At 61.6% G+C, this 230,686-nt stretch carries 170 protein-coding genes, 3 pseudogenes and 1 riboswitch (2 of these 174 running past the window's edge); of the genes and pseudogenes, 97 read left to right on the top strand and 76 right to left on the bottom strand.

Annotated features, from left to right (window positions below; translation table 11 throughout):
- On the bottom strand, positions 1-23 hold the start of the coding sequence (locus AUC43_RS05480; RefSeq protein ID WP_199243500.1) for a SusC/RagA family TonB-linked outer membrane protein. It extends 3,151 nt beyond the left edge of the window; 23 of the gene's 3,174 nt are visible here — the first part of the coding sequence; the start codon lies at positions 21-23; its stop codon lies beyond the left edge, outside the window.
- Between the two features lie 607 nt (positions 24-630).
- Positions 631-2,910: an Ig-like domain-containing protein gene (locus tag AUC43_RS20325; RefSeq protein WP_157780941.1), complete on the bottom strand. Its 2,280-nt coding sequence runs from the start codon at positions 2,908-2,910 to the stop codon at positions 631-633.
- Positions 2,911-3,228: 318 nt separating this feature from the next.
- On the opposite strand from AUC43_RS20325, the gene AUC43_RS05470 reads away from it, so the two are divergent.
- The gene (locus AUC43_RS05470) at positions 3,229-4,650 is read left to right on the top strand and encodes an amidohydrolase family protein (protein ID WP_068190833.1); all 1,422 of its coding nucleotides are present in this window, start codon (positions 3,229-3,231) and stop codon (positions 4,648-4,650) included.
- A 470-nt stretch (positions 4,651-5,120) separates the two neighbouring features.
- Positions 5,121-5,474 carry an ASCH/PUA domain-containing protein gene (locus tag AUC43_RS05465; protein ID WP_157780940.1) on the top strand — a complete coding sequence of 118 codons (354 nt, stop codon included), beginning with the start codon at positions 5,121-5,123 and terminating at the stop codon, positions 5,472-5,474.
- Between the two features lie 222 nt (positions 5,475-5,696).
- On the opposite strand, the gene AUC43_RS05460 is transcribed toward AUC43_RS05465, so the two are convergent.
- Entirely contained in the window at positions 5,697-6,824 is a 1,128-nt protein-coding gene (locus AUC43_RS05460; RefSeq protein ID WP_082684924.1) for an alpha/beta fold hydrolase, read from the bottom strand.
- Between the two features lie 184 nt (positions 6,825-7,008).
- On the opposite strand from AUC43_RS05460, the gene AUC43_RS05455 reads away from it, so the two are divergent.
- Positions 7,009-8,178: a Gfo/Idh/MocA family protein gene (locus tag AUC43_RS05455; protein ID WP_068190827.1), complete on the top strand. Its 1,170-nt coding sequence runs from the start codon at positions 7,009-7,011 to the stop codon at positions 8,176-8,178.
- 278 nt (positions 8,179-8,456) lie between these two features.
- On the opposite strand, the gene AUC43_RS05450 is transcribed toward AUC43_RS05455, so the two are convergent.
- Together AUC43_RS05450 and dxs are read right to left on the bottom strand one after the other, a co-directional pair.
- On the bottom strand, positions 8,457-9,320 hold the full coding sequence (locus AUC43_RS05450; RefSeq protein WP_068190824.1) for an aldo/keto reductase: 864 nt from the start codon (positions 9,318-9,320) through the stop codon (positions 8,457-8,459).
- Between the two features lie 113 nt (positions 9,321-9,433).
- Positions 9,434-11,380 carry a 1-deoxy-D-xylulose-5-phosphate synthase gene (gene dxs / locus AUC43_RS05445; RefSeq protein ID WP_068190822.1) on the bottom strand — a complete coding sequence of 649 codons (1,947 nt, stop codon included), beginning with the start codon at positions 11,378-11,380 and terminating at the stop codon, positions 9,434-9,436.
- Positions 11,381-11,685: 305 nt separating this feature from the next.
- Between dxs and AUC43_RS05440 the strand changes: the two genes are divergently transcribed.
- Positions 11,686-14,607 carry a TonB-dependent receptor gene (locus AUC43_RS05440; protein ID WP_071885822.1) on the top strand — a complete coding sequence of 974 codons (2,922 nt, stop codon included), beginning with the start codon at positions 11,686-11,688 and terminating at the stop codon, positions 14,605-14,607.
- A 54-nt stretch (positions 14,608-14,661) separates the two neighbouring features.
- Complete coding sequence (locus AUC43_RS05435) at positions 14,662-15,747, top strand: lysylphosphatidylglycerol synthase transmembrane domain-containing protein (RefSeq protein ID WP_068190820.1); 1,086 nt, start codon at positions 14,662-14,664, stop codon at positions 15,745-15,747.
- An 85-nt stretch (positions 15,748-15,832) separates the two neighbouring features.
- On the opposite strand, the gene AUC43_RS05430 is transcribed toward AUC43_RS05435, so the two are convergent.
- Positions 15,833-16,252, bottom strand: a complete 420-nt coding sequence (locus AUC43_RS05430) for a hypothetical protein (RefSeq protein WP_068190819.1) — start codon at positions 16,250-16,252, stop codon at positions 15,833-15,835.
- A 184-nt stretch (positions 16,253-16,436) separates the two neighbouring features.
- Here AUC43_RS05430 and AUC43_RS05425 point away from each other — a divergent pair, with 184 nt between their 5' ends.
- The 3 genes from AUC43_RS05425 (at position 16,437) to metX (ending at position 19,975) form a co-directional block, all read left to right on the top strand.
- Entirely contained in the window at positions 16,437-16,727 is a 291-nt protein-coding gene (locus AUC43_RS05425; protein ID WP_068190818.1) for a LysM peptidoglycan-binding domain-containing protein, read from the top strand.
- Positions 16,728-16,952: 225 nt separating this feature from the next.
- A riboswitch (SAM riboswitch) is annotated at positions 16,953-17,069 on the top strand.
- A gap of 383 nt (positions 17,070-17,452) precedes the next feature.
- Positions 17,453-18,832 (top strand): O-acetylhomoserine aminocarboxypropyltransferase/cysteine synthase family protein, encoded by a 1,380-nt coding sequence (locus tag AUC43_RS05420; RefSeq protein ID WP_068198262.1) that lies wholly within the window; start codon positions 17,453-17,455, stop codon positions 18,830-18,832.
- A 117-nt stretch (positions 18,833-18,949) separates the two neighbouring features.
- A complete protein-coding gene (metX, locus tag AUC43_RS05415) occupies positions 18,950-19,975 on the top strand; it encodes a homoserine O-acetyltransferase MetX (protein WP_068190816.1) in 1,026 nt (341 codons plus the stop codon).
- 178 nt (positions 19,976-20,153) lie between these two features.
- On the opposite strand, the gene AUC43_RS05410 is transcribed toward metX, so the two are convergent.
- On the bottom strand, positions 20,154-21,389 hold the full coding sequence (locus AUC43_RS05410) for an alpha/beta hydrolase (RefSeq protein ID WP_157780939.1): 1,236 nt from the start codon (positions 21,387-21,389) through the stop codon (positions 20,154-20,156).
- A gap of 135 nt (positions 21,390-21,524) precedes the next feature.
- Positions 21,525-24,464, bottom strand: a complete 2,940-nt coding sequence (locus tag AUC43_RS05405) for a carboxylesterase family protein (RefSeq protein WP_082684922.1) — start codon at positions 24,462-24,464, stop codon at positions 21,525-21,527.
- 172 nt (positions 24,465-24,636) lie between these two features.
- Between AUC43_RS05405 and AUC43_RS05400 the strand changes: the two genes are divergently transcribed.
- Positions 24,637-25,551: a S66 peptidase family protein gene (locus AUC43_RS05400; protein WP_068190810.1), complete on the top strand. Its 915-nt coding sequence runs from the start codon at positions 24,637-24,639 to the stop codon at positions 25,549-25,551.
- A 96-nt stretch (positions 25,552-25,647) separates the two neighbouring features.
- On the opposite strand, the gene AUC43_RS05395 is transcribed toward AUC43_RS05400, so the two are convergent.
- From AUC43_RS05395 to AUC43_RS05385, 3 genes are all read right to left on the bottom strand, one after another.
- Entirely contained in the window at positions 25,648-26,676 is a 1,029-nt protein-coding gene (locus tag AUC43_RS05395) for a M28 family peptidase (RefSeq protein ID WP_068190809.1), read from the bottom strand.
- A gap of 117 nt (positions 26,677-26,793) precedes the next feature.
- Positions 26,794-28,278, bottom strand: a complete 1,485-nt coding sequence (gene cysS, locus AUC43_RS05390; RefSeq protein ID WP_068190807.1) for a cysteine--tRNA ligase — start codon at positions 28,276-28,278, stop codon at positions 26,794-26,796.
- Between the two features lie 227 nt (positions 28,279-28,505).
- The gene (locus tag AUC43_RS05385) at positions 28,506-29,690 is read right to left on the bottom strand and encodes an endonuclease/exonuclease/phosphatase family protein (RefSeq protein ID WP_068190805.1); all 1,185 of its coding nucleotides are present in this window, start codon (positions 29,688-29,690) and stop codon (positions 28,506-28,508) included.
- A 289-nt stretch (positions 29,691-29,979) separates the two neighbouring features.
- Here AUC43_RS05385 and AUC43_RS05380 point away from each other — a divergent pair, with 289 nt between their 5' ends.
- Together AUC43_RS05380 and AUC43_RS05375 are read left to right on the top strand one after the other, a co-directional pair.
- Positions 29,980-33,486, top strand: a complete 3,507-nt coding sequence (locus tag AUC43_RS05380; RefSeq protein WP_199243499.1) for a DUF7948 domain-containing protein — start codon at positions 29,980-29,982, stop codon at positions 33,484-33,486.
- A gap of 144 nt (positions 33,487-33,630) precedes the next feature.
- Positions 33,631-37,695, top strand: coding sequence for a DUF7948 domain-containing protein (locus tag AUC43_RS05375; protein ID WP_068190801.1), 4,065 nt, complete (start codon positions 33,631-33,633; stop codon positions 37,693-37,695).
- Between the two features lie 237 nt (positions 37,696-37,932).
- On the opposite strand, the gene AUC43_RS05370 is transcribed toward AUC43_RS05375, so the two are convergent.
- The 3 genes from AUC43_RS05370 to AUC43_RS05360 form a co-directional block, all read right to left on the bottom strand.
- On the bottom strand, positions 37,933-39,201 hold the full coding sequence (locus tag AUC43_RS05370; RefSeq protein ID WP_068190799.1) for a lipopolysaccharide biosynthesis protein: 1,269 nt from the start codon (positions 39,199-39,201) through the stop codon (positions 37,933-37,935).
- 158 nt (positions 39,202-39,359) lie between these two features.
- Positions 39,360-40,598, bottom strand: a complete 1,239-nt coding sequence (locus AUC43_RS05365) for a glycosyltransferase (protein WP_068190798.1) — start codon at positions 40,596-40,598, stop codon at positions 39,360-39,362.
- 158 nt (positions 40,599-40,756) lie between these two features.
- Positions 40,757-44,146, bottom strand: coding sequence for a TonB-dependent receptor (locus AUC43_RS05360; protein ID WP_068190796.1), 3,390 nt, complete (start codon positions 44,144-44,146; stop codon positions 40,757-40,759).
- A 250-nt stretch (positions 44,147-44,396) separates the two neighbouring features.
- On the opposite strand from AUC43_RS05360, the gene AUC43_RS05355 reads away from it, so the two are divergent.
- Both AUC43_RS05355 and AUC43_RS05350 read left to right on the top strand, forming a co-directional pair.
- Positions 44,397-45,296, top strand: coding sequence for a YicC/YloC family endoribonuclease (locus AUC43_RS05355; RefSeq protein WP_068190794.1), 900 nt, complete (start codon positions 44,397-44,399; stop codon positions 45,294-45,296).
- A gap of 336 nt (positions 45,297-45,632) precedes the next feature.
- A complete protein-coding gene (locus tag AUC43_RS05350) occupies positions 45,633-46,169 on the top strand; it encodes a hypothetical protein (protein WP_157780938.1) in 537 nt (178 codons plus the stop codon).
- Positions 46,170-46,239: 70 nt separating this feature from the next.
- Here the strand turns inward: AUC43_RS05350 and AUC43_RS05345 are convergent, their stop codons facing one another.
- The 7 genes from AUC43_RS05345 to AUC43_RS05315 form a co-directional block, all read right to left on the bottom strand.
- Positions 46,240-48,009, bottom strand: a complete 1,770-nt coding sequence (locus tag AUC43_RS05345; RefSeq protein ID WP_068190790.1) for a VanZ family protein — start codon at positions 48,007-48,009, stop codon at positions 46,240-46,242.
- A 25-nt stretch (positions 48,010-48,034) separates the two neighbouring features.
- Positions 48,035-48,415 carry a glycine cleavage system protein GcvH gene (gene gcvH / locus AUC43_RS05340; RefSeq protein ID WP_068190788.1) on the bottom strand — a complete coding sequence of 127 codons (381 nt, stop codon included), beginning with the start codon at positions 48,413-48,415 and terminating at the stop codon, positions 48,035-48,037.
- Positions 48,416-48,569: 154 nt separating this feature from the next.
- Positions 48,570-56,048 (bottom strand): T9SS outer membrane translocon Sov/SprA, encoded by a 7,479-nt coding sequence (sov, locus tag AUC43_RS05335; protein WP_233254115.1) that lies wholly within the window; start codon positions 56,046-56,048, stop codon positions 48,570-48,572.
- Positions 56,049-56,250: 202 nt separating this feature from the next.
- The gene (gene ruvA, locus AUC43_RS05330; RefSeq protein ID WP_068190782.1) at positions 56,251-56,856 is read right to left on the bottom strand and encodes a Holliday junction branch migration protein RuvA; all 606 of its coding nucleotides are present in this window, start codon (positions 56,854-56,856) and stop codon (positions 56,251-56,253) included.
- Between the two features lie 252 nt (positions 56,857-57,108).
- Positions 57,109-59,379: an NADP-dependent malic enzyme gene (locus tag AUC43_RS05325; RefSeq protein WP_068190780.1), complete on the bottom strand. Its 2,271-nt coding sequence runs from the start codon at positions 59,377-59,379 to the stop codon at positions 57,109-57,111.
- An 88-nt stretch (positions 59,380-59,467) separates the two neighbouring features.
- Positions 59,468-60,073, bottom strand: a complete 606-nt coding sequence (locus AUC43_RS05320; protein WP_157780937.1) for a hypothetical protein — start codon at positions 60,071-60,073, stop codon at positions 59,468-59,470.
- 47 nt (positions 60,074-60,120) lie between these two features.
- Positions 60,121-62,247 carry a LysM peptidoglycan-binding domain-containing protein gene (locus AUC43_RS05315; RefSeq protein ID WP_068190776.1) on the bottom strand — a complete coding sequence of 709 codons (2,127 nt, stop codon included), beginning with the start codon at positions 62,245-62,247 and terminating at the stop codon, positions 60,121-60,123.
- A 449-nt stretch (positions 62,248-62,696) separates the two neighbouring features.
- On the opposite strand from AUC43_RS05315, the gene AUC43_RS05310 reads away from it, so the two are divergent.
- Positions 62,697-63,053: a hypothetical protein gene (locus tag AUC43_RS05310; protein WP_157780936.1), complete on the top strand. Its 357-nt coding sequence runs from the start codon at positions 62,697-62,699 to the stop codon at positions 63,051-63,053.
- Positions 63,054-63,068: 15 nt separating this feature from the next.
- On the opposite strand, the gene gatA is transcribed toward AUC43_RS05310, so the two are convergent.
- Genes gatA through tatA form a run of 3 tightly spaced genes read right to left on the bottom strand, consistent with a single transcriptional unit; the run spans position 63,069 to position 65,366 of the window.
- Positions 63,069-64,496 (bottom strand): Asp-tRNA(Asn)/Glu-tRNA(Gln) amidotransferase subunit GatA, encoded by a 1,428-nt coding sequence (gene gatA, locus AUC43_RS05305; RefSeq protein ID WP_068190771.1) that lies wholly within the window; start codon positions 64,494-64,496, stop codon positions 63,069-63,071.
- A gap of 31 nt (positions 64,497-64,527) precedes the next feature.
- A complete protein-coding gene (locus tag AUC43_RS20320) occupies positions 64,528-65,013 on the bottom strand; it encodes a Sec-independent protein translocase subunit TatA/TatB (protein WP_082684920.1) in 486 nt (161 codons plus the stop codon).
- Between the two features lie 14 nt (positions 65,014-65,027).
- Positions 65,028-65,366, bottom strand: a complete 339-nt coding sequence (tatA, locus tag AUC43_RS21835; RefSeq protein WP_068190768.1) for a twin-arginine translocase TatA/TatE family subunit — start codon at positions 65,364-65,366, stop codon at positions 65,028-65,030.
- A 273-nt stretch (positions 65,367-65,639) separates the two neighbouring features.
- On the opposite strand from tatA, the gene AUC43_RS05290 reads away from it, so the two are divergent.
- The gene (locus AUC43_RS05290) at positions 65,640-66,584 is read left to right on the top strand and encodes a GAF domain-containing DNA-binding protein (RefSeq protein ID WP_068190766.1); all 945 of its coding nucleotides are present in this window, start codon (positions 65,640-65,642) and stop codon (positions 66,582-66,584) included.
- A 243-nt stretch (positions 66,585-66,827) separates the two neighbouring features.
- Here AUC43_RS05290 and AUC43_RS05285 read toward each other — a convergent pair whose 3' ends face one another.
- The 7 genes from AUC43_RS05285 to AUC43_RS05255 all read right to left on the bottom strand — a co-directional run bounded on the left by AUC43_RS05285 (position 66,828) and on the right by AUC43_RS05255 (position 75,067).
- Positions 66,828-68,321 carry a murein hydrolase activator EnvC family protein gene (locus tag AUC43_RS05285; RefSeq protein WP_233254114.1) on the bottom strand — a complete coding sequence of 498 codons (1,494 nt, stop codon included), beginning with the start codon at positions 68,319-68,321 and terminating at the stop codon, positions 66,828-66,830.
- A 69-nt stretch (positions 68,322-68,390) separates the two neighbouring features.
- On the bottom strand, positions 68,391-69,170 hold the full coding sequence (gene lolB1 / locus AUC43_RS05280; protein WP_068190762.1) for a lipoprotein insertase outer membrane protein LolB1: 780 nt from the start codon (positions 69,168-69,170) through the stop codon (positions 68,391-68,393).
- Positions 69,163-70,980: a tetratricopeptide repeat protein gene (locus AUC43_RS05275; protein ID WP_082684918.1), complete on the bottom strand. Its 1,818-nt coding sequence runs from the start codon at positions 70,978-70,980 to the stop codon at positions 69,163-69,165. Before AUC43_RS05275 ends, lolB1 begins: the two co-directional genes overlap by 8 nt.
- Before the next feature lie 113 nt (positions 70,981-71,093).
- Positions 71,094-72,104 carry a sugar phosphate nucleotidyltransferase gene (locus tag AUC43_RS05270; RefSeq protein ID WP_068190760.1) on the bottom strand — a complete coding sequence of 337 codons (1,011 nt, stop codon included), beginning with the start codon at positions 72,102-72,104 and terminating at the stop codon, positions 71,094-71,096.
- A gap of 62 nt (positions 72,105-72,166) precedes the next feature.
- Positions 72,167-72,601, bottom strand: coding sequence for a dUTP diphosphatase (gene dut / locus AUC43_RS05265; RefSeq protein WP_068190758.1), 435 nt, complete (start codon positions 72,599-72,601; stop codon positions 72,167-72,169).
- Positions 72,602-72,667: 66 nt separating this feature from the next.
- Positions 72,668-74,179: an MATE family efflux transporter gene (locus AUC43_RS05260; protein ID WP_068190756.1), complete on the bottom strand. Its 1,512-nt coding sequence runs from the start codon at positions 74,177-74,179 to the stop codon at positions 72,668-72,670.
- A gap of 96 nt (positions 74,180-74,275) precedes the next feature.
- A complete protein-coding gene (locus AUC43_RS05255; RefSeq protein WP_068190754.1) occupies positions 74,276-75,067 on the bottom strand; it encodes an enoyl-CoA hydratase/isomerase family protein in 792 nt (263 codons plus the stop codon).
- A 237-nt stretch (positions 75,068-75,304) separates the two neighbouring features.
- Here AUC43_RS05255 and mscL point away from each other — a divergent pair, with 237 nt between their 5' ends.
- Positions 75,305-75,733, top strand: a complete 429-nt coding sequence (gene mscL / locus AUC43_RS05250; protein WP_068190752.1) for a large conductance mechanosensitive channel protein MscL — start codon at positions 75,305-75,307, stop codon at positions 75,731-75,733.
- A gap of 236 nt (positions 75,734-75,969) precedes the next feature.
- Positions 75,970-76,416, top strand: a complete 447-nt coding sequence (locus AUC43_RS05245; protein ID WP_068190750.1) for a hypothetical protein — start codon at positions 75,970-75,972, stop codon at positions 76,414-76,416.
- Positions 76,417-76,493: 77 nt separating this feature from the next.
- On the opposite strand, the gene infB is transcribed toward AUC43_RS05245, so the two are convergent.
- The 3 genes and pseudogenes from infB to AUC43_RS05230 all read right to left on the bottom strand — a co-directional run bounded on the left by infB (position 76,494) and on the right by AUC43_RS05230 (position 81,628).
- Complete coding sequence (gene infB, locus AUC43_RS05240) at positions 76,494-79,550, bottom strand: translation initiation factor IF-2 (RefSeq protein ID WP_068190748.1); 3,057 nt, start codon at positions 79,548-79,550, stop codon at positions 76,494-76,496.
- A gap of 358 nt (positions 79,551-79,908) precedes the next feature.
- Positions 79,909-81,141, bottom strand: a pseudogene (nusA, locus tag AUC43_RS05235) (transcription termination factor NusA); the annotation flags it as partial.
- Between the two features lie 16 nt (positions 81,142-81,157).
- The gene (locus AUC43_RS05230; protein WP_233254113.1) at positions 81,158-81,628 is read right to left on the bottom strand and encodes a ribosome maturation factor RimP; all 471 of its coding nucleotides are present in this window, start codon (positions 81,626-81,628) and stop codon (positions 81,158-81,160) included.
- Positions 81,629-81,919: 291 nt separating this feature from the next.
- Between AUC43_RS05230 and AUC43_RS05225 the strand changes: the two genes are divergently transcribed.
- The 3 genes from AUC43_RS05225 (at position 81,920) to AUC43_RS05215 (ending at position 84,328) form a co-directional block, all read left to right on the top strand.
- A complete protein-coding gene (locus tag AUC43_RS05225; protein WP_068190746.1) occupies positions 81,920-82,477 on the top strand; it encodes a DUF2911 domain-containing protein in 558 nt (185 codons plus the stop codon).
- Between the two features lie 186 nt (positions 82,478-82,663).
- Entirely contained in the window at positions 82,664-83,713 is a 1,050-nt protein-coding gene (gene selD / locus AUC43_RS05220) for a selenide, water dikinase SelD (RefSeq protein WP_068190744.1), read from the top strand.
- Between the two features lie 21 nt (positions 83,714-83,734).
- On the top strand, positions 83,735-84,328 hold the full coding sequence (locus AUC43_RS05215) for a PH domain-containing protein (RefSeq protein ID WP_068190741.1): 594 nt from the start codon (positions 83,735-83,737) through the stop codon (positions 84,326-84,328).
- Between the two features lie 10 nt (positions 84,329-84,338).
- Here AUC43_RS05215 and AUC43_RS05210 read toward each other — a convergent pair whose 3' ends face one another.
- Positions 84,339-85,757, bottom strand: a complete 1,419-nt coding sequence (locus AUC43_RS05210; protein ID WP_068190739.1) for a hypothetical protein — start codon at positions 85,755-85,757, stop codon at positions 84,339-84,341.
- 166 nt (positions 85,758-85,923) lie between these two features.
- Here AUC43_RS05210 and AUC43_RS05205 point away from each other — a divergent pair, with 166 nt between their 5' ends.
- From AUC43_RS05205 to AUC43_RS05180, 6 genes are all read left to right on the top strand, one after another.
- Positions 85,924-86,352 (top strand): ribosome-binding factor A, encoded by a 429-nt coding sequence (locus AUC43_RS05205; protein WP_068190737.1) that lies wholly within the window; start codon positions 85,924-85,926, stop codon positions 86,350-86,352.
- Between the two features lie 48 nt (positions 86,353-86,400).
- Entirely contained in the window at positions 86,401-87,210 is an 810-nt protein-coding gene (locus AUC43_RS05200) for a class I SAM-dependent methyltransferase (RefSeq protein WP_068190735.1), read from the top strand.
- Between the two features lie 108 nt (positions 87,211-87,318).
- Entirely contained in the window at positions 87,319-88,551 is a 1,233-nt protein-coding gene (locus AUC43_RS05195) for an ABC transporter permease (RefSeq protein ID WP_068190732.1), read from the top strand.
- 120 nt (positions 88,552-88,671) lie between these two features.
- Positions 88,672-92,691, top strand: coding sequence for an SNF2-related protein (locus AUC43_RS21830; protein WP_068190729.1), 4,020 nt, complete (start codon positions 88,672-88,674; stop codon positions 92,689-92,691).
- A gap of 174 nt (positions 92,692-92,865) precedes the next feature.
- Positions 92,866-94,836 (top strand): OmpA family protein, encoded by a 1,971-nt coding sequence (locus AUC43_RS05185; protein WP_199243498.1) that lies wholly within the window; start codon positions 92,866-92,868, stop codon positions 94,834-94,836.
- A 58-nt stretch (positions 94,837-94,894) separates the two neighbouring features.
- Positions 94,895-95,341, top strand: coding sequence for an SRPBCC family protein (locus tag AUC43_RS05180; protein ID WP_068198254.1), 447 nt, complete (start codon positions 94,895-94,897; stop codon positions 95,339-95,341).
- Here the strand turns inward: AUC43_RS05180 and AUC43_RS05175 are convergent, their stop codons facing one another.
- Entirely contained in the window at positions 95,342-95,806 is a 465-nt protein-coding gene (locus tag AUC43_RS05175) for a GNAT family N-acetyltransferase (RefSeq protein ID WP_068190724.1), read from the bottom strand.
- Between the two features lie 78 nt (positions 95,807-95,884).
- Here AUC43_RS05175 and AUC43_RS05170 point away from each other — a divergent pair, with 78 nt between their 5' ends.
- The 6 genes and pseudogenes from AUC43_RS05170 (at position 95,885) to AUC43_RS05145 (ending at position 101,860) form a co-directional block, all read left to right on the top strand.
- Positions 95,885-97,081, top strand: coding sequence for a class I SAM-dependent rRNA methyltransferase (locus tag AUC43_RS05170; protein ID WP_099092925.1), 1,197 nt, complete (start codon positions 95,885-95,887; stop codon positions 97,079-97,081).
- 92 nt (positions 97,082-97,173) lie between these two features.
- A pseudogene (gene ctlX / locus AUC43_RS21445) lies at positions 97,174-97,977 on the top strand (citrulline utilization hydrolase CtlX); the annotation flags it as partial.
- Between the two features lie 170 nt (positions 97,978-98,147).
- Positions 98,148-99,626: a 1-hydroxycarotenoid 3,4-desaturase CrtD gene (gene crtD, locus AUC43_RS05160; RefSeq protein WP_068190718.1), complete on the top strand. Its 1,479-nt coding sequence runs from the start codon at positions 98,148-98,150 to the stop codon at positions 99,624-99,626.
- Positions 99,627-99,697: 71 nt separating this feature from the next.
- Entirely contained in the window at positions 99,698-100,366 is a 669-nt protein-coding gene (locus AUC43_RS05155) for a carotenoid biosynthesis protein (protein ID WP_068190716.1), read from the top strand.
- 95 nt (positions 100,367-100,461) lie between these two features.
- Positions 100,462-101,076: a hypothetical protein gene (locus AUC43_RS05150; RefSeq protein ID WP_068190713.1), complete on the top strand. Its 615-nt coding sequence runs from the start codon at positions 100,462-100,464 to the stop codon at positions 101,074-101,076.
- Positions 101,077-101,365: 289 nt separating this feature from the next.
- Entirely contained in the window at positions 101,366-101,860 is a 495-nt protein-coding gene (locus AUC43_RS05145; protein WP_068190711.1) for a YciE/YciF ferroxidase family protein, read from the top strand.
- Positions 101,861-101,968: 108 nt separating this feature from the next.
- Here the strand turns inward: AUC43_RS05145 and AUC43_RS05140 are convergent, their stop codons facing one another.
- Positions 101,969-102,223, bottom strand: coding sequence for a hypothetical protein (locus AUC43_RS05140; RefSeq protein ID WP_068190708.1), 255 nt, complete (start codon positions 102,221-102,223; stop codon positions 101,969-101,971).
- 480 nt (positions 102,224-102,703) lie between these two features.
- Between AUC43_RS05140 and AUC43_RS05135 the strand changes: the two genes are divergently transcribed.
- Complete coding sequence (locus AUC43_RS05135; protein WP_082684916.1) at positions 102,704-104,434, top strand: M28 family metallopeptidase; 1,731 nt, start codon at positions 102,704-102,706, stop codon at positions 104,432-104,434.
- Between the two features lie 190 nt (positions 104,435-104,624).
- Positions 104,625-105,206: an HdeD family acid-resistance protein gene (locus tag AUC43_RS05130; RefSeq protein ID WP_068190704.1), complete on the top strand. Its 582-nt coding sequence runs from the start codon at positions 104,625-104,627 to the stop codon at positions 105,204-105,206.
- 50 nt (positions 105,207-105,256) lie between these two features.
- Here AUC43_RS05130 and AUC43_RS05125 read toward each other — a convergent pair whose 3' ends face one another.
- Entirely contained in the window at positions 105,257-105,688 is a 432-nt protein-coding gene (locus AUC43_RS05125; RefSeq protein WP_068190698.1) for a hypothetical protein, read from the bottom strand.
- A 158-nt stretch (positions 105,689-105,846) separates the two neighbouring features.
- On the opposite strand from AUC43_RS05125, the gene AUC43_RS05120 reads away from it, so the two are divergent.
- Together AUC43_RS05120 and AUC43_RS05115 are read left to right on the top strand one after the other, a co-directional pair.
- Positions 105,847-107,481: an NADP-dependent glyceraldehyde-3-phosphate dehydrogenase gene (locus tag AUC43_RS05120; RefSeq protein ID WP_068198250.1), complete on the top strand. Its 1,635-nt coding sequence runs from the start codon at positions 105,847-105,849 to the stop codon at positions 107,479-107,481.
- A 259-nt stretch (positions 107,482-107,740) separates the two neighbouring features.
- Complete coding sequence (locus AUC43_RS05115; RefSeq protein ID WP_068190696.1) at positions 107,741-109,789, top strand: M13 family metallopeptidase; 2,049 nt, start codon at positions 107,741-107,743, stop codon at positions 109,787-109,789.
- A 40-nt stretch (positions 109,790-109,829) separates the two neighbouring features.
- On the opposite strand, the gene AUC43_RS05110 is transcribed toward AUC43_RS05115, so the two are convergent.
- The 4 genes from AUC43_RS05110 to AUC43_RS05095 form a co-directional block, all read right to left on the bottom strand.
- A complete protein-coding gene (locus tag AUC43_RS05110) occupies positions 109,830-111,782 on the bottom strand; it encodes an ATP-binding protein (protein ID WP_199243497.1) in 1,953 nt (650 codons plus the stop codon).
- A 177-nt stretch (positions 111,783-111,959) separates the two neighbouring features.
- The gene (rpiB, locus tag AUC43_RS05105; RefSeq protein WP_068190687.1) at positions 111,960-112,388 is read right to left on the bottom strand and encodes a ribose 5-phosphate isomerase B; all 429 of its coding nucleotides are present in this window, start codon (positions 112,386-112,388) and stop codon (positions 111,960-111,962) included.
- Between the two features lie 78 nt (positions 112,389-112,466).
- Complete coding sequence (gene tatC, locus AUC43_RS05100; protein ID WP_317206802.1) at positions 112,467-113,321, bottom strand: twin-arginine translocase subunit TatC; 855 nt, start codon at positions 113,319-113,321, stop codon at positions 112,467-112,469.
- 143 nt (positions 113,322-113,464) lie between these two features.
- Complete coding sequence (locus AUC43_RS05095; RefSeq protein ID WP_068190680.1) at positions 113,465-114,757, bottom strand: serine hydroxymethyltransferase; 1,293 nt, start codon at positions 114,755-114,757, stop codon at positions 113,465-113,467.
- Between the two features lie 146 nt (positions 114,758-114,903).
- On the opposite strand from AUC43_RS05095, the gene AUC43_RS05090 reads away from it, so the two are divergent.
- Together AUC43_RS05090 and AUC43_RS05085 are read left to right on the top strand one after the other, a co-directional pair.
- Positions 114,904-115,392 (top strand): hypothetical protein, encoded by a 489-nt coding sequence (locus tag AUC43_RS05090; RefSeq protein WP_068190679.1) that lies wholly within the window; start codon positions 114,904-114,906, stop codon positions 115,390-115,392.
- Positions 115,389-116,201: a hypothetical protein gene (locus AUC43_RS05085; RefSeq protein WP_157780935.1), complete on the top strand. Its 813-nt coding sequence runs from the start codon at positions 115,389-115,391 to the stop codon at positions 116,199-116,201. Before AUC43_RS05090 ends, AUC43_RS05085 begins: the two co-directional genes overlap by 4 nt.
- A 168-nt stretch (positions 116,202-116,369) precedes the next feature.
- Here the strand turns inward: AUC43_RS05085 and AUC43_RS05080 are convergent, their stop codons facing one another.
- The 4 genes from AUC43_RS05080 to AUC43_RS05065 all read right to left on the bottom strand — a co-directional run bounded on the left by AUC43_RS05080 (position 116,370) and on the right by AUC43_RS05065 (position 121,094).
- Complete coding sequence (locus AUC43_RS05080) at positions 116,370-118,916, bottom strand: T9SS type A sorting domain-containing protein (RefSeq protein ID WP_082684915.1); 2,547 nt, start codon at positions 118,914-118,916, stop codon at positions 116,370-116,372.
- Between the two features lie 532 nt (positions 118,917-119,448).
- Positions 119,449-120,180 (bottom strand): metallophosphoesterase family protein, encoded by a 732-nt coding sequence (locus tag AUC43_RS05075; RefSeq protein WP_068190658.1) that lies wholly within the window; start codon positions 120,178-120,180, stop codon positions 119,449-119,451.
- 105 nt (positions 120,181-120,285) lie between these two features.
- Positions 120,286-120,510, bottom strand: coding sequence for a hypothetical protein (locus AUC43_RS05070; protein ID WP_068190656.1), 225 nt, complete (start codon positions 120,508-120,510; stop codon positions 120,286-120,288).
- An 80-nt stretch (positions 120,511-120,590) separates the two neighbouring features.
- A complete protein-coding gene (locus tag AUC43_RS05065; RefSeq protein ID WP_068190653.1) occupies positions 120,591-121,094 on the bottom strand; it encodes a hypothetical protein in 504 nt (167 codons plus the stop codon).
- 119 nt (positions 121,095-121,213) lie between these two features.
- Here AUC43_RS05065 and AUC43_RS05060 point away from each other — a divergent pair, with 119 nt between their 5' ends.
- The 6 genes from AUC43_RS05060 to AUC43_RS05035 all read left to right on the top strand — a co-directional run bounded on the left by AUC43_RS05060 (position 121,214) and on the right by AUC43_RS05035 (position 125,700).
- Positions 121,214-121,471, top strand: a complete 258-nt coding sequence (locus AUC43_RS05060; protein WP_068190651.1) for a 4a-hydroxytetrahydrobiopterin dehydratase — start codon at positions 121,214-121,216, stop codon at positions 121,469-121,471.
- A gap of 148 nt (positions 121,472-121,619) precedes the next feature.
- Complete coding sequence (rsmI, locus tag AUC43_RS05055) at positions 121,620-122,381, top strand: 16S rRNA (cytidine(1402)-2'-O)-methyltransferase (RefSeq protein WP_068190649.1); 762 nt, start codon at positions 121,620-121,622, stop codon at positions 122,379-122,381.
- Positions 122,359-124,071, top strand: coding sequence for an apolipoprotein N-acyltransferase (lnt, locus tag AUC43_RS05050; RefSeq protein WP_068190647.1), 1,713 nt, complete (start codon positions 122,359-122,361; stop codon positions 124,069-124,071). Before rsmI ends, lnt begins: the two co-directional genes overlap by 23 nt.
- Positions 124,072-124,128: 57 nt before the next feature.
- Positions 124,129-124,932, top strand: a complete 804-nt coding sequence (locus AUC43_RS05045; RefSeq protein ID WP_068190644.1) for an inositol monophosphatase family protein — start codon at positions 124,129-124,131, stop codon at positions 124,930-124,932.
- A gap of 66 nt (positions 124,933-124,998) precedes the next feature.
- Complete coding sequence (locus AUC43_RS05040) at positions 124,999-125,220, top strand: hypothetical protein (protein ID WP_068190640.1); 222 nt, start codon at positions 124,999-125,001, stop codon at positions 125,218-125,220.
- 138 nt (positions 125,221-125,358) lie between these two features.
- Positions 125,359-125,700 (top strand): hypothetical protein, encoded by a 342-nt coding sequence (locus AUC43_RS05035; RefSeq protein WP_068190637.1) that lies wholly within the window; start codon positions 125,359-125,361, stop codon positions 125,698-125,700.
- Between the two features lie 96 nt (positions 125,701-125,796).
- On the opposite strand, the gene AUC43_RS05030 is transcribed toward AUC43_RS05035, so the two are convergent.
- The 9 genes from AUC43_RS05030 to AUC43_RS04990 form a co-directional block, all read right to left on the bottom strand.
- A complete protein-coding gene (locus tag AUC43_RS05030) occupies positions 125,797-126,819 on the bottom strand; it encodes an SPASM domain-containing protein (RefSeq protein ID WP_068190635.1) in 1,023 nt (340 codons plus the stop codon).
- Positions 126,820-127,004: 185 nt separating this feature from the next.
- Complete coding sequence (locus AUC43_RS05025) at positions 127,005-128,765, bottom strand: TlpA disulfide reductase family protein (protein ID WP_157780934.1); 1,761 nt, start codon at positions 128,763-128,765, stop codon at positions 127,005-127,007.
- 242 nt (positions 128,766-129,007) lie between these two features.
- A complete protein-coding gene (gene radA / locus AUC43_RS05020; RefSeq protein ID WP_068190632.1) occupies positions 129,008-130,405 on the bottom strand; it encodes a DNA repair protein RadA in 1,398 nt (465 codons plus the stop codon).
- 282 nt (positions 130,406-130,687) lie between these two features.
- Positions 130,688-131,566 carry a glucose-1-phosphate thymidylyltransferase RfbA gene (rfbA, locus tag AUC43_RS05015; RefSeq protein WP_068190629.1) on the bottom strand — a complete coding sequence of 293 codons (879 nt, stop codon included), beginning with the start codon at positions 131,564-131,566 and terminating at the stop codon, positions 130,688-130,690.
- A 102-nt stretch (positions 131,567-131,668) separates the two neighbouring features.
- Complete coding sequence (locus tag AUC43_RS05010) at positions 131,669-132,676, bottom strand: SDR family oxidoreductase (RefSeq protein ID WP_068190626.1); 1,008 nt, start codon at positions 132,674-132,676, stop codon at positions 131,669-131,671.
- Between the two features lie 97 nt (positions 132,677-132,773).
- Positions 132,774-133,829 carry a dTDP-glucose 4,6-dehydratase gene (gene rfbB / locus AUC43_RS05005; RefSeq protein WP_068190624.1) on the bottom strand — a complete coding sequence of 352 codons (1,056 nt, stop codon included), beginning with the start codon at positions 133,827-133,829 and terminating at the stop codon, positions 132,774-132,776.
- Positions 133,830-133,958: 129 nt separating this feature from the next.
- Positions 133,959-134,993: a UDP-glucose 4-epimerase GalE gene (galE, locus tag AUC43_RS05000; RefSeq protein ID WP_068190621.1), complete on the bottom strand. Its 1,035-nt coding sequence runs from the start codon at positions 134,991-134,993 to the stop codon at positions 133,959-133,961.
- 56 nt (positions 134,994-135,049) lie between these two features.
- Positions 135,050-136,345, bottom strand: coding sequence for a nucleotide sugar dehydrogenase (locus AUC43_RS04995; RefSeq protein WP_068190618.1), 1,296 nt, complete (start codon positions 136,343-136,345; stop codon positions 135,050-135,052).
- 4 nt (positions 136,346-136,349) lie between these two features.
- Positions 136,350-136,976 (bottom strand): acyltransferase, encoded by a 627-nt coding sequence (locus AUC43_RS04990; protein WP_068190616.1) that lies wholly within the window; start codon positions 136,974-136,976, stop codon positions 136,350-136,352.
- A 92-nt stretch (positions 136,977-137,068) separates the two neighbouring features.
- Between AUC43_RS04990 and AUC43_RS04985 the strand changes: the two genes are divergently transcribed.
- Positions 137,069-137,656, top strand: a complete 588-nt coding sequence (locus AUC43_RS04985) for a Uma2 family endonuclease (RefSeq protein WP_068190614.1) — start codon at positions 137,069-137,071, stop codon at positions 137,654-137,656.
- Between the two features lie 17 nt (positions 137,657-137,673).
- Here AUC43_RS04985 and AUC43_RS04980 read toward each other — a convergent pair whose 3' ends face one another.
- Entirely contained in the window at positions 137,674-139,116 is a 1,443-nt protein-coding gene (locus AUC43_RS04980) for an aldehyde dehydrogenase (RefSeq protein WP_068190611.1), read from the bottom strand.
- Positions 139,117-139,383: 267 nt separating this feature from the next.
- Here AUC43_RS04980 and AUC43_RS04975 point away from each other — a divergent pair, with 267 nt between their 5' ends.
- The 9 genes from AUC43_RS04975 (at position 139,384) to AUC43_RS04935 (ending at position 150,215) form a co-directional block, all read left to right on the top strand.
- Complete coding sequence (locus tag AUC43_RS04975) at positions 139,384-140,109, top strand: class I SAM-dependent methyltransferase (RefSeq protein WP_068190609.1); 726 nt, start codon at positions 139,384-139,386, stop codon at positions 140,107-140,109.
- Between the two features lie 103 nt (positions 140,110-140,212).
- A complete protein-coding gene (locus AUC43_RS04970; protein ID WP_068190606.1) occupies positions 140,213-141,022 on the top strand; it encodes a dolichyl-phosphate beta-glucosyltransferase in 810 nt (269 codons plus the stop codon).
- 140 nt (positions 141,023-141,162) lie between these two features.
- The gene (locus AUC43_RS04965) at positions 141,163-142,758 is read left to right on the top strand and encodes a hypothetical protein (RefSeq protein ID WP_157780933.1); all 1,596 of its coding nucleotides are present in this window, start codon (positions 141,163-141,165) and stop codon (positions 142,756-142,758) included.
- Positions 142,752-144,140: a glycoside hydrolase family 16 protein gene (locus tag AUC43_RS04960; RefSeq protein ID WP_068190604.1), complete on the top strand. Its 1,389-nt coding sequence runs from the start codon at positions 142,752-142,754 to the stop codon at positions 144,138-144,140. The genes AUC43_RS04965 and AUC43_RS04960 overlap by 7 nt, the downstream gene beginning before the upstream one ends.
- 153 nt (positions 144,141-144,293) lie before the next feature.
- Positions 144,294-144,881, top strand: coding sequence for a hypothetical protein (locus tag AUC43_RS04955; RefSeq protein WP_068190603.1), 588 nt, complete (start codon positions 144,294-144,296; stop codon positions 144,879-144,881).
- A gap of 25 nt (positions 144,882-144,906) precedes the next feature.
- Complete coding sequence (locus AUC43_RS04950; protein WP_068190601.1) at positions 144,907-146,226, top strand: hypothetical protein; 1,320 nt, start codon at positions 144,907-144,909, stop codon at positions 146,224-146,226.
- A 28-nt stretch (positions 146,227-146,254) separates the two neighbouring features.
- On the top strand, positions 146,255-147,664 hold the full coding sequence (locus AUC43_RS04945; protein ID WP_157780932.1) for a hypothetical protein: 1,410 nt from the start codon (positions 146,255-146,257) through the stop codon (positions 147,662-147,664).
- 70 nt (positions 147,665-147,734) lie between these two features.
- A complete protein-coding gene (locus AUC43_RS04940) occupies positions 147,735-148,280 on the top strand; it encodes a carbohydrate binding domain-containing protein (protein ID WP_068190597.1) in 546 nt (181 codons plus the stop codon).
- An 84-nt stretch (positions 148,281-148,364) separates the two neighbouring features.
- Positions 148,365-150,215 (top strand): hypothetical protein, encoded by a 1,851-nt coding sequence (locus AUC43_RS04935; protein WP_068190595.1) that lies wholly within the window; start codon positions 148,365-148,367, stop codon positions 150,213-150,215.
- A gap of 12 nt (positions 150,216-150,227) precedes the next feature.
- Here the strand turns inward: AUC43_RS04935 and AUC43_RS04930 are convergent, their stop codons facing one another.
- Both AUC43_RS04930 and AUC43_RS04925 read right to left on the bottom strand, forming a co-directional pair.
- The gene (locus tag AUC43_RS04930; RefSeq protein WP_068190592.1) at positions 150,228-150,953 is read right to left on the bottom strand and encodes a glycosyltransferase family 2 protein; all 726 of its coding nucleotides are present in this window, start codon (positions 150,951-150,953) and stop codon (positions 150,228-150,230) included.
- 127 nt (positions 150,954-151,080) lie between these two features.
- The gene (locus tag AUC43_RS04925; protein WP_068190590.1) at positions 151,081-151,866 is read right to left on the bottom strand and encodes an SDR family oxidoreductase; all 786 of its coding nucleotides are present in this window, start codon (positions 151,864-151,866) and stop codon (positions 151,081-151,083) included.
- Between the two features lie 171 nt (positions 151,867-152,037).
- On the opposite strand from AUC43_RS04925, the gene AUC43_RS04920 reads away from it, so the two are divergent.
- The 7 genes and pseudogenes from AUC43_RS04920 (at position 152,038) to AUC43_RS21825 (ending at position 159,081) form a co-directional block, all read left to right on the top strand.
- Positions 152,038-153,318, top strand: coding sequence for a hypothetical protein (locus AUC43_RS04920; RefSeq protein ID WP_068190588.1), 1,281 nt, complete (start codon positions 152,038-152,040; stop codon positions 153,316-153,318).
- 96 nt (positions 153,319-153,414) lie between these two features.
- A complete protein-coding gene (locus AUC43_RS04915; RefSeq protein ID WP_068190585.1) occupies positions 153,415-153,945 on the top strand; it encodes a 3-hydroxyanthranilate 3,4-dioxygenase in 531 nt (176 codons plus the stop codon).
- Positions 153,946-153,952: 7 nt separating this feature from the next.
- A complete protein-coding gene (locus AUC43_RS04910; protein WP_157780931.1) occupies positions 153,953-155,230 on the top strand; it encodes a glycosyltransferase family 39 protein in 1,278 nt (425 codons plus the stop codon).
- Positions 155,231-155,271: 41 nt separating this feature from the next.
- Complete coding sequence (locus tag AUC43_RS04905; RefSeq protein WP_068190581.1) at positions 155,272-156,306, top strand: amidohydrolase family protein; 1,035 nt, start codon at positions 155,272-155,274, stop codon at positions 156,304-156,306.
- Positions 156,307-156,377: 71 nt separating this feature from the next.
- A complete protein-coding gene (gene kynU / locus AUC43_RS04900) occupies positions 156,378-157,658 on the top strand; it encodes a kynureninase (protein ID WP_068190579.1) in 1,281 nt (426 codons plus the stop codon).
- Between the two features lie 83 nt (positions 157,659-157,741).
- Positions 157,742-158,425 carry a hypothetical protein gene (locus AUC43_RS04895; RefSeq protein ID WP_068190578.1) on the top strand — a complete coding sequence of 228 codons (684 nt, stop codon included), beginning with the start codon at positions 157,742-157,744 and terminating at the stop codon, positions 158,423-158,425.
- A gap of 63 nt (positions 158,426-158,488) precedes the next feature.
- Positions 158,489-159,081 (top strand): annotated as a pseudogene (locus tag AUC43_RS21825) (alpha-ketoglutarate-dependent dioxygenase AlkB family protein).
- A gap of 71 nt (positions 159,082-159,152) precedes the next feature.
- On the opposite strand, the gene AUC43_RS04885 reads toward AUC43_RS21825, so the two are convergent.
- The 4 genes from AUC43_RS04885 to AUC43_RS04875 form a co-directional block, all read right to left on the bottom strand.
- Complete coding sequence (locus tag AUC43_RS04885; RefSeq protein WP_199243496.1) at positions 159,153-159,380, bottom strand: hypothetical protein; 228 nt, start codon at positions 159,378-159,380, stop codon at positions 159,153-159,155.
- 96 nt (positions 159,381-159,476) lie between these two features.
- Positions 159,477-159,608: a hypothetical protein gene (locus AUC43_RS21695; protein ID WP_257721715.1), complete on the bottom strand. Its 132-nt coding sequence runs from the start codon at positions 159,606-159,608 to the stop codon at positions 159,477-159,479.
- On the bottom strand, positions 159,605-160,084 hold the full coding sequence (locus AUC43_RS04880; protein ID WP_157780930.1) for a hypothetical protein: 480 nt from the start codon (positions 160,082-160,084) through the stop codon (positions 159,605-159,607). The genes AUC43_RS21695 and AUC43_RS04880 overlap by 4 nt, the downstream gene beginning before the upstream one ends.
- Before the next feature lie 337 nt (positions 160,085-160,421).
- Positions 160,422-160,625: a hypothetical protein gene (locus AUC43_RS04875; RefSeq protein ID WP_157780929.1), complete on the bottom strand. Its 204-nt coding sequence runs from the start codon at positions 160,623-160,625 to the stop codon at positions 160,422-160,424.
- Positions 160,626-160,888: 263 nt separating this feature from the next.
- Here AUC43_RS04875 and AUC43_RS04870 point away from each other — a divergent pair, with 263 nt between their 5' ends.
- The 4 genes from AUC43_RS04870 to AUC43_RS04855 all read left to right on the top strand — a co-directional run bounded on the left by AUC43_RS04870 (position 160,889) and on the right by AUC43_RS04855 (position 166,948).
- On the top strand, positions 160,889-162,286 hold the full coding sequence (locus AUC43_RS04870) for an FAD-dependent oxidoreductase (RefSeq protein ID WP_068190570.1): 1,398 nt from the start codon (positions 160,889-160,891) through the stop codon (positions 162,284-162,286).
- 55 nt (positions 162,287-162,341) lie between these two features.
- Positions 162,342-163,052 carry a LytR/AlgR family response regulator transcription factor gene (locus AUC43_RS04865; RefSeq protein ID WP_068190569.1) on the top strand — a complete coding sequence of 237 codons (711 nt, stop codon included), beginning with the start codon at positions 162,342-162,344 and terminating at the stop codon, positions 163,050-163,052.
- A 292-nt stretch (positions 163,053-163,344) separates the two neighbouring features.
- Positions 163,345-166,230 carry a DNA polymerase I gene (gene polA / locus AUC43_RS04860; RefSeq protein ID WP_068190568.1) on the top strand — a complete coding sequence of 962 codons (2,886 nt, stop codon included), beginning with the start codon at positions 163,345-163,347 and terminating at the stop codon, positions 166,228-166,230.
- 298 nt (positions 166,231-166,528) lie between these two features.
- Positions 166,529-166,948, top strand: a complete 420-nt coding sequence (locus tag AUC43_RS04855; protein ID WP_068190567.1) for a DoxX family protein — start codon at positions 166,529-166,531, stop codon at positions 166,946-166,948.
- A 187-nt stretch (positions 166,949-167,135) separates the two neighbouring features.
- Here the strand turns inward: AUC43_RS04855 and AUC43_RS04850 are convergent, their stop codons facing one another.
- Entirely contained in the window at positions 167,136-168,038 is a 903-nt protein-coding gene (locus tag AUC43_RS04850; protein ID WP_082684913.1) for a KGG domain-containing protein, read from the bottom strand.
- 440 nt (positions 168,039-168,478) lie between these two features.
- Positions 168,479-170,608 (bottom strand): sigma-54-dependent Fis family transcriptional regulator, encoded by a 2,130-nt coding sequence (locus tag AUC43_RS04845; protein ID WP_068190559.1) that lies wholly within the window; start codon positions 170,606-170,608, stop codon positions 168,479-168,481.
- Between the two features lie 256 nt (positions 170,609-170,864).
- On the opposite strand from AUC43_RS04845, the gene AUC43_RS04840 reads away from it, so the two are divergent.
- The 4 genes from AUC43_RS04840 (at position 170,865) to AUC43_RS04825 (ending at position 175,705) form a co-directional block, all read left to right on the top strand.
- Positions 170,865-172,199 (top strand): TolC family protein, encoded by a 1,335-nt coding sequence (locus AUC43_RS04840; RefSeq protein ID WP_082684912.1) that lies wholly within the window; start codon positions 170,865-170,867, stop codon positions 172,197-172,199.
- Between the two features lie 152 nt (positions 172,200-172,351).
- Positions 172,352-172,801 carry a universal stress protein gene (locus AUC43_RS04835; protein ID WP_068190555.1) on the top strand — a complete coding sequence of 150 codons (450 nt, stop codon included), beginning with the start codon at positions 172,352-172,354 and terminating at the stop codon, positions 172,799-172,801.
- Positions 172,802-172,869: 68 nt separating this feature from the next.
- Positions 172,870-173,985 (top strand): HlyD family secretion protein, encoded by a 1,116-nt coding sequence (locus tag AUC43_RS04830; protein ID WP_068190553.1) that lies wholly within the window; start codon positions 172,870-172,872, stop codon positions 173,983-173,985.
- Positions 173,986-174,133: 148 nt separating this feature from the next.
- The gene (locus AUC43_RS04825) at positions 174,134-175,705 is read left to right on the top strand and encodes a DHA2 family efflux MFS transporter permease subunit (protein ID WP_068190552.1); all 1,572 of its coding nucleotides are present in this window, start codon (positions 174,134-174,136) and stop codon (positions 175,703-175,705) included.
- 124 nt (positions 175,706-175,829) lie between these two features.
- On the opposite strand, the gene AUC43_RS04820 is transcribed toward AUC43_RS04825, so the two are convergent.
- The 3 genes from AUC43_RS04820 to AUC43_RS04810 form a co-directional block, all read right to left on the bottom strand.
- Positions 175,830-176,861, bottom strand: a complete 1,032-nt coding sequence (locus AUC43_RS04820) for a hypothetical protein (RefSeq protein ID WP_335340913.1) — start codon at positions 176,859-176,861, stop codon at positions 175,830-175,832.
- A gap of 193 nt (positions 176,862-177,054) precedes the next feature.
- Positions 177,055-178,419, bottom strand: coding sequence for a M56 family metallopeptidase (locus AUC43_RS04815; protein WP_082684911.1), 1,365 nt, complete (start codon positions 178,417-178,419; stop codon positions 177,055-177,057).
- Positions 178,397-178,804 (bottom strand): BlaI/MecI/CopY family transcriptional regulator, encoded by a 408-nt coding sequence (locus AUC43_RS04810; protein ID WP_068190548.1) that lies wholly within the window; start codon positions 178,802-178,804, stop codon positions 178,397-178,399. The genes AUC43_RS04815 and AUC43_RS04810 overlap by 23 nt, the downstream gene beginning before the upstream one ends.
- A gap of 345 nt (positions 178,805-179,149) precedes the next feature.
- Here AUC43_RS04810 and AUC43_RS04805 point away from each other — a divergent pair, with 345 nt between their 5' ends.
- The 5 genes from AUC43_RS04805 to AUC43_RS19980 all read left to right on the top strand — a co-directional run bounded on the left by AUC43_RS04805 (position 179,150) and on the right by AUC43_RS19980 (position 186,534).
- Positions 179,150-179,962 carry a porin family protein gene (locus AUC43_RS04805; protein ID WP_068190546.1) on the top strand — a complete coding sequence of 271 codons (813 nt, stop codon included), beginning with the start codon at positions 179,150-179,152 and terminating at the stop codon, positions 179,960-179,962.
- Positions 179,963-180,258: 296 nt separating this feature from the next.
- Positions 180,259-180,942, top strand: coding sequence for an RNA polymerase sigma factor (locus AUC43_RS04800; protein WP_068190543.1), 684 nt, complete (start codon positions 180,259-180,261; stop codon positions 180,940-180,942).
- Positions 180,929-182,110 carry an energy transducer TonB gene (locus AUC43_RS04795; RefSeq protein ID WP_068190539.1) on the top strand — a complete coding sequence of 394 codons (1,182 nt, stop codon included), beginning with the start codon at positions 180,929-180,931 and terminating at the stop codon, positions 182,108-182,110. Before AUC43_RS04800 ends, AUC43_RS04795 begins: the two co-directional genes overlap by 14 nt.
- Positions 182,111-182,752: 642 nt before the next feature.
- Entirely contained in the window at positions 182,753-183,913 is a 1,161-nt protein-coding gene (locus AUC43_RS04790) for a S8 family serine peptidase (protein ID WP_068190537.1), read from the top strand.
- 1,019 nt (positions 183,914-184,932) lie between these two features.
- Positions 184,933-186,534 (top strand): S8 family peptidase, encoded by a 1,602-nt coding sequence (locus AUC43_RS19980; protein WP_082684910.1) that lies wholly within the window; start codon positions 184,933-184,935, stop codon positions 186,532-186,534.
- 84 nt (positions 186,535-186,618) lie between these two features.
- On the opposite strand, the gene AUC43_RS04770 is transcribed toward AUC43_RS19980, so the two are convergent.
- The 5 genes from AUC43_RS04770 to AUC43_RS19975 form a co-directional block, all read right to left on the bottom strand.
- Positions 186,619-187,704 carry a proline iminopeptidase-family hydrolase gene (locus tag AUC43_RS04770; RefSeq protein WP_068190529.1) on the bottom strand — a complete coding sequence of 362 codons (1,086 nt, stop codon included), beginning with the start codon at positions 187,702-187,704 and terminating at the stop codon, positions 186,619-186,621.
- 29 nt (positions 187,705-187,733) lie between these two features.
- The gene (locus AUC43_RS04765) at positions 187,734-189,908 is read right to left on the bottom strand and encodes a S9 family peptidase (protein WP_068190527.1); all 2,175 of its coding nucleotides are present in this window, start codon (positions 189,906-189,908) and stop codon (positions 187,734-187,736) included.
- A 201-nt stretch (positions 189,909-190,109) separates the two neighbouring features.
- The gene (locus AUC43_RS04760; protein WP_082684909.1) at positions 190,110-191,390 is read right to left on the bottom strand and encodes a dipeptidase; all 1,281 of its coding nucleotides are present in this window, start codon (positions 191,388-191,390) and stop codon (positions 190,110-190,112) included.
- Positions 191,391-191,431: 41 nt separating this feature from the next.
- A complete protein-coding gene (locus AUC43_RS04755) occupies positions 191,432-193,702 on the bottom strand; it encodes a transferrin receptor-like dimerization domain-containing protein (RefSeq protein ID WP_068198243.1) in 2,271 nt (756 codons plus the stop codon).
- A gap of 313 nt (positions 193,703-194,015) precedes the next feature.
- Entirely contained in the window at positions 194,016-194,396 is a 381-nt protein-coding gene (locus AUC43_RS19975; protein ID WP_071885820.1) for a dodecin family protein, read from the bottom strand.
- A gap of 213 nt (positions 194,397-194,609) precedes the next feature.
- On the opposite strand from AUC43_RS19975, the gene fumC reads away from it, so the two are divergent.
- The 6 genes from fumC (at position 194,610) to AUC43_RS04720 (ending at position 199,076) form a co-directional block, all read left to right on the top strand.
- Positions 194,610-196,004 (top strand): class II fumarate hydratase, encoded by a 1,395-nt coding sequence (gene fumC, locus AUC43_RS04745; protein ID WP_068190525.1) that lies wholly within the window; start codon positions 194,610-194,612, stop codon positions 196,002-196,004.
- 204 nt (positions 196,005-196,208) lie between these two features.
- A complete protein-coding gene (locus tag AUC43_RS04740; RefSeq protein ID WP_068198240.1) occupies positions 196,209-196,802 on the top strand; it encodes a GNAT family N-acetyltransferase in 594 nt (197 codons plus the stop codon).
- The gene (locus AUC43_RS04735) at positions 196,795-197,202 is read left to right on the top strand and encodes a diacylglycerol kinase family protein (RefSeq protein WP_233254111.1); all 408 of its coding nucleotides are present in this window, start codon (positions 196,795-196,797) and stop codon (positions 197,200-197,202) included. The genes AUC43_RS04740 and AUC43_RS04735 overlap by 8 nt, the downstream gene beginning before the upstream one ends.
- Positions 197,203-197,296: 94 nt before the next feature.
- Positions 197,297-197,755: a DUF6970 domain-containing protein gene (locus tag AUC43_RS21430; RefSeq protein WP_233254110.1), complete on the top strand. Its 459-nt coding sequence runs from the start codon at positions 197,297-197,299 to the stop codon at positions 197,753-197,755.
- Between the two features lie 103 nt (positions 197,756-197,858).
- A complete protein-coding gene (locus tag AUC43_RS04725) occupies positions 197,859-198,356 on the top strand; it encodes a DinB family protein (RefSeq protein ID WP_071885819.1) in 498 nt (165 codons plus the stop codon).
- A 99-nt stretch (positions 198,357-198,455) separates the two neighbouring features.
- On the top strand, positions 198,456-199,076 hold the full coding sequence (locus AUC43_RS04720) for a thioredoxin family protein (protein ID WP_068190522.1): 621 nt from the start codon (positions 198,456-198,458) through the stop codon (positions 199,074-199,076).
- Between the two features lie 95 nt (positions 199,077-199,171).
- Here the strand turns inward: AUC43_RS04720 and AUC43_RS04715 are convergent, their stop codons facing one another.
- Both AUC43_RS04715 and AUC43_RS04710 read right to left on the bottom strand, forming a co-directional pair.
- Positions 199,172-200,011 carry a DUF4382 domain-containing protein gene (locus AUC43_RS04715; protein WP_082684908.1) on the bottom strand — a complete coding sequence of 280 codons (840 nt, stop codon included), beginning with the start codon at positions 200,009-200,011 and terminating at the stop codon, positions 199,172-199,174.
- Between the two features lie 109 nt (positions 200,012-200,120).
- Positions 200,121-203,180, bottom strand: a complete 3,060-nt coding sequence (locus AUC43_RS04710) for an AsmA family protein (RefSeq protein ID WP_068190512.1) — start codon at positions 203,178-203,180, stop codon at positions 200,121-200,123.
- A gap of 413 nt (positions 203,181-203,593) precedes the next feature.
- Between AUC43_RS04710 and AUC43_RS04705 the strand changes: the two genes are divergently transcribed.
- Both AUC43_RS04705 and AUC43_RS04700 read left to right on the top strand, forming a co-directional pair.
- Positions 203,594-204,607, top strand: a complete 1,014-nt coding sequence (locus AUC43_RS04705; RefSeq protein WP_157780928.1) for a PorP/SprF family type IX secretion system membrane protein — start codon at positions 203,594-203,596, stop codon at positions 204,605-204,607.
- 69 nt (positions 204,608-204,676) lie between these two features.
- Entirely contained in the window at positions 204,677-205,939 is a 1,263-nt protein-coding gene (locus AUC43_RS04700) for an SUMF1/EgtB/PvdO family nonheme iron enzyme (RefSeq protein ID WP_068190508.1), read from the top strand.
- Positions 205,940-206,025: 86 nt separating this feature from the next.
- Here AUC43_RS04700 and AUC43_RS04695 read toward each other — a convergent pair whose 3' ends face one another.
- Positions 206,026-206,727 carry a ComF family protein gene (locus AUC43_RS04695; RefSeq protein WP_068190506.1) on the bottom strand — a complete coding sequence of 234 codons (702 nt, stop codon included), beginning with the start codon at positions 206,725-206,727 and terminating at the stop codon, positions 206,026-206,028.
- 233 nt (positions 206,728-206,960) lie between these two features.
- On the opposite strand from AUC43_RS04695, the gene AUC43_RS04690 reads away from it, so the two are divergent.
- The 12 genes from AUC43_RS04690 (at position 206,961) to AUC43_RS04635 (ending at position 221,616) form a co-directional block, all read left to right on the top strand.
- Complete coding sequence (locus AUC43_RS04690) at positions 206,961-207,341, top strand: carboxymuconolactone decarboxylase family protein (RefSeq protein ID WP_068190504.1); 381 nt, start codon at positions 206,961-206,963, stop codon at positions 207,339-207,341.
- Positions 207,338-207,721: a hypothetical protein gene (locus tag AUC43_RS04685; RefSeq protein ID WP_068190493.1), complete on the top strand. Its 384-nt coding sequence runs from the start codon at positions 207,338-207,340 to the stop codon at positions 207,719-207,721. Before AUC43_RS04690 ends, AUC43_RS04685 begins: the two co-directional genes overlap by 4 nt.
- Positions 207,722-207,845: 124 nt before the next feature.
- Positions 207,846-208,613, top strand: coding sequence for an exodeoxyribonuclease III (locus tag AUC43_RS04680; RefSeq protein ID WP_068190491.1), 768 nt, complete (start codon positions 207,846-207,848; stop codon positions 208,611-208,613).
- A 150-nt stretch (positions 208,614-208,763) separates the two neighbouring features.
- Entirely contained in the window at positions 208,764-212,282 is a 3,519-nt protein-coding gene (locus tag AUC43_RS04675) for a DUF4175 family protein (RefSeq protein ID WP_233254109.1), read from the top strand.
- Positions 212,283-212,440: 158 nt separating this feature from the next.
- On the top strand, positions 212,441-212,887 hold the full coding sequence (locus AUC43_RS04670) for an ATP-binding protein (protein WP_068190488.1): 447 nt from the start codon (positions 212,441-212,443) through the stop codon (positions 212,885-212,887).
- 6 nt (positions 212,888-212,893) lie between these two features.
- Positions 212,894-213,391, top strand: a complete 498-nt coding sequence (gene ybeY, locus AUC43_RS04665) for an rRNA maturation RNase YbeY (RefSeq protein ID WP_082684907.1) — start codon at positions 212,894-212,896, stop codon at positions 213,389-213,391.
- 107 nt (positions 213,392-213,498) lie between these two features.
- Positions 213,499-214,245: an arginine-tRNA-protein transferase gene (locus tag AUC43_RS04660; RefSeq protein WP_233254108.1), complete on the top strand. Its 747-nt coding sequence runs from the start codon at positions 213,499-213,501 to the stop codon at positions 214,243-214,245.
- A 219-nt stretch (positions 214,246-214,464) separates the two neighbouring features.
- Positions 214,465-216,333, top strand: a complete 1,869-nt coding sequence (mnmG, locus tag AUC43_RS04655) for a tRNA uridine-5-carboxymethylaminomethyl(34) synthesis enzyme MnmG (RefSeq protein ID WP_068190487.1) — start codon at positions 214,465-214,467, stop codon at positions 216,331-216,333.
- A 223-nt stretch (positions 216,334-216,556) separates the two neighbouring features.
- Positions 216,557-217,462 (top strand): methyltransferase domain-containing protein, encoded by a 906-nt coding sequence (locus tag AUC43_RS04650; protein ID WP_068190480.1) that lies wholly within the window; start codon positions 216,557-216,559, stop codon positions 217,460-217,462.
- Between the two features lie 263 nt (positions 217,463-217,725).
- Entirely contained in the window at positions 217,726-219,360 is a 1,635-nt protein-coding gene (locus tag AUC43_RS04645; RefSeq protein WP_068190475.1) for an Ig-like domain-containing protein, read from the top strand.
- 1,146 nt (positions 219,361-220,506) lie between these two features.
- A complete protein-coding gene (locus tag AUC43_RS04640) occupies positions 220,507-221,001 on the top strand; it encodes a DUF4385 domain-containing protein (RefSeq protein WP_068190473.1) in 495 nt (164 codons plus the stop codon).
- A gap of 129 nt (positions 221,002-221,130) precedes the next feature.
- On the top strand, positions 221,131-221,616 hold the full coding sequence (locus AUC43_RS04635; protein WP_068190470.1) for a hypothetical protein: 486 nt from the start codon (positions 221,131-221,133) through the stop codon (positions 221,614-221,616).
- 185 nt (positions 221,617-221,801) lie between these two features.
- Here the strand turns inward: AUC43_RS04635 and AUC43_RS04630 are convergent, their stop codons facing one another.
- The gene (locus tag AUC43_RS04630; protein ID WP_068190468.1) at positions 221,802-223,205 is read right to left on the bottom strand and encodes an inorganic phosphate transporter; all 1,404 of its coding nucleotides are present in this window, start codon (positions 223,203-223,205) and stop codon (positions 221,802-221,804) included.
- A 174-nt stretch (positions 223,206-223,379) separates the two neighbouring features.
- On the opposite strand from AUC43_RS04630, the gene AUC43_RS04625 reads away from it, so the two are divergent.
- From AUC43_RS04625 to ileS, 3 genes are all read left to right on the top strand, one after another.
- Positions 223,380-224,882: a glycine--tRNA ligase gene (locus AUC43_RS04625; RefSeq protein ID WP_068190467.1), complete on the top strand. Its 1,503-nt coding sequence runs from the start codon at positions 223,380-223,382 to the stop codon at positions 224,880-224,882.
- Between the two features lie 176 nt (positions 224,883-225,058).
- Complete coding sequence (locus AUC43_RS04620; RefSeq protein ID WP_068190466.1) at positions 225,059-227,503, top strand: efflux RND transporter permease subunit; 2,445 nt, start codon at positions 225,059-225,061, stop codon at positions 227,501-227,503.
- A 159-nt stretch (positions 227,504-227,662) separates the two neighbouring features.
- Positions 227,663-230,686, top strand: partial view of an isoleucine--tRNA ligase gene (gene ileS, locus AUC43_RS04615; protein ID WP_068190465.1) — the 5' portion only. The gene runs 375 nt beyond the window's last position; only the first 3,024 of its 3,399 coding nucleotides appear in the window; it begins with the start codon at positions 227,663-227,665; its stop codon lies off the right edge, out of view.

Raw genomic sequence — 230,686 nt, 5'->3', positions numbered from 1 at the left:
AACTTGGGTACTGACTTTTTCATAAAAACTTGGTGGGAATTGGTGAGAACAAACACAATCGATTGTGTAATGAGATGCCAAAACTGGCGGTATCATTAGACGGAAGAGAGGAGTCCGGGAAGCACGAGCTAAAGGTTAATGCTGAGCTAAAGCATACCAAAAAGGCTGTCTAGAGTTAAAATAAGAGCTTTTCGTTCTTATTGCCGTTGCCCATCGTTGGGGCAATGGTTCAGTCCAAACTGCCATAAGGCTGACAATGTTAATGCAAATTGGTGGAATTATCAATTTATCGATTGTTTTTTTTCACAACACTTAAGTTTTTCTTACTAATCGCGAGAATGGCAAAGTTTCGCGAGCGATGAGATAAATACGCCCATCGGCCAGGCCCGAAATTGCGGCCACCTACGGGCCGTTGCGGGCCATGTACCCGTTGCCCAGCTAGCCGCTCGCTTGCCATTAGCTGGCCCCGCTAACTGCCGGTTAAGATAAGCATGCCCAGGTAGCGCTTCACAGGCGGCACGGCTCCGGTGGTACCAGTTGCCAGACACTGGCAGCAATGCCAACAAAAAACCCAGGACCAATGAAGGCCCTGGGTTTTTTATTGACCACGGGTTGTCGAGACAAGGAATGCTACTGGCGGCTAATCCGCACTGCTTGCTGCTGAGTGCCTTGACGAATGGTCAGGTAATACATTCCGCGGGTCAAGGAAGCGGCATCCGACAATTTGATTTCCTGCACACCTTCGGCGGTTGAAACCGTCTGAGTGAGGACGGTCTGACCAAGTACGTTGCGCACGGTAAGCGTTACCGCATCGGTGCCCAACGAGTAGTACTGCACTGTTACGGTCTTATCGAAAGGGTTCGGGAATACTTCTGCCTTGATAGCACGAGCCGTTGCAGAAGACTGTAAAGCGCGGACCGGCGAGTAGTTGGTTTCCCCCGTTGCGTCTACCTGACGCAGGCGATAGTACACCGTGCCGGCAGATTGGGCGAGGCGAGTATCGACGAACTGGTAGTTGGTGCGGGCACTGGTAGTACCTGCGCCAGCGCGTTGGCCTACCGACTCAAAGCTTTCCCCATCGAAGCTGCGCTCAATTTCGAAGTAGGCACTGTTTTTCTCGGAAGCAGTAGCCCAAGTGAGAACGGCCACTTTGTCGCTTTTTACTGCTTCAAAGCTGATTAGCTCAACTGGCAGGGGACGCAGCACCGTAACCGTAGATTGAGCTGTGTTGCATCCGCCGGTCGCAGTAGTGCCCGTTACCGTGTAAGTAGTGGTGTAAGCAGGTGTTACTGTGATGCTAGCCGCAGTTGATGCTATTGGAGTATCAGTAGAAGTGCCAGTAGCAGAATTCTTAACACTAGCCATCCATGAATACAAACCGTTGGTGCTTCCGCTAGCGGTCAACGTAGTAGAGCCTCCAAAATCTATCGTTTGTTGCGAGGGCGTAACTGCTACACCAGTTCCCACAGATACTGGAACGTCAAGGGGTGCAGCGCTGGTGCATGGCGTTGTGATAAATACCCGATATGTAGTGCTTTGGGTAGGCGACACGTCGAAGCTCGAAGCAGTTGAAATAATGGTTCCAAGGTCAGTTGTCTTATACCACTGATATGTCGCACCCGTGATGTTAGAGGTAGCTGTCAACGTAGTGGAGCCACCCGAACAAATAGCTGCCGGACTTGCCGTTGCGGTGTTCGATACAGCCGTGGACTGCACAACAGTTACCACTCTTTGGTCAGTAGCAGTGCCGCAGTTGGGTGTAGTTGCGGTTACGGTGTAGGTGGTAGTGGCCGTTGGGCTCACCGTTATCGCTGCGGTCGTGTTTGGAAGAGCAGTCGTTGTACCACCGGTAGTGGAAGTCCAAGAATAAGTCGCAGCGGGGTTATTAGAGCTTGCAGTCAGCGTAGTTGAGTTCCCCGAGCATGCGGTAACCGCACTGGGAGCAATAGCTACAGTAGGAGTGCCTACCGTTACCGTTACCTCTTTGGTGATAGTGGAGCAATCCGTAGTAGTTGCCACAACCTGATAAGTAGTGGTAGCTGTAGGATTAACTGATACGCTATTGCTTGAAGAAATAGGTGTTGAGGCCCCTTTTACAAACCATTGATATGTGGCACTGGCGCCGCTATAGCTGGCCGTGAGAGTGGTAGATTGGCCCGAGCAAATAACAGGCGCACTGGGCGACACAGTCACTTCTTTTACCGGTACTGTAATCTGCTGGGAACTAGTTCCGCAGCTAGTAGTTGCAGTGACCGTGTAAGTAGTGGTAGTAGTCGGAAATACAACTAAGCTGCTAGGTTTAGCAGGATCTGTGGATGTGCTAGTAGTATACTTAGTGGTCACCCCAGGAGCAGACCAGGTATACTTACCATCTGTAGCTCCTGAAGCGGTTAGCGTTACCCCATTTATATCGTTTGCACAAATACCAGTCCCAACTGAGGTAAGGTTAGATGTGAGTGTAAGCGCCGGATTGAGGGTCAAATAAACGTAATCGATTTTGTTACAGTTGCCGGTTGGGTAGTTCTTTGAGTCTGCTTTAAGCCGATAAATAGTGCTGGTGGTAAGCTCAACACTTAAGCTAAGTTTATTACCTGCCACCAAATTAGCACTTATAATGTTTTGCAATACATCATCAGAGTGGTCTGCAAGCACGCCTTTCGTAATGACTTTAGACCAAGTTATAATGGCATTCGAAGATGAATATCCGTCAAATGTATACATCGCTCCTGCAACGGGGCAAATCGAAGCAGTATAGCCACTTTGGCCATTGTTTGTGGACGTACCCGCTACAAAGGTGCCATTATTGTAATAATCAAGCGTAATCTGATTAGAGCACTGTCCAAACCCGTAAAAGGGTGTTAAAAGCAAGAGCAAACCTAAGCAACTCAAAAGACTGTGTAGTTTTTTCACGTTAGCAAGTATTTAAGTAGTGACAGAACAAATCATTCCAAAGTGGTGCAAACATACAACTCAACAGTAAATCATATTACACTTTCTGCTTATATAATTTGTCAAAATGGATTTTGTGTATGATTAAATTATGTTTTTATTTCAATATTAAAAAAAATTCAATTATCATGTGATGCATATCGTCTTTTTGAATCCACCACCATCGGGGAACAAGGGTTTAATTTACTTTGCTCAATTAAATTGAAATCTACCCCAACCGTTTCCCAAAGTTGAGGAGGCTGTATATTAGCATTTTAACAATTCATACAAGTCATTCATATGGCTATCCGATTCCTACTGTCAGCGGTCCTCCTGCTTTGCGCAGCCATTTACAGCAAAGCCCAACAGTTTACGCCGCAGGTGCAGGAGTATATCAAGGTGAATGCCCCGACGGTGGCCCTCACCGATGCCAAGGTGATAGACGGCACCGGCAAGCCAGCCCAACTTCACCAGACCGTGCTGCTGCAGAAGGGCCGCATTGTACAGGTGGGACCAATGAAGAAAGTGAAGGTGCCCGCCGATGCGCAGGTTATCAACTGCGCGGGCAAGACGTTAATTCCGGGCCTGGTGATGCTGCACGAGCACCTGTATTACACCATGCCAGTGGGCGGATACTTCAACATTGCCCAGATGCCGTACTCCTTCCCGCGGCTATACCTGGCCGGCGGCGCCACCACCATCCGTACGGCCGGTAGCATCGAGCCGCAAACCGACCTGGCCATCAAGCGCATGATAGGCGAAGGCAAGCTCATCGGGCCCGACATGGACGTGACCGCGCCCTATATGGAAGAGCCCAGCATGGACATTCCGGCCCTGAACACCATACACGGCCCCGAAGAAGCGGCGGCAGCCACTAAGTTCTGGGCCGACAAAGGCTGCACCTCCTTCAAAATGTACATGCACGCCACCCGCGCCGACCTCGCGGCCGTGGTGCGGGAAGCCCACCAGCGCCACCTCAAGGTGACCGGGCACCTCTGCTCCATCACGTACCGGGAAGCCGCCGAGATTGGCATCGACAACCTGGAGCACGGCTTCATGGCCAGCTCCGATTTCGTACCCAACAAAGCCCCCGATGTGTGCGACAATGCCACGCGCCAGTCGCTGCTACGGCTGCCCCAGAACAGCCCCGAGATGAAAAGCCTCATCAGCTTCTTGGTGAGCAAGAAAGTGGCGCTTACCTCTACCCTGCCGGTGTTCGAGCCTTACACCAACCGCGAAGTGGTGCTGGGCGGCGGGCTCGACGCCCTCGTTCCGCAGCTGCAGGAGCGCGAAACGGCCACCTGGAAGCAAAACCAACTCAAGGACACCGCCAGCGTGCGGCTGTTTAAGAAGGAGATGGCCTGGGAAAAGCAGTTTTACGACGCCGGCGGCCTGCTGGTGGCCGGCACCGACCCCACGGGCGCGGGCCGCACCATTGCCGGCTACTCCAATCGCCGGCAAATTGAGCTGTTGGTGGAAGCAGGTTTCACGCCCGTGCAGGCCATCAAAATCAGCACGCTCAACGGCGCTGTTTACCTGGGCCGGGAGCGGGAGATTGGCACCATCGAAGCGGGCAAGCAGGCCGACTTAATCCTTATCAACGGCGACCCAGAGAAGGACATCAAGCAGGTGCGCCAGATGGAAATCGTGTTCAAAAACGGCGTGGGTTTCGACTCGGCAAAGCTTTTTGAGTCGATGAAAGCGAAGGTGGGCTTGAATTAAGCGGCGCCCTCTCGGCGGGCGTGTTTCCACGATTTCGGAATGAGTAGCTGCCCGTCCGCCCAATGGCTGGTACAAGGAAAGAATGTGCCCCAGAGCCTGAAAAAACGGCCGCAGCTGCCCCCGTTTCCATTTTTTTATTCGCGGGTGATACGAGCCGGAGCCGGGTGTCAAGCCAGAATGCAAACGCTTGCAGCCAGCTCAATTTGCTGCAAGGTTGGCTGCGCAATCGTTTTAGATGAGTATAGAAACGATTGAAGCTCATCCGTCTGGCCAAAACACACCGCGGCCTTTTCCCAGTGAACCATCCTGATTTGCTTGCTGTTAAACGCCCTTGAGCTATTTTATTTTCCTATCTTTTCGCTATCTTAAGAACATACTTGTGTAACCACCTAAGCCCATGCCGCCACGTTAAGCCAGCACAGTGAGCGCCTTAACGAGCGGTGAGCTTTATCCTAATTATGCCCCTTGCCATGAACACCAATATTGTATTCCCCGAGCAGTTCGTTCCCCAGTTTCAGATTTCGAACCCTGCCCAGCGCCAGACGCACGACCTGAAAATCTGGCCCTCGTGCTTTGCCGCCGTTAAGGCCGGCAACAAGCCCTTCGATGTGCGCGAAAACGACCGCAACTTCCAGGTAGGCGACATGCTGCTGCTCCACGAAGTGGAGCCGGAAAACGAGCACGACACCGGCCAAACCATTACCCGCTGGGTCAGCTACGTGCTGCAGGGCGGCGCCTTCGGCATTCAGCCCAACTGGTGTGTGCTGGGCTTCAGCGACCTCCCGCCCATCCCCACAGGCATTACCGATATCCGGCTTTGGTGAACCCGGCCCGCATCTGAGTAGGGTAAAACCAGTCGCTGCTCAGTCTAAGAACGTGTTTGGGAATTTAACAGAACGTCATGCTGAGCTTGTCGAAGCATCTCTACCGCTTCGTTGAACGGCCCAACCGAAGCGGTAGAGATGCTTCGACAAGCTCAGCATGACGTTCGGAAAGTGATTTTATCAAAATCCAAACATGCTCTAAAAGCCAGAGGTTCGAAATAACTACCGGCCCTTCGCGGCTAGGAAGCTGCGGATGTTGTCGTTCAGAAACTTCGCATCGGCGGGGTTGGGCGCGGCGCCCGCGGTGTGGCCCCACAACGACGGAATCGGCTTCAGCACCACCCCGGGGATGAAGGCGGCTTCGTAGCGTGCATCGGTGAGCGGGAAATACAAATCCGTTTCCGAAGGCATGTACAGAATGGGCACCTGGATGGAGCGCAGGGCCTTTTCTACGTTGCCGCCAAAGGCGGGCGTGGCGCCCACGTCGTGCCGCTCCCAGGTGCGCATCTGCAGAATCAGGTCGTTGGCATCGGCGCCGGGAATGAAGTTGGTGCGGTACTCGTGCAGCACTTGCTCAAACGTGGTGCCGGGCTTGGCGCCGGCGCGCCAGAGCTCGCGCCGCCACCATTCCTGCGAGTACAGCCAGCCGGTCCAGACCATGGCAAAGGCCTCCAGGCCTTTGGTGGGCGGAGCTGTGTAGTCGCCGTTGTTGAAGGCGGCATCGGCGGTGAGGGCGGCAATTTGCCCTTCGAGGCGCACCACGCCGTGGGGATAGGTTTTGGCGGTGCCCGAAGTGGCCACCAGTCGGTCGGCGAAGCGGGGGTAGCTCACGGCCCACTGAAACGCCTGCTGGGCGCCCATCGAGAAACCAATGATGGCCTTGAGGTGGGTGATTTTCAGGCCCTGGCCCAGCAGCTGGTGCACGGCCTCCACGTTGTCGCGAATGGTCATGACCGGGAAGCGAGGGCCGTGGTAGGGCTCGGGCGTGTTGCTGGGCGACGACGACTTGCCGTTGCCAAACAGCTCGGTGGCCACCAAAAACACCTTGGCGGTATCGAGCGCCTTGCCCGGGCCAATGAGCCACTCGTAGCCGTGGTGGTTGGCCATGTAGTGCGAAGGCAGCAGAATGGCGTTGTCGCGGGCGGCGTTGAGGTGGCCGTAGGTGCCGTACACCACGCGGGCCTGCGGCAAGGTCACGCCGCTTTCGGTCCGGAAATTATTGATAACAAAGACGTGGTGCTGGGCACGGTCCGGGCGCTTGGTAGCGGGCGCATCCTGAGCGGGCACGCGACTGCTGACTCCGGCAATAAGAGCCGCAGCCAGTGTGAAATGTCGTAAAAATGAGAGCATGGCGAGGAGTGAAAAGGGCGCTTGGTACGGTGGCAAACTTAACCGGTGAGGCTACTATAAGCCAACACTGAAAACGTTGGGAGTCGGCGCGCTAAGCCGCACAAAACCATTAGTCCCAGTTAGCTCAACCATAACCCGTGGTTGCCCCAGGCGGTACGCTTGTTTATCGCCAACGGCCTGCCTTATGAAAGCTTCAGCTGACCACCTGCCTTCCCGCCGCCATTTTATGCGCCTGCTCTCGCTGGGCGCGGGCGCCACCATCGCCGGCTCGGCATCCCTGGCCAAGCCCCTGCGCACGCTGGCCGAGGGCCTTACGGCCGACCGCAAGCTGGGCGTGGCGCTGGTGGGGCTGGGCAAGTACAGCACCGACGAACTGGCCCCGGCCCTGCAGCAAACCAAGCTGTGCCGGCTGGCGGGCATCGTGACTGGCTCGCCGGCCAAAGCAGCGCGGTGGAAGCAGCAGTACAATATCGCGGATAAGAACATCTACGATTACAAGACCTTCGACCGGATAGCCGACAACCCCGACATCGACATTGTGTACGTGGTGCTGCCCAACGCCCTGCACGCCGAGTACGTGGTGCGGGCGGCGCAGGCCGGCAAGCACGTCATCTGCGAGAAGCCTATGGCCACGTCGGTGGCCGATGCCGCCCGAATGATTGCAGCCATGCAAAAGGCGGGCAAGAAACTGGGCATCGGCTACCGGCTGCACTTCGAGCCCCACCACCGCGAAATGATGCGCCTGGGCCAGCAGCAGGTGTTTGGTCCGGTGCAGCACCTGCTGGCCGACAACGGCTTTCGCTTTAACAACGACACGCCCTGGCGCGTGAACAAGGCCCTGAGTGGCGGCGGCCCGCTCATGGACATGGGCATCTACTGCCTGCAGGGCTGCATTTACACCAAGGGGCAGGTGCCGGTATCGGTCACGGCGAAGTTCACCCCGAAAACCGACCCCATGCTGTTCAAGGAAGTGGAAGCCGGCGTGAACTGGCAGTTGCAATTTGCCGATGGCGCTACCGCCGACTGCCGCACCACCTACGCCGAAAACATGGCCAGCCGCCTGCGCGCCGAAGCCCCCAAGGGTTGGGCTGAGCTGGCCCCAGCGTTCGGCTACGGGGGCCTGCAGGGCCGCACCAGCCAAGGCCCCATGAACATCCCCAACGTCAACCAGCAAGCCGCCCAGATGGACGACTTTGCCGATTGCGTGCTCCACAACAAGCCCACCCGCGTGCCTGGCGAAATGGGCCTGCGCGACGTGCAGCTGCTCGAAGCCATCTACCGCGCCGCTGAGACTGGCCAGAAGGTTTCAACCAAAGACGTGGCGTCGGTACTGGATAAAGTGGGCAAGAAGTAATCATTTGGCCATCATGCTATTCGCCAGTCATGCAGAGCGTAGCGAAGTATCTCGCGGGGGAACCTCGCCCCCGGCCCCTCTCCAAAAGAGAGGGGAGCCACGGCACAAGCATTTAGCTCAATTCCTGAAAACCAAAAGCCCCAGCTCAAGATTGAGCTGGGGCTTTTTCATTGGAGTAGCGTCAGGCTCCCCTCTCTTTTGGAGAGGGGCCGGGGGTGAGGTTCCCCGCAACTACTGTTGCAGAGCTTTTTTGGCGTTTATAGCTACATCAAATCCCGCTATGCGCCGATGCGGTCCAAAACCGCCATATCCTCGGTCGACAGCTGGATATCCGCCGTTTTCATGTTCTCTTCCAGGTGTTTCACCTTGGAGGTACCGGGAATGAGCAGGATGTTGGGCGAGTGGTGGAGCAGCCAGCTCAACGCAATCTGCGGCGACGTGGCCTGGTGCTTGTGCGCCAGCTGGCCCAAGGCAGCCAGTGCCTCCGAATTGCCGCCAGCCAACGGGTACCACGGAATGAAGGCCATGCCTTGCTCGCGGGTATATGTCAGCTCAGCTTCCCACTTCCGGTTTTCGATGCTGTACATATTCTGCACAGCCACCACTTTCACGTATTCCTGGGCCTTTTTAATCTGCTCAACCGTGACTTCCGACAGGCCAATGTGCTTTACCAGGCCTTCTTCCTGCGCTTTTTGCAGAAACTCCAGGGTCTTTTCAAAGGGCACTTCCGGGTCGACGCGGTGGAGCTGGTAGAGGTCAATCTGGTCGAGCTGCAGACGCTTCAGGCTGCCGTGCAGCACTTCTTCGAGGTGCTCGGGACTAGCGTCGATGGGCCACTCGTTGGGGCCGGTGCGCAGCAGGCCGCCCTTGGTGGCAATGACGAGGCCCGGCTGGTACGGGTACAGCGCCTCGGCAATCAACTCTTCCGAAACGTTGGGCCCGTAGCTGTCGGCAGTATCAATGAAGTTCACGCCCAGCTCCACGGCCCGCTGCAGCACGCGGATGGATTCGTCGTGGTCGGCCGGCGGGCCCCAGATGCCCTGGCCGGTGATGCGCATGGCCCCGTAGCCGAGTCGGTTAATGGTGAGGTCGCCGCCGAGGGTGAATGTGGTAGGGTATGTTGACGTGGTGGTAGTTGCCATGAATTGAAGTGCTTTAAATGAAAACACCACCGACCAGGATTTCCCAGCCGGTGGTGTTTCAAAAGTCAATCCGCAGGCCTATTGTTTACCGATGAGCTTACCAAAGCCTGAGCCTACCGCAGCACCGTAGCCAGGGCATCGGTCGCTAATTTCCCGCTCATCTCGCGCACGGCGGCGGCAATGCCGGCGGCATCAAAACCGCACTCTTTGTACAGCTCGTCCTGGGTGCCGTGCTCCACCACGCGGTCGGGGATGCCGAGGCGCCGCACGGGCAGGTGGAAGCCGTGGTCCGTCAGGAACTCGAGCACGGCCGAGCCGAAGCCGCCGGGCAGGCAGCCATCTTCCACGGTCACGATGGCGCGGTAGCGGCGGGCAATGTCGCGCAGCATTTCCTCGTCCAGCGGCTTGCAGAAGCGCATGTCGTAGTGGCCCGCGTCGAGGCCTTCGGCCCGCAGCGTTTCGGTGGCTTTCACGGCGTAGTTGCCGATATGACCGATGCTGAGGATGGCCACGCCGCCCTCCTCGCCCTCGCGCACCACGCGGCCCGTGCCGATGGCGATGCGCTGCAACGGCGTGCGCCACTGCGGCATCACGCCCTCGCCGCGCGGGTAGCGAATGCTGAACGGGCCAGCGTTTTCGGGCAGGGTGGCGGTGTACATCAGGTTGCGCAGCTCCTGCTCGTTCATCGGGGCCGATACCACGATGTTGGGTATGCAGCGCATGTAGGCCAAGTCGTAGCAGCCGTGGTGAGTGGGGCCGTCGGCACCGGCAAAACCGGCCCGGTCGAGGCAGAACACCACGTGCAGGTTTTGCAGGGCCACGTCGTGCACCACCTGGTCGTAGCCCCGCTGCATAAACGAGGAGTAGATGTTGCAGAACGGCACCAGGCCCTGGGTAGCCAGGCCGGCCGAGAACGTGACGGCGTGCTGCTCGGCAATGCCCACGTCGAAAGCGCGGTCGGGCATGGCGGCCATCATGATGTTCAGCGACGAGCCCGAGGGCATGGCCGGCGTCACGCCCATGACTTTGGGATTGGCCTCAGCCAATTCCACCATGGTGTGGCCAAACACGTCTTGGTACTTGGGCGGCTGGGGCTTGTCGGGAGTCTTTTTGTAAATCTCCCCGGTGATTTTATCGAATAAGCCCGGCGCGTGCCACAGCGTCTGGTCTTTTTCGGCCAGCGCGTAGCCCTTGCCTTTCACCGTCACGCAGTGCAGGATTTTGGGCCCGGGAATAGTTTTGAGGTCGTTGAGGATGGTGACGAGATGCTGCACGTCGTGCCCATCCACGGGGCCGAAGTAGCGGAATTTCAGCGCCTCAAACAGGTTGCTTTGCTTGAGCAGAGTCGCCTTCATGGCGGCCTCTACTTTGCGGGCAATGTGCTGGGGGTTGGGCCCGAACTTGCTGAGCTTGCCGAGCACGTTCCACAGCTCGTCGCGCACTTTGTTGTAGGTGCGGGAGGTGGTGATGTCGGTGAGGTATTCCTTGAGCGCGCCCACGTTGGGGTCGATGCTCATGCAGTTGTCGTTGAGGATAACCAGCAGATTGGAGTTGGCCACGCCGGCGTGGTTCAGCGCCTCGAAGGCCATGCCCGCCGTCATGGCACCGTCGCCGATTACAGCAATGTGCTGGCGGTCTTTCTCGCCCTTATAGTCCGAGGCCACGGCCATGCCCAGCGCCGCCCCGATGCTGGTGCTGCTGTGGCCCACGCCGAAAGCGTCGTACTCGCTTTCGCTGCGCTTCGGGAAGCCCGACATGCCGTGGTAGCGGCGGTTGGTCGGGAATTTATCGCGGCGGCCGGTCAGAATTTTGTGGCCGTAGGCCTGGTGGCCCACGTCCCACACCAGCTGGTCGTAGGGCGTGTTGAAGACGTAGTGCATGGCCACCGTCAGCTCCACCACGCCCAGCGAGGCGCCGAAGTGCCCGCCGTAAATGCTCACGGAGTCGATAATAAACTCGCGCAGCTCGGTGCTAAGTTGGACTAACTGCTCGGGAGCAAGCTTTTTAAGGTCGTCGGGCGAGTCAATCGCCGCCAGGAGCGGGCCGGGTTCAACTATCATCGGGGCAGGCGTGGTGGGAATGGGTGACGGAGTGTAACCGCCTGGCCAGCTAAAAGATTGTCGGGCCGGCACAAAGGTACGATGCCGAGCTAACAGCGGTTGTTGAGCACCGGCAGAATCAGGGTGTTTGTCGGGGTTTACCCGTTGGTAATCTAGTTTATGCCCAAGCCCGCGGCTTTCATAGGGACCTTTGCGTATCGGCAAGCCGATTGAGCCGGTTACCTATTGCTACGTTTTATTATCTAAAAAAGACGCCGGATGCAACCTCCGGCCCAAACGGTGGCACTTTGGCCACTATGCATTGTATGATACAAAAATTACCGGCCGCTGCCGTCCTGTTCACCGCCCTGCTGGGTACCAGCATTTTGGCTTCGGCCCAACAAAGCCCCGGCGGCCGTCCCACGGCCACGGCGGCGGCCCCAGCTCCCGCCCGCACGGCCGCCGGCCGCATCACCGGCACGGTAACGGAGGCAGGCACCGGCAAGCCCGTTTCTTATGCGACCGTGGCCGTGCTCGATGCAGCCGGCAAGGTGGTGAACGGCGGTGCGGCCGGCGACGACGGCAAATTTGTGCTGGCTGGCATTCCAGCGGGCACTTACACCGTTCAATTCAGCTTCATTGGGTATAAGAACGAGGAGCGCACCGGGGTGGCCGTACTCGCCGGTAGCCCAGTAGACCTGGGCACGGTAACCATGGCCGCCGCTGCTCAAAAGCTGGGTGAAGTGGTGGTAACCGCACAGAAGTCGCTGATTGAAGAGAAGGTAGACCGCACGATATACAACGCCGAAAACGACCAGACGGCCCGGGGCGGCGATGCCACCGACGTGCTTAAACGCGTGCCCCTGCTGAGTGTGGACCTCGACGGCAACGTGAGCCTGCGCGGCAGTTCCAACATTCGGGTGCTCATCAACAACAAGCCCTCGGCCATCGCGGCCAGCAGCATTGCCGACGCCCTAAAGCAAATTCCAGCCGACCAGATTAAGACCGTCGAGGTCATCACTTCGCCCTCGGCCAAGTACGACGCCGAAGGGTCGGGCGGCATCATCAACATCATCACCAAGCAGAATACCCTAAGCGGCGGCTCGCTGGGTGTAGACGCCAGCGTGGGCACCCGCCAAGCAAACCTGGGGCTAAACGCCAGCTACCGGACGGGGAAAATGGGCTTTTCGCTGAGCAGCGGCGGACGGGGCCAATACAACGTACCGGGCAGCTTCATCAACCGCCAAACCATCAAGGACGGCTACGGCAAAGAATTATCCTCCACCATCCAGTCGGCCGACACACGCCTGAACCAAGGCGGGGGCCGCGCGACACTGGGCTGGGACTATGATATCAACAAGCACAACTCGCTGACGGCATCGCTGACCTACGGCGCCCGGCTTTCGCACAACTACCAGGACCGGCTAACCACCCTTTCAACTTCTACACAGGGCAACTCGGTGCGCGATGTAAGCGTGGTAGACAACTCGCGCGCAGTCGACGCAAGCCTGAACTACACGCACACCTTCGAGAAGCCGCAGCAGGAACTCAGCATCCTGACCCTGTATAGCCGCAACGACCGCACGAACGACTTCACGAACAACATCCTGAACGCGGATTTTAATACGGCCAGCCGCCTGCGCAACGAAAACCCCAGCGCCAACGAGGAATTTACCATCCAGGCCGATTACCAGTCGCCAGTAGCCGAAAACCAGGTGCTGGAGTTCGGCGGCAAGGACATTGTGCGCCGGGTGAACAGCGACTACAATTATTACCAGGCCACGGGCGCCGACGGCCCCTATACCGTGAAAAGCGGCGTGGGGCTGAACAACGGCTTCAACTACCGCCAGAACGTGGCGGCCGCCTACGCGTCGTACACGCTGGGCCTGCCCAAGGGCTTTACCCTAAAGCCGGGCCTGCGCTACGAGTACACCTCGATTGCCGCCAATTTCAACGATGACAAAGCGGTGGTCATCCCCGACTATGGTGTGCTGGTGCCCAGCGTGAACTTTTCGCGTAAGCTTGAGAACGGCAACGTGGTGAAACTGGCTTATAACCGCCGCATTCAGCGCCCTTCGCTGCAATTCCTGAACCCGAACCCACAGCAATCGAACCCCCTTATCGTGACGGTGGGCACTCCCACGCTGAGCCCCGAATACACCAATAACTACGAGATGGGCTACAGCACCCTCGTGAAGAAAGTAAACCTGAACCTCTCCGTATTCGCGCGCAACACCACCGGCGCCATTCAGTCGGTGCGCACCCCGGTGCTTGATGAATTCGGCAAAGCCACTGGCGCACAAAGCATTAAGTACGAAAACATTGGCCAGGAAGATGCTTATGGCGGCAACGTGTTTGCCAGCTTGAACAGCGGCAAGTTCAGCCTCAACGGCGGCGTGGACACGTACTATGCGGTGCTGAACAACAACGTGCCAAACCCACTATACAATGCCAGCAACGAAGGGTTTGTGGTCAGCGGCCGCCTAATGGGCAACTACCGCTTCACCGACAAGTGGGCACTGCAAGGCTTCAGCTTCTACCGTGGGCGGCAGGTGCAGCTGCAAGGCTACCAAACCGGCATGGGCTTCTACGGCCTGAGCTTGCGGCACGACTTTAATGAGAAAAAAGGCACCTTCGGATTCGGGGCGTCGAACTTCTTCACGAATTCCATCAACGTCCGCAACCAAGTCACCTCCCCGCTCCTGGACCAGGCCAGCACCAACGTGTTGCACAACATGAGCTTTCAGGTGAACGTTAGCTACCGCATTGGCAAGCTCACAGCCACCCAGCCGCGCCGCGCCAAGAGCATCAACAACGATGACCTGAAAGGCGACGGTGGCGGCAACGACGCGGGCGCGGGCGATGTCCCCAGCGGTGCTCCCGCGGGCGGCGCCCGGCCGAGCGGCGGCGGTCAGCGCCCAGCCGGAATGCCCGGTACGCGTCCCGCTGGCGCTTCCGGTGTACGGCCTGCCGGTGCGCCGGCTGGCGCTGCCCCCACGGCCATGCCCGGCGCCCAGCCCGCCACGGCCACCGACAGCACTGCTACTGACGCAACCAAGACGCTACCCGGTACCATTCCGGGCCAAGCGCGTCCCACAGCGCAGCCGCAAGATTCTACGCAGCGCCGGCCCGCCAGCCTGCCTACTACGCCTGCTAATCCCATCGATGCACCGGCCAATGCGCCGTCGCCCGGCACCACCACGCCGGCCGGTACCACGCCCGCGGGCAGCCCCGGTGGCCGGCCCTAGCGGCGGGCTGCCGAGCTAGGCCCTACTTTTGCCCGGCTGCCGTACCTCCCCTCAATGCCCTACAAGCTGCTCCCTGCTCACCCCGAACACGACGCGCATTTTCTGCATCGGTTGCGGCCTTCGCGCCTCATCCTGCCCGTCGTCATCGGCCTGGGCGTGGTCATCTTCTTGTTTTACAAAAGCTACCAGCCCGGCGACTTGGCGCCCCTGCGCAACGCCGACTGGCGCTGGCTGCTGGCCGCGCTGCTCGTGCTGGTGGCCCGCGACTTTGGCTACATCTACCGCATCCGCCACATTGCCGAGGACGAGCTGACCTACCGGCAGGCACTGGACGTGATTATGATTTGGGAGTTTGCCTCCTGCGTGCTGCCCTCGGGGCAGGGCGGTACGGGGGTGGCGCCGTTTATTCTGGAAAAAGAAGGCATTCCGTTGGGCAAGGGCTTGGCCTACATCATGGTCACGGCGCTGCTCGACAACCTGTACTACGTGCTCATGGTGCCGCTGGTGGTGCTGGTGGCCGGGGCCGGGCTGTACCCGCACGAGGCCCTGCAAACCAACTTCGTGGCCACGCTGCGAATCGCCTTTGGGTTGAGCTACTTTTTTGTGCTGCTCTACGCTGGGCTCATGCTCTACGCCATTTTCGTCAACCCGCGCTCGGTGCGCCGGCTGCTGGTGCGGCTGTTTTCGTTTCGGCTGCTGCGGCGCTGGCGGCGCAAAGCCTACCGCCACGGCCAGGAAATGGTGCTGGCTTCGGTGCAGCTGCGGGGCAACGGGCCGCGCTACTGGTGGCACGCGTCGGTGAGCACGGTCTTTGTCTGGACGGCGCGCTACGCCATCATTGGCTGCCTCATTGCGGCCTTTGTGCCCATGGATGCGGGCACGTTCCTGTTCATTTTCGCCCGCAACATCACCTACAAAGTCATCCTGCTGATAGCCATCACGCCCGGCGGCGCGGGCATTGCAGAGGGCGCCTTCCCTACGTTCTTCGGCAAATTCATCGGCACGGCCACCATGACCAGCTTCATGGTGCTGCTGTACCGCGTGTTCACTTACTATCTCTACCTGGTGCTGGGCATGGTGTTTTTGCCGCGCTGGGTGGCGCGGGTATTCCTCCGCCACCCCGCGAAGCCCGAGCAATAAGCCTCGGAAAACCAGGTACCCGTAAACAAGAAAAGGCCCCGAACCGCAGTGGTTCGGGGCCTTTTCCCTAATTAGCAAGCGGCTATTACTCAGCTTCCAGCATCAAGGCAGCCCCATCGGCCGACTTCAGCGTGAGCTTTTTGTCGGTGAGGGTTTCCACGGTGAACGTGTTGCTGGTGGTAGCGTTATCGGGGGTCATGGTGAGGGTTTTGCCGGTCTGGTCAAACGTGTACTTGCCCGATACGGCGCCGTTGGCCCCAGTCATGTTGTAGGTGCCGTTGGCAAAAATGCGCAGTTCCTCTTGCTTTTGTGCATCGGTCTGCTTCACTTTGTCGCCGGTAGAGCTAGTTTCTTTCGCCGTTTTCCACACCTTGCTATCGGTGCCGTACAGCATATTTACACCCTCAACTTTACCTTTGTCGTTGTTGCAGGCCGTAGCAAACAGCGATAGCAAGAGCAACAAGCTGGCGAAATAACGAAGCGAAAAAAGCGACTGGGTTTTCATGGGTACAGAGGTGTTGGTGAAAGAAATAAGATGGCTGGCCCGGCAAAGCGGGCTCGTCGGCTTACGGCCCACACGCAAAAGGGTTTAGGACGAAACCTCGTCTGGCATCCTCCGTATAGTAGCTTCGTTGGGCCAGCCGAAGGCATTCCAGTCCAGTCAATTTTTCATTTAACCGACCGCACTCATGGGACTCTTTGATTTTCTTAGCGACAAAGGCGAGCAAAAGCCCGCAGAGCCGGCAGCCAAACCAGCCGCTGGCGGCACCGATTTTTTCGGGAATAACAACGCAGCCAATCCAGCTACCACCGGTGAGTCGTATACCGTAGTAAGCGGCGACTCGCTTTCCAAAATTGCCAAACACCACTACGGCGACGCGGCCAAGTGGCACCAGATATACGAGGCCAACAAGGCCCTCATCGGCAACAACCCTGACCACATCGAAGTGGGCCAGGTGTTGACCCTACCTAGTCTCTAGGTACTTTTTTGCAGAAAAAAGGTGAGAAAAGCCACTCTGTTTCAGGGTGGCTTTTTTGTGTTTTATTGAGCCGCTAAACGGAAGCGGCCCAGCTCAACTAGCCTGTGGTGGAGCTGGACAGGAAGAAATATTTTCTGTGCAATCGTTGGACATAAAAAAATTCCTTCCGTACATTTGGCTCACCACCAACACGGTACTCCCCTGCTCGCGGCAGGGTAGTTTCAAGTTTTATAGAGAAGCGGCGAGAGACTAGGCTCTGTGACCCGCTGGCAACCTTCGACCGCGCGAAAGGTGCCAAGTCCTACCCACCACCGGCGCAGGCCGGGGCGGGGCATATGAATCGAGTACCATGGAAAATTCCGCTTCCTTCTTTGTTGCCCCGAACGCTCCGGCTGCTTTGCGCGCCGCAGGTTCGGGCTTTTCCGTTGTGGCCCCAGGCGGCCAGAACGCCGCGTTGCGCCAGGAGCGAATGCGAATGTGTTGTTGCCTGTGTTGTTGCTAAGCTGATTTCGGCTTAGGCAACCCCTCCCCTTCTTTCTGGATTTTTTGGCGGCCCTCGGTGCCCGCCGCTGGCCCTTTCGGCGCGCAGCGGCCGGACCAATCGGGCCACATCTTCAGCACGGGCTTGTGGGGGTTCCGCTGCGCTTAAAAACTGCCATTTCAGGCCGTTGCGCGCTTATTTTCTTGCTTTTTCAGGTTTTTTCAACTCCAAACATACCCCCATCATGTCCGCTTCGCCCTTGCACTTCGAAACCCTCCAACTCCACGCCGGCCAGCAGCCCGACCCCACCACCGGGGCCCGCGCCGTGCCGCTGTTCCAAACCACCTCCTACGTGTTTAAAAATGCCGAACACGGCGCCAACCTGTTTGCTCTGAAGGAGTTCGGCAATATCTACACCCGCCTGATGAACCCCACCACCGACGTGTTTGAGCAGCGCGTGGCGGCGCTGGAAGGCGGCGTGGCGGCGCTGGCCACGGGGTCGGGGCAGGCGGCTCAATTCATTGCCCTGAACAACATCCTGCAGGCCGGCGACAACTTCGTGAGCTCGGCCTTTCTCTACGGCGGCACTTACAACCAGTTCAAGGTGGCGTTCAAGCGCTTGGGCATTGAGGTGCGCTTTGCTGATGGCGATAACCCGGCCAGCTTCGAGGCCCTGATTGACGACAAGACCAAGGCCATTTACCTGGAAACCATCGGCAACCCCAGCTACAGCATCCCGGACTTTGAGGCCATTGCCGCCATTGCCAACCGGCACGACCTGCCGTTGATTGTGGACAACACCTTTGGCGCGGGCGGCTACCTGTTCCGGCCCCTGGAGCACGGCGCGCACATCGTAGTAGAATCAGCCACGAAATGGATTGGCGGCCACGGCACCAGCATCGGCGGCGTGATTGTGGACGGCGGCACCTATGACTTCGGCAACGGCAAGTTTCCGCAGTTCACTGAGCCCAGCGAAGGCTACCACGGCCTGGTATTCAACGACGTATTTGGCAAGGGTGGGCCGTTTGGCAACATCGCTTTCATCATCCGGGCCCGGGTAGAAGGCCTGCGCGACTTCGGCCCGTCCATCAGCCCGTTCAACTCCTGGCAGCTGCTCATCGGCCTCGAAACGCTGAGCCTGCGCGTGGACCGCACGGTGGAAAACGCCCAGAAAATCGCCAACTGGCTGGAGCAGCACCCGCAGGTAGAAAGCGTGAACTACGCCGGCCTGGCCAGCAGCCCCTACCACCGCCTGGCCCAGAAATACCTCAAGCGCGGCTTCGGCGGCGTGCTCAGCTTCCAGCTCAAGGGCAGCAAGGAGTCGGCCACCCAGTTTATCGACAACCTCAAGCTCATCAGCCACCTGGCCAACGTGGGCGATGCCAAGACGCTCATCATCCAGCCCTCGGCCACCACGCACCAGCAACTGAGCGATGCCGAGCAGCTGGCGGCCGGCGTCACGCCCACTTCGCTGCGCCTTTCGGTGGGCATTGAGCACTTCGAAGACATCAAGGCCGATTTGCAGCAGGCCTTCGAGGCCATTGGCAACACCGCGGCGCTGCCCACCGAAGGCACCCAGGTAGGCGAGCCCGAACTGGAGCACGCCCAGCCCCTGGAAGTATAGCCCGATTGTCAGTTGTTGGCGGGGAGCTGCTGGCTATCAGCGGCTCCCACCATTAAGCATCCCGATATCTCACCGCGCCGACCGATAACTGACCAGCCGCTTCGATACCCGATACCCATGAAAGAATATATTTTTAACCTGCCCGACCTGCTGCTGGAAAGCGGGGAAACCCTGGCCAGCGCGCACGTGGCCTACCGCACCTGGGGCCAGCTCAACGCCGACCGCGACAACGTGGTGTGGGTGTGCCACGCCCTCACGGCCAATGCCGACGTGCTGAGCTGGTGGCCGGGCCTGGTGGGGCCGGGCTGCTACTTCGACCCGGCCGACTGGTTTATCGTGTGCGCCAACGTGTTGGGCTCCTGCTACGGCAGCACCAGCCCCCTCGACGCGGACCCGGCCACGGGCCAGCCCCGCTACCAGCACTTCCCGCGGCTTTCCATCCGCGACCTGGTGGCGGCGCACGAAGCGCTGCGCCAGGAATTGGGCCTGGAGGACATTCACACGATAATTGGGGGCTCACTGGGTGGGCAGCAGGCCTTGGAATGGGCAGTGCAGCGGCCGGATTTGTTCGACAATCTGGTGGTTATTGCCACTAATGCCCGCCATTCGGCCTGGGGCATTGCCTTCAACGAGGCGCAACGCCTGGCCATTGAGGCCGACCCGACCTACGCCGCCGGCCAGCCCGGCGGGGGAGACGACGGCCTGCGCGCCGCCCGGGCCATTGCCCTGCTCAGCTACCGCAGCTACTCGGCCTACGTCGACTCCCAAACCGACCCCGAAGACCACCTGCTGCGCGAGCACCGCGCCAGCACCTACCAGCGCTACCAGGGCGACAAGCTGGTGGCTCGTTTCGACGCCTACAGCTACGTGGCCCTGAGCCGGGCCATGGACACCCACAACCTGGGCCGTGGCCGGGGCGGGATACCGGCGGCCTTGCGCCGCGTGGGCGCCCGCACGCTGGTGCTGGGCATTACTTCCGACGTGCTTTTTCCGCTCAGTGAGCAGCGGGAGCTGGCCAATCACATTCCCGGCGCTATGTACGCCGAGCTGGATTCGCGCTACGGGCACGACGGCTTTTTGCTGGAAACCTCCGCCATTACCCACTTCTTGGAACTGTTCTACGCGCCCACATTTGCCCACTGATGCGGTGGAATAGGTAGGAGCAGGGCTGGCCCCTGCCCGGTCGTTCACGCCGATGCACGCGGCGCTGCCGCATCTGGAGTTGCCAGTTGAGCTGGCTCAGGCTTGAACTCATTCGCTTAAAAAGCAAAGGCCCCATTCGCGCGAATGGGGCCTTTGCTTTTTCATTTCAGCACCAGGGCTATTGGAATTCCACACGAACGGGCACCTGCCCGGGAAACTTCAGCCAGTACATGCCCGCTTTCAACGAACCGCGCAGCACGGTGACGGTGCGCCCGCCGGGGCGGAGGGTGCGCACCGCCCGCCCGGTGGCATCCAGCAAGTAGGCTTCGGCCGGTAGCGGCCAGGACTCGGGCAGCAGCACCCGCACGGCGTCTTCGGCCGGCAGCGGGTAGGTCTGGGCCACGGGCACCGCTTGCGCACTGCCCGGTTTCGTGGCGATAACGACGGTGCCGGCCTGGCCCAGGCTGGGCCGCAGGAAGTCGCGGATGGTGCGGAACGTGGTATCGGCGTAGGCGGCGTTGTTTTCGAAGGGAATGTGGCCGGCGCCCCGCAACGTGCGCAGCGTGTTGCGGATGCCCACGGCCGTGGCCCGGGGATGCAGCCGGCCGCTGCCGTACACATACTTGGGCGGAAATACCGAGCCCACCCGGCCCTGAAAATACGGCACGGTGGCATCGGCGGTGCCGTGAACGCTGCACAGCGGCGCGTTGCCGGGCTCGATTAAGCTCGGGTTTTCGATGGCGCCGCTCAGGTTGAGCACGGCTAGCACGGCGCTGCTGTAGCCGGGGTTGCCACTAGCCCCCTCGATGCCACCCAGGCTGGCAAGGTCTACATACGCCGGGACTTCGCTGGGCTTATCCAGGTAGCCCACTGCCAGCGCCACAAAAGCCCCGGCCGACGAGCCGCCCACCGTAATGTAGTTGGGCTGAACGCGGTAGAGGTTTGCCGTAGCGGCGTCTTTGCGGAAGAAGCGCACGGCCGCGCGCAGGTCCTGCATGCCCCGAATGGCGGCCCTGGCCACTTGCGGCGTGTCGGCCGGCACGTTAAGGCCGGTGAACGGGAAGCCCAGCCGGTAGTCGATGCTGGCCGTGACGTAGCCCAACTTGGCAAACTGGGTGCACACGGCCACCATATAAGCATCGGTGCGTGAACCCAAGACAAAGCCGCCCTGGTGGGCAAAGATGATAACCGGCCGCTGGGGCGTGGCGTCGCCGGTGGGCTGGTAAATGTCCATCAGCAGCGTTTGGGTGGTACCGGCGAAGGTGACGGCTGAGCCGTACGCCACGCCGGAAGTCACCGTCACGTTTGGGAAAATCGGCCGGTAGTAGCGGCCGCCCGTGGTATCAATCTGGGCCGAAACGGTTTGCAGTCCCGCCAGCAGCAAAGCCGCGAAGAGTAGAAAAGTTGATTTCATAACATACAGTCTAAGACAGTAAAAGGATAAAATCAACCGGCCCGCCGGGACGCCCATCAACCCAGGACTTCACAAGCTCCAAGCCGGCCGGCATTATCAAGAGTAATACCGGCCGGCGGGGCATTGGGTTTTCGCTTATTGCACCACCACGCGGCGCACCAGCGGAGTGCCCGCCACGCGCAGGTGCAGCTGGTACACGCCCGGAGCCAGCCCCCGCACGTTCACCTCGGCGTTGAGCAGCTGGCCCGTGGGCGCCGCCAACGACTGACTGCGCACGGTTTGGCCGAGAGTATTGGTGAGCCAGGCGGCCACCGCCGACACCCGGGCCGGCATCGGAAGCTGCACCCAGAAGCTGCCCGAAGCCGGATTGGGGTACACCTGCAGTTGAGCCGCCAGGGCTTGGGCTGCCGTGGTGGCTGTCACGTTGGCGGCGCGCAGCTCTAGTGCAAACCGGTTGGGTGCCGAGAGGCTGGCCAGCGTGAAGCGGTACTGGGTGCCGGCCACAAGCGGGGTACGGGTACCAGTGAGCGCATCGGTCAGGGTGAGAGCAGTGCCGGGAGTGAAATTGACCAGGTCCTCGGCGGCCAGCACGTACGTGCCCGTGCGGGGGGCGGTGAGGGCCAGCGGCACCACGGTTGCCGTCGTGAGCAGGGGCAGCCCGTTGATGGCCAGTTCGTGGCCGGCCGCTACGGAGGCCAGGTTCAGGCCACTGGGGTTGGGCAGCTTGTCGGCATCGAAGGCGAGGTCGGGGCCGGCGGTCGCGCCGGCTTCAAGGTAGAGGTAAGTTTCGTCAATTGAGCCGGGCGTGGCCGCATCGGCCAGGGTCAGGCGCAGGCGCGGCCGGGCATCGACGGTGCTGCGCTGCAGCGTGGCGGCGTTGGCCCCCGCAAAGTCGGTGATTCGGGCGCGGAGGTTGAAGGTAACCGTGACGGGGGCCGTGGCGAGGGAGCGCACGAAGAAGCCCTGGCCTAGGGGCACGGTGCTGCCGGCGCCGCCCATGCCGTTAACGTACGTGCGGTACCGGCCCTCGTATTGCTTGGTGCTCACGAAGATGTACATGGCCGCGCTCATGCCCGCAGGCACCTTCACGTTGTCCCAGTTCAGGGCCGAGGCGAAGGGGTTGCCGAGCAGGTGCCAGCCGGCATCGGGCGAAACCGCCGCGGCGAGGCTCACAGGAATGTCTTCGTTGTTGCGGCTGAGCGGCCCGGTGAAGGCCAGCGTCTGGTTCGCAGTCAGGTTGACGGCGTAGCCCTGGCCCCGCACCAGCGGCGCGGGAGCGCTGTTAAAGTCAAGCGGCACAAACCAGCCCTTGTCGAAGGCTGAGTAGCTCGTAGCGGGAGACGTCGCCACCCGGCCCTGCTCGTAATCGAACAGGTTGGGGAAGGGCACCACCAGGTCGGGACGGGTGCTGGTGTTGTAGGTTGGGGTGAGCACCGGCGTGAACGAGGCCGTGGCCAGGTCCACGGTCTTCACGTTATCGACCGGCGTGGCCAAGTGCCGGTAGCCTAGGCCCAGATTCACCGCAGGGTCTATGTAACGCTGCACGGTGAGGGCGCTGGTGAGGGTGCCGGGGCCGGGTGTGGCCAGGGCCGTGCCGGCGGGGCCCGACAGCAAGGTGAGCGCGCGGGTGCTGTTGTTCAGAGTGCCGCTGGTAGGCAGGAGCCGCTGGCTAATGCTCAGGGCGTTGGTCAGGGTCACCGTGTTGGCGGCGGGCAGGGCTATTTCCAGCTCGCGCACCTGGGCGGGCAGGCCGGAGCCGGTTACTTGGTCAGTGGTGCCTTCGTAGGCATAGCCGGCATCGGAGCTGAAAGTCCGGGTGCCGGTGTTACGGATGGCGCCCGTGGCGCCGCTAGCCGAAATGCCCTCGGGACTGCAGATGCGCAGCGTGGCGCCGGCCTGCAGTTCAAAGCTGCCGGGACCGTCTACTACGAAGCAGTTGGTTTTCAGCGAGCCCGGCGTCTGGCCGGCCTGGCTTTTCACTATTATTGAGCCGTACACGGTGATATTGCCCAGCAGCACGGCCTGGTTGCTGTTGATGGTAATGTCCTGATAAGCGCCCCCGGCTACGTCGGTTGGCGAACTGATAACCAGGCTGGGGTACGACGGCGCCGTGACCGGCACCAGCAGTGGCCGCAGGAAGTCGCGAATGTCGCGGAAGGTGGTGTCAGCGTAGGCCTGGGGGTTGGTGCTGCCGCTGGTGCTGTACTGAGGAATGTGGGGCGCCCGGCTCAACCGGCGCAACACGTTGGGCACGCCCACGCTGGTAGCGTAGGGATTCAGCAGGCCGCTGCCGAACACGTACTTGGGCGGCAAGCCCGCTCCCACCCGGCCCTTGAAGTAAGGCACCACCGCATCCGAAGTGCCGTGGATGCTGTAGAGCGGCGGGTTGCCGGGCTCAATCATGCCGGGCGGATTGGTGGCGCCGCTCAGGTTGAGCACGGCCAGGGGCAGGCTGCTGTAGCCGGGGTTGCCGCTGTTGCCTTCAATCCCGCCCATAGCCGTGATGTCGACGTCGCTGGGCACTTCGCTGATTTTATCCAGGTAGCCCACTTCGAGCGCCATGAAGCCGCCGGCCGAGGCGCCGCCCACCACAATGCGGCTGGGGCTCACCTTGTAGGTGTTGGTGGTGGCGGCGTCTTTGCGGAAGAAGCGCACGGCCGCGCGCAGGTCCTGCATACCCCGGATGGCGGCCTTGCTCACGCCGGTGGTATCGAAGGTGGTGAAAAGCAGTCGGTAGTCGATACTCGCCGTGACGTAGCCCAACTTGGCAAAGCGCGTGCACACATCCACCATGTACTGCTCGTTGCGGGTGCCTTGCACGAAACCGCCCTGGTGGGCGAAGATGATGACCGGGCGCTCCGACGCCACGTCGCCGGTGGGCTGGTACACGTCCATGAGCAGGTTCTGGGGGCCAAATACGCCCACCGCCGAACCGAAGACCACGCCCGAAGTCACGGTCACGGCCGGGAAAATGGGCCGGTAGAAACGCCCCTTGGTGGTGTCGATGGGCGTTTGGGCCGCCGTGTGCCAAACGCTGAGCAAAAGCAGCAACGCGGAAAGTAAAGTGGACTTCATAGAATCAGGAAAAGGGTGCCGATGGTAAAAGCTGTGCCGTGTGCTTGACGAAGAACCAGCCCCGGGGTTGGCTCCTTCGTTCCCCAAACTTAACCGGCAACACCCGCATATAGCTGCACGGTAGCATAGCCGCGAAGTCCTGCGTTATTTGCGGGCGTTTTTTCCGTTTTCTATGTCGGTTTTATTTCCTCCCGCCTTGCAGCGTGGCCAGCGCGTGGCCATCGTCAGCCCCGCCCGTAAAATCAGTGCCGCCGAGCTGGCCCCCGCCATCGGCACCCTGGAACGCTGGGGGCTGGAAGTGGTGCTGGGCGACAGCATCGCCGGCGAGCACCACCAGTTTGCCGGCGACGACGACCTGCGCCGCCGCGACTTCCAGCGCCAGCTCAACGACCCCAGCATCCGGGCCATACTGTGCGCCCGCGGCGGCTACGGCACCGCCCGCATCGTCGACGGGCTGGACTTTTCGCGCTTCGCCCAGCAGCCCAAATGGATTGCTGGCTTCTCCGACATCACCGTGCTCAACGGCCACCTGCTGCGCCTGGGCTACGCAAGCATCCACGGCGTGATGCCGGTGCTTTTTCACCAGGAAGGCGGCGAGCGGGCCCTCGAGAGCCTGCGCCGCGCCCTGTTTGGCGAACCCGCCCTGCCCATTGGCGCGCCCTGGCACGAGCTCAACCGGCCCGGCACGGCCACCGGCGAGCTGGTGGGCGGCAACCTGAGCTTGCTGCACACCGTCACGGGCACGGCCTCGCAAGCCAGCTTCGAAGGGCGCATTCTGTTCCTCGAAGACCTCGACGAGTACCTCTACCACATCGACCGCATGATGCTGCACCTGCACCGCAGCGGGCAGCTGGCCGGGCTGGCCGGCTTGGTGGTGGGCCACTTCTCGGATATGCGCGACAATGCTGTACCCTTCGGCACCACGGCCGTGGAAATCATCGATTCTTACGCCCGGCACTACAATTTCCCGGTGGGCTACGGCTTTCCCATTGGCCACGAACCCACCAACGAGGCCGTGGTCGTCGGCCAGGTCATGCGGCTGGACGTGACGGACGCCGGCAGCACCCTCGAGCCCGAGCGGGCCTAGTTTGCGGGCCGGCAACAGAAGAGGCGGCGGGTGCCTGGAACGTTGCAATTCCGGGTACCCGCCGCCTCAAATCTCACTTCAAATCGGCAGACCTACCTAATCGATGTACAGTGACTGCACCATGGTCTGGCCCACGGCCTTTAGGGTCTTGCGGTCGATGATGCTCATGTTGTCGGTGGTGGCGTGGTGGTAGGCCGGGAAGTAGTCGTCGCCGTAGGGAGGATGGTCGTAAATGTCCAGCGTCGGGATTCCGGCCTTGTTGGTGTACACGTGGTCGTCGGTGATGCCGCCGGTATCCTGGAAGCGGAAGTAATCGGAGTAGCCCAGGCGGGCGGCGGTGTTCCAGATTTTATCGAGGGCGGTGCGGGCGTTGGTGCGGGAGGTTTCCTCGCGGGTGAAACTGCCGCCTTTGGCGCCCACCATGTCGAGCAGCACGCCGTATTCGGCCTTGTAGCCCGCGGGCAGCAGATGGGTAGACCAATATTGCGAGCCCAGGCACCAGGAGTCGGTGCTGCTGCCTTCGAGCTGGTTTTTCAGCTTGGCTTGGGTGCCGTCATCGTGGCCCCAGTCTTCGGCATCGAAGAGGATGAAGTCGACGCCCACGTTGGGGGCCAGGCTATCGGGCTGCTGGCTGAGCACGCGGGCTATTTCCAGGGCCACGGCCACGGCGCTGGCGCCGTCGGAGGCGCCGTCCATGGGGGCGTTTTTGTGGGTCTTGTCGGCATCAGCAAAGGGGCGGGTGTCCCAGTGGCCGAAGATGGCCACGCGGCGGGCGGCCTGGGGCTGGTACTGGGCGATGATGTTGCGGGCGTGGATGTTGGTCCCGTCGAAGGTCATGGCCTCGAAGGGCTGTTGCATCACCTTCAGCCCATAGCTCTTGAACTTGGCCACCAGCCAGTCGCCGCAGGCAATGTGGGCCTTGGAATTGGGCACGCGCGGCCCAAACGCTACCTGCTTGGCCGTGAAGGCATAAGCCGAGTCGGCATTGAAGACGGGGGCCTTGGGCAGCTTGACTTCAGCAGGAGCGGTGGCCTCGGAGGTTTCGGCCGCTTTTTTGTCCGGGCAGCCGGTGAGCAACAGCAGGCCAGCCAAAGCAGCTAGGGGAAGGCGAAGTTTACGGAGCATTAAAAGGGTCATCCTGAGCTTGCGAAGGACCTTATCACGCCTGCGCTGCAATAGCTTACTAAATCTGACGAAAGCAGCCGTGATAAGATGCTTCCTGCGTCAGCATGACAAAATTCCTTATTCCTCGCTGTAGGCCCACTCCACGCCGGCTTTGGTGTCTTTAATGACGATGCCCTGCCCTTTGAGCGCGGCCCGAATCAAATCTACTTTGTCGTAGGCCTTGTCGGCTTTGGCTTCGGAATAAAAGCTGAGCGTGAGCTCCAGCAGTTGCTCGGCGTTGGCCCGCGGCTCGTCCTGCAAGCCCAGAATGTCGACCACGAGGGTGCGGTAGGCGGCCACGGCCTCGGCCAGCACCGCGCCCGACACTTCGGCCAGCGCGGCCGGAGTGGTGGCCAAGGTGTTGAACTTGCGCAGCAGGTTGAACAGGCTCGCGATGCTGCGGGCCGTGTTCAGGTCGTCTTCGAGGCCCGCGAACAGGTCGGCCATGAGCTTGCGCAGGTCGGCGTCGCCGGGCAGTTTGGCCTCGTCGCTGGTGGGCACCAGCTTCTCGAGCAGGCGCAGGCCATTCATCAGCTTGCGGTAGCCTTTGCGGGCGGCCTGCAGGGCGTCGTCGCTCACGTCGACGGGCGAGCGGTAGTGAGCCTGCAACAGGAAGAAGCGCACCACCATGGGCGAGTAGCCCTGCACCAGCGGCCCGGCCGGCCCCTTGAACATCTCGCCCAGCAACACGAAGTTGCCCAGGCTCTTGCTCATCTTGGTGCCGTTCACGGTAATCATGTTGTTGTGCATCCACACCCGCGACTCGTCGGTGTGGGTGTGGCTGGCCTGGCACTGCGCGATTTCGCACTCGTGGTGCGGAAACATGAGGTCGAGGCCGCCGCCGTGGATGTCGGACAGGTCGCCGAGGTACTTGCGGCTCATGGCCGAGCACTCGAGGTGCCAGCCGGGGAAGCCCTCGCCCCAGGGCGACGGCCAGCGCATGATGTGCTCGGGCGCGGCCTTTTTCCAAAGGGCAAAGTCGAGGGGGCTGCGCTTTTCGTCCTGGCCAGCCAGGGTATCGCGGGTGCCGCCCAGTTGGTCTTCAATGCTGCGGTTCGAGAGCTTGCCGTAGCGGTGGGCCTCGTTGTACCTGGGCACGTCGAAATACACCGAGCCGTTGACTTCGTAGCCGAAGCCGTTGGCCACGATTTCCTCAATCAGCCCAATTTGCTCGGTGATGTGGCCGCTGGCCTGGGGCTCAATATCGGGCGGCAAGCAGCCCAGGGCCAGCATGTTCTGGCGGTAGCGGTTGGCGAAGTGCTGGGCCACCTGCATGGGCTCGACGCGGGCCGCGCGGGCGGCTTTTTCCATCTTGTCTTCGCCGGTGTCGGCGTCGCTTTCGAGGTGGCCCACGTCGGTGATGTTGCGCACGTAGCGCACCTGGTAGCCCAGGTAGCGCAGGTAGCGCGTGAGCACATCAAACACCACCGGGCCGCGGGCGTTGCCCAGGTGGGCTTCGCTGTATACGGTGGGGCCGCACAGGTACACGCCCACCTGGGGCGCGTGCACGGGCTGGAATTCTTCTTTCTTGCGGGTAAGCGTGTTATAAAGCGAGAGCGGCATGATGCAAAGGTAGCGGGAGGAAAACTCCCCTCCTTACGAAGGAGGGGATGTTCGAGCCACAGGCTCGGACGGGGGTGGTTGCGGTCGTTGAACGAGGGTAGAACGAATTGGGCTGAAATCGTTCGGGCATCGTTGCCTACGCCGACCTTTGGTTCAACGTCCGCAACCACCCCGGCTCAACTTGGCAGTTGAGCGTCCCCTCCTCAACTGAGGAGGGGAGTTTTCGTTCAGCGCAGCTGATAGAGTCCTTCCACCGGAAAATGGTCGCTCCACGTGATTTCGCGGTGCACCCGGCAGCCCAGCACTTCCCACTGCGGGCTGGCAAACTGCTGGTCGATGCGCAGGCCCGGCAGCTTGCCGTTGTAGGTAGCCCCGATGCCGGTGCCCACGGTGGCCCAGGCATTCTGGAGGTGGTCGGCCAGCTGGTCGTAGGGGTAGGAATAGGGCAGGTCGTTGAGGTCGCCGGCCAGCAGCACGGGGTAGGGTGAGCGGGCCACGTGGGCCAGCACGGTATCAATCTGGGCGCCGCGCGCTTTGGCCCCGTTGCGGAAACGCCGCAGCAGGTTGGGCGCTTTCTGGCGCAGGCCGGTGCGGCTTTCGGTGGCGGCCACGATGTCGGTTTCGGCCATGCTCATGCTTTGCAGGTGCAGGTTGAACACGCGAATGGTATCGGGCCGGTTCCGGCCGGTGCGGTTGGCGGGCCGGGCCAGGTCAGCCCACATGGCGTGGTTTTGCGAGAGCCGGCCAAAAGGGATGGTGCCGCGCCGCACGATGGGAAAGCGCGAGAAAATAGCCAGCCCAAACTCGGCGCCGATGCCGTTGGTGAGCGTGACCGACACGAACGAGTGGCGGCCGCTGCCGCGCCCCAGCTGGTCGTCGGTTTGGAAGATGTTCTTGTCGTCGCGGGAGCCATGGGGCTCGTTGTAGTACTCCTGCAGGCACAGCACATCGGCTGGGCTCTGGGCCAGCCAGCGGATGAAGTCTTTGGACGAGGCATTGTTGGCGTCGCGCAGCTGTGAATACACGTTGAAAATGCGCACGTTGGACGAGAGCAGCAGCACATTGCCGGCAGAACGCCGCGTCAGAAAAGACGTGTGCAGGGTTTTTCCACCGGTCAGCTGCACCTGCCTGGCTTGCACCGCATCGGCCAGATGCGTAGGATGCAGCGGCAGGCCGCGCTGCACGTGGGGCCAGGTAAGCCCCAAGGCTAATATGGGCAGCACCGCCACCCGCCAATTGCGCCGCAGCCAGTATAGGGCCAACAGAGCCGTGAGGGCCAGGGCAATAGGTGTGGTGAGAGCCCCGAACACCACAGGCCAGAACGCGCTGGCGGGCACCTGCTCGCAGGCAATGGCCAGCAACAGCCAGCCCAGGGTGAGCAACGTAATTTTAAAGGCAAAAGAGCGGCGCACGGCACGAGCAACAGGGGCCGCAAAGGTAGCGGCCGAGCTTGAAGGCCGCAGCCGGCCAAAAGTTTATTTATCTTTCAATCCCCACGCCCAAGCGGGCTTTGAATCCAATAAGCTCTGCCTGGAATGATACCCGAGCCCAGGCCTGCATGAAATTTGCACGGCCGCCGTTTGGCCGCAGGGCATTTTCACGTTTTGCGCCGGCTGCTCACAATTTCCACTTCCCCTCTTTCCTGCTTTCCGCGCTTATATGGCTCCACTTTTCCGCGCTGTCTACCAACGTCTTCTGGTCTTGCTTTTACTACTGGCATTGCAGCCGGCGCAGGCGGCACCGGCCCGCCCCGCTTCGGTGGAGCCGGCCGCGGCCAGCCTCGAGTTTATTCAGAACAAGGGGCAGTGGGACCGCCGCGTGCGGTACGAGGCCGCGTTGCCGGCCGGCCGGCTCTTCGTGCAAGCCGATGCCCTCACCTACGCTTTTGTAGACGCGGCCCTCATGAGCAACCACCATGGCGGCGGGGGCACGGCCAACAAAACGGCCGCCAGCCCAAGTGGAGCCAGCTCCAGCTTTGCGGCCCACGCCTACACCGTGCATTTTGAGAAAGCCAGCCCCCGCGTTCGCCTCACTGCCGAGACGCCCACGGCCGGGGAACGCAACTACTTTGTGGGCAGCGACGAGCGGCGGTGGGCACGCCACGTGGGCGCGTTCCGGCGCCTGCACTACGCCGGCCTGTGGACCGGCATCGGCCTGACGCTGTACGAAAACACCGGCCAGCACCTGGAGTACGACATGGAGTTGGCGCCCCACGCCAACCCCGCCCAAGTGGCCCTGCGCTACGAGGGCGCCACGTCATTGACCCTGGACGCGGCCGGCAACCTGCTGGTGCGCACCACGGTGGGCAGCACCACCGAGCTGGCCCCGAAAGCCTGGCAAACCACGGCGGCCGGCGTGCGCCAGCCTGTGGCCTGCCGCTACGTGCTGGCTGGCAGCACCGTGCGCTTCGCGCTGGGTGCCTACGACAAATCCCGGGCCCTGACCATTGACCCCACCGTGCTGTTTGCCACCTTAACCGGCTCAACGGCCGACAACTGGGGCTTCACGGCGACCTACGACAACGCCGGCAACCTGTACTCGGGCGGCATTGTGTTCGATAACTACGGCGGCACTTTCCCGGCCACGCCGGGCGCCTACCGCACCAGCTTCAGCAGTGCGATGGACATGGCCCTTATCAAGTACAACACCACGGCAACCGGGCCGGCGGCGCGGGTGTGGGCCACCTACCTGGGCGGCAACAGCGCCGACTTCCCCCACAGCTTGGTGGTGAACGCCCAGAACGAGCTGGTGATTATGGGCAGTACGTCGTCGACCAACTTCCCCACCACGGCCGGGGCCCACCAACGGCTCTTTTACAGAGGCACGCCGCTTGACCCCTTCCGGGCCGGGCGGACGCCGTATGACATGCCCAACGGCTCGGACATCGTGGTGAGCCGCCTCAGCGCCGACGGCAGCGCGCTGCTAGCCAGCACCTATATCGGCGGAAATGGCAACGACGGGGTATTAGCTGACGGCGCGCTGGCCGCCAACTACGGCGATACTTTTCGTGGGGATGTAGTGCTCGATGGGGCGGGCAACATCTACATTGCTTCCACCACAAACTCGCGCGATGTCTTTCTAGGGAGCCAGGGAAATCCGCTAGATAGATTTTTGGCACAAGGTCCTGGCTATAATGTTCTTGTGTGCAAACTCACACCGTCGCTTTTTATGCAGTGGGGCGGTATTTTCGGGGGGAGTGGGGCCGATGCCGCCTACTCGATACAGCTTGATGCTCAGGGCCGCGTGTACGTGTGCGGCGGCACTACCTCGACCAACTTTCCGGCCACGGCCGGAGCCTACCGCAGCAGCCCGCTGGGGGGCATTGCCGATGGGTTTGCGGCCCGCATCAGCACCGACGGCCGCGCGGTGGAGCGCGCCACGTACACCGGCACGAGCGGCTACGACCAAGCCTATTTTCTGCAGCTCGACGCGGCCGGCAACGCCTACCTGCTGGGGCAAACGCTGGGGCAGTTTCCCATCACGCCCGGCTTGTACGGCACGGCCGGCGGCCCGCAGTTTATTCAAAAGCTCAACCCCGACCTCACGGCCAGCCTTTACAGCACGGCCTTTGGCAGCCGCGGCGGGGCCGGCAACGGGCCCAACCTGGTGCCCACCGCCTTCCTGGTCGACGAATGCGAGCGGGTGTACATCAGCGGCTGGGGCGGCGTCGACAACGGCGACTACCTCGGCGGCACCACCAGCGGCCTGCCCGTCACCGCCACCGGCGTACAGCCCACTACCGACGGCTCGGACTTTTACCTGGCTCAATTTGGGGCGGGCATGACCAAGCTCGACTACGCTACCTTCTTTGGGCAGCTGGGCGGCCCGCCCGACCACGTGGACGGTGGCACGTCGCGGTTTGACAAGCGCGGCATTGTCTACCAGGCCATGTGCGCCAGTTGCGGCGGGGGGCCGGTGGGCTTTCCGGTGCCGCCGGGCGCGGGCAGCTACACCTCTCGCAACGGCAGCGCGCGCTGCAACAACGGCGCTTTCAAAATGAACTTTGAAGTGATACAGGCCGACCCCGGGCCCCGGCGCTACGTGTGCGTGAACGACGGGGCCGTGACGCTGGGCGGCACCCCGGCGGGCGGCGTGTGGAGCGGGCCGGGCGTGCAAGCCATTCCGGGCGGTGGCTACCGCTTTGTGCCCACCGCCGTGGGCGCCGGGCAGTACGTCATCAGCTACACGGTGGCTTCTACCGGCACCTGCCTCAGCACCCGGGCCGTGCGCTACCTGGTGGCGCCGGCCATAGTGCCCACGCTGGCCCCGGTGCCGCCGCAGTGCATTACGCAGCCGGCGGTGGCCCTCACGGCCACGCCGGCCGGCGGCACGTTTAGCGGGCCGGGCGTGGCGGGCGGGCGCTTCGACCCGGCCGCGGCCGGCGCGGGCACCCACACCATTTCGTATGCCGTCTCCGACTCGTTGGGCTGCGGCGTTATCAGCCAGCAGGTGACGGTGAGCCGGCCGCCCACCGTGACGCCCGGGCGTGACACCACGCTCTGCGCCGACCTGCGCCAGCCGTTTCAGCTGCGGGGCCAGCTTCCCGCGGGCGGTACCTGGACCGGCAACGGGGTGACGGCCAGCGGCTTTTTCACCCCACCCAACACCAACAACCGGGGCGGCATTTTCCCGCTCACCTACACCGTGGCGCAGGGCCCCTGCCAGGTTAGCGCCACCCGCACCGTGGTGCTCACGCCCACTTCGACCCAAAACGTGGGCCTCAACCTGCCGGTGTGCGCCGCGGCGCCCCAGTACGCGGGCCTCGCGCCCTTCGATCTTCCGCTCACGCCCGTGCTGCTGGTGCCCAACGCCGCCTACCGCTGGGACTTTGGCGATGGCAGCCCCACCAGCACGGAAGCCACCCCTACCCACCGCTACCTGAAAGGCGGCAGCTACCACATCACGCTCACGGCGCGCTACGGCAACTGCCAGGTGCTCACGGGGTTTTCGCCGGTGGAAGTCGGCGAGGTGTTCGTTCCCAATATCATCACGCCCAACGGCGACGAGAAAAACCAGACTTTCCGGCCTCTGTTCACCTGCCGCCCAGCCTCGCTGGAAGTGTACTCGCGCTGGGGCCAGCGGGTGTACCAGACCGACGAGTACCACAACACCTGGGACGCCTCCGGCCTGCCCGACGGTATCTACTACTACCTGCTGCGCGACGCCGACGACCGCCGGGTGAAAGGCTGGGTGGAAGTGCGGCGCTAATACCGGCCGCTAAAAACCGCGAGAATTTCAGCCCAATTCCTGTGGGCGACCCTCTTTTATCTCAAGCCCGAAAAATGGTACGCGACCCGCCATTTTTCGGGCTTTACCTTTATGGTTCTGCTTTATCCCTATTCATTGATTTGAATGAAACTACCGCTACTTTTTAAGGCTGCTTCCCTTCTACCCTTCCTGGCCATTGCCAGCTTAGCGCAAGCCAGCGAGCACCCCCGCCCGGCCGAGAGCAGCCTGGAATTTATCGAAAACAAAGGCCAGTGGGACGCGCACGTGCGGTACGCCGCGCCCCTGCCCGGCGGCCGGCTCTTTGCCGAAGCCGATGGGCTGACATTTTCCTTGCTTGCCAACGGTGGCCCGGCTCAACTAAGGCACGACGGCCCCAGCACCGCGGCCGAGGGCCCGGTGCGCGGCCACGCCCTGACCCTGCATTTTGAAGGCGCCGCCCCGGCCACCCTCACCGCCGCAACGCCCACGGCCGAACACCGCAATTACCTGCTCGGCAACGACGCCCGACGCTGGGTCCGCGACGTGCGCGGCTTTCGGGAGCTGCACTACGCCGGCCTGTGGCCCGGCGTGAGCGCCCGCGTGTACGAAAGCGCCGACCAGCACCTGGAATACGATTTTGAGCTGGCGCCCCGGGCCAACCCCGCGGCCATTGCCCTGCGGCACGACGGCGCCGACGGGCTGGCGCTGGACCCCGCCGGCAACCTGCTGGTGCGCACCAGCGTGGGCACCATGACCGAGCGGGCCCCGCAGGCCTGGCAAACCGACGCCGCTGGCCGCCGCAAGTCGGTGGCCTGCCGCTACGTGCTGGCAGGCAAGCTGGTGCGCTTCGCCCTGGGCACCTACGACCCCTCCCGCCCGCTGACCATCGACCCGGTAGTGGTGTTTGCATCCTACACCGGCTCCACGGCCAACAACTGGGGCTTCACGGCCACTTACGACGACGATGGCAACATGTACTCGGGCGGCATTGCCTTCAGCGAGGGCTATCCCACCAGCCCCGGGGCCTTCCAGACCACGTTTGCGGCCCTGATTGACATTGCCATCATCAAGTACAACACCAGCGCGACGGGCCCGGCGGCGCGGGTGTGGGCCACCTACCTGGGCGGCAACGGCACCGACTTTCCGCACAGCCTCGTGGTGAACCACCAGGGTGAGCTGCTGGTACTGGGCTCGTCGGGTTCCAGTGATTATCCGACTTCGGCTGCCGCCCTGCAGCAGCGCTTTGCCGGGGGCACGCCTTCGTCGCCCTTCGGCTCGGGCCCGCCTTTTAATTCGCCCACTGGTTCCGACCTGGTGATTACGCGCCTGAACGCCAACGGCTCCGGGCTGGTGGCTTCCACCTACCTGGGCGGCAGTAAGAACGACGGCCTGTTGCCGCTGGACATTTTCCTGTCGCCTTCCGGAAGCACGCTGCAGCTGGCCCACAACTACGGCGACGCGTTTCGGGGCGACATCCAGGTCGATGCGGCCGACAACGTGTATATCGCCTCGCACACCATGTCAGATGACTTCCCGCTGGGCACGGGCTTCGGCCGCACCTACCGCGGTGGCTCTTCTGATGGGGTGGCGTGCAAGCTCACGCCCACGCTTTCTAGCCTGACCTGGGGCGGGTTCCTGGGCGGCTCCGGCGCCGACGCGGCGTATTCCATTCAAATTGAGCCAACCAGCGGCGACGTGTACGTGGCCGGCGGCACCATCAGCCCTGACTTTCCGGTGACGAGCGGGGCCTACCGCACCACCCGGCCCGGCAACGTGGACGGCTTCGCGGCCCGCATTGCGGCCAATGGCGCCAGCGTGCTGCGCGCTACCTATGTGGGCACCAACGCCTACGACCAGGCCTACTTCCTACAGTTGGGCACCGACGGCGGGGTGTACCTACTGGGCCAGACGCTGGGGGCATTTACCCTCACGCCCGGCCTGTTCAGCACCACCAACGGCACGCTCTTTATTCAAAAGCTCGACGCCAGCCTGGGCCAAAGCCTGCTGTCCACGGCCTTCGGCAGCACCGACCCCGCCAACGCGGGCAAGGTGAGCGTTGACCCCACAGCGTTTCTGGTGGACCGCTGCGACCGGGTGTACGTGTGCGGTTGGGGCGGCTCGTCTAACCGCAGCGGCCCGGACACCTACCTGGCCAACAATGGCAGCACCACGCGCCTGCCCACCACGGCCGACGCCGCCCAGCTCACCACCGACGGCTCGGACTTTTACCTGGCTCAATTTGCGGCCGGCCTCACGGGGATGACCTACGGCACGTACTACGGCAGCAGCTCCGGTGCCGGCGAGCACGTGGACGGCGGCACGTCGCGCTTCGACCCACGCGGCATTGTGTACCAGGCCGTTTGCTCCTGCTTTGCGCGCACGGGATTCCCCATTCCGGCGGGGGCCCACACCTACTCTACCACCAACAACAGCGGCACCGGCCAGAGCTCGCTCTGCAACAACGCCTCCTTTGTGTTCAACTTCCAGCCCGGCACGGCCAACGCCGGCGCGGACCAGGAAGTATGCGCCACGGCGGGGCCACAACCGCTGGTGGGCACGCCGGCCGGCGGCATCTGGGCCGGCCCGGGCGTAAGCGGCAGCCTGGCTACGGGCTTTGTGTTTACGCCTTCGGTGGCCCTCGTCGGGCTGCAAACCCTGACGTATACCTACATCAGCACCGGCCTCTGCACTACTACCGATGCGCGGCGCGTGGCGGTGGGGCAGCCGCCAGCGGCTGTGGTTATCTCGCCGCTGCTGCAGGCCGCCTATTGCCGGCCAGGGCCCGGCTTGCCCCCGTTACCGCTGGTGCCGTTGTCGGCCACCCCGGCGGGCGGCACGTTTAGTGGGCCCGGCGTGAGCGGCAGCGTGGCTACGGGCTTTGTATTTACGCCCAACCAGAGCACCGGCACCGTGCAAATCGTGTACACGCTGAACGCCGATGGCTGCGTGGTGCAAGGCACCCGGGATGTCACCATCGGGAACGGCGTGAGCGCCGGCGCCGACCAGACGCTGTGCGCCGAGGCAGGCGCGCAGGCGCTGGTGGGCAGCCCCGCCGGCGGTACCTGGTCGGGCCCGGGCGTGAGCGGCAGCGTGGCCGCGGGCTTTGTGTTCACGCCTTCGGCGGCGCTGGTGGGCCCGCAAACCCTCACCTACACTGCCACCAGCACCGGTACTTGCAGCAATACCGCCACCCGCCTCGTGACGGTTACGGCGCTTCCAGTGCTCAATTTTGCGCCCTTGCCCCAGCCGGCTTACTGCTTGCCCGTGGCCGGCGCCCCGGCCCTGCCCGCGGTGCCCTTGGTAGCTACGCCGGCGGGTGGCACCTTCAGCGGCCCCGGCGTGAGCGGAAGCTCTGCCACGGGTTACTTTTTCTCGCCTACTCTCAGCGCCGGCACTTATCAGCTGGTGTACACGCTGAGTTCCAACGGCTGCGTGCTGCAGGCCAGCCAGCCCGTGACCCTAACCAGCCCGTTTACTGCCACCGTGGCCGCCGACACGGTGCTGTGCCCGGGCAGCACCCGGCCCTTTGCGCTGCGCGGCAGCCCCGCGGGCGGCACCTTCACCGGGCCGAGCGTGAGTGGTAGCGCGGCCACGGGGTTTGTATTTACGCCTTCAGCCAACCTTTCGGGCTCGGTGAGTTTGACCTATGCCGTAACTCGTGGGGGCTGCACGGCTACGGCCACACGGCGCATATCGGTGGCCGTACCGCCGGTGCTGCTGGCCTCCTGGCAGCCCGTGGCTTGCCCCGAAACCCGGCTAGCGCCACTCACGCTGCGCTTCGCGGTGGCCAGTTCCAGCGGCTCGACGGCCCCGTCGGTGGTGTGGGATTTTGGCGATGGCAGCAAGTCCAGCGAAGTTAGCCCAACGCATACGTACGCCACCCCCGGCCTGTATCAGCCGCGCGTGTTGGTGCGCTACAACCAAGACCGCTGCGACATCACAGCCACGGCCCCACCGGTGGAGGTGAAGGCGCGCAACATCCCCAACATCATCACGCCCAATGGCGACAGCCAGAACCAAACCTTCAAAATTGGGCCCGACTGCGTGCCGCGCCTACAGGTGTTTTCGCGCTGGGGCCAAAGCGTGTTTGAATCCGCGACTTACCACGACGAATGGGACGCCCAGGGCCAGCCCGCCGGCGTGTACTACTACCTGCTAACGTATCCCGACGGCCACCGCCTGAAAGGCTGGGTCGAAGTAGTGCGCTAAGCGGCGCGGCGCTTAATGAAGAATGAGAATTTGGCGGACAACTCCCCTCCTTACCAAGGAGGGGATGTTTGAGCGTTAGCTCAAACGGGGGTGGTTAAGCCATTGCACGATTCCAGCCCAACTCGTTCGCCCATCGTTCAACGAGGGCAACCACCCCAGCTCAACTTGGCAGTTGAGCGTCCCCTCCTCAACTGAGGAGGGGAGTTGTCCGCCGTGCCCGGCCCCATTCCTCATTTTTCATTCCTCATTCTTAAGAAAGCGCCGCGTCACCCATTGCACGTCATCCCAGCCGGGGAGCAGGTCGCGCCATTCGGCGTTCATGGCTTGGCGGTAGTGCCAGAACAGATAGGCTACGCTGGCCATGTAGGAAGCCGACATGCCCAGCGCCGCGCCTACCATGCCCAGCCGGGGCACCAACAGGAGGCACATGGGTACCGTTACGGCCAGGCCCAGCAGCGCGGCGCGGTTGTTTATGCCGTAGCGGGCGGTACCACTGAAATAGGTGCTGGCCTGCATGCCGGCGCCATTGATGAAAATGCCCGGCGCCAGGGCGAGAATGACGCGGCGCGCCGCACCGAACTCGGGGCCGAATACTGCCGCCAGCCACGCCGCCGGCACCGCCGCCAGCACCAACACCGCCCCCGCCGTGGCCAGGAGCGTGAGCCGGCTGCCGCGCAGGGCCACGTAGGTTTGGCCGCGCTTGTCAGCAGCGTTTACCAGGGCCACGTACTGAATGAGAGCCGTGCTGCGCGGAATCAGCCAAATGGCTTCGGCCAGGGCCACACCTACCGAAAGGACGCCCAAGGCCCGGGCATCGGCCAGATAAGCCACTGCGTAGTAACCGAATCGGTAGTTGGCAAAGGACAGCAAGTTGGAAAAGTGCGCGCCCCGGCTGTGGCGGGCCAGCTCGCGCGCCGAGGCGTGGCGGCGCACCCAGCGGCTCCCCCAGGCATCGGGTAGGCGCAGCAGCAAAACGATGCTGATAAGCCACGGCAAACCGTAGGCCACGTAGTTGGCATAATAGTACGCATCTACCGTGAGCCAGTGCCAGGGCCCGAAAGCCAGCACCAGCGCCCCGGCCAGCAGTGCCGCCTGGGCGGTGGTCAACACGTTGTAGGCACGCTCGCGCTGCCGGCCCAGCAGCAGAAATACGTTGACGGAAAGCAGCACCTGCACCAGCGTCACGGCTCCCAGATGCAGCGCATACTCCGGGCCAACAGGCCGCAGCAGGTACACGGCGGCGGCTCCTGCCACGCTTACCACCAGCGCCCAGCCATAAGCGGGCAGCAGCAGGTTCCACACGTTGCGCCGCGGCACCAGGTATATCAGCGACGAGCCGCCCACCAGCCCAGCCAGCAGCACCAGCCCCGACATATCGGTGAAGAACAAACTGACCTGCCCGCGCCCCGCTGCCCCCAGGTACCGCGCCGTGAGCCACACCACCGCAAAGCTGAGCCCCGCCGTGAGGACCCGCGCCGCGAAGTGCTGGAGGATGCGTTTTATCATGGGAGCGAACAGGCCGGTAAACTTAGCTTAGTCGCAAGCCATGTCTTACCCTTGCGCCAAGCGCCCGGAAAGGCAAGATGTAGATAGTGGGTGCAAGCCAAGCTGAGCAGCTGAATTTTAGCCCAATTCGGTGATTTTATACCCAATTCTCACTTTTATTACTCGTTTAATACTTTTTGATATAATTCACCGAATTGCTGGCCCACCGCGGCCGACGCGCACCGGGCTGCGGCATCGGCATGTAGTTGAGCTGCATCGAAGCGCGCGGTGCCGGCGAGCACGGCCGTCAGGGCTTTTTCCAGCCCAACCTCGTCATCGGTTTCTACCAGCAGGCCGAAGGCATTATTGGGCTGGAATAGCTCGGGCACGCCGCCGGTGCGCGTGGCCACCACCGGGCAGCCGCAGGCCCGGGCTTCCAGCAGCACGCACCCAAAGGTTTCGGCCCGGCTAAACGACACCAAGGCCGTGGCGCGGGCCATTTCCGCAGCCACGGCTTCGTGCGGCAGCTTGCCGAGGAACTGCACGGTGCCATCGGCCACCAAGCCCAGGGTGGTGGCGTATTCGTGCAAATACGCTTCATCGGGGCCGTAGCCGGCTATGCGCAAGCGCAGCCCAGGCCAGGCAGCCCGCAGGCGCGCTACCACGCGAAGTACTCCCGATAGGTTCTTCACTTGGTCGTGAAAGGCCGAAACGTGCAGCAGCGTGGGAGACTCCACAGCCTGAGCTGAAGAAGCTTCTTGAGCTAAAGTGACTGGAGCGCCGGCCGTGGCCATTTGCCGGGGCCGGAACAAGGCCGTATCCACCACGTTGGCGATGACCACAGAGCGGGCATTTATAAACCCGAGTGCCGCCATGGCATCGCGCAGCCCACCCGACACGGTGTGCAGCGCAGCTGCCCGGCGCACTACGGCGCGCGTAAGCACCCGGCGCAGCCAGGAGATGCCGCCGGCCCGCTGCGGCAGGTATAGGGTCCAGTGCTCGGTGATAACGAAGGGGATGTTGCGCGCCGCTTTCAGGGCCCAGGCAAACAGACCCGTGCGCAGCAGCACGTGCACATGCACCACGTCGGGGCGCTGGCCCCAGTGGTGGCGCAGGCGGCGGTAGCCACGCAGCAAGCACCAATAATAGAGCAGCAGCTTCAGCGGCTTGTCCAGCGCGGCCAGGCCGGTGGGAGCGGCACGGTAGTAGTAGCGCAGCGTGGGCCACGGGCCGCTGAAATCTTCCTCAGCGTCAATGAGCCCCGGCAGCGGGCCACGGGCTACTGCCGCAAAGAGCACGGCTCCTTCCACACCGCCAAACGCGGCAATGGCCGCCACGTGCCGCCCCACAAAGTCGCCGTCTTGGTCGTCGTAGCGGTGCGGGTACCACTTGGGCAGGTGCAAAACGCGCTTCTTCAATGAAGATTAGGGAATGATGAATTGGCTCTAGCAACAAAGTACGGACGCAACCCACACAAAAAACGCGGCCGCTCTGATTAGAGCGGCCGCGTAATTCAGGATGAAGCAAAACTCAATTCTTTAGTCCTCCTTCTTAACTCCTCATCAAGCCGAAGGCGCTAGAAAGAGTAGCGTAGGCCCAGCTGCCCCTGCCAGCGCGAAGCCAGCTGGTCGATGGAGTAGGTGGCCGGCGTGCCGTAGGTGAAGGCTGGGCGGTTGAAGGTGGCCGTGTTGTAGTTGGCCGAGATGTTGCCGGCGGCATCGGCGAAGGCCACTTGCGTAAGGCCGGTGCCCAGAGTCGAGTTGAAGGTGTTGGGCACGAAGTACTGGCGGCCCCAATCCTTGTTCAGGAAATTGCCGAAGTTGATGATGTCCAGCGAAATCTGCAGGGTGTGGCCGCTGGGCACGACGCCGGCTTCGTTGGCTACGAGCTTGCCGAGCTTGGCTTCCATCATCAGGCGCACGTCGGCCTGGTTGTTCCAGGGCGTGCGGCCGGCGTTGCGCTCGGCGTACTGGCCGCGGCGGGTTTTCAGGTACGCATCGTTGTTGATGAAGCTGTTGAGCGAGGCGTACTGGGCACCCGACGCGTCCAGGGCGTAGCCGTTGGGGTTGGCGGTGGTGGCGGGCGTGGCGCCGCGGTTCACCAACACAATGTCCGTGCTGCTGCCGGGGATGTAGGCCAGCTCCACGTTTTGCTGGCCGTTGCCCAGGAAGTTGTTGTTATACACCCAGGTATAGGGCGAGCCGCTGGCGTACGTGAGCACCGAGGTGAGGAAGCCGGTGACGCGCGGCGTCAGGGCCTTGTGCAGGTTGAGCGAGGCCACCACGCGGTGACGCAGGTCGAAGTTGGAATAAGCCAAGGCCGGGTCGTTCACGTTCAGGGCGGGATTCAGCTCCCAGTTGCTCTGCGGCGAGTTGCGGATGCCGTTGCTGATGTCTTTGCTCTGGCCGTAGGTGTAGGCCACCGAGGCGTCGAGGATGTTGCTCACCGTTTGGCCCACCGAGCCGGTGAGCTGGTAGCGGTAGCCTTTCTGCGTGTTAGTCAGGAAGAAAGCGTTGGAGAAGTTCGGGTTGACCTTGGTGCCGAAGGTGCCGGCCGTGTAGCGCGGGCTCTGGGTGGGGCCGCCGGCCAGGTAAGTCACGTTGTCGGCCAGGTTGATGTTTTCAAACTTCACGTCCTGCAAGGTCTTCGTGTACAGGCCTTCTACCGAGAGGCGCGTGCCGGTAGGCAGCTTGAAATCGACGGCCAGCGACGAGCGCCACACCTGCGGCATCTTGAAGTTGTTGTCAATCAGGTTTACCTCGGTGGTGCCGGCCTTCAGGTTGGCAGGGTTGTAGGCCGCGGTGGGCAGCTGGGCGTAAATCTTGTTCGGGTCCTGGTTGAGGGTGTACACGGTGCCCGCGCCGCCGTTGGTGCCGCGGATGTTGTTCACGTCGACCGAGTTGAAGTTCACGCCGTTGTTGTAGTAGGCATAGCCGAACCAGGCAAACGGCACCCGGCCGGTGAAGACACCCGAGCCGCCGCGTACCACCACCGACTGGTCGCCCTTCACGTCGTAGTTGAAGCCCAGGCGGGGCGACACCTGCACCTTCCCGAGGTAGCCGTTGCTCAGGTCTTTCCAGGCCGTGTGCGAGTACGTCTGGTTCAGGGTGTTGGCGTCGTTCTGAGGGTTGTTCACCAGGCCAGAGTTCAGGGCCGGCTTGGTGGGCAGCGAGGCAATGTCGAAGCGGATGCCGGGGGTGATTTTCAGCTTGTCGTTCACGTTCCACTCGTCCTGCAGGTAGGCGCTGTAGAAGTTGATGTGAAATTGAGCCGAGGGGTTGTTGAAGTTGTAAGCGTAGGAGTTGTCGCCACGTGTGCCGTTGTTGTAGGTACCGCGGATGCGGTTGGGCTTGTCGGCCAGGAAATCGGCCACGTTGTTGTACTCAATGCGGCCGTTCCAGGAGTTGATGAAGCCGTAGTCGATGTTGTAAAACTCGTTGTGCGTGCCCAGCGTGAGGGCGTGGGTGCCGGTGTAGAAGGTGAAGTTATCCGTGAGCTCCATTGTCTTCTGGCGCTGGTTGAAGATGCTGGCTTCGCGGTCCGAGCCGAGCAGAATCTGGTTGGAGCCGCCGCCGAAGCCTTTGCTGGGGTCGGTGCTCACGGCGTTAATCTGCACGGCCGGGAAGAGCGAGGCCTGGCCGCCGAGCAGGTCGCGGTAGTCGTGGATGTTGGTGTAGCCCACAATTAGGTTGTTGGCCAGCTTGCTGCTGAAGTTGCTTTTCACCTCCAGCACCGTCGAATTCTGGATGTTGTGCTGGGTATAGTCCTGGGTGCCAAACTTGAACAAGCTGCCCGAACGCTCCAGGTTAGTGGCTTCGGACGTGATGAAGTTGTGGCGCAGGGCCACGCTGGTTTTATCGTTCAGGTTGAAGTCGAGGCGCCCAAACACCTTGTTGCTGTTTGCGTGGATGTTGTAGGCCCCATACTCGCCCACGTTGTAGTTGTAGCTGGTTTGCAGCTTGCTGGCAATTTGCTGGGCCAGCTCACCCGTGATGGGCGCGTTGGCCTGGCCCACGCCGTAGAACTGCGGCTCGGTGCGGCGCGCGATTTCGGCGTTGGTGAAGAAGAACAGCTTGTTTTTCACCAGCGGGCCGCCCAGGCGGAAGCCGGTCTGGTAGTCGTGGTAGGCGGTGCCGATTTTCGATTCGGCCCCGTCGATGCTGCGGCCCGTCACATTCTGGTTGCGGCCGTAGCCGTACACCGAGCCGTGGAAGTCGTTGGTGCCGGAGCGCGTCACGGCGTTGATGGAGCCGCCGGTGAAGTTGCCCAGTTTCACGTCGTAGGGCGCTACCTGGGCCTGAATCTCCTGAATGGCATCGAGCGAAATGGGGTTGGCGCGGGCCGAGCCGCCGGGCAGGCCGCTGCTGCCGCTCTGCCCACCCAGCGAGGGCGAGAAGCCGATGGCGTCGTTGTTCACGGCGCCGTCCAGGGTGATGTTGTTGTAGCGAAACGAGCTGCCCGCGAAGGAGTTGTTCGAGTTGCGCGGGTCGAGGCGCGTAAAGTCCTGGATGCTGCGCGAGATGGTGGGCAGTTGCTGCAGCGCCTCACGGCCCACGGTGGTACCCGCGCCGGTTTTGGTGGCCTGGGTGTTGCCCACCACCACTACTTCGGCCAGGGCCTGGGCCTCGGCGGCCAGCACCAGGTTGAGCCGGGTGGTGTTGCCCAGGGTCAGGAACACGCCGCCGATGGTCTGGGGCTTGTAGCCCACGTAGGTCACCTGCACTTCGTAGGGCCCGCCGGGGGCCAGGTTCGGGATGTTGAAGCCGCCGTCTACTTCGGTGGCCGTGCCGCGCTTGGTGCCGGTGGGCTGGTGCGTGGCCACCACCGTCACGCCTATCAGCTCTTCGCCTTTATCAGAAACCGCCTTGCCGCTGAGGGCAGAGGTGGTGACCTGGGCAGAAACCGCCTGCGACCAGGCCAGAAGTACCAGCAGAAACAGATGGGTAAAAAAATTGCGAATTGACATAAGTCAGGGGTTTGATTTCGGGCACAAAGTTCTGGCCCCAAAACGGCTACCCCTTGCTCAAGGTCATTTCCTAATTGTTGTATTTCAAGCACATACTTAACACAGCGGTAACATTGCCCGCAGCAGCTCCAGCGCCTATTGGCCGCCGTACCCTGGCGCGGGCTGACAGTTGCTTATCCAGGCCGAGGTTTCTTTGTTAACTCAACGGCTGCACGCGGCCGATTCCCCGACACCTCAGCTCATTGACCCCATGCTTATTTCCATGACCGGCTACGGCCAGGCCCACCGCGAAGCCGATTCCTACACCGCCGCTGTGGAGCTGCGCTCCGTCAATTCCAAGACCTTCGACCTGACCTTGCGCCTGCCCCGGTTCCTGATGCCCCACGAGCTGGAAATCCGCAACACGCTGGCCAAGGCCCTGCTGCGCGGCAAAGTCAACCTCAACCTCGATTTTGTGCGGCCCGCCGCGGCCCGCGCTGCCGCCACCCTCAATAAAGAAGCTCTGGTGGCCGCCTTCCAGGAGCTGAAAAGCGTGGCCGACAGCCTGGGCCTGCCCACCAGCGAAGACACCCTGCTGGCTGCCCTGCGCCTGCCGGGCGTGATTCCCAGCGCCTCCGAAGCACGCGACGCCGAGCCCGCCGCCGAAGAAGTGGCCTGGGCGGAGCTGCAGCCGCTGCTCACCGAAGCCGTTGCCGCCATCCAGCAGTTTCGGCAAGACGAGGGCACCACGCTCACCGTCGAGATATTGAGCTACGTGGCCACCATCCGCCAGCAGCTGGCCGCCGTGGAGGAACACGACCCCGCCCGCATCGAGCACGTGCGCCAGCGCCTGGCCGGCCACCTGGCCGAGCTCACCAGCCACGAGCAGTTCAACGCCACGCGCTTCGAGCAGGAGGTGCTCTACTACATCGAAAAGCTCGACATCGCCGAAGAGAAAGTGCGCCTGGCGGCCCACTTAGCATATTTCGAGCAGGCAATCCACCAACCCGACGAGGCCGTAGGTAAGAAGCTCGGCTTTCTGGCCCAGGAAATCGGCCGCGAAATCAACACCATCGGCTCCAAGGCCAACGATGCAACCGTGCAGCACTTGGTGGTGGGCATGAAAGAGGAGCTGGAAAAAATAAAAGAACAGCTAAATAACATTCTTTAGGAATACAATATTTTACCGGTTTAGAACTATTTGGATGCAGGCCGCAGTAACCCGCATGCTTCTCTTACGGGATGAAATAGGATTTTTAAACTAAAATTTACAATCTACAACCTAGACAAACAAAGTTGGCCGGAGATTTGACTTGCAGCGTTCAACGTTTTCTGTTGCCTACAATTCACCGAATCTTAGGATGTTATTTAAAAAGTTGCCGGGGCAAACCGGCGTCTTTAAAAAATAATTGCAATATTTGTGTTCGAAAACTTGGATACATGATTATTGTATCTAACTTGGTTCCAAGAAAGTCTTTTTAGTTACTCACTTTTTATCCCCATTAGTATGAAATCTACACTTCTACTCTGTATCCTGGGACTGTTACTTACGGCTGCGCGTCCGGCATCCGAAATTGAGCTGGTTAAGAAGCGCGTGCTCAGCGAGCGGGTGGAAATCCTGATTCCCAAAGGCTTTGAGGTGATGACCGAAGAGCAGATGGATTTCGCCTACGCCAAAGCCCAGAGCCGCCCAAGCGTTATTTTCACCAACAACAATTTGGTGAGCCTGGCCTTCAACTACAGCGACAACGACGCCGACCAGGACATGGTCGATATCTACGCCGCCTCGTTTGGCAAGACCTACCACAAGCAGTACAAAGACGCCACGTGGTTTGGCGACGGCGTGAAAAACATCAACAACCGCAAGGTGGGTTACATGGAATTCATGAAGCCGGAGATGGGCCACGAAGTCTACACGCTGGTGTTCTTCACCGATGTGGAAGGCAAGCTGATGATTTGCACCTTCAACTGCGCCGACCGCCAGAAGCCCGAATGGGAGCCCATCGCCAAGCAAATCATGCTGTCGGTGAAAGCCAAAGGCTAAGCAACCCCACTCGTTATAATTATTCGTTAGCGAAAAGCCTCTGCAGTCCCTGCAGAGGCTTTTTTGTGCGCTATCGGGCGGCGCCCAGCTCGTTCAGGAAGTCGCGCACCAGGCCAAACGCTCCGGCAAAGCCCGCCAGCGACAACGCTTCCGGCCGGTCGTTCACGTCGTGGTACGCGGTGCTCCCGCCGCGCGTATAGATGAAGAAGGCAGGCACGCCGGCTTCGGAAAAAGGAAAGTGGTCGGAGTTGGCGGCGCGGCCGCGGGCGCCCAGCGCGGGCAGGTAATGATGGGCCTCATTGAGCGCCAGCAGGCGCTGGTAGGGCGCCTCGAATACTTTGCCGTTGACGACGGTGGCGCCCTGCTCGCCGGTGCCCAGCAAGTCCAGGTTTACTAGAAACTTGATGCTCTTGAGCGGCACCAGCGGGTGCGCCACGAAGTAGGTGGAGCCCAGCAGCCCGGCTTCTTCGGCCCCGAACAGCAGGAAGACCACGGAGTAGGCCGGCCGGTTTTCGGGGCGGGCGTAGTGCGCGGCCAGCTCCAGCAGCAGGGCTACGCCGCTGGCGTTGTCGTTGGCTCCGGGGAAGTAGGTGCTTTTGCCCATCAGGCCCAGGTGGTCGTAGTGCGCCGTCGCCACCAGGAACGAATCGGGCTGGACGCTGCCGCGCACGATGGCGGCCAGGTTCTGGGTTTGGTACTGGCGAATCAGCTTGGCCTCGACTTCCAAGTGCACGCTTTTCATCTGGTTAGGCACGGTGGTCGCGGCCGGCCAAGCGGCCGCGGTGGGCAGGGCCAGCAGCTTTACCTGGGCGCTTTGCTCGCTGGCCAGCAAGGCCGTCAGCTTGGGCACGAGCGTGATGCGGGCGGCGGCCGTTTCCAGGGCCTGGCGCAGGTGTGGCCAGTGGGCCAGTTGGCTTTCGACGCGGGCCGTGAGCAGCACGGCCCCGGGCAAGCGGGTAAGTTGAGCTATGCTGCGTTGGCGTACCAGGGAATCGGTGAAGGCCAGCGTATCGAGGCGCACCAGCCGGCTCCCCCAATCCAGCTTGCCACTACCCGAATTGGGAGCGGCGATAAAATTCCGGCCCGGCTGCAGATGCTTGGCCTGAGGCATCCGGCGCAGGGGGCCGAAGGGCATTACATCGAGCTGTAGCTTCCCCGGAAACGTGTTCACGTCCAAGGCAAACGGCTGGGTATAGTCCGGAGCCAACGGCTGCAGCTTCAATTCACGGAAACGGCCCCGCAGGTAGGCAGCCGCTTTATGCTCGCCGTGCTTTACATAGCCCCGGCCGTGCAAGCAGGGCGAAGCCAGCTTCTTGATGGTATGACGCGCTCGGACTAGGTCCTGAGCTGCCACCGGCGCGGGCCAGGCGCCCAGCGCCGCGCCGGCTAGCAGCAGCCCAACCCAAGTCGAAACCCGGAGCGGCGGGCGGCGTCCCAGGCGCGCGGCCCCGGCCGTGGCCACGCCCACCGCCAGGGCGGCGCCGATGGCGTCGCTCAGTAAGTCGGTCCATTCTCCGTGGCGGCCCAGAGCCATATTGTATTGCATTACCTCAATCAGCCCACCGAACACGATGCTGCTCAGCAGCGCGGCCCGCCCGGCGCGGAGGGCCAGCGTCGGCCAGCGGCGCTGCCGCCGCAGCGAAAACCAGCTCAAGCCGGCCAGCACCAAAAACACGCCCGCGTGGGCGGCTGTGTCGAACGACAACAGCTCCCAAACGGGCGTGATGGGCATCTTATCGGCAGGCGTGAGGGTGAGCACCAGCACCACGGCGGCCCAACCCAGCGGGAGGGCCGCATACGGGCGCGGGGCCGGCCGCTCCGGCTTGCCGAGGGGTAGCATGGGCAAGGAGGCCGAACGGCCGGGCTTAGGCGCCTACCAGTTCGCCGTAGGTTTCGGCGGTCAGCAGGTCGTTCAGCTCCTCGGGGTTGGCAATGGAAATCTTCACCATCCAGCCGTCGCCGTAGGGGTCCGAGTTCACGGTTTCGGGCGAGTCGGCCAGCTTGTTGTTCACTTCGAGCACAGTGCCGGTGATGGGGCTGAACAGGTCCGAAACGGTTTTCACGGCCTCCACGGTGCCAAACACGTCGTGCCGGGCCACGTCCTTGTCGAGCGTGTCGATGTCGACGTACACGATGTCGCCCAGCTCTTTTTGGGCGTGGTCGGTGATGCCAACGTAGGCGACATCGCCTTCAACGCGAATCCATTCGTGGTCCTTGGTGTAGTGCAGGGTGGCGGGCAGGTTCATAGAAAATGGTGGGGTGGTGAGGTGTACGGATAGGTTGAGCCAAAATTAGGCAATCCATCCTTGGGGAAGACACCTGAGCCGAAATTGTTTTGGCCCAGGCCGCGGGTGGGGCCAGCTCGCCCCGCTCCCACCCGCCGGCCTTGCCAGCTCAACTTTACTGCGTGAGGCTGTAGCGCAACTGCACGCCGCCCTCGGTGGCAGAGTTTCGGAAGGCGTTGCTGATGCGCGGCGTGGTGATGGTCTGGCTGTAGTAGAGCTGCAAGTTGAGCCGGGTGTTAAGCAAATAGTCGATGGTGGGGCGCAGCTGGAAGGTTCTCGAGCCGTTGGTAATCTGGCCTTGGGCGCGGCCTACCTGTCCGGGGTCGCCGGGGCGGGTGGGGTCCACCACGTCCAAAATGCTGCGCTGCACCGTGATGTTGTCGCGAATGCTCAGGTCGAGGCGGGCGGTGAGGTTGTTGCGCAGCACCCGCTGCTCGCCCTTCACCCGGAAGGGCAGCTTGAGGCTGTTGGTGGCGTAGCCCAGGCCCAGCACCACTTCCTTGGTATAGAGCTCGGTTACCTGGGCGTTTGTGGTGTTCAGCACCACGGCCCGGTCGGTGCGGTACTCGAGGCGGCCCGTGGCCCGGCTCACGGTCTGGAAATTGACCCCCACCAGCGGCGAGAGGCGCTCGATAATGCTCACCTGCCCCACCACGTAGTACGGAATGAACTGGCCCGCCGTGTTCAGGCGGTTGGGGAACTGGTTGTCGGGGTTGAAGTCGGACTGGTAGACCGTGGACGTGGTGTAGCTGCCCACGCTGTAGGTGGAGGAGTAAGCGTGGTTGAGCGTGAACGAGGAGAAGTAGCGCTTGATGAGCGGCAGGTCGGCGAAGCCGTTGTAGTCCAGGCGCCAGTTGGGCAGCGGGAACATGGCAAACGGGTCGAACTTCTTGGCCTGGTAGCCGTCGGACGAGCGGCCGTGGTAGGCATCGATGAAGCTCTGCACCAGCACTTCCTGCGAATTGAACCCGTAACCGGCCTCGGGGTTGCCCGACGCGGGGTTGGCCGAGGCCAGGCGCTGGCGCACAAACGCCCGGTTTTTCACAAACTGGCTGAAGGCCTTAGACGTCTCCCCGTTGGCCCCCAGGTCGCCAAACAAGGTCTGGATGGTGATGGTGGAGGTCTGGAACGAGCCGGTGCCCAGCAGCGGGTGGTCGGCCAGCACAAAGCGGCCGGTGCGGGGGTCCACCACGGGCGTGAGCAGGACCGAGTCGAGCAGGGTGCGGTAGTACACTTCTTTGTTGCGGGCCAGCTGCCGGCGGGCATCCACCTGGATGTTGAAGCCGCGGAACGGCTCCAGGGCCGTGCGCACCGTGAAGGTCTCGGTGAGCAGCGAGCTCAGGGGCGTGTTGAGGTACTCGCTGTTTTGGGTGTACCAGCCGCGGTCCCGGGCGCGGGTGTATAAGTCGTCGAGGCCGTACTGCTTGCCCAGGATGAAGGGCACGCCCGGCGCGGTCAGGTCCTGGTCGAGGCCAAAGAGGTGGGTTTTGGGCAGGTAGCCGGGCAGCAGCGTGCCGTTGGTGCGCACGTAGGTGAAGTTGATGGAGCGGGCCGTCATCAGCGAGCGGAGCACGGCTTTCACGAAGCGGTTTGTCTCCCGCGTGGTGTCGGCCGGCGCGGCGGCTTGCCGCTGAGCGCCTTCGCCGGGCTGCGCCTGATTCTGGAGCTGGGGCCGGGCGGCGGGGGGTGGCGCGTTGTTGATGATGTTCAGAAAACGCACCTTGTTGTAGAGCTTCACCAGGTCGATGCGGCCGTTGGCGCTCACTTCGGCGTTGTTCTGCACGGTGTTGCCCAGCTGGAGCGCGTAGGTCAGGGTGTCCTTGGCTTCGTCGCCGGTGGGCACCGGGTACCGCGGCGCCCGCAACGACGCCGACGACGCCTGCCAGGTGTAGTTGGCCGAGTAGCGGGTGTCGGCGCTTATCCAGTCGGTGAGCGGGAACTTGTCCAGCGGCAGGCGGTACGTGAGCGAGGCCACCTGGTTGAAGTTGACGGTGCGGCCGCCCCGCAGCAGGTTGCGCTTGCGCAGGCTGTCGTTGCGAATAGCATCGCGGCTGTCGCCGATGCTGCGGCCGCGGCCTTCGTCGATTACGCCGCGGTTGGTGGCGGTGTAGTCAAATATCAGGCTCTTGGTCAGGTCCCACTTCAGGTCGTAGATGCGGCTGATGAAGAACGATTTTTGAATCACGGGCGCAATGCCTTCGCTGCTGGGCAGGGTGCCCGGCTGCAGGCTGCGCTGCAGAAACCGCTCGTTGTAGCGCCGGTCCAGGTCAGTGCGGAAGGTGAAGCGCGAGGGCAGCGGCGTGAAGTTCAGGTCCTGGAAAATCTTCAGGTACGGGTTGTCCAGCGCCTTCACCTTGCTCAGGCTGTAGTTCTTGGGCGTGGTCTGGTACACGTAGGCCAGGGCGGCGGTGTAGGCCTTGGTGTAGTCGCGCTCGGTGCGAATGTCGGAGTGCAGGCGGTCGGTGAGGGAGTAGCTCACGGCCAGGTTTTCCACGTCCCAGGGCTTGGGCGTGGCGGCCGGGGCGCCGGGCTTGCCGGGGCCGCGCTCCTTGCGCACGTTCAGCACCGAGATGCTGCGGCTGGTGGTTTGGTCAATCACCTTTTTGCGGTACTCGGCCTGCGCGGTGGCGTCAATCTTCTTGTCCTTGTCCACGAACTTCTGGAGGCTTTGCTCCAGCTTGGTGTCGGGGTCGAGCGGGTCGTAGAGCGGCGCGCGGCTTTCGTGGCCCAGCTGCAGCAGCACGGGCACGCGCAGCTGCAGCTGCTGGGGCAGGAACTTCTCGGCCGCCACAGTGGCCTGCAAGTCGCCGCGGAAGGCGTCGTCGATGGAGCGCTGCTGCACCTTGTCTTGCAGCCCGCCAAAGCCCACGCTGGTGTAGCTGCCGGTGGCCGTCACGTTGGCCACGTCGGCCATCTTCACGTTGAGCCGGGCGGTGGCGGCGTAGCCGGCTTGCTGCTCAAAGTCAAACACCCGGAACTCATCGGCCCACAGGTTGGCCGTGATGGAGCTGGTGCTGGGGTTGTTGGCGTCGCCGGTGGGGTTGAGCATGCCAATCATCACGCCCTGCACGGCCGAGAAGTCGGGGTTGCCCACCACCGTGATGGTGCCGCCGCTGGGCAGCGTTTTGGTGTAGGGAACCTGCAGGTTGGGGTTTACCTGCCGGTTGCGCTCCGATTTGGCGTCGATGAAATCCTGGAACGACACGTCGATGCGGTTCTCGGTGGGCCACACGTCGTCGGGGCTGGTCTTGCCGGGCTGCGTGAGCTTTAGCGGCAGCGCGTACTGGTAGTAGTTCTGGGTGTAGTCGGTGCCGATGCGGATGAAGGCCTGCACGTCCTTGTCGGTCAGGCTGGCGTCTTCCGAGTCGCCGTGCAGGAACAGGCGCAGGCGTTTGTAGCGCAGCATGTTGATGCTAAGGTTCTTGTACGCCGCCTTAGCGTAGCCGTCGCGCAGGTTGGTCACCGAGAGGCGCAGGCTTTGCTCGTTTTGCAGGCGCGAGGTGCTGCTGCTGCCGTACTCCTTGTCGCGCAGGATGCCGGGCGGCGAGATGTAGGGGATTTTGCCCGAGCCCGCGCCCTTGGGGTTGTAGGAAAGGCCGTTTTCCTCCACGCTCACCGTCGAGATGTTGAAGGCGTCGGCGTCGGTGAGCTGGCCCACCGGCGGCTGGCTGCCCTGGCGGGTGTCCACGATGCGGTAGAGGAAGCGGCGCCACTGGTTGGCCACAAACTGCGGCTGCACCAGGCGCAGCACCACCGGCTGCTGCCAGCCGGTCATGTACATGCGCAGGAAACGGATGGACTTGAAGCCGAACTCCTGGGTGGCCCCGCGCACGGTGTAGCCCTCCCGAATCGGAATGCGGAACTGGTACCAGGTCACTTCGTCGCCGTTGGTGCGCTCGTCCTTGTTCGTCACCTTGTCGATGATGAAGTTCTGGCCCACCTGGAGGCCGCCGCCAGGCACGGTGGGCGGGCGCAGCGAGATTTTGTATTCGTAGTAGCGCTCCACTTCCTGCACCACGTTGTCGCGGTTCAGGTCTTCCTTGTCGGGGTAGGCCGTGGAGCTGCGCTGGTCGTTTTCGTTGGAGTTGCCCTCGTAGCCGTTGTAGTTCTTGTAGCGGCCCAGAATCTTGGCATTGGCCTGGTCGTAGCTCGCGTCGAGGTGGTGGCGGAAGTCATCGCCCGAGGGGTCGGGCAGGGAAGTGTACGGGCCAAACTGAGGCTGGGCCCTTTCGTTGCCGTCGTTCACGCCGTCGAGGCCTACGTCTTGCCGGGCCCGGGCCCCGGGCGCCGCGTTGAAGGCATCGGTGAGAAACTGCTGCTTGGTTACACGGCCCCATACCGTGGGCTTGCTGTTGTCGGCTATTTCCTGCGGGTCGTCGGTCACGGGCAGGCCGTTTTCAAACTCGTGCTGGTTGTCGTCCTTCAGCACGTCTTCGCTCACGTTGCCCAGGTTGATGAGCAGGTCGCCGCCGGTGGTGTTGGCCTGGTCGTTGCCGTCCTGGTCGGTGATGTTCACCCGCGAGGCCGGCGCGTTGGGGTTGGTCGCCTTCAAGAAGGGGTCCATCATCCAGAACTCCAGGTACTCGATGTTGGCGTTGTCGAAGTCGGTGTCGAACGTAATGGCCCGGCTGATGCCGCCGAACTTGTCCTCGGGCCGCTCGGCGCCGGTAAACTTCTTGCCGGCCCCGTCGATGTTGGGGTTGTAGTTGTAGGGGCCCCGCTCGCCGGGGTAGTAGGCCATGTCGAAGGTGTATTCGTAGCCGTTGCCGGTCGCGCCCAGGTCCTTGTTCGGAAACACCTCGTCGCGCTTCACGCCCCGAGTGTAGTGGTTGGCCAGGTCGGCCGTGCCGATGTTGCCCGGCACGTTCGGGCCGCCGGTGTAGTAGCTCTGGTCCACGGTGTACCAGGCCAGCTTGGCGCGCTGGTAGTTGTAGCCCAGCCCCACGGCGGTGCTGCCCTTCACGGGCAGTGGCGTGGCGGCCAGGCGCCAGGCCGGAATGGAGGCCAGCCCGCCCAGGGTGTAGGGCGTGCGGGCGTTTTCAAAGTCGTCGATGTACGACACGCCGTTTTCGCCGTTGCCCAGCTGCGAGCGGCTTGGCAGCAGCTTGGCAAACTCCCCGCTGAAGGCAATGGTCGAAATCTCCTTGGTCGAGATAAACGGCAGCATGTCGAGGTACTTGGTCAGCACCCGGCTATCCTTGCGGATGCTGCCATCCAGCCCAATAATGGTGTTGTTGCCCGGCTCGTCGCCGATGTTCACGCGGTTGATGCCCGGGGCCTGGTTTTCCAGCAGGTGCAGGGCCGTGCCGCCGATATTCACGTCCTTGTTGAGCCGGTAATCCATGCGCACGCCCACCAGCTTGCGCGGCTGCACCTGCACCAGGGCATTCTTCTCAAACTCGACCCGCAGCTCGTTGGCCGAGTTCAGGTAGGCCGGGTTCAGGATTTTCACCTTGGCCTGGTCGTAGAACACCTGGTAGTCCACGCCTTCCGTCAGCAGCGTGGAGCCCGAGCGCACCCGCACCGAGCCCTGCGCAATGCCAATGCCGGGCAAGCTGATTTCGTCGGAGCCGGCCCCGCCCTGGAAGCGCCCGCGCAGGAAAAACTTGTCCTTTTCCTGCCGCTGCTGCGCGTCGCTCTGGGTCTGGTTGTACAGCTCCGAATACACGTACCGGTCAATCAGGTCGGTTTCGCCTACCAGCTGGGTTTGCAGGTAGGAGCCAAATGGCTCAATATTGGGGAAGATGATTTTGCCCAGCTCCGGGTCGATGGTGATGCCGGGGAAGTAGTCGAAGTTGCCGTCCGGGTTGCGGTCGTTGTTGGAGTTGACGTGGTCGAGGTTGAGCACCTCAATCAGCGGGCGGTTGGCAATACGCGCCCCTTCCTTGAGCGAAATCAGGTCGACCCCGGTGGCGTCGTCTTTGTAGATGATTTGCAGCTGGAAGTTGTCGCGCTGCAGCTGCGAGGCGTTCAGGGGATAGATGTTCTTCATCATCAAATCCCAGGTCGGCGTGTTGCGGGTGCGCAGGTTCGGGTTCTGCGGGTTCTTCGTGGGGTCGGCAATGCCCACGCCGGGGTTGCTGGCCCGCAGCATCTTCAGGAAGATGACTTCGTTTTCCTTCACGTTGCCGTAGTCGCTGGCCGTCTCGCCCACCTTGTAGGTCTTGCCGTTGTAGAGGTACTCGTAGCTCACGCCCAGCACCTGGTCGGGCAGCAGCGCCGTATTCAACGACAAGTAGCCCAGCTGTGCGTTGTAGGTGTACTCGCGCGGGTCGAGCTTACGGGCCCGCACCCGCTCAAAGTCCACGTTCTTGGTCAGGCCTTGCCCTATCTGCAGGAAGTTGTCCACGCCCAGGTTGTCGCGGGCCGCGGCCCCGGCCCCCGTGATGGTGCGGTACTCCAGGTTGGCGTCGTTGCTGGCCGGGGCCTGGGCGCTGGGGCTGCCCTGGCGGTACTTGTCCTGGTACAGCCGGAAGGGCTCGGCCAGGTCCATCAGCGTCACCACGTTGCGCAGGTTCTCGGTGGTGCGGTTATCGTTGGTCACGTACACCTCCAGGCGCGTGATGGACACCCCGCTCTGGATGGTGGGCAGGTTGCGCAGGGCTTGGTCGTAGCGCTCGCGGAAAAACTGCGACAGGAAGAAGTGCCGGTCCCGCTCGTACTGGCTGGCCTTGATTTCGTACTGCCGGCTCTGGGCGCCGTTCTGAATGCGCACCTCGTCGGCGGTGCCGCGCACGGTGGCGGCCACGGCCGTCACGCCCAGCTTGCCAAACTGCAGCTGGGTTTTGATGCCGAACAGGTTTTGCCCGCCCTGCACCAGCGAGTTGGTCAGCGGCAGGCTCACGTTGCCCAGGTCCACCTTGCGCACGATGTCCGTCTCCTCGCCGGCGTAGTCGAACTTCATCTGGTTGTCGAAGTCGAACGACGCCTTGGTGTCGTAGTTGAACACCAGTTTGAGCTTGGTGCCAATAGCCCCGGTCAGGTTGACGTTGATGTTCTGCTCAAACAGGAAGTCGCCCACCTTTTGCTGGCGCAGCGTGAGGGCCGGGTTCTCGTTTTTATTGAAGCGCGCGCCAAACTTGAGCGTGACCGAGCCCGCGGGCCGGATGTCGACGTAGCTGCCCCCAAAAATGCGGTTGGCAATGGGCCCCAGGTAAATCTTTGGGATGAGGCGCTGGGCCTGCGGCGTGCCCGCCGCGGCCGGCGGCCCCGTGATGCCGCCCTTGGCCTTGGCCCGGTAGTAGTCGCGAATGGCCTGCTGCCGCTGAAACTCCTCGTACTCCTTAAAGCTGAGCACGCTGGGGTCGCGGTAGTCGATGTTGGCGCCTACTTTTTCTTTGACGTCGAACTGCTTCAGGCTGTCGTCCACGGCCACGTCGAGCTTCACGTTCTTGGGCAGCGGCAGCACCAGCGGCGACTCGCGGCGGCGCAGGCCGAAGGGGCTGCCCGGGCGGTCCTGGGCCCGCACCCGCGGGCGGCGGCTGGGCTTGTAGGGCCCCGTGGTATCCACTGCCGGCCGCACCGGCCGCGGCGTATCGGCGGCCAGCACGCGGCTGGCCCGGAGCCACGCCCCCGCCAGGCGCGCGCCACCCACGGGAGTAGCCTGAGCCCACCACGCGAGCAAGGACGCGACCGCAACAACTGACGCAGGGAGTAACTTTTGACCGATTTTCAAGCGGGATAAGGGTATAATGGCGCGGGCTGAAGGGCCCACGCCAGGCACGGCGGTTCAATAAGGTAGCAAAGTCGGCCGAGATAACCCGTTCGGTGGCACGAACCCGAAAGTTCGCCCAAACTCAGTGCGACTTCAAAGCAAACTTAATCATTTCCTCCACGCTCAGTTCACCGCCGTGCTTATGCTGAATCTGGTCCAGATTCTTCTCGGCAGCGGCCCGTGCAAAGCCCAGGGTAACCAAGGCCTGCAACGCTTCGGAGCGGCGGGTATTGTGTTGGCGGGCCAGCGGCACGGTGTCCACGCCGGCCTTGGCCAGCAGTTCGTCCTTGCGCAGCTTGTCTTTTAGCTCCAGTATCACGCGCTGGGCCGTCTTGGGTCCCACGCCCTTGATGCTCTGGATGGCGCGCACGTTTTCGTTCACAATGGCCTCGCGAATTTCGCCCACGCTCATGCTGCTCACCATCACAATGCCCGTGCCCGGCCCAATGCCCGACACCGAAATGAGCAGCATAAACAGCGCCTTTTCGTTGGGGTCAAGAAAGCCATAGAGCGTCTGCCCGTCTTCCTTGATGTGCTGGTAGGTGTAAATCTTGGTGGCCGCGCCCTCGGCCGGCAGCTTGGAGTAGGTGGCCAGCGAAATCCGGACTTCGTAGCCCACGCCCAGGATGTCGACAATGGCGAGGGTGGCGTCTTTGTAAGCGAGTTTACCGTCGAGGTAAGCAATCATAGGGTCGGAAAAAGGAAGGAAAGAAGCTCTTCAGTAGTTAACCAACACAAACGCCGGGTTTTTACTTCCCAAACTTACTGGCTTTTCAGCCAAAAATATTGGGCTAAAAAAGACCACTGTTCAGGAAAGACAGAAGCCCAAAAACCGTTATGCCGGGCGTAGCGAAGCATCTTTACCACGGGAGTAACCCAGATTACTTGCGCGGTAAAGATGCTTCGCTACGCCCGGCATAACGCTCTTTAAAACCCTCCTCTACAGCGCCCGGCTGCCCGTCTGGGCGTCCACCACGGCAATGGCGGCCATGTTCACAATGTCGCGCACCGAGGCGCCGAGCTGCAGAATGTGCACCGGCTTGCGCATGCCCATCAGCACCGGCCCAATGACCTCGGCGCCGCCAATTTCCTGCAGCACCTTGTAGGCAATGTTGCCCGACTCCACATTGGGGAAAATCAGCGTGTTGGCGCCCTTTTCGGCCAGGGGCGAGAAGCCGTAGTGGTCCTGCAGCAGCTGCGGGCTCAGGGCCACGTTGGCCTGCATCTCGCCGTCGATGAGCAGGTTGGGGAAGCGCGCCTTGGCCAGCTCGGTGGCACGGCGGGTTTTCTCGGGCAGCGGGCCGGCGTTGGAGCCGAAGTTGGAGTAGCTGATAACGGCCATGCGCGGCTCGGTATCGAAGAAGCGCACCGCCCGGGCCGTCAGCCCAATAATCTCCACCATCTCCTCGGCCGTCGGGTTGATGTTCACCGTGGTATCGGCAAAGAAATACGGGCCTTTCTTGTGCTGAATGATGTACATCGACGCCACGCGCCGCACGCCCTCCTCGGTGCCGATGACCTGCAGCGACGGAATGATGCTCTTGCCGTAGTCCTTCGTGAGGCCGGTGATGCAGGCGTCGGCTTCGCCGGTTTCCACCATCATGGCGGCGTAGTAGTTGCGCTCGCGCATCAGGCGGCGGCCTTCGTAGAGCGTCATGCCGCGGCGCTGGCGCTTCTGATACAGCAGGGCGGCGTACTCGTCGCGCTTGGCATCCTGCTTCAGGATGTTGACGATTTCGCAGCCTTCCAAATCCAGGCTGTTGGCCCGGGCAATGGAGTCAATTTTGTCCTGCGGGCCCAGCAAAATGGGCTTGCAGATGCCTTCATCGAGCAGAATCTGCGCGGCTTTCAGGATTTTGTAGTTATCGGCTTCGGCAAACACCACGCGCTTCGGGTTGGCCTTGGCCGCCGAGGTCATGCGGTTCATCAGCTTCTGGTTCACGCCCAGGCGGGCGCGGAGCTGGTCTTCGTAGGCCGCCCAGTCCTCGATGGGCAGGCGGGCCACGCCGCTTTCCATGGCTGCCCGCGCCACCGCGGGGCTGATGGTGGTGATGAGCCGCGGGTCGAGCGGCTTCGGAATCAGGTAGGTTGGGCCAAACGCTAGCGTGTTGTCGCCGTAGGCCTTGTTCACCATGTCGGGCACGGGCTCCTTGCTCAGGTGGGCCAGGGCGTGCACGGCGGCCAGCTTCATGGCCTCGTTGATTTCGGTGGCGCGCACGTCCATGGCTCCCCGGAAAATATAGGGGAAGCCGAGCACGTTGTTCACCTGGTTGGGGTGGTCCGAGCGGCCGGTGGCCATAATGATGTCGTCGCGGGTGGCCATGGCCAGCTGGTAGCTCACCTCGGGGTCGGGGTTGGCCAGGGCAAACACCATGGGGTTGGCGGCCATGCGCAGCAGCAGGCCGGCCGGCAGCACGTTGGCCGCCGAAAGGCCCAGAAACACGTCGGCGCCTTCCATGGCCTCATCCAGTGTGGTGATGGTGCGGCTCGTGGCAAACTGCATCTGGATGGGGTCCAGGTTGGTGCGCGCAGCGTTGATGATGCCGTCTTTGTCGAACACCACCACGTTGTCCTTGTTCAGGCCCAACGCCAGGTACAGCCGCAGGCACGACACGGCTGCCGCGCCCGCACCGCTCACCACTAGCTTGATTTCGTCGATTTTCTTGCCTACCACTTCCAGCCCGTTCAGCAGCGCGGCCGACGTAATGATGGCCGTGCCGTGCTGGTCGTCGTGCATCAGCGGAATGTTCATCTTCTCCCGCAGCTCGGTTTCAATCCGGAAGCACTCCGGCGCCTTGATGTCCTCCAGGTTGATGCCGCCAAACGTGGGCTCCAGCGCTTTTACGATGCGGATAAACTCGTCGGGGTCGTTGGCGTCTATCTCAATATCAAAGCAATCCAAGCCCGCAAATTTCTTAAACAGCACGCCCTTGCCTTCCATCACGGGCTTGCTGGCCGAGGGCCCGATGTTGCCCAGCCCCAGCACGGCGGTGCCATTGGTAATTACGGCCACCAGGTTGCCCTTGGCCGTGTACTTGTACACATCGTCGGGATTGGCCGCAATTTCTTTGCACGGCTCGGCCACGCCGGGCGAGTAGGCCAGCGCCAGGTCGAGCTGCGTGCTCATGGGTTTGGTGGGCACCACCTCCAGCTTGCCCGCGGGTTCCTGGGAGTGGTAGTTGAGGGCGTCCTGTTTGTTTATTTTTAGCATAAAAGCAGCGAAAAAAAGCCGGTTGTCCCTCTTCGGGCAACCGGCTGGCAATTTGAGACCAAATTTGCGAAACTTACGCGGCCGGAGTCTAATCCGGCATTTTCAGATTTTTAAACTCGCCCGTCAGGGTCACGTCTCCAATGCGCCGCTGCGAGCTGGGGGTAGCCGGCGTTTGCTGTGGGTCACGCACGTCCTTCAGCACCACCCGGAAGTTGCCATCGGCCATTTTGGTAGCTGTGTTATATGCCGTTACCTGAAAGCTGCCCGTCGTGTTGCTGCTATCGTAGTCGCCGGTGACAATGGTAGTAAAATTTGCGCTACTCGGCGTATACTCCAGCCTCGACGACAGGTCATTCGACGTGTTCTGCGGGCTGATAAAAGTATACGTGCCAATTACTCCCGTTTTCAGCTTTTGCTGCGGCAGGGCAAACAGGATTTTACTCTTGTCGCCGGCAATGGCCTCAAAGCCCAAATACAGGTAGCCGGATGGCTTTCCATCCGTGTAGGCATTGCCCGTGCAATCACTATTTAAGTAGCCCCGCAAATACGTATAACCGGCATTTCCATCGAACTGAAGCGTAAGCTTCACGTCGGCCACGGCCGTGCTCATCACCGGCTGAATATCTGGATTATTACCACAGGACACCAAAAAGGCCAACGTGAGAGCTAGTAGAACGGCAGATATTCTTTTCACTAGGACTGAGGAATATTTAATGAAAGGTGAGCAAAGATATTGTAGCGCTACCCTTGCGGCACCAGCAGCTTCTGGCCCAGCTTCACCTCGTCGGAGGTGAGGTGGTTGAGCTCGCGCAGCACCTTCACGCTCACCCCAAAGCGGCGCGAAATGTTAAACAAGGTATCGCCCGGCTGCACCAGGTGGATCTGCGGCGCCCCCAGGGACTGCCCCGGGGCCCGGGCCGGCTCGGCAGCCGCCACGGCTTTGGCAGTTGCTTTGGCCTGCTTGCGCGGGGCTTCGGGCGCAGCATCAGCGGCCGGCGCCTCGAATACCAACCGCTGTCCCGCGGCCACCGTTTCCGAATCCAGCCCGTTCCACGCCACCAGTTGAGCCACGCTCACATTGTGCTGGTGGGCTAGTTTGGTCAGGTTGTCGCCTTTGCGCACCGTGTAAGCACCGGTGGGCTGCTCGGCCGAAACCGGTACGGAGTCGTCGGCGGCTTCGGCGGCCTGGGCTTGCGCCAGGCGGCGGGCTGCCGCCCGAGCCTGTACTTCGGCTGCCGCTTGCTTGATGGCCTGCCGCTGCCGAATGGCCACCAGGCGCGCTTCCTGCGCTTTTTCCTGGCGCGCTATGTCCTGCAACCGCGCCACCTCGCGGGCATTGGCTTCGGCTTGCGCCTTGCGGGCGGCTAGCTCTTCGGGCGAAACAGTTGGGCGCAGCGGCCGCGCAACAACGGCGACGGCTTCAGGCGCGGCGGCTGCTTCTGTAGCCGGCGTGGGGGTGCGCGGCGCCGGCAGGGGCACAAATATCACCAGCTGCTTGCCGGGCTTGAGCGGCCGGCCTTTGGGCAGCTCGTTCCACCGGCGCAGCTGCGCCTGGCTTACTTCAAATCGCTCGGCCAGACTGGCCAGGGTTTCGCCCCGGCGCACTTTGTGGGGCACCCGCCGGAAGCGCGGCGCGGCGTCTTCCTCGCCGACGCGCGGGCCTTCGGTGGCCGCCAACAGCGGCCGACTCGTCCACGGCTCCACGCCTTCGAGGCGCGGGGGCAGGAAAGCCAGCGGCAGCGGCAGGGCCTCTGTGGGCTGGCAGTAGTCCAGCAAAGTAGCCCGGTCAACATCGCCCAGGTGCTCGGCAGCGGCAGCCGGGTACCGCACCACGTAGGGGCGGTACCCGGCCGGCAGCGCGGCCCGCCGCAGTTCCGGGTTGAAGCGGCTGAGGTACAAGGAGTCTTCGTACCCGCAGGCCCGGCTCAGGCGGCGTAGGTCGAACGCCTGACCCCGCAAGCCCAAAGTATCCAGGGGTTCGGCGCGCTGGTAGTTCAGGTTAGCGGTGCGCAAGCCGTGGGCTTCGGCGTATTTCATGCTATACATGATGGCCGTGAAGGTGGGCACGTAGTTGCGCGTTTCGGCCGGCATGTGCGGGTACAGGTCCCAGAAGGTCTTCTTGCCGGTGCGGCGCATCACGCGCTGCACGCTGCCGGCGCCCCAGTTGTAGGCCGCCAGCACCAGCTCCCAGTCGTGAAACACGCCGTAGAGGTAGCGCAGGTGCTTGCAGGCGGCTTCGGTGGCTTTTTCAGGCGCCATCCGCTCGTCTATCCACTCGTCGCGTTTCAGGCGCAGGTCGCCGGCGGTGGGGCCCATAAACTGCCACAGGCCGGTGGCGCCCACCGGTGACTTCGCTGTAGGAATCAGGGCCGATTCCACCACGGCCAGGTACTTTAAGTCGAGGGGCAGGTTGTACTGCGCCAGGTACTTCTCGAAGAGGGGGAAATACAGGTTTTCGCGCTCCAGCACCCGCTGCAGGTAGCTGCGGTTGCGGGCCGTAAACAGCGTCACGTAGGCCATCACCGAGTTGTTGAACTGGTGGGGCACGTCGGTTTCGAAGCAGCTCACCCGGTCGCACACTAGGTCGCGCATGGTAGGGGGCGTGCGCAGCCACTCCAGGCGCGCCGAGTCGATGGCCTCCGGGCCCATGGGCGCGGCCACCAGCGAATCGGGCTGCAGCTCCAGGCGCACCCGCACGGTATCGCCCAACAGCGCTGGCATGGTGGAGTTTACCGGGTCCGCAGCGCTGGGCTTCGGCACTTGTTGGGCCTTGGTGTCTGTCGTTTTCAGCAGCAGCCAAGGCAGCACCAGCGCGAGCCACAGACGGCCACCCCGGATTGTTTTCACTCGCATAATCCCTTGCTTCATAGCACTAAGGTAGAGCAAGGGTAAAGAAGTTGTATAGGTTGGATATACAATTCCCTATAAAATTCGGTTGGCCAAGCCCGTTGAGCTACTCCAAATAAGGCTCATTCAGCAAGCCTTGCCCAAGTCTTTCACGCCCTAGTTACTGGGGCCCGGCAGCGGCTTGTGCCTCTTCAAAACACGTGCTTGTTCGCAGTGCGGGAAACAAGGCTCGCTGCTCCTCAACCACAGCCAGCAGCTCCCCCATTGTGGTATTTTTTATAAATGCTTACCACCGCGGAGTGTTGAATTCAGCTCTTTCGCGCACAACTGTCCGCCCGGAATTCTCCCAACTCTATCTCGCAACGTTTTCTCCTTACCACTGGACGTCTCCAGAAACTATGTACCTTTCGCCCTACGGCAGCCCTTTTTTCGGACTGACACGCTAAAGCCAATTACCAACAAGCCTCAGTATGAAAGTCGGAAAATTTCTATTGTTCGCGCTGTTCATTGCCTTCTTTACCCTGGCAGCAAGCGGATGCAAAAAGTGCAAAGGCGAACAGCCCCGGGCCCGCATTACCAACAACGGCACCCAAAAGGCCAGCGTCCAGGTGAAAACGTCAGGCGGCAATACCATCAACATCAATAACGTGGACCCCGGCACGTCGTCGGAATACGCCAGCTACGCGCCAGGGCAGGTCACGTTTACCATCACGGTAAACAATGTTAACTATGTCAAAACCACGGACATCAGCACGTGCTACCAGTACGACATCGCCATCGACCGGGCCAATGTTATCACGGTAAACGGCACGGACCGCAACGACTAGCGGCCCGGCCGTGGGCTACGCCAGCACCTCTTCCGTAAGCACGCTGGCAAAAGCCAGTAGCTCGGCTTCACGGAAAGCACCGGCCATCACCTGCAAGCCGATTGGCAAGCCGGCGGCATCCTCCCCTACCGGCACCGAGATGGCCGGCACGCCCGCCAGCGAGGCCTGCACCGTGAAAATGTCGGCCAGGTACATGGACACGGGGTCCTGCTTCTCGCCAATTTTGAAGGCCGTGGTGGGCGTGGTGGGCAGCACCAGGAAATCGTACTGGCGCAGCAGCTCGTCGGTTTTGTCCTTAATCAGCCGGCGCACGCGCTGGGCTTTGGTGTAGTAGGCGTCGTAGTAGTTGGCGCTGAGCACGAAGGTGCCCAGCAGAATGCGCCGCTGCACCTCGGCTCCGAAGCCCTGGGCGCGGCTCTTTTTGTAAAGCGACTCCAAATCCGTGGCATCTGGGGCGCGGTAGCCGTACTTCACCCCGTCGAAGCGGCCCAAGTTGGAGCTCGCTTCGGCCGTGGTGAGGATGTAATAGGTCGGAATCATGAAATCGAGGTACGGAAAGTCCACGGCCTCTACCACGTGGCCCTGGCCGCGCAGGATGTCGAGCTGGGTTTCCAGCGCAGCCTTGATTTCGGGGTTCAGGCCTTCGCTGTCGATGGCGTCGGCGATGTAGCCGATGCGGTAGTGCGGCGCGGGCGTGAGCTGCTGGCTGTAGGCCGGCACCTCGCGCTGACTGGCGGTGCTGTCCATGCCGTCGGGGCCGGCCATTACTTCCAAAAGCAGCGCGGCGTCCTGCACCGAGCGGGTGATGGGCCCAATCTGGTCGAACGACGACGCAAACGCCACCAAGCCGTAGCGCGAAACACGCGAGTACGTGGGTTTTAGCCCAACGACACCACAGAAGGCGGCCGGCTGACGCACCGAGCCACCGGTATCGGAGCCGATGGAAGCCAGGCACATATCGGCCTGCACGGCCACGGCCGAGCCGCCCGACGAGCCGCCGGGCACCCGGTCGGGGTCGGCAGCGTTGCGGGCCGGGCCGAAGTAGGACGTTTCATTTGAGCCGCCCATAGCAAACTCGTCGCAGTTCTGCCGGCCGATGATGATGGCGTCGGCGTCGAGTAGGCGCTGCACGGCCGTGCCGGTGAAGAGCGACTTAAAGCCGTCGAGCATCAGGCTGCTGCTTTGCAGCGAGTGCCCGGCGTACGCCAGCACGTCCTTGATGCCGAGGACCATGCCGGCCAGCGGTCCGGCCGTGCCGGCAGCCAGCTTGGCGTCCACGGCATCGGCCTGGGCGCGGGCCTCGTCGGGCCACACCTCCAGGAAGGCGTTGAGGTGCTGCTGGCGCTCGATGTTGCCCAGGTAATACTCAACGAGCTGCCGGCAGGACGTGGTGCCCGCCGCCAGCTCGCTACGAACTTCGGATAAAGAATGAAAACGCTTCAAACTACTTGCAGATTAGGTGGCCGAAAAGGCGTTATGCGTTGGGATTGGGCGACGCCGGAATGTAGGGCTGCCGGGGCTGGGTGCCTTCGGGCGCCAGGTTGGGCGGCAGCGTGGGCGCCACGGGCGGCGCCGGCTCGTCGGCTTTCTTCTCAAAAGAATAGTCGGCATCGGCCGTGGGCGCAACGGAAGCCGTGGCGGGCGCCGCCCAAGGCTCGAGCCCCGAGCCGGTATCGGCTACCGGCGCCGGAGGCACCGCAGGGGCAGGCGCGGGGTAGTGGTTCTGCGCGTCGTAGGTGGGCTGGGGCTGCGGGTAGTTGGGCGGCGTGGGCTGGCCAGCCTGCTCAAACTCGCGGCGGATTTCGGTGCTGGCGTCCTTGAACTCGCGGATGCCTTTGCCCAGGCCCCGCGCCAGCTCAGGAATCTTATTGGCCCCAAAGAAAATGAGGATGACGACCATTATCAGCATGAGCTCGGAGCCGCCGATGTCGCCTAGGAAGAGGATGAAAGGAGTTTGCATGACAATACGGGCGCTTAGTGGCGCGGCTGATTATTCGGGTCGTTGGGGTTGAAAACGGGGGGCACCGGCTGCTGGTAGCCCTGCTGCGGCGCCGCTCCCGGCTGGGGGTAGCCTTGCTGGGGATAGGGCTGCTGATAAGGCGGCTGCACGGGCGGAGCCGTGGGCTGGTCGCGGAACTGAGGCTGCTGGCTCTCTTCCGCCTTGCTGGCGTCCTTGAACTCACGCACGCCTTGGCCCATACCTTTGAACAGCTCGGGAATACGCTTGGCCCCGAACAACAGGATGACCACAAACAGGATAAGCAGCATTTCGGTTGTTCCGAAGCTACCAATTAGAAACAGGGAATGAAGCATGAACGGGAGGGCGATGGGGCCCGGTTAGGGTGATAAAGGAAGATATACGTAGCCAAACACCTTTTGGAGTCTCAAAGATACCCGATAGTAAGGTTTTAGCAGATGAAGCCGAGCTTTCGCGAGTAAATTGAGCAGGTTGGCCGCGCGTAGTTTGCGGTTGAGCGGAATCCGATGGCCCACGTCCGTCCACCGATTAGCTTTGTAACCTTTTCACTTCGAGCTTTATCGGCCTACCGGGGCCGGCACCGAAACACCATTACTTTACCATACCACGTGACCCCACCCAAGCGTACCACCCAAGCGGATTCGGCCCTGCGCCAAGTAAACGAGCCGGAACGCATGGATGTGCTTCAGAGCTACCAGGTGCTGGACACTGCCCCGGAGCCGGTCTTTAACGACCTGACGCAGCTGGCGGCGTTTATCTGCGGCACGCCCATGTCGCTGGTGTCTTTGATTGACGGGGAACGGCAGTGGTTTAAAGCCAAAGTGGGCCTGAACGCCAGCGAAACGCCGCGCGAGCACGCCTTCTGCCAGTACGCCATGCGGGCCAGCGACGTGTACGAAGTGCCCGACGCCACCGCCGACGCCCGCTTTGTTAACAACCCGCTCGTGACCGGCGACCCCAACATCCGCTTCTACGCGGGTGCGCCGCTGCTATCGCCCGAAGGCCAGCCCCTGGGCACGCTCTGCACCCTCGACACCGTGCCCCGCGAGCTAAGCCCCGACCAGCGCGAGGCCCTGCGCATCTTGGCCCGTCAGGTAATGGCCCACCTGGAGCTGCGGCGCGTCCGCCTTCAGCTCGAAGACGAACGCCAGAAGCTCGAAGGCGTGCTGCGCATGGCCAACAACTCCGGCGATTCGCTTTACGCCAATACCCGCTCAGAAATTTTTGTCAAGCAGGACCAGCGCCTGGTGCGCATTGCCACCGCCGACCTGCAGTACGTCGAAGCGCTGGGCGACTACGTGAACCTGTACACCACCCGCGAGCGGCTCACGGTGTACGGCACCATGAAGGACCTGGAAACCAAGCTGCCGGTTCGCGACTTTGCCCGCGTGCACCGCAAGTACATTGTGCGGCTCGACCGCATTGTGGCCATCGAGGCCGATGTGGCCCTGCTCGATGGCGTGCGCGACGCCAGCCTGAGCCGCTTGCCGGTGCGGGTGCCCATCGGTAGCTCCTACAAACCCGGCCTGCTCGGGCGGCTGAATCTGGTGTAGGCGGCTGGCCTGCGCAGCGGCCTTGCTGCTGGCATAGGCAAATCGAACGTTCGCCGCTCCAATCCGGCGATTCGCCGAAATACGCTCCGGCGACGGCCCAGCTCCGACCACCTTTGTTCTGGTTATCGGGAGCAGCTGGCTAATGGCCACTTTTGCCGACAGCTAAGTTTGTTTTCATAGCTCAGAAAGACCCGCACCTTTGGTTCGGGTTTTTTTTTGAGCTAGCCTTACCGGCCAGGCCCGCTAGCGGTGGCCCAACCAGCTTTCCGGATTAAGGTTGGCCGAGTTGTGCCACACCTGAAACTGCACTTCCGATGTGCCTTCGCCATCAGTAGCCACGGTGCCGATGACCTCCCGGGCGCTCACGCGCTGGCCTTCGTGCACGTTCACCGACCGCAACTTGGCATATACCGTGAAGAAGTCGCCGTGCTGAATCATCACGATGGTGTTCATGCCGGCGATGTTGGCAATGGTGAGCACCTTGCCGTCGAAGCAGGCCCGCACGGCCTCGCCGGCACCGGTCTGGATGTCGACGCCCCGGTTTTCGACGGTCACGTTTTTCAGCACCGGGTGCGGGTGCCGCCCAAAGCGCTGGCTGATAAACCCACGCCCCACGGGCCAGGGCAGCCGGCCGCGGTTGCCGGCAAAGGAAGACGACAGTAGCGCCGTTTCGGGCGTGAGGGCCACGCGCACGGCCCGGCGGTCGGCCGCGGCCTCGGCGGCCGTTTCGGGCGCGTCGGATTCGGGCGCGGCCGTGGCGTTGTCGCTTTCCGCGGCATTGGCACTGGCGGGGGCGTCGGGCTCACGGCGCGGGCTGGGGGCGGCCGCCCTGCGGGCCGCAGCGGCGCGGGCCGTCCGGGCGGCGGCCAGAGCGGCTTCACGCTTAGCAGCTAGGCGGGCCGCGCGGGCGGCGCGGGCAATTTCTTCGCGCACGCGCTCGGCAATCAGGTTGTCGAGGCGCACCACCGAGCGGCGGTGCTCTTCCAGCTCCTGGCGCAGGCCCTGCTCCTGCTGGCTGAGCTGCTGCACCATTTCATCCTCTTTGGACTTCAGGGTCAGTAGGTTTTTATTCTCGTTGAGCTGGCTGCTGAGCAACCGGCTTTTGCGTTGCTGCTGCTGCGTGAGGCCCGTGAGCTGCTCGTGCAGCCGGTACTGTGCGCCCATGATGCGGGCCGCCTGGCGCTGCCGCTCTTCGGTGTACTGCCGGATATAGCGCAGCCGCAAGGCAAACTGGTTGAACGAATCCGCCGCAAACAAAAACATCAGCTGGTTGAAGCCGCTGGCCGTTTTGGACGCCGTGTAAAGCAGACGTGCGTATTCGGCCTTTAGCTCGCTCAGGGTTTGCTGGGTTTGCAGCACCTGCTTGGCCGTTTGGTGCACGTTGGTTTCGATGCCCTGCAGCTGGGTCGAAATCCCCTGGATAACCTGCTTTTTCACCGTCAGCTTTTCGGTGATGACGTGCAGTTGGCCCAAACTCACTTTCTTTTTTTCCTGGGTTTGGTTCAGCGCCTGGCTGGTTTGCTGAATCTGGCGCAGGTTGGCCAGGCGCTCGCGCTCCAGCTGGGCCTTGCTTTTGGGGCGGGCCGTGCGGGCAGCCGTGCGCGGTTTGGCCTTGGTGCTTTTGGTGGGCTGCTTCTTGCTCCGCTGCTGGGCAGCAGCGGGCACGGCCAGCCACAAACTCAGCAAGCACAGCAGCATCCACCGCCCGCGGCCCTGCCCGGCACTGGGTTTACCCAATGTGCTCCCCTTCTTACCAGCCTGCTTCTGTACCTGATTATTCAACGTGCGCCATTCAAAACCCATTGCTTATTTCTGCCGCTTGTAGCCTTTGGGGATTACAAAGGGAAAGGCGAGGCGCTCGCGCCCGGCGTTCACCTTGGTGTAATTAATGGCCGCCGTAATCACGCCCAGCGCAGCCTGTTGAGCTTGGATAAAGGTAGCGTGCGCAAAGGGCAGGTTGGCTTGCTCATCCAGGGGCCGAAAATCGGTGTAATCAACGGTGAGGTTGCGCTTGGTGGAATCGTCGCTCACCTTGAGCTGCTGCACGCGGCCAGTAGTGGCCTGCAGCAGGCGCTCAATCATGACGCCCGCCAAGGGGTAGCTTACGCGCTGGCGGCCGGCCTCTTCGGTGGCTACTTTGGGGGTGGTGCCGGTGGGCGCCGGCAGGTAGTCGCCGAGCAGCAGCGCCTGCATCTGGGCAAAGCTGACGGGCACGTTCAGCAGTTTGCTCAAGTAGTCGTAGCCGCCCGAAAAATAGGTTTTCTCCAGCTTGTTGAGCACCCGCACCGAGTCGTGGGTGAGCACGGCGCGCACGCCCTCTACGCCTACCAGGCCCGCCGAAATCCAGATGATGCTGTCGCGGCGCATGCGCAGCGTCACGTTGGCGCCCTGCTTTTGGCCCTTCATGTTGATTTGGGCCTTGCCCTTGGCATTCAGGAAGGTAAACGTGGTGTTGGTGGCCCGCACCGACGGCTCAGCCACGGATACCGAAGTGCCCGGGCCGTTGGCCGAGGTAGTGGGTACCGCTTTGCGGTGGCAGCTGCCCAACAGCAGCCCCAGGGCCAGCAGCAAAGTGAGTTTATTCATACAGTTTTCGGTCTTTCAATTTGCGCTCCAGCAGGTCCGAAGCCACGCCCATTTTGCGGGCGCGCTGCCACTCGGCCACGGCTTTGTCCTTTTCGCCGAGCTGGTACAGCACATCGCCGTAGTGCTCCACCACGGAAGCGTCTTTGGTTTTGGGCAGGGCCTTTTCCAGGGCGGCTTTGGCGCCTGCGTAATCCTTCATTTTATACAGAACCCAGGCGTAGGTGTCGAGGTAAGTGTCGTTATCGGGAAACTGCTTCACCACCTTGCCCGACATCTGCTTGGCCTTGTCGAGCTTTTCGCCTCGCAACGACAGGAAGTAGCTATAATTGTTCAGCACCTGCACGTTGTTGGGGTCGCTGACCAGCGCGGCTTCGTAGGCCGCGTCCGACTTGGCGTAGTCCTTCATCTCGTGGTAGGCGTCGCCCAGCTGCGCGTCGAACTGGCCCAACAATTCCGGGTTGTTCACTACCAGTTTCCGGCCGTGCTCCAGGGCCTTCACGCCTTTCTGGGGCTGCTTTTTCAGCATATACGCCACGCCGTTGTAGAACCACAGCGACGCCTGGTTGGGAAACAGCTCCAGGGCACGGTCGGTGTGCACCAGCAGCGAGTCGGTCTGGTTCAGCTCCGCATCTATCAGCACCACCTGCTGCCAGATTTGGAACTTGGAGTTATCGTATCGCAGGGCTTGCAAGTACGTGTTGCGCGCCTCTTTCTTGTGCTCGGTCAGGGTTTGGATGTCGCCGGCCACGGCGTAGGACTTGGCGTCCTTGGGGTAAATCTTGATGGTGGCCGCGGCCAAGTCGCGGGCCAGCTGGTTCACCGCTTCCTTGGGGTTGGGCAACTGCTTGATGTAGCCCACCAGGATGCGCACCCGCTCGTCGATGTCCAGGGCCGGGCTGGCGAAGGCCAGCTTGAGCTGCTGGGCCGCTTCGTCGGGCTGGTTTTGCTGTCGGTACACCTCGGCCAGAATCATGTGGGCTTGGGGGTTTTCGGGCTCGAGGCGCAAGGCTTGTTGGGCTACGCGCAAGGCATCGGGCAGGCGGTTGTTGCTGGCGTACATCTCGGCCTGGGCCAGCACGTAGCGGGGCTCGTTGGGGTTGGCCCGAATGAGCTTCTCGCCTTCGGCCAGGGCCTGGTCCAGCTTGTTCTGCTTGAGGTAAATCTGCTGCTTTTTGAAGGAGATTTCGTCGACTTGCCCAAACTCCTTTTCGGCCTGCTCCAGGGTGGTCAGGGCCTCGGGCAGCTTGTTCTGGGCCAGGTACAGGTCGGCTAAGTTGAACAGGTAGCTGCCGGAGTTGGGCACCTGCTTGATGAGGGCCGCATAGGTTTTGGTGGCCCCCTCGTACTGCTTCTGGCCGGCCTGAATGGTGGCCAGCAGCAGGTAGTAATAGGCATTTTTCGGGTCGAGGCGGGTGGCGGCCTCGGCGTAGTTGGTGGCGTCGCGCAGGTTGCCGCTTTGCAGGTTGGCCTCGGCTATCTTGTAGTTGATGGCCGCGTTGTCTGGGTTCAGCGCGTAGGCCTTCAGCAGGTTCTCGAGGGCCTTGGGGTAGTCCTCCAGCAGCACGTACTTCACGCCCTCCACAAACAGGGCCTCGCTGTGCTCGCGGTCGCGCTCCGAAAGCGGCGCGGTGCCCCGTTTGGCCTGAGCCTCAGCCTGCTTCTTGCTGGCTTCGCGCTGTTGTTTTTCCAGGGCCCGCTGTTCTTTGCGGGTCAGCTTATCAGGCGGAGAGGTAGCACCCTCCATGGGCTGCGCATAGCCTACCGCTGCCAGCCCCCACCAAAACATCAGACTAAGAACAACTTGACGCATACACAATAAAACCGGACCTTGGGCCCGGCTTACGAATTTACGGGTAATAATGCCCAACGACGCGACCCTCCGCAGAAAGCCGCGTCGTTGTAACGCATTTCCGTCTTAAAATGTCACACGCGAAGCTGGTTATAATCGCCGAGACTTAAGTCGTCGGGCGTACCGGTCACGGTGGCGAAGTTGCCAATCATCGAATTGGTGATGACGGCGTTGAGCACCGAGGCCGACTGTTGCACAATCGAATTCGACAGGCGCGAGTCGCGCACATTAGCGTGGTCGCCGAGCGACACATGTGGGCCCACCACGGAATCGGTAACGATGGCGTTCTCACCGATGTACACCGGCTCGAGCAGCACCGAGTTGGTGATTTTAGCCGATGCGGCCACCAGCGACTCGCCGCGCTCCTTCAGGTACTCGAGGTAGCGCTGGTTGGTAAACACGGTGGCGTCCTTGTTGCCGCAATCCAGCCACTCGGTTACGCGGCCGGGCACGAACACCGTGCCCTTGTTCTTCATATTTTCGAGGGCATTAGTGAGCTGGTACTCGCCTTTGTCCTTGATGTCGTTGTCGAGCAGGTACTGTAGTTCATTGCGCAGGTACTCGCCGTCCTGGAAATAATAGATGCCGATAATGGCCAGGTCCGAAACAAAGTCCTGGGGCTTCTCCACAAACTCGGTAATCTGGCCCTGCTCGTTGAGCGTCACCACGCCAAACGGCCGGGGGTCTTCCACCTGCTGCACCCAGATGGTGCCGGGCACGCTGGAATCCAGCGTAAAGTCGGCCTTGAACAGCGTGTCGGCAAAGGCCACTACTACCGGGCCGCTCAGCGACTCCTTGGCGCACAGAATGGCGTGGGCCGTGCCCAGGGGCTCGTCCTGGTACACGATGGTGCCCTTGGCGCCCACCGATTCGGCAATTTTCAGCAGGCTTTTCTCCACCGCATCGCCAAAACGACCGATGATGAAGGCCACTTCTTCTACCTGGTCGCCGCACACTTTGGCAATGTCCTCCACGAGGCGCTGCACAATGGGCTTGCCCGCAATCGGAATCAGGGGCTTGGGAACGGTGAGGGTGTGGGGACGCATGCGTTTGCCCATGCCGGCCATCGGTACGATGATTTTCACAATAGAAGTATTGAAGTGGAGGATTAAATGTAGGCGAAGCTTTCGGGAATTACACTATAGCGCTAGCCCACGCCCGTGCTTCCATACCCGCCCGCGCCGCGTTGGGTTTCGCTCAGGGCCTCGGCGGGCTGCCAGGCAATGGTCTCGTGCTTGGCAACTATCAGCTGGGCAATGCGTTCACCGTCGTTCACCACAAACGGTTCGTTGGACAAATTCACCAGCAGCACCTTGATTTCGCCGCGGTAATCGGCATCAATCGTGCCTGGGCTATTCACCAGCCCAATACCGTGCTTGTAGGCCAGCCCGCTGCGTGGGCGGATTTGGGCTTCGTAGCCCACCGGGATTTCCAGGCTCAGACCCGTCGGAATCAGGGCCCGCTCCAGCGGTCCGAGCGTCACGGGCGCCTCCAGGTTGGCGCGCAGGTCGAGGCCGGCGGCGTGGGGCGTCTGGTATTCGGGTAGCGGGTGGTGCGAGCGGTTGATTACGGGAATCTGCATCAGAGAGAAGTTGAGCTAACGTGCGGGGTGCGCAAATATAGGGACGGCCCGAAGCCACCCACTCCCCTACCGGACCACCAGCGGCGCGGCCGTGCGCGGCCGCTCCACCACATACAGGGCCACCAAAAACGCTACTGTGAGCCCCGCGTGCCAGGCGTGGCGCGCCCACCAGCCATCTAGCTGCACCCACCAGCCCAACCCCACCAGCCCGGAAGCGAGCAGCAGCCACAGCCCCAACCGCAGCGCTGGGTACGGCACCGGGAAGTGCCGCTCGCCGAGCCGCCAGCACAGGATGGCCATGGTAAAGTAGCAGGCCAGCGTAGCAATGGCGCAGCCCAGGTAGCCCAATAAGGGAATCAGCAGGAAGTTGAGGACAATGGTGAGCACCGCGCCGCCAGCCCCGATGTACGTGCCGTAGTACGTTCTATCCGTGAGCTTAAACCACACCGACAGGTTGTAGTACACACCCAAAAACAGGTTGGCCAGCAGCAGAATCGGCACCACCACCAGGCCCTGCAAATACTCCGGCCGCCGCAGAAACAGCTGCCCAAAGTCTTCCACGTTCAGGCTAATGCCCACGAAAATAATGGCGCAGCACAGTGTAAACCACTTCAAAATCATGGCAAACGTGGCCGGTGAATTCTTCTCGGTGCTTTGGGCAAAGAAGAACGGCTCGGCGGCGTAGCGGAACGCCTGAATCACGAGCGACATGAAGATGCTCAGCTTGTAGCAGGCGCCGTAGATGCCCACCGCCGTGAGGCTGCTTTGGCCGGGGTAAAAGTTATCAGGTAGCCACTTGGGCAGCAGAATCCGGTCCAGGGTCTCGTTCACCATGCCCGCCAGGCCCATCAGCATCAGCGGGTAGGCATAGCCCAACAGCGGCCGTAGCACCGCTAGGTTGAGCCGAAACCGGAAGTCCAGCAGCTCGCGCCACAGCAGCAGCAGCGTGAGGGCACTGGCAAAAAGATTCGACAGGAATACGTAGCCCACCCCCACTGTGGGGTCGTAGAGGTGCGTCACCAGCGGCTGCAGGGCCGGCAGCCACTTGCCGCTGGCTACCGCCGGGCACAGCACGATAAAAAACAGGTTCAGCGCCACGTTGGCCACAATGCCCACCAGCTTGATGGTGGCAAACTTCCGCGCCTTGTTCTCCAGCCGCAGCCGCGCAAAGGGGATGGCCGTCAGCGCATCCAGCCCCAGAATCAGGGCCACCCACACCGCGTACTGCTCATGGCCGGGCGGTATCTCCAGCAGCCCCAGCAGCGGGCGCGCCAGCAGCATGAGCAGGGCCGTAAGTCCGGCAGTGCTGACCAGCAGCAGGCTCAGCACCCGGTCGTATAGCTCGCGGCGGTCGGTGCCGAGCCGGTTGGCAAAGCGGAAGTACGTGGTTTCCATGCCGTAGGTAAACACCACGTTCAGAAACGAAACGTAGGCGTAGAGCCCCGTCACCACGCCGTACTCCGCCGCCGCAAACGCCCCGGTGTATATCGGCACCAGCAGGTAAGTGAGCACCCGGCCCACAATGCTGCTGACGCCATACACGGCCGTTTGCGACGCTAATTTTTTGGCTACACTCATTCTTTCAATGAAGAATGAGGAATGAGGAATGAAGAATAAAAACGGTCGCGGGGACAGCTCTTCGTTCCTCATTCTTCATTCCTCATTGAAACAGGCTTATTTCCCGGTAAACACCGCGGCGCGCTTTTCCACAAAGGCCTGCGTGCCTTCCTTAAAGTCGTCGCTTTCGAACGCGCGGCCAAAGGATTTTGCCTCAGCCTCGTAGCCGTCGGCCTTCTTGGCGTAGTGCGCGTTCACGCATTCCAGCACCATGGCCACGGCCAGGGGCGCCTTGCCCAGAATCTTGCCCAGCAGCTGCTGGCAAAAGGCCAGCAGCTCGGCCTGCGGCACCACGTGGTTTACCAAGCCCAGGCGCAACGCCTCCTCCGCCTTCACTTGGTCGGCCGTGAGCAGCAGCTCGATGGCCTTTCCCTTGCCAATGAGCTGGGGCAGGCGCTGGGTGCCCCCGTACCCGGGCAGCAACCCCAAGTTCACTTCGGGCTGGCCGAAGCGGGCGTTTTCCGAGGCCACGCGCATATGGCAGGCCATGGCCAGCTCGCAGCCGCCGCCCAGGGCAAAGCCGTTCACCGCAGCTATCACGGGCTTGGTGCTTTCCTCAATCCGGCAGAAGGCTTCCTGCCCGCGCTCGGCTGCCCGTTGGGCCTGCGCGGGCGTGAGGGCGGCCAGCTCGGCGATGTCGGCACCGGCCACAAACGCTTTCTCACCGCTGCCCGTGATAATGATGCCGCGCACCTGCGGCTCGTCCAGCGCGTGCTGCATGGCCGCGGCTATTTCATCAATGGTGGCGCCGTTCAGCGCGTTGAGCTTGCTGGCGCGGTTGATGGTGAGCGTGAGGATGCCGCTGGCGGCGTCCAGGTCGTAGAGTAGGTTTTCGTAAGAAGCAGACATGGCGGAGAAAGGGGCCTGAATGATTTGGTCCGGCCAAAGATAGGGCACAGCCCCGCCGAGGGTCACAAGACTCCTCGTTACACTAGTCAGCTGCCCTTATTTGACACCCCAAACAAAACAGTCGGCTCAACTTTCTTTCAGAATCTGATACAAAAAGCCCAGCCAGCCCATTTATATTTAAATACTTAGATTTACCCAAAGACCTTACTTTTCTCACCCTCCTAACTGTTTACTGCAATGGGCCTTGTTTCCGAATTCAAAGAGTTTATCGCCAAAGGCAACGTGCTCGACTTGGCCGTGGGCGTCATCATTGGCGCCTCATTCGGCAAAATCGTCACCTCCCTCACCGACGACATCCTGATGCCCATCATCGGCCTGGCCCTCGGGAAGGTCGATTTCGCCAACCTCTTCGTGGCCATGAACGGCCAGCACTACGCCACCATCGAGGAAGCCAAGAAAGCCGGCGTAGGTACCATCAACTACGGCCTGTTCATTAACGCCCTTATCAACTTTCTCATCATTGCCTTCATCATCTTCCTGATTGTGAAAGCGGCCAACCGCATGAAGAAAGCGCCCATCGAAGTAGTGGCGGTGCCCGCCCCGCCCACCACCGAGCAGCAGCTGCTCATGGACATCCGCGATTCGTTGCGCGCCAGCCGCCTGTAAAGCACATTTCCATTCAGCGTGAAAAAACCGCTGCCCACCGAGTGCTGGGCAGCGGTTTTTTCGTTTTTAGCTCAAGTGTTCATTTTACCCGAGGCAGTTAAATTGTCGAATCAAAATAAGTTGCGAACTTAGAGGCGCGTTAGCAGCCAAGAAAAACACCCGCTGCATTCGTTGAACCACCTTATCCAGCCTGCCGTTAGGCTGCATCTCCCCTCTCCACGCCAACTCTTGTTGACATGAAAATTTTCCTTGCTGCCGCGCTTCTCAGTGGCTTATCGATAGCTGCTACTTCTGCTGCCCACGCGCAGACGGGGCCCGCGTTCCCAACAACCGGGCAAGGCACCAGCGAAGCCAACGCCCGCCGCAACACCGGCGTCAACGCCGAGGAGCTGGCCCGCAACCAGCGCCGCGCCGCCATGACGCCCGACCAAATCAAGCAAGACCAGCAAATGGAACTGCTGCAAGCCCGCACCGGCAACACCAGCTTCGGCCGCGGCGGTGGCCCGGAGCGCCAGTTCGATTCGAACCGCAGCGGCAACGGCTTCATTGTGCGCAAGTACAGAGCCAAAAAAGGCTTTGCCGACCTAAAGCGCGGTACCACCCACGCCGTGGGCAGTTCCAATCCTAAGGGCAAGCCCCTGGTGCATAAGAGCAAGATGAGAAAGCGCTTCTTGCTTTTCTAAGCTCAATTCAAAACCACATGAAAAAGCCCCGGCTGCATCGCAGTCGGGGCTTTTTGCTTTCGGTTGGCGCGCCGTTGTTACAGCGTGCGCTTGATTTCCTTCTCTTCGAAACCCTCAATGTTGTCGCCTTCTTGCAACTCGTTGAAGTTCTTGATGGAGATACCGCATTCGTAGCCTTGGCGAACTTCGTTCACGTCGTCCTTGAAGCGCTTGAGGTCCTGAATCTCGCCGGTGTGCAGCACGATGCCGTTGCGCACCACCCGCACGCGGGTCTTGCGCTGGAACGTGCCTTCCGTCACCATACAGCCGGCAATGGAGCCTACTTTGGTGATGTTGAACACCATCCGCACTTCGGCGTTGGCCGTCACCACTTCCTGCACCGTCGGGGCCAGCATGCCTTCCATGGCATCCTTCACCTCGTTGATGGCGTTGTAAATGATGCTGTACAGGCGGATATCAATCTGCTCCTGCTCGGCCAGCTTGCGGGCACTCTGCGAGGGCCGCACCTGGAAGCCGATGATGATGGCGTCGGATGCCGAGGCCAGTAGCACGTCGCTTTCTGAAATGGCGCCCACCCCTTTCGAGAGGATGTTCACCTTCACTTCCGGCGTGCTCAGCTTCAGCAGCGAGTCGGAGAGTGCTTCCACCGAACCGTCCACGTCGCCTTTCACTAGGATATTGAGCTCCTTAAACGAACCGATAGCCAAGCGGCGGCCGATTTCGTCCAGCGTGATGTGCTTCTTGGTCCGGATGGTTTGCTCACGGGCCAGCTGCAAGCGCTGGGTGGCGATTTCGCGGGCTTCGCGCTCCGTTTCCATTACCTGGATGCGGTCGCCGGCCTGCGGGGCACCGGTGAGGCCGAGCACCTGTACCGGCGTGGCCGGCGGCGCTGACTTCATCTTCTTGCCGCGGTGGTCCGTCATGGCTTTCACGCGACCAAAGTGCGGGCCGGCCAGGATTACGTCGCCCACATTCAGCGTACCGGTTTGCACCAGCACGGTGGTTACGTAGCCACGGCCTTTGTCCAGCGAGGCTTCAATCACGGTACCAATGGCGCCGCGGTCGGGGTTGGCTTTCAGGTCGAGCAATTCGGCCTCCAGCAACACCTTCTCGAGCAAGTCTTCAATACCAATGCCCGACTTGGCCGAAACCTCCTGACTCTGGTACTTGCCGCCCCACTCTTCCACCAGAATGTTAATCTGGGAAAGCTCCTCGCGGATTTTCTCGGGGTTAGCCGAGGGCTTGTCAATCTTGTTGAGGGCGATGATAATCGGCACCCCCGCCGCTTGCGCGTGGTTGATAGCTTCCTTGGTCTGGGGCATCACCGAGTCGTCGGCCGCTACCACGATGATGGCGATGTCCGTCACCTTGGCACCACGGGCACGCATGGCCGTAAAGGCTTCGTGACCAGGCGTGTCAAGGAAAGTAATGGGCTGGCCCGATTTGGTCCGCACCTCGTAGGCACCGATGTGCTGCGTGATGCCGCCGGCTTCGCCCTTGGCCACACTTGCGTCGCGGATGTAGTCAAGCAGCGACGTCTTGCCGTGGTCGACGTGGCCCATGATGGTCACGATGGGAGCGCGGGGGCGCAGGTCCTCTTCGCTGTCGCCGGCGTCGATGCTGATTTCTTCCTCTTCTTTAGACAGGAATTCTACATCGAAACCGAATTCGTCGGCAATTACCGTGATGGCTTCGGCATCGAGGCGCTGGTTGATGGACACGAACATGCCCATGCCCAAGCACACCTTGATTACCTCGTTCACGTTCACGTCCATCAGCGAGGCCAGGTCATTGGCCGAGATGAACTCCGTGAGCTTGAGGGTCTTGGCGTCGAGCTCGTTCTGCGCGCGCAGGGCCTCGCGGTCCTCCGCCAGCATGCTGCGCTTGTCGCGGCGATACTTCGCGCGGTTGGCCTGGCCAGTGGCTTTGTTGCCGCCGAGCTTGGCCAGCGTGGCCTTAATCTGCTCTTGAATTTGCTTTTCAGCCTGCTCCGGCGTAAGCGCGGGGGCGTTGGGCTTGGGACCGGGCTGGCCGGGACGCTGGCCGGGAGCACCGGGGCGCTGGCCGGGGCCACCCTGACCGGGTCGGTTGCCCTGGTAGCCGCCGCCTTGGCCGGGAGCACCGGCGGGGCGGTTGCCCTGGTAACCGGGGCTGGGTGGGCTGGTGGTGCTGCCGGGAGGGCCGGGCAGGCGCGTGCGCTTCTTCTGGCCAGGGCCAGCAGGCAAGCCGCGCTTGCTCACATCCGATGAAGCAATGGGACGAGGGCCACGGCCACCCGGACCACGACGGTCGTTGTTAATAGACGACAAGTCGATTTTGCCCAGAACCGTGAGGCCCTTCAGCGTATCCGACTTGGCCACGATGGTGCTGGTGTCTTCGGGTGCAGCAGCTTCGGCCACCGGGGCGACGGGAGCAGCAGCTACGGGAGCAGCCGGTGCCTGAGCTACGGGAGCCGCCGGGGCCGGTGCTACTGGCGCGGGGGCTGGTGCCACCGGTGCCGGAGCCTCTGCCTTCGCAACTGGTTGAGCTACCGGAGCAGCCACGGGTGCAGGCGCTTCTACTTTAGGAGCAGGAACAACTGGAGCTTCCACCTTCGGGGCTACCGGGGCCGGCGCGGGAGCAGCCGCCACCGGCGTTTCCGCTGGCTTGGGCTTGGCAGCCATCACGCGGCCTTTGCTGTCGAGCTCCATTTTGCCGAGCACCTTCAGCCCCGGGGCGGCAGGTGCCGTCGGAGCTGGGGTGGGCGCAGGGGCCGGAGCGGCTGCCACGGGGGCAGCTGGTGCTACCGGAGCAGGGGCCGGGGCGGGCGCCGCAGCCACAGGAGCTACTGGTGCCGCTGGCTTGGGAGCCGGGGCCGCAGCTTGTACCGGACGCGGGGCCGGAGCAGCAGGTTTGGGAGCCGCGTCGAGGTCGCTCTGGCGCTTGGCCTGAATGACTTTCTGTGCCTCCTGCCGGTCGTGGGCAGAGGCCGCGAATTCCTTCTCAAGCGAGGCAACTTGCTCACCGGTCAGCTTGGTGGTGGGCTTGTTCTCTACTTGTATGCCTTTCTTGGCCAGGGCTTCGACCACCCTGTCCATTCCAATATTCAGGTCTTTGGCCGCCTGTTGTAGCCGTTTCGGGGTTGCTTCCGCCATTCTATCTTTTCTCGCGTACGATACGCTTCTAAGTGCAAAGGTATTACATTAAATCTTGCCAGCAGGGCGCAAACCGCGCCCACTGGCACGATTTGTTACCCTTGCCGTACCGGCCGCGCGGCCGTCATTGGGCTGGCTCGGCGGGAGAGCTTGCGCCCGCATCCTCAGTCGTTGCTTGGGTTTCGTCGGTCATTTCAGCCACCAAAGGGGTGTGTTCAGGGGTTGTAGCAGTTGCGGAAGCGTGGGTAACGGCGGCTTCCTCATCGGTCGGGTTGGCTTTCGCCTCGCCGGTTTTATCCGAAGATACAGGGGTTTTGGCCGCTTCCAAAGAGCTTTCGTCAAGGTCTTCGTCGTCGGCAAATTCCTGGCGGATAATGCGGTACACATCGTCCACCATTTCTTCTTCCAGCTCGGTGCGGCGCACGATGTCGTCTTTCTTGACGGCGAGCACGGCACGGCCGGTATCCAGGCCAATTTTCTTCAATTCGGCCAGTACCCAAGGCTCGATTTCGTCCTGGAACTCGTCCAGCGAAATGTCCTCCTCGTAGTCGATGGCTTCGCGGAACACGTCGATTTCCATGCCCACCAACCGGCTGGCCAGCTTGATGTTGGCACCGCCGCGGCCGATGGCCAAGCTCACTTGGTCGGGCTTCATGAACACCGAAACCCGGCCGCTTTCCTGATTTATCTTCATAGAACCTACTTTGGCCGGCGATAGTGCCCGCGCGATGTAGAGTTCCAGGTTGTCGGTGTAGTTGATGATGTCGATGTTCTCGTTTTCGAGCTCGCGCACCACCGGATGGATGCGGCTGCCCTTCATGCCGACGCAAGCGCCCACGGGGTCAATCCGCTCGTCGTAGCTCTCCACGGCCACTTTGGCGCGCTCGCCGGGCTCGCGCACCACGTTCTTGATGGTGATGAGGCCGTCGTAAATCTCGGGCACTTCCAGCTCGAACAACCGCTCCAGGAACGCCGGCGCGGCGCGGGAAAGAATGATTTTGGGCGTGCCGTTGATGACTTCCACGCGGTGCACCACGGCGCGCACGGTGTCGCCCTTGCGGAACCGGTCCTTGGGGATTTGCTCGCCCTTGGGCATCACCAGCTCGTTGTCGTCCTTGTCCATGATAAGAGCCTCGCGGCTCCACACCTGGTACACTTCGCCGGTCACGATTTCGCCGACCTGGTCTTTGTATTTCTGGTACAGGTTGTCGCGCTCCAGGTCCTTCACGCGCTGAATCAGCGTCTGGCGAGCCATGAGCACGGCACGACGGCCAAAGTCCTCCAGCTTCACGGCCTCGGCCACCGATTCGCCGATTTCGAAGTCGGGCTCGATTTTCTGGGCTTCGGAAAGCATGATTTTATCGTGGTCCCAGATATCCTCGGAGTTGTCGTCCACGATTTCGCGGTTGCGCCAAATTTCCAAGTCACCGTTATCGGGGTTGATGATAACGTCGAAGTTTTCGTCCTGGTCGTACTTTTTGCGAATCATCGTGCGGAACACGTCGTCCAGGATGCTCATCATCGTGGGCCGGTCGATGTTCTTGCTCCGGGCAAATTCGCTAAAGGACTCGATTAATTCGTGGCTGTTCATAGAGGCAGAACGGTATTTATTTAAAGGAGATAACCACCTTGGCTTCCTGGATATCCCCGAAGGAATAAAAGGCCGCGGGCAGGGTCGTTTTCTTGGTCTTTTGTTTAATCACTTCTTCAATTTCCACGCCTTCCGGCGTGGCCGCAGTGAGGACGCCGGTTTTCTCGGTGCCGTCGGTGAGCTTGAGGGCCAGCGAGCGGCCGATGTGGCGCTGGTACTGGCGGGGGTCCGTCAGGGGCTGGTCGGCGCCGGGGCTGGTCACTTCCAGGGAGTAGGCAGAGTCCTCGCCGTAGTGCTCGTCGATGCGGCGCGCCAGGCGGCGGCTGATGGTGGCGCACGCCTGAATGGCCAGGCCGGTGGGGCCGTCGAGGGTGACGGTCACCTTCGGCATCACCGAATCGGATACGGTAAGGCCCACGATGAACAGCTCCTCGTCGCCGATGGCGTCTTGGAGCATTTCCAGCAGCAGGGTACGGTCGAAATGCATAAATTTTGAAACAAGCGGGCAAAAAAAGAGGGGACTGCGCGTCCCCTCTTTGCTAAAGCGAATACCAACTTCGGGTGCAAAGATACGACAATAGGCGGCGGAATGCAAGGCAAGCCCGGCTGGAGCGCTGGCGCCCGCGTCGCGTTGACTAGCAGGAAATAGCGGGCGTTGCATTGATAAGCAACCATTGCTATAAATTGCTGACCTTAAAACACTAACCACGCCCGCAGGGTTTCACGGCGCGCCGTTCTACAATCAGCTCAATTCTTCCCCTCACCTTTTAGTACCTACATGAAAACCCTCCAACTTCTTCGCCACGTCGCTTTCGGGCTGGCCACTACGTTCGTTGCCAGCGCCGCTTTTGCGCAAGCCACGCCTGCTACTCCGGCCACGCCCGCCGCGCCAGCCCAAGCCACCAAGCCCAGCCCGGCAGCTACCGCCACCGGCAAGATTGGCACCACCGACGTGACGGTGAACTACAGCAGCCCGGGCGTAAAAGGCCGCAAGATTTTCGGCGGGCTGGAGCCTTACGGCAAAGTGTGGCGCGCCGGGGCCAATGAAGCCACCACGGTGGAATTCAGCAAGGCCGTGACGGTGGAAGGCAAGCCTCTAGCTGCTGGTAAGTATGGCTTCTTCCTGATTCCAACCGAGAAGCAGTGGACGGTTATCTTCAATAAAGTATCCAACCAGTGGGGCGCGTTCAAATACGATGAAAAGCAGGACGCCCTGCGCGTGCTGGTGACGCCCCGCAAAACCGCCACCCCAACCGAACGGCTGGTGTACGAGGTGACGCCCAAAGGCCTGGTAATGCGCTGGGAAAATATTGAGCTACCGGTAGCCATCAAGTAGCCAGGCTAAGACACCAGAATAAGTTGAGCTAAAAGAGGAACGACGGACGGTGGCAAACTGCCTCGGCCAGCGTTCCTCTTTTTGGCGTTCGGCCGAAGGTTTCAGGCCACGCTCTACGACTCTAAAACTCTTTGCGGACTTTTGTAGTCCCTTACCTAGCGGGTCGGCCCTGCTTTTCTCTTCTCCATGACTCCCACGACGGAATATAAACTGACCCAATACAGCCACGGCGCCGGCTGCGGCTGCAAAATCGCCCCGGCCGTGCTCGACCAGATGCTGCACACCAGCATCGCGCAGCCCCACGACGAGCGCCTGCTGGTGGGCAACACCAGCCGCGACGACGCGGCGGTGTACGACATCGGCGGCGGCGAAGCGGTGATTTCGACCACCGACTTCTTCATGCCCATCGTGGACGACGCCTACGACTTCGGCCGCATCGCCTCGGCCAACGCCATTTCGGACGTGTACGCCATGGGCGGCCGGCCGCTGATGGCCATTGCCGTGTTGGGCTGGCCCGTAGACAAGCTGCCGCCCGAAGTGGCCCGCCGCGTGCTGGAAGGCGCCCGCAGCATCTGTGCCGAAGCCGGCATTCCGCTGGCCGGCGGCCACAGCATCGACTCGCCCGAGCCCATTTTTGGCTTGGCCGTGACGGGCATGGTGAACATCGTGGACCTGAAGCAGAACGACACGGCCACGGCCGGCTCGGAGCTGTTTCTGACCAAGCCGCTGGGCGTGGGCATCCTCACCACGGCGCAGAAAAAGGGCATTTTGCGAGACGAGGACGCGGCCATTGCCCCGGCTCAAATGATGCAGCTCAATAAAATTGGCGCCGAGCTGAGCAAGCTCGACGCGGTGACGGCGCTGACTGACGTGACCGGTTTTGGCTTGCTGGGCCACCTTTCGGAAGTGTGCGAAGGCAGCGGATTGACGGCCGAAATTGAGTTTTCGAAATTGCCCCGCATCGCGGCCGCCGAGCCGTATTTGAAGCAGGGCAGCGTGCCGGGTGGCACCGGCCGCAACTGGGCCAGCTACGGACACAAGGTGGGCACCATCACCGAAGAGCAGCGCGTGTGGCTCTGCGACCCGCAGACCTCGGGGGGCTTACTGGTGTGCGTGGCGCCCCAAGGCCGCGAGGAAGTGCTGGCGGTGTTTGCCAAGCACGGGCTGGCGCTGGAAAGCTTTGGGCGGCTGCGGGCGCACCACGAAGGCGAGGCTTGGGTGCAGGTGCACGCGTAGCCGGGTCTCTATACTGGCACCATGAAATCTTCTTTTCTGCGCCCGCTGCTGGAAGTGGCCGTTATGCTGCTCGTGGTATTGGGCGCGGCTCGCTGGCTAACGGGGCTTTTTGCCAAGCGGACGCACACGTACCAGGTCTCGGCGGCCCGCCAGCTGCGGCTGCTCTTTTGGCCGCTGCTGGCGCTGGGCGCCGGCCTGAGCGTGCTGCCCGCCGTGGCCCTGAGTGGACCGGAAGCCAGTCAATTTGAGTGGGCGCTTACGATTGGCTTCCTGCTGTTTACGCTGGCGTTGAGCGGGCCCGCGCTGCTGCTGCACCTGCGCTACCTGACTCTGAACCACGATACGACGCTGGTTTTTCAGCCCACCGAAAACCGGCTCGAGGTTTACGACGCCGGGCAGCGCGTGGCCTTCGCCCGGCGCGACTTGGCCGGGGTAGAAAGCGTGACGTGCAGCGCGCGGCGCACCTTTTGGGGCAAATACAACTACCTCTGCCTGCACCTTGTCGACGGCCGCTCCATTGTGCTCACCTCCCTGCTCACGGACCTGAAGCCCCTGGCCGTTTTCCTGCGGAATGCGCCCACCGAGCGCCGCACCCGGGCCTGGTGCTGGGTGTAGCTTAGTGGGGCTACTGCTTGGGCAGGCGCCGGTAGAGACCGGGCAGGCCGGTGGGCTCATAGGGGCCAAATATACCGGGCAGCAGCTGCTTCAGGCGGGGCACCTGGGCACTTTGGTCGAGCAGGTACGCCGGCGGGACGGGGCCCATCTTCTGAGCCACGCGCACCACGGCAGCGTACTCGTTGAGGTGCCCAAAATCGACCTGCGACAAGGCCCAGTCCAGGTAAGGCGTGGCGGGGTGGTTGTTGAAATAAGCACGGTCGTCGGGCCCCAGAATCAGCAGGGTCTGGCCGCGCAGGGAGGCGTAGCGCGGGTCGGGCTGCAGGCCGAAGCGGCTTTCGGCCGGCATGTGCAGCAGGGCTTCGAGGCGCGGCACCTGGGCCCGGTAGCGCAGCACTACCGCCGCGTTGAGGACCAGCAGCAGCAGCAATTCCAGCATCCAGTTGCGGGGCGCACGCTGCCACAAAAACAGGCTGAAGTACGCCAGCGGCGGCAGCAGCAGCACCAGCACGCCCGGGGCCGCGCCCCGCTCTACTGCTGCCGTAGCAATGGCGACCACCAGCCACACCAGCATCATCTGCCGGAATTTTATTTGAAACACTAAACCCAGGGGCGTGCCCAAGGACCGGATGAGCCCCAGGGCCAGCACCACCCCGGGCACGATGAGCAAGCGGAGCTGCAAGCCGGCCGGCAGCCCGCTGGCAATCAAATCGGTAAGGCCCGGCTGCAAATGGAACTGCACAAACCCCGGCAGCGCCCCGGTGTAGAAGAAAAAAGTGGCCGCCAGGGCGTACGGAAAGAAAAACCCACACAGCAACAGCAGGGAGCTCCGGAAGGAGTTGGCCGCGAAAATGACCACCGCAAACAAGCCCACTATTACAAACAAGCTGAGGGGCAGGTAGCACAGCGCGCCCACCCCAATCAGGAACCCGGCCCGAAACAGGCGGCGGTTGTCGTAGCCCTCGCGGGAGGTGGGCAGCAGCGCGCTCAGCGCAAAGATGATGAAGGTGTGCCCCAGCAGCAGGGGCGACAGGGCATCCAAATCGGTGCTGACGCTGCCGACCAGCAGGTACGTCAGGGCGGCGAGGTAGCCGCGCTCGGGGTGCACGTCGTAGCGGTTGAACACCAGGTTCAGGCGCATCGCCTGCACCAGCAGCAGCAGCAGCGCCACCAGGCGGTAGAGCCACACCGGGCGCGCCACCACCGCGTCGAGCACGGCAAACGTGGCCGCGGCCAGCGGTGCGGTGCCGTCGTAGAGGTCGCGGTAGGGCAGGGCGCCGCCGTGCAGCCGCTCGCCCACCAGCAGGGCCCTCAGCTCGGCGGCCGTCACGGGCAGGCCCATCCACAGCAGGGGCAGGCGCAGGGCCAGCACCAGCACCAGCAAGGCCAGGAGTTGAGCCGGAAGGGAGCTTTTGAAAAAGCGAAGCAAAAGGGTAGCGGCGAGAAGTCAGGGAGGGATATTGGGCTGGCAAAGGTATTGTCCGCCAGCGGCCATCCCATTTACCGGGTTTTCTGCCGCCGCTGTTTCCCTTTTTGCTTCTTGCCCAGGGGAGCCCGCGGCCCTTCTTCCCCAAGCTGTACCTTTGCCGGTCATTATGGAAAGCAAACGACAACAAAAAATGGCTAGCCTGCTGCAGCAGGAGCTGGCTTCCGTGTTGCAGCGCGACCTGCCGCACCTGTTTGGAGGTGGGCTGGCGCCCGGCATCAGCCTGGTGCGCGTGACGCCCGACCTGGGCCAGGCCCGTGTGTACCTGAGCCTGCTCATCGGGGCCGATGCCAACGAGCGCCTCGAAATCATTCGCGAAAACGGTAAGGCCATCCGTCAGGCCCTAGCTAAGCGCATCCGCCAGACGGCGCGCGTGGTGCCCGAGCTCATCTTTTTTCACGACGACAGCGCCGCCTACGCTGCCCACATGGACCAGGTGCTCGGCACGCTCGACATCCCGCCCGCGCCCAAAGACGAGGAGAAGGACGACGAGAAACCGGCCCGCCCGCGCCTGTTCAACCCCAAAGACGACGAATAAGGCCGCCGGCTGATTTCGCAACCCATTATTTAGCACGCCTCCCTTCTCTTGTATTACGACCCGATTAAGAAGACGCTCGGCCAGGTATTTAACCGAACGCCATGGCTGCGCCGGCTGTTTTATCATTTGCTCGATTTGCTGCTGCTGCGCACCTGGCACGTGCACCGCGAGCTGCGCCGCTGGGCCAAAGGCCGCACCCAGGAGCCGCTGCACATCCTCGACGCGGGCTCGGGCTACGGGCAGTACACGTACTGGCTCAGTGGGCTGAGCCCCAAGTGGGACATCCTGGCCGTGGACGTGAAGGAAGAGCAGGTGGCCGACTCCAACCGGTTTTTCCGTCAGATTGGCCGCAGCAACGTGCAGTTTGCCGTGCAGGATTTGGTGCTGTACCAGGAGCCTAATTCGTTTGATCTGGCCTTGTCGGTGGACGTGATGGAGCACATTCTGGAAGACGTGGAGGTGTTTCGCAACATCCACGCCTCGCTCAAGGACGGCGGCATGCTGCTCATCTCCACGCCCAGCGACCAGGGCGGCTCCGACGTGCACGACGACGGCGAAACCAGCTTCATCGAGGAGCACGTGCGCGACGGCTACAACATCCGCGAAATCCAGCAGAAGCTTCGCACGGCCGGGTTTGAACGCATCGAAGCCCGCTACGCGTACGGCGAGCCGGGCCAGATTTCGTGGCGCCTGAGCATGAAATACCCCATCCTGATGCTGGGCAAGTCGCGCCTGTTTTTCCTGCTGCTGCCCTTCTATTACGCCGTCACGTTCCCGTTCTGCTTGCTTTTGAACTGGCTCGACGCCCGCACGGTTCACGATTCGGGCACGGGCCTCATCGTGAAGGCGTGGAAGTAAAAGCCGGCGAGTAGGTTAGGCCCCGCGTTGATGAGTTAGTATCGGTAGCTTTGCCGGGCATTGGCTAACTCTCAACGGCAACCCCGCGTACCCTCCCAAACTTTTTAGGTGAACGTCCCCCTCCTCATTGCGCGGCGCTATTTCCGCTCCAAGAATAAGCGCAACATCATCACCATCATCTCGAACATTTCGATGATTGGAGTGGCCGTGGGCACTATGGCGCTCATTATTGTGCTGTCGGTGTTCAACGGGCTGGAGGACTTGGTGCGCACGCTCTACGGCAAGTCGGACCCCAACCTGGTCATTTCGGCCACCAAGGGCAAGGCCTTCGACGTGGACCGCACCTTCCTGATGAAGCTGGAAAACACGCCCGGCGTGGCCCTGCTCACCGAGGTCATCGAGGACAACGCGCTGCTGCAATACCACGACCGCCAAATGGTGGTGAAGATGCGTGGCCTGAGCGACAACTACTTTGGTCAAAGCCAGATAGACGCCAACATCAAGGAGGGCGACCACCGCCTGCGCCGCGACAGCCTAGAGCTGGCCCTGGTGGGCGCCGGCGTGCAGCACGAGCTCAGCATCACGCTCAACAACCGCTTGGCGCCCATGCGCCTGCTCTACCCCCGCAATACCCCCGGTAAGAAACTGCTGGAAATGAACCCCGAAAAGGCGTTCAACGAGCAAAACCTGATTGCCGGCGGGGTGTTCCTCATCGAGCAGCACATCGACGACAGCTACATTTTCGTGCCCCTCAGCTTTGCCCAGCGCCTGCTGGGCTACGGCACCCGCCGCACCGCGCTCTACGTGAAGGTGGGCCAGAGCTTCGAAATTGAGCAGGTGAAGGAGCAGCTGCGCCGGCAGCTGGGCCCGGGCTTCAAGGTGCAGGACTCTGATGAGCAGCACGTGAGCCTGTTCAAGGCCATCAAGGTGGAGAAGCTGTTTGTGTTCATCACCTTCACGCTCATTCTGCTCATTGCGTCGCTCAATATTTTTTTCTCGCTCTCGATGCTGGTCATCGATAAGAAAAAAGATATTTCGGTGCTGCTGGCCATGGGCGCCACCCAGCAAACCGTGCGCAAGACCTTCCTGCTGGTGGGGGCCATCGTGGCCCTGGTGGGCGCGGCCACGGGCCTCGTGTTTGGCGTAGCCCTGTGCTGGGCCCAGCAGCGCTTCGGGTTTGTGAGCATGGGCATGGCCACGAGCGTAGTCGATGCCTATCCGGTGAAAATGCAGGCTACGGACCTCATCTTTACCTGCCTGTCCATCATACTCATTACATTAGCCGTAAGCATTCGCCCGGCCCTGAACGCGAGCCACTTGGATTTGCGCGAGAATTTATAAGGTCCGCGGCATCCTGCGCGGCAAAGCGCCGTAAGGCTATCCGCTCCCCTTACTGCTGATAAGCTCAACCGCACGCGTTTCCGCTTTCAGCCCTATCTTGCGATTCTTGCGTGCCCGGCTATGAAAGTTTCTACCTCGGAACCGTTTCAAATTGTTTACTCGCTCTTCGAGCACGAGTTCCTGGGCCACTTGTTCGCGGCCTACGTGGTACAATTGGGCCCGCGCGGCCAGCTTACGCTCCAGCACCAGACGGTTTCGGGCAAGAACGCCCACGAGTTTGGCGCGGGCCTCGATGCCACCGATTTTGAGCTGGTGGAACTGTGCGACCAGATTCAGCAGGAAGCGGTGGTAAAAGAATTCTGGCCCCGCAAAATTGCCACGGCCGAGTTCTTCCTCAAAACCTACAACGCCGAGAAGGGCGACAAGCCGCTGCAGGAAGTCATTTCGCGGCATGTGCAAACGCGCATGGCGGCCATCCTGGCCCGGCTGGCCGGCAAGCGCGTGTTCATCATGGGCCGCGACGGCGAACCTACCTGGAAGGAAATTGGGCTGGCTCCGGCCAAAGCATCCATTTTGTTTCACTTCCGCCGCAACGAGGAGGGCACGCACTACTTCCCCACCATTCAGTACCAGGGGCAGCGGCTGGATTTCCAGTACAAGGACGCCCTGCTGGTGTGCCTGCAGCCGGCCTGGCTGCTGCTCGGCGACCTGCTCTATTCCTTCCGGACCGAGGTGGACGGGCGCAAGCTGCTGCCCTTCCTGAAGAAAAAATTCATTGTGGTGCCCCGCAATGTGGAAGAAAGCTACTTCCAGAAATTTGTGGCCCCGCTCATGGAGTCGTTTGAGGTGCACGCCCGCGGCTTCGACATTCGGTCGGAGCGGTACGTGGCGCGGCCCCGGCTCACGTTCAGCGACGCCATGCCCGCCGTGGCGGCTCCTGAGGTCCCCGTGCGCCCGCCCGGCCCCCCGCGCCGCGGCCGCATTCCGCTGCCCAAGCCGGTGGCGCCCTTGCTCACCGGAACCGAAACCGAGCAAATCCACTTTGAGCTAAGCTTCCGCTACGGCCCGCACCTCATGCCCCTGGGCACGGACAAACCGGTGAGCGTGCGCCTGGAAAAAACGGCCGAGAGCTACGTGTTTCACCGCCTGCTGCGCAACCCCGAGCAGGAGCAAGCCACCGTGGCCGAGTTGCGCGAGCGCCAGCTCACGGTGGAAAACGGCTACGCGACCCTGCCCAAAAGCGAAGCGTTTAAGTGGCTGCACGACAACACGGCCATCCTCACGGAGTTGGGCTACACGGTAGAAGCCGCGTCTACGGCCACCAAGAGCTACTTCATTGGGCCCACCAGCGTGCACGTGGGCATTCAGGAAGCCGGTGACTGGTTTGATGTGCGCGGCACCGTGCGTTTTGGCGACATCGAGGTGCCGTTTATCCGGTTGCGGGCCCACATTTTGCAGCGCCGCCGCGAGTTCAAGCTGCCCAACGGTCAGATTGCCATCATTCCCGAAGAGTGGTTTACGGACTACCTGGAGCTGTTTGCCTTTGGCGAAGAAACCCCGGAGGGCCTGAACCTGCGCCGCCACCACCTGGCGCTGGTGGCCGACCTGCAAAGCAACGAGCTGGCCACCGTGCGCATGGGCCGCAAGCTGGCCAGACTGCGCGACTTTGCCGAGGTAGAAGACCACCCCCTGCCCATCGGCTTCCTGGGTGAGCTGCGCCCTTATCAGAAAGCGGGCTACAACTGGCTGCGCTTCGTGCAGGACTACCATTTTGGCGGCTGCCTGGCCGACGACATGGGCCTGGGCAAAGCGCAGCCGCTGCACGCCAATATTCTCACCCCGAGCGGTTGGCGGCAAATGGGTGAGTTACGGGTCGGCGATTCCATTATCAATTCGCAGGGCCAAACTTCACGGGTAACAGGCGTGTTTCCGCAAGGCGAAAAAGAAATCTTTCGCGTGACGTTCACCGATGGTTCCACGGCGGAATGTTGCGCAGAGCATTTGTGGGCCGTGCAAAGCCCCGTGCAGAAATACCGGGGCCAAGCTTACAAGGTGAAGGCGCTCCAGGAGTTGAGCGCCGACCTACACGACAAGCATGGCAACACCAAGTGGTTCATTCCCATTGTGAAACCGGTCGAAATGTCCTCCCAACAGGTACCAGTCGACCCTTATTTTATGGGCCTGCTGTTGGGCGATGGTTGCTTCCGCCTCAATAGCATTCAGCTTTCGACTGGTGACGCCGAAATTGTGAATTACGTGACGCGCGAGCTGCCCCCGACCCTGGCCATGCGTCGGCAGGGCCAGACTTGTGATTACTCGTTTGTGAAAAACGTGGCCGGCTGGACGAATGAGCTGATGCAGCACATTCGCAACCTGGGCTTGAAAGGCAAAGGGTCGCTGACCAAATTCATTCCCGAAGCCTACCTCTACAACGACGTGGCGACGCGGCTGGCCGTGTTGCAAGGGTTAATGGATTCAGACGGTTACATGTCGGCTCAGGGCGATGTGTGTCAGTTTTCCTCCATTTCGCCCCAATTGATTACGGGCGTCACTTTTCTGGTGCAGTCGCTGGGTGGAACAGTTAAGCAAAGCGCGAAAATGCCATCCTATTATCACTTAGGTGAAAAGCGGACAGGGCAAGCTGCCTATACCCTCACGTTGAGCCTCCCGCCTCACATTCAACCGTTCCGGCTGGCTCGCAAAGCGTCCCTGTACCGCCCCAAGACCAAATACCAACCCTACCGCGGCATCAAATCCGTGACATCGGTGGGCATCATGCCGGCGCAGTGCATTTCGGTAGATGCTCCCGACCGCCTGTATGTGACGGATAATTTCGTACTGACGCACAATACCATTCAGACGCTGGCCATGCTGCAGCATCGCTGCGAAAGCGGCGAAGCGCAGGGCGCCGCCTCGCTGCTGGTGCTGCCTACTTCGCTGGTGTTCAACTGGCTGGCCGAAGCCGAGAAGTTTACGCCCGACCTGCGCATTCTGGCCTACACCGGCACCTACCGCGACAAAAACCCCGACCGCTTTGCCGACTACGATGTGGTGCTCACCAGCTACGGCATCGTGCGCTTGGACACAGACCTGCTAGCCAGCTACAAGTTTGATTACGTGATTCTGGACGAGTCGCAGGCCATTAAAAACCCATCGTCGACGACGTCGCAGGCCGTGCGGCAGCTGCGTTCCAAGCACCGTCTTATTCTGACGGGCACGCCCGTGGAAAACAGCACCATGGACCTGTGGTCGCAGATGTCGTTCATCAACCCGGGCTTGTTGGGTACGCAGGCGTTCTTCCGCAAGGAGTTTCTCAAGCCCATCGAGAAGCACCAGGACGAAGGGCGCACGCGGCGGCTGCACGCCCTCATCAAGCCGTTCATCCTGCGCCGGCACAAGGCCCAGGTAGCCAAGGAGCTGCCCGAAAAGACCGAGCAGCTCAGCTACTGCCCCATGACGGAGGAGCAGGCCCACGCCTACGAGGAAACGAAGAGCTTTTACCGCAATAAAATCCTGCGCAACCTCGACGAGCACGGCCCGGCCAGCACCCAATTTTTGCTGCTGCAGGGCTTAACCCGATTGCGGCAAATTGCTAACCACCCGCGCCTGGCCGACGACACCTACACCCACGAATCGGGCAAGCTGCGCGAGGTGCTGCGCATGATTCGCAACGTGGTGGCCGAGGGACACAAGGTTTTGGTGTTCAGCCAATTTGTGCAGCACCTGTCGCTAGTGCGAGTGGCGCTGGATGAGCGACAGCTGGCGTATGCCTACCTCGACGGCGCCACCCGCGACCGGCCCGCCGAAGTGGCCCGCTTCCAGGAAGACGACAACCTGAAAATCTTCCTCATCAGCCTGAAGGCCGGGGGCGTGGGCCTTAACCTCACCGCCGCCGACTACGTCTTCATCCTCGACCCGTGGTGGAACCCGGCCGTGGAGGCCCAGGCCGTGGACCGCGCCCACCGCATCGGGCAGCAGCGCCCGGTGTTCACTTACAAATTCATTACCCAGGGCACGGTGGAGGAGAAAATCCTGGCTTTGCAGCGCCGCAAGCTGGCCTTGGTAAGTGAGTTGATTGCGACGGATGAGGCCGTGATTAAGCACCTCACCCGCGCCGACATTGAGGAACTGCTGGGCTAATCTCAGCCTTCGCTTTGGGTACTTGGGCAAGAAATTTTGTACCCTTGTGGTGGTTTTAGGCACGTTGGCCGACAAATAATCATTTAGTTGGCTGCAAACCTTGTTGCTTTGTAGCACCGACGTGTTTGCCTTTCGCCCCCTGCATTTGTCTTGTTTACGTCCGAGCTGCTGTTTATGAAGGCTTTTCTGACGCTGGTACTGGCAGTACTTACCATGGCGCTGCATGCGCAGCCGGCCCCGACCGGAGCCGTTTATACTGATGCAGGGGGGCACTACCGGCTCACCTACCCGCCGGCCTGGAAAGTGCGAAAAAACGTGAACGGCGTGGAGGCTACCTTCTACGCCGGCGAGGCCTTCCGCCCCACACTGGCCGTGGCCACCCTCACCATGCAGGTGCTGCCCGATGCGCAGAAAGAACTGAGCCTGACCGTGTACGGCGGGGAGGATTCGGTGTGGCGCAGCGTTCAGCGGCTGCCCCAGTCCCAGGTCCTGCGCATCGACCAGCGCGACCTTGGGCGCTACAACGAAGTGCGCTACGACTACACTTACGCAGCCGCCCCGGCACCGGCAAGCCGCACGCACGTGGTGGGGCGCTGGGTGCGACGCGGCGGCTACGAATTCCGGGTGGAGTACCGCGGCGAAGCCCGCCAGGACAGCGCCTACCTGGCGCAGGGGCAGCAGCTGGTGGACTCCTTTGGCTTTACCAGCAACCCGCTGCCGGGCCGTCGCTACGCCGACCAAATCTGCGACAACAAGCTGTACGGCATCGCGGCCATGCGCTACCACAACGGCCAGTGGGAAGACGACTGCCGCACCATCCACGAATTCTCGTCCAACCGGCTCACCGACGCCCCCATCATTCACCGGCAGGTGCTGCCCTTCCAGTCGTACGCGCTAGCCAAGGGGTTCGACAACTACCTGTATTCGGTGACCAAAGCGCCCACCGACACGCCCGAGCTGGTATACCGCTACAACCCGGCCACGCGCAAGGGCAGCTACACCTCCTGGAAGCTGCCAGCCCAAGGCCAGGACGTGTGCTGGATTTCGGCGGCCACCGACGAGCGTGGCGACCTCTACTTCATCACCTCCGACGCCAACAAGCTGGTAAAAGTCAGCCCGTACGACGGCAGCGTGAAGGTAATCTGGGCCACCGACCCGCTGCAGAAGGCACCGTTCTACCCGCTTATCGGGTACGAGAGTGCGGGCTCGCACGGCAACTTCTGCCTCGACGACGCCAACACCATGTACCTGGTATACAGCACCGACGGCGCGCTTATGAAAGTAAACCTGAGCACGCAGCAGCCCAACCCCGAGATGATGGCCCTGAGTGGCCTGCCCAAGCGCGGCGGCTACAGCGACCTGCTGATGCAAAACGACGAGCGCGGACAGCGCCGGATGTACTTGGCCGGGCCTACCGCCGTGTACAAGGTGGACCTGGCCCGTCGCCAAGCCACCCGGGTGCGCAAGGGCACCTACACCGATTTAGCAGGCTGCAACCTGTTTAGCGTGGTGCGCACCAAGGAAGCGCCCCCGGTGCCGCCCACCACTGCCTCCTGGCGCGGCCGGGTGCTGAACGCCACCACCTACCAGCCCCTACCCCAGGCCCAGCTGCGGCTGGGGGAAGGGTTTGGCAAGGCGGTGCGCCTCTCGCCACAGGGCACCTTCTCCTACCCCGCCAAAGCCGGCCTTACCTACAGCTACCGCGCCCAGCTGTCCGGCTACATCGTGGTGGATAGCACCTGGACGGCCGGTCCCGGCCCGTTTGTGCGGGATATTCTGCTCCGGCCGCTCAGCGTGGGCACCACGGTTCAGCTGAACAATGTGCAGTTTGAGCAAGGCCAGGCCCTGCTGCTGCCTTCTTCGTTTGCGGCGCTCGACAAGCTAGTGAGCCTGATGTCGGAAAACCCGGGCCTGACGATTGAGCTGCGCGGCCACACCGACAACGTGGGCCCGCCCGAGAAGAACGTGGTGCTCAGCGAGCAGCGAGTAAGCGCCGTGAAGGCCTACCTCGTGGGCCACGGCATTGCCGAAGCGCGCATCACCGGCATTGGGTTTGGCGGGGCCCAGCCCATGGCCAGCAACAGCCAGGAGTTTACGCGCCGGCTCAACCGCCGGGTCGAATTCCGGATAACGGGGCTGCAGTAGCCGGTAGCCCGCGGGCGGCCGCAAACAAAGGCTTGCCGGCCGCGTTGTGCTGATGATTATGCACGTCACTCTTCGCACCGCCGTGGCCCAGCCGCCGGCCCAGGTCATGGCTGGCTTCACCCGGGACCTGTTTGTGGCCCTGGCGCCGCCTTTTCCGCGACTGCGGGTGCTGCGCTTCGACGGCTGCCGTACCGGCGACCGGGTAGAAATTGAGCTGAGTACGTTGGTGGCCCGCCTGCCCTGGACCTCGCTCATTGTAGACGACGGCCAGCTGCCCGACGGCACCCGGTTTTTCGTGGACGAAGGCCAGCGCCTGCCCCCGCCGCTGCGCTACTGGCGCCACCGCCACCTCATACAGCCCGGCCCAAGTGGCGGCAGCATCATTGTCGATGCCCTGGAATACCGTACTGCCTCGCCGCTGCTCGACGCCCTGCTCTACCCCGCCATGTGGGCGCAGTTTGCCTGGCGCAAGCCCATCTACCGGCGGTGGTTCGGGAAGCGGTAGCTAGAGGTCGAGCACCATTTTCACGTCGGTGCGCTGGTACGGCGTGGGCGGCACCGGCACGTGCCGGAAACCCAGCTTTTCGTAGAGCTTCAGCGCCGGGGTAAGCCGCGAATTAGACAGCAGCTCCACCTGGCGCGCGCCCAGCTGCCGGGCTTTGCCCAGAATGGCCTGACCCAGCGCCCAGCCGATGCCCAGGCCCTGCGCCCGCGGCGACACGGCCATTTTGGCTAGCTCGTACATGCCGTCGTGCTCTTTGATGAGGGCGCAGGTGCCCACCAGCTCGCCGCCGTAGCTGGCCATAAAAATATGGCCGCCGGGGCCCAGAATGTAGCCTTCTGGGTCGTCGAGCATTTTGTTGTCGATGGGCTCAATGGCGAAGTACTGCGCAATCCATTCGTGGTTGAGGGCGCGGAAAGCCGGCTGGTGGGCCGGTTCGTAGTCGAGAATAAGCAGGTCGGGAGTCATGACGGGATAGGGGCAACGGGGGCCCAGATGGGAAAGGCAAAGTTCGCACAAGCCGGGCCGTACCTTTGCGGGACTATGCTGAATCCTGCCACCATCGTTCTCAAAAACGGAAAAGACCACTCCCTGCGCCGGCGCCACCCCTGGGTATTCTCGGGCGCCATTGCCCGCGTGAAGGGCGACACCCAGGAGGGCGACCCCGTGCGCGTCGAAGCCATCGACGGCGAATTGCTGGGCGTGGGCCACTTCTCGGGCGGCGGCTCCATTGCCGTGCGCATGCTGGATTTTGGCGTGAATGCTGTGCTGCCCACCGCCGAATTCTGGCAGGCCAAGCTGGGCAATGCCTACCAGCTGCGGCAGCGCCTGCGCCTCACCGGCACGGCCGACACCAACGTGTTCCGCCTCGTGCACGCCGAGGGCGACGGCCTGCCCGGCCTGATTATCGACGTGTACGGCGACGTGGCCGTGGTGCAGGCCCACAGCGTGGGTATGTACCGCGCCCGCCCCGAAATTGCGGCGGCCCTGCAGGTGGTGTTCGGCGATAAGCTGCGCGCCATTTATGACAAGAGCGCCGAAACCGTGCCCGGCAACGCCGTGCCCGACGCCCAGAACGGCTACCTTTTCGGCGAAAGCACTGGCACCGAGCACTTGGTAAACGAAAACGGCCACCAGTTTGCCGTGGACTGGGAAACAGGCCAGAAAACCGGCTTCTTCATCGACCAGCGCGACAACCGCGCCCTGCTGGCCCGCTACTCGCCCGGCCGCAAGGTGCTCAACACGTTCTGCTACACCGGCGGCTTCTCGGTGTATGCCCTGGAAGCCGGCGCCGAGCTGGTGCACTCCGTCGATTCAAGCAAGAAAGCCATTGCCCTCACCGAGCGCAACGCCGAGCTCTCCACCCACGCCGACCGCCACGCTGCCTACCCCGACGACGTGCTGGGCTTCCTCAAAAACCACTCGGCCCAGTACGACCTGCTGGTGCTCGACCCGCCCGCTTTCGCCAAGCACATGGGCGCCCGCCACGCCGCCCTGATGGGCTACAAGCGCCTGAACGCCGCCGGCATTGCGCACCTGGCGCCCGGTGGGCTGCTGTTCACCTTCAGCTGCTCGCAGGTGGTGAGCCCCGAGCTCTTCGAAGGCGCGGTGCTGGCCGCTGCTATTGAAGCGGGCCGCCCGGCGCGCATCCTGCACCGCCTCACCCAGCCCGCCGACCACCCCGTGAGCTTGTTTCACCCGGAAGGGGCGTACTTGAAGGGACTGGTGCTGGCGGTGGAATAGTTGGGCTTTATAGGTGGGGTGCTAAGCCATTATTCCATTTCAATGGTTTAGTACCTACCACTCCCAACCCGTAGCAATCAACCGAGCCTTTTATGCCCCTCGCCAACACCGTTCTGCTGGTGCGCCCGGCCAGCTTTGGGTTCAATGCGGAAACGGCGGTTTCCAATCATTTCCAGCAGCCGCCGACTGGCACCGGCCTGACCGCGCAGGCGCTAGCCGAGTTTGATGCGGCGGTGGCCACCCTGCGCGGCCGCGGGGTGCAGGTGCGGGTGTTCGAGGATGCGCCGGAGCCGGCCAAGCCCGACGCCGTATTCCCCAACAACTGGTTCACGACCCACGCCGATGGCCAGCTGCTGCTCTACCCCATGTGCGCGCCCAATCGCCGGGCCGAGCGGCGGCCGGAGCTGGTGGCGGCGCTGGCCCGCGAGTTTGCCGTGCGCGAAGTCGTTGATTTATCGGGGACGGAGCGGGAAGACCGGTTCCTGGAAGGCACGGGCAGCATCATCTTCGACCACGTGCACCGGGTGGCCTACGCGGGCCTGTCGCCCCGCACCGATGCTGCCTTGTTTGAGCAGGTGGCGCAGCGGTTGGCCTACCGGCCGGTCGCGTTTCGGGCCACCGACGCGCAAGGACAGGAAATCTACCATACCAACGTGATGATGTGCGTGGGGCCGGGCGTTGCCGTGGTATGCCTCGACAGCATTGCCAATGCCGACGAACGGGCCGCTGTGGTGGCTTCGCTCACCGCCACTGGCCACGAAATCGTGGCCATTTCGCAGGCCCAGGTAAGCCGGTTTGCGGGCAACCTGCTGGCGCTGGCCCCGGAAGCCGGCGGGCGGCCCTTGCTCGTGATGTCGCAGCAGGCCCACGACGCCCTCACGCCGGCCCAGCGTCAGACCTTGGAACGGTATGCCGAATTGGTGCCGCTGGCCATTCCCACCATCGAAACGGTGGGGGCGGCAGCGCCCGCTGCATGCTGGCGGAAATATTCCTGCCGACCAAAACCGCCTAACTTTCAAGCTACTGCTTTTCCCATTTCCCTGTGTTCCGCAACAAGCAAAATCGGATGCCTTTGCGCCAACCCGTGGCCATCATCGGGGCCGGCATTGCCGGGCTGGCGACGGCGGTGCGCCTGGCCGTGGCCGGGCGGGCAGTTACGGTGTTTGAGGCCAGCGGCACGTTTGGGGGCAAGATGCACCAATTCAGCCTGCCGGGCGGGTACCGGTTCGATGCGGGGCCGTCGCTGTTTACGCTGCCGCAGCTGGTGGACGACATTTTCCGGCTGGCCCACCGCGAGCCGGCCGACTACTTCCGCTACGAGCGGCTGGACCCCATCACCAACTACTTCTTTGCCGATGGCACCCGGCTGACGGCCTGGGCCGATGCGGAAAAATTCGCCGCCGAAGTCGAGGAAAAGCTAGGCGCTCCCGCGGCGGAAGTCACGCAGTTTCTGGCCCGCGGCGGCAAGGCATATGACGCCACGGCGGGCACATTCTTGCACAAGTCACTGCACAAAGCCAAAACCTACCTGAGCACCGAAACGCTGAAGGCCGTGGCCGCGCTGCCCAGCCTCGGCCTGCTGGGCACCATGCACCAGCGCCACGCGCAGGCCTTTTCGGACCCGCGCCTGGTGCAACTCTTCGACCGCTACGCGACCTACAACGGCTCGGACCCCTACCAGGCGCCGGCCACGCTGAGCATGATTCCGCACCTGGAGCACGGCATCGGAGCGTTTTATCCCGAAGGCGGCATTTATGCCATTGCCGAGAGCTTGGCCAGCCTAGCCACCGAGTTTGGAGTGAAGTTTCGGTACAACGAGCCGGTGGAGGAGATTATCACTGCCGAAAGCCGGGTAACGGGCGTGCGCACGGCGCAGGATGTGTACGACTTCGGCCAGGTGGTGAGCAACATGGACGTGGTGCCTACCTACCGGCGCCTACTACCCCGGCAGCCCGCGCCGGAGCGCACGCTCGGCCAGCCGCGCTCCTCGTCGGCGCTGATTTTTTATTGGGGCATCACGCGCGCGTTTCCGGAGCTGGACTTGCACAACATCTTCTTTTCGGCCGACTACCAGCGCGAGTTCCAGACCATATTTCAGGATAAAACCGTGGCCGACGACGTGACGGTGTACGTGAACGTGACGTCGAAGAAAACTCCCACCGATGCCCCGGCCGGGCACGAAAACTGGTTTGTGATGGTGAACGTGCCCCACGACCAAGGCCAGGACTGGGAGGCCCTCACCCAGAAAACCCGGCGCGTGGTGCTGCATAAGTTGAGCCGGGCCCTGGGCACCGAAATTGAGCCACTCATCGCCGCCGAAAAGGTGTGGACGCCCCCGGGCATCGCCGCCGATACTTCGTCGTTTGGCGGCGCGCTCTACGGCAGCTCGTCCAACAACGCGCTGGCGGCGTTCTTGCGGCACCCTAATTTTTCGGGGCGGCTGGAAGGATTGTACTTTTGCGGTGGCTCGGTGCATCCGGGCGGCGGCATTCCGCTGTGCCTGCTGTCGGCCAAAATCGTTTCGTCTTTAATTACTGAGGAATGAAAAATGAGGAAGAAGGAATTGGTCGTTGGGCTCATTCCTCATTCCTCATTCTTCATTCTTAATTCAAATGCATGGTTGATTACACCGAGCCGTTACCGGCCGTGACTGCTCCCCGCCGGCTGCGCGTGGCCCAGGGCCTGGTCCTGCTGTTTCACATCACGGGCTTTGTGGGGCTGGCGTTTTCCAAAGACCCCGGCTTTTACCTGCGCTTTACGCCGCTCACGCTGCTGCTCACGGCGGTGCTGCTGATTGCTTTTCAGCCGGGCCGGACCCTCAGCTTTTGGGGGTTCTGCATCACGGTGAGCCTGCTGGGCTTTGCCGCCGAGGTCATTGGGGTCACCACGGGCAAGTTCTTCGGGCACTACTACTACGGCCACACGCTGGGCCTCTTGGTAATGGGGGTGCCGCTGGCCATTGGGCTCAATTGGCTGGTGCTGACGTACGTGTGCGGCACGCTGTCCCGCTACCTGCCGCTGCCCGAGCTGCCCCGCACCATACTGGCGGCCTTGCTCATGGTGGGCCTGGATATGTGCATGGAGCCCGTGGCCAGCACCTATGACTTTTGGCACTGGACGGCCAGCGTCATTCCTTTCCAGAATTTTCGCGATTGGTTTATTTTTTCCTGCGTGTTGCAGATGCTGTTCAACCGGGCGAACTTTACCAAGACCAACGCTTTGGTGCCACTGGTTTACCTCACGCAACTGTTGTTCTTTTTCCTTTTGGGCGCCGTTCAGCAATAGTTGCTGACCTATCATCGTGCACAGCGCCCCTTGCCCGCTACCGAACTAACGGGCTAGCTGCTTCGTTGGGACGAACTCTTCTGCTTTTTCGCTTTATGCCCAACCTTACCCTTGCGGACGCTTCTTTGGAAGCGGCCCTGCCTATTTTCTACCAACACGGGCTCCAAGCCGCGCCCGACGCGCTGCTGGCCGAGGCCCTCTCCACCACGGTGGCCAAGTTGAACGCCCAGTACCCCCAGCGGGCCGGCCTGGTGCACCACGTCATGCTGGCCGACATCGAGCGGCAGAAGCAGGAGCACCTCGAGCTTTACGCGCAATACCCGTCGGCGGTGGAGCGCCTTTACGGGCTGTTGCAGCTGGGCCTGCGGGACTTATCTACTATTCCGTCGCAGTTCTACGCCGAGCTGCAAACCGGCTTTCCCAAGAGCTGGAATGCGGTGATGGACCACCTGGCCAGCTACTCGGCCCCGCAGCTTCAGCAGCTGCTCAACGACGGCATTCGCAACCAGCTGTTTCGCTCCGACATCAACATCAACCTGGTTAGCAAGATATTGATTGAGCAGATAAACATGTTGCTCAACCCGCAGGTGTTTCCGCCCGACCGCTACAACATGGCCGAGGTGTTTCGCAGCATTTTCCTGTACTACATCCGCGGCATCTGCACCGACGCCGGCACGCGGATTGCGGCCGAACACTTCGCCCGGCTCTAGCCCGGCCGGCACCGGCGGCGCAAAACTGCTTCGGCAAGTACGGGTTTTCGCTTGCGTACTTATCCCGGCCTGCTGGCACCCGCTTGTCATCCCGCCCCCAATAGCCTTCTAAGGCTCAAATCATTATTTAACATTACAGCAAAACCTGCGTTCGCCAGGAGCGCACCGAATGGAGCCGGCCGGCCTTAACGTGGCGGCTGATGGGACGTAAAGAAAGCAGCGAGGCCCAAGCGACTAATCCCGCCGGCCATCGCTGCTTTTTCATTTTTCCCACTCCATTCCCTTTGTTATGTTCGATAAATTGGAAACCCTCGACGACCTGTTTGAGCTGCAGCTCAAGGACCTATACAGTGCCGAAAACCAACTGGTGAAGGCCATGCCCAAAATGGCCGAAAAAGCCCGGGACGGCCGCCTGCGCGCCGGTTTTGAAAAGCATTTGCGCGAAACCGAAAAGCAAGTGGAGCGCCTCGAGCGCATTGGCAAATCCCTGAATCTGGACCTGGACGGCCACACCTGTAAGGCCATGGCCGGCCTCATTGCCGAAGGCCAGGAAACGATGTCGGAGCGCGCCACCGACGAGGTGATGGACGCGGCCCTGATTGCCGCGGCGCAGCGCATCGAGCACTACGAGATTTCGGGCTACGGCACCGCCGCCCACTACGCCGAGCGCCTGGGCCACAACGAAGCCGCCAACCTGCTGCGCCAAACCCTAGAAGAAGAGCAGTTTACCGATACCAAGCTCAACGAGTTGGCCAAAAACTACATCAACGCCAAGGCCATGTAGCCTAAGCCTGGCTCAATAACGTCAAACGCGCCCCCGTCGGGCCGCGCCCTCTGCAATCAGGGGCGCGGCCCGACGGGGGCGCGTTTCATATTGAAAGGATTGTAGCGGTTAGGAAGCCAGCGGCTGGTGCCCAGCGCCCGACTCCCGGGCAAAGTAGTCGACCAAGCGACCAATGGCCTGGCCCAGGCTGGCCTCCCCGCTGACGTAGTCCTGCAGGTGGGCCAGCACGGAGTCGTTGAGGGACTGGTCTTTAGCCGCCAGAAAGTCGATGGCGCACTCGGCTACGTACTGGCGGCGGGTCCACTGCTGGTGTTGCTCGGGGCTGAGGCCGGCAGGAGGAGTGAGAAAGCTAGAATAAGGCATAAACAGGTGGAATATAGTTGAAGAAGATGTTTGGCACCCAGCCTTAGACGGATGGGTTTGGGCGGACTAGCGAGGGTGGTTTGCTTCGGCGTCGCGCCTGAGTTGGACACAAGGCGTAGCCGGAATTATGGCTGGCTAAGCGAAGGCTACGCTCCCGGAACCGGGGCCTTGTTGAACGCTCCACCCGGGCAGCAGGCAAGCAGCACTCGAGTACAGCCGGGCCGCTACGCGGGAGCCAATACGTAGCTAAGCAATAATCGGCCCATACTATTGCCCAGCATCTTCAGTGAGCCCAAGAAGGGCAGGGATTTAGCTGAATTATGCCGGGAAGGGAGCCGTGGAAAGTGGGCTGGTCAAACAGGGATTTCCTGTGCTACATTCGCAGCGTCTGCCCTCGCGCCGGGGCGCAGATTGCAGCCGGCCTGTTGCCCGCTGCAGGCGGGCTCTGGCTATCGGCCGGAGACCAAGACCTTCTTACTGATGCGTTTATTTACGTTGCGCGGGTGGCTGCTGCCAACCGCAGCCGGCCTGCTGCTGGCGAGCTGCCAGGGCCAGACTTCTTCAAACAAAACCGCCGCCTCGGCGGGCGGCCAAGCCGAAACCGAAACCGCGCCTACCGACACGGCCAGCGTGCCAGCGCCGGCCGATGGCATCACGGCCTCGCTCATCGGCCAGCACATCAAGGCGCTGGCCTCGGATGAGTTTCAGGGCCGGCGGCCGTTTACGGCAGGCGAGGAAAAAGCCACCAACTACCTGGCTTCGGAATTCAAAAAACTTGGGCTCAAACCCGGGCCCAACGGCACCTACTTCCAGGCCGTGCCCCTTGTAGAGATTACCGGCAAGCCCGATTCGACGGCCACCGTCACGCGCAACGGCAAAAGCCTGACCCTGAAGTATCGCACCGACTACATGGTGCTCACCGAGCGCGAACAGCCCACCGTGAAGGTGACCAACTCGCCGCTGGTGTTTGCGGGCTACGGCGTGGTGGCGCCCGAGTATAAGTGGGACGACTATGCCGGCCTCGACGTGAAGGGCAAAACCGTGGTGGTGCTGATAAACGACCCCGGCAACGCCGGCAACGACACCACCTTATTTAAGGGCAAAGAAATGACGTACTACGGCCGCTGGGGCTACAAGTACGAGGAAGCGGCCCGCCACGGTGCCACCGGCATCCTCATCATTCACGACACCAAGCCCGCCTCCTACCCCTGGACGGTGGTGCAAAGCAGCAACGGCGGCGCCAAGCTGCACCCCCAGACGCCGGACCACGGCGCCAGCAAAGTGGCCATGGAGGGCTGGATGACCCTCGACGCCGCCAAGCGCCTGTTTGCCACGGCCGGCCAGAGCTACGACGAGGCCTACGCCGCCGCCAACAAGCCCGGCTTCCGGGCGCGGCCCCTGGGCCTGAACATCAGCACCACGCTGCACAATAAGATTACCCGCAAAACATCCAAAAACGTGGTGGCCGTGCTGCCCGGCACCACGCGGCCCAAAGAGTACATCATCTACTCGGCCCACTGGGACCACCTCGGCATCGGCCCGGCCATTGCCGGCGACTCTATCTATAACGGCGCGCTCGACAACGCCAGCGGCTGCGCCGCCCTGCTGGCCATTGCCAACGGCTTTGTGCACGCCAAGGAAAAGCCGCAGCGCAGCATCGTATTCCTGGCCGTGACGGGCGAGGAGCAGGGCCTACTGGGCTCGCAGTACTACGCCGGGCACCCGCTGTTCCCGGTGGCTAATACCGTGGCCGACATCAACATGGACGAGCTGCTGGCGTTCGGGCCCATGCGCGACGTGACCATCACCGGCTACGGGCAGTCGGAGCTGGACGACTACGCCCGCGCCGCCGCCAAGGAGCAAAACCGTTACGTCATCCCCTACCAGCACCCCGAAACCGGCAGCTTCTACCGCTCCGACCATTTCAGCTTTGCCAAAGTGGGCATTCCGGCGCTCTACGCCAGCGGGCAGTTTGAAAGCCGCCTGCACGGCAAAGCCTTCGCCGAGAAGCAGCGCAAGGACTTCGAAGAAAAGAGCTACCACCAGCCCTCCGACCAATACGACCCCAAGTGGGACCTGCGCGGCGCCGAGCAGGACGCCCGCCTGCTGTTTCGCATCGGCCAGCGCTTGGCCAGCGAAACCACGTTCCCGAAGTGGAAGGAAGGCTCAGAATTCAAGGCCATCCGCGAGAAAAGCCGCCCGGCGCAGTAGGCTTGGCCAGGAAGCCGCCAGGGGTGGTTCCATCGGTAGTGGTCGCAAGAGCAGCGTGGCAAATACGGAACGTTAGGCAAAAAACACGGAATTCAGCCGCTGGGGGTGGTTTTGGGTAACGCCGGACCCAAGGCCATTGTTAGGGCGGATAAGCGGGGCGACGCTGTTCCCGCGGCTTGTGCTTTCTGCCATGATGATTCCTTCGGTTTTGCACACCAACTGGTGGGCGTTGGCTTTGCGCAGTCTGGTAGCCACCATCTGCGCCCTGCTCACCTTCCTACTGCCGGGGCTCACGCTCCTGGTTCTGGTCGCCCTCTTCGGCGTTTACTTCATCCTCAACGGCTTGCTGACGCTGGTAGCGGCCTTCCGCCAAAGCCGGGACCAGCCGGTCTGGTGGGGCCTGGTGCTGGAGGGCGTGGCCGGCGTGGTGGCCGGCGGGCTTACCCTGGCCTGGCCCGACATTACGCTGCTGGCGCTGGTGTACGTGGTGGCTTTGTGGGCCATCTTAACCGGCTTTTTGCAGATAGGCACCGCCTTTCGGCTCCGGAAGCACCGGGCCAGCGAGGGGCTGATGCTGCTCAGTGGCTTGCTGGCCATCGGCTTTGGCGTGCTGCTCATCTTCTGGCCCCGGGCCGGGGCGCTGGCCCTGGCGTGGTGGGTGGGGGCCTACATTTTTGGTTTCGGAATGATACTGGGCATCCTGGCGTACCGGCTGCGCCGCCGCACGGCGGGCCACAGCGGCAGGTCTACGATGGCCCAGGCAGCTGGCTAATGCCCGGCCGGCCTCGTTGGGGCTGGTCCTGCCGAAGAATGGCTTCCGCCTCAGCGGGCCAAAAGCCAGCCCAGGAGTACGGCCCGCGCCGTCCAGGCCAGCGTGCGCAACCAGTTGGTGCGGATGAGGCCATCGATGGCAATGTAGTCATAGCCTTGCGCCAGCCGGTTGTGAAAGGGCACCGAGATAAAGAACGTGGCCGCCCAAATCAGCCCCACCAGGCCCAGGCTCCACCAGCCCGCGCCGCCGGGCAGCGCACTGCGCCCCGCCCAGGTCAGCCAGATGGCCAGGCCCAGCTCAACCACCATGGGCACCAGCACCACGTAGCTCATGCGGCGGGTGTGGGCCGCGTGGAAAGCCGCCCAGCCGGCTTTGGGCACCTGCCCAAAGCCGGGGTAGTGCACTACCTGCACCGTCCAGATGAGGCCGGTGAGGTAGGCCGCAGCGGCGAAGTTGAGCAAAAGCAGGAGGCGGAGCGGCATGGTGCAAAAAAAGATTATGGCCTGAACATACGGCTTCTTTGCTCGTCAGTGGCACGCAAACGTTCCCGTAAATTCCCTTCCGAGAGCAGTCCGAAGCCCAACATTTCCGTTGGCCTTTGCTTGTGTGTAGGTTCGCACTACACACTGTTCTTTTGACCATGCTTGTAACCACCGAAAGCCTAACCGAACTTTTCCCGCCCGATGAGGCGGCCATTCCCGAAGCCTGGCGCCGGCCCGAACCCTTGCACCAGCGCCAGTACCTGCTCGATGGCGAGCTGCGCGAGTGGCACGGCCCCACGCAGGTGGTGCTCTCCCCCATTCAGCTGCGCGACTCCGACGGCGACCTCACGCCCATCGTCATCGGCTCGTACCCCTTGCTCGACGAGGCCGAAAGCCTCAAGGCCCTCGATGCCGCCGTGCGCGCCTACGACCACGGCCGCGGTGAGTGGCCCACCATGAGCGTGGCCGAGCGCATTGCGGCGGTGGAGAAGTTCACCCGCCTCATCGTGGCCCAGAAAAAGGAAATCGTGCAGCTGTTACTCTGGGAAATCGGCAAGTCGGCCGCCGATTCGGAGAAGGAATTCGACCGGACCGTCGACTACATCCGCAATACCATCGACGCCCTTAAGGACATCGACCGCGACTCGTCGCGCTTCACCATCGAGGAAGGCATCATCGGCCAGATTCGGCGCTCGCCGCTGGGCGTGGTGCTCTGTATGGGCCCGTTCAACTACCCGCTGAACGAAACGTTCTGCATGCTGATTCCGGCCCTGATTATGGGCAACACTGTGCTTTTCAAGCCCCCGAAACACGGCGCCCTGCTGCACTTCCCGCTGCTCAAGGCCTTCACCGAGGCCTTCCCCAAGGGCGTGGTGAACACGGTGTACGGCCGCGGCAACACCATCGTGCCGGCCCTGATGTCGTCGGGCAAGATTGATGTGCTGGGCCTCATCGGCAGCAGCCGCGTGGCCGACTCGCTCAAGAAGCTGCACCCCAAGTCCAACCGCCTGCGCGCCATTCTGGGGCTCGATGCCAAGAACGTGGCCATCATCATGGCCGATGCCGATTTGGACGTGGCCGTGAAGGAATCGGTGCTGGGCGCCCTGAGCTTCAACGGCCAGCGCTGCACCGCGCTCAAGCTGTTTTTCGTGCACGAGAGCATCGCTGAGGAATTTGTGCGGCGCATGGCTGAGGAAATCAACAAGCTCAAGCCCGGCATGCCCTGGGACGACAAAGTGAACATCACGCCCCTGCCCGAGCCGCAAAAGCCCGGCTACCTGGGCGAGTGCCTCGAGGATGCCCAGGGCAAAGGCGCGCGCATCATGAACGAAGGCGGCGGCATGTGCGCCGGCCCGCTGGTGTACCCCGCGCTGGTGTACCCCGTGAAGGACGGCATGAAACTCTGGCGCGAAGAGCAATTTGGCCCGGTGGTGCCGGTGGCGTCTTTCGCCCACGTCGACGAGGCCATTCAGTACATCATCGACTCCGACCACGGCCAGCAGGTGAGCATTTTCAGCAGCGAATCACAGGAAGTGGCCAACCTGGTGGACCAGCTGGTGAACCAGGTGAGCCGCGTGAACATCAACGCCCAGTGCCAGCGCGGGCCCGACACCTTCCCCTTCACCGGTCGCAAGGACTCGGCCGAGGGCACCTTGTCGGTGCACGATGCCCTGCGCTCGTTCAGCATTCGCACGGTGGTGGCCACCAAGCAGACCGACGCCAACAAGCACATTCTGAACGACATCGTGAACGAGCAGGAAAGCAATTTCCTGAGCACGCGGTTTATTCTGTAATAGCAGGCTGAACCGCAATGCTTCCAATCAGGCAGGCCTGTTGAGCTAAAAAAGAACGTCCTGCCGCACGCGGCAGGACGTTCTTTTTTAGCTCAACATTCTTAGTTAACCCCTGCGCTAATCAGCGCGCAGCGCTGGCCCGAAGCAACAACAATGCAACAGTTTAAGCCTAACATTGTCGTTGCAAACCGGCGCGCGCGAAAGCGGCGCGCCTCTTTGTTTCACCCTTCTTTATCCAGTCAACCTGCTGCATTCCTGCATGAAAAAACACCTGCTCCTTTTGCCGCTGCTCGCGGCATTTGTCACCGGCTGCCCGTCCAACTCCCTCAAAACGGCCAGCTCCGGCGACAAGCCCGACATCCTGCACGCCGCGCTGGATACCACCGTGCCCCCCGGCGACGACTTCTTCACTTACGCCAACGGCACGTGGCTGAAAAACAACCCCATTCCGGCTTCGGAAAGCAACATGGGCATCGGCAAGAAAGTCCAGGACGAGGTGTATGCCCGCCTGCGCCAGACCAGCATTGAGGCTGCTGGTGCCAACGCCGCCGCGGGTAGCAACCAACAGAAAATCGGCGATTTCTGGGCCGTTGGGCTGGATTCGGCGAAGGCCGACAAGCTGGGCGCCACGCCCATCAAGCCCGAGCTCGACCGCATTGCGGCCATGAAAACCGTGGCGGAGGTGCCGGGCGTCATTGCTCACGAAATTCCGCTGGGCGTGCGCGCACTCATCGGCCCGCGCGTGGGCCAGGACGACAAGAACAGCGACAAGATGGTATTGTACCTGCGCCAGTCGGGCCTGGGCCTGCCCAACCGCGACTACTACTTCAACACCGACTCGCGCACCAAAAACATCCGCGCCGAATACCTGAAGCACGTGGCCAACACCTTCAAGCTGCTGGGCCAGGATTCGACCACGGCCCAGGCCAACGCCGCCAAGGTAATGGCGCTGGAAACCACCCTGGCCAAATCCTCGCGCAAGCTCGAAGCCCTGCGCGACCCCTACGCCAACTACCACAAGATGAGCATCGCCCAGCTCAACAAGCTAACGCCCGGCATCGACTGGAAAACCTGGCTCGGCCAAATGGAATTTACCAACGTGGATACGGTGATTGTGGGCCAGCCCGAGTTTTACCAGACGGTGGGCCAGCTGCTCAAGACCAAGCCGGTAGACGACTGGAAGGCCTACCTGACCTGGCAGGTGGCCCGCACGTTTGCGCCCACCCTTAGCCGCCAGTTCGTGGATGAGAACTTCCACTTCTATGATACGGTGCTGCGCGGTGCTACCGCCATTCGCCCGCGCTGGAAGCGGGTGCTGGACATGCAGGAAAATGCCTTGGGCGATGCCCTCGGCCAGCTTTTCGTGAAAGAATACTTCAAGCCCGAAGCCAAAGCCCGGTACGACACCTTGGTGAAAAATGTGGTGGCTTCCTTTGCCGAGCACATCAAAAAAGTGGACTGGATGAGCGCCCCCACCAAAACGGTGGCCTTGGAGAAGCTCCACAAAATCACGCCGAAAGTGGGCTACCCCAATAAGTGGAAGGATTACTCCAACCTGAAAATTGACCGCAGTTCGCTGGCCGAAAACGTGATGCGCGCCAACCGCTGGCAGTTCAACTACCAGCAGAACAAGTTGGGCAAGCCCGTGGACCGCACCGAGTGGAACATGACCCCGCAGACCTACAACGCCTACTACAGCGGCTCGAACAACGAAATTGTGCTGCCTGCCGCCGCCTTCGCCATTCCCGGCCTGCTCGATGCCGACGCCGACGACGCGCTGGTGTACGGCTACGCCGGGGCGAGCACCATTGGCCACGAGCTCACCCACGGTTTCGACGACCACGGCAGCCAGTACGACGCCCACGGCAACCTGCACGAGTGGTGGAGCAAGGACGACCGCAAGCGCTTCAACCAGCGCGTGGACGGCATCGTGAAGCAGTTCAACGGCTACACCCTGCTCGACTCGCTGCACATCAACGGCAAGGCCACGGCCGGCGAGAACATTGCCGACCTGGGCGGCATCGTCATCGGCCTCGACGCCTTCAAGAAAACCAAGCAGTACAAGGAAGGCAAGAAAATCAACGGCCTCACGCCCGTGCAGCGCTACTTCCTGGGCTACGCCCTAGGCTGGCAGATGCACGTGCGCGACGAAAGCTTGGCCTCGCAGCTGCTCACCGACGTGCACTCGCCGGCCCAATACCGCGTGAACGGCCCCATGGCCGACGTGCCCGCGTTCTACGAAGCCTTTGGCATCAAGCCCGGCCAGAAGCTCTACCGCCCCGACTCCACCCGCGTGGTAATCTGGTAAAAAACCGCCCCCTAAGCCGGCCACTAAAAAAGCCCTTCCCCTAAAAGGAAGGGCTTTTTTTGGGCTTTAGCACCGGGGCTTCTTCCACTTTATCTGCTTTGCTTTTGGCCGCGGGCAGGCTCACCGTGACGTTGGTGCCCGCGCCGGGCCGGCTCTGAATGACCAGCGTGCCGCCGTGCCTGTGCACAAAGGCCCGGGACAGGGCCAGCCCCAGGCCCAGGCCGGTGGCGTGGGGCGTGGCCGTGGGCTCGGGCAGCGCCGGGCCGCTCATGAGCGCCGCCACGGTGGCCGCGCTCATGCCCGGGCCGGTATCGGTGCAGCTCAACAGCACCATTTGGGGGTCGTCGGGGTCGGGCGCGGCTTCCAGGTGCACGTGGCCACCGGCGGGCATAAACTTCAGGGCGTTGCCCACTAGGTTGCGCAGAATGGTGCGGGTCATGTTGCGGTCGGCCATCAGGCGCAGGCCGGCCGGGGCCGACATGGTGATGTGCTGCCAGCTGGCCGAAGCCGTGGTTTGGTACAGCGCCTGGCACTCGGCAAACAGCTCGGATACGGGCAAGGGCATGGGGCGGCAATCCAGCTCGCCGGTTTGGCTCACGGCCCAGTTCAGCACGTTGTCGAGCAGGTGGTTGAGGCTGTCGGCCGCCTGGCGCACCAGCGCCGGCAGGCGCGCCAGCCCGGCCTGGTCGTTTTGGGCGATGTAGGAATCAATGAGGCTGGTGACGCCCGCAAAGGCCGTGACGGGGCCGCGCAGGTCGTGGGCCACAATGGCGTAGAGCTTGTCTTTGGAAGCGGCCACGCTGTGCAGCTCCAGCGACGTTTTTTTCAGGTCCCGGTTTTTAGCCGCCAAGGCCGAGCGGTTGCGGCGTAGCTTGCGGTAGAGGTACACCGTAACCAGCAGGCCCAGGGCCAGCAGCACCACCACGGCCCCCAGAATGCGGCTGTGCCACACTTGCTCGTGGTGCTGCTGGGTAAGCAACTGCAGGCGCCGGGCCCGTTCCTGGGCTTCGTAGTTGACCTGGGCGGCCGCCAGGGTCTGAATGGTCTGGCGGTTGTTGATGGTGTCGTTCAGCTGCACGTAGCGCTGGTTCCACTCGTAGGCTTGCTGGTAGTTTTTCTGCTCCGCCGCCTCGGCCGACAACACGCTGTAGGCATCGAGCACCCGTTCCAGGTAGCCGCATTGCCGGGCCAGCTTCAGGGCTTCGCGCAAGGCCGCATCGGCGCGCTCCGGCTCCTGGTTCTGCACGTAATACAAGGCAAACATCACCAGTTGGTTGGCCTGGTTGCGCACGGCGTGTTGCCGCCGGCTGATGGCCAGCGCCTGCGTGAGCAACCGCTTCACCCGTCCCAGGTTGCCCACCTGCATCTGGTAATTGGCCAGGCTGGAAAGGTAGTTCGACTGCGCGGTGGAATCGCCTTCGCGCCGGGCCAGGGCCAGGGCCAGCGAATCGAAATGCATGGCCTGCGGGTACTGCTCGCGCAGGAAGAACAGGTTGCCCACGTGGCCCAACAGCTTCATGCGGGTGCGCGGCGTCACGTCGCGCCGCGAAACAAGCTGCAGCGCCTGCTGGTAGTGCCGCCAGGCCGAAGTGGAGTCGCGCCGGTCGTGGTAAATGCTGCCCTGCGCCGTGTACGTGCGGGCCAGGGCATCCACATCGTTCAGCCGACGGGCAATGGTTTGGGCCTCGGAGAGCAAGGTCAGGGCTTCCGGACCATTGGAGAGGTTGGCGTAGCAGCTGGCCAGGCACAGCAGGCTGTGCATCAGCCCTGGCCCTTGCCCTTCGGCTGGCAGGGTGCGCGCCAAGGCCACGGCCGCTTCGCCAAACGGCAGCGCGCGGGCGGGCTGCTCGTTGTGCAACAGGTAGCACAGGCGGTTCAGCAGGCGCAGCCGGGTGGTATCGGCCGGGTGGGCGGCCAGCTGCCGGCGAATGGCTTCGGTACCATCCGGCACGGGCTGTGCCGCCACCGCCCAGCCCGGAGACAATAACAGCAACAGCCCCAAGGCCGTCTGCCATATCCTCAAAAAGCTGGGCCTCTTACTCATTAGCTGCATAGTGCTAGCCAAAGATAAGCACAAGGCAACTAACATTCATGCTTAAATTCTATTCCAAATAAACCGTCCCAAGGGCTAAAACCAGAAGCCTTTTTGCCAAATCGGCGCAAGCAGCGCTCAGCTGTTTATTTTCGCCACGCGTTGCTGGTGCCGTCCGCCTTCAAAATCGGTTTTGAGAAAGGCCGATACAATTTCCTGAGCTTGCTCGTCGCTTACGTAGCGGGCCGGGACGCACAGCACGTTGGCGTTGTTGTGCTGCCGCGCCAGGGAGGCGAGCTCGGGCAGCCAGGCAATGGCGGCGCGCACGCCGGCGTGCTTATTGGCCGTGATGGCGACGCCATTGGCCGAGCCGCAGAGCAGAATCCCTTGGGGGTATTCGCCGTCTGCCACAGCCTCCGACAGCGGATGGGCCACGTCGGGGTAGTCCATCGAATCGGCGGAGTGGGTGCCGAAATCCTGAATTTCGTAGCCCTGGCCGCTTAGCCAGGTGCGGAGCATTTCCTTTTGGGCAAAGCCGGCGTGGTCGGACCCGAGTGCGATTTTCATGGTTGTAAGGGCAGTAAAGTGACGAGGCAAGGAAACAAGGGAGGGTGAGCGGCGGCCTGGGCCGGCCGCCCCGCGCGGCTACTCTTGTTTCAGCTTGGCGTTGAGCCGGGCAGTGTCGCCGCGGCGCACCACGCGGGCAATGTGAATGCTCAGCTCGTAGAGCAGCAAGATGGGAATGGTGACGATAATCTGGGCGGAGATATCGGGCGGGGTGATGACGGCGGCGATAATGAGGATAACCACAATGGCGTGCTTGCGGTACACCTGCATAATCTCGGCCGACACCAGCCCGGCTTTAGCCAGGAAAAACACTATCATCGGCAGCTCAAACACGAAGGCACACGAGATGCTCATGGTGGTGAGCGTGCTCAGGTAGCTCTGCATATCAATCTGGTTCTCAATGGTGGGGTCCACTACGTAGCCCGCCAAGAAGTTGATGCTCAGGGGTGCGGCAATGTAGTAGCCGAACAGCAGGCCCAGCATAAACAGCACCGACACGAAGAACACCGCCCCGCGCGAGTTCTGCCGCTCGTGCGGGTACAGGCCGGGCTTCACAAAGCGCCAGATTTCCCAGAACAGGTACGGAAACGCCAGCACAATGCCCACCATAAACGAGGTGCTGATGTGCATGGTGAGCTGCCCGCTCATCTCGCGGTTCTGAATCACAAACCCGATTTTATCGATGCACAAATCCGGGGCGTGCACCCACTGACCAAACTTGCAGAACATGCGGTACGTCCAGAAATCGGGCCGCGAAGGGCCCAGAATCAGGTCGTGGAACAGGAAGTCTTTGGCGAAAAAGGCACCGGTAGCAAACACTACTACCGAAATAGCCGCCCGGATGATGTGCCAACGCAACGCCTCCAGGTGGTCGATGAAGGACATTTCGTGCTGTTCGCCCAGCGGTTTTTGTTGTTGCGGTTGAGGTTGCACTAAGTGAGATGGTGAGATGGTGAACTGGTGAGCAGCGAGATGGTGGACCGGTAAGCGCGCCAACCCCGGCCTTAGCAAACGGCTTGGCAGCGACAGGGCCTAGAACTAGTGCACTCACCAGTTCACCATCTCACCATTTCACCTTAGGCAAAAAGCGGGTAGTCCTGCAGCCAGGTATTCACCCGCTGCCGCACCTGCCCGATGCGGGTGTCGTTGTCGTGGTGGGTCAGGGTTTCGTCAATCAGCTCCACAATGCGGACCATGTCGGTTTCGCCCAGGCCCCGGGTAGTTACGGCGGCCGAGCCGATGCGGATGCCGCTGGTCACAAACGGCGACTTGTCGTCGAAGGGCACCATGTTTTTGTTGATGGTGATATCGGCGCGCACCAGCGTGTTTTCGGCCAGCTTGCCGCTGATGCCTTTCGAGCGCAGGTCAATCAGCATGAGGTGGTTGTCGGTACCGCCCGAGATAATGTCGTAGCCCATGCCCATGAAGCTGGACGCCAGCACCTGGGCATTGCGGGCCACCTGCTGGGTGTAGGTCTTGAAATCGTCGTTCAGTGCCTCGCCAAACGCCACCGCTTTGGCGGCGATGACGTGCTCGAGCGGCCCACCCTGGGTGCCGGGGAACACAGCCCCGTCGAGCACGGCCGACATTTGGCGGATTTCGCCTTTGGGCGTTTTCATGCCGAAGGGATTCTCGAAGTCTTTGCCCAACATGATGAGGCCGCCGCGGGGGCCGCGCAGGGTTTTGTGGGTGGTGGTGGTCACGATGTGGCAGTGCTCAAACGGCGAGTTGAGCAGGCCCTTGGCAATCAGAGCCGAGGGGTGCGAAATGTCGGCCAGCAGCAGCGCGCCTACTTCGTCGGCAGCTTCGCGCAGGGCGGCGTAGTTCCAGTCGCGGGAGTAGGCCGAGGCCCCGCAGATTATCATCTTGGGCCGCTCGCGGCGGGCAATGTCCTTGATTTTCGACCAGTCGATGAGGCCGGTTTCTTTCTCTACGCCGTAGAAACTGGGCTGGTAGAGCTTGCCCGAGAAATTTACGGGCGAGCCGTGGGTAAGGTGGCCGCCGTGGCTCAGGTCGAAGCCCAGGATTTTGTCGCCGGGCTGCAGGCAGGCCAGCATCACGGCCGCGTTGGCCTGCGCCCCGGAGTGGGGCTGCACGTTGGCCCAGGCGACGCCAAACAGCTCTTTCACGCGGTCGATGGCCAACTGCTCCACCTGGTCCACGATTTCGCAGCCCCCGTAGTAGCGCTTGCCGGGCAGGCCCTCGGCGTACTTGTTGGTGAGCACGGAGCCTTGGGCGGCCATTACCTGTTCCGAAACGTAGTTCTCGGAGGCAATGAGCTCGAGGCCGTGGGTTTGGCGGGTTTTCTCCTGCGCGATGAGGTCGAAAACGGCGGTGTCGAGAAGGCGGGCGGGGGCGGCTGTTTGCATAACGCCAAAGGTAAGACGCGCCGGGGGATGCGGCTATTTGGTGGATTGGGGAAATAGCAGATTGCCGGTGAAGGCTCCCGCCCGGCCCGAAAATAACCTCATCTGCTATTTCCGTTGTTACTTGCCAGTGCCTTAGTTATTCAGTCATGTCTGCGCCTCTCGCCGAAACCCTTACCCAGCTGCGCGTCGGCAATCAGAAGTTCCTGATTGACTTTTACCAAAGCAGCCGGCACCTGTTTGCCCGCTGGGCCCAGCGCCAGCTGCGGCTGGCCGCGCCGCAGGCCCACGAGCTGCTGCAAGACACCCTGCTCGACTTCTACGACCAAGTAGCCGACGGCCGCCTCACGCTGATGCCTGCCGACCTGCGGGCCCACGTCTACGGCATGGCCCGGCTGCGCCTGGCGGCGCATGTGCCCGCCCACCAGCCCCTGCCGGCCGCCGAAGCCAGCCGCCGCCAGCGCCTGCTGGCCCAGTTCAACCAGCTCGGCCCGGATTGCCAGCAGGTGCTGACTTACTTTTACTTCCGTGGCTACCATTTCGAAATGATGGGGGGCAAAATGGGCTACGCGAATGCTACCGTGGCCCGCATCCAGAAAAGCGCATGCCTGCGCAAACTTTACGAGCTGTTGAAATGAGTCTACCGACTCCGTCTCCCGACCTGCGCCCTTATTTCGATGAGCTGGAACGCTTCGCCGACGGACAAATGCTGCCCGAGGAGCAGGAAGCCTTTGAGCTGCGGCTGGAGCAGGACGAGGCCCTGGCCGACGCCCACGCCGCCTACGAGCAGCTAACGGCCGACCTGCGGTGGGCCGCCGGCCACGACACCCTGCGCCTGCGCCTGCAGGCCCTCGACGAACGCATGAACCAGCGCGGCGATGCCCTGGAGCGCGCCCACCGCCTGGTGCAGCGCCGGCAGCGCCGCTGGGCCGTGCTTGGCACGCTAGGGCTGGTGCTCCTGCTGAGTGCGGGCATTGCCGCCTGGTACTTCAGCCGGCCCGACCCCGCCCGGCCCGCGCGCAACTGGGAAGCCTACTACCAGCCCGACCCCGGCCCCACCGTCACCACGGGCCTGCTGCACACCCGCCCCCTGCTCAGCGAGGCCCTGGACCAGTACCAGGCCGGCCACTACCCGGCGGCCCTGCACTCGCTCGGTCGCGTATCACCCGCCAAAGTGGGGGCCGATACACTGCTGTATTTGCGGGGGCTCATCCTCCTGCGCGGAGGCCAGGGCAACGCCGCCCAGCTCTACCTCCGGCGCGTGAGCGAGGAAGGCCGCGGCGAGCTAGCGCGCCGCGCCCGCTACCACTTGGGCATGGCTTACTGGCAAGCTCAGGAACGGGCGCAGGCCCTGGCTACGCTTCGCGCCGTGGCCGCCGATTCCCTTAGCCCTTACCGCGCCTCGGCGCAGAAGGTAGTAGCCGCCCGGGTATTGGAGAACGAGTAGCCAATTCTTTTCCGGGCCTTCTGCTACGGGCACATCCCAGGCAGCGCATTTGATGATATTCTTAGTCGCCAAGCGGCAGTAAAGTCAGCCCAACAAAAAAGCCCCGGCCGAATAACGGCGGGGCTTTTTTGTTGAGGATACGCCGCCGCCGGGGGGGGGCGCTGCACCTTATTCTTTTACCACACGCTGGCGCAACACCTGGCCATTTATCGTAGCGGTGAGAATGTAGCTACCCGCAGCGCAGTTGGGCTGCACCTGCCGCACGCCGCTAGCTACCTCTTGGCGCCACACCTCGCGGCCCATAATGTCGATAAGACGCAGGGTAGCGGTGGAAGCCGTTGGGCTGGTGAGGGCCACCGTGAAACCGGAGGCAAACTGAGTGGGATAAGCGGCAAACGAAGCCACTTGCGCATCAAAGTTGAGCTGCTGCGGGCCGTAGAAAGAGGCCGCTTCGTTCTGGTCAACCTGCCGCAGGCGATAGTAGCGGGCCCCGACTTTGCCTTCGGCGGCGTCCACAAACCGGTAGGCCTGGGCGGAATTGCTGTTGCCATTGCCCGCAGCCTCCACAAACCCAATTTGCTTAAAGCTTTTGCCATCCAAGGATACTTCGATGCCAAAGCCGCGGTTGTTGTGCTCCGAAGCCGTGGCCCAAGTGAGCACGGCATTGCGGCCCTGGCGTTCCGCCTGGAAAGCGGTGAGGCCTACCGGCAGTGGGTTGGTCACATCGCCCAGGGTCCAGCGTGCGGAAGCGAAGTTATCTATGCCATTAAGAACCGCGTAGCCAGCGCCCAGGCTGCTTACGCCCTTGTTCTGCCAAGGCGTAGAGCCGCTCAGCGACTTGAAAAACTTCAGGTTGGCAGAGGCAATGCCGTTCAGTTCGTGCGTGAAGTACATGAACGTCATGTTCACGTTCAAATCCGTGGTGACCTCCGTATCAATATCAAAGTACCGCAACACCCCTTCGCGACCATACACGCCTATAGGTGCCGTTCCTGTGATACGGGTAACATTAGTTAAGCCAGGCAGGGTGGATGCGGCAGCTGGCTGCATTAGCAAGCCTATGCCGCCGAAGTTTTCAATTTTATCGGCAACCGGGGTACGGCTCACGTCCACACGGCCTAATACATAAGACGTCTCCGTTTCGGTAAGATTGGCTAGGCTGGCAAGGTTTAGGGAATATCTGTTGGTGGTAGCAAGTACACCGCTCACCATCTGTACCCCGTCGTATACAGTAGCGTTTCCGGTAAAGGTTTTGGTGCTCGAACCGTTCACTTCCAAGTTAGAATAGCTGCCACCGCTTACTTTCTGGGTGCCTACTCCGGTCAGTAACACCTTGCCTGAGTAGCAGTTAAACTGACCTGTGTTTAGCATATTGCCCTTAATCTCCAAATTTCCTGCTGTTTGACCAAACGAACCCGCACCAATTAAGTCCCCGTTAATCAGAATGTAGCCTCCGGTATTGGTTAGGATACCGGTTATGGTTAGGTTACCCTGAACTTCTGTCAAGCCGCCTTCAACTGCCATCTTCTGACCAGTCTCAATAGTAAAGGGGCTCAACACCAGGGTGGCTCGGGTTTTAAGGTTCAGAACCCCACCCGTCCCCGCATTATTTAAGAGGGTAGCGGTATTCGTATTGAGTTCGATGCGGCCTGCAGCCATTTCTAAGGCGAACAACGATTGGTTACCCGCGCCCGTCAACTTAATGTTTCTGACGGTGTTTCCCGTCACCACGTTATTAAGTGTGGTGCTTAAGCCACAGTTCATTACAATACCCCGAAAATCTTGCGTACCGGCGTTGACCCAAGAACCGGTAGCACTTGGAGAGTCGCCACCGATAAAGTTATTGGTTACCGTTACGTCATTGGCACCGCTGCCAGCCTGAAAAGCAATGCCGGTTTGGGCCGTGGTTGGGGCCACGGCCAAGTTGTTATAAATGCTGTTGCCGCTGATGGTCCATTGGTCGCCATTACCCGCGGCGACCAGCACACCGGCATTCGAAAAGTCAAACAGTTCGTTGCCGCTCAATGTAAAAGCGTCATTTGTGCCGCCGCCTGCGTTAGCAGCATACACAAGGTTGGCTGGAATCAGCGCCGGGCCAGAATTTGCTATAAAGCTTTTGGTGAGCGAATTATTGTCGTTGCCAGTGCTCACGCCATCGCCTACTACCACTACCCCGCTGGTGAGCGAGCTGGTAGCGCCCAGTATCACTACTTCGCTTACCACGTTGTTAGAAGCATCGTCTTTGAACACCAAGGTAGACTTGGTCAGGTCTTGCTGGCGCAACGTGATGGCGCGCGTTTTTTGGGCACTGCTGCCGCTGTTTCCAATCAGCGAGGTGTAAGCGCTACCGCTCCCAAACGTAACGGTGCCGGTTATGGAAACAATCTCGTTTACAGCAGGGCGTATGGTAAGAGTATTTCCCACCGAACCGGTTTTATTTAGCAGCACATCCTCAGAGTAGCTGGGGTCTATAAGCTGCAACTCGTAAGGTTTGTTGAGCGTGGCTGGCACATCAGCCAAAGCCGCGCCGATGGTTGGGTAATCTGAGTTTTTGGAGGTGCCAACCGTCCAAGTTATTTTGGCTTGGGCATGCCCTGCCAGCGGCGACAGCAAGCCGAGAAATAATCCCAGCAGTTGCCAACGCTGCCGGGTCAATAGCGAAGCTGCTGGCAGCGACGCAGAAGTATTTATAGGATAAGGTAAGTTGTGTGTCATGGGGCAGAACTAAATGAGACGAAACGGAGCTAAATGATTTTGATGGCTACTTTTTTATGGGTTTGTATCGGGATAATTGTAAGGCCAACTTTGGTATTGGCTTCAGGCACAAGCATTCCCTTCCGGCGATACTCATACTAGTAAGTGAGCAGAGACCTGAATAATCTTTACTAGGTGCAGAGGTAGGGCAGAATATAATTTATCAAACCTATTGCCTACTCGTTTTAGACGCAATAGGCACCTCAATAAGCGCTTGTCATAGTACAATTTAATTGCTCTTTTATTCCTCCAATGCAATTGCTATCAAATAATCCTTCAATTTTATTTTCTACAAATGCATCATTTATATTGAATATTATATTTATTATAAATGACCAAATTAGCGGATACTATTTCCCATTAGCACTCTTGTTGACCAACTATTCAAGAGTACCCCCTAGCCGTTTGCAGGCTAGCCATTCGCCCTATGCAAAAGCCGCCGCAACTCATTTCGAGCAGCGGCGGCTTTGAGGCGCTTTACTGATTGTTGGTCTTAACGCTTGCCAATGGCGTAGGGCGGCTCACGGTTGGCGACCAAGGTCAACTCCCAGGTATCGAGGTCGAGGGCAGCCAGGTGCGCGAGCTCGGGGTTGTGCCGGTACACGCAGCCGGTATCCAGGCCCAGCACTTCGGGGCGGGCGCTGACCTTGGCGAGTACCTGGGCCGTGGGGTTGGGCACGTGCCCGTGCAAGAGGCGTTTGCCTTCGAGCCGCGAGGGGTCGAACACAAACTTCTTGATGTTGAGCATGCTGTCGTAATCGCGCCGCATTTCGGCGGGCGGAAGCGCGAAGTTGTAGCCGGCGTGCACCAGCACGAAGTCGTCCAGCTCAATTTCGTACGGCAGGGCCGCCAGCCACTCGAGGTAGCGCGCCGGGATATCGGCCATGCGCCGCACGCCAAAGCTGCGCAATGTGGGCAGGCGGCCGCGGGGTCCCAGCCAGTCCCAGCGCCAGCGGTGGCGGGACGAGTCGAGCAGGGCCTGGTCGTGGTTGCCCCGCAGGCAGTGCACGCGGTGGCCGGTGGCTTGCAGCTGCATGAGGTAGTCGAGCACGCCGCGACTGTCGGGGCCCTTGTTCACGTAGTCGCCCAGCAGGTACAGCTCGTCGTCGGGGGTCAGGCGGAGTTCTTCCTCCACGAGGTAGCGGAAGGTATGCAGGCAGCCGTGCAGGTCGGTGGTGGCGTAGCGGCGCACAGAGCGGGGGTTGGTAAAAAACAGAAACGTCATGTTGAGCCGGCCGAGGCGCCTCGCCGGAAAAGTAACGGATTACTCTTGCGGCAGCGCCGATTCGGCTGGCTCAACATGACGTGCTGGTTGTGAGACCGGGGCTTGCTAGTGCCCACCGCCGTAGGCCGGGCGGTCTAGCTCGGGCTTGTCGAGGTTGCGGTTGGGATGGCGCAGGCCGGCATCGATGGCTTCCTGCTCCAGGCGCGCCTGCATGGCCTCGTCTTGCTCCAGTGCGGGCAGGTCGCCGGTGCCTTTTGGCAAGCCCTCGCCCGCCGGAGCGCCTTTGTTTTCGCCGGATTGCTGGTTGGTGTTATTGCTTTTGTACGGCATGATAAGAGAAGGTTAGTAAGTGAAAACAGGAAAGGAATCGGGATTTTCGGGCTTCGTAACCGGTTATCAGCAGCCCAATGCTACTGGTCGATGGCCGTGTCGCTGGCGTTGGGGTCGTTCAGCTCGGCGTTGGTATCGGTACCGGTAATGGGCTGGATGGGGCGCGGCTCCATTTGGCCCATGCCCACGCGGGAGTTGGGGTTGCGCATTTCGTCCACGCCGGGGCGCAGGTCGTGCGCGTCGAGTTCGTCTAGCGGGCGGCCCGAGGGAATTATCGATTCTGTGTACTCGGAGTCAGCGGGCATGTCCTGGTTGGGCCGGTCGGGGCGGCCCTCGTCGGTGGAGCGCATGTTGTCGTGGGGCGGGCTCATGCGGTCGGCGGTTTCGTTCACCGACAAGGCGGTTTCGCCGCCCGCGCTGTCGGTGCCAAAGCCTTCTTTTCCGTCGCGGTTGCCAAAGCCGCCGCGGGCAGCTTCGTTCTTGGGCGGGTCAGCGTTGGGGATGTGGTGGCCGGCCTCCATTTCTTCATTGGTCGTGTCGTCATTGATGACGCGAATGGGGCGATTGTTAGGGTCGATGGCCATTGTTTTTGTTGGAGAGTTGATGAAGCGACTTAGAGTAAGGTGTACTTTAGTTTGGCCGTTTGGGTTGTGCTTCACGCGCCTGTCGCCCCGGCTCTGAATACGACAATTTCCTTACGTCTATGTGGACCGAAACCGACAACAGCCTCCGCCGCAGCTTTCGCTTTGCGGACTTCAAAACCGCCTTCGCGTTCCTCACCGAAGTAGCGGCCGAAGCCGAGCGGCTCGACCATCACCCGTGGTTCAGCAATGAATACAACGCCGTCGAATTTCGCCTCCGCAGCCACGACGCCGGCAACACGGTAACCAAGCGCGACCACCGCCTAGCTGCCGCCATTGATGCGGTAGCCGCCCGCTATGCGACATTGAATGAGGAATGAGTGGCGCTTCGCTTAATGGATAAGGAAGGAATAATAATGAGGAAGTCCCGACAGTTAGCTCAATTCCAATTCTTCATTCCTAATTCTTCATTCTTCATTAAGCGAAGCGTCATTCCTCCTCATTAAGCGCAGCGGCTACCTTTGCTTTATGCCCAACACGGTTCTTTACCTCGTGCCCACGCCTATCGGCAATCTGGAAGACATTACCCTGCGGGCCATCCGCATTCTGGGCGAAGTGGGCACGGTGCTTTGCGAAGACACCCGCACCAGCGGCCGCCTGATGCAGCACCTGGGCCTGAAGAAGCCCCTGCTTTCTTACCACCTGCACAACGAGCACCAGCAAGTGCCCCGGCTGCTCGAGCGCCTGGCCAAGGGCGAAACCATGGCCCTGATTTCGGATGCCGGCACGCCCGGAATTTCCGACCCCGGGTTTCTGTTGGTGCGCGAGTGCCTGGCGCAGGGCTTGGGCGTGGAGTGCCTGCCGGGCCCCACGGCGTTTGTCCCGGCGTTGCTCAAGTCGGGGTTTGGAGCTGAGCGGTTCACGTTTGAAGGCTTTTTGCCAGTGAAAAAAGGGCGGCAGACGCGCTTACGGGAGCTGGCGTCGGAAACCCGGACCATGATTTTTTACGAGTCGCCGCACCGCATCGTGAAGACGTTGGGCCAGCTGGCCGAGGTGCTCGGACCCGAGCGGCCAGCTTCCGTGAGCCGCGAATTGACCAAATTATTTGAAGAAACCGTAACCGGTACGCTGGCCAGCCTCGAGGCTGACTTTGCCGCCCGTACTACTATTAAAGGAGAAATTGTCGTTGTCGTCGAAGGAAATCTTGCCCCGCCCGTCCGCGAGCCCCGCCCTGGCCGCGAAGACCGATACCGCCGCGCCGACGGCGATGCCCCCGACAGCGAAGACTAGCCGGCTCCCGCGCCCGGCGGTGCTGGCCGTGCTCGGCGCCCTGCTGCTCTGGGGCGGCTGGCCGCCGCAGCCGTCGGCGCCGCTGTCGCTGCTGCTTTTCATTGGCTGGGTGCCATACCTGCTCATGGAGCGGCAGCTCACCCTGAAAGGTGCCAGCAAGCGGCGCGTGTTTGGCTACACGTATCTTTTTTTGGTGCTCTGGAATGCGCTAACCACATGGTGGGTAAGCTATGCGGAGCTCCCTGCCGGCATTGCCGCCGTGGTGCTCAACGCGCTGCTGCTGTGCCTGCCGCTCATGGCCTTCCGCCAAACCAAGAAGCGCCTGGGCAACCGCATCGGCTACCTGTCGCTGCCCATTTTCTGGATTGCCTTCGAGCAGTTGCACCTCACCTGGGACCTGACCTGGCCCTGGCTCACGCTGGGCAATGGCTTCGCGGCCGCGCCGCAGTGGGTGCAGTGGTACGAGTACACGGGCTTTCTGGGCGGCTCGGTGTGGGTATGGGCCGTGAATTTGCTGTTCTTTTTTGAACTGGTAAATCGCATTCCAAGATTGGGCTGGTCAGCCCCAACGGGTGGCACGGTTACCAAGGATGCGGCTGTCAACAGACCGATAATAGCGGGCCCGGCTATCCGGCGTGCGCCTTTCGCCTTTCCTGTATTGGCCATCATCATTCCCATCCTGCTGTCTTATTTTATTGGGGCAGCCTATAAAGAAAAAGGCCCCACGGCGGAGGTTATCGTGGTGCAGCCCAACCTTGACCCTTACGTGGAGAAGTTTGAAGGTGGCGCCAAATTCGTGCCTTACGAAGACCAGCTCACCCGGCTGCTGAGCTTGTCGGAGCAAAAGCTCACGCCCCAGACGCGCCTCGTGCTGTGGCCCGAAACGGCGCTGGAAGAGTCGTACTGGGAAAACACAATTGAGAGCAACCCCAAAATCCAGCGGGTGCGGCAGTGGCTAGCTCAGCACCCTGGAGTGGCGCTGCTCACGGGCATCACCACCATCAACTCGTACGCCAACAAAGACGCCGCCAGCGAAACCGCCCGCTACCGCGACGACCTAGGCTACTACGACATCTTCAACACCGGCGCGTACTTTGCCAACGCCACCGCGCCGATTGCCTTCTACCACAAGTCGCGCTTGGTGCCGGGCGTGGAGAAGATTCCGCCGGTGTTGGCCTCGGTCATTTCCCACATCGACCTCGGCGGCACCGTTGGCAGCGTCGGCAGCCAGCCCGAGCGCACCGTGTACCCTGCGCCTGCCAATGCCTCTGCGCTGCGCGTGGCGCCGGTTATCTGCTACGAATCCATTTACGGCGACTTCGTGGCCGAATACACCCGCAATGGCGCCACGCTGCTCGGCCTCATCACGAACGACGCCTGGTGGCACGACTCGCCCGGCTACCGCCAGTTGCTGCGCTACGGCGCCCTGCGCTGCATCGAAACGCGCCGCGACCTAGCCCGCTCGGCCAACACGGGCTTCACGGGCTTCATTACTCAGAAGGGAGAAATCACGCAGCTTGAGCCGGCCTGGATTCCGGCTGCCAGCCGCGGCACCGTGCACCTCAACGACGAGGTAACGTTTTACGCCCGGTATGGGGAGCTGATCGGGCGCAGCTCGCAAGTGCTGGCGGTGCTCCTGCTGGCAGTAGCGGTATGGGTAAGCTGGCAGAAAAAGCAGCTGTCCCGTTAAAAGGCCCACTCCCATGCTTGCTCGGCAGGCCTTTGAATTTCCCCTACAGCTCCACTTATGCCCACTGATTTCATTACGCTCTCCCTCGACCTTGCATCCCTGTGCCGCACCACTGCTCAGTTTATCCGCCAGGAAGCTGCGACGTTCGACCGCGGCAAAATTGAGCACAAAGGCGTGCACGACCTGGTGAGCTACGTGGACCAGGAAACCGAGCGCAAACTGGTGGCCGGCCTGCGCCAGCTGCTGCCTGAGGCGGGCTTCATCACCGAAGAAGGCACCGCCGGTCCGGACACTCACACCGAGGAATTTACCTGGATAATTGACCCGCTCGACGGCACCACCAACTTCGTGCACGGCCTGCCGGTCTATTCTATCAGCGTGGCGCTGCTGCACCGGAAAGAGCTGGTAATCGGCGTGGTGCACGAGGTAAACCGCGACGAGAGCTTCCGGGCCGTGCGCGGCAGCGGCGCCTTTTGCAACGACCTGCCCATCCGCGTCACCGACATTCCCGAGCTAAATAGCTCGCTCATTGCCACTGGCTTCCCCTACAAGGACTTTGGCCAGATGGGCACCTACTTGCAGGTGCTCGGCGCCTTTATGAGCCGCAGCCACGGCGTGCGCCGGCTTGGCTCCGCGGCCGTGGATTTGGCTTACGTGGCCGCTGGTCGGTACGAGGGCTTCTTCGAGTTCAACCTCAATTCCTACGACGTGGCGGCGGGCATTTTGCTGGTGCGCGAAGCGGGCGGGCACGTCACCCAGTTTCTGGAAGACGGCGACCCGCTGTTCGGCCGCGAAATTGTGGCCAGCAACGGCCATCTGCACGCCGAAATGCAGCAAACCATTCGCGAGTTTTGGCAGTAGCCCAAGCCGGTTTTAAAAGGCAGCCCGGCCGACAAACTATTCTCTTTCCAACGCAGTTTCTTTAGCATGCTCCTGCTCGCCCTCACCTCCGTCGAAATTCAGTATTTGCTGATTGCCGCTTTGTTTGTGGCAGCGGCTTTCTACGTGGGCCGGATTTTCTGGCGGGCGTTTTTCAGCAAGACGGCGGCCGGCTGCGCCAAAGGCTGCAGCGGCGCCTGCGGCACGCTCGACGTAGACCAGCTTCAGCGCACCATCGAAGCGCGCACCGCCGCCCAAGCGCACCGCTAATCGCCCGCGCGGCTTCGCCTGTATTTTCTTATGACGTAGATAACCCGCCCCCGCCCCGGCTGCGTATAGCCGACGCGGGGGCGGGCTGCGTTAGTGCGTTGCCGCCCCGTCTTTACTCTCCCCAAAACACTCACCGCCATGCAGGACAAAGAAGAAGAACGCTCACTCGTGAACGTTGAAAACAAACTGAACAAGGATGGCTTCACGCAGGATTTCAACGTTGTGGACGGCCGTCTGCAAACCATTGGCAACGACTCGAACAAGAGCTACGCCCCCGACGAAGTAACCATTGTCGATTTCTACCGCTTCGAGGGCGAGAGCAACCCCGATGACATGTCCATTCTCTACGCCATCGAAGCCAACGACGGCGTGAAAGGCACCATCTCTTCCGCCTACGGCGTCTACGCCGACACCGAAACCGACGAATTCCTTAAGCAAGTAGAAGACTTGGGCAAAAACCTGATGAAGGGCCACAAGTAGGTCATTTAACAGTTATCAATTAACATTTAACAGCCGTTCCGACGGGCCCATGTGGTCCTTCAGAACGGCTGTTAAATGTTAATTGATAAATGAAACTCACCCCCAGACTTTGGTGCCTTCCGAGCAGTTGCGGCACATCTCAATCTGGTCACGGCCTTTGAGCAGGCTGCCGCGAAACTGCTGGTACTTGGGGCCGCGCCAGAGCTGGCGGAAGGTTTCGGTCTTGAGGTCGCCCTGGCGGTATTCCGCGTCTTTGTCGAAGCAGCAGGGCACTACTAAACCATCCCAGGTGATAACGCAGGAGTGCCACATCTTCCAGCAGTGGTCCACCAACTTGTTTTTCAGGCTCCAGCTGCCGTTGGCGTTGTTCTGGTAGCGCGAGTAGTAGTCGATGGTGGGGATGAGCGGCGAGCCGTGCTCGTGGTCGTAAATCTGCGCGGTTTTAAACCAGACGTCGTCCACGCCCATGGCATCGGCTAGCTGCTTGGCGTCGTCAATCTGGTGCTCGTTGGGCCGCACCACCAGGAACTGGAAGATGATGCGCGGCGTACTCGACTTCAGCTCCTTGCGCCACTTCACGATGTTGCGCGTGCCCTCCAGCACCTTCTCGAGCTTGCCGCCTACGCGATACTGCTGGTACACTTCCTGGGTGGTGCCATCAAGCGAGATGATGAGGCGGTCCAGGCCGCTTTCCACGGTGCGGCGGGCGTTCTGGTCGTTGAGGTAGTGGGCGTTGGTGCTGGTGGCGGTGTAGATGCCCTTATCGGCCGCGTACTTCACCAGGTCCAGAAACTGCGGGTGCAAGTACGGCTCGCCTTGAAAGTAGAAAATGAGGTACCACAGCCGGCTGGCCACTTCGTCAATCGTCTTCTTAAACAAATCGGCCGGCAGCATGCCCGTGGGCCGCGTAAAGGAGCGCAGCCCGCTGGGGCACTCCGGACAGCGCAGGTTGCAGCTGGTGGTGGGCTCAAAGCTGAGCGCCATGGGCAGCCCCGCGAGCCGGGCCTTGCCCGTGATTTTACTCAGGATGTAAGAGCCCACGATTTGGGTAGCGTTCCAGATGCGGAGCGGCGTGGCTTTGGACAGAACGTTAACGCCGTCGGCGAAGGGGAAGGGCATAAGAAGCGCGGTAGCTCGGGCGTAACGAATAGAAGAAAGATAGGTTGGGCTAAAAATACGTCATCCTGAGCGCGGGGTAGGTCCTTATCCGGGTAGCGCCAGGTGGAGAGGGGACCACCTAAACAATACCAACGGGATAAGGTCTTTCCCTGCACTCAGGATGACCAATAATTTATTGCGGGCGGCTATTTTTTCGTAGAAGGGAAATCGATGGCGCTGGTGTAAGTGCTGGCTTTGCCAAACGACTGGTTGATTTCGTCGATGGCCGCGCGGCTGCTAAGGCGCTTGGGCTTGGTGTTGAGGAACGTACCGTCTTCTCCGACCAGCATGTAAGTCGGCACCTCCTGCAGTGCGTAGGCTTGGGCCACGGGCGAACGCAGGCCCCCGCCGGGCACGCGCACCTGCACGCCGGGGAGTTTTTTCACGGTCACGAGCTGGCGCCAGGCTTGCTCGTTTTCATCCAGGGCGATGTTGATGAAGGTGATGTTCTTGCCTTCAAACCGACGAATCAGGTCCTGTGCGTAAGCCAGGTCGCGCAGGCACAAGCCGTTGGTGGTCTTCCAAAAATTGAGGTACACCAGCTTGCCGGCAAAATCGTGCAGGTTTACCGTGTCGCCGTTGGCCGTGGGCAGCTTGAAATCGGGCGCGGGCGCCCCAATCGCAAAGTCCTTGTGCCGGTCAAAGTCAAATTGCAGCGTGGGGTAGTACTGGTTCTTGGGGTCGTAGGTCTGGAAGTCGGCCAGCATGGCCGCCGACTGCTTCACGTGCCCAAACCGGAAGGACTCTTGCAAAATGCGCCCCAGGATAATGGCCCGCGTGGGGCCGGTGAGCTTCTTGCTGGCCAGCGCGTAAGACGCCGGGTAGAAATCGGGGTCGGTACGCAGGTGCTTTTCCTGGGCCACAGCAAAATGCACGTAGTTCAGCAGGAATTCGTGGTACAGCTCGCTCTGGGCCGCGTTGGGTTCGTTGAGCAGGCCGGGCTCCCGCAGGAAGTTGTAGTAGTCGGGGGCCATCTTCAGGCGGCCTTCGGTGTTCACCACCTGCTCGCGCAGGTCCTGAAACGTCAGTCGGTCGTTGGCATAGGCGTACACCACTTCCGCGTGGGCGTAGTTGTAGAACTCCTGCGTAAACGACTGCTTGGCCGCGTGGTCTTCCAAAAACTCAAACTCGTGCTTGCGGCGGTATTCCAGGAACGACAGAAACGGGGCTTCGTAGAGCTGGATGTTGTCCGGGAGCACCTGAAAACCATCGTTTTCGACGAACTGCGCATCCGCTTCCACTAGGTAGTTGTTTGCATTGGCCGCTTGCTGGCGGTGGCGCTGCTCGTCGTTTAGGTTCGAGCGGTTGCGGAGCTTGGTGGTAAAGCCCGTAGGCACATCGTTGGCCTTGAATCTCAACGTGCTCGACATGTCATTGCCCTTGAAGCGCACGTCCATGTCGGTGCCGGGGTCTAGAAACAGCGGCGCCACGTCGTCGCCGTACACCAGGTCGGCTTTGGTTGCGCCGCTTACCGGCACCACCAGCTTAAACTCGCCTTTTTCGTTTACGGCCGTCCGAATCAGCTTCTCCTTGGGGTCGAGCGGGTTTTCCCGCAGCGAAACGGCCACGGTATCGGTGGTAGGTCCGCTCACGCGGCCCGTGAGGATTGCCTTGCCTGTTGGTACAGGCGGCGCCGGAGCTACTGCCGGTTTGGTTGGTACTGCGGCTGCGGCCGCTGCCGGAGCGGGCTTGCCTTGTACAGCTGCCGGGGCGGGAGCCGCCTTACCGGGAACCACACTTATCGCGGGAACGGCCTTGCTCGGCGCCGGGCTGGCAACCGGCGCCGGCTTCTTCTGTGCGGGAACCGCCGCTGGAGCAGGCTTGCTCTGCCCATGGCTCAGCACCGGCGCCAGCAGCAGCGCCGTGCCCAGCAGGCAGCGCACACAGGTGACAAAGGATGACATCATATCACGAAAAACTAGCGGCCGACGACCACCACGGAACGCCAAAAACCAACCAAAAAAAATACAACGATTACCGGCCTTATCTATGAATTCGCGGTAAAAGCATATCAGCAATCCGAAGATAAGGCTTTTCGATTTATAAAATACAAATCTGGCATTTGTCATTTATTAGCGGCCGTGCCTGGGCCAGTTTTGGCGGTTGCTTACCGCCGCAGCCAGAGGCTGATTATCAGCACCCTTTTCCCTTAGCCGAACAAGCCGTTCAGTACCTCATCGAGCCGGCTAACGGCTTGCACTTTTAATCCAAACCGCGCCAGGTCCAACCCTTTACCGTTGAAGTGCGAAACGTACATTTCCCGGAATCCTAATTTCTCGGCTTCGGCCAGGCGCTGGTCAAGGCGCGACACAGCGCGGATTTCGCCGCTCAGCCCAACCTCGGCGGCCAGGCACACATCGCCGGGAATGGGCAGGTCGTTCAGCGAAGACACCACCGCCGCGCACACGGCCATGTCCAGCGCCGGGTCGTCGAGGCGCAGCCCGCCGGCAATGTTCAGGAACACGTCGTGCTGGCCCAGCCGCAGGCCGGCGCGCTTCTCCAGCACAGCCAGGAGCATTTGCAGGCGCTTGCTGTCGAAGCCGGTGCTGCTGCGCTGCGGCGTGCCGTAGGTGGCGGGCGTGACGAGGGCCTGCACCTCCACCAGCAGCGGGCGGTTGCCCTCAAGCGTAGCCCCAATGGCCATGCCGCTCAAGCTCTCGGCGCGTTGCGAAAGCAGGATTTCCGACGGGTTGCTCACCTGCCGCAGGCCGTCGCCCTGCATCTCGTAAATGCCCAGCTCCGAGGTGCTGCCGAAGCGGTTTTTGGTGGTGCGCAGAATGCGGTAGCTCATGTGCCGGTCGCCCTCAAACTGCAGCACGGTGTCCACCATGTGCTCCAATATCTTCGGGCCGGCAATGCTGCCGTCCTTGGTGATGTGGCCGATGAGCAGCACCGGCGTGCTGGTTTCCTTGGCAAATTTCAGAAACTCGGCGGTGCACTCGCGCACTTGGCTCACGCTGCCCGCGCCGCTCTCCACCAGCGTGGAATGCATGGTCTGGATGGAGTCGATGACCAGAATATTGGGCTGGACTTGGTCAATCTGCCGGAAGATATTCTGGGTGTTGGTTTCCGTGAGAATGTAGCAGCCAGGGTGTTGGCCGTCGGCCATGCGCTCGGCCCGCATTTTTATCTGCGCTTCGCTTTCCTCGCCGCTCACGTAGAGCACCTTCATCTTGCGCAGGCTCAGGGCAATTTGCAGCATCAGCGTGCTCTTGCCAATGCCGGGCTCGCCGCCAATGAGCACAATGGAGCCGGGCACCAGGCCACCGCCCAGCACTCGGTTTAGCTCGCCATCTGGCGTGATGATGCGGGGCTCGTCCTCGGCCAGGATGTCGCCGAGGGGCACCGACTTCGCGGCCTTGGTAAGGTTGCCGCCGGGCACGGTGCTGGCGGGCTTCCACTGGCCCGTGGTAGTGGCCACGGTTTCCTTCTGCACCACTTCCTCCACGTAGGTGTTCCACTCGCCGCACGCGGGGCAGCGGCCTATCCATTTTGCCGATTGGGCACCGCAGGATTGGCAGAAAAATACAGTTCTGGCTTTGGCCATGAAAGAGCGAATTTTCGATGAATGGGTAATGTTTCACACGGGCGACAACGCCGAAAAAGTTGCCTCAAAATGAAAGCATTCGCCCGGTCAGCCCTATTAAGAGTGAGCCGCAAGGTACGTCCTACCAAGACCGGTTTTTAGCTCAGCTTTCTACCCATGCTAATCAGCAATCCAGACCGGCAGCCGCCGCAATTCGCCGGAAGGATGGCACTATATCAGCTGCCTAATAGCAGAAACACCCCGCAACAATGCTGCGGGGCGTTTCTGTTTTAGAAGCTTTTCTTACTCGGCCATCACCAACTGCTCGGGCAGGTGCATCAGGTAATCACCGTAGCCGCTTTTGCGCAGCGGCGCTGCAATGGCCCGCAGTTGGTCGGCGTCGATGAAGCCCTGCCGATAGGCAATTTCTTCAATAGCGCCCACCTTCAGCCCCTGGCGCTGCTCAATCACGCGCACAAACTCGCCAGCCTGCATCAGGCTTTCAAACGTACCGGTATCGAGCCAGGCCGTGCCGCGGCCGAGAATGCCTACTTTCAGCGTGCCGCGCCGCAGGTACTCGCGGTTCACGTCGGTAATTTCGTATTCGCCACGCGGGCTCATCTCCAGGTTTTTGGCGATTTCAATGACGTCGTTGTCATAGAAATACAAGCCGGGCACCGCGTAATTGCTCTTGGGCTGGGCAGGCTTCTCCTCGATGCTCAACGCTTTCTTATCGCCGTCGAACTCCACCACGCCGTAGCGCTCGGGGTCGAGCACGTGGTAGGCAAACACCACGCCGCCGGTTGGGTCGCTGTTGGATTTCAGCAGTTCCTCCAGGCCCGCGCCATAAAAGATGTTGTCGCCAAGCACCAGGGCTACTTTATCATCCCCAATAAAATCGGCGCCAATTACGAAGGCCTGAGCTAGGCCGTTGGGCACCTCCTGCACCGCATATTGGAAATCGCAGCCTAGGTTCTTGCCGTCGCCGAGCAGCTTTTGAAATTGCGCCTGGTCGTGGGGTGTGGTGATAATCAGCACTTCTCGAATGCCCGCCATCAGCAGAATCGACAGTGGGTAGTAAATCATCGGCTTGTCGTACACCGGCATGAGCTGCTTGCTCACGGCGAGCGTGAGCGGGTGCAAACGGGTGCCGGAGCCGCCGGCGAGAATAATTCCCTTCATGAGCGCGAGGTTTCGCTAAGTTTAAAAAATTAGGTTTCGCAATGTCTTGCCCACAAAGCCTTTGCGAAACTTACTTTTAAGCTTCGCAAAGGCTTTGCGCGATTAGTTGCGCTCAGCGATAAACTCCTGGTTGGCCTTAAACCACTCTAGGGTCTGGCGCAGGCCTTCGCGAATGCGAATCTGCGGCTCGTAACCCAGCAAGTTATTGGCCTTGGAGATATCAGCCAGAGAGTCGCGGATGTCACCAGCCCGGTCAGGGCCAAACTTGGGCGCCAGGTCAGAGCCAGCTTCTTCACGCAGGATGTCGTACATCTCCACCAATGAAGTTCGGTCGCCTACTGCAATGTTGTAAACCTGGCCCAGAGCCTCAGGCTTTTGCACCAGCGCGGCCCGGATGTTGGCTTGCACGCAGTTTTCCACGAAGGTGAAGTCGCGGGTCTGGCCGCCGTCGCCGTTGAGCGTAGGCGGCTGGTTTTGCAGGATGGCGTCGATGAACAACGGAATCACCGCCGCGTAGGCCCCACCCGGGTCTTGGCGCGGACCGAAGATATTGAAGTAACGCAGGCCAACGATTTCCATGCCGTAAGTGCGGGCAAACACGTCAGCGTACAGCTCGTTGGCGTACTTCGTGACGGCGTAAGGCGAAAGTGGCTTACCAATCCGGTCTTCCACTTTGGGCAGGCCGGGGTGGTCGCCATAAGTCGAGGACGAGGCGGCATATACGAAGCGCTTCACGCCGGCATCTTTGGCCGCCGTGAGCATCTGGACAAAACCTCCCACGTTCACGTCGTTGGTCAGCACTGGGTCTTTGATGGAGCGGGGCACCGAGCCGAGGGCGGCCTCGTGCAGCACCACATCGACTCCGGCGCAGGCGGCGGCGCAAACCGCCGCATCGCGGATGTCACCGTCCATGATTTCCAGGGCTGGGTTGCCGGCAAACAGCGCTAGATTCTTGCGGAAGCCGTTGGAGTAGTTGTCCAGCGTACGCACCTTTTTAACGCCGTACTTCAGCAAGTACTCCACGATATTGGAACCGATAAAGCCCGCACCACCGGTGACCAGAAAAGTAAGGTTATCGAGCGGCTGCTCGTGAAATGGGGTTTCGTACATAAGGTCAGTTAACAGTTATCAGTGAGCAGTGAACAGTTATTCAGCAGGCTATCGAACGAAACTGTTCATTGCTCACTGATAACTGTTAACTGAAGCGTTACCGCCCCGCGTACTGCTTCTGGTTATACTCCTGATACGCACCACTGGTCACACTGTTCAGCCACTCCTCGTTGGCCAGGTACCAATCCACGGTTTGCGCCAGTCCTTGCTCGAAGGTCACGCTCGGTTTCCAGCTCAGCTCATTCATGATTTTGGATGAGTCGATGGCGTAGCGCATGTCGTGGCCCGCGCGGTCAGTCACAAACTTGATGAGCTTGCGCGAAGTACCTAGCGCCTGGCCGGTTTTCTGGTCCACCACGTCGCAGAGCAGCTCAATGAGTTTCAGGTTCTGCCACTCGTTCACGCCGCCGATATTGTACGTATCGCCGTTTTTGCCCTTGTGAAATACCGCGTCGATGGCTGTAGCGTGGTCTTTCACGAACAGCCAGTCGCGCACGTTCTCACCTTTGCCGTACACGGGCACCGGCTGGCCAGTGCGCAGGCGGTGAATAGCCAGCGGAATCAACTTCTCGGGGAAGTGATTGGGGCCGTAGTTGTTCGAGCAGTTGCTCAACTTAATGGGCATGCCGTAGGTGTGGTGCCAGGCGCGCACGAAGTGGTCGGAGCTGGCTTTGGAGGCTGAGTAAGGCGAACGGGGGTCGTAAGCCGTTTCCTCGGTGAACATCTCGGGGCCGAAATCCAGCGAGCCGTACACTTCGTCGGTACTCACGTGGTAGAACACGTGGCCGTCGTAGCCGCCGGGCTGCCAGAGGTTCCGGGCCGCGTTCAGCAGGTTCACCGTGCCAATGACGTTGGTTTTCACAAAGGCCATCGGGTCGGTGATGCTTCGGTCCACGTGCGACTCAGCCGCCAAGTGAATCACGGCGTCTGGCTCTTCATTGGCAAATAGCTGGTCGACAAACGCTTGTTCGGCAATATCGCCTTTGATAAAACGGTAATTAGCAGCGCCTTCGATATCGCGCAGGTTCTCCAAGTTGCCAGCGTAAGTCAAGGCGTCGAGGTTAAGAATCTGGTAGTCGGGATACTTGGTAACGAACAACCGAACGACGTGAGAGCCGATGAAACCGGCGCCGCCGGTGATAAGGATTTTCATGTGTTTAAATGGTTTGTCATGCTGAGCGCAGCCGAAACATCTCTACCACGCAACTATTTCCGTCGATTGGATTAGTATTGAGGTAGAGATGCTTCGGCTGCGCTCAGCATGACGGGCTTTTTTAATTATTTACTTGGCTAGTGTCTGCTGCCACTTCCAGGCGCTGGCCAACGAATCCGCCAGTGAGGTCTCGGTGCGGAAGCCCAATACTTCGGCAGCCTTGGTGGCATCGGCGTAGATGGCCGGCACGTCGCCAGGCCGGCGGGGGCCAATGCTGTAGTTGAGCTTCTGCCCGGTAACCCGCTCAAAGGTCTGCACAACCTCCAGTACCGAGTTGCCGTGGCCCGTGCCCACGTTGAATGTCTCCACCGTGTCGGTGGCTTTGTGGTCTAATAGCCGCTGCACCGCCACCACGTGCGATTTCGCCAAATCCACCACGTGGATGTAGTCGCGAATGTTGGTGCCGTCGGGGGTGTCGTAGTCGTTGCCGAAGATGGTCAGCTTCTCCCGGATGCCAGCGGCCGTCTGGGTGATAAACGGTACCAGATTATTGGGCACCCCCAAGGGCAGTTCGCCAATCTTGGCTGACTCGTGCGCGCCAATGGGGTTGAAGTAGCGCAGCAAGATAGTGCGCAGCTTGTTGTCCGGAGCAGCCGCGACATCGTGCACAATGTCTTCGCACATCTGCTTGGTGCGGCCATAAGGCGAGGAGGCGGGCTTGGTGGGCGTGGCCTCCGTCACGGGCAGCGCATCGGGGATGCCGTATACGGTACAGGACGAGGAGAATACCAGATTCTCGACCCCGAATTCGGGCATTACCGCCAGCAGGGCAAGCAGGGAGCCCACGTTGTTTTTGAAATAGGCCAGCGGCTTCTGCACCGATTCGCCCACGGCCTTGAAGGCCGCAAAGTGAATGACCCCGGCAATGTTGGGCTCGGCCGCGAACACTCCGCGCAGGGCGGCTTCATCCGCGCAGTCGATGCGGTAGATGGGCACCGTCGTTCCCAGGATGGATTCGATGCCGGCCAGCGCCGACTCCTGCGAATTACTGAAGTTATCAACAATGACGGGCTGATAACCTGCCTGGTACAACTCGACTACGGCGTGGGAGCCGATGTAGCCGGCCCCGCCAGTAACGAGAATTTTGGTGCGTGATGTCGTCATAAGTTAAGGGACTAGACCCTGCGGAGCCAAGTCCACATAGCATCTTTCGGGTTGATTTACAGGCTCCAGTACTGGATATCCTTCATTTTGCCGCGGTACAGGCCTTTGATGTCGACCAGCACAGCGTTGTCCGAGGTGATAGACTGGAAATAGGCTTCGTCCTTGGAGGCGTAGGGCAGATGGCTTACGGCCACGATAACGGCGTCGTAGTCCGAGCGCACGTCGTCGTTGTGGGTAAGGCGGAAGCCGTATTCGTGGTGCAACTCGTTGGAGTCGGCGTGCGGGTCCACGATGTCCACGTTCACCGAGAAATTCTTCAACTCCTGGATGACGTCGGCCACTTTGGAGTTGCGGATATCTTCCACGTTTTCCTTGAAGGTGGCGCCCATCACAAGCACGCGGCTCTTGGCCACGTCCTTGCCTTTTTTAATCATCATCTGCACCGTTTTGCGGGCGATGTAGGCTCCCATGTTGTCGTTGGTGGTGCGGCCGCTCAGGATGACCTTGGCGTCGTAGCCCAACTCTTTGGCCTTGTAGGTGAGGTAGTACGGGTCGACGCCGATGCAGTGCCCGCCTACCAAGCCGGGCGAAAACCGCAGGAAGTTCCACTTCGTGCCGGCCGCCTCCAGCACCTCGTAGGTGTTGATGCTCATGCGGTCGAAAATCATCGACAGCTCATTCATCAGCGCAATGTTGACGTCGCGCTGGGTGTTTTCGATGATTTTGGCGGCCTCGGCCACGCGGATGCTGCTGGCGCGGTGCACGCCGGCGTCTACTACCAGCTCGTACACTTTGGCGATGGTGTCGAGGGCTTCCTGGTCGTTGCCGGATACCACCTTCACAATGCGGCGCAGCGTGTGCTCCTTGTCGCCGGGGTTGATGCGCTCGGGCGAGTAGCCCACTTTGAAGTCGTTGGGGAATTTCAGGCCCGAATGGCGCTCCATTACAGGAATGCAGTCCTCTTCGGTGCAGCCGGGGTACACGGTGCTTTCAAACACCACGTAGTCGCCCTTTTTCAGCACCTTACCCACCGACGACGAGGCGCCGAGCAGCGGCTTGAGGTCGGGCTGGGCGTGCTCGTCGATGGGCGTGGGAACGGCCACGATGTAAAACTGGGCCTGGCGCAGCACTTCCAGCGAATCGGTGAAGGTGATGTCGCAGCCTTCAAAATCCTTTTTTTCCAGTTCACCGCTCGGGTCAATGCCCTGCTTCATCTGTTCTACCCGGGTGGCGTTGATGTCAAAGCCAATGACCTTGAGTTGTTTCGCGAATTCGAGGGCGATGGGCAAGCCCACGTAGCCGAGGCCGATGACGGCCAGCGTGGCCTCTTTGCGCAATAGTTGGTCGTACACGTAGTTAATTTTTCGAGGTTCTTTTTTCGTTTTTCGGGAGCGGGCGCACCGCTTCGGCGGTGGCGCTCAACTCGTACTGTTCGCCACTTTCGGGGCAGGTAGCCCGGCGGTTGGCATCGAAGGCCAGGCGGTGGCCGTAGGCACTCATCCAGCCTTGCGGCCGGGCGGGGGTGCCGTATACGAGCGCATAAGCTGGAACGTCGTGCGTGACGACGCTGCCCGCTCCCACAAACGCATAGCGCCCCAACCTTACGCCACAAACGATGGTAGCGTTGGCTCCCACGGTCACACCTTGCTCCAGATAGGTGGTTTGGTACTGCCCGGCGCCTTTGCGCGGCACGGCGCTGCGCGGGTTTTTCACGTTGGTAAACACCACCGAGGGGCCCAGAAAGACGTCATCTTCGCAGACAACGCCGCCGTAGAGGCTCACGTTGTTCTGCACCTTCACGTTGCGGCCCAGGGTCACGCCATCGGCCACAAATACATTCTGACCCAAATTGCACTGCTCCCCGATGTCGGCGCCGGCGCAGACGTGGCTGAAATGCCAAATGCGGCTCCCGGCGCCTATCTGGCAGCCCTCGTCGAGGACGGCGGTGGGATGGGCATAGTAATCAGCAGCGGGATGGGGCATTCGGGGCAAACGCTAGTTTCAGCCCGCAAAGGTAAGACGACGGACGGGGTTGGCTTCGTACTTTTGGGTAAACCCCTTATTCCGCTTGCATTATGGGCCAGTCTGTTTTCCAAACCGAACCCACCGCCTCCATTTCGCCCGCCGAATACCTGCGGCTGGAGCGGGAGGCCGAGCAGAAGCACGAGTATTTTGACGGCGAAATCCGCGCCATGGCGGGCGCCGGTTACGTACACAACCTCATTTGCGCGAATTTGACGGGAGAACTCTACAGCCAGCTGCGAGGAAAAAGCTGCACCGTGGTAGGCAGCGACCAGCGCCTGCAGATTCTGAGCGGCAGCGCCTATGTGTACCCCGACCTGACGGTGGTATGCGGCCCGCCAGCATTCAACGAAGAGAAAACCTTTGATACGTTGCTGAATCCCACGCTGCTGGTGGAGGTCCTTTCCCCATCAACGGCCAATAACGACCGGGGGGAAAAGTTCATGTTTTACCGCCAAATCCCGAGCCTTCAACAATACCTGATTCTGGCGTCCCAGTCCATTCACGCGGAGCTCTATACCCGGGACGAACTGGGCCGCTGGGTACTCACCGAAACCCGGGACTTAAGCGCAGTGCTTGATTTGAGCAGCATTGGCTGCCAGGTACCACTAACAGAAGTGTACGCAGGGGTGGGTCTTTAATCCTGCCGTTTATTGAGCTAAAACTTCACGCACACGTTCTGGGCCTCCGTGAAAAACCGCAAGGCCTCCAAACCGCCTTCACGGCCGACGCCGGAATTTTTCATGCCGCCGAAGGGCGTGCGCAGGTCGCGGTGCAGCCAGGTATTCACCCACACGATGCCGCTGTGCAGGGCTTGGGCCACGCGGTGGGCCCGGGTGAGGTTGGTGGTCCAGATGGTGGCCGACAGGCCGTAATCGGTGCTGTTGGCCCAGGCAATAACTTCTTCTTCGGTATCGAACGGCGTGAGGGTGACAACCGGCCCAAAAATTTCTTCTTGGTTGGTGCGGCAGTCGTGGGGCAGGTTTTCAAAGACGGTGGGCTCCAGGAAATAGCCCTCGGCGCAGCGGCCGGGTACCGTCACGCGCTTGCCTCCGGCCAGAAGGCGGCCGCCTTCTTCGTGGGCCAGCTCAATGTAGCCCAATACTTTGTGCAAGTGTGCTTGGCTCACCAAGGCCCCTTGTTTGGTGTCGGCCGCAAGCGGGTCGCCAATCTTTTGGGCCTGGAGCTGCTGGAGAAACTCGGTTTTGAAGGCCTCGTACACGGGCCGCTCAATAAAAATCCGGGAGCCGCACAGGCAAATCTGGCCCTGATTGGCGAAGCTGCTCCGGATGCTGGTGGCCACGGCCGCGGCCAGGTCGCAGTCGGCAAACACGAGGTTGGGGTTTTTGCCGCCCAGCTCCAGGCTCAGCTTCTTGAACATGGGCGCGGCCGTGCGGGCCAGGTGCCGCCCCGTGGCCGTGCCCCCCGTGAAGCTGATGGCCTTGATGCCCGGATGCTCCACAATGGCCTGCCCGCAGCCCGGCCCGGTGCCGTGGATAATATTGAGCACGCCCGGCGGCAGACCGGCTTCCATGCACAACTCGCTTAGCAAAAAGGCCGTGGCCGGCGTGATTTCCGACGGCTTGGCCACCACGCAGCAGCCCACGGCCAGGGCCGGCGCTATCTTCCAGGTGAACAGGTACAGCGGCAGGTTCCAGGGCGAGATGCAGCCCACCACGCCGATGGGATGGCGCACGGTGTAGTTAAGGGCAATGCCCTCCTGCATGTGCGCCTCGGTGGCAAAATGCTCGGCGGCGGTGCCGAAAAAGTGAAAGTTGGAGGCGGCGCGGGGGATGTCCATCACGCGGGCCAGGCTCAGGGGCTTGCCGTTGTCCTGGCTTTCGGCTTGAGCCAGGCGCTCCAGGTTGGCGTCTATCAGGTCGGCGATTTTGACCAGCATGCGGCCGCGCTCCTCGGCGGGCAAGGCGCGCCAGGCGGGCAGGGCGGCTTCGGCGGCAGCCACAGCGGCGGCTACGTCATCGGGGCCGGAGTCGGGCAGCTGGCCGTAGACCTGGCCGGTGGCGGGCTCGATGTTGTCGAGGTAGCGGCCGGCCAGGGGCGGGACGAGCTGGCCGTTGAGGTAGTTCTGGATGAGTAGCATGGGTAATAAACAAAAGGCAGCACCTAGAAAAGCAGGCCCTGGGCAGAAGCCCCCCTTTCCCTTGGTTTTGCAATGTACTTGGGAAAGCAAGCACGGGCGGGCAACCCAGAACGAACGGGCCGTGCATTTGGCAGGCCCCAAGAAGACGGTAGCCAGGGCCGTTACGCCATCATGGCAGCCTGCTCCTGCGCCAAAACAGGGTTTGGCAGCTACCCGCTAGTTGGCTGCGGCAAAAGGCACTAAGTTTACGCGCTTGTCACGACTCCTATGGATTTAAAAGAATTGGAAAACGGCGTCAATCCCGACGTCCACTGGTATTACCAAAGCAAAAAGCTGCCTTTGTTTAATTACGCCAAGCAGCTGGTGAGGCGGGGCAATCCGTTGACCATTGTAGACGTTGGGGCCGGCTCGGGCTTTTTTGCCCTTGAGCTGGAAAAGCACTACGGAGCAGCCATTGCCAAGGTGTACCTGGTCGACATCGGGTATTCAGCTGCTGAAATAGCGGCTACCCAAGGGCAGAAAGTCGAAAAGGTTTTGGCCATTCCGCCCGTCATCGAACATGGCTTGGTGCTGCTGATGGACGTGCTCGAACACCTTCCCGACGACTTGGCCATGCTGCAATCCATTAAGCAAGCCTGCGTCGGAGAAGAGAATCATTTCTTTATCACCGTGCCCGCGTTCCGCTCGCTGTGGAGCGGGCACGACGTATTCCTGGGCCACTACCGCCGCTACCGCATCCCGATGCTGCGCGGCGTACTGGCCAAGGCCAACTTTCGCAGCATCAAAAACTACTACCTGTACGGCAGCTTGTTTCCGCTGATATGGGCCGTGCGGCAACTAAGCAACCTCCGGCAGCAAGACGCCGCCTCCAACATGCGGCCGGCTTTGCCGGTCGTCAACCGCGTGCTGCTGGGCCTTACCAGCGCCGAAATGAAGCTAACTACGGCCAATAAGCTCTTCGGCGTCACGTGCGTGGCCGAGGGCAGAATTTAAGCGTCGCAGGAGCGAACTCCGGTTCATCTTTGGATAATTTCAGCCCAGTATTTTCACGGCCTGAACTTCCTCGCCGTTAGTCGCCGATTAATTCCTCTTCCCTTTGCACGTTCTCTCCTTCGTCATCCCAGCTTACAACGAGGCCGCCCGGATAGGCAGCACCCTGAAACAGGTGCTCGCCTACCTCCAGACGCAGCCTTACAGCAGCGAGGTAATCATCGTCGACGACGGCTCGACCGATGGCACGGCCCGGGTTGTGGAGGACATCATTGCTTCCCACGCCTTTCACATCCCCTGCCGGCTGGTCAGCTATTCGCCCAATCGGGGCAAAGGCTACGCCGTTCGCCAGGGCTTGCTGGCCGCCGAGGGTACCGTGGCGCTATTCTCCGATGCCGACTTGTCGACGCCGGTTACGGACTTGCCCTTGTTGCTGACGCCGATTCTGGCGGGGACGTTCGACGTGGTATTTGGGTCCCGGGCCCTGGACCGCAGCCTCATTGGGGTGCACCAGCCGTGGCTGCGGGAGCAAAGCGGCCGGTTTTTCAATCTGGTAATGCGGCTGGCCACCGGGCTGCCTTACGCGGATACGCAGTGCGGCTTCAAAGCCTTCCGGCTGGGGGTGTGCCGCCCCATCGTAGCCGGCGCCACCCTCGACCGGTTTGGCTTCGACGTGGAGCTGTTGTACCTCGCCCACCGCGCCGGGCTGCGCCTTTGCGAGCAGCCGGTGCGCTGGAACGACGCCACCGGCAGCAAGGTGGGCTTGCTTAACGGCCTCGATGGGTTTCGCGAGCTGCGGCAACTGCGCCGCCGCGCGCAGCAGGGCCACTACGACAACGCCTTGCGCGGCACGCGCGAAGCCATGGCCCGACCCGCTGCAATAATCACCAACGACCCCTTGTCCGCCGTCGAATAAAGCCAACACGTGCTGCTTGCTTTGGGCCTTGGTTACCGGCACCGCATCCTGCCTTCCCGCGGCGCTGATTCCTTTTTAGCCCGAACCTTCTAAAAAGCAGCTCACCATCGCCAACTTCCGGCTTGCTTTCTATCAACTTCATGCTTGACTTTCCCCGTTCTTCTCCTCTCCAACGGTGGGTGGTGCCCGCCTTTTTTGCGGCGGTGCTGGTGATGGGCTTGCTGCTTTATCGCGACTACGGGTTTTCGATTGACGAAAATCAGCAGCGCGACACCGGCATGGTCTCGCTCAAGCACGTGGCCCAACAAATCGCGCCGGCCTGGGTAGCGGCCGACCATGAGTTTGACCGCTACCAGACGCCGCTGATGCAGTATTACGACTGCGATTACGGGGTGGCCTTCGAAACGCCGGTGTCGTTTCTGGAGCGGCTGTTGGGCTACAACGACATCCGCCATAAGTTTCAGTTGCGCCATTTGTGCACGTTTCTGGTGTGTTTCGGGGGGCTCATTGCCATGTACCAGCTCGCGGCACGGCGTTTTCGCGATTGGCGAGTTGGGCTGCTGGCGGCGCTGTGGCTGCTGCTCTCGCCCCGGCTCTTCGCCGACTTTTTCTACAACGACAAGGACGCTGTGTTTATGGCCTTGTTCGTCATCGCCACCAACACCGGCGTGAGGCTGCTGCGGCGGCCCACCGCGGGCCGCGTCATTTGGCACGCGCTGGCCTGCGCCATCACCATCGACGTGCGCATCATGGGCGTGCTGCTGCCCCTGGCCACGGTGGGCATGCTGGCCTGGCGCGGCCTGCTCGGTGAACTGAAATGGCCGCGCGTGCTGGGGGCCGGCGTTGCGTACGGCGTGCTAACGAGCGGCCTGGTGGTGTTGTTCTGGCCGTATTTGTGGTCCAACCCGCTCGAGAACTTCTTGGCGGCGTTCCACAACATGAGTGCTTTCCGGTGGGGCGGCTCGGTGCTGTATATGGGCAACATGACGCTGGCCACGGACCTGCCCTGGCACTACGCCCTGGTCTGGATTGCCATCACCACGCCGCTGCTGTACCTGGGCATGGGCCTGCTGGGCATTGGGCTGGTTATCCGCGCGATGGTGCGCCAGCGCTGGCGCCTGTGGGCCAGCGAGGAGCAGATGCAGGACGTCCTGTTTCTGGCGCTGTGCCTGGGCCCGCTGCTGGCCGTCATTGTGCTGCACTCGGTGCTTTACGATGGCTGGCGGCAGCTCTATTTTGTTTATCCACCCTTTCTGTTGCTGGCCCTGCGCGGGTGGGTAGCCGCCGCGCACTGGCGGCCCCGCTGGGCCTACTGGCCCCAGGCCGTGCGCGCCGCCACCGCCTTCGGGATGCTGGCAGTGGCCGTGCAAATGGTGCGCGACCATCCCTTCCAGAACGTGTACTTTAACCTGCTGGCCGGCCGCCACGTGGCCGAGCGGTTCGAGATGGATTACTGGGGCCTGGGCTATCAGCAGGACCTGAAGTACATTGCCACCCACGACCCGCGGCCGTCCATTGCCGTGTATGCGCCGCCGCCCAACCCCACGGCCATGGCCCGCGAAATGCTGCCCAGCGCCCTGCGCGAGCGGCTGGTGATAGTATACAGCCCCGAGGCCGCCGACTACTTCATCACCAACTACCGCTGGCACCCCGAGCCGTACCCCTACCCCAACGAAGTATACCAAATCCGGGCCGATGGCCGGCGCGTGCATTCGGTGTTCCGGTTGCGATGGTAACGGCGGCTTCCTTTACGTACCTGAGCCGCTGGCAACGCTGGGCCAGGCTCTGGCTGCTGGTGGCCTTGCTCGCCAGCGGGGCGGCCCCGGCCCGTGCCCAGGGCCCACCGCCCAACTACGCCGATTACAAGATGCTGTGGGCCGAGGAATTCAACCAGGACGGCGACAGCACCCTGCTGGCGCCGCGCTGGGGCTTTGCCTACCCGTGGGGTCGCAACATTGTGGGCAATGCTGAAACCGAGTACTACACGGGCACGGAGGTGCACACCCGCGGCGGGCTGCTGTACCTCACGGCCACCCGGCTGGCGCAGCCCCGGCGCTACCAGCTGGGCCAAGAGGTGCGGCAGCTGCGCTACACGGCGGGCATGCTGCACAGCCTGCTGCCGGGGCTCGACTCGCTGCGGCTGGCGCCGTGCCCGCCCACGCCGGGCGGCTTCGGCTACGGCATGTTTGAAATCCGTTGCCGGCTGCCCAAGGGCTACGGGGCGTTTCCGGCGTTCTGGCTGGCCGGGCACGACGAATTCGATATTATGGAAGCCGCCGACGGTGGCTTCGGCAACAACGCCGTGGCCCATGCCAACGGCTACTGGCGGCCGGCCCTGGCGCAGGCACAGGCCTGCCAATGCCTTTTTTACTCCACCGTGCCGGGGCATTTTTCCAGCCTTTTCCATACCTATACCCTGCGCTGGGAGCCGGGCCAGCTCACGTTTTACTTCGACGGCGTGCCCATTCGGCGCGAAACCCGCTTCCGTACGTTGGGCTGCCCGCTCAACCTGATTGTGAACCTGGCCATGTGGAACTGGGCGTCGCCCGCGCACGACACGATGGCCGTCGACTACATCCGGGTGTGGCAGCCGCGCCACCCGCCGGCGTTCAGCTTTGCGGTGGGCGACTACCGCCAGCCGCCGGTGGGCTACGGGGCCATGCCCCGGTGGGAGCCCCGGGGCTACGTGCCGCCGCCCGGCGTGCAAACCTGGACGCTGGCACCCGACTCGCTCGGCCGCCTTCGGCTCAACCTCACCGACAACCACAACCCGCCCTGCAGCGGCTGGCAGGCCCTGCCCACGACCACGGGCTGGCGCACCCCGTGGCTGGTGCCGCGGCTGCGCGAGGCCCCCGCCACCCAGCTCAACTTTGGCGGAACGGCCGACTTGGCCTGGGCCCTCACCGACGAGTGCGGGCGGGTGCTGCTGGCGGGCACCGCGCCGGCGGGCCAGCCGTGGCGCCCGCACTGGCCGGAGTGGCTGCCCCCGGGCGCGTACCGGCTGCAGCTCCGGCTGCTGAAAACCCCGGGCCCGGCCGTCTGGCACCCGCTGTATATCGTCGACTTCCCTACCCTGACCCCGGATTCGGCCTGGCTGGCGGCCCCGGCCGGGCCATAAGGCCGCGGGGCCAGCCCAACCGGACCCATTCGTACCGTACTTTGACCTCAACAATGGCCCTAACCTTTGCCCTGCCGTCCGCCTGTTGCTTTTTTACAGAAGTTGAGCTGGCTCTTCCCCTGGCTTATCAATCTTCGCTTGCCCTTGCCAATAATGCGCTACCTGTTACTGTCTAAGAAAAAGGGGCTGGCTCCCGTCCTCGCCGGGTTGGGCTGGGTGGTGCTGGCGGCGGGAGGAACGGCATGTAGCTCCCACGACCCCGCCGATGGCACTTGGATAGGCGACGACGTGACCCGCAACGATTTTGAAGCCGTGGCCGGCTGGGGCGGCGCCGACCACTCGACCCTCACCCGCGACCATGCCCACTCCGGCCGCTACGCCGTGCTCGTGGACTCGACCCACACTACGGGCCTCATGTTCGACCTGCCGCTGTACGAAGCCAGCGTGCACACGCTACAGGCCATGGAAGTCGAAGCCTGGGTGTACCTGCCCAATGATAAAGCGGACGCCACCTTGCAGGTAGAGGCCGTAGCGGAAGGCGGCACCGCGCCGCTCTACTCGGAGCAGCTGCCGCTGCTGTCGCAAGTCAGCGACTTTAAGCGGTGGACGCGGGTGCAGCACATCTTCCACCTGCCCGGGGGGCTGCCCGGCAGCACGCACCTGCGCCTGTACCTGAAACGGGGCACGAACCCGGGCCCGGTGTACCTCGACGACATTCGGGTGAAAGCCCGGGAATGGTAGCTTTCGCGCTGTGTTTAATCCTTCCTTGATAACACGCTGGCGGTCCATTCGCCCCATTGTCTGGCAACTGGGGGCGTATGCCGCCTTCTGGGCCCAGGTGCGCCTGTTTACGGACCTGCGTGGGCATTTTAGCCCTTATGTGCAGCCGCTGCTGCTGGCAGGGGCTGCGCTTCTACTCAGTGTGTTCGCGGTTTTGCACTTTTTGCACCGGCCGGCTCCCACTACAGGTCCTACGCCAGCCCAAGCCGCCACCCGCCTCGCCTGGGGAGGGCTGGCCTTGCTGCTGGGCGGCGCCTGGGTACTCTACTACCAGGCGCCCAACATTGTAAACAGCCCCGTTGACGTCCGCTATTCCGACGTCATTCCCATCGTGCAGAACTACGTGGGCCGCTTCCGGAGCGGGGAAGTTGTGTACCGCTACATCACCAACCTGCCTTATCCGTTATTTCCCAACCATTTGCCTTTGCAGTGGCTGCCCTACGTGCTGCCCGACGAGCTGGGGCTCGACTACCGGTGGTGGAGCCTGGGCCTGCTGCTGCTGCTGGGCTTTGGGGCGTGGCAGGTGGCACTGGCGCAGCAGCGCATCGGATGGCTGGAGTTTGCGCTGAAGGCGTTGCTGCCGGCTTTTGTGCTGGTGCACATCCTTAAACACGACCCCTTCATCTACGCACAGGTGCTGGAGCCCACCATCATTGCGTATTACTGCGTGCTGGCAGCCAGCGTATTGTCACGCTCGGCGCTGGCGCAGGCGGCAGCGCTGGTGCTGTGCTTGCTGTCGCGCTACTCGGTGGTGCTGTGGGTGCCGTTTTATCTCTGGGTGCTGTGGCGGGAGGTGGGCCGGCGGCACTCGCTGGTGGTGGCGGGCCTAACCTTGCTGGGCATCGTGGGGCTGTACGTGGTGCCGTTTCTGTCGAAGGACTGGACCATTTTTACCCACGCCCTGAATGAATACCGCATTGCCACGGTGGGCGAGTGGAGCCGCTCCGACGGCCCCGGAGGCAACCCCGACCATATTTTCAACGGCCTGGGCATGGCTTCCTGGTTTTACAGCTATGCCCCTGGCGACCTGCTCCACAAGATTACCTGGCTGCAGCGCACCCACTTGCTGGCCGGCGGCACCACCGTGCTGGCCGGGGCGGCGCTGTACTGGCGCCTGCGCCACCGCCTCGACTACCGCCTGCTGGCGCTGGTAGTGCTGCAGCTCTACCTCACGGTTTTTTACCTGTTCCTGCAGATTCCTTACGCCTACCTGTTTTCGCTCACGCTGTTCACCTCGGCTTTTCTGGTGCTGGCGGTGGGCGGGAGCTGGTGGCGGCCGGCGCCGGTAGCCCAGGCGCCGGCCTAGCGTTGGCGTTTTCTTCTTTCTGTACCACATGGCCTCGCCCTTTTCTTTCCGCTGGTCCCGTCTGCCTTGGTTGCTCTTGGCCAGCCTGGTACTGTTGTACGCGGGCCTCTACAACGGCTTTCCCCTGGTCACGTCCGACACCGGCACCTACCTCAACAGCGCCCTAAATTTCACCGTGCCCGACGACCGGCCCATTACCTACGGCCTGTTTGCGCGGGCTGCCGCGCTGGGCTTTTCGCTGTGGTTCGTGGTCTTTTTTCAGTGCCTGATACTCGGCGGTTTGCTACTACGCTACATCCGCGAGTTTGCGCCCCGGGTCGCACACCCGGCGGCGCAGCTGGCCCTGCTCACGCTGGGGGTTTGGGCCACGGGCGTGTCGTGGTTTAGCAGCCAGCTTATGCCCGACATTTTCACGCCGATTGGGCTGATGACGCTGGCGCTGGTCTTGCTCGGCCGCTCGCGCTCGGGCCTGGAGCGCGCCGCCTGGCTGGCCTTGGCGCTGCTGGCCGGCCTGATGCACACATCTAACCTGCTCACCTTTAGCCTGGTCGTTTTCGGCTTGGGTTTGGGGGCATGGCGGGGTGGGTGGTTTTCACGGGGCTTGCTGCGCCGGCGCGACTGGCAGCTGGCCACGGCCGTGGTGCTGGCGGGGTGGCTGGTGCTGCCTACGTTGCACCTGGCCTTCGGCGGGGGCTTCACGCTTTCGCGCGCTTCGCCGGCGTTTCTCATGGCTCGGCTCAACGAGTCCGGTATTCTGGAGCGGTTCCTCGACCGCGAGTGCGCCACCGGCCACTACGCCCTGTGCGCCTACCGCGACAAGCTGCCCAACGACGCCGTTACGTTTATGTGGGATGGCAACAGCCCGCTGAACCTGGCCGGCGGCTGGAACGCCACGCGCGCCGAGTACCAGCACATCATCGGCAAAATAGCCCGCTCGCCGCGCTACTATCCCTACCTGGCATCAGAAACGGCCCAGGCCACGCTCCGCCAGCTCACCCACGTGGGGCTGGGCGATGGACTCACGCCTTTTCGGGAAAACACCAATCCGTACTGGAAGGTGGGCGAATTCCGCACCTACGAGCTCAAGGAGTATCTGTCCTCGATGCAAAATCATAACCTGCTGTCGTTTAGCAGCCTCAACGAGCGGGTGTACCTGGCGTACGTGCTGGCCCTACTGGCAGGGCTGCTGGGCCTGAGCAGCCCCGCCGTGCGCCGCTGGGCCGGCGCGCCCACGGCCCTGCTCCTCACAGTGCTGGGCCTGGGCATCGGGGCCAATGCCCTGGTCACCGGCGCCCTGGCCAACGTGCTCGACCGCCTGCAGGCCCGCACCGCCTGGCTCCTGCCGTTTGTGGTGCTGGTGCTGGCCACCGAAATGCTCCTGACGTGGTGGGCGGCCCGGCACGCCCCGGCTCCCGAGCCCGTTTTCACCCCCGAATAAATGATTTCCAGCCGACGACGGGCATTGCAAGCGCATGTATACCTTTGGCTTGTTTAGCACTTGTCTTTTTATGAAATTCACTACTCTACTGGCCTTGTTCGCCACTGCGACCGCCGTTGCGGCCTGCGGCGACGACACCAAAAAGAATACTTCCGAGGGCACCCTGGTCACGGAGAACGATTTCGAAAGTACGGCGGGCTGGGGCGTCGACCCCGCCGCGCTTTCCCGCGAGCAAGCCCACTCCGGCACCTATTCCATCTTCATCGACCCCTCCCGCGAGTTCAGCCTGACTTACGAGAACGCGCTGGGCCAGCTTAGCCCCCAGAAGTTCAAGAAAATTCGCCTCAGCGCTTGGGTCTATCTGCAAAGCCCCAAGGGCAACGGCTCGCTGGGCATCCAAATCACCGACCCGGCCCAGGGCAACAAGGCCGTTAGCGGGGAGGGCATTGGCCTGGCCGATGTGGTGAAGAAATACAACACCTGGGTGCAGGTAAGCAAGGACATGGTACTGCCCGACAACATCACGTCGGCCAACCACCTCAAAGTGTTTTTGTGGCGCGGCATGGCCACCCAGGCCATCTACGTCGACGACATTCGCATCAGCATCCTCGAATAGCGCCGCGGCGGGCGCCAGCCGTTGCATCACCCTGGTTTTGGCCCGCGGCTGCCTACAGCCGCGGGCCTGTTTTTGCGTAATTCCATGAAGCTTCGTGCGCCGCTTTCGCTGGCTGTGGTCCTGGTGTTGTTTCTGCTGCTGGTGCAGGTCCGGCTGTGGGCGCCCTATTTTGAGACACACAACGTCACGGCCGTCCTCACCTGGGATGCCATGGGCCACTACCTGTACCTGCCGGCGCAGTTCATCTACCACGACTTGTCGCGGCTGGCCTTTATCCCCGACATCATGCGGGAGTACCAGCCCACGGGGTCTTTCTACCAAGCCTTTCCGGCGCCCGATGGCCCGAACGGCGCCATGGTGATGAAGTACCCCATTGGCGTGGCCCTGCTCAATACGCCCTTCTTCTGGCTGGGCCACTGGGCCGCCGGACGCTGGCACTATGCCCAGGACGGCTTTTCGGCCCCGTACCAGATAGCCATTGCCTTTGGCAGCCTGCTGTATTCGCTGCTGGCGCTGGGCCTGCTCCGGCGAGTGCTGCTTCGCTACGTTTCCGATGCGGTGGCGGCCATCACGCTGGGGCTTATTGTACTGGGTACCAACTACCTGCAGTACTCGGCCATCGACGGGGCCATGGCCCATAATTATGGCTTTACGCTGTATGCAGTGCTGCTCTGGCTTACGGTGCGCTGGCACGAGCGGCCGCAGCGCTGGCTGGCGGCGGCCATTGGCCTCACGCTGGGGCTGCTGGTGATTGTGCGGCCGTCGGACCTGGTGGCCGGGCTGCTGCCGGTGCTCTGGGGCGTGACGTCGGTATCGGCGGCGCGCCAGAAGCTGGCCTTGCTGCGCGGGCGCTGGGGCGACGTGGCCCTGCTGCTCGGCTTTGGGCTGCTGGGCGTGCTGCCCCAGCTGCTGTACTGGAAATGGGCCAGTGGGCACTTTTTCGTGTACAGCTACGAGGAACAGGGCTTCAGCTTTCTGAAACCGCATACCTGGCAGGTGCTGTTCAGCTTTCGCAAGGGCTGGCTGATATACACGCCGCTTATGGCCCTGCCGCTGCTGGGCCTGGCCGTGCTCTGGCGGCGCAACCGGGCGGTGGGTGTGCCGGTGCTGGTGTATTTTCTGGTGAACCTGTGGGTGGTATCGGCCTGGGACATCTGGTGGTACGGCGGCAGCTTTGGGCAGCGGGCGCTGGTGCAGTCCTACGCCGCACTGGCTTTGCCGCTGGCCTACCTGCTGGCCTGGCTGGGCGAGCCCCAACCCGGCCGGGCAGCCCTGCGCGGCGCGGCCCTCATCGCCTGCGTGCTGCTCGTGAACCTGAATCTGGTGCAGCACTGGCAGTACATGAACGGCATCATGGACGGCGAGAACATGAACCGGCGCTACTACGCCGCCATTTTCGACACTCCGCGCCCCACCCAGGACCAGCTCAACCTGTTCGACACCAGGCACCGCCTGCCGGGTGGCATTGAGGCCTACACCCGCCGCGAACTGGCGCGACTCACCCTAGATGACCTACCCGTAGCTGCCGAAACGGGCATCACCGCCGACGCGGGCTACAACAGCCGGCAATCATACCGCACCGACCCGGCCCGCCCCTACAGCCCCACCCTCAACGTGCGGCTGCGCGACGCCCAGCTCCACGGCGGGCAGTGGGTGCGCGGCAGCGTGATGGTGAATTCCGAGTACGGCGCCTGGGGCCAGAAGCTGGTGGTGAGCCTGGAGCGCCAGGGCAAGACCGTGCAGTGGGAAAATGCCCGCTTGCAGAATGCCCTCAGCATTAGCCACCGGTGGACGCCCGTGTGGCTGGACGTGCCGCTACCCGCCGATGCCCGGCCCGACGATGTGCTCAAAGTATTTGTGCTCAACGAAAACGGCTCGCCCTGCTACCTCGACGATATCCGGGCCGAAGCCCTGACGCCCAAGGCCGGGTGGTAGCGCGTGCGCTGCTTACTGCCCCAGCAGCCCGTACTTGAGAATGCAGTAGATGGCCCGGAAGCCGTCGCGCCAGCCTATCTTTTTGCCCTCGGCGTAGGTGCGGCCATAGTAGCTGATGCCCACTTCGTAGATGCGCACGTGGGGCACGCGGGCCACTTTGGCCGTCACCTCGGGCTCGAAGCCGAAACGCTTTTCCTCCAGCTGCAGGCCCTGGATGATGTCGCGCCGGAACATCTTGTAGCAGGTCTCCATGTCGGTCAGGTTCAGGTCGGTCACCATGTTCGAAAACAGGGTGAGCCAGTAGTTGCCGATGCTGTGCCAGAAGAATAGGATGCGGTGCGGGTTGCCGCCCATAAAACGCGAGCCAAACACGACGTCGGCAAAGCCTTTGAGAATGGGTTTGATGAGCAGGTTGTACTCCTCGGGGTCGTACTCCAGGTCGGCGTCCTGAATGATGACGTAGTCGCCGGTGGCCTCGCGGATGCCCGTGTGTAGGGCCGCCCCTTTCCCCTGGTTCACGGCGTGCTCCAGCAGGCGCAGGCCCATTTCGGGGTAGCGCGCGGCGTAGGCCCGAATGGTATCACCGGAGCCGTCGGTGGAGCAGTCGTTGACCAGGATGATTTCCTTGCCGATGTTATTCACCAGCTTCAGCTCGCGCAGCAAATCCAGAATCTGATGGATGGTACGGGCTTCGTTGTAAACCGGGATAACGATGGAAAGGGTATCGAATTTTACCACAAGAAAAACGCGGGGCGCAGCTGGAAAGAAACAAAGGTAGTTTTAATGCGGAGCTCGGAAGAAAGCGAAAGCGTGATGTTCAAATAAAGCCTCCTTCTCGTGGCCGGCTGCCGCATCGGGCGCCGCGCTACAGGCTTCCTGTGCGCCCGCCGTCTACTGGCACGCTGGTGCCGTTGATGTAGCCGGCGGCCGGGGAGGCCAGGAAGGCAACGGCCGCGGCCACTTCCTCGGGAAGGCCGAAGCGCCGGGCCGGGATGAGCTTGAGCATCTCGGCTTCGACGGCCTCGGCCGACTGGCCGGTTTGGGCGGCTTTTTTCTCCACCAGCGAAATGTGCCGCTGGGTGAGCGTGGCACCGGGCAGCACGTTGTTGACAGTGATGCCGTGCGAGCCCAGCTCATTGGCCAGGGTTTTGGCCCAACTCGCCACCGCCCCGCGGATGGTGTTGCTTACGCCAAGCCCCGGCAGCGGAATTTTCACGGAGGTGCTCACGATGTTGATGATGCGCCCAAACCCCGCCTGCCGCATGGCTGGCACCACGGCCTGGGCCAGCAGGTGGTTGCACACCACGTGCTGCTGGAAGGCCGCCTGCAGGGCGGCCACGGGCGCCTCGAGCAGGGGCCCGCCGGGAGGGCCGCCGGTGTTGTTCACCAGAATGTGAAAGCCGGTGGGGTGTTGGGCCAGGTAATCCTGCACTACTTGGGCCAGGTGCTCGGGGTCGTTGAAATCGGCCACCAAATAATCGTGCTCGTGGCCGGTGGGGGCGGGCAGCTCGGCCACCACCTCGCGCAGGCGCTCTTCGTTGCGGGCCAGCAGTGTGATGGCGCAGCCGTGCTCGGCCAAAAGTTGGGCCACTGCGCGGCCGATGCCTTGGGTGCTGCCGCCCACCAGGGCGCGATACGGGAGTAGGTCCATGGGAAGGATTGAGCTGAGTGGAGCCGCAAAATGGGCAAGCTGGGCGGTAGCCGAGAAGACTTGCCCGTAAAAGTGCGAAATTGGGCACAAAATAGTGACGAGTTTTAGGCGAGGTACTGCTCTGGCCGCTTGCTGCTTTCCTTCTATCTGCCCGTATCTACTGCCTCAAGCATGCTTGCTCTCTTTCCTGCCGTGGCCCCGGCACTCCGCGTTGAGCAGGCTCGCTTTCCGCTTTCCTTTGCCCCATGCCTGGTGGGAGCCGGGGCGTGGTGCAGCGCGCTGGTGCTGCTGGTGCTGGCCCTGGATGCGGCCTTCCCAAGCGCGTGGCACCTCACGCAAGGCGCCTTTGGACACTGGGACGCCCTGCACTACCTGCACATCCGCCTGCACGGCTACGACGTGATGCGAACGGCATTCTTTCCGCTTTTTCCTTTCCTGTGGCGCTGGCTGAACGTATCGGCCGTGACCATAAGCCTGCTCAACCTCGGGCTGTTTGCTGTCAGCTTCGCGGTGCTGGCCTGGCAGTTTGCCTGGTCGCGGCGGCAAATGGCTTTGTTGCTCACCGTGCCTTCGTTGCTGTTTATGGTCCTGCCGTACAGCGAGGCCGTATTCTTTGCCAGCGGGGTGTTGGTGCTGGTGGCGCTGCGCCAAAACGTGCTGTGGCTGTATTGCCTGGGCTTGGTGTTGAGTTGCACGAGCCGGTCGGCGGCGTTTGTGATGCTGCCTGCGGTGGTGGCCACGTTTGTGCTGGCTTACCGGGACCGGCGGGCCGGGCTTTGGCCTACGCTGGCTGCAGCGGGCGCCACGCTATTGGGCCTGGGCATCAGCGTGGTGGTGCATTATTGGTACACGGGACGGTGGTTTGTGTTCTTTGCCGCCCAGCGCCTCTGGGACAACCGCTTGCGCTGGCCTGCCCTGCCCCTGGCCAACTGGGGCGGGTCGTTTCAAACCCGCTTCGAAGCCCCGGCCCTGCTCATTGGGCTGGGCTGCGCGGCGGGACTAGGCTGGCTCGCATACCGGCACTGGCGCCGGCCGCTGCCCGCTTCGGCCCGGCCGGCTGTCTTTTCGTTGGCGTACGTGGCAGGCATCACGCTGGTCACGCTGGCCACCAAGGGCGGCGTGCTGGTCAGTTTGAGCCGCTACGTATACGCCACGCCCTACTTCCTGCTGCTGCTGGCGGAGTTCGTGCGCCGCGTGCGGCTGTCCAACCGGCAGCTGCTAGCGCTACTTGGGCTGATGGAAGTAACTTGGTTGGGCTTGTTTGCCGCGTATGGCCATATTCGCACCCTGCTGGGCTTTACGTTGGTGAGCGGCGCGGTGCTGCTGTGGGCGCTCAATGCCCACCTGCACCCGCGGGTGCGGCGGCTGGCGCTGCTGCCTACCTTGCTGGTGGGCACGGGGCTGTTGCTGTGGCTGCTCGCCCGTTTTTTGCAGCACGAGTGGGTGGCCTAGGCCGGCCGCTCGGTTGTTTTTACGAGCCGGCGCTTGGTACGCCGCCAGTCCCTGTTTCGCGCTTTTTTGTCTTTTCCACCTTCATCCGCCCATCCTATGCCCATCGCCCGCCCCTTCAACTTCCAACAGTGGATTGACGAACACCGCCATTTGCTGAAGCCGCCAGTGGGCAACCAGCAGGTATTCAAAGATAACAAGGACTTCATCGTGATGGTAGTGGGCGGCCCCAACGCCCGCAAAGATTACCACGTGGACGCCGGCGAGGAGCTGTTCTGGCAAATCGAAGGCACGATGACGGTGAAAATCATCGAAGACGGCCAGCCGGTGGACATCCCCATCGGGCCCGGCGAGATGTTCCTGCTGCCGCCCAACGTGCCCCACTCGCCCCGCCGCCCGGCCGGCACGGTGGGCCTGGTGCTGGAGCGCTACCGCGAGCCCGGCGAGCTCGACGGCTTTCAGTGGTACTGCGAAAACTGCGGCCACAAGCTCTACGAGGAGTTCGCCGTCATCACCGACATCGTGGCCCAGCTCCCGCCCATCATGAACAAGTTCTGGGCTTCGGAGGACCTGCGCACCTGTAAAAACTGCGGCACCTACATGGAGGCGCCCGCGCCAGTGGCCGGCTAAGCGGGTGGTGCGTTCGCTACACGTGTGGCTGGTGGTGGCGGTGCTGGCCACGCTGGCCGTGTTTCAGGACCGGCCGTGGAAGGCGCTGGATGTACTGGATTACGATGCGGGCGGCTACTACGCTTACCTGCCGTCGGCCTTTATCTACCACGACCTCGGCCGGGCCGACTCGTTGCAACGGCTGGCCCTGGCCGCCGGCCGGCCCCAGGAGCGGGGCCTTTACACGCTGCCCGATGGCCGCGTAATATCGAAATACCCGCTGGGCGTGGCACTGGGCGAGCTGCCGTGGTTTGCGGGCGCGCATGCCTACGCTTGCCTCAGCCACCGCTACCGCGCCGATGGCTTTTCGCGCCCCTACCAGCACAGCGTCATGCTGGCCGGGCTGGTGTATGGCCTGCTGGGCCTGTGGATAGTGCGCAAGCTGCTGCTGCACTTCTTCGACGACCGCCGCACGGCCTGGGCACTGGCTGGCGTGGGGCTGGGCACCAACTATTTCAACTACTGCACTTACGACGCGGCCATGGCGCACGCGGCCTTATTTATGTGGCAGGCGGCCTTGCTGTACTGCACCGTGCGGTGGTACGAAACGTTCCGGCCGCGCTGGGCCGTGGGCGTGGGGCTTTTCCTGGGCCTGGCCACGCTCTGCCGCTTCACCGAAGCCCTGTATGTTGTGATTCCGCTCACCTGGGGCATCACGTCGTGGGCGGCGCTGCGGCAGCGGCCGGCGCTGCTGCTGGCGCACGCCGGCCAATGGGGCCTGGCGGCGGCCGTGGGGGCGGCAGTGCTGAGCCTGCAATTCCTGTTCTGGCGCGTCGTGTCCGGGCACTGGGTGGTCGACAGCTACAGTGTGGAACACTTCTACTTTTCGCAGCCTCACGTGCTGTACGGGCTCTTTAGCTTCCGCAAGGGCTGGCTGCTGTACACGCCCCTGGCCGGGCTGATGCTGCTGGGCCTGGTGGCCGCTCGGCGACGCCTGCCGGCCGCGGTGGTGCCGGCGCTGGTGCTGCTGCCAGTGCTGCTCTACGTTACCTTTAGCTGGGAGGCGTGGTGGTACGGCGGCGGTTTCAGCGCCCGGCCGTTGGTCAGCCTCTACCCGCTGCTGGCGTTGCCCCTTGCGGCGCTGCTGGCCGTGGCCCGTGGCTGGAGCCGGCCGCTCCAAGCGGGGCTGCAAGCGGCCGTGGTGCTGTGCATCACGCTTAACTTGTGGCAAACCTGGCAGTACGCCACCGGCTATTTGCTCGACGACAAAAACACCCGCGAGCTGTATTTCAGTAAGTTTTTTTAATCGTCCTATCCCCTCTAATCCCTAGCTCGCCCGCCCCACCCGTGCTTTCCATCGACATCCACACCCACATCCTGCCCGAGCGCTGGCCCAACTTAGCGGAGCGCTACGGCTACGGGGGCTTCATCCGGCTAGAGCACCACAAGCCGTGCTGCGCCCGCATGATGCAGGACGACAAGTTCTTCCGCGAGGTACAAGACAACTGCTGGGACCCGGCCGTGCGGCTGCGCGAGTACAACCAGTTTGGGGTGCAGGTGCAGGTGCTGAGCACCGTGCCCGTGATGTTCAGCTACTGGGCCAAGCCTGCCGACTGCCTCGACTTGAGCCAGCTGCTCAACGACCACATTGCCGACGTGGTGCACCGCTACCCCACCCGCTACGTGGGGCTGGGCACCATTCCGATGCAGGCACCCATGCTGGCCATCCAGGAGCTGGAGCGCTGCATGAAAATTGGGCTGGCCGGCGTTCAAATCGGCTCGCACGTAAACGACTGGAACCTCGACCAGCCGGAGCTCTTTGAAGTATTTGCCGCCGCCCAGGAGCTAGGCGCCTGCGTATTTGTGCACCCCTGGGACATGATGGCCCAGCAGAAAATGCCCAAGTACTGGCTGCCCTGGCTGGTGGGCATGCCCGCCGAAAGCACCCTGGCGCTCTGCTCCCTGATATTCGGCGGGGTGTTGGAGCGGCTGCCCCGGCTGCGCGTGGCGGTGGCCCACGGCGGGGGCTCGTTTGCCAGCACCATCGGGCGCATCGAGCACGGCTGGCAGGTGCGGCCCGACCTCTGCGCCGTGGACAACCCTCACAATCCGCGCAACTACCTGGGCAAGTTTTGGGTCGACTCCCTGGTGCACGACCCGCTGATGCTCGACTACTTGGTAAAGACCCTCGGGGCCGACAAAATCACGTTGGGCTCGGACTATCCCTTCCCGCTGGGCGAGCTGGAACCCGGCCAGCTCATCAAGTCTATGCCGTTTTCGGATGACATTAAGGCGCAGATGCTGGGCCAGAACGCGCTGGACTGGTTGGGACTGGCCCAGGAGCGATTTATCACGGCACCCTCTCTGCTGGCCGGCCGCTAGGTGGCCATTGCCCGAATCTTTCCGGCCGGCCGCAACGGGGCGCGCTGCCTACCGCCGATATTTGCGCCCGCATGACCTACACCCCCGCTCCTCTCTCCGCTGCCCAACTCGACACCAACGACCCGCTAGCGGCTTTCCGCCAGGAGTTTCACATTCCGCCCGGCCCCGACGGCCGGCCGTGCGCCTACTTCTGCGGCAACTCGCTGGGCCTGCAGCCCAAGGCGGCCCGCGCCGCGGTAGAGCAGGAGTTTGAGGCCTGGGAGCGGCTGGGCGTAGAAGGCCACTTCCACGGCACCTCCCCCTGGATGCACTACCACGAAACGTTGGCTGCGGCCTCGGCCCACCTGGTGGGCGCCCGGCCCCTTGAGGTGGTGGTGATGAACAGCCTCACCGTCAACCTGCACTTGCTGCTGGTGTCGTTTTACCGCCCCACGGCCACGCGCTACAAGATTCTGATGGAAGGCGGCGCCTTCCCATCCGACCAGTACGCCATCGAAAGCCAAGCCCGCCTGCACAGCCTCGACCCCGCCGACGTGATAGTGGAGCTGCTGCCGCGCCCCGGCGAGCACACCCTGCGCACGGGCGACATCGAAGCCACCATTCAGGAGCTGGGCGACTCGCTGGCCACCGTGCTCATCGGGGGAGTAAATTATTATACCGGGCAGGCCTTCGATATGGCCGCCATCACGCGGGCAGGCCACGCGGTGGGCGCGCTGGTGGGCTTCGACCTGGCCCACGCGGCCGGCAACCTGGAGCTGAACCTGCACGACTGGGACGTGGATTTTGCTTGCTGGTGCTCTTATAAGTACCTGAACTCGGGGCCCGGGGGCACGTCGGGCGTGTTTGTGCACGAGCGGTTTGCCCAGCGGCCCGATTTGGTGCGGCTGGCCGGCTGGTGGGGCCACGACCCGTCCGATAGGTTTCAAATGAAAAAAGGCTTCCGGCCCATGCCCGGCGCGGCCGGCTGGCAGCTCTCGAATGCCCAGATTTTCCCGATGGCTATTCACCGCGCGAGCCTCGAGATTGTTGAGCGCGCCGGGGGCATGGCCGCGCTGCGCCGCAAGAGCGAGCAGCTCACCGCCTACCTCGAAACCCTTATCCGCGGGCTGGGGCTGCCCACCACCCAGCTGGAAATCATCACCCCCCCGGACCCCGCCCAACGCGGCTGCCAGCTCTCGGTGCTGGTGCACCAGCGGGGCCGCGAGCTGTTCAACTTCCTGGCCGGCCGGGGCATCATCGCCGATTGGCGGGAGCCCAACGTCATTCGCCTGGCACCCGTGCCGCTCTATAATTCGTTTGAGGATGTAAGCCGGGTGGGCGAGGCGTTGGCGCGCTTCTTCACTGAGGAATGAAGAAAGAGGCCGGAAAAACTACTTCCGCACCTTGCTCGATGCCCCACCCACACCCCTTCTACTTTCCTAATTCCTCAATTGCTATGGAAGATTACGCCGCCAAGATGCTGCTCAAGACCGACGCGGCCCTGCGCGAATACGTGACCGGCCATGTCCAGTACCGCGAAGCCGCCGTGTTGGCGGCCTTCGACGAGTTGCGCCGCCGCGGGCAGCCCGCCCCCGAAGAAGAAGCCCTCCGCCCCGGCCTGGAAGAGGCCGCAGCCGCCCAACGCGCCCTCGAGGAAGCCGCCGAGGCCGAGCGCGAGCAAGCCGCCGTGGCCGCCGACCCCAGCGCGGCGCCCACCGGCCCAGCGCTGTATTCGCCGATTACCATTGTGCTGTTTTCGCTGCCCTTCACCCTGCTGGCCGGCGGCACGCTGCTGGCCATCAACCTGTGGCGGCTGGACCGCAAGCGCGCCCTGCTCGGGCTGCTGCTCTTCATTGGGGCCTACATGCTGGCCGGTGCGCTGGCGCTGCAGTGGGCGCTGCCCCGCTACGGCCTGAGCGCGTGGTACGGGCCCCTGTTCAACCTGCCCGCTATTCTGGCTTATGTGCTGTGGTTCTGGCCCCGCTACGTGGGCGCGGTGAGCTACCGCAACCGCAGCTGGCTCCCGCCCCTGCTGGTGTGCTTTGCGCTGTTGTTTGGCATTCAAAAGCTTAATAACTACCTGATGCAGAAGCAGCCCAAGGAAGTGCGCGAGCAGCTGGAGAAAATGATGCCCAAGTAGCGGGCATTGCCAGGCCGGCGAGTTTTCCGGCAGCTTTCACACGCCCTTTCGCGCCCCTTGCCCATGGCTCTGCTGCCCCTGCTTCTGCCCCAGGCCGACCTGCTGTTTGATCCTGCTTTTTTACCGACGGCTGAAGCTGATGCCCTGCTCACCCAACTCACGGCGGAGGTGGTTTGGGAGCAGCGCGCCATCCGGCTGTTTGGGCAGGAGGTGCCGCAGCCCCGCCTCACGGCCTGGTACGGAGACCCCGCGGCCCACTACACCTACTCGGGCCTGAGCTGGGAGCCGCGGCCCTGGACGCCCGTCCTGCTCTGCCTGCGCCAGCGCATCGAGGCCGCCACCAGCTCAACTTTCAACAGCGTGCTGCTGAATTACTACCGCGACGGCCGCGACAGCATGGGCTGGCACGCTGACGATGAGCCGGAGCTGGGCTCACCCCCGTTATTGCCTCGCTTAGCCTGGGCGCTACCCGGCGCTTCCGTTTGCGGCCGCGCGCCGGGCTGGCGCATGCGCCCCTGGGCCTGGACCTGCCCACCGGCAGCCTGCTGCTCATGCGGGGCGCCACCCAGCGGCACTGGCAGCATGCCTTGCCCAAAACGGCCCGCCCACTTGGCCCCCGGCTCAACCTGACCTTTCGCTGGGTAGAAGCTAGTTGACCTCCGGCTCAACCAACAAAAAGCCCCGGCCTGATTGCAGGCCGGGGCTTTTTGTGAAGCGCAGAGATTAATTACTTGATGTCGAACAGCAGCCCAACGTAGCCAATGCGACCGATGCTGGGCGCGCCGTACACCTGCAGGTTGGGGGCATCGAACAAGTTGGTAGCGCCGGCCTGCAGGGTGGTGTGCAGGCTCTTGAGGGTGTAGCCCACCTGCGCGGCCATGGTTTGGGCCTGGGGCACGGTGCCGGTGGCGAAAGTATACTCGTAGAGGAAGGCCGCTACCCAGCGGTAGTTCACGTTGTAGCTCAACTTGCGGTCCAGCGCCTGGCCGCCGAAGCCCAGGTAGAACTTGTGGCGGGGGGTGTTGAAGAACGACTACTTTACGGCCTTTAATTATTTCGTAATGAGGTATTTGTAGCTGTAGTTGCCGTTCAGCGTCAGGGCCGGCGCTACAGCGTAGGCCAAGGTGAGGCCCGCGCCGTGGCTTTGCACGCGCTGGTCGACGTTGCTGGCAATCTGAATCACGCGCGTGTTGAGGGCGGTGTTCTGGAAGCGTCCACCGGCCGCGGCGCTAATCTGGGCCGTGGTAGCACAATTTCCACGCTGGCCACGTCGAGCACCGGCATGCCCAGCAGGTTGCCGAAGTTGCTGCTCAGGCTGGGCACCTGGGTGTCCATGTAGTCAGCCAGCTGAATCACGCGCTCCGAGCGCGAGGAGTTGAAGCCCCAGGTACTGAAGCTGGAGGTGAGCAGGCTGGAGCTGCTGATGTCGATGCCCTTGAAGCGGCCCAGGCCAGCCACTAGGTCGGCCGTGTTAATCAGCTCTACCTGGCGCAGGTTGAGCTTTTCCACCGTTACGGGCACCTGGCCAATGTTTTCTTCCACGCGGGAAGCAGCTACTACCTCTTGGTCGAGCACAGCGCTGGGCCGGAGCGTGACGGTGCGGGCATGGTTGGAGTCAGTGAGCGGCAGCTCCTGGGTTTCGTAGCCGACAAACGACACGGACAAAACCAGCGGCCCCTTCGAAAAATCCGATTTAATCTGAAACTGCCCTTTTTCGTTGCAGCTGCCCCGGTGTAGGCGCCCTTGATAATGACCGTAGCCCCGGGCAGGGCCGTGCCGGCTTCGGTTTGCACCGCGCCGCTGATGGTTTGCGGGCCCTGGGCCCGGCTACCGAGCGGTAGTAAAAGACATAGCAGTAAAATAATGTAAAGGAGACGCTTGTAGGGAAATTTAAAAGAGCAGGCAGCAGAACTACCTTCTTATTCCCGCATATTACCATCTATTAGTATCCTAGCTGCCGCTTTATCAACCTAACAAAGTTCTAATTTGTAAATACTTAGTATCTAATATCTGGGTGTCCACCTATCTGGGGCGCATCGCCCTTGCACATCATCAGCCCCCCGACTTCCATCACCTTGGTTTCGGGCCCAAACGCTACCACTACCGGCACCGTGCGCCACCACGGCGCCGTGGTGGAAACGGGATAAGCCGCCGCCACCGGAAAAGCCTGGCGGCTCCCGGTGCGTAAGCGCCACCGCATGTACCCCATCCGCTTGAAACGGAACCGAAAATGTGTCATGGCTATACTTTGATTTAATCCCAATTCGTCAAAGGTCACCGTACGGTTGCTTCATTCGTGCCATTTGCGCCAAAAACCGCCAAGCACTCGACAAACTGGGTCGGGTGCGCGATGAACACAATGGCAGCGCTTTCTTCAGGGACCTGAATATGCAATTGTCTTAACGTTCAACAGCCTGGGCGCAGTGCGCGTAGTAGCTTCGCTGTCCCATCTTTTCTTTGCTTATGTCCGCTGTTGCCCCGTCGTTGCCCACCGCCGAACCGCTTACCGTGATGGGAGCGGGCCTGGTGGGCTCCTTGCTGTCGTTGTACTTGGCGCGGCGCGGGCACCCGGTGCAGGTGTTTGAGCGCCGCGCCGACCCGCGCCGGGCCGGCTTCCAGGAGGGCCGCTCCATCAACCTGGCCTTGTCGGACCGTGGCTGGCGGGCCCTGGAGGGCGTGGGCGTGGCCGACGACATTCGCCAGGTGGGCATTCCGATGACCGGCCGGGTGATGCACGACGTGCAGGGCAACCTCACGCGCCAGCCCTACGGCCAGGCCGACCAGGCCATTTACTCCGTGAACCGCGGCCACCTCAACCGCCGCTTGCTCGACCTGGCCGAGGCCCAGCCCAACGTGCGCCTGCACTTCGGCCAGCAGTGCCTGGGCATCGACCTGAAGGCCCAGCAGCTGCACCTGCTCGACACGGCCACGCAGCAGGAGCACACAGAGCCCTACAGCCGCCTGTTTGGCACCGACGGCGCGTTTTCGGCGGTGCGCAGCGCCCTGCAGAAAACCGACCGCTACGACTACTCGCAGCACTACCTGGAGTACGGCTACAAGGAGCTCACCATCGAAGCCGGCCCCCAGGGCGCGTGGAAGCTGGAGAAAAATGCCCTGCACATCTGGCCCCGCGGGCAGTACCTGATGATTGCGCTGCCCAACCTCGACGGTTCGTTCAATTGCACGCTATTTTTTCCCTACGAAGGGCCCGAGAGCTTCGCCGCCCTGCAAACGCCAGCCGACGTGACGGCCTTTTTCACCCGCGTGTTTCCCGATGCCGTGCCGCTGATGCCGGCGCTCACGCAGGAGTTTTTTGAACACCCCACTGGCTCGCTGGTCACCATTCGCTGCTTTCCGTGGAAGCACGACGATGACGTGCTGCTGCTCGGCGATGCGTCGCACGCCATCGTGCCCTTTTACGGGCAGGGCATGAACGCCGGCTTCGAAGACTGCAGCGTGCTCAACGCCCTGCTCGACCGGTACGGCGATGCCGCCTGGCCCACCATTTTCAGCGAGTTCCAGGCCCAGCGCAAGCCCAACACCGACGCCATGGCCGACCTGGCGCTGTACAACTTCACCGAAATGCGCGACCGCGTGGCCGACCCGCGCTTTCTGCTGCAGAAGAAGATTGAGGCCCGGATTGCCAGCCAGTACCCCGGCCGCTGGACGCCGCTGTATTCGCAGGTTACGTTTTCGCACACGCCCTACGCCGAGGCCTGGGCCGCCGGCCAGCGCCAGGATGCCATCATGGCCCGCCTCATGCCCCACATTCAAACCGAAGCCGACTTCGACCAGCCGGCCGTGCAGGAGCTGGTGCGGCAGGAAATGGCCGGCCAGCATCAACCCTTAACAGTAGGGTGAGGAGTTAACTCACCGCTCGCCATATTTGCGTTCTACTCGCTCTTCGTTCCTTCCTATGTTAACATGCGCCATCATTGATGATGACGAGATTAATCGTCTGACTCTCGAGCACTACATCGAGCTTTCCCCCAACCTCCAGCTGGAGGTATCGTTGGCGGATGGCATTGCCGGGCTGGCCTACTTCCGCGAGGGCCACAAGGTAGACGTGCTGTTTCTGGACATTGAGATGCCCCACCTCAGCGGCCTGGACCTGCTGCGCGTGCTCACCGACCCGCCGGAGGTTATCATCACCACCGGCCGCCAGGACTTCGCGGTGGATGCGTTTGAGCTGCGCGTGACCGACTACCTGGTGAAGCCCTTCGAGTTTGGGCGCTTCACGCAGGCCGTGGAACGGGTGCAGTCGCGCCGGGCCACCAGCCCCGCCCCAGCGGCCGCCGACGGCCCCGCCAACACGGACTTGTTTGTGAAGGTGAACAGCCGCATGGTGCGCATCAACTTCGACGACGTGCTGTACGTGGAGGCCCTGTCCGACTACGTCAACATCGTGACGGCCAAGCAGAAGCACATCGTGTACACCACGCTCAAGGCCTTGGAAGCCCGCCTGAGCACCTTCCCCAATTTCATCCGGGTGCACCGCAGCTACCTGCTCAACACCCAGCACATCGAGTCCATCGAAGACAACACGGCCAACCTGCGCGGCGGGCACTTTGTGCCCATCGGCAAGTCGTACCAGGACGGGTTTTACAAGGGCCTGCAGCGCATTTAGGCGCAGGCAGCGCGGGCCTGGGCCAAGCGGTAGTCCCAAACGAAGTAGCTGTTCAAAAGTAAGCGGGTTGTCAGTTGCTTGTTGCCAGTTGTCAGGCAAGGGATTAATCATGTGCTGACAGCTGACAACCAATGACTGAGAGCTTATAAAGCTGGGAGTGGTAACGCAGCGCGAGTTCCAGGCTCCGCGCTACAACCCGCCTGCGGTAGCCCAACCGCCTGCCGGCCCAATCCTGGCGAAGTGCCTGCCGGCTGTTGTACCCTTCTACAGCCAACGCCCGTACCTTCGCACTATGCCTGACCAACCCGCCGCTCCTGCCAAAAAACTCTTCCTGCTCGACGCCTTTGCGCTGATTTACCGCTCGCACTTCGCGTTCAGCAAAAACCCGCGCATCAACTCCAAGGGCATGAACACGGGCGCCGTGCTCGGCTTCACCAACACGCTGGTGGAGGTGCTGCAAAAGGAGAAGCCCACCCACATCGGGGTGTGCTTTGACGGCCCGAAGAAGACCTTCCGCCACGACCAATTTGCGGCCTACAAGGCCCAGCGCCAGGCCATGCCCGAAGACATCGGCATCGCCATTCCCTACATCAAGAAAATCATCCAGGCCTTCCACATTCCGGTGCTGATGCTCGACGGCTTTGAGGCCGACGACGTGATTGGCACCCTGGCCCAACGGGCCGAGGCCCAGGGCTTTGAGGTGTACATGATGACGCCCGACAAGGACTACTGCCAGCTGGTGACGGAGCACATCAAAATCTACCGCCCGGCCTTCATGGGCAACGCGGCCGAAATACTGGACGTCGACCACGTGCTGGCCCGCTTCGAAATTGAGCGGGTGGAGCAGGTGATTGATATTCTGGGCTTGCAGGGCGACGCCTCCGACAACATTCCCGGCATTCCCGGTATCGGCGAAAAGACGGCCAAGGCCCTGATAAAGCAGTACGGCTCGGTGGAAAACCTGCTGGCCAACGTGGACCAGCTCAAGGGCAAGCAGCAGGAAAACGTGCGCAACTTTGCCGAGCAGGGCCTGATGAGCAAGGAGCTGGCTACCATTCACGTGAACGTGCCGCTGCCCTTCGAGCCCGACGCGCTGGTGCTTGATGCCCCCGACGAAGCCAAGCTGCGCGAGCTGTTCGACGAGCTGGAATTCCGGCAGCTTGCGGCCCGGGTGCTTAGCGGCGGCCCGCCCCGCACCCCGGCCAGCGTGGCCAAGCCCGGCACCACCGGCGCCCGGCGCCCGCGGGTGGCGGCCGGCCAGGCCTCGCTCTTTGCCAACCCCGGCGACGAAGCCATTGCCATCGCCGCCGAGGAAGGCGAAACCGGCCGCTACGGCGCGCCCAGCGGCCCGCGCAAGCGCCTGGAAGACGTCCCCTACCAGTACCATTTGATTGACACGCCCGAGCTGCGCAAGATGCTGTTGGGCTTCCTGTTGCAGCAAACCGAGGTCAGCTTCGACACCGAAACCACCGGGCTGGACATCATGACGGCGCGGCTCGTGGGGCTGAGCTTCTGCTGGCTGCCGGGCGAGGCCTACTACGTGCCCGTGCCGACGGATGATGAGCAAGCCGCCCAGGCCATTGTGGACGAGTTCTGCCCGTTTTTCGAGGCCGAGCACATTCTCAAAATTGGGCAGAACGTGAAGTACGACCTCACTATTCTGCGGCACTACAACGTGGAGGTGAGCGGCCAGCTGTTCGACACCATGCTGGCCCACTACCTCATCGAGCCCGACATGCGCCACAACATGGACGTGCTGGCCGAAACCTATCTGCACTACTCGCCGGTTTCCATTCTTGAGCTGATTGGGCCCAAGGGCAAGAAGCAGAAAACCATGGCCGACATCCCGCCCGCCGAGGTGAAGGATTACGCCTGCGAAGACGCCGACGTGACCCTGCAGCTCAAGCACGTGTTCGAGCCCATGCTACAAGACCTTGGGCTGCTGGGCTTGCTCAACGACGTGGAAAACCCGCTGGTGCCGGTGCTCTCTAGCATCGAGTACGAGGGCGTGCGGATTGATTCCAACGCCATGAACGAGTACTCGGCCGAGCTGCAGGGCTACATTTCGGAGCTGGAAACCCAGATTTTCCGCGAAGCCGGGCAGGAGTTCAATATCGGCTCTCCGAAGCAGTTGGGCGAGGTGCTGTTTGATAAAATGCAGATTGGGGGCGGCAAAATTAAGAAAACCAAGACCGGCCAATACGCCACCGGCGAGGAAATCCTGAGCCTTTTGGCCGCCGACAACCCCATCGTGGCCCTTATTCTGGAGTACCGCCAGCTCACCAAGCTGCGCTCGACCTATGTGGAGGCGCTGCCCCAGCTGGTGTGCGTGGCCGACGGCCGCGTGCACACCAACTTCAACCAGGCCGTGACCGCTACCGGCCGCCTGAGCAGCACCAACCCCAACCTGCAGAACATCCCCATTCGCACGGAAAAGGGCCGGGAAATCCGCAAGGCCTTCGTGCCGCGCGACGAAAACCACGTGCTGCTGGCGGCCGACTACTCGCAGGTGGAACTGCGCATCATGGCCGACTTCTCCGGCGACAAGACCATGATTGAAGCCTTCCGCCAAGGGCTCGATATTCACGCCAGCACGGCCAGCAAAGTCTTCAAAGTGCCGATTGAGGAAGTGGACAGCGACATGCGCCGCAAGGCCAAAACCGTCAACTTTGGCATCATCTACGGCATTTCGGCCTTTGGCCTGGCCCAACGTATCGGCATCGGCCGCAAGGAAGCTACCGACATCATCGAGACCTACTTCCAGGAATTCCCGTCGGTGAAGCAGTTCATGGACGAGAGCATCAACAAGGCCCGCGAGCTGGAGTACGCCGAAACGCTGCTCAAGCGCCGCCGCTACCTGCGCGACATCAACTCGCGCAACGCCACGCTACGCGGCTACACCGAGCGCAACGCCATCAACGCCCCTATTCAGGGCACGGCCGCCGACATCATCAAGATGGCCATGATTAACATCTACCACTGGCTGCGCGAAGAGAAGCTCCAAACCCGCATGATTCTGCAGGTGCACGACGAATTGGTGTTCGACGCTGTGAAAGAGGAAGTGGCCTACATCACCCCCAAAATCAAGGAGCTGATGACCCATGCGCTGCTGCTGCCTCGCGGTGTGCCGCTAGAGGTGGAAGTAGGCACCGGCGATAACTGGCTGCAAGCGCACTAGGAACAGCGCATAGCCAGCTTAAAAGCCCTCATGCCGATGGTAACTGGTATCTCGCTCGCGTGAACCTCACCCCCGGCCCCTCTCCAAAAGAGAGGGGAGCCGAACGGTAATTGATTGAAAGAAAAAAGGCCCAATTCACTTGAGCTGGGCCTTTTCATTTAAAATTGAACTAGTTCTTGTGCCGTGGCTCCCCTCTCTTTTGGAAAGGGGCCGGGGGTGAGGTTCCAAGCGAAGGGATAATATACCCTAGGAGGCGCCCACCGTATAGCCAAGCTTTCGACCAATCCCGCAAAAAGCCATGCTCAACCAACCCCACACGACAACCTGGCAAAACGTGGCCCGCGGACTGCTGGGCACCTTTATGGTAGTGGCCGGCACGGGGCACCTCACCTTTGCCCGGCAGGATTTTCAGGCGCAGGTGCCCGATTTTGTCCCGCTGAACAAGGACACCGTGGTGCTGCTATCGGGTGTGGTCGAGATTGGGCTGGGGCTGGCGCTGCTGCTCGTCCAGCGGCACCGGGTCGCGATGGGACTGGGCCTGGCCGCGTTCTACGCAGCCGTGTTTCCCGGCAACGTGCACCAGTACACCCACCATATTTCCGCCTTTGGCCTCGACACCGGTGCTAAGCGGTTGGGCCGCCTGTTTTTTCAGCCCGTGCTGATGGCCTGGGCCCTGTGGTCTACCGGTGCCTGGCAGGCGCTGCAGCAGAAAAAGTAAGCCCCCTTGCGCTACGCCTTGCAGAGTGGAGTGGCTTGGGCCACGCTTCGTAACAGCACGCAGCGACCATCTTATTCCCGTAGCTACTTTGAAAACCAAAAGCCCGGAACGTCAGACGTTCCGGGCTTTTCCATGCTTGCAGGACCCCCGCAGCAGTAGGCAGTGGTCCTAGCTAGCCGGGAGCATGTTACTGGCCATCGCCTTGGTCGGAGCCACGGCCGCCGTGGCTGGCGCGGCCGCCCATGGCTGCAATCTCGCGCTGGCGCTCGGGGTCCATGCCGGCGAAGCCCCGGCCGTTGCCCCGCTGCTCTTCCTCACGGTCACGAACGCGGGTGCTGCCCCGCCGCTCGTTCTCACGGCCGCCGTGGCTGGCGCGGCCGCCCATGGCGGCGATTTCGCGCTGGCGCTCGGGGTCCATGCTGGCAAAGCCGCGGCCGCCGCTCCGCTGCTCTTCCTCGCGCTCATCATAGTCGCGGTCGCCGTGGCTGGCGCGGCCGCCCAGCGACGAAATCTCCCGTTGCCGGTCGCGGTCCATGCTCGCAAAGCCGCGGCCACTACCGCGTTGGTCTTCGTCGCGCTCGTCGTAGTCCCGGTCGCGGTCCCGATAGTCGTTCTCGCGCTCGTCGTAGTCGCGGTTGCCGCGGTGGCTGGCGCGGCCGCCCATGGCGGCGATTTCACGCCGGCGCTCGGGGTCCATGCTGGCGAAGCCGCGGCCACCGCCCCGCTGCTCTTCCTCGCGCTCGTCGTAGTCGAAGCCACGGCCGACGTGGCTGGCGCGGCCGCCCAGCGACGAAATCTCGCGCTGCCGGTCGCGGTCCATGCTCGCAAAACCGCGGCCCACGCCGTAGTCACTCACGTAGCTGCGGTTGGCTTGCTTGCTATGCGAGCGGGCTTCACTGGCATGGCCACGGGCCATTTGGGCGTGCAAGGCACTGCGCTCCGGGTTGCCTTCGTCGTAGCTGTCGGCGGCGGCATGGTGGTGGCGGGCCGCCTCGCTGTGGTGGCTGGCGGCTTGGCGGTGGCTGTGGCTAGCCAAGCCGCCTCTACGGCCAGCTTCCGCATGCTGGCTGGAATTTCCTCTGTTTGCCATAACGTTGAATAAATGAGAATGGATGGGAATGACTCCATGAAGTTACGCATTGTTCCTTAGGTAGTTATGGCCGAGTTCTGGCTAGCCTCAGCCTTTGGAAAGGAGAAAATAGCCCCCATCTAGGCATCGCCTTTACAAAATCAGCGAGATAAAAGGCAATATCGCCGGGCTGTCCCACCGCAACTTTTTTTTACTTTTTTACCGTACCGGAAACGGTTAGTCAGCAGAAAAATCCGTTTTGAGAAGGCGCGTTTTTTAAGGTTAACGGCAGCCGGAGCGGTGCGCTGTCTACCGCACAAACGGCACGCGGAGGCATTGGTGTCTACCGCAAGCAAAGGCTAACAACAGCCTCGTCAAGTGGTAGCCCTTGGTGGCTAACCCTCCTCCAGCGTATAAGGCTGTTTGCACAGTAAGTCGAGAGCACCGGCCCAAGTGGCCCGCTAGCTCTGCAGGCCCACCGTGCGCCGAATGCCCAGTTTTTTCATGCGGGCTTCCAGGGTTTTGGGGTTGATATCAAGTAGCAAGGCCGCTCCCTGCGCCCCGCTCACCCGGCCGCCGGTGCGCTGCAGCGCCGCCAGAATGTGGTCGCGCTCCTGCTCGCGCAAGGTTTTGATGGGTGCGGAAGCCGGCGATGCCCCCGCGGCGGCCCCGGCTACCAGCGGCGCGGCGGCAAAGCCCGCAAACTCCAGAAACGGCCCTTGGCTGACGATGATGGCCTGCTCGAGCACGTGCTCCAGCTCGCGGATGTTGCCGGGCCAGCTGTAGGCCTGCAGGGCGGCCAGATCGGCGGGGCGCACCTGGCGCACGGGCTTGCCCAGGCGTTTGCTCAGGCGCTGCACGAAGTGACGCAGCAGGGGCTCAATGTCTTCGCGGCGCTCGCGCAGCGGCGCCAGCTCAATCGGAAACACGTTGAGCCGGTAGTACAAATCGGCGCGGAAGCGGCCGGCGGCCACTTCATCGGCCAGCACGCGGTTGGTGGCCGCAATCACGCGGGCATCGGAGTGCAGCACCTTGGTGCCCCCCAGGCGCTCGAACTCCCGCTCCTGCAGCACGCGCAGCAGCTTGGCCTGCAGGTCCAGCGGCAGCTCGCCGATTTCATCCAGGAAAATGCTGCCGCCGTTGGCCAGCTCAAACTTGCCGATGCGCCGTTCTACCGCGCCCGTGAAGGCGCCCTTCTCATGGCCAAACAGCTCGCTCTCGATGAGCTGAGCGGGCAGGGCCGCGCAGTTGAGCTTGATAAGGGCGCGGGCGTGCCGGGGCGAGGCGTTGTGTAGCTCGCGGGCCACCAGTTCCTTGCCGGTGCCGGTTTCGCCCGATATCAGCACCGTCGTATCCGTTGGGGCCACCTGGCCGATGCGGCGCAGGGTTTGCTGCAGGGCTGGCCCGCTGCCGATGAACGCGCCCGAATCGGCCCCGAAGCGCGCCGAGGTGTTGATTTCGTCCACCAGGTACGTCCGCTCCTGCTCTACCTGGGCCTTGAGCTGCTCAATCTGCTCGAAGGCGAAGAGGTTTTCGAGCGCCAGCCCAATCTGGGGCACCAGGGCCAGCACCGTGGCCAGGTCCTCGGGCTGGAACGCGTCGGGCTCGGCGGCTGACAGCGTGAGCACGGCCGCGCCGTCGGGTCGCTGCCAGATGGGCGCCACCAGCAGCGCGCGGGTGTGATAGTGCTCGTACACGTAGCGCAGGCGCGGGTAGCGCACGGCCAGGGCCTTAAACTCGGGGCCGGAGTACACGGCCGCCGCTTGCAGCAAATCGGTGCTCTGCCGGTAGATGCTTTCACTATCGCGCAGGCCTTCGTCCTCGTCGCGGTCGGGGTCGCGGGCTTCGAGCGGCGCGCCGGGCGCCGGGCGAGAGAACTCGGCAAAGGCCTGAAACACCTCGCCCTGCTCGGCCCGCTGCACCCGGATGCCGAAGTACTCGAACGGCACCACGCGGCTCAATTCCTCGGCCACGGCCCGAAACAAGGGCTCGCGCTGCTTGATGCTGAGCAGGGCGTTGTTGATGTTGAGCTGCAAGGTGCGCTGCTGCTCGCGGCGGGCCACTTCCTCGAAAGCCAGCGTGTTGGCCACGGCCACGGCGATGAGCGAACCGATTTTTTCCAGCAGCTTTTCGTCGGCCGGCGTGAGGTTGGGCGCCCGGCGCGAGGCCAGCGTGAGAAAGCCCGTGAGGTGGCCGCCGATGCGTAGCGGCACGGCCGTGAGCTGCCCGATGTCCTGCTGCCGCATCCGCGCAAACGGCTCGTAGTCGGGGTAGGCGCCCATGTAGTCCTGCAGCGTGAGTTGCCGCACGCGGGGGTCGGCCACCAGTTGCTCGATGGGGGAATTGGCAATGGGCGTGAAATTGGCCATGCTGCCCGGCACGGCGGGCTGCGGGTCCTCGGCCCCGTAGTAGTCGCGCAGAAACAGGCGCTTGGTCTTCAGCTCGGCGTCGAACACGTTGATGCCGATGAGGTCGAAAGGAAAAATGAGCCGCAGCTTGGTGGTGACCACCTTAAACAACGAGTCCTTGTCGCGCATGGTCGCGATGGCTTCGTTGAGGTTCAGCAGCAACGTTTCGTCTTGGTCGGGCATAAGAGTGAGCAGGGTGGCTGCTTGGCTAAAGCACTTGTAAATGCCTCATTTTCCTTAGATATCAGGAGTCAATTTACAGCAATTCCTGCTATTTCAGGAAGACAACATTGTGAGTGCTTAGTTTATCTACAATCACATCAACCTTCAAAAACTTTATTAATAACAAGTTACAACCTTATTAAAGCTCAAACACCTCATCACTACTCGTTGGCACAGCATTAGGTAAGGGGGCAGCGATACACACCCGCACTTTCTTATGTCTTCTCCTTTTTCATCACCGGCGGCCGTTGTCTTTGCGCTGGCTTTGCTGGGCGCTGGCTCGGCCGCTGCGCAGACTGCCCCAGCCGCCGATATCCTCTCTGATTCGCTGACGCTGGACGGCACCCTCCGCTCCGTGCTCGAAGCCAATCCGGGCGTGACCTCGCTCACCGAGCTGGCCAACGCAGCCAGCGGCCGCCTGGCTCAGACGCGCACCGGCTTCCTGCCCCAGATTACCGGCACGGCCACTTACACCCGCATCGACCCCGTAGTGAAGCTGCCCTTTGGCGGCGAAACGCTGCAGCTGGCCCCCAACAACAACTACGACGCCCACATCACGGCCCAGTACCTGCTGCTCGATTTTGGCAAAAGCGCCGCGACGGTGAAAGTGGCCGAATCGCAAGTGCAAACCGCGCAGGACAACGTGAACGTGGCCCGGCGCGACCTGGCTTTCAACGCGGCTCAGGTATACTACAACATTCTGTTTATGCGCGAGAGCATTAAGGTACAGGATGCCCAGATTGCTTCGCTGCAGGCCCACCGCAACGAGATGGAGAAGCGGGTGCAAGGCGGCGTGAGCACGCGCTTCGACGTGACCACGACCGATGTGCGCATCACGCAGGCCCAAAACACAAAAATTGACCTGCAAAACCAGCTCCGCAACCAGCAGGTGCAGCTGGCGCGCTTGCTGCACAAGCCCACCCAGGCCGACATTCCGGTGAAGGGCCGCCTGGCCTTCCAGCCCCAGTCGGTGAATGTGGATGCCGAATTGACAAAGGCGTATGAGAACCGGCCGGAAATCAAGCTGGCCCGCGACGCCGAAAACACCGCTACCCTGCAGCAGCGCCTCATAGAGCGCAGCAACATGCCCAGCCTGGGCGTAGGGGCCCAAGTAGGTGCCAAAAACGGCTACCTGCCCGAGCTCAACCAAATCAAGCCCAACACGGTGGGCGTGGTGCAGCTGTCGGTACCTATCTACGACGGCAACAAGAACAAGAACCAGCGCGTGGAGGCCCTGGCCAACGCCCGCAGCGCCGTGGCCCGCACGCAGGACACGCAGGAGCAAATCCGCGCCGATGTGCGCCAGGCGGCCAACAACATGGAATTCAGCCAGGCCCGCTACGACAACGCCGAGCGGCAAATAGCGCAAGCCACCGACGCCCTCACCCGCGCCCGGGCCCGCTACCGCTACGATGTGGGCACCAACCTCGACGTGCTCGACGCCGAAACCCAGCTGGCTCAGGCCCGCCTCGCCCGCGCCCAGGCCATCTACAACTACACCCTCGGTCAGTTCCAGCTCAAGCGCGCCACCGGCGAGCAGATTTGGCAATAGGTCACTGAATTGAGCTAAAAAACCCGTCATGCTGAGCTTGTCGAAGCATCTCGCCCGCTTCGTTTAGCAAAGTTGATTACTGCTGCACGCGAGATGCTTCGACTAGCTCAGCATGACATCCTCCCCGATTACATCCAATACCCCACCCAGCAATGAACCTCTCCACCATCCTTTGTCCGCTCGATTTCTCGGCTGCGTCGTCGGGGCTGGTGGCCTATGCAGCGGCTTTGGCCGTGGCAACCGGGGCCGAGCTGCGGCTGCTGCACGTGTGCGAGCCGCAGGAAGACTTGGCGGGCCGGCTGCCTGGCGCCCCGGCTTCGGCCAGCCCCGTGCCCTGCATTGAGCGGCTGACGGGCTTTCGAGCCGATGCCGAGCAGGCCGGGGCGGCCCACGTGCACACCGGCATTGTGCAGGGCGAAGCCGCCTCCGAAATTATTGCCGAAGCCAGCCGGCAGAAAGCCGACTTAATTGTTATCGGAGCGCACGGCCAAACGGGCCTGACGCGCTTCCTGATGGGCAGCACCGCCGAAATCGTGCTGCGCACCGCCCCGTGCGCCACCCTGCTGGTGCGCGCCTCTCACCAACCAGAAACCGGAAAATAAGGGTCTGCTGCCCGCCCGCGCTTCTGCCTCCCCTTTTCCTTCAACACCGACACCTGATACTTACCAAGATGGCCCAGACTGAAATTACTCCCGCTGTGCAAAACGACCCCGCTCCGTACCCCAACGCGACCACTACCGACACCGGCGTGCCCATGGAGGAGCCCAAGCGGCGCAACCCGCTTATTATGATTGTGCTGGCGCTGATACTGCTGGGCGGCGCCTACTACGGCTGGACGCGCTACCAGTACGCCAAAGCCCACGAAAGCACCGACGACGCCCAGGTAGAAGGCGACGTGTACCCGATTCTGCCCCGCGTGGGGGGGCCGGTGCTCGAAGTGAAGGTGGAAGACAACCAACCCGTGAAAAAAGGTGACGTGCTGGTGACCCTGGACGCTGCCGACTACCAGCAGCGCGTGAACGCCGCTGAAGCGGCCTTGGCAGCTGCTCAGGCACAGGTGGCCGCCGCTCGTGCCGGCGTGGCTACGGCTAGCGCCAACGTGCGCTCTGCCCAAACCAGCATCGGCGTAAGCGAGGCCAACCAGGCAAAGCTGCAGAAAGACCTCAAGCGCAGCACCTTCCTGCGCAAGCAGGACATCATTCCGCAGAGTGAGTACGATGCCGTGCAGGCCAACCTGCGCGCCACCAGCGCCCAGCGCGCCACCGCTTCCGAGCAAGTGGGCGTGGCCCGCCAGCAAGTAGCGGCGGCCCAGCAGCAGATTGCCGTGGCGCAGGCCGTGGTGAAGCAGCGCCAGGCCGACCTCGATAACGCCAAGCTGCAGCTGAGCTACACTACCATCGTAGCCCCTGGCAACGGCGTGGTGAGCAAGAAAAATGTGCAGCCCGGCCAGGTAGTGGCTCCCGGCCAGCAGCTCATGGGCTTGGTGGCCAGCGAGAAAACCTGGGTCATTGCCAACTTCAAGGAAACTCAGCTGGAAGACATGAAAGTGGGCCAGCCCGTGAAGCTTGAAGTAGATGCCTACCCCCACGAGGATTTTCAGGGGCACATCGCCTCGCTGTCGGCCGCTACCGGCGCCCGCTTTGCGCTGCTGCCCCCCGACAACGCCAGCGGCAACTTCGTGAAAGTGACCCAGCGCATCCCTGTAAAAATTGAGCTCGACAAAATTGACCCCGAGCACCCCTTGCGCGCCGGCATGAGCGTGAACGCCACGGTGCAGGTGAAGTAGTTAAAAAGGCAACGAGCCAGTAGCCCGTCATGCAGAGCGCAGCGAAGCATCTTGCCCGCTTCGTTGTGGCAGCATTGATTACCACTGAGGTAAAGATGCTTCGCTGCGCTCTGCATGACGGTCTTTTTAGCACCTAAATAGATAGTTAATGGAAACCGGATTTACCAAGTGGATTATCGTCGTGACGGTGGTCCTCTGCTGCTTGCTGGAGCTGATTGATACCAGCATTGTGAACGTGGCCCTGACCCAGATGATGGGCAACCTCTCGGCCACGCAGCAGGAAGTGACCTGGGTGGTGGCCTCCTACGGCATCGCCAACGTGATTGTGATTCCGATGACCGGCTTCCTGGCCGAGCAGTTCGGGCGCAAAAACTACTATTTCGCGTCGGTGCTCCTCTTCACTATTGCCTCCATGGCGTGCGGGCAGAGCACCAACATCTGGGAGCTGGTGGCCTTCCGCTTCATCCAGGGCATCGGGGGCGGCGCACTGATGGCTACTTCGCAGGCTATTCTGATTGATACGTTCCCGCCCAAGCAATTGCCGCTGGGCCAGGCCCTGTTTGGCATGGGCGTCATTATCGGCCCTACCATCGGCCCCACGCTGGGCGGCTACATCGTAGACAACTACGACTGGCCCTGGATTTTCTACGTGAACGTGCCGGTGGGCATTTTGGCGGCCATTTTCACGGCGCTGTTCATCCGCGACCCGGAGCGCATCAAAAACGCCATTCCCCGGCCTTTGCGCGAGATTGACTGGGCGGGCGTGGGCTTGCTGATTCTGGGCGTGGGCTCGCTGCAGCTGGTGCTGGAGCAGGGCGAAACCGAGGACTGGTTCGAAAGTGCCTACATCAACACCTTTGCGGTGCTGGCGGCCATTGGCCTCATCGGTTTCGTGTGGCGCGAGCTCACGGCCCGTCAGCCCATCGTGGACCTGCGGGTGCTGGGCAAAAGCCGCAACCTGGCGGTGGGCGCCATCCTGTCGTTCGTGCTGGGCTTCGGCATGTTTGCCTCGGTGTTCATCTTCCCGATTTTCACCCAGCGCATCCTGGGCTTCACGGCGGCCCAAACGGGCTACATGCTGCTGCCGGGCGCGTTGGCTTCTGGTTTCATGATGCCCGTTATCGGGCGGATGCTGCAGGCGGGCGTGCCCCAGAAGTTTATGATTCCGGTGGGCTTCTTCATCTTCTTCGGCTTCACCTTCTGGATGGCGAAAATCATTTCGCCCACCGCCGGCGAGGATGACTTCTTCTGGCCCCTGATGGTGCGCGGCCTGGGCATGGGCCTGATTTTCCTGCCCATTACGACGATGTCATTAGCCGGCCTGAAAGGCAAGGACGCCGGCCAGGCGGCGGGCCTCACCGGCATGATTCGCCAGCTCGGGGGCTCGTTCGGCGTGGCCATTGTGGGCACGTACCTGGAGCGCAGCATCGCCCAGAACCGCATCAGCCCCCTGGCCCACATCTCGCTCTACGACACCAACACCGTGCAGCGCATCCAGGCCTTCACCCAGAACTTCCTCGCCCACGGCTTCCCGCTGGAGCAAGCCCGCCAGCAGGCCTACGCCGCCCTCGAAGGCATTCTGATGAAGCAAGTATCCATCATCACCTACTCGCAGGTGTTTTCGATGATTGGTCTCTTCTTCGTCATCTGCCTGCCGCTGGTGCTGCTCATCAAGCGCGCCAAAACCAGCGAGAAGATTGATTTGAATGCGGCCCACTAATTGCTATAGTCTATGCGATGTGAGTTGATTAGGTGACGATTTGAATTTGTTATGATTATAAAAAAGGGCTTCCTGCATTTAGCAGGAAGCCCTTTTTGTTTGGCCACTAGGGCCCGCAGTGTTGCTACTGATACTGGATGTACAGCGGCTTGGGGTTGAGCTGGGCCAACACCTCGGGAGGCGTCATGATGTGGTGGGGAGCTGGGCGGGCGTCGTACTCGTAAAACAGCTTGAAGCCGGTGTACTGCACGGGCTCCGTCTGGATGTAGTCGTGGTACGAATCCTTTTTCAGGGTGGGCTCACCGTGGCCGTCCATGTGCATCACAATCTGCACGCGGGGGTCGAGTTTGATGTTTTTGTAGTTGGTAATCATCTTCCGGGTGAAGCGGTGCACCGTCAGGACCTTGGGGGGCAGGTGGTTTTCGCTCACGATGCGGGCCAGGAAGCTCACGGCGAAGTTCACGTCCTTGGCATCGAGGGTGCCGATGCGTTGGTTGGGGCGCACGCCGGGCATGGTAGCGAGCGAAAACTCGGGGTCGATGCCGAGGTGGATATCGGGCGACTTCAGGTACTGCTCCAGCTTGGGCAGCTCGGTCTGCAGGGTGCTATGGCCCGGCTGCACGTCCAGAAACAAGATGCACTTGTGTTCGCGGGCCCAGCTGATAACTTCTTCGATGGTGGCCTTGGAGTTCATCAGGCGCCATTTACCGTCTTTGCCGGGGGTGCCCTGCGCCGTGATGGTCACGTTGTGCAAAGCCGGCTGCACCGGAATGCTGGGGTCGGCGGCACGCCACTCATCCAGCACCTTCTCAAACTTGCGGAACATCTGCTCCTTGGGCTCGCGGCCCAGAATGCCCATGCCCTTCGAGCGAATGTTGCCATAGAAGGCCACAATGCGGTGGCCCGGCAGGATGGCGCCCGGCAGCTGCCCGCTCTTCTTCACAATAGAGTCGGCGCGGAGCGAATCGCGGCGCATGGCCACGGCCTTTAGTTGAGCTGAATCGAGGGGGGCAGCAGCCTTAGCTCCTGCCTCGCCGGGGACGCCAGTAGCCGCACCGGCAGGGGTTTCGCCCTCGGCGGGACGGGTTTGGCAAGAAGAAAAGCCAGCGGCAGCCAGCAAGCTCAATGATGCGGCCACCACAGCGTGGCGCGGCAAGAAGGGAAATAACACTGAATAAATGGGGCTTAAGAGGTCGATACTACCCGCAAGTTAGCCCCTTTTGAGCGGTTAATACTGAGGCTAACGCAGAAAGGCCCCGGCAGAGGCCGGGGCTTTTCGGGCGGTTTCCCCACTTCTTTGGCTGCGGGGAGCCAAGTTTTCGTTTTGCCTCGTGGGGTTGGGGCTGGATTTATTTTGAGTTCGGGCTACCGGTTACAAACTGAATGGGGTGCGTGAAACTGACGTCCACGGCTTTGCCATCCTGTTTGCCAGGAATGAAGCGGGGCAGTTGCTGCACCGCTTTTATCACGGCCGCATCGTATTCAGCCGACAAGCCTTTGATGATTCTTGCATCCTTTACCTGCCCCGCTTTCGACACGGTGAAACTGACAAACACCATACCCTCTTTACGGTCAGCGGGCGCTACGTTGGGGTACACCAACTTGCTCTGAATGTAGTCCACAATGGCTTTATTATTGCCGCCACCGGGCATTTGCGGCATTTGCTCCACGTAGGTATATACCTTCTCGGGTGATTGGGCCGAGGGCACGCCCGGAACTTCGGCTGGCGGTGGAGGTGGGGGCGGCGTGCTCTCCTGCCTTGATGTAGTGAGTTTAGGCGCACGGGGAGGGCCCTGCTGTGCAGCCGTCTGACCGCTGGCAACAATGGTAACTAGTGCGGCCAGCAACGGCAACGCGAGCCACTGCTTCCAGCGAGAAATAGGGGATGTTTTCTGTATCATGGCGATGCGACGTAAGGTTTGGGAATGGGAAAAGGTGTGCGCAAGCGGGATGGAGAAACCGAGGCGGGTGGCCACTTGCCGGGCCAAAAGGTGAGCGTAGGAACGAGAAGATGAAAAAGCGGACGGCACCGCCGAGTCGGCGCGCAGGGCGGCTTCGTCGGCCAGATACTCGTGGGTGAGGGCCAGCGCCCGGCCGCACAGATGCACGAAGGGGTTGAACCACAGCGCGGCGCGTAGCAGCTCCAGCAGGAGGCGGTCGTAGGTGTGGCCCTGGCGCACGTGGGCCAGTTCGTGGCTCAGCACCTGGTGGGCCTCGGCGGCGCTCAGCGGCAGGGTCTCGTCCCAAAACACCACCCGGCCAAACGAGCTGGTGGGCAGCAGGCCGTGGGTGCGGGCCAGCGCATAGTCGGCACCGGGCTCGCGGGGCAGCGCCCGGGTCTTGAGCCACAATTGGCCCAATTCCCAGCCCAACCGCCCCAGCGTGAAGACCACTCCGGCCGCGTAAATCACACTGAGCCAAAATACCCAGCCCAACTCCACCGCTTCGGCGGGCCCCGCCGGGCTTATCTGCACAGTGGGCAGCAAGACCGCCGCGGCCTTGGGCAACGCGCCAAACGTGCCCGCGCCCCAGCCCGCGGGCCAAGCCACGGGCAGCAGCGGCAGCCCCGCCGCCAGCAGCGGCCCCAGCACCAGATACGCCCGGTTATAGGCAAAGCTGCGCTCCTGGCGCAAGGCTACCCGGTAGCAGAGCCACCACGCCCCCAGCAGCACCGTGCTGAGCAGCATCCAATTAAGCAGGCTGGTTGGGTTCATCGGAATCGGGGTTTTCGGGGTGAGAAGCGTGGCGGAGCAGCTCGTCGAGCTGGGCGGCGTCCAGGTTTTCTTCCTTGGCGAAGAAGGAAACCAGGCGACTAAATGAGTTGCCGAAGTGGCCCCCCAGCAGCTTGCGCAGCGAGAATCGGCGGTAGTCGTCCTGAGCTACCAGCACGAAGTAGCGGTGGGTGCGCCCGAAAGCTTCGTGGTCGACAAAGCCCTTGGTTTCCAGAATGCGGATGATGGTGGACACCGTATTGTAGGCCGGCGCGGGGGCCGGCAGCTCGGCCAGCACGTCCTTCACGAAGGAGGGGCCGCGGCGCCAGAGCACCTGCATTACCTGCTCTTCGGCGCGGGTGAGTTCAGGAAAAGAGGAAGGGTCCATTGGGGTAAATGGGAAAGGATGTTGCTGGAGTAACGCAAATGTATAACTAATGTTTTAGTTTCAAGACTAATTTTTTAGTTATTGCTTTTAATTGGGCTGTGCCCCAGCATTGCCGCGGCTGGCAAGCATAATTCTGGCCCTGCTTTTGGTCGAGAGTCTGCTCCTTCCAGTGGGGAAACTCCCGCCTTTGGTCGGCATAACGAAAACGGGGAAAGCACTAGGTGCCGCGGCCGAAACGGTTTGGCACGGTTTTGTAATACACCCTTTCATCGACCCCGTAGCCAGGCGCTTCGCCTGGTTTGCCCAGGGGCCGGCTTCCTTCACACCTTCTCCAAGTTATTGGTTATGAAATTTTCACGCCTTTCGGGCGGCCTGGCCGCGGCTTGTCTTTTGATTTCTGCGGTTGCCGGTTCCGCTTCGGCACAGGGGGCCCGCGATGCCTACGGCAACCCCAAAGCCGCGCCGTCGCCCCGGCCTATGGGTACTGTGCGTCGTGCCTCCGTTGGTTCCCAGCCCTCCTATTCGGCTCCGGCCAGCAGTTCCACTTCCGGCGTTCGTTTTGGCTTCCGGGGCGGCCTGAACCTGTCCGACGTGCAGGGCGACGCCGTGAAAAGCTTCACCGACCTGGCCGGCTACGCTCCCGATGGCACCATCACGCGCCAGATGCGCCCGGGCTTCTACGCCGGCGTCTACGCCACCTTGCCCCTGGGCCCGAGCTTTGCCATTGAGCCCGGCGTTTCTTACTCCGAAAAAGGCACCGTGCTGCAAGGCAAAGTGCCCGTGCCCGCCCTCGACTTCCTGAACACGAAAGTTACCGGTACCGCCCGCCTCGCGTACGTCGACGTGCCGGTGCTGGCCAAGGTATTCGTTACGCCCGGCTTCTACCTGTATGCCGGCCCACAAGCCTCGTTCCTGGTCAGTGGCAAGGCCCGAGTGGAAGCTGGCGCGCTGGGCTTCACGGCCTACAAGCAGGACTTCGATATCTCCGACCAGATTCGCAAGGTTGACTTTGCGGCCGTGGCCGGCTTGGGTTACCAGTTCGACATGGGCCTCGGCGTGAGCGCCGGCTACGACTATGGCCTGACGTCAATAGACTCCGGCAACCGCTTCGACGCTCAAAACCGGGTGATTAAAGTTGGGCTGAACTACTCGTTTTAAGTCCCGAGCTAATTGCACTGCTGGGCGCCGGTGGTCAATAGATTAAAAATATCGGCCGCCAAAATTCCACAATCCATGCTGATTATCAGCCATTCCCGTCCGCTTGTATAGGTTCCTTTATTGTTTGGGTTACTATTCGAAATAGCTTATAAAAAGCCCCACCGCTGCATCGGTGGGGCTTTCTTGCGTTTCAGCCTGGCGGCCTCACCAAGCCCGGCGGGCTGCTGACACCGGAGGAGGCCGGCTTGCCAACAGGTGAAGCAAAAACTATTGCCTTCGCCTATCTTCCCATCACCATGTTCTTCCGCCGCTCCTCGTCTGCTGCTGCGCCTCCCTCCGACCAGGAGCTGCTGGCCCGCTACCGCCAGCACGGCGACGTAGCCGACCTGGGCCTGCTCTACGACCGGTACCTACCCGAAGCCTTCGCCGTGTGCCGCCGCTACCTCGCCCCGCCCGACGAAGACGCCCAGGACGCCGTGATGCAGCTCTTCGAGCACTTGGTGAAAGTGCTGCGCACGCACGCGCCCGACAACTTTCCGGCCTGGCTGCACACCACCGCCCGCAACCATTGCCTGATGCAGCTGCGGGCCCGCAAGCGCGGCGGCCCCAGCGCTGGCCCGCTCATTCTTACGTATCCCGATGCCGCGGATGTGGAAACCGCCGGGGCCCGGCATCTGCTTGAGCAGGACGCTACCGCCGAAGAGGCCGAAAATACCGAAGCGCGCCTGCAAAGCATGGAAGCGGCCCTGGCTCAACTTCCGGCCGCGCAACGCCGCTGCCTCGAATTATTTTACCTGGAAAAGAAGTGCTACCGTGACATTGCCACCGAAACCGGCCTGGAGCTGAACCTGGTGCGGAGCCACCTGCAAAACGGCAAGCGCATGCTGCGACGCCAACTCGACCCGCCCGTTCCGCCGCCTGCCGCCGCTTCGCCTCCTTCCACTGCTACTCCTCAAAGCCCGCTCCATGTTGCCCGCTGATTCGCCTTTTGCCCCGCTCCCCGCTCCCGGCCCCCATCCGGCCACGGCGGAGCTGCGCGCGTACGCGGCCGGCACGCTGGCCCCGGCCGAGCAGCACCGCATCGAGGCGCACGCCCTGGAATGCGAGCGCTGCGCCGAGCTGGTCGACGGCTTTTCCATGACCAATGCCGCTACCACCGATCAGGCCCTGACCGCATTGCGCACCCGCCTGCAAGCCCGCACGCAGCTACCAGAGCCCGGCCCCGTTGGCACGCGCTGGGTTTGGCCGCGCCTGGCGGCCGCAGCGGCCTTGGTAGGCGCCGTAGCCGGTGGAATCTGGAGCTGGGAGCACAAGACCAGCTCGACCATTGCCGCCCACGTGGAAAGCGCTCCGCGCTCGCCCGCCAGCCCAACGGCTCGCCGCGAAGCTGCGCCACCGCGGCCCGGCGCGTCACCGGCCACCGCAGAAGCCACCCCGCCCCAAGCACCCGCAGCGACCGATTACGCGGCGGTGGCGCCCGCGCAGGAGCAGCGGGCGGTGAGGGGCCGTCGGCCGGTACGCCGCTCGCGAGTGTCTGCAGTTGCCTCGCCAAAGCGCCCAGCCGTGGCGAGCCGGGTAGCTCAATCCGGCAGAGCTTCGGCGCCCGCTCCAGTTGGCACCGATGAAACAGCTTCAAGTCATGTGATTTCGTCTGCCATGCCTGCGGCAGTTAGTAAGTCTTCCGTGTCCTTGGCCCAGAATGATGAGGCAGCTCGAGAAAAAGATACGCTTCCCGATTCCGTGGCCGCGGCGCGGGGCGCAACCATGGCTGGCCAACCGGCAAGAGCCAAAGCACTTTCACCAAGCCCTAATGTGGCAATGGCGCGCGTAGCCGCAGCTCCCATGCCGGCTGCGCTGGCCATTAAGCCCGCCCCCGTGGGAGGCCAGGCGGCCCTGCACGACTACCTGCGCCGCGAAGCCGCGGCGTTCGAACCCGAGCCCAATGCCCCCCGCCTGAGTGGCACGGTGCGCCTGCAAATCGTGGTGGGAGCCGATGGCAAAGTGAGCAGCCTAAAGGTCCTCCGGGGCCTGCGCGCCGACTACGACGCCGAGGCCCTGCGCATCGTTTGCGACGGCCCAGCCTGGCAGCCCGGCGTTGCCGGCGGCCGGCGCGCCCCGCTGCCGGTAGAGCTCACCGTCGCTTTCTAGCCCCAGCAGTAATTCTTCCCGACAAATCTAAAGCCACCCTATGCCTGCGGCAGGGGTGTTTTTTTATGCCTCCTATTTTTATTTTTCTTGTTTTTATACAATAAATATCTTAGTTTAGCTTCTTTTCCTATGGGGCAAATATTAAAATATTTAAATCTTTAACTACACACTTTTTTACGGTCGAAATTTGCAATAAAATAAGTCTTAATAGCAGCCTAAGGGAAAAATGCAATTATGATAAATAAGATGGAATCAAAACGCTAACTGGTTAGTTTGGCACCCATTGAATAAAATGAACAATTCGGCTTCGCTCAACTTTTCTTGGAATAAGTCTTCTTTTATTCTTACATTCGTCTATTGTGATTGCAAATTTTCTGGTTGCGACGGTCTTAATGTGCTGCAGATATGACCGGGCTTTACATGTGCGTTGATTTATTTATTTCTTTAACTTAGTTTCTCAGAATGCAAAAACCGTATCTGAATATTCGCTTAGCTTCTTGGCTAATGAGCGGCTCATTGCTCGCCACAACTTCCTTCTTTGTGGGATGCTCACGGGACACCATTACTCCATCAAGCTCGGCGGTAAGTCTGACCTCTGACTCTAAGGCCGAGGACGTAATTCCCGGCCATTACATTGTGGTATTGAAAGACGCCGCAGTGGCTACTTCGCCCTCCGACGACTATCAGGAGAAAGTAAAGAAAGTAAAAGCAGCCGCCCAGGGCTTGCTGAAAGGCAAAGGCCTTCGCCCGGATGCAGTAGGCGTTGCTTATGGCCATGTACTGAAGGGCTTCGCCGCTAGCCTCACGCCGCAGCAAGCAGCTGACTTGGCCCGCGATGGCCAAGTGAGCTACGTAGAGGCCGACCGCATCATCACCTTGGGCAAGCCCTTGAAAGCTCCCAGAAGTACGGCTCCTGCCCCGGCCCCGGCACCTGCCCCGACTGAGCCAGCACCCGCACCTGCCCCCGCTCCTACCGATCCCGCCCCGGCTCCCACAGCCCCAGCCCCGGCTCCCACTGACCCCAGCATTATTTATCAGCCTGTGCCTTACGGCGTGGCCCGGGTTGGCACGGGCGATGGCACGGGCAAAACGGCCTGGATTATCGACACGGGCATCGACCTGAGCCACCCCGACCTGAACGTTGACGCTACCCGCAGCCGCTCCTTCCTCACCAGCGGTGCCGACTATTACACCGCCCAGGATGCCAACGGCCACGGCACGCACGTAGCCGGCACCATTGGCGCCAAGAACAACGACTTCGGCGTAGTTGGGGTGGCAGCCAATGCTACGGTAGTAGCCGTGCGCGTGCTCGACGCCAACGGCAGCGGTTCCTCTTCGGATGTCATTGCCGGCATCGACTATGTGGCGGCCAACGGCAAAGCCGGTGACGTGGCCAACATGAGCCTCGGCGGCGGCCTTTCGCAGGCACTTGATGATGCCGTGCTCAACGCTTCCAACAAGGGCATCCTGTTTGCCCTGGCCGCAGGCAACAGCGCTTTGGATGCCAACCAGAGCTCGCCGGGCCGCGTGAACGGCCCGAACATCTTCACCGTCTCGGCCATGGACCAGGCCGACGCATGGGCGTACTTCTCGAATTTCGGCAACCCGCCCATTGATGTGTGCATGCCCGGCTACAACATCTATTCTACTTACATCGGCGGTGGCTACGCCACGATGAGCGGCACCTCGATGGCCACGCCCCACATGGCCGGCGTGCTGCTGCTGCGCGGCCGCAGCTTCTCAACCAGCGGCACGGTGAAGAACGACCCCGACGGCAACCCCGACCCGATTGCGCACCTCTAACTAAGCCGCTTCGGCGCTATTGTTAACAGCAAAAAAGGCAGTCCCAACGGGCTGCCTTTTTTTGTTGGGCCAACATTCAGCTGGATAGCGCGGCACGGCTCACAAGGCTGCACTTTATTGCGGGCAAAGGGTAGCAGAAGGGCCACCGCGGGGTATTCGGGCAATGCCATCCGACGAACGGCAAAGCATCGGAAGCAAATGGTTTGTCGTGGTTGCCGCCGGGCAAAGGCATGGCCCGGTGTTGGGCGAGCTTCCCATTGCCACGGGCCTTCGGCCGGCATGAACGGCCACGCTGGTCGCCTGGCTCAGTCGCTCTCTTGCCCTGCCGCTAAGATCGTGTCCGGGCCTGGGCGAACCACAGCACACGAGTGAGCTGGGCTTACTCCTTCCAGAGGCAGTGAAGTGGGCGGAGCTGGAAGGCTCATGATGGGAGCCCGGGAACAAAGCCTTAGCGATACAGGACGGAAGCTTCGGCAGCGCCAACGACTGCCCCACGTGACAGGCCGGTTTTTCTGCGGCCAGCTTCAGCAGTTAGCGCGGGTAGTGGCGAGCTTTTTTCGAGCAGCTTCCCCTCGCTTTGTGCGAAGTGGCTCAACCTTAACATATAAGCTGAACAATGTTTTTAGGGTCAAGCTTCTGCTTATTATTTAAATTGTACAAATTACTTCGACCCATTTTGCGGATTTGGATGAGACAACCTCATGCCGCAGGGGTTATAGCGGGACCGCCATCGGCATGATAAAACTATGACAAAATCGATAAATTTTAAAAACGTTTGTGAAAAATTAATTAAAATTGAACTTTTGGGAATCATTCGCATAAGTGTCTAGTTGGGCAGAAATCAAACAATTTGGAATGCAAAAACCGGCTCAAACCTAAAATTCAGACCTCCTTTTCTAAGAATATCTGATTTTATAATTGTTGTTTTTCCGATGGAAGCAGCGACAAACATTCCGGTCCCCGACGAGTTTATTTTTTCATCAACCACTTTTTCTTTTTTGTAAACCAGTTTTCACAGCATGCAAAAATCATATTTGAACATTCGCCTTGCTTCCTGGCTCCTGAGCGGTTCGCTGCTCACGACTTCTGCCCTGTTTACTGCCTGCTCGCGCGATGAGGTAGCCCCCGCCGACGTCAAAGCCGGAGCGGTAGCCGTAGCCGACTCCCGCGCTGGCACCGTGATTCCCGGCAAATACATTGTGGTGCTGAAAGACGCCGCCGTCGCCACCTCGGCCGCTGACAGCTACCAGGACAAGGTGAAAAAAGTAAAGGCCGCTGCCCAGGGCCTGATGCATGGCAAGGGCTTGCGCGCCGAATCGGTAAGTGCCGCTTACGGCCATGTGATAAAGGGCTTTGCTGCCAGCCTCACGGCTCAGGAAGCCGCCACGCTGGCCCTCGACAGCCAAGTGAAATACATTGAGGAAGACCGCACCATTACCCTCAACCAGCAGCCGACACCCCGCGGCAACGTTAGTGCCAACGGCGACGGAATAATCTGGTGGAACCCCGGTCCGGCTCCTTTGCCCCTACCAGTACCCACGTCGCCGTTGCCGGCTCCTTCGCCTCTACCAGTTCCGACGCCGGCTCCTGCACCCGCTCCGGTGCCGACCCCAGCGCCTGCTCCTACGCCGACTCCGGCACCTGCACCAGTACCTGCTCCAGCACCTACTCCTGCGCCCGCTCCGGCTCCCACGCCTGCTCCCGCTCCTGTGCCTACTCCGGCTCCCGCTCCTACGCCGGCACCAGCTCCAACCCCCGCGCCGGCTCCTGCTCCTACGCCGACTCCGGCACCTACGCCAGCACCCGCTCCAGCGCCTACTCCAGCTCCGACCCCTACTCCTAACCCAGGCTCTACCCAGACCACGCCTTATGGCATCGCTCGGGTTGGCACGGGCGATGGCACGGGCAAAACGGCCTGGATTATCGACACGGGCATCGACCTTAGCCACCCCGACCTGAACGTGGACGCTGCCCGCAGCCGCTCCTTCCTGACCAGCGGCTCCAACTTCTCCTCGCCGCAGGATGCCAACGGCCACGGCACGCACGTAGCCGGCACCATTGGCGCCAAGAACAACGACTTCGGCGTGGTTGGGGTAGCTGCCAATGCCACCGTAATCGCTGTGCGCGTACTCGACGAGACGGGCAGCGGTGCTTCCTCGGGTGTTATTGCTGGTATCGACTATGTGGCCGCCAACGGCAAAGCCGGTGACGTGGCCAACATGAGCCTCGGCGGCGGTGTATCGCAAGCCATCGACGACGCGGTAATTGCCGCTTCCAACAAGGGCATCCTGTTCGCCGTGGCCGCTGGCAACAGCTCCACCGACGTTAGCCAGAGCTCGCCAGGGCGCGCTAATGGCCCGAACATCTTCACGGTTTCGGCCATGGACCAGACCGATACCTGGGCTTCGTTCTCGAACTTCGGCTCGTCGGTTGACGTGTGCATGCCCGGCGTATTCATCAACTCGACCTACCTGGGCGGCGGCTACACCACGATGAGCGGCACCTCAATGGCCACGCCCCACATGGCCGGCGTGCTGCTGATGACTGGCAAGGCGTTCCGAATCAGCGGTGCCGTGAAGAACGACCCTGACGGCAACGCCGACCCGATTGCGCACCTCTAAGCCGCTTCGGCTCCAGTGTTAACAAGAAAAAGGCAGCCCAGTGGGCTGCCTTTTTTGTGCGTCCTGTGTGGCAGGGCCGCCGTGCTAGAGTGTGGCGCCGGGCTTGAAGGAGCCGTCGTCCACGGACTTCAAAAACTTGATAAGGCCGGTGAAATAGGTTTGTTGGTCGTCGTACATGCTCATGTGGCTACCCTTTGGGCAGATAAGGGCGTTGCCGTTTTTCACCTTGGTGGCAATCATGCGCATGTGCTCGGGGTCCATGGTATCGTACTTGCCGCCGATGGAGAGCACCGGCACCGTGAGCTTGGGCAGGTCGGGGACGCGGTTCCAGTTGGCCAATTTGCCCGATATGCCGAATTCGCTGGGCCCCTGCATGGTAACGTAGAGCGACTGGTTGAGCTTGCCCATCGAGCGGGTTACCGGCTCCGGGTTGGGCACCACGCGGCACAGGTGCTGGGCATAAAAGTTGGGCTCGAGCAGCCCCATGTAGCGCGGGTTGCTGAAGTCTTTTTTGGCTTCTATCTGCCGGATTTCGGCCAGCACCTCGGGCTTCATTTGCTTGGCCAGCACCTCGTCGGCATACTTGCCATAGTCGGGGCAGCTCATCATCATGTTGGAAATAATGAGGCCCTTGAGGTTCTGCTGGTACTTGAAGGCGTACTCGGCGGCCAGGATGCCGCCCCAGGAGTGGCCCAGCAGGTAGAAGTTGTCCTTGCTCAGGTTCAGGGCTTTGCGCACCTGCTCCACTTCTTCCACGTAGCGCGGCAGGCTCCACATGGACGTGTCTTTGGGGTTGTCGGAGTTGCCGCAGCCCAACTGGTCGTAGTAGATAAACTCGATGCCTTCCCGGGGCAGAAAGTTCTCAAAGCATTCGAAATACTCATGCGTGGCACCCGGCCCGCCGTTGAGCAGCAGCACCTTCACCTTGGGGTTGTTGCCGTATTGCTTGGTCCAGACGTTGAACTTGCCCTTGGGCGTGCTGATGGCCACCATGCGCACGTTGCCATCCTGCACTCCGGTTTCGGGGTTCTCGAAATACGACGCCAGCGCGCCGGAAGCCGGCGGCGTGGTAGTGGACAGCTCGCCGCTGCTTTTGGGTTGGTTGCAGCCGGCCATGAGAGCTGCCCCGAGTAAGAGCGCGCCAGAGAGCCGAGAGAAGCGGTTCTTCATAAATGAGTGAGTGAAATGATGATTGGGCCCTAATTGGGCAGGCTTTTGGTGTTGAGGTAGCGTTCGAAAAACTCGAAGGTGCGCAGCATCTGGTCGATGCGCTGGCGGTTGTCGCCGGAGCGCGTGAGCTCGTGGGTGCCGCCGGGGTGGCGCACGTACTCCACGGGGCGGCCCAGCACCTTGAGGCTGCGGTACATCATTTCGCCCTGCACGAAGCCGGTACGACGGTCGTTTTCGCCGTGAAACAGGATGTAGGGCGTGGTGATTTTGTCGACGTAGCTGATGGGCGACTCGCGGGTGAGTACAGCCTTCACGGCCGGCTCCCAGGGGTAGCCGCCGAAGTAGTTGGGCACCAGCCGCCAGGCGTTGCCTTCGCCGAAGAAGGTGGCCAGGTCGTACACGCCGCGCTGCGAGCAGGCGGCTTTGAAGCGCTGGTCGTGGCTGATAATCCAGGCCACGAGGTAGCCCGCGTAGGAGCCGCCGGTCACGGTGAGTTTGGCGGGGTCGGCCCAGCCTTCGGCCACGGTTTTGTCGAGGGCGGTGAGCACGTCGCTGCTCGGGCCCGTGCCCCAGTCGTTGATGTTGGCGCGCAGGAAGTCCTGGCCGTAGCCGCCCGAGCCGCGTGGGTTGCTGTACACCACGCCGTAGCCCTGCGCGGCGAAGTACTGGAACTCGTGCCACATGCTGGCCTCGCCCGGGCCCCACATGGCCGTGGGCCCGCCGTGGATTTCGAGCACCACCGGGTACTTGCGGCCGGCCTGGTAGGCGGTGGGCTTCATCACCCAGTATTCCACCGTAAGGCCTTTGTCGTTTACAAAGCTGTGCTTTTCAGGCAGCGAGAGCCGCTTGGTTTTCACCCAGTCGTTGAAGCTGCCGGCGTGCTGCACCTTCTTGAGGCCGGCATCGCCCACAAACAATTCTGAGGGGTTGAGCACGCCGGTTTGGGCGTACACCAGCTTGTTTTTGGCGATGGCGTAGCTCAGAATGCCGGTGTCGGCGGCCGAGAGCTTTTCCACTTTGCGGGTCTTCACATTGGCCCGGTAGAGGGGGGCGCCGCCATTGCTCTGGGCCGTGAAGTAGACGTATTTATCGTCGTCGCTCCACGCCAGATTGCCCTTGCTGCGGTCGAAGGGAATGGTAATAATATCCTTTTCGGTGCCGTTGAGCGGCATCACGGCCAGCACGGGCACATCGACGCCCATAGTGGGCGACATCTGAAACGCCAGCCACTTGCCCGAGGGCGATACCGTGGGGTTGGCGTAGGCCATGTTCTCCTTGCCCAGCAGCAGGCGCGGGTGGCGCCCGGCGCGGTCGGCCAGGTAGATTTCGTTTTCCAGCGAGCGGTCGGGGTGCTGCAGCGAGTCGATATCGGCCGAGAGCAGCAGGTGCTGGCCGTCGGGGGTGAATTCGGCCTGGTTGAAGCGGTAGAAGCCGCTGGTGACGGCCACCGGCTTGGCCTCAGGCGCCACGGCATCAATGAGGAAAAACTGCGAAAAGCTTTGCTCGGCCGACACCTCGCGCTCGTCCTGGAAATTGAGTTTGGTGAGGACCTTGGCCTTTTTGTCGGTTTCGTTCTTGTCGAGGTAGGCCCGGATTTCGGCCAGGCTGCCGTCGGCGTTGGGCTTGGCCGAACTGGCGGCCAGCTGGTCGTTTTTATCGAAGCCGGGCTTTTCGAAGGGCCAGCGCGGCAGGGTTTTGGCCGCGTTCAGCAGCGAATCTTTCAGCAGCTCGCGCAGCGGAATGGCCGACGAAAACAGCACCTGCCGTCCATCGGGTGACCATTTGGGGGCACTGGCGCCGTGCTTGTAGCGGGTGAGTTGCCGGGCCTCGCCACCGTCGGTAGGCATCACAAACACCTGGGGCTTGTCGTCGACGGGCCGCACGAAGGCCAGCTGGCGCCCGTCGGGGCTCCAGGCGGGCTGCGTGGCGCCTTCTTTCAAGGAAGTGAGCTGCCGCGGCGTGGCGCCCGCCTCGGTGCCGAGGGAGTAGAGCTGGCTCACGTTTTTGTAGTCGGCTTTGTTCTTTTCGTCCGGCTCAATGCCGAGCACGGTGAAGGCGGCTCTGCGCCCGTCGCGGGTGAGGGTAATGTTGCCAATCTGCTTGATTTTGAGCAGGTCGGTCACTTTCATCGGCTCGGGGCCTTGCTGGGCACCGGCCGAGCCGACGGCCAGGCAGCCTAGCAGGCCAAGGAGTATGGTTTTCATCAAGAAAAAGGGTCGTTAAGTAAAAGTCAGAATAGCGCGTGAGCAGTGATGAAGACAAGGAAATCAGCGGTTTTTGCAGCGAGCCTGGCTTGAGCGAAGGCAGGCAGCGAAAAGCTATATCGTGAAGTAGGAGAGGAGGGGAGTTGAGCGAAAAAGGCAGAGGTGGCTGCGTTTGCGGCGGTGCCATTTACCGTTGCGAAGCTAGAGCTTGCCTTTCCCGCGTTCCACGGCGCGCATCACGCGAAACAGGTTGCCGCCCCAGATTTTGTTGAGGTCACGGGCGGAGTAGCCCCGGCGTACCAGCTCCAGGGTCAGATTGGGAAAGTCGCCCACGTTGGCCAGGCCGGTGAGGATGGTGCCACCGTCGAAGTCGGAACCGATGCCCACGTGGTCGATGCCGGCGACCTGCACGAGGTGGTCGAGTTGATTGGCGGCGTCCTGCACGGTGGCCAGCGGCACGGGGTACTGCTGCTGCAGCTGCGCGTATTCGGCCAGGGCAGCCTGCTTTTCGGCGGGCGGCAGGGCGTGCATGTTCAGCGAAGTCTTGATGTGGTACTTGGCAAAAAGGGCCTGCTCGGCCGCCAGGCGTTCCGGCGATTTGGCTTCGGTTTTCACGTAGGGGCTGAACAAATTGAGCTGAACCACGCCGCCCTGGCGGGCCAGCGCCCGGACCATGTCGTCGGTCAGGTTGCGGGGCATGTCGCCCAGGACGCGGCTGGCCGAGTGCGAGGCGATGACCGGCACACGGGAAAGCCGCAGCACGTCGTAGAAAGTAGAATCCGACGTGTGCGACACGTCGACCATGATACCGAGCCGGTTCATTTCCTGCACCGCCTGCCGCCCCAGTTGGCTCAGCCCTTGGTACTCGGGCCCGGTAGGGTCCGTGGAGGAGTCGCAGAGGTCGTTATTAGACGAGTGGCACAGCGTTAGGTAGCGGGCGCCCTGGTTGTAGTAGGTCTGGAGCAGCCCCAGGTTCTGACCGATGGTGTAGCCGTTTTCGATGCCGATAAAAACCGCCCGCTGGCCCGCTTTGCGCACGCGCTGCGCCTCGGCGGGCGTGGTGGCCAGGGCCAGCTCCGTAGGATGCTTCCGGATGGTGGCTGCGATGGCATCGAATTGGGCCTGGGCATCCTGCCGCACTGCGGCGTACCCGGCTGGTGTGCGCGGGCCCTGCCCCACGTACACTACCCAAAACGCGGCGTCCAGCCCACCGCGCTTCATTTTGGGCAGGTCTACCTGGCTTCCTTCATTGGCCGCGTGGTCTTTCGCCAGGTCGAACCCCGGCTTGACGAGGCTCTCGCTGGGCGTGTCCTCGTGCGAATCCACGACAAAGGCCCGCTCGTGAATGGCGCGCGCTTTGGCTTGCAGCTTGGCTTCCGATTGCTGAGCGGCCGCGGGCTGCCCGGCCAGCGCAAGCGCCACGCCCAGCCCGGCAGGCAGCAGAAAGGCCGTGGCCCGGCGAAAAGAAGCAAGCAATTTCATCGGCAAGCCAAAGAAGGTTAAATAATCCCGCTCAACCCAGGTTATTGAGCTGGGGGTGGGCTGGACACGGCTGCGGCCCGGCTCACTTGAGCCGAAAACCGCTCCACGGCCGCCGCGGTGCGCTTAATCTGCTCGTCGGCCTCGGCCCACTTTCGTTCTTCCACCGCTTCGCGGATGCCGGGCAGCGTTTTCACGCCGTAGCCGGTGTAGAAGCCGGGGGCGTATATCTGGTGCCGGTACCAGGGGCGGCGGGGGAGGCCCTCGGCGCTCAGGAGCTGCTGCTCAGCCTGGTAGAGCAGCTGGTCGAGCTCCTTTTTGCGGTCGTTGGAGAGGGCGGTGTTGGCTTTGCGGGCCTGGGCGTAGGCCTGGGCGCTTTGCTCCAGCTTCACCAGGGCGTTGTCGAGCGGGGCGAAGTTCAGGTAAGGCACCGCCTCGTGGGCCTTGGGCGGGAGCAGGGTTTCGGTGGGGTCGGCCACGGCTTCGTAGCGCTTCTCGGCCAGGAGCTTGGCTTGCTTGTCGGTTTCGGTGCGCATGTTGTCGGCCAGCTGCTTCACCTCGGTGCCGTACTTGGCAACGGTGTTGGAGAAGTTCTGGAACTCGAAGGGCAGCACGTCGGCGTTGGCCAGGCGCAGGGCGGCGCGGCCCATGGTTTGGGCCAGCACAATGCCGTAGGCAAAATTGGGGTCCTTGAAGCGGGTGAAGTGGTCGAAGGAGTCGTAGATGGAGTGGTACTCGCCGCCTTCGCCCACGCCGCCAAAGCCCACGTTCATCGACGGAATGCCCAGGTGCTGGATGTAGGGCGAGTAGTCGGAGCCGGCACCCAGGGCGGCAATGCGCAGGTCGGCGCGGTCGCGGGCGTCCTTCTGGGCTTCGGGGCTGCCGCTTACCAAATCCAGGGCCCGGCGGCGCTCATTGATGGACATGTTTTTCTCGGGGTCCATCACGTCGCGGCCCACCTGGTTGAAGAACTTCTCCAAGGTGTGCGAGCCGGCCGCGTACAGAAAGCCGCGCTCGCTGTTGTCGGTGTTCAGGTAGGCCACCACGTTCTTTTGCAGCTGCTTGGCGTTGGTCTCGGCCCATTCGGTGGAGCCCAGCAGGCCGGGTTCCTCGCCGTCCCAGGCGCAGTACATGAGCGTGCGCTTGGGGCGCCAGCCGGTTTTGTAAAGCTCACTCACGGCCTGGGCTTCGGCCAGCTCGGCCACCATGCCGCTGAGTGGGTCGCTGGCGCCGTTCACCCAGGCGTCGTGGTGGTTGCCGCGCATCACCCACTGGTCGGGGTACTGGCTGCCTTTGAGGGTGGCAATGACGTTGTAGACCGGCTCAGTTTTCCAGTTGAAGGCCAGCTGCAGGTGCACCTTGGCCGGCCCGGGCCCGAGGTGGTAGGGGATGGGCAGCGCACCGCGCCAGACGTCGGGCGCCATGGGCCCAGCCAGGGCGGCGAGCAGCGGCTGGGCATCACCGTAGGAAATGGGCAATACCGGAATTTGCGTGAGCGTGGGAGCCTTTTTGTAGTCGAGGCGCTTGGCGTTTTTGGTGGAGCCGTAGCCGGGCGTGAGTGGGTCGCCGGGGTAGGTGGGCATGTCGAGCACCGAGCCGCGCTGGGCGCCGGTTTCGGGCTTGAAGGCGCCTTTGGGGTACACGTCGCCTTGCCCGTAGCCGTCGTCTTTGGGGTCGGAATAAATCAGGCAGCCGATGGCACCTTTCTCGGCGGCTACTTTAGGCTTGATGCCGCGCCAGGAGCCGCCGTATTTGGCGATGACGATTTTACCCTTCACGCTGATGCCGCGGCGCTCCAGCTCGTCGTAATCCTTGGGCACGCCGTAGTTCACGAACACCAGCTCGGCCGTCACGTCGCCGTCTTTCGAGAAGGCATTGTAGATGGGCAGCTGCTCGCTGGCCTGGCCCGAGGTGGCGTCTTCGGCCAGCGGCTTCTCGGTGAGGCTGGCCGTGTATTTGGTGGGCGCCACCAGCTCCAGCGCCCGCAGCTTGGGCGTGGGAAACAGCACGTACGACACGTCGATGCGCGTATCGTAGCCCCAGGACTTGAACAGGCCGGCCATGAATTCGGCGTTGTCCTTGTCATAGGGCGAGCCCACGTGGTGGGGGTGGGCGGCGAGGCGCTTCATCCAGTCGCGCAGGTTGTCGGCCTTGAGCTGGGCGTCGAACTTGGTTTCGAGCTGGTACTCGGTGGCGGCGGTGCCGGCATCAAACCCCAGCAGCGGCTTGGGCTCGGCAGGAGCGGTTTGGGCCGAGGCCGGGTAGCTGGCGAGCAGCCCGCCGGCCAGCAAAAGAGCGTAGCGTTTCAGCATCATGTTCTTTGCAGAATAATGGGGCCAGGCCATTCCGCCCAAGCGCCCGTGAAGTCCGCGAAAGGTAGCGCTAATCAGAGGGTTCCGGCAAGTTTGATTCCGCTCAGAACGGGAACCTCACCTCCGGCAGAACCTCACCCCCAGCCCCTCTCCAACAGAGAGGGGAGCCTGACGATACATAATGAAAAATCCCCAGCTCAATCTTGAACTGGGGCTTTTCGGTTTTTAGGAATTGAGCTAAAGCTTGTGCCGTGGCTCCGCTCTCTGTTGGAGAGGGGCTGGGGGTGAGGCTCCCCAGGCGCGCATACTGGTTACTCTAGCCGCTGTAGCCGCCGCCGCTGGCGGGCTCCGTGGCGCTGCCGCCGGGCTCCACTTCGCGGGGCAGCTCGGGCTCGGTTTTCAGGTGGACGTGGCTGTAATCGGGGGCGCCGTTGCCGGCCGGAATGGGGGCTTCTTCCAGGGTGCGGTCGATGTCGGTGAGGTCCAGCGGCTCGGTAGGCGAGCCAAAGCTGACCTTGGCCGTGATGCGGTATTCCACAATGCGGTTGTCGCGCACTTTGCAGCTCTGGTCTTTGATGTAGATAGAAGAAATATTGGGCACCGTGGAGCTCAGCTGCTCCACGGCGCGCTGCAGTGCATCTTCAAAGCTTTTCTCGGAGGACGCCAGGATTTCAATGACTTGTTTAATGGAACTCATGGGTTAAAAGGGTAGGGGAGTGAGGGTAGGCGGAAGGAATAAAGCCGCGGCGGGCGGCGCATCCTGCGCGGTTTTTTCTACTGTACGCAGCAAGCCCGGTGACAGCTATTTTGGTTAGGGTAAAAGCTGCCGTGCGGCGCGGTGTACTTTTGCGCACGGCTTCGGCTATATCAGCTCATCCCTACGCTTCTACATCAACTTATCATCCCCCGCATGGATTTCCGCACCGAAAAGGACACCATGGGCACCGTGCAGGTGCCTGCCACCGCGTACTGGGGCGCCCAAACGCAGCGCTCCATCGAGAATTTCCCCATTGCCCAGGACATCAACAAGATGCCTAAGGAAATTATCGCCGCCTTTGCGTACCTGAAAAAAGCCGCCGCCCTCACCAACCGCGACGCCGGCGTGCTGCCTGCCGAAAAAGCCGAGCTGATTGGCAAGGTGTGCGACGAAATCCTGGCCGGCCAGCTCGCCGACTCCTTCCCGCTGGTGGTGTGGCAAACGGGCTCCGGCACGCAGAGCAACATGAACGTGAACGAGGTGATTGCCTACCGCGGCCACGTGCTGCAGGGCGGCCAGCTCGCCGATGAAAAGAAGGTGCTGGCGCCCAACGACGACGTAAACAAGAGCCAGAGCTCCAACGACACCTTCCCGACGGCCATGCACATCGCGGCCTACAAAATCCTGACGGAGACCACCATCCCCGGCATCGAGAAGCTGCGCAACGCGCTGAAAAAGAAGTCGGAAGATTTCATGCCCATCGTCAAAATCGGCCGCACCCACTTCATGGACGCCACGCCGCTCACCCTGGGCCAGGAGTTTTCGGGCTACGTCTCGCAGCTCGACCACGGCCTGCGCGCCATCAAGAACACGCTGGCCCACCTGAGCGAGCTGGCGCTGGGCGGCACGGCCGTGGGCACGGGCATCAACACCCCGCCCAACTACTCGGTGAACGTGGCCAAGCACATTGCCGACCTCACCGGCCTGCCTTTCGTCACGGCCGAAAACAAGTTTGAGGCCCTGGCCGCGCACGACGCCATCGTGGAAGCCCACGGCGCCCTCAAGACGGTGGCGGTGAGTTTGATGAAAATTGCCAACGACATCCGCATGCTCAGCTCGGGCCCGCGCGCCGGCATCGGCGAAATCGACATCCCGGACAACGAGCCCGGCTCGAGCATCATGCCCGGCAAGGTGAACCCCACGCAGTGCGAAGCCATGACCATGGTAGCGGCCCAGGTAATGGGCAACGACGTGGCCATCACCGTCGGCGGCTCGATGGGCCATTTTGAGCTGAACGTGTTCAAGCCGATGATGATTTACAACTTCCTGCACTCGGCCCGCCTCATCGGCGACGTGTGTGTGAGCTTCACCGACAAGTGCGCCGTGGGCATCGAGCCCATCAAGGCCAACATCAAAAAGCACGTCGATAGCAGCCTGATGCTCGTGACGGCCCTCAACCCGCACATCGGCTACTACAAAGCCGCCGAAATCGCACAGACCGCCCACAAAAACGGCTCAACTTTGAAGGAAACCGCCATGAAATTGGGCTACGTGACCGAAGCCGAGTTCGACGAGTGGCTGAAGCCTGAAGAAATGGTGGGCATGTAAGCTCACCCTGCTTCACTGGCATGTCATTGTAGTCAATAGAACGTCATGCTGAGCGGAGCCGAAGCATCTCGCGTGCAGTTACTAATCCTTACGATTGGTTTACTGCCACACGCGAGATGCTTCGGCTCCGCTCAGCATGACGTTTTTATTAGTAAAATGGTCTGCAACGGGCGGCTTTTCTTTTTTCCCAGCATCTTTGCGGCCATGGATTTCTCTGCTCCCATCGTTCTCGAAAATAACCGCGTGCGCTTGCGGCCGCTGGAAATTGGCGATTTCGAAGCCCTCAAAGCCGTGGCCTTCGATGAAGAGCTGTGGCGCTACACCCTCACCCGCGGCGACGATGCCGTGAGCCTGGCCGCCTACGTGCGCCAGGCCCTGGAAGCCCGCGAGCAAGGCCTGCGCTACCCTTTCGCCATCGTGGACCGGCGCACCGGCGCGCTGGCCGGCAGCACCAGCTACTATAACGTGAGCGAGGCCGACCAGCGCATCAGCATCGGCTACACCTGGGTGGGCCGCGAGTACCAGCGCACCGGCCTGAACCGGGGCGCCAAGCACCTGCTGCTCAGCCACGCCTTCGGCCAGCTGGGCTGCGAGCGGGTGGAGCTGGAAACCGACTCGCGCAACAGCAAGTCGCGCGAGGCCATGGCCCGCATGGGCGCTACCGAAGAAGGCACTTTGCGCAGCCACCGCATCACGCAAGGCGGCATCCGGCGCGACACGGTCATTTTCAGCATCATCAAGCCGGAGTGGTCCGAGCTGCGCCTGTCAGTTTTTCAGGAATTTGAAGCCCGTGGCTGAGCCCGCACCCCCTGCTTCCGAACGGCTGCGGCCACCGGATAAGCTCTGGCGCCGGCGCGTGGCCAGCTTCGGGCATGCCTTCCGGGGCGTGTGGGCGGCGCTGCGCTCCGAGGTGCACCTGCAGTTTCATGCCCTGGCTACCGTGGTGGTGATTGGGCTGGGTTTTTACTACGCCCTCACGCGGCTGGAATGGGCCCTGGTTACGCTGGCCATCGCGGGCGTGTGGGCGGCCGAGCTGGTAAACACAGCCATCGAAGCCCTCACGGATTTAACTTCGCCCGACTACCACCCGCTGGCGGGCAAGGCCAAGGACGTGGCCGCCGGCGCCGTGCTCATTGCGGCGCTGGGGGCCGTAATCGTGGGGTCGCTGGTGTTTGGGCCGAAGATTTTTAAGTTCTAATGCCGAGCTTAACCTGAACCATTGCCTGCGGCGGGCGTACCCATAACCGGCCCGCCATTTCACAGTGGTCTTTTCCCTTACTTACCTGGTATCCATGCGCCTGCTTTCATTTGTTGTTCCCCTGCTGCTTGCCACGGCCTGCGCCCCCAAGCAGGTGAGCGTGACCAACCCCACCACGCCGCCCAGCACCGGCCAGGTGAGTGGCCCGGCTACGCCGGCTCCCACCAGCGCCAATACCGTGGACCCCGTACCAGCGCGCGTGCTCGAATCCGACACCACGGCGCGCCCGCAGTGGCTCAAGCAGCGCATCGCGACGGTGCTGGCCGAGCGCAAGCGTAACCCCATCACGCGCATCCTGCGCTACACCTACGGCGGGCAGACGGTGTACTACATCTCGGCCCCGTGCTGCGACCAATATTCCAACGTCTTCGACACCAAGGGCAAGCTGATTTGCCAGCCCGACGGCGGCATTACGGGCAAAGGCGACGGCAAATGCCCTGATTTTGATAAAAACAAAACCAACGAAAAGCTGGTCTGGCAAGACCCCCGATAAGGGAATTATGAGTTTTGAGTCATGAATTATGAGTTGTCTTTATACCATACCAGTTCATACTTCTTAACTCATAATTCATGACTCTAAACTCATAATTATCACTATGAATACTCTAGAAAAACTCGGTGCTTTCAACGTGTGGGCCAATACCACCGTGCTCAACCGCCTCGACGAAATTGCGGCCACCGGCCAGGAGCTGCCGCCGGTGGTGCTGCGCCTGTTCAGCCACGTGCTCAATGCCCAGGCCATCTGGATTTCGCGCATCACCGGCACCACCAGCCCCGTGAAGGTGTGGCAGGAGCACGACCTGGCCGGCTGCCAGGCCCTGCACGAACGCACCTCCGAGCCCCTGCACCAGCTGATGGTGAACGCCGACGAAACCGAGCTGCAGCGCCTTATTTCCTACACCAACTCGCTCGGCGACAGCTACGAGAGCCTGGTGCACGACATCCTGACCCACGCCGTGGTGCACGCCAGCTACCACCGCGCCCAGGTGGCCACCCGCCTGCGCGACCACGGCTTTGAGCCCGTCAATTCCGACTTTATTACTTACTGCCGCGAGCTGTCGGCCGCGGCCCAAAAGGCTGTGCCCAGCCTGTAGTCCAACCACTATTTCAGACATTAAAAAACCCTTCCGGGTCCGGGAGGGTTTTTTAATGGATGTTATCACCGCATTGCTTATTTCTTCTTATTTCATTTTATGTCTGAACCAATTTCTTCCGTGCCAGTCGTTGATGCCGGGGTACTAAACGGCGCCTATTCTTACGCCTCTTACCGCCAACTCATCGACGAGCTGATGGCCCAAAACCGGACCACTGGCACCACCCAAACCGAAGAACTGACCCAATATGCCCGCCTGAACATGCAGCGCATGCAGCGCCTGGACAAAACCATTCAGCTGTTGCCCGAGCTGCAGGCTGTCCTCGAGCAGCTGGCCCGGCCCTATGAGTGGGTGGTCATCACAGAGGGCTGGTGCGGCGACGCCGCTCAGATTGTACCCGTGCTCGAAGCCGTGGCCCAAGCCAGCGGCGGCAAGCTGACCACGCGCTACGTGCTGCGCGACGAAAACCTCGACCTGATAGACCGCTACCTCACCAACGGCAGCCGCTCCATCCCGAAGCTGGTGGTGCTCCACGCGGACAAGCTGACCGAAGCCGCCACCTGGGGCCCCCGCCCAGAACCGGCCCATGAACTGTTCGTGCGCTTGAAACAAGAACAGGTATCCCACGAAGATTTTGTGACGCAGTTGCACGGCTGGTACGCCAAGGACCGCACGCTAAGCACCCAGCGCGAGCTGCTGGCGCTGCTGCAACGCCTGTAAGCTGTTCAAATCCAACTGCATTGAGCCACAAAAAAGCCCCAACCTCACACGCGGTTGGGGCTTTTGCGTTGTGCTTGTTGAGCTGAGCGCGCCGCTTAGTTGAGCGACGTCGTGCTCAGCTCCGTCACCTGGTCGTTGGTAACCACGATGCCGGTGCGCACCACGTTGCGGTACGCATTCTGGCCGGCAGGGGCCGTGGTGCTCGGGAAGAACTCCACGCGGTACGTGCCGGAGGGCAGCGCGCCCAGCTGGTAAGCGCCGGAAGCATCAGCCGAGGTGCTCACCGTATCGGGGCCGAGGATGGTGCTGCGAATGGCCAACACCTGGGGCAGGGCCGCCGCGGGCGTCACGGTGCCACGCAGGCCGCCGCGCAGGTCCTGGGCCACTACCCGAATAACAGGCTTGAGCAGGTAGCGCTCTTTTTTGTCGTTGCCGGGCTTCCAGTTGCCGCGCTCCACAATGGACTTGGCCACGTCGAAATCAAGCAGCAGCTGGAAAGTTTCGCGCTGGCGCAGGCTGGTTTTGTCCAGCTTCAGCTTCACGCCCGAGGTCTGGCCGCTGGGGGTTTTGAGGTCGTAGCGTTGCTCGTCGCGGCCGATGACGTAGCTGTCAGGGCCCAGAATCAGGCGAATTTCCTTGATGTCGCCGGGGGCGAAGTCTTCCTTCACCAGCAGCGCCGACTTCCCGTTTACATAGTTCAGGATGTCGATGGCCTGGGGCGTAAAGCCCAGCGTCTTCCAGCCATCGGCCTCTTTTTCGTCCTTGAGGTGCACTTCAATCTGCCGCACGTCGAGCACCACGCGGTGAAAGTCGCCGGGGGCGTCCGTCATGCGAACTTCGAGTTGAGCCGAATCGGCGTTCTCGGTGTCTTTGGAGCAGCCAGCGAGGGTGAGGGCGGCCGCGCACGCCAAGGGGAATAAACGGGTAACGTTCATGTGAGAATGGATGAGTGGGATAAGCTGGTCGTGAAACGGTCCGGCCAACGGTTGAGTTGCCGGGCCGTCGCCTCTACCAAAAATACTGCCAAGCTTATATCGCCGTATCCTACTTTCCTTTTTTGGCGGTGTCGGCCGGCGCCGTTTCCTCGGGCTGCGGCTCCACGGGCTTTGGCTTGGATTTGGGCTTGCCAAACAGCGTGTTCAGGCCCTGCCCCACCTGGTTGCGCAGGCGGGCCTGGGCTTCGAGCTTGGCTTTCTCGGTGGCAAGGCGGGCCTTTTCCTCGGCCGTCTGGTCGGCAGCGGCATCGGTGCGCTTGGTGCTGTCCTGCTGGGCCTGCTTCTTCTGGGTGAGGCCGATGAGGGCGTCGGTGAGCTTGGTTTTCACCACATTGGCCACAATGGCCTTGCCCTGGTCTTTCACGCTGCCGCTGGTGAGCTTCACCACCGGGCTGGCCACGGTGCCGCCAATGTTCAGGCCCAGGGTCACGCGCTCGGTGCCCTGAATGTTTTTCACGCCGGTAAGCTGCGTGAGCTTGCTATTGAGGGCCGAGCCCAGGCGGCCGGTGGGTACGTTCAGGGCCGTGACGTAGGCCAAGGCGCCGGCCAGGCTGTTGGAGCCGCCGAAGGTCATCTTCACGTCGCCCACGGTCAGCTCGAAGGGCTGCACCACGAGGTTTCCGTTCACGATATTGGCCTGGATTTCCTTATTCACCACCACCAGGGTCTTCAGCTCCGGCAGGGTGGTTAGGCTCGCAATCTTGCTCATCACCTCCGACTGGTTGATGGCCGCCTTCACCACGTCCACCACGCCCTTGCCGGTCAGCGTCGCGAGGTTGGGCAGCATGTCGGCGCCCATCTCGCCGCTCACGCTGAAATTGGTGCCAAACACGCCCTCTACCTGCCCGGCCAGCGGCACCAGCTTCTTGAGCGTGGTAAACGCCGAGAAGGCATTCTGAATGTTGAGGTCGTTGATTTTCAGCCCAAAGTCGAACTTGGGGTGGGCTAGGTTCCTGCTGCTGTAGCTGCCGGTGGTGCCAAAGGTGGCGCCCAGCGAGTTGAAGGTCATGTTTTTGAGCGTGGCCGTCTGGTCGCGCACCGTCACGGCGCCCTGGGCGTTGGTCAGCTTCAGGTTGTCGTAGGTCACGTTGTCGACGTGGCTGTTCAGCACCAGGTCAAAGTATTTGGGAATCTGCAGCACGCCCTGGGCCTTGGCCGGGGGCCGGCCGCCGGTGGCCACGGGCTTGGCCGATACCTCGTCCACCATCCACTCGTTCACGTTGAAGTTGCGCGAGTTCACCGTCAGGTTGCCGCGCAGGGGCTGGCCCGGCGTAAAGAGGTAGCCCAGGTAGTTGCTGATTGTGCCGGAGGCGGTAAAGTCGGAACTGCCGGCCATACCGTTCACGCTTTGCAGCGCAATCTGGTTGTTATTGAAGGTGGCCGTGCCGCTGCTGATTTTTACACCTTGGGGCAGGTCCTTGCTCTTGTAGGTTACGTTGTTGGCGCGCACCGTGCCGCTGGCCACCACGTTCTGGTAACGGCCGGCTTCCACGTCGGCCATGTTGCCTTTGGCGGCGATGTTGCCGGCCACGCGGCCGGTCACGGTCATGCCCTGCAGCGGGAAAATCTTGGTGATTTTGGTTAGGTCCACCGTGCCGCGCACGTTGGTGTCAAACACCGGCTTGTCGATGTTGTGGGCCGTGAGGCGGCCTTCCAGCGGCTCGCCCTCCAGTACCATCTTAAACTGCGGCAGGTTGATTTGCGTGTCGTTGACCTGGCCTGTGGTATTCACCACCGTTCCGCTCAGGTTGATGTTCTCAATCGGGGCCGGGAACTTGGCCGATTTCACAAAGCCATTGGTGAGCCGGATGGTCGCGTTCACCACTGGCATCTGGTTTTTGGAATAAATGCCCCGGGCCGTGCCGTCTATATACAGCTGCCCGCGCATGGCTAGGTCCTTCACCGGGTACACTTTCATGGCTTCGGCCAGGTTCACGTTGGCCTTAACGCGGCCGTCTACCCGCATCGGCGCCAGCCCGTCGATGGTCACGTTGCCATCCACGGGGTTGGGTCCTAGGTCCAGGTGGAACTGCGGCACGTTCACCTTCACGTTGTTGGTGAAGCCCGAGGGGTTGTCGACCTGCATTTTCAGGTTGATGTTGCGGGCAGCCTGGGGCAAGTCGGGGTACTTGAACTGCCCGTTGGTTACGGCCAGGCTCACGCCGTAGCCGGGCATGTGCAGGTCGTTTTGGGTGCCCTTGTAGTAGCCGTCAAAGGCCACCTTGCCGCTGGTTTCGATGTTTTTGAACTTGTCGGTGTACGCGCCCGGCACCAGACTCAGCAGGGTTTTGAAATCCGTTTCCAGCGCCTTGAAGGTCAGGTCATAGGTAATGTCCTTGTCGTTGGGCAGGCCAATGGCGCCGGCAAAGCTGAACGGGAAGTCGTTGAGCTTGATTTTGTTGTCCTTGAACGTGTAAAGGTTTTTGTTCAAGTCCATGTTCATCGTCACGTCGGCGTTGAGCTGCTTGTCGGTTACGTAGGCCACGCCGTTGTAGGTCATGTCGAGGTCGGTGGCCGTGGTCTGCGACTTCATGTCGAACACGTTGCTCGCAAAATCGCCGCTGCCGCTGTGGTTCACGCCCCGGGCCTGCATGGAGAAGGGCAGGCTGAGGTCTTCGTAGCGCAGGCGCCCGTCGGTCAGGTCCCAGCCTTTGATGGCCAAGTGCACCTGGCTGGTATCCTGGCCCTTGGCTGCGGCGGCCGAATCCGAAATAATGACATCCCAGTTGGCCAGGCCGCTTTTCAGCCGGCGCAAGCTCAGGTCCGGCCGGTCCATTTCAATGGATTTGATGTCGACTTGGCCGCCGCGCACCACGCTCATCACGTCGAGGCCCACGCGCAGGTTGGGCAGGTAGGCGAGGGTGTCGCGGCTGAACGAATCCAGCCCAATTACCCGCAGGTCGCGGATGTTCACCGTCATGTCCGGGAACGAATGGAGCAGGGTCACGTCAATGTTGGCGGGGTCGTACTGCACGTTGGCCCGCACGCGCTGGGCAATTTGCTTGTCGGCCAGCGCCCGCAGCTTGCCCTTAAAGAGCACCGGCGCCAGGGCCGCCGCGGCCACCAGCACCACCAGAAACACAGCAATACCTATCAGAATCTTCCGCATAGCAGGGGGTAATAAGATAATCGAAACAAAGTAAACCGACCGGGCAGCCGCGTTTGTCTAGCATCCCGGTCAAAATCAGGCCAAAAACCATTCTCCCAAAACCAATGCCCTGGGAGTTCAGCCCGAGTAAACGCGGGCAGCACGGTACAGATTATGGCATATATGCAATATTACGCTGCCCCGGCGCCCGGAGGCCGCAGGCGGCTACGGTTCCGGTATTGCGCCAATCCTCACAACTATGGCCCGCTTATGAACCGCGGCCGGCGCCCGAAGGTGCTGGAAACCCAAGGAACTGTTTGTCTTAGCCTCGTTGTATGTGGCCGTACATTCGCGTGCCCGGCCGTACCAATCCGCGCTTCGGCCGCGTTATGCCGCTCACTATGCCAGCGTTTTGCCTCCCGTTGCTCCTGAGAATGCGCCTCGGCCTTGCGGCCGCGGTGCTGCTCGGCGCCGCGGGGGGCGTGCGTGGACAAGACGTTTTTTTCTCGCAGTCGTTTGCCACGCGCCTGCACACCAATCCGGCGTTCACGGGCTTAGTCGACGATTACAGCGTCACGCTGAGCTACCGCAATCAGTTCCCCACGCTGGCCGGCTCCTTTGTGAGTGCCCAGGCCGGGGCCGATTGGCGCCTCGACACGCCCGGCCAGCACCACGCCCTGGGCCTGCTCATCAACCAGGACCGCACCGGTTCGGTGGGCTACACCCGCCTGGAAATCGGTGGGCTCTACGCCTACCACACCCGGCTCAACGAGCACCTAGCCCTCAGCGGCGGGGTGCGGGCCAGTTACGGCCGCCAGCGCGTCGGATATGATAATTTCGTGTTCGGCGACCAGATTACGGAAGATGGCACGGTAGTAGGGCCTACGGCCGAAGCGTTGAATTTTTTCCCCGTCAACTACCTGAGCCTGGGTACCGGAGCTGTGCTTTACACGGAGCAGGGCTGGCTCAGCCTGGCCGGCCAGCACCTCAACCAGCCCAACCTGGGATTCCAGAAGCAAAGCCAACTCCCCATCTTGCTCAGCGTTTCGGGCGGTTATAAATTCTTTATCGTCAAGCCAGCTACCGGCGTAGCAGTGCGCGAAGTGAGCTACACGCCTGTAGCCGCCTACAGCCGGCAGGGCGGGTCACAGCGCACCGAAACCGGCGTGTACCTCACGGCTTCGCCCGTGACGCTGGGGGCGGTGTACCGCAATATTTTTTCACCTGGCAGCGTTGGTACTCAGCACGTCCTCGCCATTGTCGCAGGTATCCAAGCGGGAGAGCTGCGCGTGGGCTACAGCTACGACGTGGGGCTGAGCCGGCTGAGCGCCGATTTGGGCGGCGCCCACGAAATAACAGTGGCCTTGCGGGCGTTTGACCGACTAGAAAACGCGCATCGTCGCCTAAAAAGACGCGTTTACCCGATAGCCCCTTGCCCCGCATTCTAATTTTTTGTACTATTGTGTCCTAATTGCCCTTGCTAAACCTTCCTCCCTCATACCCATTTTAACTTTGTTATGAAATTAACCAATTATCTACGCTTGGCCGTAGTGGGCCTTGTGACCTTAGCCAGCTGTGGCAAAGGTGGGCCGCCCACTGCCTCAAAGCCAGGTAAATATTCCTCTACTACGGGTATTGAATACAACACCGAGAAGGGAATGGCGGTGGCCAACTTCAAGAAAATCCCCGAAGGTCCGGGCCTGATTTTCATCGAAGGCGGTCGTACGGTGCTGGGCTCGCAGTCGGAAGATGTGACCATGACGCACGACAACATCGAGCGCACGGTGACCATCGCCTCGTTCTACATGGACGAAGCCGAGGTGGCCAACATTCACTGGCTTGAATATTTGCACTTCATCCGCACCGACTCCGCGGAAGAGTTTTATCGTTCGGCCCTGCCCGACACCACCGTGTGGGCCCGGGACCTGTCGTTCAACGACCCCTACGTAACCTACTACCTGCGTTACCCCGGCTTCCGCTACTTCCCCGTGGTGGGCGTGAGCTGGCTGCAGGCCGACGATTATTGCACCTGGCGCACGGCCCAGGTAAACCAGCGCCTGGCTGGCGAGGGCGACGACGGCAAGCCCGCCAAGAAAAAGGGCGGTTTGTTCAGCCGCAAGAAGGACAAAGCAGCCGAAGGTGCTGAAGGCACCGCCGGCGCTACGGCCAGCACCAACAACGTATCCATTGAGAAAGGCAACGTACTGCCCAACTACCGCCTCCCCACCGAGGCCGAGTGGGAATACGCCGCTCAGGCCCTCATCGGCACCCAGGAAACCGGCAACGAAAACCAGGAGGAGAAGCGCATTTACCCCTGGGATGGCAAAACCACCCGCAATGCCTACGGCAAGAAGATGGGCCAGTTCCTGGCTAACTTCAAGCGGGGCCGTGGCGACTACGCCGGCATCGCCGGCAGCCTGAACGACGGCGCCATGATTACCGAGTACATCTACTCGTACCCGCCCAACGACTACGGCCTCTACAACATGGCCGGCAACGTGAACGAGTGGGTGCAGGACGTGTACCGCCCCCTCTCGTACCAGGACGTAGAAGACTTGAACCCCTTCCGTCGCAACGGCGTGGCTGACCCCGCCGACAAGTACGACAAGAAAGGCTACCAGTCGCTGATTGACGACCACGTGCGTGTCTACAAAGGCGGTTCGTGGCGCGATGTAGCCTACTGGCTCTCGCCCGGCACCCGTCGCTTCATGGCCGAGGATTCGGCCACGGCAACCATCGGTTTCCGTTGCGCAATGATTAACGCCGGCTCGAACAAGTAATTCGACTAGCTCAATTTTGAAAAGGCCGTTCCTGAATCAGGAACGGCCCTTTTTTTGTGGCTTTTAGTTACTGTGTTTCGATGCGGCTACCGGTCGGCGTAGGCAATGGTGGCGATGCTGACCTCGGCGGCACCGGCCGCCAGGAGCGCCGCACCGCAAGCTTCGAGCGTGGCCCCGGTGGTCAGCACATCGTCGACGACAAGGACACGCTGCCCCACGATAGCCAACGGGCTTTCGACCTCGAATACGGTGGCTACGTTTTCCCAGCGCTCGTCCCGGTTCTTTCGGGTCTGGGTGCTGGTGTGGGTGGTGCGGCGCAGGGCCGTGGCGCTCCAGGGCAGTTGCAGACCCTCCGAGAGGCCGCTGGCAAACGCCGCGGCTTGGTTATAGCCGCGCTTGGCCAGCTTGCGCGGGTGCAGCGGCACGGGCACGATGAGGTCAAAATCGGCCGCGAGGCCCGCATCATGCAACTCGGCACCGTAGAGCTGGCCCAAGGCGGTGCCCACGTCGCGCTGGCCTTGGTACTTGAGCTCGTGCAGCAGGCTTTGGACCCGGCCGTGGCGCACGAAACGTAGGTAGCTCAACGCATGGCGCACTGGCAGCTTGCCCCAGAACCGCCGCCCAATCGGATTTTGCTCCGGGGGCAGCAGGTGGAAGTCGGTGTAGGGCAATTCGGCCCGGCAGCCGGTACAGAGATGGTTTTCGCCGGACACCAGGGGCTCACGGCAAGCCAGGCAGAGGCGCGGGAAAATGAGCCCGACAAAATCGCCCCAGAAGGAATGCAGCATGGTAGAAAGGAAGGGCGAAGTTTTGGGAAGTAATTTTGAAGGAGCAATGTACAGCTTGCCACACTAGGTCGTCATGCAGCCCCTGCGAAGCATCTTGCTTGGGGTAGTAACTCAATCGGCTGTCATGCAGAGCGCAGCGAAGCATCTTCTCACCGTTGAACGAGTCGTGCTAGCTTGATAAGATGCTTCGCTGCGCTCTGCATGACGTTCTCTCTAATTCATACCAACCCATAATGTCCCAAGTAACCGAATTCAACGAGTACCGCCAGCGGATGAACGAAACCATCATGGCGGCCGACAACAAGGTCATCAAGCGGTTTTTCAACCTCGACACCAACACGTACGCGCCCGGCGCCATCGACGTCAAAACCAAGGAAATGCTCGGCCTGGCCTGCTCCATGGTGCTGCGCTGCGACGACTGCATCAAATACCACCTTGGCAAGTGCTTCGAGGAGAAGCTGACCGATGAGGAGATTTACGAGGTATTCGCCATTGCCAACATCATCGGCGGCAGCATCGTGATTCCGCACTTCCGCCGCGCGGTGGAGTACTGGGAAATCCTGAAAACGGAGGCCGTGACGCCCGCACCACCCCACGCCGAGCACGCCGCATGAGCGAGGACCTGAACCCCGCCGAACACCCCGAAGCCGAAGCCGATTTTGAGGCGCGTTGGGAAACCCTGATGCACGAAATGGAGGCCCGCTTCGGCAAGCGGCCCGACCTGAACGCCCTGCTGCTGCTCATCGGCATCCAGGAGCTGAACCAGGGCATCACCACGTTCACCAAAGAGCAAAAGCAGGACCTAATGCACATCGCCACCTGTCGGCTCTTCAGCCTCAGCGGCCACTACGAGCTGGAGCGCGTGGACGAAGACGGCTGGCCCCACTACAAGCTGCTGCGCCCCGTGCCCTTCGCCAACCTGAAGGAGCAGGAGCGCATGCTCAAGTGGCATGTGCTGGAGTATTTCATGCTGGACCCCGGCGATAGTCTGTGAGGCAATTAGGCAGTCATGCTGCGCTTGTCGAAGCATCTTTACTGCAATACTAAACTTAATTAGTAGCGCGGTAGAGATGCTTCGACAAGCTCAGCATGACGTTCTTTTTTAGAATAACCAACCCATGAAAGTTATTTCTTACAACGTCAACGGCCTGCGCTCGGCCCTGAGCAAGGGCTTACTGGACTGGGTAGCCGATGCCGCGCCCGACGTGCTGTGCCTGCAGGAAATAAAGGCCGGCCGCGAGCCCATGGACGTCTCGGGCTTTGAAGCGTTGGGCTACCGCGCCTACCTGCACCCGGCTCAGAAGCCCGGCTACAGCGGCGTGGCCACGTTCACGAAAATTGAGCCAACTGCCGTGGTGCACGGCTGCGGCCAAAGCTGCTACGACGACGAAGGCCGCGTGCTACGGCTGGATTTCAGCAATGTGTCGGTGCTGAACACATACATGCCCTCGGGCACCAGCGGGCCGGAGCGGCAGGCCTTTAAGGTGGAGTGGCTGCACTTCTTCCGAAAGTATGTGGAAGGATTGCGCGCTGAACAGGTGCCGCCGCTGCTCATTGGCGGCGACTTCAACTGCTGCCAGACGGCCATCGACCTGCACAACCCCAAGGCCAACCAGAACAGCCCCGGCTACACGCCCGAGGAGCGGCAGTGGTTCAAGGACTTCCTGGCCGACGGGTATGTGGATACCTTCCGGCACCACCACGGCGAAGCCGTGGGCCACTACTCCTGGTGGAGCTACCGGGCCGGCTCGCGCCAGCGCAACGTAGGCTGGCGCCTTGACCACTGGCTGGCAGATGGCGCCCTGCAACCCCGCCTGACCGGCGCGGGTCTGTTGCCCGACGTGGTGCATTCCGACCACTGCCCAGCTTGGGTGGAAGTGCGGTGAAATGGTGGGGTGCGAAATAGTGAGTTTGATGTTCTGCTTGCGCAGTCGGCGCGGTTAGCACGTCAAACTCACCATTTCGCACCCCACCATTTCACCGCCCCGAACCAAGCACCCTATCTTGATGTATCTTTCCTGAATAAGACCTTATTTATGGCGATGCTGATGGAGCGCGGCGCTGCAGCGGCCGAGTACCCTGCCCTGGCGCGGGTGCGGGCGGAGCTGGAAGCTTTCAAGCGCAAGTTTTACCTCAACCTGCTGGTGCGCGGCCTGCTGGTGGCCGGTGGGCTGCTGCTCACGCTGTTTGTCGTATTCAACGTGCTCGAATACTTTCTCTACCTGCCCACGGTGGTGCGGGCGGGGCTGCTGTTCGGATTCCTGGCTTTGGTGGGCTACAGCTTCATGCGCTGGATATGGCAGCCGCTGGCCGCCCTCACCCACCTGCGCCGGATGCTGAGCGACGAGCAAGCCGCCCGTAGGGTAGGGGAGTTGTTCCCGGAGGTCCAAGACCGGCTGTTGAACGCTCTGCAGCTGCAGGGCCAAGCCCGCGACAATGCCCTGATTGCGGCCAGCCTGGAGCAGCGGGCGGCGCAGTTGGGCCAGTTCTCCTTCGCCGAAGGCATCGACATCAAGCAGCAAACCCGGCCGCTGTGGAAGTACGCCGCCGTGCCGGTAGCGGTATTGCTGGCGCTGTTGGCTTTTTACCCCAGCTTTTTGGTGCAGGGCACGGAGCGCATCTGGCACTACAAGCGGGCGTATTCGCCGCCGGCGCCGTTTCAGTTTTTGATTAAAAACCCCAAGCTGACGGCTTTTCGGGGCGAAGATTTTACGCTGGATGTGGGCGTGGCGGGCGCAGCCCTGCCGGCCGAGGTGAGTATTAACTACAACGACGGCGAACGGCGCCTGAGCAAGGTAGCCGGCCACGGTGACCAGTTCCGCTACACGTTTGAGCAGCCGCAGGGCGACGTCACGTTTCAGCTCAAGGGAGCTGGCTTCAACTCGCCCGAGTACCAGCTCACCGTACTGGAACGGCCCAACCTGCGCGATTTCAAGGTCAACATCACGTACCCGGACTATACCGGCAAAGCGCCCGAAACCATTGAGAACGGCGGCAACCTGACGGTGCCCGAGGGCAGCACGGTGCAGTGGCAGTTTGCCACGGCCGCTACCGATGAGCTGGCCCTGGTATTCCAAAATCCGGACGAGACGCTGATGGCCAGCGGCGACGATGGCACCTTCGTAGCCACCCGGCGGGTACAGCGCTCGCAGCCCTACCTGCTGCGCCTGAAAAACCCGGCCAGCCTCAACCGCGACCCCATTTCCTACCAGCTCACGGCCGTGCCCGACCAAGCGCCTACGCTCACGCTGGAGGCCTTTCCGGACACCGTGACACGGCGCTACCTGGCGCTGGGCGGCACCGTGCGCGACGACTATGGCCTGACGCGGCTGGAGCTGCACTACCGCCTGCTGCGCGGGGGCAATGCCCGGGCGGCCGGCAACTATGCCTCGCGCCCGCTGAGCCTGCCCACCGGCAGCGCCGGCACCTACGCCTACACCTGGAACCTGAACCCGCTGAACCTGCAGCCCGGCGACCACCTCGAATACTACGTGGAAGCCTGGGACAACGACGGCGTGCACGGCCCCAAGGCCACGCGCACCCGGCCGGCCGAGTTCCGGCTGCCCGGCCGGCGCGAAATGCGCCAGGAGCTCACCGCCCAGGCCCAATCGGTGGCCAGCGAGATGAGCCAAGCTGCCAAGCAGAGCGAAAAGCTGGAACGCGAGCTGGCCAAGGCCCAGGACAAGCTCAAGACCAAGCGCGACCTGAGCTTCCAGGACCGCAAGCAGCTGGAAAACATGCTCGACCAAAAGCAGCAGATGAACCAACAGATGGAGCAGATGCAGAAGATGTTTGACCAGCTGCAGCAGAAGCAGGACCAGCTCAACCCCAAGAGCGAGGAGCTGGCCAAGAAGGCCGAGGAGCTAAAAAAGCTGATGGCCGACCTGCTTGACCCCGAAACCAAGAAGCTCTACGACCAGCTCAAGAAGCTGCTGGAACAGCAGAAGCAGCCCGACGCCGAGATGCAAAAGCTACTGCAGCAGCTCGAAAACAAGGAAGACACCCTGCAGAAAGAGCTGGACCGGGCCCTCGAGATGTTCAAGCAGATGCAGCTGGAGCAGAAGGCCGAAGAAACGGCCAACAAGTTGGACGAGCTAGCCAAGCAGGAGGAAAAGCTGGCCGAAAAAACCCAGCAGAACGACAAGGATAACCCCGATAACAAAGCCTCGAACCAGGAGCAAAAAGCCAAGCAGGAACAGCTCAAGAAGGAGCAGGCCCAGAACCAGCAGGAGTTTGAAGACCTGAAAAAGGAGCTGCAGGAGCTCAAGCAAATGGACAAGGAGCTCGGCGACCAGAACGGCATGGACGAGCAGAAGCCCGAGCAGGAGCAGACCGACCAGGACATGCAGGAGAGCCAGCAGCAGCTCGGCAAAAACCAGAACCAGAAGGCCGCCGCCAAGCAGAAAAGCGCCGCCCAGCGCATGAAGCAGATGGCCAAAAAGATGCGCGACCAGATGAGCGAGGAAGAAAGCGACCAAGCCCAGCAGAACATCGACGACCTGCGCGACATCCTTGAAAACCTGCTCACGCTGAGCTTCGACCAGGAAAACCTGATGAAGGATTTCCGCAAAGTGGACCAGAGCGACCCGCGCTTTGTGCAGCTCGGCCAGACGCAGCGCAAGCTGCGCGACGACGCCAAGGTTATCCAGGATTCGCTCTATGCGTTGGCCAAAAAAGAGCCCAAAATTCAGAGCTTCGTGACCCGCGAAGTGGGCGAGATGAACGGCCGCATGGACGAGTCACTCACCCACATCCAGCAGCGCGACCCCGCCCGGGCCACCGCTACCCAGCAGCAGGCCATGACCAGCATGAACAACCTGGCCCTGATGCTGCAAGGCTCCCTCGACCAGATGCAGCAGGAGCAGCAGGCCGGCAAAGGCCAGCCCCAGGACGGCCAGGGCAAGCCCGGCAAGAAAAAGGGCAAGGGCAAAGGGCAGGGCCAGGGCAGCAAGCCCGGCCCCGGCAGCATGGGCAAGATGCAGCAGCAGCTCAACGAGCAGATTCAGAAGCTCTCGCAGAGTGGCAAGAGCGGCCGGCAGATGTCGGAAGAGCTGGCCAAGCTGGCCGGGCAGCAGCAGATGCTGCGCCAGGCCATGCAACAACTCGATAAGATGCAGCAGGGCGGCAAGCCCGGCGGCTCGCAAGCCGGCGAAGGCAAAGACGGCAAAGAGGGCGGCAAGGAGGGAAAAGAAGGCGGTGCCAACGGCAAAGACGGCAAGGGCGACCAAGGCGGAGGCGGCACCGGCGACATCAAGAAAATGATGGAGCAAACCGAAACCGACCTCGTAAATAAGCGCCTGACCGAAGAAACCATCATGCGCCAGCAGCAAATCCTGACCCGCCTGCTCGAAGTCGAGAAATCGGCCCGTGAGCGCGACCAGGACACCAAGCGCGAGGCCCAGGCCGCGCAGGCCAAGCCGCCGGTTTTTCCGCCGGCCTTCGACAAATACAAGGCGAATAAGGAACGCCAAACCGAGTTGCTACGTAGTACTCCTCCGAACCTCACTCCGTATTACCAACGCGAAGTGGGCGAGTATTTTCAGAAAATCAAATAATGGTGGCTCCTAGCAAGCCGATGGTCGTTTCGTTAACCAGTTGGTGTTCTGCCGAAACTGAGCTTCGGCCGGTGAGATAAATTCTTGTGGCGCTTTGCCGTTAAAAGACTATTTTTGCCGCCCCGAACTCGCTGCCGCTCTTCCTTTCAAACCGCCTTATGAAGCAGGTAAAAATTCAGATTCCGTCGCTCGTCGAAAACATCCGCGTGGTGGAGAGTTTTATCGATAATTCCAAGGATACCTTTCAGATTGAGGACGATATCTACGGCAACATCATGGTGGCCGTGACCGAAGCGGTGAACAACGCCATCCGCCACGGCAACAAATTCGATAAAGACAAAAACGTCTATCTGTCGCTGTTCGTGGAGCCGCAGCTGCTCAAATTCGAAATTGAAGACGAAGGCGCCGGTTTTAATTACGACAACCTCGACGACCCTACCGCGCCCGAAAACCTGGAAAACCCAGGGGGCCGCGGCATCTTCCTCATCCGCCACCTGGCCGATGAAGTGGAGTTCAGCAAAGAAGGCCGCCGCGTGCAGCTCACGTTCCAGCTCACCTCGGCGCCCGTCGACGAAACCCCCACTGCCGACCATCTCGCTGCTTAACGTCGCATGATTAGTCACCCGCCGGTGGGGCCTCCCCACCACGATAATTTCCCCCCCGGCGAGCTGCACCACGAAGCCCCGGGCATCGAATTCATGGTGGAGGACGTGCCCGAGTTTGAGCTTTCGGACGCTGAAAGCCTCGTGGAGTGGATTGAGCGGGTGGCGGCCGTGCACGAGCACCGCATTGTGCAGCTCACCTACATCTTCTGCTCCGACGACTACCTGCACCAGCTCAACGTCGAGTACCTCGACCACGACACCCTCACCGACGTCATCACGTTCGACAACTCCGACGACGCCGACATCATTGAGGGCGACATCTTCATCAGCGTGGAGCGGGTGCGCGAAAACGCCCAGGACCTGGGCGTGAGCTTCCGCGACGAGTTGCACCGCGTGATGATTCACGGCGTGCTGCACCTGCTGGGCTACCACGACAAAGACCTGCTGAGCCAAACGGCCATGCGGGCCAAGGAAGACCACTGCTTGTCGCTGCGAACTTTCTAGGTCTTGTTCTGCTTTTTCTAGGACTACCCGACGCCCGCTTTTAGTGGGCGTTGGCATATCCCAGCCTGGTTGGCCGCAATACCTGCGTCCCCTTTTTGCCCCGTTTTATGTCCGCCTCTTCTTCTGGGTTGCCCATTATTCGGGGCGAAGCCTTGGATTTTTACCTGGGCCAGGGCTACTACCGCATGCAGCAGGACTTATTCACCTGCCAGTTTGTGCCTTTTGATGGCCGCCTCTACACTGCCCACTGGCTGCGCGTGGTGCTGCCCCGCGTGGAATGGGGCCCAGAACAGCGCCGCCTGCTTCGGCGCAATGCCCGCTTTGCGGCCACCATCCAGCCGTTCCGGCTCACTTCGGAGCACGAAGAACTGTACGGCCGCTACCGCAGCGCCATCACCTTCGATGCCTCGCCCACCGTGGAGGCCGTGCTGCTGGGTGGGGCCGAGCACAACGTGTTCAACACGTACATTATTGAGCTGCGCGACGGCCACCGCCTCGTGGCCGCCGGCATCTTCGACCGCGGCGACCGCAGCGTGGCCGGCATCCTGAATTTCTACGACCCCGCGTACCGGCAGCACAGCCTGGGCAAGTACCTGCTGCTGCTAAAAACCGACTATGCCCGCCGCTTGGACCTGGATTATTACTACCCCGGCTACGTGGTACACGACTACCCGAAATTCGACTACAAGCTGTCGCTGAGCGCGGCGGCCACCGAAGTATTCGACAGCGTCAGGGGCCGGTGGCAAACGTACTCCCGCGCAGCCGTAACTGCCCACTCCGTTGAGCTGCTGGCCGACTGGCTCCCCGAGGGCTTGCGCGAACTTGCCGAAAAGCTAACCGGCCCGGCCGAGTAACTACGGCTGTGCTTTAACCCGAATTTTTGAACCCGCAACTCGTTTCACGTGAAACTGGCTGCGGGTTTTTGATTTCGTAATTTTGCAACTCGCAAAGCCGGGCTGGCTTTTTTCGCGCTAAGCTCAGCAAAGTTGAAATCAAGTTGCGCAAAGCTTGGTTACAGCCTTTATCGCCTTGGCGAGCCTTCCATTTAAAACTTCGCGAGACCTCGCGCGCCTATGTTTCAGCAAGAAGATTACGACGTCATTGTAGTGGGCGCGGGCCATGCCGGCTGCGAAGCCGCGGCCGCGGCCGCCAACCTCGGCTCGAAGGTGCTGCTGGTGACGATGAACATGAACACCATCGCCCAGATGTCGTGCAACCCGGCCATGGGCGGCGTAGCCAAGGGCCAGATTGTGCGCGAAATCGACGCGCTGGGCGGCCAGTCGGGCATCATCACCGACCAGACCATGATTCAGTTCCGGATGCTGAACCGCTCCAAGGGCCCCGCCATGTGGAGCCCCCGCGCCCAGAGCGACCGGATGCGCTTCGCCGAAGCTTGGCGCCTGACCCTGGAAGGCATCAAAAACGTGGACTTCTGGCAGGAAGCCGTGACCGGCCTCGTGGTGGAAGACGACGCCGTGGTGGGCGTGAAAACCCAGCTCGGCATCGAGTTCCGGGGCAAGTCGGTGGTGCTTACCAACGGCACCTTCCTGAACGGCCTCATCCACATCGGCGAGAAGAATTTCGGGGGCGGCCGGGCGGCCGAAAAAGGCAGCCGCGGCATCACCGAGCAGCTGCTGGAGCTGGGCTTTGAAGCCGGGCGCATGAAAACCGGCACCCCGCCCCGCGTGGACGGCCGCAGCCTTGACTACTCCAAAATGGAGGTGCAGGGCGGCGACGACGTGCCCAGCAAGTTTTCTTACATCGACACGCCGCGGCTCACGCAGCAGCGGCCCTGCTACATCACCTACACCAACGAGCGGGTGCACGACATCCTGCGCGAGGGCTTCGAGAAGTCGCCCATGTTCCAGGGCCGCATCAAGGGCCTGGGGCCGCGCTACTGCCCGTCGGTAGAAGACAAAATCAACCGCTTCGCCGACAAAGACCGGCACCAGATTTTTGTGGAGCCCGAGGGCTGGAGCACCGTGGAGTGCTACATCAATGGCTTTTCGAGCTCGCTGCCCGAAGACGTGCAATACCGCGCCCTGCGCGAAATCGCGGGCTTCGAAAACGCCAAGATGTTCCGCCCGGGCTATGCCATCGAGTACGACTTTTTCCCGCCCACCCAGCTTGGGCTGACCTTGGAAACCAAGCGCGTGCAGAACCTATATTTCGCGGGCCAAATCAACGGCACCACGGGCTACGAAGAAGCCGCCTGCCAGGGCCTGATGGCCGGCATCAACGCCCACAACAAAGTGCACGGCAAGGCGCCCTTCGTCCTGAAAAGGAGCGAAGCCTACATCGGCGTGCTCATCGACGACCTAGTAAACAAAGGCACCGACGAGCCCTACCGCATGTTCACGAGCCGCGCCGAGCACCGCATTCTGCTGCGCCAGGACAATGCCGACTTGCGCCTCACCCCCCTGGGCCACGAGTTGGGTCTGGCCTCGGACGAGCGGCTGGAACGGGTGCGGATGAAGGAAGCGCAGACGGCTGAAGTAGCCGAGCTACTGCAGAAGTTCGGCATCGAAGCGGCTGAGGCGAATCCTATGCTGGTTGAGCTAGGCTCGGCCGAAATCCACGAGAAGACCCGCGCGGTGAACCTTCTGCGCCGGCCCAACCTGGAGCTGGCTGACCTGCGCCGGGCCCTGCCCGCGCTGGATATGGCCCTCGCAGCGTTTGATGAAGAAGCCCTGGAGCAGGCCATCATCAACATTAAGTACGAAACCTACCTGGCAAAGGAGCACCAGCAAGCCGCCCGCCAGCAGGAGCTGGAAAACTTCGTAATCCAGGGCCGGCTCGACTACCGGGCCATGCCGGCGCTCAGCCACGAGGCCCGGGAGAAACTGCTCAAGATTCAGCCCGAAACCATTGGGCAGGCCTCGCGCATCAGCGGCATTTCGCCGGCCGATGTATCGGTGCTGATGGTGTACCTGGGGCGCTAAAAGGCGTTAATCAAATATAATCGGCTGTCATGCTTCCTGCGTCAGCATGACAGCCGATTGGTTTAATTGCACAAACGGTGTGCTTCGCTGCGCTCGCATGGACGGCTTTCTTGGCCAAAAAACCGCCGGCTCCATTGCCGCCAAAATCTTGCGAACTTTGCTGGGCTATAAAAGTTGCTGCGCCGTCCTATAACTGGCCAGCTTTTGCCCTTTAGAAGTATCCGTGTCCTACGAACGATTAGAAAGCTGCCCGGTGTGCGGCAAAACCGAGTTTCGCAACAAGCTGGTGGTGGAAGACCGCACGGTGAGCCACGAAAGCTTTGCCATTGTGCAGTGCGAGGGCTGCGGCTTCCAGTTCACCAACCCCCGGCCCAACGAGGCAGACATTGGGCGGTACTATGAGTCCGATGACTACGTTTCGCACAACAGCGGCGCGGCCGGCCTCGTGAACAAGGCCTACAAGGTGGCCCGGTTTTTCACGATGCGCCGCAAGGTGGGGCTGCTCAGCAAGTTTGCGCCCCGCCGCGGCAAGCTGCTCGATTACGGCTGCGGCACGGGCCATTTTCTGGCCGCGGCCAAGGCGGCGGGCTGGAAAGTAGCCGGCCTGGAGCCCAATGCCCGCGCCCGGGAAGAAGCCAGCCAGCGCCTGGGCCAGCTCATTGGCCAAGGCGGCCTGGGCGCGCTCGAGCCCGGCACGTTCGATGCCATTACCCTCTGGCACGTGCTCGAACACGTGCATGCGCTCAACGAAACTTTGGCTCAACTCACGGCCCTGCTCAAGCCCGATGGCGTGCTGCTAATAGCCGTGCCCAACGTGGAAAGCCTCGATGCGCAGCACTACCGCGAGCTGTGGGCCGCCTACGACGTGCCCCGGCACCTGTACCATTTCGCGCCCAAAACCATGGCCCAGCTGCTCAAAAAGCACAAGCTGACCATCCGCGAAACGCTGCCCATGCCGCTCGACGCCTACTACGTGAGCATGCTCAGCGAGAAGCACAAGGAAGAGCGCGCCGGCGGCATCCTCACGGTGCTGAAGGCCGGCTACAAGTCCAACCAGTACGCCGAGCAGCACGAGGGGCAATACTCCAGCTTGCTGTACGTGGCCGGGCGGCGCACTCCGGCGGCCTAAGGCAGCCGGCCGACGGGGAGAAGCTCGGCCGAAGCCGACTGTTAGCAGCGGCTGGCCTGGATTTCCTGGCACTGCTGCCGCCCGCGCTTCCCATCGCCTGCCTTGGGCTGGATTCGGTTTAAACTCCTTCGCCCACCTTTGCACCAGATACCGTTCGGCGCGTTGCCGTCGTTACTGCCGAGTCGGGTGCTGCTGCGCTGGTTTCTTCTATGCGGCATAGCGGGCGGCTATTGTTGTGCTTACTCTCACCACGTTGTTGTATAATGTCCGTTCGCGCTGAACTGCTGGCTTTGCTGGCAATGGTTGCCTTGCTCGAAAGCTGCGCTGCCGTGGCCCCGCCCCAGGGCGGCCCGCGCGACCGCACCCCGCCGCGCCGCATCAGCAGCTCGCCGGATAGCGCCGCCCGCAACGTGAAGCAGCAGTTCGTGCGCCTGGTGTTTTCGGAGCCCGTCGTCACCAAGGACTTGAGCAAAAACCTGCTCATTACCCCGCAGCTGCCACCCGACAACCCCTACAAGCTGCGCGAGGAGCGGAACTCCATCACCCTGCTTTTTGACAAGCCGCTCGACGCCAACACCACTTACAGCTTCAATTTCCGGAGCGGCGTGGTCGACATTACCGAGGGCCTGCCCGCCACCAACGCGGCCCTCAACTTCAGCACGGGCGCCGTGCTGGATTCGGGCAAGGTGAGCGGCACCGTCACCGACGTGCTGACGGCCAAACCCATAGCCGAGGCCAGCGTGGGCCTCTACCGCCAGGCCGATACCGCCGGTGTGAAGCGCGGCCGGCCCTACTACACCGTGCTCACTGATAAGGAAGGCAAATTCAATTTCAGCTTCCTCAAAGCCGGGCCCTACAAAATCTACGCCCTGGTGGACAAAAACACCAACGGCCGCTACGACGAAGGCGAGAAAATTGCCTACCTGCCCGCGCCCATCACCATTACCGGCAGCACGGGCGCGCCGGTGGCGCTCGTCCTCACCCAGCCTGACCGGCGCCCGCCGCTGCTGACTACCCGGCAGGCCAGCCCCACGCAACTGCGCCTGAGTTTCAATGAAGGCCTGCGGTCGGCGGCTCTGGCGCCAGTTGGCTCAACTCAGGCCCCGCCCGCCGTGGCCGAGGCGCTGCTGCTCACCGACCGGGGCCGCACGGTGGTGCTCTTCAAAACCCCGGAGGTAGGGGATGGGCGCTACCTGCTCACCACGGCCGACAGCACCGGCAACGTGGGGCACGACACGCTGCAGGTGAAGTTTCCGGCCGCCCCCACCAATGGCAAAAAAATCCCGCCCCCGAGCTTGTACACGGTGGATGGCAGCCCGCGCACGGTATTCCCCAAGGGCCAGGTCAAGTTCCTGTTTGCCGTACCGGTGCGCGTGGCCACGGGCCGGCCGTTCGGCACGCTGGTCGAGGATTCAGCGAAGCGCCGGCCCCTGCGCCTGCCGGCCGATGGCACCCTCAGCCCCGACCGCACGGCCCTTATTGTGCGGTTCAATAGCAGGGCCCACGCGCGGCTCGACATTGTACTCGACAGCACGGCCATCACGGCCATTACGGGGCAGGCCTTGCGGTTGCGGCCGTTGCGCCTCGGCATCAGCGAGCAGGACGTGTCGAATAGCCTGTCGGGCCCGATTACCACCAAGGAGAAAAACTTTGAGCTGCAGTTGCTCGACGATAAGCTGCAGGTGGTGGCCAGCCTGGCCTCGCCCAAGGGAAGCTACCTGTTTACGGACGTGCCCCCCGGCGTTTACCACCTACGCGTGCTGATTGACAGCGACGGCGATGGCCACTGGCGTAACGGCGACCCGAACCTGCTGCTCCCGCCCGAGCCGGTGTACCTGGACCCCAACCCCCAGCAGGTGCGGGCCGGATTCGACCTGGTGGAGCCCCTCAAGTTTTAGTATTAGCCACCGGCAGAGGCACTTTCTGTGCTCTGGGGTGTACATTGCTAAAGCGGAGTATTCGAATTCTGTCGTTCGGTATGCCACTGGACCCAGCCCGGCATGCCCGCCTACCCGACGAATAGCGCTGCCCGACCGAGGGTGGCCTGGCTCTGAATTTTTACATTTCAGCCCTTCTGGGGCTAGCCTTCATAGCACTTGACTTGGGTTCGACTTAGGACGGCGCAATGCGCCTAAAGAGCCCCTTTTATCCACATTCGTGGATAACTATTCGCTTATTCCAGTTACTGAAAGGCTTTTTGAAGGGTATTCCACCGCTTTTCCACCGGCTTTTCCACATTCATTTCGCTCTGGGGGTAATTTCGGGGATAACCTCGGGGATAGTGGAAAGCTGAACGGGGATAAGTAGGGTACAAGTTTTTTTGGTGGTTTACATCCCTGCACAGGGCGGAAGGAGCGGGGATAACCGTGGATAACTTTTCCACGCCAGACAGGCTTCCCACATGCCCATTTTCGTGGGGACAGGGAAAATGTGGAAAGCACTAGCCGATGTTGAAAAAGGAGATAATATTATGATTAACAGTATTTTGTTTTCCACAATGGCGGTGGATAGTGCGTGGATAAGGCCATGCTTACCCCCACGTTTTCCACGCTGGGGATAACCGCTCGAGCTTATCCACTTATCAACCGACCTAATGAGTGGAAACAAAGAAGGTTTTTTAGAAAAAAGATTTAATAAAAAATTAAGATTGGGGAAAACCCGAATGAAGGGTTTTGACCTCAAGCCCCGGTTGAAAGGGTTTGGGCCCTGATTTGGGAAGCTTGCTTTTCAGCTCAGAAAATTTGTTGCGCAAAGCGGCTCGATGGGCTGAGGCGTTTGTCCGGCTCAACCGCGCGCCGAAAAGCCAGGCCCGAAAAGTGGTGCGGCCCGTTTCCCACAATCACTGCCCGCTTCTGTTGAAAGGGCACAGCTTCCACTTCGGCCTTCCGTAGAAGAGGTCCTTGCCGAGCGCATTCAGAAGTGGAGCTGAACTTATCCACCTATCCACCGAGGTATTCCACATTGCGCTAGGGTACCCACTCGAGTTGGGCTGAATAGAAACCCGGGGTGTATCCCGCAGCGGCTTGGTTTGCGTATAGCGCCGGATGCCGTTCGATTACACCCTCGATTTCCAGACTGTTGATTTCCGGCAGCACCCCGAGCTGTACCGCGTGGGCCGGGGCGAGCAGGGCGTGCTGCTGGTACAGCCCTACAAGGGCGAAATCCTGCCCCACTGGCGCTTCAAAGACGCGGCGGCAGCCACCGAGTCGTCGGAGACCATTTACGGGCTATTTGAGGCTTATTTGAAAGCACAGGATTTCGTGGGGGCCGACATGGCTCGGAAATTCATTCAGATGGGCTTTACGCGGGCCCGGCGCTACGCCAACCACCGCGGCGGCAAGAAGTACGCCGGTCCCGTGCCCGACGACAAGAAGGGCCAAAGCGGGGCCCACGGCCGGGCCGAACTGCCCCGCACCACCCACCCCGACGAGAACAAGGTGGAAGCCGCCGCCATCTTCAAGCGCAAGTGGGACCAGGCCAAAGCGCACCCCGAGTACCTGCGGCAGAAAGAAACCTTTATAGAGAAATACGGGAAGTAGGGCCAGTTGCCGTTGTTCGTGGCCAGGTACCAGGTGTGGCAATCGGACCCGCACCGGACAACTGACCCCGAATAACTGACAACTAGCCCCGCTGCCTACCTTTGCTTACTACCCTTTCACCCCAATCCCATGAACACCAACCAACCCTCTAGCATCGAGGAAAATGAAATTATTCTGGGCACCGGCATGGGCCCCTTGCGCTTTGGTGCCACCATGGACGAGGTGCGCACCCTCGTGGGCGAGCCGGAAGAAATTGAAGAATCGGACGACGACGACGACTTCGAGCACCAGGCCTGGAACTACCACGAAGACGACTACCTGCTCTCGCTGTACTTCGACCGCGAAGACGACTTCCGCCTGAGCTGCATCGAAACCGACAATCCCAACATGCGCCTCTTCGGCGAAGCCATCTACGGCCAAAGCGTCGACCAGATAAAGGCGCTGATGCAGGCCCACAACCAGCCCACGCCCGAGCTCGAAACCATGGAAGAAGGAGCGGTGCGCCTGTCCTACGAGAAGTCAATGATTGACTTATATTTTGAGGAAGGCGAGCTGCAATTCGTGAATTTCGGCGTCTTCATCAACGACGACATGGAGGTGCAGTGGCCCAAATAAATCCGACTTATCCACATTTCGACGGTATTTCGATGTGGATAAGTGGACAAGCTAGTGAAAACAGCCGGGTTATCCCCCGTTTTGGTCGTTTTACTAGCAACCGTAGATTTTGCTAATTACCCGAGCACGAAAAAAGGCTGCCCCTTAAGAGGCAGCCTTTTTTGTGTTTTTATCGGCCGAGCTTCTTAGCCCAGCATCGCGCGGAACAGCAGGAACAGCACCCCCGAAAGCACCATGGTGACGGGCAAGGTGAGCACCCAGGCCAGGGCAATGGTGCGGACCATGCCGGGGTTGATGTTTTTCACGCCGCGGCTGGCCACCATGGAGCCCGCGATGGACGAGGTGAGCACGTGCGTGGTGGAAGCCGGCAGGCCAAACTGCGTGCTCACCCCAATCATGGCGGCTGCCACCAGCTCGGAAGAGGCGCCCTGGGCGTAGCTCAGGTGCTCCTTGCCGATGCGCTCGCCAATGGTTTTCACGATGCGCTGCCAGCCTATCATGGTGCCAATGGCCAGGGAAAGGCTCACCATGAGCAGCACCCACCAGGGGGCATAGTCCGTGAACGTTTTCATCTCCTTAGTGGCCGCGTCGTAGATGTCGCGGTCCTGGGTGCTGAGGCTAATGCTGGGCGAAGCGAGCAGCTTTTTGGCACGGTTGGCCAGCAGCAGCACGTCGCGGCGGATTTCGAAGCGCGTTTTTTGGGGCAGTTCCTTCACGTTGGTGATGCCGGCAAAGATGCGGTCGAGGTCGGCGGTTTGGGCCTGCATCTCGCCCAGTCTCTTCTGGTCGCTGGGGCTCAATTCCTGCCGGTTCACGCGATTTATCACGTACTCGACCTTGCCCAGGGAGTCGCGCAGATCCAAGGGATTCTTGGATTCGTCGAGGGCAAAGCGGAAGGGCACGATGCCGATGAGAATCAGCATGATGAGGCCCACGCCCTTCTGGCCGTCGTTGGAGCCGTGGAAAAAGCTCACCAGCGTACACGTCACAATCAGCAGCAGCCGAATCCACAGGGGTGGGGGCTTGCGCTTGTGCGGCTCCTTGAAAATGGCCTTGCTGGGCACAAAGCGCTTGAACAGGAACATCATGCCGATGGTGAGCGCGAAGCCCAGCAAGGGCCCTGCCAGCAGGGCAATGCCCGTTTCGCCGGCTTTGGCCCAGTTCACGGCCGTGCCCCGCGACTCGGGCAGCAGCGAATACGCAATGCCCACGCCCAGAATGGAGCCGATAAGGGCATGGGAACTCGACGCCGGAATGCCGTAGTACCAGGTGCCCACGTTCCAGATGATGGCGCCCAGGATAAGGGCGCCCACCATGGCAATGCCGTGGTACACGTTGGCATCCACCAGGCTCTCGACCGGTAGCAAATACACAATGCCCATGGCCACGCCGATGCCGCCGGCAAATACGCCGATGAAGTTCCAGAACGCCGACCACACCACGGCCACCCAAGGCCGGAGCGTGTTGGTGTAAATAACGGTGGCCACGGCGTTGGCAGTGTCGTGGAAACCATTGACGAACTCGAACGCGCAGGCAGCCAGTAAACACACGCCGAGAAGCAGCAGCACGTGAGGTTCTAAACCAAACATAAACAGAGAATTGGTGGGTAATTAAGGTGAATCATGGGCCAAAGGTAGGGAGGAGCCTTGGCCCGGCTATGTTACCGAATTGTGACGCGAAGCAGGGGAGTGGCAATTAGCTCGACATAGGAGCCTTCTACGCACAAGTTTTAGCTTGCGCCACATCGGCCTACTTTTGCACGCATGAATCCAGCACTCGAAACCACCCAACTCAAGGATATTGTGGCCCACGCCAAGGAATACGGCTTCGTATTTCAGTCATCGGAAATCTACGACGGCCTGGCCGCCGTGTACGACTACGGCCCCAACGGCGTGGAACTGAAAAACAACCTCAAGCGCCTGTGGTGGGAGGCCATGACGCAGCTGCACCACGACGTGGTGGGCATCGACGCGGCCATTTTTATGGCGCCCCAGACCTGGAAAGCCAGCGGTCACATCGACGGTTTCAACGACCCCATGGTGGATAACCTCGACAGCAAGAAGCGCTACCGCGCCGACGTGCTGCTCGAAGAAAAAGCAGCCGAGTACGAAAACGCCGGCGACCCCGCCCGCGGCGCAGCCCTCACGGCCGAAATGGGCCGCCTGCTCACCGAAAACGACCTGGCCGGCGTGCGCCAGCTCATCATCGACGAGAAAATTCTCTGCCCCGTTTCCAAAACCGGCAACTGGACCGAGGTGCGCCAGTTCAACCTGATGTTCTCGACTCAGGGCTCAGCCGTGGACTCGGACGCGCCGCCCGTGTACCTGCGCCCCGAAACCGCGCAGGGCATCTTCGTGAACTTCCTGAACGTGCAGAAGTCGGCCCGCATGAAGATTCCCTTCGGTATTGCCCAAATCGGCAAGGCCTTCCGGAACGAGATTGTGGCCCGCCAGTTCATCTTCCGCATGCGGGAATTTGAGCAGATGGAGATGCAATTCTTCGTTCGCCCCGGCACCGAAGGCGAGTGGTACGACACCTGGAAGGCCGCCCGTCGCCGCTTCCACGAGGCCATCGGCCTGCCCGCCGACAAGCTGCGCTTCCACGACCACGACAAGCTGGCCCACTACGCCAAGGCCGCCGTCGACATCGAGTACGAATTCCCCTTCGGCTTCAAGGAAATCGAAGGCATTCACTCCCGTTCCGACTTTGACCTGACCCAGCACCAAGCCCTGAGCCGCAAAAAGCAGCAGTACTTCGACGCCGATGTGGACCCCGCCACCGGCAAACCCTACGGCAACTACGTGCCCTACGTAGTGGAAACCTCCGTGGGCGCCGACCGCCTGTTTCTGGCCACCATGTGCCAGGCCTTCGCCGAAGAAACCATCACCGAAGGGGAGGGCGACGCCCAACAGACCAAAACCCGCACCTTTCTGAAGCTGCACCCAGCTGTGGCCCCGGTGAAAGCCGCCATTTTCCCGCTGGTCCGCAAAGACGGCATGCCCGAGAAGGCCCAGGAAATCTTCGATTCGCTGAAGTACGACTTCCGTTTGGTGCTGGAAGAGCGCGACGCCATTGGCAAGCGCTACACCCGCCAGGACCTCATCGGCACGCCCTTCTGCATCGTGGTCGACGGTCAGACCCTGGAAGACGACACCGTGACCGTGCGCCACCGCGACTCCCGCGAGCAAACCCGCATGCCGATTTCGGAGCTGCGCAGCTACATCGGCGAGGCCGTGAGCTTCCGCCGCATCTTCGAGCAGCTGTAGGAGCTGCTTGCTGTCAAAATCAGCTCAACTCAACCAAAAAGCCCCGACTCTGAGCTGAGTCGGGGCTTTTTAGTTAGCTCAATTTAGCTTGGTCGGCTGCCCTGTATTTGGGCCACGGCCATAGGTGAGGTTACCCCGCGCTACGCTTACGTAACTTTGCCTTTTTGCAGGGTTTTATGTGGGAGCACCTCGCCTATTTCATTATTCGGTTTCGTCTTTCGCTGATTGCGGTGTTGGCCGTTATCACCGTGTTCATGGCCTGGAAAGCCAAGGACGTGGAGATGACCTACGACTTTGCCCAAGTCGTGAGTCCTAACGACCCGGACATGATTTATTTCCAGGACTTTAAGAAGACCTTTGGCGAAGACGGCAATGTGCTGGTGGTGGGCTTGCAAGACAGCTCCGTGTACAAGCTCGGCAATTTCAACGAGCTGCGCCAGCTTACCGATACCCTCGCCAAAGTAGAGGGCGTGAACGGCGTGCTCAGCGTGAGCAAACTGCTCAACATCAGTAAGGATACGGCTGCTAATAGCTTCAAGGCCACGCCTATTTTTAAAAATGCTCCCCGCAGCCAAGCCGAATTGGACAGCCTAATGCGGGTCGTCAATAGCGTGGAGTTCTACAAGGGCCAACTCATCAGCCCCACCACCGGGGCTACGCTGCTGGCCCTGACCATGGACCCGAAGTACCTGAATTCGTCGCGCCGGCAGGCGGTGATGAACAACATTTTGGGCTTCACCAAGCAGTTTGAGCAGAAAACCAAAATCAAGCTGCACTACGCTGGCCTGCCCTACGTGCGCTCCACCATGACGAGCAAGGTGGCGTCGGAAATGAAGTTCTTCACCATCCTGGCCATGGCCGTGACTGGGCTCACGCTGCTGGTGTTCTTCCGGACATGGTCGGCAGTGGTGTTTCCGCTCATTGTGGTGGGCGTCACGGTTATCTGGTGCATCGGGTCTATTGTGCTACTGGGCTTCAAAATCAACCTGCTCACGGGCCTGATTCCGAGCATTATCGTCGTTATCGGCATCCCGAACTGCACCTACCTGCTCTCGCGCTACCACTACGACTACCGAAAATCGGGCAACCAGATGCTGGCCATGACGCGGGTCATCCGCAAAATCGGCCTCGTGACTTTGATGAACAACACGACCACGGCCGTGGGCTTCATCGTGTTTGCCTTCACCGATATTGCCATTCTCTACCAGTTTGGGCTGGTAGCCACCATCAACATTTTCGCGGCTTTTATCATCAGTTTCATTCTGATTCCGGCCGTGTTCAGCATGTTGCCGCCGCCCACCCCCAAGCAGCTCGAGCACCTCGATGCCAAGCCGCTCACCAAGCTGCTGGAGTTCTTCGACCACCTCGTGCTCGACCGCCGGCCCACCGTGTACGTGGCCGCTATGGTGATGGTAGCCGGCGCCGCCTTCGGCATTTCGCGCATCGAATCGGTCTCCTACATGGTCGACGACTTGCCCAAGAAAAGCTCCGTAAACGCCGATTTGGCCTTTTTCGAAAGCCATTTCAACGGTGTGATGCCGCTGGAATTTGAGGTCGACACCCACAAAAAGCGCGGCCTGCTCAAGCTCAAGAACCTGGAGAAAATCGACCAGTTCGAGAAGTTTCTGCGCACCCAACCGGAGCTGTCACCGCCCGTCAGCCTCGTCACCTTCCTCAAGGCCAGCACCCAAGCCTTCTACAACGGCGACCCGAAGTTTTTCCGCCTGCCCGATAACTCCGAGCGCACCTTCATCTTGAGCGCCCTGGCCAATTCCCGGGGCGCCGGCAACGAAGCGGGCATGAACAGCAAGCTTTTGCGCTCCTTCGCCGACAGCACCGGGCAGCGCGCTCGCATCAGTCTGAAAATCGCCGACATCGGCTCGCAGAACCTCGATTCGCTGATGAACAAGCGCATCCTGCCCGAGATGAACCGCATTTTCACCGGTTCGGGCATGGACATTCGGCCCACTGGCACCACCATCATCTTCACCAAGGGCAACGAGTACATCATTCACACCCTGCGCGAAAGCTTGCTGCTGGCCTTTGGGCTGGTGGGTTTGGTGGTGCTCATCCTCTTCCGCTCGTTCAAAACGGTCCTGTTTGCCCTCATTCCGAATGCTGTGACGCTGGTGTTGACGGCCGGCATTATGGGCTTTTTCAATATTCCGCTCAAGCCCAGCACGGCCCTGATTTTCGTGATTGCACTGGGCATCGACGGCGACAACTCCATTCACCTGCTGGCCAAATTCCGCCAGGAAATGGCCCTGAATGGCCAGCGCGTGCGCGAAGCCGTATCGGTTACGCTGAGCGAGGCCGGCACGAGCATGATTTACACCAGCATCGTGCTGTTCGTCGGTTTCAGCATTTTCGCCTTCAGCGAATTCGGTGGCACCAAGGCCTTGGGATTGTTAATGTCGGCTTCGTTGTTAATCACCAACTTTTCCAACCTGATTTTGCTGCCCGCCATGCTCATTACGTTCGACCACGGCAAAGGCAATTTGATTGATAACAATGCTTTGATTCGTCATTACGACGAGTCGTATCACGAAGAAGACGATGATGCCGAGCTGAATTTGGCCCGAATGAAAAAAGAAAGCGACGTTGGTACTTATGAGATTTAAGACACTCGGATTACCTGAAGAAAAATAAAGAACGTCATGCTGAGCGCAGCGGAAGCATCTCTACCGCTTCGTTGAGCTAGCATTGATTACTTCCGAGGTAGAGATGCTTCGGCTGCGCTCAGCATGACGAGCTGAATGATTGAAAGACAGACTCACTACATGAAATACCCCGAATACAAGCAGCCGCTCAATTACGGCCAGGTGGGCGAGGACATCCTCGCCTGGTGGAAGGAGCACGGCATCTTTGAAAAGAGCGTGAGCAGCCGCGAAGGTCAGCCCACGTTCGTGTTTTACGAAGGACCGCCTTCCGCCAACGGCGCCCCCGGCATCCACCACGTGATGGCCCGTACGGTGAAGGACATTTTCTGCCGCTACCAGACGCTGCAGGGCAAGCAGGTGTCGCGCAAAGGTGGCTGGGACACCCACGGCCTGCCCATTGAGCTGCAGGTGGAGAAGGAGCTCGGCATTACCAAGGAGGACATCGGCAAGAAAATCAGCGTTGAGGAGTACAACCAGCGCTGCAAGGAAACCGTCATGCGCTTCAAGGCGCAGTGGGACGACCTGACCGAGAAAATGGGGTACTGGGTCGACCTCGACGACCCGTATGTAACCTTCGAGCCGGAGTACATCGAAAGCTGCTGGGCGCTGCTCAAGAAGCTTTATGACAAGGGCTTGCTATACAAGGGCTACACCATCCAGCCGTATTCGCCGGCCGCCGGCACCGGCCTCAGCTCGCACGAGTTGAACCAGCCTGGCACTTATCGCGACGTGAAAGACACGACCGTGGTGGCGCAGTTCAAGGTGAAGCCCGGTCCGGTTGCGGAGAAGCTGTTTGCCCTAGCTGGTGATGATGCTAAGGTGTTCATCCTGGCCTGGACGACCACGCCCTGGACCCTGCCGGCCAACACTGGCTTGGCGGTGGGCAAGAACATCCCCTACCAGCTGATTCGCACCTTCAACCCCTACACCTACGAGCCCATCCATGTGGTGCTGGCCAAGGCGTTGGTGAGCCGTTACTTCAACGAAAAAGGTGCCGCAGCGCCGCTAGAAGGCTATGCCGAAGGCGACCATAAGGTACTGCCCTGGCGCGTACTAGGTGGCTTTACGGGCGCCGACCTCATCGACATCAAGTACGAACGCCTTTTCGATTTCACGCCGTTTGAGGGCGAGGAGCGGGCTTTCCGCGTCATCAACGGCGACTTCGTCACCACGGAGGACGGTACCGGCATCGTGCACATCTCGCCCACGTTTGGTGCCGATGACTTCCGGGCCGCGCAGCTGGCGGACATCCCGGCGCTGATGGTGCCGGATGCTGAAGGTACGCTCGGCCCCATCGTGGACCGGACGGGCCGCTACGTGCCCCAAATGGGCGAGTTTGGCGGCCGTTGGGTGAAGAACTATGATGGACATGATGAGTCCGGCGCCGACTACAAGACGCTGGACGAGAGCATCGTCATCAAGATGAAGGGCGACGGCACGGCCTTCAAAGTGGAGAAGTACGAGCACACCTACCCACACTGCTGGCGCACCGACAAGCCCGTGCTCTACTACCCGCTCGACTCCTGGTTTATCAAGACCACGGCGGTGAAGGACCGGCTCATCGAGCTCAACAAAACCATCAACTGGAAGCCCGAAAGCACCGGCACCGGCCGCTTCGGCAACTGGCTGGAGAACTTGGTAGACTGGAACTTAAGCCGCTCGCGCTACTGGGGCACGCCGCTGCCCATCTGGCGCACGCAGGACGGCACCGAGGAGCTGTGCATCGGCAGCATCGAGCAGCTGAAAACGGAGATTGACAAGGCCGTCGCGGCCGAAGTCATGACCCACAACCCCTACGCCAACGGCGAAAAAGTGGACCTGCACCGGCCCTACGTGGACGATATATTCCTCGTGAGCCCCACCGGCCTGCCCATGTACCGCGAGGCTGACCTCATCGACGTGTGGTTCGACTCCGGCGCCATGCCCTACGCGCAGTGGCATTACCCCATCGAAAACGCCGAGAAATTCCAGAAGAACTTCCCTGCCGATTTCATTGCCGAAGGCGTGGACCAAACCCGCGGCTGGTTCTTCACGCTGCACGCCCTGGCCGTGATGCTGGAAGACTCTGTGGCCTTCAAAAACGTCATCGCCAATGGCCTCGTGCTGGCCAAGGACGGCCAGAAGATGAGCAAGCGCCTCGGCAACGCCGTGGACCCGTTTGCCACCATCAAGCAGTTCGGCCCTGATGCCACCCGCTGGTACCTCATCGCCAACGCGCCACCGTGGGACAACCTTAAGTTTGACCCCGCTGGCGTGACCGAAGTGCAGCGCCGGTTCTTCGGCACGCTGTTCAATACGTACTCGTTCTATGCGCTTTACGCGAATCTGGACGAGTTCCAGACTAGCGAATTCAACCGCATTCCGCTCTCGGAGCTGAGCGAGCTGGACCGCTGGATTCTGAGCAAGTTGCAGTCGCTGATTGTGGAAGTGCGCGGCCACCTGGATAGCTACGACCCCACGAAGGCCGCCCGCGCCATCCAGGATTTTGTGACCGACCAGCTCTCGAACTGGTACGTGCGCCTCTCGCGCCGCCGTTTCTGGAAAGGCGAACTGACCGACGACAAACGCGCCGCCTACGAAACCCTGCAGGAATGCCTGGTTGTCGTAGCTCAACTCATGTCGCCCATCGCGCCGTTTTTCGGCGAGTGGCTATACAAGAACATGACCGACGGCATGCGTGCCGAGGCGGTAGCCAAAAACACGCCCCTGGCCCCGGAATCGGTGCATCTGACGCTGCTAGTGGAAGCCGATACGGCCCGCATCGACCCGAAGCTGGAGGAGCGCATGGAGCTGGCCCAACGCATCAGTTCGCTGGCTCACTCGCTACGCAAAAAGTCGGTGCTGAAGGTGCGGCAGCCCCTGCAACGCATCCTGGTGCCGGTGCTGAACGACTCAACCAAGGAGCAAGTCGGCCTCGTGGAGGACCTGATTTGCGCCGAAATCAACGTGAAGCACATCGAGTTCCTCGACGACGAAAGCGGCGTGCTAGTGAAGTCGGTGAAGCCCAACTTCAAACGCCTTGGCCAACAGTATGGGCCACGTTTGAAGGCCGTGGGCGCCCGCATTCAGCAGATGACGGCAGCCGAAATCTCGAAGTTGGAGAAGGAGGGAAGCCTCGCTGTGGAAGTGGATGGCCAGCCCATC

The sequence above is a fragment of the Hymenobacter sedentarius genome, assembly GCF_001507645.1.
GTDB lineage: Bacteria > Bacteroidota > Bacteroidia > Cytophagales > Hymenobacteraceae > Hymenobacter > Hymenobacter sedentarius.
The sequence above is the reverse complement of the archived record's forward strand: the minus strand, read 5'-3'. Positions and strand labels throughout refer to the sequence as shown.

What these genes read in the sequence shown, in the direction of transcription:
- AUC43_RS04840 (WP_082684912.1), top strand. Translation starts at nt 170,865, where the DNA reads ATGTCTTCTCCTTTTTCATCACCGGCGGCCGTTGTCTTTGCGCTGGCT.
- cysS (WP_068190807.1), bottom strand. Translation starts at nt 28,278, where the DNA reads ATGCCGCTCTCGCTTTATAACACGCTTACCCGCAAGAAAGAAGAATTC.
- AUC43_RS04925 (WP_068190590.1), bottom strand. Translation starts at nt 151,866, where the DNA reads ATGGACCTACTCCCGTATCGCGCCCTGGTGGGCGGCAGCACCCAAGGC.
- AUC43_RS05225 (WP_068190746.1), top strand. Translation starts at nt 81,920, where the DNA reads ATGAAAACCCTCCAACTTCTTCGCCACGTCGCTTTCGGGCTGGCCACT.
- AUC43_RS04705 (WP_157780928.1), top strand. Translation starts at nt 203,594, where the DNA reads ATGCGCCTCGGCCTTGCGGCCGCGGTGCTGCTCGGCGCCGCGGGGGGC.
- AUC43_RS04855 (WP_068190567.1), top strand. Translation starts at nt 166,529, where the DNA reads ATGCTCAACCAACCCCACACGACAACCTGGCAAAACGTGGCCCGCGGA.
- AUC43_RS05360 (WP_068190796.1), bottom strand. Translation starts at nt 44,146, where the DNA reads ATGTCAATTCGCAATTTTTTTACCCATCTGTTTCTGCTGGTACTTCTG.
- AUC43_RS05470 (WP_068190833.1), top strand. Translation starts at nt 3,229, where the DNA reads ATGGCTATCCGATTCCTACTGTCAGCGGTCCTCCTGCTTTGCGCAGCC.
- AUC43_RS05085 (WP_157780935.1), top strand. Translation starts at nt 115,389, where the DNA reads ATGAGTCTACCGACTCCGTCTCCCGACCTGCGCCCTTATTTCGATGAG.
- AUC43_RS04935 (WP_068190595.1), top strand. Translation starts at nt 148,365, where the DNA reads ATGAAGCTTCGTGCGCCGCTTTCGCTGGCTGTGGTCCTGGTGTTGTTT.
- AUC43_RS04965 (WP_157780933.1), top strand. Translation starts at nt 141,163, where the DNA reads ATGCTTGACTTTCCCCGTTCTTCTCCTCTCCAACGGTGGGTGGTGCCC.
- AUC43_RS05375 (WP_068190801.1), top strand. Translation starts at nt 33,631, where the DNA reads ATGAAACTACCGCTACTTTTTAAGGCTGCTTCCCTTCTACCCTTCCTG.
- AUC43_RS05065 (WP_068190653.1), bottom strand. Translation starts at nt 121,094, where the DNA reads ATGGCCATCGACCCTAACAATCGCCCCATTCGCGTCATCAATGACGAC.
- AUC43_RS04960 (WP_068190604.1), top strand. Translation starts at nt 142,752, where the DNA reads ATGGTAACGGCGGCTTCCTTTACGTACCTGAGCCGCTGGCAACGCTGG.
- dxs (WP_068190822.1), bottom strand. Translation starts at nt 11,380, where the DNA reads ATGATAGTTGAACCCGGCCCGCTCCTGGCGGCGATTGACTCGCCCGAC.
- gcvH (WP_068190788.1), bottom strand. Translation starts at nt 48,415, where the DNA reads ATGAACCTGCCCGCCACCCTGCACTACACCAAGGACCACGAATGGATT.
- lolB1 (WP_068190762.1), bottom strand. Translation starts at nt 69,170, where the DNA reads ATGAATAAACTCACTTTGCTGCTGGCCCTGGGGCTGCTGTTGGGCAGC.
- AUC43_RS05130 (WP_068190704.1), top strand. Translation starts at nt 104,625, where the DNA reads ATGATGATTCCTTCGGTTTTGCACACCAACTGGTGGGCGTTGGCTTTG.
- dut (WP_068190758.1), bottom strand. Translation starts at nt 72,601, where the DNA reads ATGCAGATTCCCGTAATCAACCGCTCGCACCACCCGCTACCCGAATAC.
- AUC43_RS05400 (WP_068190810.1), top strand. Translation starts at nt 24,637, where the DNA reads ATGTCGGTTTTATTTCCTCCCGCCTTGCAGCGTGGCCAGCGCGTGGCC.
- AUC43_RS04815 (WP_082684911.1), bottom strand. Translation starts at nt 178,419, where the DNA reads ATGAACCCAACCAGCCTGCTTAATTGGATGCTGCTCAGCACGGTGCTG.
- AUC43_RS05070 (WP_068190656.1), bottom strand. Translation starts at nt 120,510, where the DNA reads ATGCCGTACAAAAGCAATAACACCAACCAGCAATCCGGCGAAAACAAA.
- AUC43_RS04845 (WP_068190559.1), bottom strand. Translation starts at nt 170,608, where the DNA reads ATGCCCGACCAAGACGAAACGTTGCTGCTGAACCTCAACGAAGCCATC.
- AUC43_RS05030 (WP_068190635.1), bottom strand. Translation starts at nt 126,819, where the DNA reads ATGCCCTTCCCCTTCGCCGACGGCGTTAACGTTCTGTCCAAAGCCACG.
- polA (WP_068190568.1), top strand. Translation starts at nt 163,345, where the DNA reads ATGCCTGACCAACCCGCCGCTCCTGCCAAAAAACTCTTCCTGCTCGAC.
- mnmG (WP_068190487.1), top strand. Translation starts at nt 214,465, where the DNA reads ATGTTTCAGCAAGAAGATTACGACGTCATTGTAGTGGGCGCGGGCCAT.
- AUC43_RS05455 (WP_068190827.1), top strand. Translation starts at nt 7,009, where the DNA reads ATGAAAGCTTCAGCTGACCACCTGCCTTCCCGCCGCCATTTTATGCGC.
- AUC43_RS19975 (WP_071885820.1), bottom strand. Translation starts at nt 194,396, where the DNA reads ATGAGTTCCATTAAACAAGTCATTGAAATCCTGGCGTCCTCCGAGAAA.
- AUC43_RS05440 (WP_071885822.1), top strand. Translation starts at nt 11,686, where the DNA reads ATGATACAAAAATTACCGGCCGCTGCCGTCCTGTTCACCGCCCTGCTG.
- AUC43_RS04800 (WP_068190543.1), top strand. Translation starts at nt 180,259, where the DNA reads ATGTTCTTCCGCCGCTCCTCGTCTGCTGCTGCGCCTCCCTCCGACCAG.
- galE (WP_068190621.1), bottom strand. Translation starts at nt 134,993, where the DNA reads ATGACGACATCACGCACCAAAATTCTCGTTACTGGCGGGGCCGGCTAC.
- lnt (WP_068190647.1), top strand. Translation starts at nt 122,359, where the DNA reads ATGCCCCCGACAGCGAAGACTAGCCGGCTCCCGCGCCCGGCGGTGCTG.
- AUC43_RS05095 (WP_068190680.1), bottom strand. Translation starts at nt 114,757, where the DNA reads ATGCAAACAGCCGCCCCCGCCCGCCTTCTCGACACCGCCGTTTTCGAC.
- AUC43_RS04985 (WP_068190614.1), top strand. Translation starts at nt 137,069, where the DNA reads ATGGGCCAGTCTGTTTTCCAAACCGAACCCACCGCCTCCATTTCGCCC.
- AUC43_RS05430 (WP_068190819.1), bottom strand. Translation starts at nt 16,252, where the DNA reads ATGAAAACCCAGTCGCTTTTTTCGCTTCGTTATTTCGCCAGCTTGTTG.
- AUC43_RS05460 (WP_082684924.1), bottom strand. Translation starts at nt 6,824, where the DNA reads ATGCTCTCATTTTTACGACATTTCACACTGGCTGCGGCTCTTATTGCC.
- crtD (WP_068190718.1), top strand. Translation starts at nt 98,148, where the DNA reads ATGCCTTTGCGCCAACCCGTGGCCATCATCGGGGCCGGCATTGCCGGG.
- AUC43_RS05425 (WP_068190818.1), top strand. Translation starts at nt 16,437, where the DNA reads ATGGGACTCTTTGATTTTCTTAGCGACAAAGGCGAGCAAAAGCCCGCA.
- AUC43_RS05080 (WP_082684915.1), bottom strand. Translation starts at nt 118,916, where the DNA reads ATGACACACAACTTACCTTATCCTATAAATACTTCTGCGTCGCTGCCA.
- AUC43_RS05150 (WP_068190713.1), top strand. Translation starts at nt 100,462, where the DNA reads ATGCCCAACCTTACCCTTGCGGACGCTTCTTTGGAAGCGGCCCTGCCT.
- AUC43_RS04765 (WP_068190527.1), bottom strand. Translation starts at nt 189,908, where the DNA reads ATGAAAACCATACTCCTTGGCCTGCTAGGCTGCCTGGCCGTCGGCTCG.
- AUC43_RS05115 (WP_068190696.1), top strand. Translation starts at nt 107,741, where the DNA reads ATGAAAAAACACCTGCTCCTTTTGCCGCTGCTCGCGGCATTTGTCACC.
- AUC43_RS05120 (WP_068198250.1), top strand. Translation starts at nt 105,847, where the DNA reads ATGCTTGTAACCACCGAAAGCCTAACCGAACTTTTCCCGCCCGATGAG.
- AUC43_RS21830 (WP_068190729.1), top strand. Translation starts at nt 88,672, where the DNA reads ATGAAAGTTTCTACCTCGGAACCGTTTCAAATTGTTTACTCGCTCTTC.
- AUC43_RS05175 (WP_068190724.1), bottom strand. Translation starts at nt 95,806, where the DNA reads ATGACTCCCGACCTGCTTATTCTCGACTACGAACCGGCCCACCAGCCG.
- AUC43_RS04740 (WP_068198240.1), top strand. Translation starts at nt 196,209, where the DNA reads ATGGATTTCTCTGCTCCCATCGTTCTCGAAAATAACCGCGTGCGCTTG.
- AUC43_RS04865 (WP_068190569.1), top strand. Translation starts at nt 162,342, where the DNA reads ATGTTAACATGCGCCATCATTGATGATGACGAGATTAATCGTCTGACT.
- AUC43_RS05260 (WP_068190756.1), bottom strand. Translation starts at nt 74,179, where the DNA reads ATGAGTGTAGCCAAAAAATTAGCGTCGCAAACGGCCGTGTATGGCGTC.
- AUC43_RS04675 (WP_233254109.1), top strand. Translation starts at nt 208,764, where the DNA reads ATGGCGATGCTGATGGAGCGCGGCGCTGCAGCGGCCGAGTACCCTGCC.
- rfbA (WP_068190629.1), bottom strand. Translation starts at nt 131,566, where the DNA reads ATGAAGGGAATTATTCTCGCCGGCGGCTCCGGCACCCGTTTGCACCCG.
- AUC43_RS20320 (WP_082684920.1), bottom strand. Translation starts at nt 65,013, where the DNA reads ATGCAAACTCCTTTCATCCTCTTCCTAGGCGACATCGGCGGCTCCGAG.
- AUC43_RS05075 (WP_068190658.1), bottom strand. Translation starts at nt 120,180, where the DNA reads ATGACGTTTCTGTTTTTTACCAACCCCCGCTCTGTGCGCCGCTACGCC.
- selD (WP_068190744.1), top strand. Translation starts at nt 82,664, where the DNA reads ATGACTCCCACGACGGAATATAAACTGACCCAATACAGCCACGGCGCC.
- AUC43_RS04660 (WP_233254108.1), top strand. Translation starts at nt 213,499, where the DNA reads ATGTCCGCCTCTTCTTCTGGGTTGCCCATTATTCGGGGCGAAGCCTTG.
- AUC43_RS05410 (WP_157780939.1), bottom strand. Translation starts at nt 21,389, where the DNA reads ATGAAATCAACTTTTCTACTCTTCGCGGCTTTGCTGCTGGCGGGACTG.
- AUC43_RS04955 (WP_068190603.1), top strand. Translation starts at nt 144,294, where the DNA reads ATGCGCTACCTGTTACTGTCTAAGAAAAAGGGGCTGGCTCCCGTCCTC.
- AUC43_RS04685 (WP_068190493.1), top strand. Translation starts at nt 207,338, where the DNA reads ATGAGCGAGGACCTGAACCCCGCCGAACACCCCGAAGCCGAAGCCGAT.
- AUC43_RS04645 (WP_068190475.1), top strand. Translation starts at nt 217,726, where the DNA reads ATGTCCGTTCGCGCTGAACTGCTGGCTTTGCTGGCAATGGTTGCCTTG.
- AUC43_RS04770 (WP_068190529.1), bottom strand. Translation starts at nt 187,704, where the DNA reads ATGAAGAACCGCTTCTCTCGGCTCTCTGGCGCGCTCTTACTCGGGGCA.
- AUC43_RS05395 (WP_068190809.1), bottom strand. Translation starts at nt 26,676, where the DNA reads ATGCTCCGTAAACTTCGCCTTCCCCTAGCTGCTTTGGCTGGCCTGCTG.
- AUC43_RS05405 (WP_082684922.1), bottom strand. Translation starts at nt 24,464, where the DNA reads ATGAAGTCCACTTTACTTTCCGCGTTGCTGCTTTTGCTCAGCGTTTGG.
- AUC43_RS05355 (WP_068190794.1), top strand. Translation starts at nt 44,397, where the DNA reads ATGCTTATTTCCATGACCGGCTACGGCCAGGCCCACCGCGAAGCCGAT.
- rsmI (WP_068190649.1), top strand. Translation starts at nt 121,620, where the DNA reads ATGCCCAACACGGTTCTTTACCTCGTGCCCACGCCTATCGGCAATCTG.
- AUC43_RS04635 (WP_068190470.1), top strand. Translation starts at nt 221,131, where the DNA reads ATGAACACCAACCAACCCTCTAGCATCGAGGAAAATGAAATTATTCTG.
- AUC43_RS05345 (WP_068190790.1), bottom strand. Translation starts at nt 48,009, where the DNA reads ATGCTACCCCTCGGCAAGCCGGAGCGGCCGGCCCCGCGCCCGTATGCG.
- AUC43_RS05140 (WP_068190708.1), bottom strand. Translation starts at nt 102,223, where the DNA reads ATGCCTTATTCTAGCTTTCTCACTCCTCCTGCCGGCCTCAGCCCCGAG.
- AUC43_RS19980 (WP_082684910.1), top strand. Translation starts at nt 184,933, where the DNA reads ATGCAAAAATCATATTTGAACATTCGCCTTGCTTCCTGGCTCCTGAGC.
- AUC43_RS04630 (WP_068190468.1), bottom strand. Translation starts at nt 223,205, where the DNA reads ATGTTTGGTTTAGAACCTCACGTGCTGCTGCTTCTCGGCGTGTGTTTA.
- AUC43_RS05180 (WP_068198254.1), top strand. Translation starts at nt 94,895, where the DNA reads ATGCACGTCACTCTTCGCACCGCCGTGGCCCAGCCGCCGGCCCAGGTC.
- AUC43_RS04810 (WP_068190548.1), bottom strand. Translation starts at nt 178,804, where the DNA reads ATGGACCCTTCCTCTTTTCCTGAACTCACCCGCGCCGAAGAGCAGGTA.
- AUC43_RS04795 (WP_068190539.1), top strand. Translation starts at nt 180,929, where the DNA reads ATGTTGCCCGCTGATTCGCCTTTTGCCCCGCTCCCCGCTCCCGGCCCC.
- AUC43_RS04870 (WP_068190570.1), top strand. Translation starts at nt 160,889, where the DNA reads ATGTCCGCTGTTGCCCCGTCGTTGCCCACCGCCGAACCGCTTACCGTG.
- AUC43_RS04695 (WP_068190506.1), bottom strand. Translation starts at nt 206,727, where the DNA reads ATGCTGCATTCCTTCTGGGGCGATTTTGTCGGGCTCATTTTCCCGCGC.
- AUC43_RS05315 (WP_068190776.1), bottom strand. Translation starts at nt 62,247, where the DNA reads ATGAAGCAAGGGATTATGCGAGTGAAAACAATCCGGGGTGGCCGTCTG.
- AUC43_RS05135 (WP_082684916.1), top strand. Translation starts at nt 102,704, where the DNA reads ATGCGTTTATTTACGTTGCGCGGGTGGCTGCTGCCAACCGCAGCCGGC.
- AUC43_RS04690 (WP_068190504.1), top strand. Translation starts at nt 206,961, where the DNA reads ATGTCCCAAGTAACCGAATTCAACGAGTACCGCCAGCGGATGAACGAA.
- AUC43_RS04805 (WP_068190546.1), top strand. Translation starts at nt 179,150, where the DNA reads ATGAAATTTTCACGCCTTTCGGGCGGCCTGGCCGCGGCTTGTCTTTTG.
- mscL (WP_068190752.1), top strand. Translation starts at nt 75,305, where the DNA reads ATGGGCCTTGTTTCCGAATTCAAAGAGTTTATCGCCAAAGGCAACGTG.
- AUC43_RS04875 (WP_157780929.1), bottom strand. Translation starts at nt 160,625, where the DNA reads ATGCGGTGGCGCTTACGCACCGGGAGCCGCCAGGCTTTTCCGGTGGCG.
- radA (WP_068190632.1), bottom strand. Translation starts at nt 130,405, where the DNA reads ATGGCCAAAGCCAGAACTGTATTTTTCTGCCAATCCTGCGGTGCCCAA.
- AUC43_RS21430 (WP_233254110.1), top strand. Translation starts at nt 197,297, where the DNA reads ATGCGCCTGCTTTCATTTGTTGTTCCCCTGCTGCTTGCCACGGCCTGC.
- AUC43_RS05255 (WP_068190754.1), bottom strand. Translation starts at nt 75,067, where the DNA reads ATGTCTGCTTCTTACGAAAACCTACTCTACGACCTGGACGCCGCCAGC.
- AUC43_RS05245 (WP_068190750.1), top strand. Translation starts at nt 75,970, where the DNA reads ATGAAAATTTTCCTTGCTGCCGCGCTTCTCAGTGGCTTATCGATAGCT.
- AUC43_RS05325 (WP_068190780.1), bottom strand. Translation starts at nt 59,379, where the DNA reads ATGCTAAAAATAAACAAACAGGACGCCCTCAACTACCACTCCCAGGAA.
- AUC43_RS04835 (WP_068190555.1), top strand. Translation starts at nt 172,352, where the DNA reads ATGAACCTCTCCACCATCCTTTGTCCGCTCGATTTCTCGGCTGCGTCG.
- AUC43_RS05090 (WP_068190679.1), top strand. Translation starts at nt 114,904, where the DNA reads ATGTCTGCGCCTCTCGCCGAAACCCTTACCCAGCTGCGCGTCGGCAAT.
- AUC43_RS05155 (WP_068190716.1), top strand. Translation starts at nt 99,698, where the DNA reads ATGGTTGATTACACCGAGCCGTTACCGGCCGTGACTGCTCCCCGCCGG.
- AUC43_RS05370 (WP_068190799.1), bottom strand. Translation starts at nt 39,201, where the DNA reads ATGATAAAACGCATCCTCCAGCACTTCGCGGCGCGGGTCCTCACGGCG.
- AUC43_RS04700 (WP_068190508.1), top strand. Translation starts at nt 204,677, where the DNA reads ATGAAATTAACCAATTATCTACGCTTGGCCGTAGTGGGCCTTGTGACC.
- AUC43_RS05035 (WP_068190637.1), top strand. Translation starts at nt 125,359, where the DNA reads ATGCAGGACAAAGAAGAAGAACGCTCACTCGTGAACGTTGAAAACAAA.
- AUC43_RS05310 (WP_157780936.1), top strand. Translation starts at nt 62,697, where the DNA reads ATGAAAGTCGGAAAATTTCTATTGTTCGCGCTGTTCATTGCCTTCTTT.
- AUC43_RS04940 (WP_068190597.1), top strand. Translation starts at nt 147,735, where the DNA reads ATGAAATTCACTACTCTACTGGCCTTGTTCGCCACTGCGACCGCCGTT.
- tatA (WP_068190768.1), bottom strand. Translation starts at nt 65,366, where the DNA reads ATGCTTCATTCCCTGTTTCTAATTGGTAGCTTCGGAACAACCGAAATG.
- AUC43_RS05010 (WP_068190626.1), bottom strand. Translation starts at nt 132,676, where the DNA reads ATGTACGAAACCCCATTTCACGAGCAGCCGCTCGATAACCTTACTTTT.
- AUC43_RS05205 (WP_068190737.1), top strand. Translation starts at nt 85,924, where the DNA reads ATGGAAAGCAAACGACAACAAAAAATGGCTAGCCTGCTGCAGCAGGAG.
- AUC43_RS04915 (WP_068190585.1), top strand. Translation starts at nt 153,415, where the DNA reads ATGCCCATCGCCCGCCCCTTCAACTTCCAACAGTGGATTGACGAACAC.
- AUC43_RS04980 (WP_068190611.1), bottom strand. Translation starts at nt 139,116, where the DNA reads ATGCTACTCATCCAGAACTACCTCAACGGCCAGCTCGTCCCGCCCCTG.
- AUC43_RS04710 (WP_068190512.1), bottom strand. Translation starts at nt 203,180, where the DNA reads ATGCGGAAGATTCTGATAGGTATTGCTGTGTTTCTGGTGGTGCTGGTG.
- AUC43_RS04640 (WP_068190473.1), top strand. Translation starts at nt 220,507, where the DNA reads ATGCCGTTCGATTACACCCTCGATTTCCAGACTGTTGATTTCCGGCAG.
- AUC43_RS04680 (WP_068190491.1), top strand. Translation starts at nt 207,846, where the DNA reads ATGAAAGTTATTTCTTACAACGTCAACGGCCTGCGCTCGGCCCTGAGC.
- rpiB (WP_068190687.1), bottom strand. Translation starts at nt 112,388, where the DNA reads ATGAAAATCGCACTCGGGTCCGACCACGCCGGCTTTGCCCAAAAGGAA.
- AUC43_RS05435 (WP_068190820.1), top strand. Translation starts at nt 14,662, where the DNA reads ATGCCCTACAAGCTGCTCCCTGCTCACCCCGAACACGACGCGCATTTT.
- AUC43_RS05350 (WP_157780938.1), top strand. Translation starts at nt 45,633, where the DNA reads ATGAAATCTACACTTCTACTCTGTATCCTGGGACTGTTACTTACGGCT.
- rfbB (WP_068190624.1), bottom strand. Translation starts at nt 133,829, where the DNA reads ATGAAAATCCTTATCACCGGCGGCGCCGGTTTCATCGGCTCTCACGTC.
- ybeY (WP_082684907.1), top strand. Translation starts at nt 212,894, where the DNA reads ATGATTAGTCACCCGCCGGTGGGGCCTCCCCACCACGATAATTTCCCC.
- fumC (WP_068190525.1), top strand. Translation starts at nt 194,610, where the DNA reads ATGGATTTCCGCACCGAAAAGGACACCATGGGCACCGTGCAGGTGCCT.
- AUC43_RS04625 (WP_068190467.1), top strand. Translation starts at nt 223,380, where the DNA reads ATGAATCCAGCACTCGAAACCACCCAACTCAAGGATATTGTGGCCCAC.
- AUC43_RS05045 (WP_068190644.1), top strand. Translation starts at nt 124,129, where the DNA reads ATGCCCACTGATTTCATTACGCTCTCCCTCGACCTTGCATCCCTGTGC.
- AUC43_RS04620 (WP_068190466.1), top strand. Translation starts at nt 225,059, where the DNA reads ATGTGGGAGCACCTCGCCTATTTCATTATTCGGTTTCGTCTTTCGCTG.
- AUC43_RS05450 (WP_068190824.1), bottom strand. Translation starts at nt 9,320, where the DNA reads ATGGCAACTACCACCACGTCAACATACCCTACCACATTCACCCTCGGC.
- AUC43_RS05060 (WP_068190651.1), top strand. Translation starts at nt 121,214, where the DNA reads ATGTGGACCGAAACCGACAACAGCCTCCGCCGCAGCTTTCGCTTTGCG.
- AUC43_RS05025 (WP_157780934.1), bottom strand. Translation starts at nt 128,765, where the DNA reads ATGATGTCATCCTTTGTCACCTGTGTGCGCTGCCTGCTGGGCACGGCG.
- metX (WP_068190816.1), top strand. Translation starts at nt 18,950, where the DNA reads ATGAAAGAATATATTTTTAACCTGCCCGACCTGCTGCTGGAAAGCGGG.
- AUC43_RS04725 (WP_071885819.1), top strand. Translation starts at nt 197,859, where the DNA reads ATGAATACTCTAGAAAAACTCGGTGCTTTCAACGTGTGGGCCAATACC.
- AUC43_RS04830 (WP_068190553.1), top strand. Translation starts at nt 172,870, where the DNA reads ATGGCCCAGACTGAAATTACTCCCGCTGTGCAAAACGACCCCGCTCCG.
- AUC43_RS04825 (WP_068190552.1), top strand. Translation starts at nt 174,134, where the DNA reads ATGGAAACCGGATTTACCAAGTGGATTATCGTCGTGACGGTGGTCCTC.
- AUC43_RS04990 (WP_068190616.1), bottom strand. Translation starts at nt 136,976, where the DNA reads ATGCCCCATCCCGCTGCTGATTACTATGCCCATCCCACCGCCGTCCTC.
- AUC43_RS05215 (WP_068190741.1), top strand. Translation starts at nt 83,735, where the DNA reads ATGAAATCTTCTTTTCTGCGCCCGCTGCTGGAAGTGGCCGTTATGCTG.
- AUC43_RS05040 (WP_068190640.1), top strand. Translation starts at nt 124,999, where the DNA reads ATGCTCCTGCTCGCCCTCACCTCCGTCGAAATTCAGTATTTGCTGATT.
- AUC43_RS05185 (WP_199243498.1), top strand. Translation starts at nt 92,866, where the DNA reads ATGAAGGCTTTTCTGACGCTGGTACTGGCAGTACTTACCATGGCGCTG.
- AUC43_RS04975 (WP_068190609.1), top strand. Translation starts at nt 139,384, where the DNA reads ATGGATTTAAAAGAATTGGAAAACGGCGTCAATCCCGACGTCCACTGG.
- AUC43_RS04755 (WP_068198243.1), bottom strand. Translation starts at nt 193,702, where the DNA reads ATGATGCTGAAACGCTACGCTCTTTTGCTGGCCGGCGGGCTGCTCGCC.
- AUC43_RS04760 (WP_082684909.1), bottom strand. Translation starts at nt 191,390, where the DNA reads ATGAAATTGCTTGCTTCTTTTCGCCGGGCCACGGCCTTTCTGCTGCCT.
- AUC43_RS04720 (WP_068190522.1), top strand. Translation starts at nt 198,456, where the DNA reads ATGTCTGAACCAATTTCTTCCGTGCCAGTCGTTGATGCCGGGGTACTA.
- AUC43_RS04670 (WP_068190488.1), top strand. Translation starts at nt 212,441, where the DNA reads ATGAAGCAGGTAAAAATTCAGATTCCGTCGCTCGTCGAAAACATCCGC.
- AUC43_RS04715 (WP_082684908.1), bottom strand. Translation starts at nt 200,011, where the DNA reads ATGAACGTTACCCGTTTATTCCCCTTGGCGTGCGCGGCCGCCCTCACC.
- infB (WP_068190748.1), bottom strand. Translation starts at nt 79,550, where the DNA reads ATGGCGGAAGCAACCCCGAAACGGCTACAACAGGCGGCCAAAGACCTG.
- ruvA (WP_068190782.1), bottom strand. Translation starts at nt 56,856, where the DNA reads ATGATTGCTTACCTCGACGGTAAACTCGCTTACAAAGACGCCACCCTC.
- AUC43_RS05125 (WP_068190698.1), bottom strand. Translation starts at nt 105,688, where the DNA reads ATGCCGCTCCGCCTCCTGCTTTTGCTCAACTTCGCCGCTGCGGCCTAC.
- AUC43_RS04920 (WP_068190588.1), top strand. Translation starts at nt 152,038, where the DNA reads ATGCTTGCTCTCTTTCCTGCCGTGGCCCCGGCACTCCGCGTTGAGCAG.
- AUC43_RS05420 (WP_068198262.1), top strand. Translation starts at nt 17,453, where the DNA reads ATGTCCGCTTCGCCCTTGCACTTCGAAACCCTCCAACTCCACGCCGGC.
- AUC43_RS04850 (WP_082684913.1), bottom strand. Translation starts at nt 168,038, where the DNA reads ATGGCAAACAGAGGAAATTCCAGCCAGCATGCGGAAGCTGGCCGTAGA.
- AUC43_RS05275 (WP_082684918.1), bottom strand. Translation starts at nt 70,980, where the DNA reads ATGCGTCAAGTTGTTCTTAGTCTGATGTTTTGGTGGGGGCTGGCAGCG.
- kynU (WP_068190579.1), top strand. Translation starts at nt 156,378, where the DNA reads ATGACCTACACCCCCGCTCCTCTCTCCGCTGCCCAACTCGACACCAAC.
- AUC43_RS05230 (WP_233254113.1), bottom strand. Translation starts at nt 81,628, where the DNA reads ATGCATTTCGACCGTACCCTGCTGCTGGAAATGCTCCAAGACGCCATC.
- AUC43_RS05465 (WP_157780940.1), top strand. Translation starts at nt 5,121, where the DNA reads ATGAACACCAATATTGTATTCCCCGAGCAGTTCGTTCCCCAGTTTCAG.
- AUC43_RS04895 (WP_068190578.1), top strand. Translation starts at nt 157,742, where the DNA reads ATGGAAGATTACGCCGCCAAGATGCTGCTCAAGACCGACGCGGCCCTG.
- AUC43_RS05145 (WP_068190711.1), top strand. Translation starts at nt 101,366, where the DNA reads ATGTTCGATAAATTGGAAACCCTCGACGACCTGTTTGAGCTGCAGCTC.
- AUC43_RS04945 (WP_157780932.1), top strand. Translation starts at nt 146,255, where the DNA reads ATGGCCTCGCCCTTTTCTTTCCGCTGGTCCCGTCTGCCTTGGTTGCTC.